At 68.8% G+C, this 222,923-nt stretch carries 226 protein-coding genes, 3 tRNA genes and 1 other RNA gene (2 of these 230 only partly in view); 58 read left to right on the forward strand and 172 right to left on the reverse strand.

Features of this window, described 5'->3' with window-relative positions:
* The 11 genes from ACFC14_RS00595 to ffs form a co-directional block, all read right to left on the reverse strand.
* A protein-coding gene (locus tag ACFC14_RS00595; protein ID WP_376100531.1) for an aspartate kinase crosses the window boundary here: on the reverse strand, positions 1-436 show its beginning. The gene continues 845 nt to the left of window position 1, outside the view; 436 of the gene's 1,281 nt are visible here — the first part of the coding sequence; its start codon is at positions 434-436; its stop codon lies off the left edge, out of view.
* A 238-nt stretch (positions 437-674) separates the two neighbouring features.
* Positions 675-1,592: a DMT family transporter gene (locus tag ACFC14_RS00600; RefSeq protein ID WP_376100533.1), complete on the reverse strand. Its 918-nt coding sequence runs from the start codon at positions 1,590-1,592 to the stop codon at positions 675-677.
* The gene (recR, locus tag ACFC14_RS00605) at positions 1,589-2,182 is read right to left on the reverse strand and encodes a recombination mediator RecR (protein ID WP_376100535.1); all 594 of its coding nucleotides are present in this window, start codon (positions 2,180-2,182) and stop codon (positions 1,589-1,591) included. The genes ACFC14_RS00600 and recR overlap by 4 nt, the downstream gene beginning before the upstream one ends.
* Positions 2,182-4,476 (reverse strand): DNA polymerase III subunit gamma and tau, encoded by a 2,295-nt coding sequence (locus ACFC14_RS00610; protein ID WP_376100537.1) that lies wholly within the window; start codon positions 4,474-4,476, stop codon positions 2,182-2,184. Before ACFC14_RS00610 ends, recR begins: the two co-directional genes overlap by 1 nt.
* Before the next feature lie 64 nt (positions 4,477-4,540).
* Positions 4,541-7,045, reverse strand: a complete 2,505-nt coding sequence (locus ACFC14_RS00615) for a glycoside hydrolase family 65 protein (RefSeq protein WP_376100539.1) — start codon at positions 7,043-7,045, stop codon at positions 4,541-4,543.
* Entirely contained in the window at positions 7,042-7,800 is a 759-nt protein-coding gene (locus tag ACFC14_RS00620) for an HAD-IA family hydrolase (RefSeq protein WP_376100541.1), read from the reverse strand. The genes ACFC14_RS00615 and ACFC14_RS00620 overlap by 4 nt, the downstream gene beginning before the upstream one ends.
* A gap of 100 nt (positions 7,801-7,900) precedes the next feature.
* On the reverse strand, positions 7,901-9,121 hold the full coding sequence (locus ACFC14_RS00625; protein WP_376100543.1) for an acetate/propionate family kinase: 1,221 nt from the start codon (positions 9,119-9,121) through the stop codon (positions 7,901-7,903).
* A complete protein-coding gene (gene pta / locus ACFC14_RS00630) occupies positions 9,118-11,235 on the reverse strand; it encodes a phosphate acetyltransferase (protein WP_376100545.1) in 2,118 nt (705 codons plus the stop codon). Before pta ends, ACFC14_RS00625 begins: the two co-directional genes overlap by 4 nt.
* Before the next feature lie 65 nt (positions 11,236-11,300).
* Positions 11,301-11,999: a hypothetical protein gene (locus tag ACFC14_RS00635; protein WP_376100547.1), complete on the reverse strand. Its 699-nt coding sequence runs from the start codon at positions 11,997-11,999 to the stop codon at positions 11,301-11,303.
* Entirely contained in the window at positions 11,996-12,607 is a 612-nt protein-coding gene (locus ACFC14_RS00640) for a rhomboid family intramembrane serine protease (RefSeq protein ID WP_376100549.1), read from the reverse strand. Before ACFC14_RS00640 ends, ACFC14_RS00635 begins: the two co-directional genes overlap by 4 nt.
* Positions 12,608-12,671: 64 nt before the next feature.
* Positions 12,672-12,768, reverse strand: an RNA gene (ffs, locus tag ACFC14_RS00645) — signal recognition particle sRNA small type.
* A gap of 407 nt (positions 12,769-13,175) precedes the next feature.
* Here ffs and ACFC14_RS00650 point away from each other — a divergent pair.
* From ACFC14_RS00650 to ACFC14_RS00665, 4 genes are all read left to right on the forward strand, one after another.
* Positions 13,176-14,129: a hypothetical protein gene (locus tag ACFC14_RS00650; RefSeq protein ID WP_376100551.1), complete on the forward strand. Its 954-nt coding sequence runs from the start codon at positions 13,176-13,178 to the stop codon at positions 14,127-14,129.
* A 296-nt stretch (positions 14,130-14,425) separates the two neighbouring features.
* A complete protein-coding gene (locus ACFC14_RS00655; RefSeq protein WP_376100553.1) occupies positions 14,426-15,415 on the forward strand; it encodes an AAA family ATPase in 990 nt (329 codons plus the stop codon).
* Between the two features lie 11 nt (positions 15,416-15,426).
* A complete protein-coding gene (locus ACFC14_RS00660; RefSeq protein ID WP_376100555.1) occupies positions 15,427-16,617 on the forward strand; it encodes a DUF58 domain-containing protein in 1,191 nt (396 codons plus the stop codon).
* Positions 16,604-18,871, forward strand: a complete 2,268-nt coding sequence (locus ACFC14_RS00665; RefSeq protein ID WP_376100557.1) for a transglutaminaseTgpA domain-containing protein — start codon at positions 16,604-16,606, stop codon at positions 18,869-18,871. The genes ACFC14_RS00660 and ACFC14_RS00665 overlap by 14 nt, the downstream gene beginning before the upstream one ends.
* A gap of 38 nt (positions 18,872-18,909) precedes the next feature.
* Here ACFC14_RS00665 and ACFC14_RS00670 read toward each other — a convergent pair whose 3' ends face one another.
* The 13 genes from ACFC14_RS00670 to mpaB (ACFC14_RS00730) form a co-directional block, all read right to left on the reverse strand.
* Positions 18,910-19,800: a rhodanese-related sulfurtransferase gene (locus ACFC14_RS00670; protein WP_376100559.1), complete on the reverse strand. Its 891-nt coding sequence runs from the start codon at positions 19,798-19,800 to the stop codon at positions 18,910-18,912.
* Between the two features lie 51 nt (positions 19,801-19,851).
* Positions 19,852-20,517: a hypothetical protein gene (locus tag ACFC14_RS00675; RefSeq protein ID WP_376100561.1), complete on the reverse strand. Its 666-nt coding sequence runs from the start codon at positions 20,515-20,517 to the stop codon at positions 19,852-19,854.
* Between the two features lie 65 nt (positions 20,518-20,582).
* Positions 20,583-21,311, reverse strand: a complete 729-nt coding sequence (locus ACFC14_RS00680) for an ABC transporter permease (RefSeq protein WP_136040750.1) — start codon at positions 21,309-21,311, stop codon at positions 20,583-20,585.
* Positions 21,308-22,024, reverse strand: coding sequence for an ATP-binding cassette domain-containing protein (locus ACFC14_RS00685; RefSeq protein ID WP_376100563.1), 717 nt, complete (start codon positions 22,022-22,024; stop codon positions 21,308-21,310). Before ACFC14_RS00685 ends, ACFC14_RS00680 begins: the two co-directional genes overlap by 4 nt.
* 13 nt (positions 22,025-22,037) lie before the next feature.
* Positions 22,038-23,717 carry a daptide biosynthesis intramembrane metalloprotease gene (gene mpaP, locus ACFC14_RS00690; RefSeq protein ID WP_376100565.1) on the reverse strand — a complete coding sequence of 560 codons (1,680 nt, stop codon included), beginning with the start codon at positions 23,715-23,717 and terminating at the stop codon, positions 22,038-22,040.
* A complete protein-coding gene (mpaM, locus tag ACFC14_RS00695; protein WP_376100567.1) occupies positions 23,698-24,483 on the reverse strand; it encodes a daptide-type RiPP biosynthesis methyltransferase in 786 nt (261 codons plus the stop codon). The genes mpaP and mpaM overlap by 20 nt, the downstream gene beginning before the upstream one ends.
* Positions 24,484-24,589: 106 nt before the next feature.
* Positions 24,590-24,709 (reverse strand): MpaA3 family daptide-type RiPP, encoded by a 120-nt coding sequence (gene mpaA3, locus ACFC14_RS00700; protein WP_308737017.1) that lies wholly within the window; start codon positions 24,707-24,709, stop codon positions 24,590-24,592.
* Between the two features lie 35 nt (positions 24,710-24,744).
* Complete coding sequence (gene mpaA2, locus ACFC14_RS00705) at positions 24,745-24,870, reverse strand: MpaA2 family daptide-type RiPP (protein WP_258131036.1); 126 nt, start codon at positions 24,868-24,870, stop codon at positions 24,745-24,747.
* Between the two features lie 41 nt (positions 24,871-24,911).
* On the reverse strand, positions 24,912-25,034 hold the full coding sequence (gene mpaA1, locus ACFC14_RS00710) for an MpaA1 family daptide-type RiPP (RefSeq protein WP_258131035.1): 123 nt from the start codon (positions 25,032-25,034) through the stop codon (positions 24,912-24,914).
* 12 nt (positions 25,035-25,046) lie between these two features.
* On the reverse strand, positions 25,047-26,237 hold the full coding sequence (gene mpaC, locus ACFC14_RS00715) for a daptide-type RiPP biosynthesis dehydogenase (protein WP_376100570.1): 1,191 nt from the start codon (positions 26,235-26,237) through the stop codon (positions 25,047-25,049).
* Positions 26,234-27,493 (reverse strand): daptide-type RiPP biosynthesis aminotransferase, encoded by a 1,260-nt coding sequence (gene mpaD / locus ACFC14_RS00720; protein ID WP_376100572.1) that lies wholly within the window; start codon positions 27,491-27,493, stop codon positions 26,234-26,236. The genes mpaC and mpaD overlap by 4 nt, the downstream gene beginning before the upstream one ends.
* The gene (gene mpaB / locus ACFC14_RS00725) at positions 27,490-28,542 is read right to left on the reverse strand and encodes a daptide biosynthesis RiPP recognition protein (protein WP_376100574.1); all 1,053 of its coding nucleotides are present in this window, start codon (positions 28,540-28,542) and stop codon (positions 27,490-27,492) included. Before mpaB (ACFC14_RS00725) ends, mpaD begins: the two co-directional genes overlap by 4 nt.
* Positions 28,539-29,597 carry a daptide biosynthesis RiPP recognition protein gene (gene mpaB, locus ACFC14_RS00730; RefSeq protein ID WP_376100576.1) on the reverse strand — a complete coding sequence of 353 codons (1,059 nt, stop codon included), beginning with the start codon at positions 29,595-29,597 and terminating at the stop codon, positions 28,539-28,541. The genes mpaB (ACFC14_RS00725) and mpaB (ACFC14_RS00730) overlap by 4 nt, the downstream gene beginning before the upstream one ends.
* A gap of 195 nt (positions 29,598-29,792) precedes the next feature.
* Between mpaB (ACFC14_RS00730) and ACFC14_RS00735 the strand changes: the two genes are divergently transcribed.
* Positions 29,793-29,880: transfer RNA gene (locus tag ACFC14_RS00735), tRNA-Ser, on the forward strand.
* A 184-nt stretch (positions 29,881-30,064) separates the two neighbouring features.
* Here the strand turns inward: ACFC14_RS00735 and ACFC14_RS00740 are convergent.
* From ACFC14_RS00740 to ACFC14_RS00775, 8 genes are all read right to left on the reverse strand, one after another.
* Positions 30,065-30,667 carry a GNAT family N-acetyltransferase gene (locus ACFC14_RS00740; RefSeq protein WP_376100578.1) on the reverse strand — a complete coding sequence of 201 codons (603 nt, stop codon included), beginning with the start codon at positions 30,665-30,667 and terminating at the stop codon, positions 30,065-30,067.
* 28 nt (positions 30,668-30,695) lie between these two features.
* Entirely contained in the window at positions 30,696-31,325 is a 630-nt protein-coding gene (locus ACFC14_RS00745; protein ID WP_376100580.1) for a phosphatase PAP2 family protein, read from the reverse strand.
* Positions 31,326-31,356: 31 nt separating this feature from the next.
* Positions 31,357-32,751 (reverse strand): multidrug effflux MFS transporter, encoded by a 1,395-nt coding sequence (locus ACFC14_RS00750; protein ID WP_376100582.1) that lies wholly within the window; start codon positions 32,749-32,751, stop codon positions 31,357-31,359.
* A gap of 104 nt (positions 32,752-32,855) precedes the next feature.
* On the reverse strand, positions 32,856-34,010 hold the full coding sequence (locus tag ACFC14_RS00755) for a cystathionine gamma-synthase (protein ID WP_376100584.1): 1,155 nt from the start codon (positions 34,008-34,010) through the stop codon (positions 32,856-32,858).
* Between the two features lie 72 nt (positions 34,011-34,082).
* Entirely contained in the window at positions 34,083-35,459 is a 1,377-nt protein-coding gene (locus ACFC14_RS00760) for a cystathionine beta-synthase (protein WP_376100586.1), read from the reverse strand.
* 96 nt (positions 35,460-35,555) lie between these two features.
* A complete protein-coding gene (locus ACFC14_RS00765; RefSeq protein WP_136040768.1) occupies positions 35,556-36,515 on the reverse strand; it encodes a carbohydrate ABC transporter permease in 960 nt (319 codons plus the stop codon).
* Positions 36,512-37,651, reverse strand: a complete 1,140-nt coding sequence (locus ACFC14_RS00770) for a carbohydrate ABC transporter permease (protein ID WP_136040770.1) — start codon at positions 37,649-37,651, stop codon at positions 36,512-36,514. The genes ACFC14_RS00765 and ACFC14_RS00770 overlap by 4 nt, the downstream gene beginning before the upstream one ends.
* A 103-nt stretch (positions 37,652-37,754) precedes the next feature.
* Complete coding sequence (locus ACFC14_RS00775; RefSeq protein ID WP_136040771.1) at positions 37,755-39,071, reverse strand: ABC transporter substrate-binding protein; 1,317 nt, start codon at positions 39,069-39,071, stop codon at positions 37,755-37,757.
* A 288-nt stretch (positions 39,072-39,359) separates the two neighbouring features.
* Between ACFC14_RS00775 and ACFC14_RS00780 the strand changes: the two genes are divergently transcribed.
* Entirely contained in the window at positions 39,360-40,364 is a 1,005-nt protein-coding gene (locus ACFC14_RS00780) for a LacI family DNA-binding transcriptional regulator (RefSeq protein ID WP_376100589.1), read from the forward strand.
* Positions 40,365-40,447: 83 nt separating this feature from the next.
* Here the strand turns inward: ACFC14_RS00780 and rplL are convergent, their stop codons facing one another.
* The 3 genes from rplL to ACFC14_RS00795 form a co-directional block, all read right to left on the reverse strand.
* Entirely contained in the window at positions 40,448-40,831 is a 384-nt protein-coding gene (gene rplL, locus ACFC14_RS00785; RefSeq protein ID WP_029261007.1) for a 50S ribosomal protein L7/L12, read from the reverse strand.
* Positions 40,832-40,879: 48 nt separating this feature from the next.
* On the reverse strand, positions 40,880-41,368 hold the full coding sequence (rplJ, locus tag ACFC14_RS00790) for a 50S ribosomal protein L10 (RefSeq protein WP_029261006.1): 489 nt from the start codon (positions 41,366-41,368) through the stop codon (positions 40,880-40,882).
* Between the two features lie 551 nt (positions 41,369-41,919).
* Positions 41,920-42,897, reverse strand: coding sequence for a hypothetical protein (locus tag ACFC14_RS00795; RefSeq protein WP_376100591.1), 978 nt, complete (start codon positions 42,895-42,897; stop codon positions 41,920-41,922).
* 275 nt (positions 42,898-43,172) lie between these two features.
* On the opposite strand from ACFC14_RS00795, the gene ACFC14_RS00800 reads away from it, so the two are divergent.
* The gene (locus tag ACFC14_RS00800; protein ID WP_376100593.1) at positions 43,173-43,856 is read left to right on the forward strand and encodes a YqaJ viral recombinase family protein; all 684 of its coding nucleotides are present in this window, start codon (positions 43,173-43,175) and stop codon (positions 43,854-43,856) included.
* A 15-nt stretch (positions 43,857-43,871) separates the two neighbouring features.
* Here ACFC14_RS00800 and ACFC14_RS00805 read toward each other — a convergent pair whose 3' ends face one another.
* Genes ACFC14_RS00805 through ACFC14_RS00825 form a run of 5 tightly spaced genes read right to left on the reverse strand, consistent with a single transcriptional unit; the run spans position 43,872 to position 46,873 of the window.
* A complete protein-coding gene (locus ACFC14_RS00805) occupies positions 43,872-44,414 on the reverse strand; it encodes a hypothetical protein (protein ID WP_376100595.1) in 543 nt (180 codons plus the stop codon).
* Complete coding sequence (locus ACFC14_RS00810; RefSeq protein WP_376100597.1) at positions 44,411-45,055, reverse strand: hypothetical protein; 645 nt, start codon at positions 45,053-45,055, stop codon at positions 44,411-44,413. Before ACFC14_RS00810 ends, ACFC14_RS00805 begins: the two co-directional genes overlap by 4 nt.
* Entirely contained in the window at positions 45,052-45,675 is a 624-nt protein-coding gene (locus tag ACFC14_RS00815; protein WP_376100599.1) for a signal peptidase I, read from the reverse strand. Before ACFC14_RS00815 ends, ACFC14_RS00810 begins: the two co-directional genes overlap by 4 nt.
* An 8-nt stretch (positions 45,676-45,683) precedes the next feature.
* Positions 45,684-46,349: a SipW-dependent-type signal peptide-containing protein gene (locus ACFC14_RS00820; RefSeq protein WP_376100601.1), complete on the reverse strand. Its 666-nt coding sequence runs from the start codon at positions 46,347-46,349 to the stop codon at positions 45,684-45,686.
* Positions 46,316-46,873 (reverse strand): SipW-dependent-type signal peptide-containing protein, encoded by a 558-nt coding sequence (locus ACFC14_RS00825; RefSeq protein WP_376100603.1) that lies wholly within the window; start codon positions 46,871-46,873, stop codon positions 46,316-46,318. Before ACFC14_RS00825 ends, ACFC14_RS00820 begins: the two co-directional genes overlap by 34 nt.
* 276 nt (positions 46,874-47,149) lie before the next feature.
* Here ACFC14_RS00825 and ACFC14_RS00830 point away from each other — a divergent pair, with 276 nt between their 5' ends.
* Together ACFC14_RS00830 and ACFC14_RS00835 are read left to right on the forward strand one after the other, a co-directional pair.
* The gene (locus ACFC14_RS00830) at positions 47,150-48,886 is read left to right on the forward strand and encodes an MDR family MFS transporter (RefSeq protein WP_376100605.1); all 1,737 of its coding nucleotides are present in this window, start codon (positions 47,150-47,152) and stop codon (positions 48,884-48,886) included.
* The gene (locus ACFC14_RS00835; protein ID WP_376100607.1) at positions 48,873-49,361 is read left to right on the forward strand and encodes a MarR family winged helix-turn-helix transcriptional regulator; all 489 of its coding nucleotides are present in this window, start codon (positions 48,873-48,875) and stop codon (positions 49,359-49,361) included. Before ACFC14_RS00830 ends, ACFC14_RS00835 begins: the two co-directional genes overlap by 14 nt.
* Here the strand turns inward: ACFC14_RS00835 and ACFC14_RS00840 are convergent.
* Complete coding sequence (locus ACFC14_RS00840; RefSeq protein ID WP_376100608.1) at positions 49,300-50,244, reverse strand: LysR family transcriptional regulator ArgP; 945 nt, start codon at positions 50,242-50,244, stop codon at positions 49,300-49,302. The two genes, ACFC14_RS00835 and ACFC14_RS00840, sit on opposite strands and share 62 nt — an antisense overlap.
* Before the next feature lie 70 nt (positions 50,245-50,314).
* Here ACFC14_RS00840 and ACFC14_RS00845 point away from each other — a divergent pair, with 70 nt between their 5' ends.
* The gene (locus ACFC14_RS00845) at positions 50,315-50,977 is read left to right on the forward strand and encodes a LysE/ArgO family amino acid transporter (protein ID WP_376100609.1); all 663 of its coding nucleotides are present in this window, start codon (positions 50,315-50,317) and stop codon (positions 50,975-50,977) included.
* A gap of 4 nt (positions 50,978-50,981) precedes the next feature.
* On the opposite strand, the gene ACFC14_RS00850 is transcribed toward ACFC14_RS00845, so the two are convergent.
* The 7 genes from ACFC14_RS00850 to ACFC14_RS00880 form a co-directional block, all read right to left on the reverse strand.
* Positions 50,982-51,338 (reverse strand): iron chaperone, encoded by a 357-nt coding sequence (locus ACFC14_RS00850; RefSeq protein ID WP_376100610.1) that lies wholly within the window; start codon positions 51,336-51,338, stop codon positions 50,982-50,984.
* 48 nt (positions 51,339-51,386) lie between these two features.
* Positions 51,387-52,190 carry an amino acid ABC transporter ATP-binding protein gene (locus ACFC14_RS00855; protein ID WP_376100611.1) on the reverse strand — a complete coding sequence of 268 codons (804 nt, stop codon included), beginning with the start codon at positions 52,188-52,190 and terminating at the stop codon, positions 51,387-51,389.
* Entirely contained in the window at positions 52,177-52,842 is a 666-nt protein-coding gene (locus tag ACFC14_RS00860; protein WP_136040690.1) for an amino acid ABC transporter permease, read from the reverse strand. Before ACFC14_RS00860 ends, ACFC14_RS00855 begins: the two co-directional genes overlap by 14 nt.
* Before the next feature lie 3 nt (positions 52,843-52,845).
* Positions 52,846-53,658 (reverse strand): amino acid ABC transporter substrate-binding protein, encoded by an 813-nt coding sequence (locus tag ACFC14_RS00865; protein WP_376100612.1) that lies wholly within the window; start codon positions 53,656-53,658, stop codon positions 52,846-52,848.
* Positions 53,659-53,848: 190 nt separating this feature from the next.
* Positions 53,849-54,538 carry a 50S ribosomal protein L1 gene (gene rplA, locus ACFC14_RS00870; protein WP_029260994.1) on the reverse strand — a complete coding sequence of 230 codons (690 nt, stop codon included), beginning with the start codon at positions 54,536-54,538 and terminating at the stop codon, positions 53,849-53,851.
* Between the two features lie 11 nt (positions 54,539-54,549).
* Complete coding sequence (gene rplK / locus ACFC14_RS00875; protein ID WP_017829145.1) at positions 54,550-54,981, reverse strand: 50S ribosomal protein L11; 432 nt, start codon at positions 54,979-54,981, stop codon at positions 54,550-54,552.
* Between the two features lie 122 nt (positions 54,982-55,103).
* A complete protein-coding gene (locus ACFC14_RS00880) occupies positions 55,104-56,108 on the reverse strand; it encodes a helix-turn-helix transcriptional regulator (RefSeq protein WP_376107045.1) in 1,005 nt (334 codons plus the stop codon).
* 97 nt (positions 56,109-56,205) lie between these two features.
* Between ACFC14_RS00880 and ACFC14_RS00885 the strand changes: the two genes are divergently transcribed.
* Positions 56,206-56,598, forward strand: coding sequence for a VOC family protein (locus ACFC14_RS00885; protein ID WP_376100613.1), 393 nt, complete (start codon positions 56,206-56,208; stop codon positions 56,596-56,598).
* Positions 56,599-56,739: 141 nt separating this feature from the next.
* On the opposite strand, the gene nusG is transcribed toward ACFC14_RS00885, so the two are convergent.
* From nusG to ACFC14_RS00900, 3 genes are all read right to left on the reverse strand, one after another.
* A complete protein-coding gene (gene nusG / locus ACFC14_RS00890) occupies positions 56,740-57,786 on the reverse strand; it encodes a transcription termination/antitermination protein NusG (protein WP_136040694.1) in 1,047 nt (348 codons plus the stop codon).
* 42 nt (positions 57,787-57,828) lie between these two features.
* Positions 57,829-58,101, reverse strand: a complete 273-nt coding sequence (gene secE / locus ACFC14_RS00895) for a preprotein translocase subunit SecE (protein ID WP_029260992.1) — start codon at positions 58,099-58,101, stop codon at positions 57,829-57,831.
* A 40-nt stretch (positions 58,102-58,141) separates the two neighbouring features.
* Positions 58,142-58,214: transfer RNA gene (locus tag ACFC14_RS00900), tRNA-Trp, on the reverse strand.
* 195 nt (positions 58,215-58,409) lie between these two features.
* On the opposite strand from ACFC14_RS00900, the gene ACFC14_RS00905 reads away from it, so the two are divergent.
* On the forward strand, positions 58,410-60,233 hold the full coding sequence (locus ACFC14_RS00905; protein WP_376100614.1) for an HSP90 family protein: 1,824 nt from the start codon (positions 58,410-58,412) through the stop codon (positions 60,231-60,233).
* A gap of 23 nt (positions 60,234-60,256) precedes the next feature.
* Complete coding sequence (locus ACFC14_RS00910) at positions 60,257-63,064, forward strand: tetratricopeptide repeat protein (RefSeq protein WP_376100615.1); 2,808 nt, start codon at positions 60,257-60,259, stop codon at positions 63,062-63,064.
* Between the two features lie 3 nt (positions 63,065-63,067).
* On the opposite strand, the gene poxB is transcribed toward ACFC14_RS00910, so the two are convergent.
* From poxB to gabT, 8 genes are all read right to left on the reverse strand, one after another.
* Positions 63,068-64,792, reverse strand: a complete 1,725-nt coding sequence (gene poxB, locus ACFC14_RS00915) for a ubiquinone-dependent pyruvate dehydrogenase (protein WP_376100616.1) — start codon at positions 64,790-64,792, stop codon at positions 63,068-63,070.
* A 111-nt stretch (positions 64,793-64,903) separates the two neighbouring features.
* Positions 64,904-65,794, reverse strand: a complete 891-nt coding sequence (locus tag ACFC14_RS00920; protein WP_376100617.1) for an endonuclease domain-containing protein — start codon at positions 65,792-65,794, stop codon at positions 64,904-64,906.
* Between the two features lie 171 nt (positions 65,795-65,965).
* The gene (locus tag ACFC14_RS00925; protein WP_376100618.1) at positions 65,966-67,330 is read right to left on the reverse strand and encodes an NAD-dependent succinate-semialdehyde dehydrogenase; all 1,365 of its coding nucleotides are present in this window, start codon (positions 67,328-67,330) and stop codon (positions 65,966-65,968) included.
* A 25-nt stretch (positions 67,331-67,355) separates the two neighbouring features.
* Positions 67,356-68,822: an NAD-dependent succinate-semialdehyde dehydrogenase gene (locus tag ACFC14_RS00930; RefSeq protein ID WP_376100619.1), complete on the reverse strand. Its 1,467-nt coding sequence runs from the start codon at positions 68,820-68,822 to the stop codon at positions 67,356-67,358.
* A 22-nt stretch (positions 68,823-68,844) separates the two neighbouring features.
* Positions 68,845-70,392 carry an APC family permease gene (locus tag ACFC14_RS00935; protein ID WP_376100620.1) on the reverse strand — a complete coding sequence of 516 codons (1,548 nt, stop codon included), beginning with the start codon at positions 70,390-70,392 and terminating at the stop codon, positions 68,845-68,847.
* Positions 70,392-71,276 carry a universal stress protein gene (locus ACFC14_RS00940; RefSeq protein ID WP_376100621.1) on the reverse strand — a complete coding sequence of 295 codons (885 nt, stop codon included), beginning with the start codon at positions 71,274-71,276 and terminating at the stop codon, positions 70,392-70,394. Before ACFC14_RS00940 ends, ACFC14_RS00935 begins: the two co-directional genes overlap by 1 nt.
* Entirely contained in the window at positions 71,276-72,679 is a 1,404-nt protein-coding gene (locus ACFC14_RS00945; RefSeq protein WP_376100622.1) for a flavin monoamine oxidase family protein, read from the reverse strand. Before ACFC14_RS00945 ends, ACFC14_RS00940 begins: the two co-directional genes overlap by 1 nt.
* A 79-nt stretch (positions 72,680-72,758) precedes the next feature.
* On the reverse strand, positions 72,759-74,120 hold the full coding sequence (gene gabT, locus ACFC14_RS00950; RefSeq protein ID WP_376100623.1) for a 4-aminobutyrate--2-oxoglutarate transaminase: 1,362 nt from the start codon (positions 74,118-74,120) through the stop codon (positions 72,759-72,761).
* A 97-nt stretch (positions 74,121-74,217) separates the two neighbouring features.
* Between gabT and ACFC14_RS00955 the strand changes: the two genes are divergently transcribed.
* Positions 74,218-75,726 carry a PucR family transcriptional regulator gene (locus tag ACFC14_RS00955; RefSeq protein ID WP_376100624.1) on the forward strand — a complete coding sequence of 503 codons (1,509 nt, stop codon included), beginning with the start codon at positions 74,218-74,220 and terminating at the stop codon, positions 75,724-75,726.
* 420 nt (positions 75,727-76,146) lie between these two features.
* Here ACFC14_RS00955 and ACFC14_RS00960 read toward each other — a convergent pair whose 3' ends face one another.
* Complete coding sequence (locus tag ACFC14_RS00960) at positions 76,147-76,791, reverse strand: response regulator (RefSeq protein WP_376100625.1); 645 nt, start codon at positions 76,789-76,791, stop codon at positions 76,147-76,149.
* Between the two features lie 281 nt (positions 76,792-77,072).
* Here ACFC14_RS00960 and ACFC14_RS00965 point away from each other — a divergent pair, with 281 nt between their 5' ends.
* Positions 77,073-78,845, forward strand: coding sequence for a GAF domain-containing protein (locus ACFC14_RS00965; protein WP_376100626.1), 1,773 nt, complete (start codon positions 77,073-77,075; stop codon positions 78,843-78,845).
* Between the two features lie 25 nt (positions 78,846-78,870).
* Here the strand turns inward: ACFC14_RS00965 and ACFC14_RS00970 are convergent, their stop codons facing one another.
* The 3 genes from ACFC14_RS00970 to ACFC14_RS00980 all read right to left on the reverse strand — a co-directional run bounded on the left by ACFC14_RS00970 (position 78,871) and on the right by ACFC14_RS00980 (position 80,383).
* Entirely contained in the window at positions 78,871-79,344 is a 474-nt protein-coding gene (locus ACFC14_RS00970; RefSeq protein WP_376100627.1) for a hypothetical protein, read from the reverse strand.
* Positions 79,345-79,442: 98 nt separating this feature from the next.
* Positions 79,443-79,877: a riboflavin kinase gene (locus ACFC14_RS00975; protein WP_376100628.1), complete on the reverse strand. Its 435-nt coding sequence runs from the start codon at positions 79,875-79,877 to the stop codon at positions 79,443-79,445.
* Positions 79,874-80,383, reverse strand: a complete 510-nt coding sequence (locus ACFC14_RS00980; RefSeq protein WP_376100629.1) for a flavin reductase family protein — start codon at positions 80,381-80,383, stop codon at positions 79,874-79,876. Before ACFC14_RS00980 ends, ACFC14_RS00975 begins: the two co-directional genes overlap by 4 nt.
* A 102-nt stretch (positions 80,384-80,485) precedes the next feature.
* Between ACFC14_RS00980 and ACFC14_RS00985 the strand changes: the two genes are divergently transcribed.
* Positions 80,486-81,091, forward strand: a complete 606-nt coding sequence (locus tag ACFC14_RS00985; protein WP_136040715.1) for a PadR family transcriptional regulator — start codon at positions 80,486-80,488, stop codon at positions 81,089-81,091.
* A gap of 4 nt (positions 81,092-81,095) precedes the next feature.
* Here the strand turns inward: ACFC14_RS00985 and ACFC14_RS00990 are convergent, their stop codons facing one another.
* The 8 genes from ACFC14_RS00990 to ACFC14_RS01025 form a co-directional block, all read right to left on the reverse strand.
* Positions 81,096-81,980 (reverse strand): ribokinase, encoded by an 885-nt coding sequence (locus tag ACFC14_RS00990; RefSeq protein ID WP_376100630.1) that lies wholly within the window; start codon positions 81,978-81,980, stop codon positions 81,096-81,098.
* Positions 81,973-83,352 (reverse strand): NtaA/DmoA family FMN-dependent monooxygenase, encoded by a 1,380-nt coding sequence (locus tag ACFC14_RS00995; RefSeq protein ID WP_376100631.1) that lies wholly within the window; start codon positions 83,350-83,352, stop codon positions 81,973-81,975. Before ACFC14_RS00995 ends, ACFC14_RS00990 begins: the two co-directional genes overlap by 8 nt.
* A gap of 108 nt (positions 83,353-83,460) precedes the next feature.
* A complete protein-coding gene (locus tag ACFC14_RS01000) occupies positions 83,461-84,309 on the reverse strand; it encodes an ABC transporter permease (RefSeq protein ID WP_376100632.1) in 849 nt (282 codons plus the stop codon).
* Entirely contained in the window at positions 84,302-85,099 is a 798-nt protein-coding gene (locus ACFC14_RS01005) for an ABC transporter ATP-binding protein (protein WP_376100633.1), read from the reverse strand. The genes ACFC14_RS01000 and ACFC14_RS01005 overlap by 8 nt, the downstream gene beginning before the upstream one ends.
* Complete coding sequence (locus tag ACFC14_RS01010) at positions 85,099-86,202, reverse strand: ABC transporter substrate-binding protein (RefSeq protein WP_376100634.1); 1,104 nt, start codon at positions 86,200-86,202, stop codon at positions 85,099-85,101. The genes ACFC14_RS01005 and ACFC14_RS01010 overlap by 1 nt, the downstream gene beginning before the upstream one ends.
* A gap of 253 nt (positions 86,203-86,455) precedes the next feature.
* Entirely contained in the window at positions 86,456-87,082 is a 627-nt protein-coding gene (locus tag ACFC14_RS01015) for a TetR/AcrR family transcriptional regulator (protein ID WP_376100635.1), read from the reverse strand.
* Between the two features lie 37 nt (positions 87,083-87,119).
* Entirely contained in the window at positions 87,120-88,664 is a 1,545-nt protein-coding gene (locus ACFC14_RS01020; RefSeq protein ID WP_376100636.1) for a glucoamylase family protein, read from the reverse strand.
* 260 nt (positions 88,665-88,924) lie between these two features.
* Positions 88,925-90,397 carry a helix-turn-helix domain-containing protein gene (locus ACFC14_RS01025; RefSeq protein WP_376100637.1) on the reverse strand — a complete coding sequence of 491 codons (1,473 nt, stop codon included), beginning with the start codon at positions 90,395-90,397 and terminating at the stop codon, positions 88,925-88,927.
* A gap of 133 nt (positions 90,398-90,530) precedes the next feature.
* Here ACFC14_RS01025 and aceA point away from each other — a divergent pair, with 133 nt between their 5' ends.
* Together aceA and aceB are read left to right on the forward strand one after the other, a co-directional pair.
* On the forward strand, positions 90,531-91,856 hold the full coding sequence (gene aceA / locus ACFC14_RS01030; protein ID WP_376100638.1) for an isocitrate lyase: 1,326 nt from the start codon (positions 90,531-90,533) through the stop codon (positions 91,854-91,856).
* 106 nt (positions 91,857-91,962) lie between these two features.
* Entirely contained in the window at positions 91,963-93,618 is a 1,656-nt protein-coding gene (gene aceB / locus ACFC14_RS01035; protein WP_376100640.1) for a malate synthase A, read from the forward strand.
* A 76-nt stretch (positions 93,619-93,694) separates the two neighbouring features.
* Here aceB and ACFC14_RS01040 read toward each other — a convergent pair whose 3' ends face one another.
* Complete coding sequence (locus tag ACFC14_RS01040; protein ID WP_376100642.1) at positions 93,695-94,084, reverse strand: hypothetical protein; 390 nt, start codon at positions 94,082-94,084, stop codon at positions 93,695-93,697.
* A gap of 133 nt (positions 94,085-94,217) precedes the next feature.
* Here ACFC14_RS01040 and ACFC14_RS01045 point away from each other — a divergent pair, with 133 nt between their 5' ends.
* Positions 94,218-94,649 carry a hypothetical protein gene (locus ACFC14_RS01045; RefSeq protein WP_376100644.1) on the forward strand — a complete coding sequence of 144 codons (432 nt, stop codon included), beginning with the start codon at positions 94,218-94,220 and terminating at the stop codon, positions 94,647-94,649.
* A 13-nt stretch (positions 94,650-94,662) separates the two neighbouring features.
* Here ACFC14_RS01045 and ACFC14_RS01050 read toward each other — a convergent pair whose 3' ends face one another.
* A complete protein-coding gene (locus ACFC14_RS01050) occupies positions 94,663-95,661 on the reverse strand; it encodes an aldo/keto reductase (protein ID WP_376100646.1) in 999 nt (332 codons plus the stop codon).
* 67 nt (positions 95,662-95,728) lie between these two features.
* Between ACFC14_RS01050 and ACFC14_RS01055 the strand changes: the two genes are divergently transcribed.
* The gene (locus ACFC14_RS01055; RefSeq protein ID WP_376100648.1) at positions 95,729-97,156 is read left to right on the forward strand and encodes a PLP-dependent aminotransferase family protein; all 1,428 of its coding nucleotides are present in this window, start codon (positions 95,729-95,731) and stop codon (positions 97,154-97,156) included.
* A gap of 111 nt (positions 97,157-97,267) precedes the next feature.
* On the opposite strand, the gene ACFC14_RS01060 is transcribed toward ACFC14_RS01055, so the two are convergent.
* Positions 97,268-97,786: an Lrp/AsnC family transcriptional regulator gene (locus ACFC14_RS01060; RefSeq protein ID WP_136041027.1), complete on the reverse strand. Its 519-nt coding sequence runs from the start codon at positions 97,784-97,786 to the stop codon at positions 97,268-97,270.
* Positions 97,787-97,888: 102 nt separating this feature from the next.
* Here ACFC14_RS01060 and ald point away from each other — a divergent pair, with 102 nt between their 5' ends.
* Positions 97,889-98,974 carry an alanine dehydrogenase gene (ald, locus tag ACFC14_RS01065; RefSeq protein WP_376100650.1) on the forward strand — a complete coding sequence of 362 codons (1,086 nt, stop codon included), beginning with the start codon at positions 97,889-97,891 and terminating at the stop codon, positions 98,972-98,974.
* Positions 98,975-99,155: 181 nt separating this feature from the next.
* The gene (locus ACFC14_RS01070) at positions 99,156-100,355 is read left to right on the forward strand and encodes a pyridoxal phosphate-dependent aminotransferase (RefSeq protein ID WP_376100652.1); all 1,200 of its coding nucleotides are present in this window, start codon (positions 99,156-99,158) and stop codon (positions 100,353-100,355) included.
* Between the two features lie 132 nt (positions 100,356-100,487).
* Here ACFC14_RS01070 and ACFC14_RS01075 read toward each other — a convergent pair whose 3' ends face one another.
* From ACFC14_RS01075 to ACFC14_RS01135, 13 genes are all read right to left on the reverse strand, one after another.
* Positions 100,488-100,889, reverse strand: coding sequence for a VOC family protein (locus ACFC14_RS01075; protein ID WP_376100654.1), 402 nt, complete (start codon positions 100,887-100,889; stop codon positions 100,488-100,490).
* 46 nt (positions 100,890-100,935) lie between these two features.
* Entirely contained in the window at positions 100,936-102,069 is a 1,134-nt protein-coding gene (locus ACFC14_RS01080) for a UDP-N-acetylmuramate dehydrogenase (RefSeq protein ID WP_376107048.1), read from the reverse strand.
* Between the two features lie 13 nt (positions 102,070-102,082).
* Positions 102,083-102,481 carry a MaoC/PaaZ C-terminal domain-containing protein gene (locus ACFC14_RS01085; RefSeq protein ID WP_136041032.1) on the reverse strand — a complete coding sequence of 133 codons (399 nt, stop codon included), beginning with the start codon at positions 102,479-102,481 and terminating at the stop codon, positions 102,083-102,085.
* A complete protein-coding gene (locus ACFC14_RS01090) occupies positions 102,481-102,960 on the reverse strand; it encodes a MaoC family dehydratase N-terminal domain-containing protein (RefSeq protein WP_376100656.1) in 480 nt (159 codons plus the stop codon). Before ACFC14_RS01090 ends, ACFC14_RS01085 begins: the two co-directional genes overlap by 1 nt.
* Before the next feature lie 47 nt (positions 102,961-103,007).
* Entirely contained in the window at positions 103,008-104,210 is a 1,203-nt protein-coding gene (locus ACFC14_RS01095) for a glycerate kinase (protein ID WP_376100658.1), read from the reverse strand.
* Between the two features lie 119 nt (positions 104,211-104,329).
* Positions 104,330-105,973, reverse strand: coding sequence for an SLC13 family permease (locus ACFC14_RS01100; protein WP_376100660.1), 1,644 nt, complete (start codon positions 105,971-105,973; stop codon positions 104,330-104,332).
* Entirely contained in the window at positions 105,970-106,629 is a 660-nt protein-coding gene (locus ACFC14_RS01105) for a response regulator transcription factor (RefSeq protein ID WP_136041035.1), read from the reverse strand. Before ACFC14_RS01105 ends, ACFC14_RS01100 begins: the two co-directional genes overlap by 4 nt.
* Before the next feature lies 1 nt (position 106,630).
* Positions 106,631-108,193, reverse strand: a complete 1,563-nt coding sequence (locus ACFC14_RS01110) for an ATP-binding protein (RefSeq protein ID WP_376100662.1) — start codon at positions 108,191-108,193, stop codon at positions 106,631-106,633.
* Positions 108,186-108,503, reverse strand: coding sequence for a hypothetical protein (locus ACFC14_RS01115; RefSeq protein ID WP_376100664.1), 318 nt, complete (start codon positions 108,501-108,503; stop codon positions 108,186-108,188). The genes ACFC14_RS01110 and ACFC14_RS01115 overlap by 8 nt, the downstream gene beginning before the upstream one ends.
* A 70-nt stretch (positions 108,504-108,573) precedes the next feature.
* Positions 108,574-109,371 (reverse strand): sulfite exporter TauE/SafE family protein, encoded by a 798-nt coding sequence (locus ACFC14_RS01120; protein ID WP_376100666.1) that lies wholly within the window; start codon positions 109,369-109,371, stop codon positions 108,574-108,576.
* Between the two features lie 51 nt (positions 109,372-109,422).
* Positions 109,423-110,970 carry a tripartite tricarboxylate transporter permease gene (locus tag ACFC14_RS01125; RefSeq protein ID WP_376100668.1) on the reverse strand — a complete coding sequence of 516 codons (1,548 nt, stop codon included), beginning with the start codon at positions 110,968-110,970 and terminating at the stop codon, positions 109,423-109,425.
* Entirely contained in the window at positions 110,970-111,539 is a 570-nt protein-coding gene (locus ACFC14_RS01130; protein WP_376100670.1) for a tripartite tricarboxylate transporter TctB family protein, read from the reverse strand. The genes ACFC14_RS01125 and ACFC14_RS01130 overlap by 1 nt, the downstream gene beginning before the upstream one ends.
* 1 nt (position 111,540) lies before the next feature.
* Positions 111,541-112,563, reverse strand: coding sequence for a Bug family tripartite tricarboxylate transporter substrate binding protein (locus ACFC14_RS01135; RefSeq protein WP_376100672.1), 1,023 nt, complete (start codon positions 112,561-112,563; stop codon positions 111,541-111,543).
* Positions 112,564-112,726: 163 nt separating this feature from the next.
* On the opposite strand from ACFC14_RS01135, the gene ACFC14_RS01140 reads away from it, so the two are divergent.
* Positions 112,727-113,947 (forward strand): PAS domain-containing protein, encoded by a 1,221-nt coding sequence (locus tag ACFC14_RS01140; RefSeq protein WP_376100674.1) that lies wholly within the window; start codon positions 112,727-112,729, stop codon positions 113,945-113,947.
* Positions 113,948-114,038: 91 nt separating this feature from the next.
* Positions 114,039-115,613, forward strand: a complete 1,575-nt coding sequence (locus ACFC14_RS01145) for an AMP-binding protein (RefSeq protein WP_376100676.1) — start codon at positions 114,039-114,041, stop codon at positions 115,611-115,613.
* 36 nt (positions 115,614-115,649) lie between these two features.
* Here ACFC14_RS01145 and ACFC14_RS01150 read toward each other — a convergent pair whose 3' ends face one another.
* The 12 genes from ACFC14_RS01150 to ACFC14_RS01205 form a co-directional block, all read right to left on the reverse strand.
* Entirely contained in the window at positions 115,650-117,083 is a 1,434-nt protein-coding gene (locus ACFC14_RS01150) for an FAD-dependent oxidoreductase (protein ID WP_376100678.1), read from the reverse strand.
* On the reverse strand, positions 117,080-117,364 hold the full coding sequence (locus ACFC14_RS01155; protein ID WP_376100680.1) for a 2Fe-2S iron-sulfur cluster-binding protein: 285 nt from the start codon (positions 117,362-117,364) through the stop codon (positions 117,080-117,082). The genes ACFC14_RS01150 and ACFC14_RS01155 overlap by 4 nt, the downstream gene beginning before the upstream one ends.
* Positions 117,361-118,533, reverse strand: a complete 1,173-nt coding sequence (locus ACFC14_RS01160) for an NAD(P)/FAD-dependent oxidoreductase (RefSeq protein ID WP_376107051.1) — start codon at positions 118,531-118,533, stop codon at positions 117,361-117,363. Before ACFC14_RS01160 ends, ACFC14_RS01155 begins: the two co-directional genes overlap by 4 nt.
* 2 nt (positions 118,534-118,535) lie before the next feature.
* Positions 118,536-119,465, reverse strand: a complete 930-nt coding sequence (locus ACFC14_RS01165; RefSeq protein ID WP_376100682.1) for a dihydrodipicolinate synthase family protein — start codon at positions 119,463-119,465, stop codon at positions 118,536-118,538.
* Positions 119,466-119,494: 29 nt separating this feature from the next.
* A complete protein-coding gene (locus ACFC14_RS01170; RefSeq protein WP_376100684.1) occupies positions 119,495-119,884 on the reverse strand; it encodes a nuclear transport factor 2 family protein in 390 nt (129 codons plus the stop codon).
* Positions 119,881-121,575, reverse strand: a complete 1,695-nt coding sequence (locus ACFC14_RS01175) for a DUF885 domain-containing protein (protein WP_376100686.1) — start codon at positions 121,573-121,575, stop codon at positions 119,881-119,883. Before ACFC14_RS01175 ends, ACFC14_RS01170 begins: the two co-directional genes overlap by 4 nt.
* Complete coding sequence (locus ACFC14_RS01180; RefSeq protein ID WP_376100688.1) at positions 121,572-122,798, reverse strand: amidohydrolase family protein; 1,227 nt, start codon at positions 122,796-122,798, stop codon at positions 121,572-121,574. The genes ACFC14_RS01175 and ACFC14_RS01180 overlap by 4 nt, the downstream gene beginning before the upstream one ends.
* On the reverse strand, positions 122,795-123,631 hold the full coding sequence (locus tag ACFC14_RS01185; RefSeq protein ID WP_376100690.1) for an ABC transporter ATP-binding protein: 837 nt from the start codon (positions 123,629-123,631) through the stop codon (positions 122,795-122,797). The genes ACFC14_RS01180 and ACFC14_RS01185 overlap by 4 nt, the downstream gene beginning before the upstream one ends.
* Positions 123,628-124,452, reverse strand: a complete 825-nt coding sequence (locus ACFC14_RS01190; RefSeq protein WP_376100692.1) for an ABC transporter ATP-binding protein — start codon at positions 124,450-124,452, stop codon at positions 123,628-123,630. The genes ACFC14_RS01185 and ACFC14_RS01190 overlap by 4 nt, the downstream gene beginning before the upstream one ends.
* Positions 124,449-125,354, reverse strand: coding sequence for an ABC transporter permease (locus ACFC14_RS01195; protein ID WP_376100694.1), 906 nt, complete (start codon positions 125,352-125,354; stop codon positions 124,449-124,451). The genes ACFC14_RS01190 and ACFC14_RS01195 overlap by 4 nt, the downstream gene beginning before the upstream one ends.
* Positions 125,351-126,373, reverse strand: a complete 1,023-nt coding sequence (locus ACFC14_RS01200; RefSeq protein WP_376100696.1) for an ABC transporter permease — start codon at positions 126,371-126,373, stop codon at positions 125,351-125,353. Before ACFC14_RS01200 ends, ACFC14_RS01195 begins: the two co-directional genes overlap by 4 nt.
* Positions 126,374-126,453: 80 nt before the next feature.
* Positions 126,454-128,052: an ABC transporter substrate-binding protein gene (locus tag ACFC14_RS01205; RefSeq protein ID WP_376100698.1), complete on the reverse strand. Its 1,599-nt coding sequence runs from the start codon at positions 128,050-128,052 to the stop codon at positions 126,454-126,456.
* 176 nt (positions 128,053-128,228) lie between these two features.
* On the opposite strand from ACFC14_RS01205, the gene ACFC14_RS01210 reads away from it, so the two are divergent.
* A complete protein-coding gene (locus tag ACFC14_RS01210; protein WP_376100700.1) occupies positions 128,229-128,774 on the forward strand; it encodes a helix-turn-helix domain-containing protein in 546 nt (181 codons plus the stop codon).
* An 88-nt stretch (positions 128,775-128,862) separates the two neighbouring features.
* On the opposite strand, the gene rplQ is transcribed toward ACFC14_RS01210, so the two are convergent.
* The 45 genes from rplQ to ACFC14_RS01435 form a co-directional block, all read right to left on the reverse strand.
* On the reverse strand, positions 128,863-129,429 hold the full coding sequence (rplQ, locus tag ACFC14_RS01215; protein ID WP_376100702.1) for a 50S ribosomal protein L17: 567 nt from the start codon (positions 129,427-129,429) through the stop codon (positions 128,863-128,865).
* A 33-nt stretch (positions 129,430-129,462) separates the two neighbouring features.
* Positions 129,463-130,452 carry a DNA-directed RNA polymerase subunit alpha gene (locus ACFC14_RS01220; RefSeq protein WP_029260932.1) on the reverse strand — a complete coding sequence of 330 codons (990 nt, stop codon included), beginning with the start codon at positions 130,450-130,452 and terminating at the stop codon, positions 129,463-129,465.
* A 133-nt stretch (positions 130,453-130,585) separates the two neighbouring features.
* The gene (rpsK, locus tag ACFC14_RS01225; RefSeq protein WP_017829189.1) at positions 130,586-130,984 is read right to left on the reverse strand and encodes a 30S ribosomal protein S11; all 399 of its coding nucleotides are present in this window, start codon (positions 130,982-130,984) and stop codon (positions 130,586-130,588) included.
* A gap of 31 nt (positions 130,985-131,015) precedes the next feature.
* Complete coding sequence (rpsM, locus tag ACFC14_RS01230) at positions 131,016-131,390, reverse strand: 30S ribosomal protein S13 (protein WP_017829190.1); 375 nt, start codon at positions 131,388-131,390, stop codon at positions 131,016-131,018.
* 178 nt (positions 131,391-131,568) lie between these two features.
* On the reverse strand, positions 131,569-131,685 hold the full coding sequence (gene rpmJ / locus ACFC14_RS01235) for a 50S ribosomal protein L36 (protein WP_005050492.1): 117 nt from the start codon (positions 131,683-131,685) through the stop codon (positions 131,569-131,571).
* A gap of 64 nt (positions 131,686-131,749) precedes the next feature.
* Complete coding sequence (gene infA, locus ACFC14_RS01240; protein WP_017201569.1) at positions 131,750-131,971, reverse strand: translation initiation factor IF-1; 222 nt, start codon at positions 131,969-131,971, stop codon at positions 131,750-131,752.
* A gap of 165 nt (positions 131,972-132,136) precedes the next feature.
* A complete protein-coding gene (locus tag ACFC14_RS01245) occupies positions 132,137-132,802 on the reverse strand; it encodes a thioredoxin domain-containing protein (protein WP_136041044.1) in 666 nt (221 codons plus the stop codon).
* Positions 132,802-133,653, reverse strand: coding sequence for a type I methionyl aminopeptidase (gene map, locus ACFC14_RS01250; protein ID WP_376100706.1), 852 nt, complete (start codon positions 133,651-133,653; stop codon positions 132,802-132,804). Before map ends, ACFC14_RS01245 begins: the two co-directional genes overlap by 1 nt.
* Position 133,654: 1 nt before the next feature.
* Positions 133,655-134,260: an adenylate kinase gene (locus ACFC14_RS01255; RefSeq protein ID WP_136041046.1), complete on the reverse strand. Its 606-nt coding sequence runs from the start codon at positions 134,258-134,260 to the stop codon at positions 133,655-133,657.
* Positions 134,257-135,579, reverse strand: coding sequence for a preprotein translocase subunit SecY (secY, locus tag ACFC14_RS01260; protein ID WP_136041047.1), 1,323 nt, complete (start codon positions 135,577-135,579; stop codon positions 134,257-134,259). The genes ACFC14_RS01255 and secY overlap by 4 nt, the downstream gene beginning before the upstream one ends.
* Before the next feature lie 182 nt (positions 135,580-135,761).
* Complete coding sequence (rplO, locus tag ACFC14_RS01265; RefSeq protein WP_036302867.1) at positions 135,762-136,397, reverse strand: 50S ribosomal protein L15; 636 nt, start codon at positions 136,395-136,397, stop codon at positions 135,762-135,764.
* A complete protein-coding gene (rpmD, locus tag ACFC14_RS01270; protein WP_017201575.1) occupies positions 136,397-136,582 on the reverse strand; it encodes a 50S ribosomal protein L30 in 186 nt (61 codons plus the stop codon). The genes rplO and rpmD overlap by 1 nt, the downstream gene beginning before the upstream one ends.
* Positions 136,582-137,274 carry a 30S ribosomal protein S5 gene (gene rpsE, locus ACFC14_RS01275; protein ID WP_372491805.1) on the reverse strand — a complete coding sequence of 231 codons (693 nt, stop codon included), beginning with the start codon at positions 137,272-137,274 and terminating at the stop codon, positions 136,582-136,584. Before rpsE ends, rpmD begins: the two co-directional genes overlap by 1 nt.
* Positions 137,275-137,294: 20 nt before the next feature.
* On the reverse strand, positions 137,295-137,654 hold the full coding sequence (gene rplR, locus ACFC14_RS01280; protein ID WP_029260926.1) for a 50S ribosomal protein L18: 360 nt from the start codon (positions 137,652-137,654) through the stop codon (positions 137,295-137,297).
* A gap of 2 nt (positions 137,655-137,656) precedes the next feature.
* Positions 137,657-138,193: a 50S ribosomal protein L6 gene (rplF, locus tag ACFC14_RS01285; RefSeq protein WP_029260925.1), complete on the reverse strand. Its 537-nt coding sequence runs from the start codon at positions 138,191-138,193 to the stop codon at positions 137,657-137,659.
* Positions 138,194-138,199: 6 nt separating this feature from the next.
* The gene (gene rpsH / locus ACFC14_RS01290) at positions 138,200-138,598 is read right to left on the reverse strand and encodes a 30S ribosomal protein S8 (protein WP_029260924.1); all 399 of its coding nucleotides are present in this window, start codon (positions 138,596-138,598) and stop codon (positions 138,200-138,202) included.
* 144 nt (positions 138,599-138,742) lie between these two features.
* Positions 138,743-139,333, reverse strand: coding sequence for a 50S ribosomal protein L5 (rplE, locus tag ACFC14_RS01295; RefSeq protein ID WP_029260923.1), 591 nt, complete (start codon positions 139,331-139,333; stop codon positions 138,743-138,745).
* On the reverse strand, positions 139,333-139,692 hold the full coding sequence (gene rplX, locus ACFC14_RS01300) for a 50S ribosomal protein L24 (protein WP_017201582.1): 360 nt from the start codon (positions 139,690-139,692) through the stop codon (positions 139,333-139,335). The genes rplE and rplX overlap by 1 nt, the downstream gene beginning before the upstream one ends.
* 2 nt (positions 139,693-139,694) lie before the next feature.
* A complete protein-coding gene (gene rplN / locus ACFC14_RS01305; protein WP_017201583.1) occupies positions 139,695-140,063 on the reverse strand; it encodes a 50S ribosomal protein L14 in 369 nt (122 codons plus the stop codon).
* On the reverse strand, positions 140,060-140,392 hold the full coding sequence (rpsQ, locus tag ACFC14_RS01310) for a 30S ribosomal protein S17 (protein WP_021201120.1): 333 nt from the start codon (positions 140,390-140,392) through the stop codon (positions 140,060-140,062). Before rpsQ ends, rplN begins: the two co-directional genes overlap by 4 nt.
* A complete protein-coding gene (gene rpmC / locus ACFC14_RS01315) occupies positions 140,392-140,709 on the reverse strand; it encodes a 50S ribosomal protein L29 (protein WP_017829202.1) in 318 nt (105 codons plus the stop codon). The genes rpsQ and rpmC overlap by 1 nt, the downstream gene beginning before the upstream one ends.
* Positions 140,709-141,128 (reverse strand): 50S ribosomal protein L16, encoded by a 420-nt coding sequence (rplP, locus tag ACFC14_RS01320; protein ID WP_017829203.1) that lies wholly within the window; start codon positions 141,126-141,128, stop codon positions 140,709-140,711. Before rplP ends, rpmC begins: the two co-directional genes overlap by 1 nt.
* Positions 141,128-141,883, reverse strand: a complete 756-nt coding sequence (gene rpsC, locus ACFC14_RS01325; RefSeq protein WP_017201587.1) for a 30S ribosomal protein S3 — start codon at positions 141,881-141,883, stop codon at positions 141,128-141,130. Before rpsC ends, rplP begins: the two co-directional genes overlap by 1 nt.
* Complete coding sequence (gene rplV / locus ACFC14_RS01330; protein ID WP_017829204.1) at positions 141,883-142,281, reverse strand: 50S ribosomal protein L22; 399 nt, start codon at positions 142,279-142,281, stop codon at positions 141,883-141,885. Before rplV ends, rpsC begins: the two co-directional genes overlap by 1 nt.
* A complete protein-coding gene (gene rpsS, locus ACFC14_RS01335) occupies positions 142,281-142,562 on the reverse strand; it encodes a 30S ribosomal protein S19 (protein ID WP_017829205.1) in 282 nt (93 codons plus the stop codon). Before rpsS ends, rplV begins: the two co-directional genes overlap by 1 nt.
* Before the next feature lie 12 nt (positions 142,563-142,574).
* On the reverse strand, positions 142,575-143,414 hold the full coding sequence (rplB, locus tag ACFC14_RS01340; RefSeq protein WP_017201590.1) for a 50S ribosomal protein L2: 840 nt from the start codon (positions 143,412-143,414) through the stop codon (positions 142,575-142,577).
* Positions 143,415-143,434: 20 nt separating this feature from the next.
* Entirely contained in the window at positions 143,435-143,758 is a 324-nt protein-coding gene (rplW, locus tag ACFC14_RS01345; RefSeq protein WP_017829206.1) for a 50S ribosomal protein L23, read from the reverse strand.
* Positions 143,755-144,417 carry a 50S ribosomal protein L4 gene (rplD, locus tag ACFC14_RS01350; RefSeq protein ID WP_021201122.1) on the reverse strand — a complete coding sequence of 221 codons (663 nt, stop codon included), beginning with the start codon at positions 144,415-144,417 and terminating at the stop codon, positions 143,755-143,757. The genes rplW and rplD overlap by 4 nt, the downstream gene beginning before the upstream one ends.
* A 2-nt stretch (positions 144,418-144,419) precedes the next feature.
* Positions 144,420-145,079, reverse strand: coding sequence for a 50S ribosomal protein L3 (gene rplC, locus ACFC14_RS01355; protein ID WP_029260921.1), 660 nt, complete (start codon positions 145,077-145,079; stop codon positions 144,420-144,422).
* Positions 145,080-145,087: 8 nt separating this feature from the next.
* A complete protein-coding gene (gene rpsJ / locus ACFC14_RS01360; RefSeq protein WP_017201594.1) occupies positions 145,088-145,396 on the reverse strand; it encodes a 30S ribosomal protein S10 in 309 nt (102 codons plus the stop codon).
* An 849-nt stretch (positions 145,397-146,245) separates the two neighbouring features.
* A complete protein-coding gene (locus ACFC14_RS01365) occupies positions 146,246-146,458 on the reverse strand; it encodes a hypothetical protein (protein ID WP_136041315.1) in 213 nt (70 codons plus the stop codon).
* A gap of 151 nt (positions 146,459-146,609) precedes the next feature.
* Positions 146,610-147,533 carry an endonuclease domain-containing protein gene (locus tag ACFC14_RS01370; protein ID WP_376100715.1) on the reverse strand — a complete coding sequence of 308 codons (924 nt, stop codon included), beginning with the start codon at positions 147,531-147,533 and terminating at the stop codon, positions 146,610-146,612.
* Between the two features lie 219 nt (positions 147,534-147,752).
* Positions 147,753-148,943 carry an elongation factor Tu gene (gene tuf, locus ACFC14_RS01375; RefSeq protein ID WP_028502475.1) on the reverse strand — a complete coding sequence of 397 codons (1,191 nt, stop codon included), beginning with the start codon at positions 148,941-148,943 and terminating at the stop codon, positions 147,753-147,755.
* Between the two features lie 169 nt (positions 148,944-149,112).
* Positions 149,113-151,227 (reverse strand): elongation factor G, encoded by a 2,115-nt coding sequence (gene fusA / locus ACFC14_RS01380; RefSeq protein WP_376100718.1) that lies wholly within the window; start codon positions 151,225-151,227, stop codon positions 149,113-149,115.
* Positions 151,228-151,314: 87 nt separating this feature from the next.
* Positions 151,315-151,785, reverse strand: a complete 471-nt coding sequence (rpsG, locus tag ACFC14_RS01385; RefSeq protein WP_017201608.1) for a 30S ribosomal protein S7 — start codon at positions 151,783-151,785, stop codon at positions 151,315-151,317.
* Between the two features lie 5 nt (positions 151,786-151,790).
* Complete coding sequence (gene rpsL / locus ACFC14_RS01390) at positions 151,791-152,159, reverse strand: 30S ribosomal protein S12 (protein WP_017201609.1); 369 nt, start codon at positions 152,157-152,159, stop codon at positions 151,791-151,793.
* 238 nt (positions 152,160-152,397) lie between these two features.
* Positions 152,398-153,045, reverse strand: a complete 648-nt coding sequence (locus ACFC14_RS01395; protein ID WP_029260917.1) for a hypothetical protein — start codon at positions 153,043-153,045, stop codon at positions 152,398-152,400.
* A 191-nt stretch (positions 153,046-153,236) separates the two neighbouring features.
* The gene (locus ACFC14_RS01400) at positions 153,237-153,671 is read right to left on the reverse strand and encodes a hypothetical protein (protein ID WP_376100721.1); all 435 of its coding nucleotides are present in this window, start codon (positions 153,669-153,671) and stop codon (positions 153,237-153,239) included.
* Positions 153,672-153,736: 65 nt separating this feature from the next.
* Positions 153,737-154,780, reverse strand: coding sequence for an ABC transporter (locus tag ACFC14_RS01405; RefSeq protein WP_376100723.1), 1,044 nt, complete (start codon positions 154,778-154,780; stop codon positions 153,737-153,739).
* Positions 154,781-154,894: 114 nt separating this feature from the next.
* Positions 154,895-155,047: a hypothetical protein gene (locus ACFC14_RS01410; RefSeq protein ID WP_376100725.1), complete on the reverse strand. Its 153-nt coding sequence runs from the start codon at positions 155,045-155,047 to the stop codon at positions 154,895-154,897.
* 62 nt (positions 155,048-155,109) lie between these two features.
* On the reverse strand, positions 155,110-155,763 hold the full coding sequence (locus ACFC14_RS01415; protein ID WP_376100727.1) for a hypothetical protein: 654 nt from the start codon (positions 155,761-155,763) through the stop codon (positions 155,110-155,112).
* On the reverse strand, positions 155,760-156,092 hold the full coding sequence (locus ACFC14_RS01420) for a PadR family transcriptional regulator (protein ID WP_168429575.1): 333 nt from the start codon (positions 156,090-156,092) through the stop codon (positions 155,760-155,762). The genes ACFC14_RS01415 and ACFC14_RS01420 overlap by 4 nt, the downstream gene beginning before the upstream one ends.
* Positions 156,093-156,161: 69 nt before the next feature.
* Positions 156,162-157,085 (reverse strand): sugar ABC transporter permease, encoded by a 924-nt coding sequence (locus ACFC14_RS01425; RefSeq protein ID WP_376100729.1) that lies wholly within the window; start codon positions 157,083-157,085, stop codon positions 156,162-156,164.
* 1 nt (position 157,086) lies between these two features.
* Positions 157,087-158,691 carry an ABC transporter permease subunit gene (locus ACFC14_RS01430; RefSeq protein WP_376100731.1) on the reverse strand — a complete coding sequence of 535 codons (1,605 nt, stop codon included), beginning with the start codon at positions 158,689-158,691 and terminating at the stop codon, positions 157,087-157,089.
* 67 nt (positions 158,692-158,758) lie between these two features.
* Complete coding sequence (locus tag ACFC14_RS01435; RefSeq protein ID WP_376100733.1) at positions 158,759-159,967, reverse strand: extracellular solute-binding protein; 1,209 nt, start codon at positions 159,965-159,967, stop codon at positions 158,759-158,761.
* Positions 159,968-160,176: 209 nt separating this feature from the next.
* Here ACFC14_RS01435 and ACFC14_RS01440 point away from each other — a divergent pair, with 209 nt between their 5' ends.
* Positions 160,177-160,665 (forward strand): YajQ family cyclic di-GMP-binding protein, encoded by a 489-nt coding sequence (locus ACFC14_RS01440; protein WP_017829222.1) that lies wholly within the window; start codon positions 160,177-160,179, stop codon positions 160,663-160,665.
* Between the two features lie 286 nt (positions 160,666-160,951).
* Positions 160,952-161,584 carry a GntR family transcriptional regulator gene (locus tag ACFC14_RS01445; RefSeq protein ID WP_376100735.1) on the forward strand — a complete coding sequence of 211 codons (633 nt, stop codon included), beginning with the start codon at positions 160,952-160,954 and terminating at the stop codon, positions 161,582-161,584.
* Positions 161,585-161,591: 7 nt separating this feature from the next.
* On the opposite strand, the gene ACFC14_RS01450 is transcribed toward ACFC14_RS01445, so the two are convergent.
* Genes ACFC14_RS01450 through ACFC14_RS01470 form a run of 5 tightly spaced genes read right to left on the reverse strand, consistent with a single transcriptional unit; the run spans position 161,592 to position 166,476 of the window.
* Complete coding sequence (locus tag ACFC14_RS01450) at positions 161,592-162,599, reverse strand: alpha/beta hydrolase (RefSeq protein ID WP_376100737.1); 1,008 nt, start codon at positions 162,597-162,599, stop codon at positions 161,592-161,594.
* 58 nt (positions 162,600-162,657) lie between these two features.
* Positions 162,658-164,031 carry an FAD-dependent oxidoreductase gene (locus ACFC14_RS01455; RefSeq protein ID WP_376100739.1) on the reverse strand — a complete coding sequence of 458 codons (1,374 nt, stop codon included), beginning with the start codon at positions 164,029-164,031 and terminating at the stop codon, positions 162,658-162,660.
* 56 nt (positions 164,032-164,087) lie between these two features.
* Positions 164,088-165,149, reverse strand: a complete 1,062-nt coding sequence (locus tag ACFC14_RS01460) for a polyprenyl synthetase family protein (protein WP_376100741.1) — start codon at positions 165,147-165,149, stop codon at positions 164,088-164,090.
* 47 nt (positions 165,150-165,196) lie between these two features.
* Entirely contained in the window at positions 165,197-165,916 is a 720-nt protein-coding gene (locus ACFC14_RS01465; RefSeq protein WP_376100743.1) for a class I SAM-dependent methyltransferase, read from the reverse strand.
* Complete coding sequence (locus ACFC14_RS01470) at positions 165,913-166,476, reverse strand: hypothetical protein (RefSeq protein ID WP_376100745.1); 564 nt, start codon at positions 166,474-166,476, stop codon at positions 165,913-165,915. Before ACFC14_RS01470 ends, ACFC14_RS01465 begins: the two co-directional genes overlap by 4 nt.
* Before the next feature lie 56 nt (positions 166,477-166,532).
* On the opposite strand from ACFC14_RS01470, the gene ACFC14_RS01475 reads away from it, so the two are divergent.
* Positions 166,533-167,786 (forward strand): isochorismate synthase MenF, encoded by a 1,254-nt coding sequence (locus ACFC14_RS01475; protein ID WP_376100747.1) that lies wholly within the window; start codon positions 166,533-166,535, stop codon positions 167,784-167,786.
* 6 nt (positions 167,787-167,792) lie between these two features.
* Here ACFC14_RS01475 and ACFC14_RS01480 read toward each other — a convergent pair whose 3' ends face one another.
* The 3 genes from ACFC14_RS01480 to ACFC14_RS01490 are packed head-to-tail and all read right to left on the reverse strand — an operon-like array spanning position 167,793 to position 170,666.
* Positions 167,793-168,635 carry a PPK2 family polyphosphate kinase gene (locus ACFC14_RS01480; RefSeq protein WP_376100749.1) on the reverse strand — a complete coding sequence of 281 codons (843 nt, stop codon included), beginning with the start codon at positions 168,633-168,635 and terminating at the stop codon, positions 167,793-167,795.
* 16 nt (positions 168,636-168,651) lie between these two features.
* Entirely contained in the window at positions 168,652-170,301 is a 1,650-nt protein-coding gene (gene menD / locus ACFC14_RS01485; RefSeq protein ID WP_376107054.1) for a 2-succinyl-5-enolpyruvyl-6-hydroxy-3-cyclohexene-1-carboxylic-acid synthase, read from the reverse strand.
* Positions 170,302-170,315: 14 nt separating this feature from the next.
* The gene (locus ACFC14_RS01490) at positions 170,316-170,666 is read right to left on the reverse strand and encodes a PLD nuclease N-terminal domain-containing protein (protein ID WP_136041333.1); all 351 of its coding nucleotides are present in this window, start codon (positions 170,664-170,666) and stop codon (positions 170,316-170,318) included.
* 74 nt (positions 170,667-170,740) lie between these two features.
* Between ACFC14_RS01490 and ACFC14_RS01495 the strand changes: the two genes are divergently transcribed.
* From ACFC14_RS01495 to ACFC14_RS01520, 6 genes are all read left to right on the forward strand, one after another.
* Positions 170,741-171,169, forward strand: coding sequence for a hypothetical protein (locus tag ACFC14_RS01495; protein ID WP_376100751.1), 429 nt, complete (start codon positions 170,741-170,743; stop codon positions 171,167-171,169).
* A 70-nt stretch (positions 171,170-171,239) separates the two neighbouring features.
* Complete coding sequence (locus ACFC14_RS01500) at positions 171,240-171,890, forward strand: DsbA family protein (RefSeq protein WP_376100753.1); 651 nt, start codon at positions 171,240-171,242, stop codon at positions 171,888-171,890.
* Between the two features lie 152 nt (positions 171,891-172,042).
* The gene (locus tag ACFC14_RS01505) at positions 172,043-172,849 is read left to right on the forward strand and encodes a tyrosine-protein phosphatase (protein WP_376100755.1); all 807 of its coding nucleotides are present in this window, start codon (positions 172,043-172,045) and stop codon (positions 172,847-172,849) included.
* 65 nt (positions 172,850-172,914) lie between these two features.
* A complete protein-coding gene (locus ACFC14_RS01510) occupies positions 172,915-173,652 on the forward strand; it encodes a hypothetical protein (RefSeq protein WP_376100757.1) in 738 nt (245 codons plus the stop codon).
* Between the two features lie 22 nt (positions 173,653-173,674).
* Positions 173,675-175,753, forward strand: coding sequence for a bifunctional lysylphosphatidylglycerol flippase/synthetase MprF (locus tag ACFC14_RS01515; protein WP_376100759.1), 2,079 nt, complete (start codon positions 173,675-173,677; stop codon positions 175,751-175,753).
* A 1-nt stretch (position 175,754) separates the two neighbouring features.
* The gene (locus tag ACFC14_RS01520; RefSeq protein WP_376100761.1) at positions 175,755-176,579 is read left to right on the forward strand and encodes a nucleotidyltransferase domain-containing protein; all 825 of its coding nucleotides are present in this window, start codon (positions 175,755-175,757) and stop codon (positions 176,577-176,579) included.
* A 43-nt stretch (positions 176,580-176,622) separates the two neighbouring features.
* On the opposite strand, the gene tet(42) is transcribed toward ACFC14_RS01520, so the two are convergent.
* A complete protein-coding gene (gene tet(42), locus ACFC14_RS01525; RefSeq protein ID WP_376100763.1) occupies positions 176,623-177,906 on the reverse strand; it encodes a tetracycline efflux MFS transporter Tet(42) in 1,284 nt (427 codons plus the stop codon).
* 71 nt (positions 177,907-177,977) lie between these two features.
* On the opposite strand from tet(42), the gene ACFC14_RS01530 reads away from it, so the two are divergent.
* Together ACFC14_RS01530 and ACFC14_RS01535 are read left to right on the forward strand one after the other, a co-directional pair.
* Complete coding sequence (locus ACFC14_RS01530) at positions 177,978-178,592, forward strand: TetR/AcrR family transcriptional regulator (protein ID WP_376100765.1); 615 nt, start codon at positions 177,978-177,980, stop codon at positions 178,590-178,592.
* A gap of 137 nt (positions 178,593-178,729) precedes the next feature.
* Positions 178,730-179,542: an SDR family oxidoreductase gene (locus ACFC14_RS01535; protein WP_376100767.1), complete on the forward strand. Its 813-nt coding sequence runs from the start codon at positions 178,730-178,732 to the stop codon at positions 179,540-179,542.
* Positions 179,543-179,572: 30 nt separating this feature from the next.
* On the opposite strand, the gene arfB is transcribed toward ACFC14_RS01535, so the two are convergent.
* Complete coding sequence (gene arfB, locus ACFC14_RS01540) at positions 179,573-180,013, reverse strand: alternative ribosome rescue aminoacyl-tRNA hydrolase ArfB (RefSeq protein WP_376100769.1); 441 nt, start codon at positions 180,011-180,013, stop codon at positions 179,573-179,575.
* A gap of 118 nt (positions 180,014-180,131) precedes the next feature.
* Between arfB and ACFC14_RS01545 the strand changes: the two genes are divergently transcribed.
* The 8 genes from ACFC14_RS01545 to ACFC14_RS01580 all read left to right on the forward strand — a co-directional run bounded on the left by ACFC14_RS01545 (position 180,132) and on the right by ACFC14_RS01580 (position 189,511).
* Positions 180,132-180,974, forward strand: a complete 843-nt coding sequence (locus tag ACFC14_RS01545; protein ID WP_376100771.1) for a helix-turn-helix domain-containing protein — start codon at positions 180,132-180,134, stop codon at positions 180,972-180,974.
* A gap of 168 nt (positions 180,975-181,142) precedes the next feature.
* Positions 181,143-182,204 carry an ABC transporter substrate-binding protein gene (locus ACFC14_RS01550; RefSeq protein WP_376100773.1) on the forward strand — a complete coding sequence of 354 codons (1,062 nt, stop codon included), beginning with the start codon at positions 181,143-181,145 and terminating at the stop codon, positions 182,202-182,204.
* Complete coding sequence (locus tag ACFC14_RS01555; protein WP_376100775.1) at positions 182,201-183,286, forward strand: FecCD family ABC transporter permease; 1,086 nt, start codon at positions 182,201-182,203, stop codon at positions 183,284-183,286. Before ACFC14_RS01550 ends, ACFC14_RS01555 begins: the two co-directional genes overlap by 4 nt.
* Positions 183,283-184,386 (forward strand): FecCD family ABC transporter permease, encoded by a 1,104-nt coding sequence (locus ACFC14_RS01560; protein ID WP_376100777.1) that lies wholly within the window; start codon positions 183,283-183,285, stop codon positions 184,384-184,386. Before ACFC14_RS01555 ends, ACFC14_RS01560 begins: the two co-directional genes overlap by 4 nt.
* Before the next feature lie 11 nt (positions 184,387-184,397).
* On the forward strand, positions 184,398-185,186 hold the full coding sequence (locus ACFC14_RS01565) for an ABC transporter ATP-binding protein (RefSeq protein ID WP_376100779.1): 789 nt from the start codon (positions 184,398-184,400) through the stop codon (positions 185,184-185,186).
* A complete protein-coding gene (locus tag ACFC14_RS01570) occupies positions 185,183-186,820 on the forward strand; it encodes an ABC transporter transmembrane domain-containing protein (protein ID WP_376100781.1) in 1,638 nt (545 codons plus the stop codon). Before ACFC14_RS01565 ends, ACFC14_RS01570 begins: the two co-directional genes overlap by 4 nt.
* Positions 186,813-188,624, forward strand: a complete 1,812-nt coding sequence (locus ACFC14_RS01575) for an ABC transporter ATP-binding protein (RefSeq protein ID WP_376100783.1) — start codon at positions 186,813-186,815, stop codon at positions 188,622-188,624. Before ACFC14_RS01570 ends, ACFC14_RS01575 begins: the two co-directional genes overlap by 8 nt.
* Positions 188,621-189,511, forward strand: coding sequence for a siderophore-interacting protein (locus ACFC14_RS01580; RefSeq protein ID WP_376100785.1), 891 nt, complete (start codon positions 188,621-188,623; stop codon positions 189,509-189,511). Before ACFC14_RS01575 ends, ACFC14_RS01580 begins: the two co-directional genes overlap by 4 nt.
* A 126-nt stretch (positions 189,512-189,637) precedes the next feature.
* Here ACFC14_RS01580 and ACFC14_RS01585 read toward each other — a convergent pair whose 3' ends face one another.
* On the reverse strand, positions 189,638-190,639 hold the full coding sequence (locus tag ACFC14_RS01585; protein ID WP_376100787.1) for a TIGR00341 family protein: 1,002 nt from the start codon (positions 190,637-190,639) through the stop codon (positions 189,638-189,640).
* Between the two features lie 145 nt (positions 190,640-190,784).
* On the opposite strand from ACFC14_RS01585, the gene ACFC14_RS01590 reads away from it, so the two are divergent.
* Positions 190,785-190,976, forward strand: coding sequence for a hypothetical protein (locus ACFC14_RS01590; protein ID WP_376100789.1), 192 nt, complete (start codon positions 190,785-190,787; stop codon positions 190,974-190,976).
* Between the two features lie 34 nt (positions 190,977-191,010).
* Here the strand turns inward: ACFC14_RS01590 and ACFC14_RS01595 are convergent.
* Positions 191,011-191,086 (reverse strand) — tRNA-Met (locus ACFC14_RS01595).
* 87 nt (positions 191,087-191,173) lie between these two features.
* A complete protein-coding gene (locus tag ACFC14_RS01600) occupies positions 191,174-192,160 on the reverse strand; it encodes a helix-turn-helix transcriptional regulator (RefSeq protein WP_376100791.1) in 987 nt (328 codons plus the stop codon).
* Positions 192,161-192,222: 62 nt separating this feature from the next.
* Between ACFC14_RS01600 and ACFC14_RS01605 the strand changes: the two genes are divergently transcribed.
* Together ACFC14_RS01605 and ACFC14_RS01610 are read left to right on the forward strand one after the other, a co-directional pair.
* Positions 192,223-193,269: an ABC transporter ATP-binding protein gene (locus tag ACFC14_RS01605; protein WP_376100793.1), complete on the forward strand. Its 1,047-nt coding sequence runs from the start codon at positions 192,223-192,225 to the stop codon at positions 193,267-193,269.
* Positions 193,266-194,045, forward strand: coding sequence for an ABC transporter permease (locus ACFC14_RS01610; RefSeq protein WP_376100795.1), 780 nt, complete (start codon positions 193,266-193,268; stop codon positions 194,043-194,045). The genes ACFC14_RS01605 and ACFC14_RS01610 overlap by 4 nt, the downstream gene beginning before the upstream one ends.
* Positions 194,046-194,173: 128 nt before the next feature.
* Here ACFC14_RS01610 and ACFC14_RS01615 read toward each other — a convergent pair whose 3' ends face one another.
* The 5 genes from ACFC14_RS01615 to ACFC14_RS01635 form a co-directional block, all read right to left on the reverse strand.
* On the reverse strand, positions 194,174-195,562 hold the full coding sequence (locus ACFC14_RS01615; protein WP_376100797.1) for a DUF6716 putative glycosyltransferase: 1,389 nt from the start codon (positions 195,560-195,562) through the stop codon (positions 194,174-194,176).
* Positions 195,559-196,431: an N-acetylneuraminate synthase family protein gene (locus tag ACFC14_RS01620; protein WP_376100799.1), complete on the reverse strand. Its 873-nt coding sequence runs from the start codon at positions 196,429-196,431 to the stop codon at positions 195,559-195,561. Before ACFC14_RS01620 ends, ACFC14_RS01615 begins: the two co-directional genes overlap by 4 nt.
* A 93-nt stretch (positions 196,432-196,524) precedes the next feature.
* Complete coding sequence (locus ACFC14_RS01625) at positions 196,525-197,685, reverse strand: cytidylyltransferase domain-containing protein (RefSeq protein ID WP_376100801.1); 1,161 nt, start codon at positions 197,683-197,685, stop codon at positions 196,525-196,527.
* 72 nt (positions 197,686-197,757) lie between these two features.
* Positions 197,758-199,104, reverse strand: coding sequence for a polysialyltransferase family glycosyltransferase (locus tag ACFC14_RS01630; RefSeq protein ID WP_376100803.1), 1,347 nt, complete (start codon positions 199,102-199,104; stop codon positions 197,758-197,760).
* A complete protein-coding gene (locus tag ACFC14_RS01635; RefSeq protein WP_376100805.1) occupies positions 199,101-200,081 on the reverse strand; it encodes a glycosyltransferase family 2 protein in 981 nt (326 codons plus the stop codon). Before ACFC14_RS01635 ends, ACFC14_RS01630 begins: the two co-directional genes overlap by 4 nt.
* A gap of 408 nt (positions 200,082-200,489) precedes the next feature.
* Here ACFC14_RS01635 and ACFC14_RS01640 point away from each other — a divergent pair, with 408 nt between their 5' ends.
* Together ACFC14_RS01640 and ACFC14_RS01645 are read left to right on the forward strand one after the other, a co-directional pair.
* Positions 200,490-201,416 carry a hypothetical protein gene (locus ACFC14_RS01640; RefSeq protein WP_376100807.1) on the forward strand — a complete coding sequence of 309 codons (927 nt, stop codon included), beginning with the start codon at positions 200,490-200,492 and terminating at the stop codon, positions 201,414-201,416.
* Between the two features lie 9 nt (positions 201,417-201,425).
* Positions 201,426-201,725 carry a DUF4229 domain-containing protein gene (locus tag ACFC14_RS01645; RefSeq protein ID WP_376100809.1) on the forward strand — a complete coding sequence of 100 codons (300 nt, stop codon included), beginning with the start codon at positions 201,426-201,428 and terminating at the stop codon, positions 201,723-201,725.
* Between the two features lie 290 nt (positions 201,726-202,015).
* Here the strand turns inward: ACFC14_RS01645 and ACFC14_RS01650 are convergent, their stop codons facing one another.
* The 3 genes from ACFC14_RS01650 to ACFC14_RS01660 are packed head-to-tail and all read right to left on the reverse strand — an operon-like array spanning position 202,016 to position 203,709.
* Entirely contained in the window at positions 202,016-202,990 is a 975-nt protein-coding gene (locus ACFC14_RS01650) for a 1,4-dihydroxy-2-naphthoate polyprenyltransferase (RefSeq protein WP_376100811.1), read from the reverse strand.
* A 51-nt stretch (positions 202,991-203,041) separates the two neighbouring features.
* The gene (locus ACFC14_RS01655; RefSeq protein WP_136041352.1) at positions 203,042-203,332 is read right to left on the reverse strand and encodes a DUF4287 domain-containing protein; all 291 of its coding nucleotides are present in this window, start codon (positions 203,330-203,332) and stop codon (positions 203,042-203,044) included.
* Between the two features lie 14 nt (positions 203,333-203,346).
* Positions 203,347-203,709, reverse strand: a complete 363-nt coding sequence (locus ACFC14_RS01660; protein ID WP_376100813.1) for a cupin domain-containing protein — start codon at positions 203,707-203,709, stop codon at positions 203,347-203,349.
* A 45-nt stretch (positions 203,710-203,754) separates the two neighbouring features.
* On the opposite strand from ACFC14_RS01660, the gene ACFC14_RS01665 reads away from it, so the two are divergent.
* A complete protein-coding gene (locus ACFC14_RS01665) occupies positions 203,755-204,780 on the forward strand; it encodes a DUF5937 family protein (RefSeq protein ID WP_376100815.1) in 1,026 nt (341 codons plus the stop codon).
* An 11-nt stretch (positions 204,781-204,791) separates the two neighbouring features.
* On the opposite strand, the gene ACFC14_RS01670 is transcribed toward ACFC14_RS01665, so the two are convergent.
* The gene (locus tag ACFC14_RS01670; protein ID WP_376100817.1) at positions 204,792-205,250 is read right to left on the reverse strand and encodes an Lrp/AsnC family transcriptional regulator; all 459 of its coding nucleotides are present in this window, start codon (positions 205,248-205,250) and stop codon (positions 204,792-204,794) included.
* Positions 205,251-205,322: 72 nt separating this feature from the next.
* Between ACFC14_RS01670 and ACFC14_RS01675 the strand changes: the two genes are divergently transcribed.
* Both ACFC14_RS01675 and ACFC14_RS01680 read left to right on the forward strand, forming a co-directional pair.
* Positions 205,323-206,795 carry a DUF6421 family protein gene (locus ACFC14_RS01675; RefSeq protein ID WP_376100819.1) on the forward strand — a complete coding sequence of 491 codons (1,473 nt, stop codon included), beginning with the start codon at positions 205,323-205,325 and terminating at the stop codon, positions 206,793-206,795.
* A gap of 131 nt (positions 206,796-206,926) precedes the next feature.
* The gene (locus tag ACFC14_RS01680; RefSeq protein ID WP_376100821.1) at positions 206,927-207,586 is read left to right on the forward strand and encodes an SDR family NAD(P)-dependent oxidoreductase; all 660 of its coding nucleotides are present in this window, start codon (positions 206,927-206,929) and stop codon (positions 207,584-207,586) included.
* Positions 207,587-207,686: 100 nt separating this feature from the next.
* Here ACFC14_RS01680 and ACFC14_RS01685 read toward each other — a convergent pair whose 3' ends face one another.
* Positions 207,687-209,150 (reverse strand): MFS transporter, encoded by a 1,464-nt coding sequence (locus tag ACFC14_RS01685; RefSeq protein WP_376100823.1) that lies wholly within the window; start codon positions 209,148-209,150, stop codon positions 207,687-207,689.
* Between the two features lie 83 nt (positions 209,151-209,233).
* Between ACFC14_RS01685 and ACFC14_RS01690 the strand changes: the two genes are divergently transcribed.
* Positions 209,234-210,301 (forward strand): threonine aldolase family protein, encoded by a 1,068-nt coding sequence (locus ACFC14_RS01690; protein WP_376100825.1) that lies wholly within the window; start codon positions 209,234-209,236, stop codon positions 210,299-210,301.
* Positions 210,302-210,443: 142 nt separating this feature from the next.
* On the opposite strand, the gene ACFC14_RS01695 is transcribed toward ACFC14_RS01690, so the two are convergent.
* Positions 210,444-211,049, reverse strand: coding sequence for an NUDIX hydrolase family protein (locus ACFC14_RS01695; protein ID WP_376100827.1), 606 nt, complete (start codon positions 211,047-211,049; stop codon positions 210,444-210,446).
* Between the two features lie 72 nt (positions 211,050-211,121).
* On the opposite strand from ACFC14_RS01695, the gene ACFC14_RS01700 reads away from it, so the two are divergent.
* Both ACFC14_RS01700 and ACFC14_RS01705 read left to right on the forward strand, forming a co-directional pair.
* Positions 211,122-211,778, forward strand: coding sequence for an alpha/beta hydrolase (locus tag ACFC14_RS01700; RefSeq protein ID WP_376100829.1), 657 nt, complete (start codon positions 211,122-211,124; stop codon positions 211,776-211,778).
* Positions 211,779-212,025: 247 nt separating this feature from the next.
* The gene (locus ACFC14_RS01705; protein WP_376100831.1) at positions 212,026-213,717 is read left to right on the forward strand and encodes an ABC-F family ATP-binding cassette domain-containing protein; all 1,692 of its coding nucleotides are present in this window, start codon (positions 212,026-212,028) and stop codon (positions 213,715-213,717) included.
* Between the two features lie 46 nt (positions 213,718-213,763).
* Here ACFC14_RS01705 and ACFC14_RS01710 read toward each other — a convergent pair whose 3' ends face one another.
* From ACFC14_RS01710 to ACFC14_RS01720, 3 genes are read right to left on the reverse strand one after another with little or no spacing between them, the layout of a single operon-like run.
* On the reverse strand, positions 213,764-214,423 hold the full coding sequence (locus ACFC14_RS01710; protein ID WP_376100833.1) for a response regulator: 660 nt from the start codon (positions 214,421-214,423) through the stop codon (positions 213,764-213,766).
* Positions 214,420-215,688: a histidine kinase gene (locus ACFC14_RS01715; RefSeq protein ID WP_376100835.1), complete on the reverse strand. Its 1,269-nt coding sequence runs from the start codon at positions 215,686-215,688 to the stop codon at positions 214,420-214,422. The genes ACFC14_RS01710 and ACFC14_RS01715 overlap by 4 nt, the downstream gene beginning before the upstream one ends.
* A 35-nt stretch (positions 215,689-215,723) precedes the next feature.
* Complete coding sequence (locus tag ACFC14_RS01720; protein ID WP_376100837.1) at positions 215,724-216,485, reverse strand: DUF998 domain-containing protein; 762 nt, start codon at positions 216,483-216,485, stop codon at positions 215,724-215,726.
* Positions 216,486-216,633: 148 nt separating this feature from the next.
* On the opposite strand from ACFC14_RS01720, the gene ACFC14_RS01725 reads away from it, so the two are divergent.
* The 3 genes from ACFC14_RS01725 to ACFC14_RS01735 are packed head-to-tail and all read left to right on the forward strand — an operon-like array spanning position 216,634 to position 222,883.
* A complete protein-coding gene (locus ACFC14_RS01725) occupies positions 216,634-221,238 on the forward strand; it encodes an ATP-dependent helicase (RefSeq protein ID WP_376100839.1) in 4,605 nt (1,534 codons plus the stop codon).
* 23 nt (positions 221,239-221,261) lie between these two features.
* Complete coding sequence (locus ACFC14_RS01730) at positions 221,262-222,110, forward strand: EI24 domain-containing protein (RefSeq protein WP_376100841.1); 849 nt, start codon at positions 221,262-221,264, stop codon at positions 222,108-222,110.
* Complete coding sequence (locus ACFC14_RS01735; RefSeq protein WP_376100843.1) at positions 222,110-222,883, forward strand: DNA-formamidopyrimidine glycosylase family protein; 774 nt, start codon at positions 222,110-222,112, stop codon at positions 222,881-222,883. The genes ACFC14_RS01730 and ACFC14_RS01735 overlap by 1 nt, the downstream gene beginning before the upstream one ends.
* 34 nt (positions 222,884-222,917) lie before the next feature.
* Here ACFC14_RS01735 and ACFC14_RS01740 read toward each other — a convergent pair whose 3' ends face one another.
* On the reverse strand, positions 222,918-222,923 hold the end of the coding sequence (locus ACFC14_RS01740; protein ID WP_376100845.1) for a helix-turn-helix transcriptional regulator. The gene runs 696 nt beyond the window's last position; only the last 6 of its 702 coding nucleotides appear in the window; its start codon lies off the right edge, out of view — the gene reads right to left on this strand; it ends in the stop codon at positions 222,918-222,920.

Consider the following 222,923-nt stretch of genomic DNA (forward strand, 5'->3'; position numbering starts at 1 on the left):
TGTCGCGGGTGTCGCGGTTGAAGCCCTGGAATCCGGCGACGATCACGATCGCGCCCTCGTCGAGCGCTTCGCGCAGGCGCACCGGGGTCACGTCGACGATGCGGGCGGCGCCGTGCTGCGAGTCTGTGATCATGCCCGCCTGGCTGCCTGTGAACGACCGCGCCTCGAAGCCCATGGAGTGGATCGCCATCGCCAGCAGCGCCATCGAGATGCGCTCTCCGCTGGAGAGGAGCATGTCGAGCTCTCGCGGCGCCGGGATCGGGGCGACCTCGTTCGCGAGTTCTAGCAGCTCATCGGTGGTGTCGCCCATCGCGCTCACGGCGACGACGACGTCGTGCCCGGCGCGTCGGGTGTCGACGATGCGCTTGGCGACGCGCTTGATGCTCTCTGCGTCGGCGACGGACGAGCCGCCGTACTTCTGCACGATGAGGGCCACGATCACTCCCTGGGATGTCGGGCGGATCCGCCCACGCTCATTCTACGATCGGCGCGTATGCCCCGTTGTGCATGTGTCATCCCCGCGCATCTCCCGGGGCCCCCGCGCATCTCCCCGGGGCGCCGAGTGCACGGGAAACTGCCGAGTGCACGGGAAGTTCGCGTCGACAGGCCGTGCGCTCGGCGACAAGCCGTGCACTCGGCGATGCGAGCGCGGAGTGCGGCGTGCGGAGCGCGGGTCAGAGGGTGGGAGGGAGCGCGGTGGGAGATGCCGGACGCAGGCGACCACCCGTGGCGGCGAACCAGCAGCCGATGATGATCAGCGGGAAACCGAGCAGCAGTCCGGGCGTCAGCGGCTCGGCGAGGACGATCGCGCCGAGGACGATCGCGACCACCGGATTCACATAGGTGAACAGCGGGGCGCGCACCGGGCCCACCTCGCGGATCAGGGCGAAGAACGCGAGGAACGCCACCGCGGTGCAGATCACGGCGAGCGCGAGGAGCGCGGCGATCGAAGGCAGCGTGGGGACCTCGTGCTGCGTGAGAAGACCGATCGGGAGGTAGAAGACACCGATCATCAGCAGCGACAGGGTGATGGTGCCCAGCGACGGGACGTCGTGCAACTTGCGCGCGACGATGAACGGCGCGATCGCGTAGAGCACGGCCACCAGCAGCACCTCCCCCGCGGCCAGCAGACTGACCTCGCCGCCGAAGAGCCCGGGACCGGCGACCACGATCGCGACACCGAGGAAGCCGACGAGAAGTCCGATCCCGCGGGCGGGCCGCAGCACTCCGCGGTCGCCGCCGCCGAGCGCGATCAGCGCGGCGAAGAGCGGAACGGTCGCCACCAGCAGGCCGGTCATGCCGGACGGCAGCGTCATCTCGGCGTGCCCGAGCAGCAGGAAGGGGCCGGCCATCTCGACCGCTCCGAAGGCCAACACCCACGGCCAGTGCTTCAGTGCCGCCCGGAGTGCTCCGCTGCGGATGGCGAACGGCAGGAGCAGCAGGGCGGCGATGAGAGTGCGCCCGGCGACGATCGCGGGCGGGGAGAACGACTCGACCGCGACGCTGATGAACAGGTACGGCACACCCCACAGCAGCGCCATGGCGCCGAAGAGAAGCCAGCCTCGACGCGAGAAACCCGCGTTCGGGGTCACAGGATGCGCCGGCCCTCGAAGGCACGACCGAGGGTGACCTCATCGGCGTATTCGAGGTCGCCGCCGACGGGCAGCCCGGAGGCGAGCCGAGACACCGTGATCTGCATCGTCGTGAGCAGCCGGCTCAAGTAGCTCGCGGTCGCCTCCCCTTCGAGGTTGGGGTTGGTGGCGAGGATGACCTCCTGCACCGTGCCGTCGGCGAGACGCGTCATGAGCTGCGCGATCCGGAGGTCGTCGGGCCCGACGCCGGCGATGGGGCTGATGGCCCCGCCGAGCACGTGGTACAGCCCACGGAACTCGCGCGTGCGCTCGATGGCCGCGACGTCTTTGGCGTCTTCGACCACGCAGATCAGCGTCTGGATGCGGCGCGGGTCGCGGCAGATGGCACACCGCTCCTGCTCGGCGACGTTGCCGCAGATCTCGCAGAACCGCACCCGGGTGCGGATCTCGCTGAGGAGTTCGGCGAGACGCGCGACGTCGAACGTCGGTGTCTGCAGGATGTGGAACGCGATCCGCTGGGCGGACTTCGGGCCGATGCCGGGGAGCCGACCGAACTCGTCGATCAGCTCCTGAACGATACCGTCATACATCAGTTGAACCTCGTCGGGGGCTCGTAGGGCTCTTCGCGCAGGAACGTCGCGCCGAGCACCTGGCGGATCACGGCCTCACCATAGCGCTGCACTCCCCCGACCGAGGGGGCGCGCTCGATGACGACCGGCGGGGCTGCCGCACGCTGCATCTGCGGGGCAGGTGGCTGCGGCGCCTGCGGAGCGGTTCGCTGCGGCGCAGACTGCTGCGGGGAAGACTGCCGTGAGACCGGCGGCTCGTACGAAGGATCGTAGGGCGGCTCGTCATCGAAGGCCGGAGCCTCATCGTCGCCCGGAAGCGGAGGCTCATCGCGATCGATCGCACCGTCGGACGGCGGGATGGGGGCGGATGCCGCCGCCTCGACCTCTTCGGGCTCGTCGTCGACGGGCAGCGGCGAAGCCGACACGGGCGGAGCACTCGCCGGTTGTTCCTGCGCGGTGGGGATCGGTGCGACCGCCCACTCCGTCACGGCGGAGGCCGAGGCGCCACGGACCTGCGAGCGGGGAGAACCCGCTGACGCAGGCTCCGATGCGGCAGCGGAATCGGCGGGCGCCGAGGGACCGGATGCCGCGGACTGGCGCGGAGCACCACCGGCGGGCATCGGCGCGGGAAGGTACTTCACCCGCACTCCGAGCTCATGCTCTATCGCGGAACGCAGGTGATCCGAAGGCCCGGAACCCGGAGTGGTGCCCTTGAACTTCGCGACGTCATGCTGGCTCGTGAAGCCGAGTGTCAGCACCTCGGTGTCGGCGACGTACGCCAGCGGCTGCACCGCAGTGGCCAGCAGCCAGGACGTGCGGCTGATGCCCTCGAGCCGGGTGAGGACAGCGGGCCACGAAGCACGGATGGCGTCGAACGTCACCGGCCCTCGCGGGGCGGCGGGCTCGGAGGCCGCCGGCGCGGTCGCCTGCGGAGCGGGCGTTTCGGTCTCGGCGGTCGGGGTCTGGTCCGTCGGAGTGGGAGACGCCGCAGCAGCCGCCGGCGACGCGGGTGAGGCGGCGGCGGCCGGGGCCGCGGCTGGCGCGTCCGACACCGATGAGGCCGCGGCGGGGGCCGAGGCCGAGGTGGCGGGGACCGGGGCCGAGGCAGCGGCTGCAGGTGCCGAGGGCGCGACGGGCCGCGCGGGCGCCGCTGTCCGCTCGGCAGCGGGAGCCGTCGGCGCCGCAGCGGCAGCATCCGTCGCACCGGCGAGGACGCGCGCCACCATGAGCTCGAGATGCAGGCGCGGAGACGTCGCCCCCGACATGTCGTCGAGGGCCGCGCTCACCACGTCGGCGGTGCGAGAGAGACGCGCGGCGCCGAAGACCTCCGCCTGGCCGCGCATGCGCTGCAGGTCGTCTTCTGCGATCCCGCGCAGGACGGCCGAAGCGCCGGCACCGACGGCCGCGATGACGATTAGGTCGCGCAGCCGTTCGAGCAGGTCGTCGACGAAGCGCCGCGGGTCTTGACCGGTCTGCACGACGCGGTCGATCGCGGGGAACGCGGCGGCGGCGTCTCCGGCGGCGAGCGCGTCGACGATCTCGTCGAGGAGGGCGCCGTGCGTGTATCCGAGCAGAGAGACGGCACGCGCGTAGCCGACCGTCACGGTCTCGGAGCCGGCGGGTGCGTCGGACCCGGCGATGAGCTGGTCGAGCAGCGAGAGCGTGTCTCGCGGGGAACCGCCACCGGCGCGGACGACGAGCGGCAGCACACCCTGCTCGACGATCACGCCCTCTTCGGCGCAGAGTTTCTCGACGTACTCGAGCATCGCCGCCGGCGGTACGAGACGGAACGGGTAGTGGTGCGTGCGGGAGCGGATCGTGCCGAGAACCTTCTCGGGCTCGGTTGTCGCGAAGATGAACTTGACGTGCTCCGGCGGCTCCTCGACGAGCTTGAGCAGCGCGTTGAACCCCTGCGGGGTGACCATGTGCGCCTCGTCGAGGATGAAGATCTTGTACCGGTCGCGGCTCGGCGCGAAGGTCGCCCGTTCGCGCAGGTCGCGGGCGTCGTCGACGCCGTTGTGACTGGCGGCGTCGATCTCGACGACATCGAGGGATCCGCCGCCGGCGCGCGACAGCTCGACGCAGCTCGGGCAGACGCCGCACGGCACGTCGGTCGGCCCTTCGGCGCAGTTCAGGCAGCGCGCCAGGATGCGCGCGGAGGTCGTCTTGCCGCAGCCGCGAGGGCCGGAGAACAGGTACGCGTGGCCGACCCGATCGCCGCGCAAGGCCGTCATGAGCGGGTCGGTCACCTGGGACTGCCCGATCATCTCGCCGAACGTCTCGGGTCGGTAGCGGCGGTAGAGGGCTGTGGTCACCTCAACAGCCTACGGCGTGCCACCGACCTTCGGCGGGTCGGCGGCTCCCCGGCATCCCGACCCGTCAGTCGATCGACTCGATCACCGGAATGGCCGTGGTGATCACCGGGACGGATGCCGACATCCGCGTGCCGTCCTCGCGGCGGGCATCGGCGAACTGCCGCAGCGTCGGACGCCCGGGGATCAGCGGACCCTGATCCGCCAGCGGCACGACGACCTCATCCTCGACCGTCGCGAAGTACGCGGTGTCCCGCACGCTGAAAGGCACCGGAGGGCCGCTGCGCACCTGTACGCGCAGCTCGTCCTTGGTGACCTTCACGTGCAGCGTGGATCCCTGCCACTGCAGCGGGAAGGACAACGACGGCCAGTCGACCGGCAGTCGTGGGTCGAAGCTCAGGTCGCCGGCATAGTCGCGCATGCCGCCGAAGCCGCACACCAGCGCCGTCCACACTCCACCGGCGGAGGCCACATGCACGCCGTCGGCCGCGTTGTGGTGCAGGTCGTGCAGGTCGACGAACAGCGACTGCTCGAAGTACCGCTGCGCGAGGTCCTGGTACCCCACCTCGGCGGCGAGGATCGACTGCACGACCGCCGAGAGCGTCGAGTCACCGGTGGTCAGCGGATCGTAGTAGTCGAAGTCGGCCTTCTTCTCCTCCGGCGAGAAGTGGTTGCCCTGCAGGAACAGCGCCAGCACGACATCCGCCTGCTTGAGCACCTGGAACCGGTAGATCACCAGCGGGTGGAAGTGCAGCAGCAGCGGTCGCTGCTCGGCGGGAGTGTTGGCGAGATCCCAGACCTCGCGCTCGAGGAACAGCGAGTCCTGCGGATGGATGCCGAGGCCCTCACTGTAGGGGATGTACATCGCCTCCGCCGCGCGGTCCCACGCCTCGGCCTCGCCGACGCCGAGCCCCGTCCGATCGACGAGCTTCACGTAGTCCTCGGGGTGGTTCTCCCGGATCTCGCGGACGATCTTGGCCGCATAGCGGAGGTTGTAGCGTGCCATGACGTTCGTGTACAGGTTGTCGTTGACGACCGTGGTGTACTCGTCGGGCCCCGTGACGCCGTGGATATGGAAGGTCTCGATCCCGTCGCCGGCATCCGTCTCCTCCACCAGCCGCGAGGCACGCCAGAAGCCGAGGGTCGCCCACAGGCGCGCGGTCTCGATCGCGATGTCGGCGCCCTCGCGCCGCAGGAACTCCTCGTCACCGGTCGCGCGCACGTACTTGCCGAGCGCGAAGCTGATGTCGGCGTTGATGTGGTACTGCGCGGTGCCGGCCGCGTAGTACGCGGAGGCCTCCTCGCCGTTGATGGTGCGCCACGGGAAGAGCGCCCCAGCCTCGTTGAGCTGCGCGGCCCGACGACGCGCAGCGGGGAGCATCTTCACCCGCGCCCGCAGTGCGTTGTACGCCCACCGCGGCGACGTGTAGGTGAGGAACGGGAGCACGTAGATCTCGGTGTCCCAGAAGTAGTGTCCGCTGTAGCCGGAACCGGAGACGCCCTTCGCCGGAACGCCGGCGCCGTCTGCGCGGGCGGAGGCCTGGGCGAGCTGGAACAGGCACCAGCGGGTGGCCTGCTGCAGGTCGTCGCGGCCGCCGATCTGCACGTCGCTGCGCTCCCAGAAGGCATCGAGCCAGGCCCGCTGACGCTGGAAGACGGTCTCGACGCCCTCGTCAGCCGCGCGGTCGAGCGAACGACGGCAGCGATCGACGAGCTCGCGCGGCGGTACGCCTCGGGAGGTGTGGTAGCTGACCAGCTTCGTGACCGTGATGGGAACACCGGCCTTGGCCTGCACCCGGAACACGTTCTTCGCGATGTCGGGCTCCACGAGCGTTCGGGCGTTGTACTCGTTCTCGGTCTCGACCACGTGGTCGGCCACGACGGCGACCGTCATCCCGGAGTCCGCGACCCGGTACGACAGCGCGGAGCGCAGCCCGTCCTGCCAGTGCTCGGCGGGCTCCAGAACGCGGTCCGCGATCTTCTCGGCCTTGCGGGGGTCGAACGCTGCTTTGGTCCCGATCGGAGTGCCGGCGTACACGCCCGCGCCGTCCTGGCGGTTCAGCAGCTGGCAGCTGATCGTGACCGGCGCGTCGGCGTTCTCGACGACGACCTCGAGCCGCAGCACCGCGAGGTGCCGCTCCTCGAAGCTCACGATGCGCTCGTCGCGCATGCGGACGCGCTTGCCCGACGGGGTCTCCCAGACGACGTGGCGCTCGAGGACCCCGGTGCGCAGGTCGAGCGTACGGCGGTACTCGCGCACATCGGCGTCGTCGAGCGAGATGGGCTCGTCGTCGACGTACACGCGCATGACCTTGGCGTCAGGGGCGTTCACGATCGTCTGCCCGACCTCGGCGAAGCCGTAGGCCTGCTCGGCGTGGCGGATCGGCCAGGTCTCGTGCAGCCCGTTGATGAACGTGCCGTGCTCCTGTGCGCCGCGACCCTCGATGTGGTTGCCGCGCAGGCCCAGGTAGCCGTTGCCGACGGAGAACAGCGTCTCGCCGACGCCCTCCTCCGAGTAGTGCGTGTCGATCAGACGCCACGGGTCGACGGGGAAGCGGTCGCGGTCGATCATGCGGTCTCCGGGGTGTCGGTGCGGGAATCGGGGGCGAACACGGCCAGGTCGTCGACGACGACGGTCGCGCCGGCAGCTCGGAGTGCGTCGGCTCCGGCGCCGCGGTCGACGCCGATCACGGACGCATAGCCGGCTGCGGCGGCGGACGCGGCACCGGAGGTGGCGTCCTCCACGGCGACGGAGCGGGCCGGGTCCACTCCGAGGGCCGCGGCACCGGCGGCGAACATGTCGGCGGCGGGCTTCGAGGCGAGACCATCGCGCTCGGCGACGACACCGTCCACGACGACCCGGAAGAAGGAGCGGATGCCGGCGGCGCCCAGTACCTCCTCGGCGTTCTTGGAGCTCGACACCACTCCGAGCGGGATGCCGGCGGCGTGCAGTGCCTCCACGAGCGCGAGCGAGCCCGGGTACGGTGCTATCCCCTGCCCGCGCAGCGATTGCGCGAAGGCGGCGTTCTTGCGGTTGCCGATCCCGCAGATGGTCTCGGCCGAGGGGTCGTCGTCGACCTGCCCCCACGGCACTTCCACATTGCGGCTGCGCAGCAGACTGGCCACTCCGTCGTAGCGCTTCTTGCCGTCGACGCAGTCGTAGTAGTCGGCGTCGGTGTAGGGCGACGTGATGCCCCAGCGAGCGAACACGTCGTCGAACACGACCTTCCAGGCCCGCATGTGCACCTCGGCGGTCGGAGTGAGCACGCCGTCCAGGTCGAACAGTACGCCTTCGGCGTGGAACAGGTCGGGCAGTGCTTCTGGCACAGAGCCTCCAGGAGAAGGGCGATCGTCGGGCCGGCACCGCTCCGTGCCACTGTGCAAGCGTAATGCTGTGGCGCGTCGGGAGGTAACCCCGGCGGGCCGATCAGAGCAGTTCGGCCGTCTGGCGCGCGATCTGCAGTTCCTCATCGGTGGGCACCACGAGCACCGTCACCGGAGAGGTGTTCGTCGAGATGCGCCGGATGCCGCGCTCCCTGGCCTCGTTGCGGGCGGCATCCAGCTCCACACCGGCGAATCCGAGGGTCGCCATCGCGGCCGCCCGCACGGCAGCCGCGTTCTCGCCGACGCCGGCGGTGAACGAGATGACATCCACTCCCCCGAGCTGGGCGATGTAGGCGCCGGCGTAGGCGCGCAGGCGGTGCACGTACACGTCGAAGGCCAGCATCGCCGCGTCCTCCCCTGCCTCCACCCCGGCGAGGATGTCGCGCATGTCGCTGCGCCCGGCGAGACCGGCCAGACCGCTGCGGGTGTTGAGCAGCGAGTCGAGGTCGTCGATCGAGAGGCCGGCACGACGCGACAGGTGCACGAGCGCCGCGGGGTCGAGGTCGCCCGAGCGAGTGCCCATGACCAGGCCCTCCAGCGGGGTGAGTCCCATCGAGGTCTCGACCGAGCGGCCACCGTCGATCGCTGCCACGGATGCCCCGTTGCCGAGGTGGAACACGAGCTGTCGGAGGCTGCCGAGGTCGCGGCCGAGGAACGCTGCCGCGGCCTCGCTCACGTACTGGTGGCTCGTACCGTGGAAGCCGTAGCGGCGCACGCGGTGCTCCGCGGCGAGCGCAGCATCGATCGCATAGGTGTACGCGGCGGGCGGGAGCGTCTGGTGGAAAGCCGTGTCGAACACGGCGACGTGCGGAACCTGATCGAACACAGCGCGAGCGGCGCGGATGCCGGCCAGGTTCGCCGGGTTGTGCAGCGGCGCGAGCACCGCGAGCTCGTCGATCTGCCGCTCCACATCGGCGTCGATCAGCGTCGGGGCGTAGAAGCGGGCACCGCCGTGCACCACGCGGTGTCCGACGGCGACCGGGCGATGCTCCTCGAGCGACGGCCCGTGCGCGGCGAACTGCTCGCGCATGATCTCGAAGGCGGCGGCGTGATCGGCGATCGGGCGCTCATCGCGGTAGGTCGCATCGAGCATCGTCGGCATGGCCGCCCCGTCGGTCTCGGGACGGACGGTGTGCGCGACGGCGCTGGCGTCCTGGCCGATGCGCTCGATGAGTCCGCTCGCCAGCAGGTTCTCCTGTTCGATGTCGATCAGGCTGTACTTCAGCGACGACGACCCGCTGTTGATGACCAGGATCGCGCTCATGCCGAATCTCCCTGCGCCTGGATCGCGGTGATCGCGACGGTGTTGACGATGTCGGCGACCAGCGCGCCGCGGGACAGGTCGTTGATGGGCTTGTTGAGCCCCTGCAGCACCGGTCCGATGGCGACGGCTCCGGCCGAGCGCTGCACCGCCTTGTAGGTGTTGTTGCCCGTGTTGAGGTCGGGGAACACGAACACCGTCGCGCGCCCGGCCACGGCCGAATCGGGGAGCTTGGCCTTCGCGACCGCCGCATCCGCTGCCGCGTCGTACTGGATCGGGCCCTCCACCGGCAGCTCGGGCGCCCGCTCGCGCACGAGGGCGGTCGCCGCGCGCACCTTGTCGACGTCGGCGCCGGTGCCGGACTCACCCGTCGAGTACGACAGCATCGCGACACGAGGGTCGATGCCGAACTGACGGGCCGTCGTCGCCGAGGAGATCGCGATGTCGGCGAGCTGCTCGCTCGTCGGGTCGGGGATAACGGCGCAGTCGCCGTACACGAGCACGCGGTCGGCGAGCGCCATCAGGAACACGCTCGAGACGACGTTCACCCCCGGCTTGGTCTTGATGATCTCGAACGACGGGCGGATGGTGTGCGCTGTCGTGTGCGCGGCGCCGGAGACCATGCCGTCGGCGAGGCCGAGGTGCACCATCATCGTGCCGAAGTACGACACATCGGTCACGGTGTCTGCCGCCTGGGCGAGCGTGATGCCCTTGTGGGCGCGGAGTCGCGCATATTCCGCGGCGAAGCGCTCGACCAGCTCGGGGTCGGTGGGGCTGATCACCTGGGCCGCGGCGATGTCGACGCCGAGCTCGACGGCGCGAGCGCGGATGGATGCCTCGTCGCCCAGGATCGTCAGGTCGGCGACCTCTCTGGCCAGCAGAGTGGCGGCGGCACGCAGGATGCGGTCGTCTCCGCCCTCCGGCAACACGATGCGTCGGCGGTCGGCTCTGGCGCGTTCGATGAGTCCGTACTGGAACATCAGCGGCGTCACGACCCGCGACTCGGCGAGCCCGAGCTGCTCGGTCAGCTCGGCGATGTCCACGTGCGCCTGGAACAGGCCGAGCGCACGGTCGTACCGGCTGCGGGAATCGGCGGAGATCCGGCCGCGGGCTCCCATCACCCGCACCGCGGTGTCGTACGTGCCCAGGTCGGTGGTGATGATCGGAACCGTCGACGCGAATCCGTCGAGCAGCTGGAGGATCGGCTCCGGCAGCGGGAAGGGGCCGTTCAGGATGATGCCGGCGATGCGCGGGAACGTGCCGGACGAGTCCGCCAGCAGCGCGGCGAGGAGAACTTCGGTGCGGTCGGCCGGGATCACCACGACCGCCTCTTCGGTGAGCCGCGGCAGCACGTTGACCATCGACATCCCCGCGACCACGATCGTCAGCGCCTCGGCCGCCAAGCGGTCGTCGTCGCCCTTGAGCAGCTCCCCGTCGACGGCCGAGAGGATGCCGCGGATCGAGGGGGCGACGAGGGCGCGGTCCTCCGGGATCGCCCACACCGGTGTCCGGTCGTCGTGCAGCACGGCGCGCACGGCATCGATCACGGCCTCGAGTGCGTCGGGATCGGCCCGGTTCACGGCGACCGCGAACAGCTCGGCACGCTCTGCCGTGAGCTCGGACAGCGCCAGTTCCGCGATCTGTCCGACGGCGGCAGCGGCGCGCGCCGTCGTGGTGCCGAGCTGCTCGGCCTGACGCTGCTGATCGCGACCGCTGAGGACGAGCAGCACCGGGGCGCCGAGGTTGGCGGCGATCCGCGCGTTGAACCCGAGTTCTGCGGGGCTGGCGACATCCGTGTAATCGCTGCCGATGATGACCACGGAGTCGCACTGCGCCTCGACGGCCTTGAACCGCGCGACGATCGTCGACAGCGCCGCTTCCGGATCGCTGCGCACATCGTCGTAGGTGACGCCGATGCAGTCCTCGTAGTCGAGCTGCACGCCGTCGTGCGCGAGCATCAGCTCGAGGATGTCGTCACGTTCGGTGACCGAACGTGCGATCGGGCGGAATACCCCCACCCGCGGCGATACGCGCATCAGAGCGTCGAGCGCCCCGAGGGCGATCGTCGACTTTCCGGTATGGCCTTCGGCCGAGGTGATGTAGATGCTCTGCGCCACGGCTTCAGCTTAGGCGCGGCATCCGTGAACCCGCCCGGCGTCGTACCGGGACTATTGCTTCGACTTCACTCGCACGGCCCCGACAGTGCGTCGACGACGGCCGTGGCATCCCCCTGGAACTGCGAGTAGTAGTCGCGATCCATGTTGATCTGCACACGGTGGATCGCGTGCGACGGCACCATGGCCTGCCAGCCGGGAAGCCGGCCGAGGCGGTCGAAGAACAGGGTCGCGGCGGTCGCGGGATCCATCCGCTGCTCGGCACTCCCCCACCAGTCCTGCTGCTGGAACAGTCCGATGCTCGTCGTGCGCGAGCCGTCGGGGTTGGTGAACCCGCGCGTCTCCCAGTCGCCGTAGTCGATGTTGTGGAGGCTGCTCTCGCCCATCGCCGTCATCACCCCGAGGATCTGTCCGTCGCGATCGAAGCCGAGCCCGGCCGCGGTGCGGACGATCGTCGCCGCGTTCTCGAGCTGCTCCCCGCTCCATCCCTCGATACCCGCCGCAGGGAACGTGCGCGGCTCGTCGATGCAGATCGGCGCCGGGTCGCGCGCGAGGCCGAGCGGGATGAGGGCCAGCAGCCCGCCGAGTACCAGGACGGCCGTGGTCGACACAAGTACCCGCTGCAGGATCTTGCGGCGGCGGAGCCGGATCGCCGCCTGCCGTCGCGTGCCGGGCTTGCGCCGCCGCGCCGTGCTCTTCCGCTTCGATCTCGGCTTCGTCGTCGCCCGCCTGCGCTTCGCCGGCGACGCCGCGCGTCGTGGGCTCATGCCGCGAGGGCTCCGCGCTCTGTTCGCGGGCGGCGGCCGATCAGTGCAGCGATTGCGCCGCCGATCGCACCGAAGAGATGCCCCTGCCAGGAGATGCCGTCGGCGACGCCGAACACTCCGGCCAGCATGGTGGCGCCGTACAGGGCGAGCACGATCAGCGCGATGACGGCGTAGAGGATCCGGTGGGCGACCCGGCCCGGCGCGAACACCCGCATCACGACGTACCCGAAGTAGCCGAACACGAGTCCGGAGGCGCCGACGGTCAGGGTTCCCGGAGCGTTGAACACCCAGGTGCCGATGCCGCCGACGATGGCGACGATGGCCGTGACGGCCCAGAACCGGCGTGTGCCCTCGACCGCGACGAGGCAGCCGAGCACGAGGAACGGCACCGAGTTCGCGATGAGATGCTGCCAGTTCGCATGCAGGAGCGGACCGAGCACGATGCCGCCGAGACCCGAGATGTCCCATGACCGCAACCCGAAGCCGGTGAACGAGCCGGGGAGGATCGCATCGGCGAACTGCACGACCCACATCGCGACGAGCAGGAGCACCGGCGAGGCGAATCGGCCGAGCGGATGCTGTGCCTTCGGCGGCTGGGAGACGGTCACCGGATGATTGTCGCAGGTGCAGCCCGGAGGCGACTGAGCGTCGGGGCGGAGCAGCGCAGAAAAAGAAAGTGACCCTCCGCGCACCCAGCAGAGCCCGGTTACCCTTGCTGCGTTTCCGCCCTGGGGGAATTGGCCTGGATGCCGCCACGCGGAGAGCCGTCAACCATCCTAACCCGGCGACGACGGGCTCGACGACACTCCCCCGCTCTTTGGCGGACTGAGCAGATCACGGATGCCATCAGTCTCCCGCTCTAGTCACGGCGTTTTCCGCGGCACCCTGCGCTCGCATGAGGCGGAGGCGCGATGAAGCGCGTCGATCCGAGCTGGGTCGCGTCCGGCGGGTGCCAACGAGCCAGCGTCGACCGACCGTCAACGCAACCGCCGTCTACATCCACAGGCCCACGACTCGGCTCCTCCGCGGAGGGCAGAACCATGACGGGGCGCCGATGATACTCCGGTCGCCCCTATCCGGCGAGTCAGCCATTCGGAGGACAGACATATCGAGATCTAAAAGGTAACGTGACACTCTCAGACAGCGAGTGCTATAGGAAAGAGAAGGAAGAAGCCCATGAGATATTCGTCCATCACCACGCGCGACGCCAGCAGCAAGGCTCGGCTGATTGCCTCATTCACCGCCGCTCTGGTCTCGGGAGCACTCATCGCGTCGAGCGTCACTGCAGCCAGCGCACAGGAAAACGACCCCGTTGCGGATGCTATCGACGAGGCACCGCTTAGCAGTCAGGTCATCAATGAACCACATGAGTCAGCCTCGATTGATCTAGCCACAGGTGAAGGTTCGATCGGGGCCGACAACAGCGAGCAGGGCGCCAGCATCTCATACGATCTTGACTCCGGGGTCTCCCTCGTGATCACTGCCCAGGACGACGAAAACTCTGCGGGCGCGGCCACCACCGCACAGGTTCTCACAGACAATAGCGTTCGACTCCTGACTGTCTTCACGGACCCGGATGCCTCTCTGACCTCGAGCTACTCGACCGAGATTCCCGAAGGCTGGACCGCCGCAAAGCGGGCCGACGGCGGGTACGACATCGTCCCCGGGACTGCTCTTCTCGAAGGGCTGAGAGAGGACGGCATCGACGGTGACTTCGTTCTCGCGACGATCGATGCACCCTGGGCAATCGATGCGAACGGCCGAAGAGTCGAGACGTCCTTCCAGCTCGAGGGAAATCAACTGAAGCAGAGCATCGAGCCTGATGAGAACACCGTCTTCCCGGTCACTGCCGACCCCAGCGTCGTTGGCCATGGCTACTACTTCTCGATCTACTACAACAAGTCCGAGACACGGAGCATGCGCGACACCGGCGCCGTGGTCGGATTCATCCTCGCTGCCGGCGCGGCGATTGCCGCGCTGCCTGGAGGCGTCGCGGTCACCGCCGTTCTCTATACCGTGGGCGCGGGTGCCGTCGCGGCAATCGCCACTGTGGCTGGAAATGCCTCCGGAGAAGGACGCTGCCTCAAACTGGACGTGCCATCGTTCATCCCCACAAGCGTGAAGTGTTAGATTCGCCGCATGCTTTGGGCAATGATGTCGGCGATGCTCTTCTTGGTGGTGTTCTTCTCGTTCACCCGTCGATCCCATAAGAAGCACGCCGGGGACAAGACCAGATCTCGGAAATAAGAGGCAAACGCGAGTACGGCCCCCAGAACCAGCTGTGGTTCTGGGGGCCGTACTTTACTGTTACGGCCCTCGCCTCCTGCGACGCCCGACCTCAGCGCGAGGAACTGCCAGAGCGATACCCCCGCCACAGGGTTACGATCGAGTAACGCGCACCGCAGCGCCGATGTGAGAGGGAACGCATGCCCGAGAACGCCCCCCTGGTCCCGGTGATGATCGACGCCGAGCGGTTCGCCGCGCAGACCTCCGCGATCCTCGGCTCCATCGGCCAGGTCATCGACGGCAAGCCGGACGCCGTGCGCAGCGCTCTCGTCTGCCTCCTCGCCGAGGGGCACCTGCTCATCGAAGACGTCCCCGGGGTCGGCAAGACGATGCTCGCCCGCGCACTCGCCGCGAGCGTGGACGCGACGGTGCGCCGCATCCAGTTCACCCCCGACCTGCTTCCCGGCGATGTCACCGGCGTCTCGGTGTACAACCCGGTCGATCGGGAGTTCGAGTTCAAGCGCGGTGCGGTGTTCGCCCACATCGTGATCGCCGACGAGATCAACCGCTCCTCGCCCAAGACGCAGTCCGCGCTGCTCGAGGCGATGGAGGAGGGCCAGGTGACGGTCGACGGTGCGACGCATCTGCTGCCGAAGCCGTTCCTGGTCGTCGCGACCCAGAACCCGCTCGAGATGGAGGGCACGTACGCCCTGCCCGAAGCGCAGCGCGACCGCTTCATGATGCGCATCTCGATGGGCTACCCGGATGCCGCAGCCGAAGCTCTCATGCTCCGCCAGCGCGATGTCGTGAGCCCGCTCGCCGCGGTGACACCCGTCGCCGATGCGACATCGATCTCGCAGCTCATCGCGTGGGCGCGCTCCGTGCACGTGGCTCCCGCGTTGGAGGAGTACACGGTCGCCCTGGCACAGTCGACCCGGTCCGACCCGAACCTCCACCTCGGGGCGAGCCCCCGAGCGACGCTGCAGCTGATCCGGGCGGCGAAGGTGTGGGCCGCCCTCGACGGACGCGACTTCGTCATCCCCGACGACATCACCGCGCTGCTGATCCCCGTGCTGGCGCACCGCCTGCTTCCCGCGCGCGGGACCCACCGTGCGGGAGCGCAGCCCGTCGAGGCCGCGCTGAGCCAGATCGTCGAACGCGTGCGCGTGCCCGTCGCGACCCGTTCCTGACCGAGACCCTCATGCGACGACGCCGATCCCTCACCAGCCGCGGCGCCGGTGCGCTCATCGCCGCGCTGTGCTGCATGATCGCCGCCAATGTGCTCGGCGCCCGCATCCTGCTCTACATCGGCGTGCTGCTCGCCACCCTCACCCTCTTCTCGCTCCTCGGCGTCCGCCTCCCCCGCCGGTCCGGGACGGTCACGCGTCAGATCTCCACCGACCTGCTGACCGTGTCGGAGACCTCGCGGGTCACGGTGCGCTTCACCTTGCGCGCTATCCGCGTGCCGCGAGGGCTGTGGCACGACGTGCTGCCCGACGCCGTCACCGGCGACTCCGGCGGCGAGTACCCTGCCGAGACGGGCCAGCTCAGTTACCTGATCACCGGGGTCCGCCGCGGTGTCTGGCCGCTGGGACCACTCATGCTGCGCACGGTGGATCCGTTCGGGCTGGCCCAGCGCGAACAGTCGTTCGGCGACACCCGCAGCATCACCGTCGTGCCCGAGGTCTTCGCCCTCGCGCCTCTCGCGGTGCGGGTCGGGGCCGCCGGCGGAACCGCGCACACCTCCTCGACGAGGCTCGGGCAGGGCAGCGACAACCTGTCGCCGCGGGGTTACATCCCCGGCGACTCGATGCGTCGCATCCACTGGCGGGCGACCGCGCACCGCGGACAGCTCATGGTGCGGCAGGAGGAGGAGGAATCGAGCCCCGACGCGGTCGTCGTGCTCGACCGCAGCAGCCACCACTGGGACGCGCCGGGCGTCGACGCCGATCCCGCCTTCGAAGCCGCCGTGTCCCTGTGCGCATCCTCCGCCATCCACCTCGCGGGCGAGGGGTACAGCGTCGACGTGATCGACGGCGCGGGGACCCTGCTCGGCGCGCTGCGCGGGCACGAAGACGATCGCGACGGGCTGCTCGTGGCGCTGGCGATCGTGACACCCCGCGGTGAGAGCCGGGATCTCGCGTCGCTCATCGGCGGAACGCCTCCGGGCCCGCTGGTCTACATCACCGGGCGCCTCGACGAGGAGGATGCCGCACTGCTGCGTCCGGCGGGAGCCACCGCTCCGATGCTGTTCAGCACCGAACTGCTGCCCGGAGCCGTCGAGGCCTCCACCCCGCACGGATGGACGGTGGTCGAGCTCGGAGGGGACATCGCCGAGGCGTGGGAGGATGCCGTCTCGGCGCGGATCGGAGTCGGCGATGTTCCGCGCTGAGCAGTCGCCCCCGACCGCGGCCGCCCCCGCACCGACGGCACCGCGGTGGCATCGCGATCGCGAGGAGCCGACCGGCGTGGTGGGTCCCGGTGCGCTGGCGGCCGTGGCGACACTCGTCGCGACGTGGCCGTACACGTCCGTCATCTCTCCGGGAACTTGGTCGGGCACGGTCCTCGTCGTGGTCATCGTCGTGGCGGGAACGGGCATGCTGCTGCGTCATCTCCTGCGCCGGCGGGCGGCATGGCTGCAGGACACCGGCACCCTCGTCACGCAGATCCTCGTGGCCATCGGCGTCGTGACGCTACTCGTCGCGGGTGACACCGCGATCTTCGGGGTGATCCCGACGACCACCACCATCGCGGTGTTCGGGGCTCTCGGAGCCGCCGCCTTCGAGGAGGTGGCGTTCGGTTCCGCACCGCTGGATGCTTCGCCCGGGCTCGCCGCCACGATGGGCGCGGGCTTCGCGATCGTCGCGATCCTCGTCGATCACCTCGTGGCGCACCGGTCGGCCGTGCTGGCGGCGCTGCTGACCGGAGCCATCGGCGCGGTGCCGATGATCATCACCCTCGGTGACACCAACGTGGTCTGGTTCGTGCTCTACGGCGTGATGGCCCTGCTCCTCTTCCGGTACACCGCGCGCCGGCATCCAGAATCGCCTCGCCGATCGTCGACCTCGCTCGCCGTTGCGATCGGAGCCGCCGCGCTCGTCACGACCGTCGCCATCGCCCCCGCGCTGCCCGTCGCCACGAGCATGGCCGGCACCGGCGTCGGCGTCACGGTCGATGCGTCGCTGCGGCTCGGCGACGATCTGCGTCAGCCGAACCCGGTCGAGGTGCTGACCGTGGCGGCGGACGGGGATGCGGCGCCCTATCTCCGACTGACGACGCTCTCGCGATTCGACGGACGTGTCTGGCAGCCGGACCGGGGCGACCTGCAGTCGCAGGACGACGGCTTCGGCGCCCCCGAGTGGAGCGAGGAGATCGCGACGGAGGAGGAGAACACCTCCATCCGGGTGCTGCGGATGTCGAGCTCGTGGCTTCCGGTGCCGTACCCCGCCACGGACGTGCAAGGTCTCAGCGGCTCGTGGCGGGTCTCCCCCGACAACCGCACGCTCTTCTCCCGCAGCGCGGACGCCGTCGGCAACGACTACACCGTCACCTCGTCCCGGCTGAACCCGACGCTCGAGCAGATCCGCGCGATCGACGCGGCTGCACCGGTCGTCGACGCCGACGCCGAACCCGTGGAACTGCCGGGCATCATCGCCGAGACGGCCACCGACGTGACCGCGGCCGCGAGCACCGACTACGACCGACTCGTGGCCCTGCAGAACTGGTTCCGCTCGCAGTTCGCCTACTCGCTCGAGACGCCGGTGCAGGAGGGCTTCGACGGCACCGGTGCCGAGGCCGTGGCGCAGTTCCTCGAAGCGCGCCAGGGTTACTGCGTGCACTTCGCCGGAGCATTCGCGCTGATGGCCGAGAGCCTGGGGATGCAGGTGCGCATCGTCGTCGGCTACCTGCCGGGGTCGCTCACCGACGAGAAGCGCGGCACGGAGTCGGTCTTCTCGGTGACCAGCGATCAGCTGCACTCCTGGCCGGAGGTGCGCTTCCCCGGAGTCGGCTGGGTTCCGTTCGAGCCGACCGCCTCCCTGGGCGTGCCGACCGCGTTCCGTGCAGGAGTGACACAGGGCGGCGGGCCCGGAGATCCTTCCGTCCCCGTGCCCACCACGGCCCCGCAGAGCGAGGAGACCTCGGGGCCGGAAGTGGACCGCGAGGATGCCGGTGGGGACTCCGCAGACGGCAGTGCACAGCGCAGCCTGGATACAACCCCGATCCTGCTCACGGCACTCGGAGTCGTCGTACTGCTCCTGCTGCCGGGGCTCATCCGCGTCGTCGAGCGCCGCGGTCGCCTGAACCGCGCACGCGACGGGGATCCCGCGGCGGCCTGGGCCGAGCTCCGCGACACCCTGATCGACCTGCAGCTGGACGTGTCCGACGCCGAGACACCGCGCGTGCGTGCGGCGGGGCTCGTGCGGGAGCGTCACGTCGACGCGGCGGCGATGCGGCGACTCACGGATGCCGTCGAGCAGTCCAACTACGCCCGCTCCGGTGAGGCATCGACTGACCTCTCCGAGCCGCTGCGCCTGGTCCTGGGGCAGTTGCGCGCCAGCGTCGACCGACCGACCCGAGTGCGCGCCGCCCTGCTGCCGCGCTCGCTGTACGCGCCACGGGCCGCCGAGCCGGGTGCCGCGGTCTGACGGCGGGGCACCGCGAGGCGGGGGCTGGAGGGTGCCGTTCAGGCGGCGTGCGCCGAGCAGGGCACAGCGACGCAGGCTTCGCACACCACGAACTGCGAGCGGCACGCGAGGTCGGGGCAGTTGGCGGTGCGCTTGGTGGGCGCCCCGCACCCGACGCATTCGCCGATGACGCGGGCGTGGTCCGAGAAGTCGACCGAGCCACGGCCGTCGAACACATAGAGCGAGCCGTCCCAGAGGCCGTCGTCGCCGTACTTCTCGCCGTAGCGGACGATGCCGCCCTCGAGCTGGTAGACCTCGCCGAAGCCGCGCGCCGTCATCAGGCTCGACAGCACCTCGCAGCGGATCCCGCCGGTGCAGTAGGTGACCACGGGCTTGCCCTTGAGGTCGTCGTAGGCACCGGAGTCGAGGAGCTGCACGAAATCCCGGGTGGTCTCGGTGTCGGGCACGACCGCGCCGCGGAACCGCCCGATCTGCGCCTCGAGCGCATTGCGGCCGTCGAAGAACACCACGTCGTCGCCGCGCTCCTCGATCAGCCCGTGCAGTTCCTCGGGGGTGAGACGCGTCCCTCCGCCGACGACGCCGTGCTCGTCGACCCGCAGCTCGCCGGGAGCCCCGAACGACACGATCTCGTCGCGCACCTTGACGCTGAGCTTGGGGAAGTCGAGGCTGCGGCCCTCGGCATCCAAGCCGGTCCCCTCGCTCCACTTGATGTCGGCGTCCGCGAACGGCGCGTACGAGCGGAAGGAACGGAGCCACTTCTTGAGGACCGTGATGTCGCCGCCCAGCGTGCCGTTGATACCGTCCTTCGAGATGAGCAGTCGCCCGCGCAGCCCGAGCGCCTCGCCGAGATCGCGCTGCCAGACGCGTACGGCGTCGGGGTCGGCGAGGGGCGTGAACGCATAGAAGAGGACGATCTTGGGGGTTGCCACCCAGGAATCCTACGTCGGGGATAGGCGGTGGGTGGAACTCGCTCAGAGCCGCTACTTCACGTCGCGCTTCAGGAACGCGACGGCACCGGCCGCGAGCGCCACCACCACCCACCCTGCTCCCACCAGCACGGCCAGGGAGGTGTCGAGGGCGTCTTCCGGTGCCAGTCCCACGGTGACGAGGTCGAACTGAAACGCCTCGAGCATCGCGAGCAGCGGGAAGTAGGCAGCGCCGACGCTCCAGAACGGCGCGACCAGCAACGCCACCGCCATGGACATGGAGGCGACGAACAGCGCCACCAGATGGGCCTGGATGACGATCCCCAGCCCCAGACCCCAGAGGCCGGCGACAGCACCGAGCGCGACGGCGGTCCCGACCGATGACCACTGCACCGGGATGCCGCCCATGGCGATCGTGAGCGCAACGTGACCCCCGACGACGCCCGCGAGCGCGACGACCGCCCCACCCAGGGCGGAAGTGGGCAGCCGGACGAGGAGGATCGCCCAGCGAGGCTGCAGCATCAGCCGCTGCGCGATGACACCATCTCGCCGGTCGACGGTGTATCGGAACGAGCCGTAGACAGCTGCGAGAACTGATCCATAGGTCGCGAGCACGGCCGCGAAGGGCGCGATGAGCGCCTCACGAGCATCAGCAGGGGCGTCCGCGAACTCCGGCGGGATGGTCGTCGCAAGGGAGAGCGACACCACGATCGCCGCCACCGCGCTCCAGAGGAGGACGACGTCAGACCTGAAGCTGCGGGCCTGTGCTCGGAGAGCCCGCCGGATCACGCGACCGCCCTTCGCCGTCGGTGCCATGCGAGTGCGACGAGGCCGAGAGTCCATGCGAGCGCGACGCCGAGGGCAGGCACGAACTCGAGCAGTCGGTCCTGGTATCCGGGGACGCTCAGCGCGGCGAGAGCCAGCCCGGGCGAGAACCTCGCCACCTCGGGCGCGTTGCGCAGCAGCGCGAACTCGACCGCCATCGGAACGGCGAGCACGAGTGCCGCAGTCACGTAGTAGTTACGGGTGATCCAGCCGATGGCGCCTCCCACGAGCGCGCCGAGCACCGCCCCCAACAGAGCGCCTGCGTACATGCGCCAGGCATCCGTCGTGAGCGCGAGCACCAGTCCGTCTTGGATCAGGACGAAATGAACGCCCACGGTCCACAGCACCATGATGCAAGAAGACAGTGCGACGGCGACGAGGGCACCGGCCACGAGCTTCCCGGTGAACACTCGACGGAAGCCGACTCCGGTGAGTGTCCGGTCCATCGAGCCGTAGTAGTACTCACGGGTGACACCGTATGCCCCGACGAACGCCGCAGCGACGGCAGACCAGGCGAGCGGCTCCAGGAGCCGGACGGTCGCCGCACCGGCATCGAGGCCGGCTAGATCGAAGCGGGAGCCGTCGGAGAAGAGCACGAACAGAGGCATGAGGATCGCTATGAAGTACACCGGCAGAATAGAGAGTCCGCTCGTGGCACGGAGCACTTCGCTTCGAATGGCGCTTCTCATGCGGGTGCTCCTTCGACGAGGTCGAAGTACTTGCTCTCGAGCGAGTCGCCGTCACTCGTCACGAGGTCGCCGAGCCGTCCGGCGTACAGCGCGCGCCGCTTGATGACGACGACCTCATCCACGACCTGTTGCAGTTCGGGCAGTTGATGACTGGCGATCAAGACGGTGCCGCCGCTGTCCGCGAAGCCGCGGAGGAACCGCCGGAGCCACCGGATGCCGTCGGGGTCCAGCCCGTTCGCCGGCTCGTCCAGGATGAGAGTCCGGGGCGAACCGATGAGAGCAGCAGCGAGTCCGAGCCGCTGGGCCATCCCCGTCGAATAGGTCTTGACGCGGCGACGCGCATCTGCTGCGAGTCCGACCACCTCCAGCACCTCGTCGACCCGGTCGGGTGGTGCGCCGGCCGCGACTCGGGATATCTCCAGATGCCTTCTCGCGGTGATACCCAGCTCGAACCCGAACCCGTCCATGTGGACGCCGACGTGCGATGCGGGGTTGTCGAGTGAGGTGAACGGCGCACCATCGATGAGGCTGTCGCCGCTGGTCGGCGCGAGCAGGCCCACGATGCTGCGCAGAGTCGTCGACTTGCCCGCGCCGTTGGGCCCGAGCAGACCGACGATGGAACCGCGCGGCACGGCGAAAGACAGCGCTTCGACGGCCGTCCGCTTCCCGTATCGCTTCGTGAGTGCTCGGACTTCGATTGCATGATCGTTCATCTTGATCCTCTTCCTACTTCTCGCTCGGGTGGGCCGACAGCGGCTGAATCACGCCGGTGACCCAGAGGAACTCCCACAGACTCGACGTGCCGAGCTCGACCCTCGCCTGCCCGGCCTCGGGAGGACTCCCGCTTCTGTCGGATATATCCACTTCGGCGAAGGACACTGCCGCGACGGACACGCCCTCCGCCGTTGCAGGGACCAGAGCATCGAGCGGCACCCTCGTCGCTTCGGGTCGCTGCGGTCTTGCCGTTCCTTCACCGACCGGCCGGCTCCCGAGGATGCCGCTGCTCAAGAGCACGATAGGGGTCCCGTCGCGTACCTTCACCGGCGTTTGCCCATTCGCGTGGACAAGGACCACTCGGCCGCCTTCTGTGGAGAAGCCGAATGTGGCGGTCATCGGAACGGAGATCAAGGCTCCGGCGATCACCATGCTCACGCCCAGCGCGGCGCAGACCGAGGTGAACCGCAGCCGCGACCTGCCCGACCGGAGCACCCGGTGCAGGGCCCTCCACAAAAGCCCCATCCCGACGAGCACGACGACGGCTTCCAGCGCCACCACGAACATCCCGAGAATCGGTCCGCCCGCGGCCAGCGATCGGACCGCGCGTGTGACGGCGAACAGCACCAGCACGATCGGTGCGATGAGGCTCGCGAGGCCGAACGGCACGCTCCACCACGTGTTCACGCTCTTGCTCATGCGTCGTCCGCCGAAGAGGAGGCGGGTCAGGAAGTTCGCTCCGTCGCGAATCGTCCGATTCCTGAGGTTCGGCTCGTCCAGCGCACTCATGAGCGCGATATACCCGTCGAACCGCACGAACGGGATCAGATTGACGAGAACGATGGCCGTGCAGGAGAGACCGAGGATCTGCAGGGTCTCGCGGACGACCGGTTGCGGAGCCACCAGTGCCGCCGTGAGTGCGATCGCGGCGACCACAGCGTGTACGGCCGGTCCGGCAAGCGCCACGTCCACGCGCTGCCGGCGGCGAGCCAGGCGCCAGCCATCCGTCACATCGACGAAAAAGGCGGGAGCGAGGTAGAAGAGCATGACGCCAGCGCGCCGGGGCCTGCCACCGTAGCGCGTGAGTGTGAGGCCGTGGGCGCTCTCATGGAGCAGGGTGAGGCAAGCGAGCACGGCGACGAGAACCACGATCGCCACCAAGGGTAAGGGCGTGGTGACGACATTCAGCAGCTCTCTCGCCTGAAGGATGGCGGCCACGAACCCCAGGCAGAGCAGGGTGGCAACGGATACCAGGATCACCCGGCGTGAGAGGGGCGCGATCAAACGGTCCACTCGACCGAAGATGGCGGCCGCGCGAAGCGTTGCGATCTGCAGCGTGAACGGAGGCCGATAGGTCAGCCGACCGGGCGGCAGCTTCGTTTCGCCCTCGAGCAGCCCCGTGGCGCGAAAACGCTCGACCAGCTCCAGGAAAGCCTCCGACGACTCGGATGCGGCGAAGCGCAGGTGCAGATCCTGCAGCGAGGTCGTGCCGTCCATCGCCGACAGCAGGGCGATGACCGGCGGCGAGACCCGGGATGAAGGCACGCCGTGCAGCACCGCTATCGCCATCGGTTCATCGTCGGCTCCCACGAACGTGACTCCGGACGACAGAAGCGGACACGCATTTGCAGTGAGCGGAGTCGGCGTGGATCTCTTCCGCCCCCGAAGCGAGCTAGTCGGAAACATCGCCATCCGCCGGCCCCGGGGTTGCCGGCCACGAAGTCTTGAGAAGGAGGATCTCCGCGCCGAGGTGCGTTCGAACGGGAGATACAGCGGGCTCGTCGAAACCGGCTTCGACGAGCTCTCTCGAGAGGACTTCGTGGCTGAGAAGCTGCAATCTGCTCGTGAGAACGGTGACTTCTCCCCCGTCTGTCAGGTCCGAGGCACGGACCCAGTTGACCACCCGCGCCGCGCCGTCCGGTTCCACCTGCTGCGAGAAGAGATAGATCTCGTCTTGGCCTGCACCGGGGACCCTGATCTCTTGCTCCCTCGGCACGGCAAGGCTGTGCGCAGACGCCCCTGCGGCGACCGTGAAGGCGAACACCCCTCCGGGCGCGAGGTGACGCTGCACGTTCGCGTAGAGAAGCGATCTCCCCACGCGGTCGAGCAACGTGATGGATGTCGCGCCGATGATGACGAGCCCGTATCGACGTCCCAGGGAGAAGTCGCGCATGTCCGCGACGACGCACTCCCATGCCGACTGGTCCGGCAGGGCACGACGAAGATGGGCGAGCATGTCGTCCGAGAGGTCGACGGCGGTGACTCGATTACCGGATCTCACCAGCGGGATCGTCAGCCTTCCGCTGCCAGCCGCGACATCGAGGATCGGACCGGCGGTGTCTCTTGCAAGCGCTAGCACTTCTCGAATCTCTGCGCGATCGGAACCGACCAGCCGCTCGTAGAAGTCGGTGCCGGTGCCCGCGTACAGGTCCTGCTCCTGGGGGACGGCGCCGACCATCTCCAGTCGCGCCGACATGGCTTCGGTGATGAAACCTGACATTCAACAATCGCCTTTCAGCGGGGAGCAATGGGGTGCGGGCGCGCGATGCGCCCGCACCCCTCGGTCAGGTCGCGATCGCGGCCGCACCGCCGATGATGGCGATGATGTAGCTCGCGTGCTCCCACCATTCGAGTGGCGAGTCGATCTGTTCGAGTTCCTGGAACTCCAGCGACTTCGTCTGCAATTCATACCTCCTGGGTCGACATGCGAATGCGACTCCTACGTCAGCGCGAGGATTCCGATGATCACGCCAACGGCGAAGCCCCGCATGTAGTCATCAGCGTCGTTCAGTGCTTCCATAGCCTCGAGTTCGGTGAACTCGAGCTTCGGGGTTGTGGCTTGCATGCTGACTTCCCTTCTCTTGTCGATTGATCCGGCCGATGAGATCACGTGGCAGCGGCCGCGCCGATCCCGATGAGTATCAGAGCGCTTCCGACGCCCCTGTAGAAGCTCTCCCAGTCGGGGGCATCCATCTCCTCCAGCTCTTGGAAGTGGATCTGCTTTTCCATGCTGTGGTTCATTCAATTCACCTCCTCCGATGCGAATGTCGATGGTCGGCACGCGTTGCCGACCGGCTGAGGGCTCCAGCAGGAATCGCGGAGCACGTCGCAGAAGTCCTGTGCGACGAGACCTGAAAGCATCGGGTGGTGATTTCCCCATGCTCGTTCTGTGGCAGCGGAGATACGGCCGATATCGTGAGCGCTCGGCTGCCGTGGACACGGGATCCCCCAGCGGTCGATGAGCGCAGCGATGCCGGCGGGTGGATGGAGGGGCAGTGCCACCCCGCCTGCGATCCTCGTCCAGAAGTCCTCAAGGCTCTCCCGATCGCCCCACCTCGCGTCTCCCGAGCAGATCCGACGCCAGATCGCAGCGATGACCGCGGCCGTGGCGACCATCTTGCGCACCTCGAGCAGGAAGGCGACCTCGTTCGCGAGGTACCAGTGGCGCGCGCTGTAGGGGTCGCCGCCGCGCAGTGCCGCCGTGCGCTGCGTGGCTGCGCTCAAGCGAGCGAGACGCAGCCTCCCCGCGGCGGACGCCGAGTCGCGAGCGGCCGTTTCGAGGAGCGCCCTGCCGAGGGCGACGGCGTCGCCGTTCGCCCTGGCGCTTCGTCGAGAACTCGTCGACGCGCCCGCCAGACGCAGGAACGCCTCCATCGCCCCTTCCCTGACTGCGGCGTGCGAGAGGGTGATCAGGTTGGAGGGATCGATGATCGCGTGACGCGGTCTCAGAGAGCGCCCGACGATGAGCCGGTAGCCTCCTTCGTTCTTGAGGATGCCGACGCTGTTCGTCTCCGACGAGGTGCCGAGCGTCGTCGGCACCGCCACGATCTCCACGGGCGGCGGCGAATCGGGCAAGAAGGTCAGCGCTGACCTCGATGCATGCCCGACGGCGTAATCGAACACCCGTCCGGGGGCGAGCGCCAGGGCCGCGATCTTGCTCGCATCGAGAATGCTACCCCCGCCGACCGCCACGATGACTCGGGGAGGACGACGAACGATCTCGCGTGCGATGTCCGTCACCGTCGTGACATCCACCGCGAGTGCGTCGACGGCGATCATCCGCGCGCCGTAGTCGTCCAGCAGGGGAACGGTGACGGCCGAATCCGCGATCACGAGAGTCTCGCGCCCTGCCGTGAGGGATTCCACCCTCTCGCGCGCCAGCCCTGTCCCGTGCCACAGCGTGGGAATGCGCTCGGCAGATTCCCGGGTCATGCGGAGAGCTCCCACGCCTGCACGACACCCGCACGCACCGCCGTATCCATCTCGATGAGTTCGGCAGCGGTGAACCCATACGCGGGAATCAGTTCGATGCAGCTCGGCCCCGGCTGCACCACGACGCCTTTCTCCGCGATTGCGGAGACGACGCGGAGAACCTCGGGGCCGGACAGCGGATTCCCGTCTCGGTCGTGGAGTTCCAGTCCAAGGAAGCAGCCGCGTCCCGCGACCCGGTCGACGACACCGTCCGACACCAACCGCGTCGTGAGCTGCGACAAGTCGTCGGCCAGTGACGTGGTCACCGATTCCACGTCGATGCGGTGCAGTTCTTCGATGACGGCGACGATGGCCGCCGCGCACGCGGGTGTGCCCGCCTGCGTCTCGCCGTGAACGAACGTCCAGCCTCCTCGGACGAACTCGGAGGCCACTCGGTGCCCGATGAGGAGTGCGGCGGCGCCCATCGCGCCGTTCGTCAGCGCTTTGGAGAGAATGAGGACGTCGGGTGCGGCGGCCCAGCGGTCAGTGGCGAACATCGTCCCGGTGCGGCCGAATCCTGTCGCGACCTCATCGGCCACGATCAGGAACCCGTACTCCTCTCGGAGAGCGAGAAGACGGGACACGAAGGCAGCGGAGAGCGCGTACGCCCCGCTGCCGAGGACGGGCTCGACGACCACCGAGGCCACCCGCGAGCCTTCGCGTGAGAGCAATGTCGCCAGCTCTTCCCCGTCGTCGCTGTGCGAGACGTGCCGCACTGACCTGCGGTCCACCGAATACACCGCTTGGAGGAGGTCATCGCCGCTCAGCGCGTGACTGCCGTACATGGTGCCGTGATAGCTGCCCTTCAGACCGACGACGAGCGAGCGGGATCCGGCCCCCTTCTGTGCCCAGTACTGCCGTGTCAGCTTCACGGCCGCATCATTCGCTGCTCCGCCCGATGTGGAGAAGATGACACGGCCGTACCTGCTCGGGTTCGCCAGTTCGACGAGAGCCTCCGCCGCGACTTCCGCGTACCTGTGCGGCGCTCTGAACAGGGAGAGGTACGAGGCATCATGTGTCGCCCTGCTCACTGCTTCGGCGACCGCGGGGTTGCCGAAGCCGAGCGGAGCGTTCCATAGCCCACTCGTCGCGCAGAGCCGTGTCGAGCCGTCTGCGAACTCGATTCGATTTCCGGCCGCGCCGACGGCGATCCGGTCACTCGTGAAGGTCGCGTCTGCCGGGAGCATCGAGGTCCACAGCGCGTGCGGGTCGGTCATGCGTCGACTCCCGTGGTGCGTCGTACGGAGGCAGCGCGGCTGCCGAAATGTATGCCGAGAGCCGCAAGGGCCTCACCGCACAGGGATCCCGCCTCCGGCACGGGAATGCCGAGCTGCCGCGCCACGCGCTCCGCCGCGAGCTGAGGGGCGCTCGAAGTCTGCACGACCGCGACCACCATGGCTGTCAGTGGTGACAGCAGCTGGCGCCTCAGCGTGGTGGGGTCGGCCAACAGGAAGCCTTCTGTCGTCTCGAGCAAGAATGGATCGCTTGTCCGCGGTTCGGCATCGTCGAGCGCATCGTCGATCAGCGACCAGCCGAACCCCGCGATCCTCGCCGCACCGTTGGCGAGCCGGAGCATCTTCATGAGATCCGTCGCGTTGAGGTATCGACCGATCCATCTCCGACTCGCGAGATCAGCGAGGAATATCTCCCTGGGTGCGATGTCTTCCCACACAGCAACATGGGGAAGCGGGACCGCGAGCAGGCGGTGCAGGTCGTCGACGTGGCCGATGACGGGCCCTCGAACACCGATGCTGGCGCTGCCATCGGGACTCACTCGGATGGCACTCGGAGCCTCGATTGCACCGGGGTCGGCGAGCGCTGCGCGGTTCGCGAAGAGAATCCTGGGGTCGATCAACGCTGAGGGAAAGACGCCCGTCTGGCGGGCGAGCTCAGCATCGTCGAGGAAGGCACGCCAACTCGACATGTCGAAAAAGCACACTGCAGTGGGTCCGACGATCTGCACGTAGTCGGCAGCGACATAGTCCTGGAGCTCGACTCCGCGTTCGCCGAAGAACAGTTCATCACCGACATCATGAAGCGCTCCGCCGTAATGGACAGCCGTGGCGGGCCCCGCATATGGCTCGCTGTCCGCCGGCAACAGAACGACGTCGCCCTTGCCCGCCACCGTGTTCAGGCTCCGCGCCGAAGCTCCGCTCTCGACGAGAAAGACCCGCGGGTACTGTTCACGCGATCCGGTGATCCACTCCCGCAGCGCCCGGGCTCCGACGGCGTCCCTCTCCACGCCTGCCGCCTCGTCCCGCGTCATGCTCCATCCCGCCGCATCGCCGTGACGTCGAGCCCCGCCGCGGCGAATCTGTCTCGTAGCTCGCGCACCAACGGAGTCACACTGCTCACCCGGCTCCCGAGTTCGATCGCAAGCAGTGCCGCGGCCTCCGACTCGTCAGACGTGGCGATCAGACATTCGGCCGCCCTCGCGGAATCGACGGTGAGACGTAAGCGTCTGCGGTTGATCCGATCGACCAGGACGTATTCATCGCCGTCCCCCGTGACGAGGAAGGGTGCGCGTGCCGACAGTGCCGCGGGGTACGACCCGCCCTCGTCGAGCGCCGCGACAAGGTGGCCACCGAAGCCGGAAATGGCGGGGCGCTCGGGCGCGCTGCCCCAGAGTCGCAGCAGGTCGAGAGCCGCCAGATAGCGCTCGAACCACGGGCGGTCGTCGAGGTCCGCCTCGAGGACACGCGGGTCGACGATCCCGGCGAATGATCGGCCGCGCCCCTCCCTCGACGCTGCTTCCGACTCGACGTCGGCCCGTTCCTCCCCCACCTTCCCGAGGAGCAGCCCATCGGGTCCGTCTCGATACTCACCCCGACGCGTGACATGGATTCGTACAAGAGAATCGCCGACGGAGTCAGCCGCGAGAAAGGAGTCCCGGGAATCCAACTGCACGTCGGCACTCAGGAGCTGCCCGACGAAGGCTCCGGACTCCCACGCCGTATCGGCATCGCTGAGGAAGGCGGCGATGCCTGCTGCGGAGCGCTGCCGGACGACGGTCGGTCCGACGACGGAGAGGAACGGGAGGGCGATGTAGTCCTGCAGCTCGAAGGTGTGTCGTCCGTCAAGGGTGATCTCGTCGCCAGGCTCCATGTAAGAACCGTCGTATCCGATGGTCCGGGGATCAGCAGGTGGGGCGAGGGCGGCGGCGGGGGCGATCACGACGTCGCAGGGCTCTGCCACACGAAGCACTTCGTCGAGGTGGTCTCCGGTTTCGAGAAAGAACACCGCACCCTCGACGATCCCTCGCCTTCCGGTGACGTACTGCTCGAAAGCGGTCGCCGTGCGGTGGCCGGGCCGTGACGCCATGGTCGAGCTGTCTTGCATGTTTCCCCCAGAAGCACGAATCCCGTTTGAAGATGATCTGCCGTCATCTGAGGTTATACACGCGACGTGTGACATGCAATATTCCGTCCACAGGCCCGTCGGAAGCGGCCATCGCTGAGCGCGACGACCCTGTCACGCCGCCCTCCCCCGATCGGATAGGATGGACAGGTTGTTCCTGGTGACGTGTCCGAGCGGCCGAAGGAGCACGCTTGGAAAGCGTGTGTTGTGCAAGCAACCGCGGGTTCGAATCCCGCCGTCACCGCCAGAAACGCAAGAAGGGTCTCCGCGCCAGCGGGGGCCCTTCTTGCGTTTCTATCGAGTACTGGGGATTCGGGGAGGAGCGAGCGCAGCGAGCACCGGAGTCCCGCCGTCACCGCCAGAAACGCAAGAAGGGTCTCCGCACCAGCGGAGGCCCTTCTTGCGTTTCTCTCGAGTACCGGGGATCCGCCTCAGCCGTCGAAGCGCACGCCGTAGATCTGCCCGCCGGGCGCCGCGGGCAGCCGTGTCATCCCGAGCCGCTCGTAGAACGCGGCCGCTCCGGCGTTGCTCGGGTCGATCCCCAGGTGCAGGCCGCTCACCCCGCGGCGGGTGAGCTCGGCGAACAGGGTCTCCATGAGCCCACGCCCGAGCCCCTGCCCCTGCGTCTCCGGCAGCAGATCGATGTGGAGGTGCGCGGGGTACTCCGCGGCGTTCGGCTCGATGCCGGGAGCGCGCTCGTACCCGTACTCGACCATGCGGTCCTCGCGGGTCGTGGGCTCCGCCGGCCGCGGGTAGCGCTCCTGCAGCGTGGGCCACCACTCGTCCCGGAACCAGGCGTAGAACACGTCGGTGTCATCCGTCGCCACGATGTAGCCGATGGTGCGCTCGTCGTCGCTCTCCACTACCCAGGCGAGGTCAGGGTGCCGTTCGGCATAGGGAACGGCGAACAGGTCGCCCCACAGCGAGTCGTCGGGGAGGATGCCGGTCGCATCGCCTCCCGCATCGGCGGTCTTCACGCAGATGTCGTACAGCGCGGCACGATCGGTGGGGCGGTAGGGACGGATGCGCGACACGAAGGCTCCTCTGACTGAACGGTCGGAATCAGCCTATCGGCGCGTCGACCTCGGACTTCTTCTGCTGCACCCACGGCAGCAGCCAGGCCGCCAGCACGAGCACCACGCCGGCGCCGACGAGGGCACCGCCGAGTGTGTCGGTGGCCCAGTGCACCGACAAGAAGGTGCGCGAGAGCGCCATCGCGAGCACCCACAGTGCGCCGAGGATCGCCGTCCACACGCGCGGGAACAGCACCCAGATCACAAGGGCGATCGTCGCGGCATTCGCGGTGTGACCCGACGGGAAGGAGCCGTAGTCGCTCACCACCAGCATGTCCTCGGGCCGCGCTCTCCCGAAGAGCTGCTTCAGCAGCTGCACGGCGCCGGCGCTCGCGGCGAAGCACACGGCCGCGAACACCGCACTACGCCAACGTCGCGCGAGCACGAGCACGAGGATCGACAGCAGCGGCACCCCGAGGATCGCCACCCAGCCCCCGCCGATCCAGTCCATGACCAGCGCGAACTGCAGCAGCCAGTCGCCCCGGATACCCGCGACCATCTCGTTCCACCAGTGGTCGAAGCCGGGCGTCTCGGGATAGACGAACACCACCACGGCACCGAGGGCCGTCGCGAGGGCGAGCAGGCCCACTCCCCACCACAGCAGCATCCGTCTGTCCATCGTCCCATTCTGCGGGACGACGCCGTGCCGATCAGGGATTGAGCATCCCTACGGTCCGCGGTCGCACGACGAACCAGAGCGAGAGGATGCCGATGACGGCGCAGCCGACCATGACCGACGCCATGGTGGTCGCGGTGATCCCGGCGTCGTGGGACAACCATCCGACGACCGGGGAGATGAGCCCGGCGACGCCGAAGTTCGTCGCGCCGATGATGGAGGCCGCTGTGCCGGCCGCCTTCCCGTGACGGTCCAACGCGAGCACCTGCACGTTGGGGAACGTGAAGCCGCAGGCGGTCATGAACACGAAGAGCGGGATGACCGTTCCCCAGAGCCCGAGACCGAGCTGATCGGTGACGACGATCGCGACTCCCGCGAGCAGCAGCACCCCGGTGGAGTACGCCATGACCCACTGCGGTCCGAAACGTGCCGCCAGCCGAGACGCGGTCTGCACGCCGGCGACCACGCCGAGCGAGTTCACGGCGAACAGCAGACCGTACTGCTGGGCATCGAGCCCGTGCGTCACCTGGAACAGGAACGGGGATGCGGAGAGGTACGAGAACAGGCCCGAGAAGGTCATGCCTCCGATCACCAGCACACCGAGGAACACCCGGTCCGTGAGCACCGAGCGGTAGCGCTGCAGCATGGTCGCGCCCCCGCGGTCCTGCCGGCGGGCGACGGGCAGCGTCTCGGGGATGAACAGGATCGCCGAGGCCAGCATGACGATGCCGTACGCGGCGAGGACCACGAAGATCCCCCGCCAGGGCATGAGGGTGAGGAGCCACGAGCCGATGAGCGGCGCGATGACCGGGGCGACGCCCGACACCAGCGCGAGACGCGAGAGCATCACGACCAGGCGGCGGCCGCCGAAAAGGTCGCGCACGATGGCCATGGCCACGACGCCACCGGCGGCTGCTCCCACGCCCATGAGCACACGTGCGGCGCTGAGCAGGCCGAGGTCCGGAGCGAAGGCCGCTCCGACGCTGGCCAGAACATGCAGGGCGGTGACCGCGATCAGCGGCACCCGGCGGCCGACCTTGTCGCTGAGCGGGCCGACGACGAGCTGCCCGAGGGCGAAGCCGATCATCGTGCCGGTGAGGGTCAGCTGGATCGCCGCGGCCGTGGTCTGGAAGTCCTCTTCCAGCACCGGGAAGGCCGGGAGGTAGAGGTCGATCGTGAACGGCCCGAGCGCCGTGAGCGCGCCGAGCAGGATGATGTAGAGCGTCCGGCGACCGAGAGGGATCGCGTCCCCCGGGTGGAGCATGATGGGTGCCGTCGCCGGGTTCGCGCCGAGGGTGCGGATGGCGCCGGTGGCGGTGGAGGTGCGGATACTGCCGGTGGCGGTGCGCTCGGGTTCTACGGCCGGGGCGGTCTCCGGTGCATCGGGTCGCGCGGTGGGGATGGAGTCAGTGCGGGGAGCGTCGGACACGACGTCCTTCCAGAGTTCGGGGTGCGTGGTCGAATCGATTCGCCAGGGGAAGAACCCATGCTACCGCCGCCCCGGCCTCGCCCCGCGATCGCCCGGAGGGGAGCTCAGCGCGCGATGCGCTCCAGCCCCTGCTCGAGGTCGGCGATCAGGTCGCCGATGTCCTCGATGCCCACGGAAAGGCGTACGACGTTCTCGGGCACGGCGAGCTCGGTGCCGCGCACCGACGCGTGCGTCATGTCCGGCGGATACCCGATGAGGGATTCCACGCCACCCAGCGACTCGGCCAGCTGGAACAGGGAGGTGCTCTCGGCGAAGGCCCGCGCGGCGTCGGCACCCGCGGCGAGCCCGAGCGAGAGCATCCCGCCGAAGCGGCTCATCTGCTTCGCGGCGATCTCGTGACCGGGGTGCGAGGCGAGTCCGGGGTAGTACACCTGCGCGAACTCGGGGCGCGCGGCCGCCCACTCCGCGATCGCCTGCGCGTTCTCGGAGTGCTGCCGCATCCGCAATGCGAGCGTCTTGATGCCGCGCGTGGTCAGCCAGGCGTCCAGGGGCGCGGACACCGCACCCACGGCGAACTGCTGGAACTTCACCTGCTCGAAGAAGCGGTCGTCGCCGAACACGACGGCGCCGCCGAGCACGTCGGAGTGTCCGCCAAGATATTTCGTCGTGGAGTGCACGACGAGGTCGGCCCCGAGCGCGAGCGGCTGCTGCAGCGCGGGCGAGGCGAAGGTGTTGTCCACGACCACGATCGCGCCGGAACCGTGTGCGATCTCGGCGATGAGCGCGATGTCGACGACCTTCAGCAGCGGGTTGCTCGGCGTCTCCAGCCACACGATCTTCGTCTCGGGGCGGATCGCCGCGCGGAGCACGTCCGCGTCCGAGAGCTCGACCGTCGTCGTGTCGATGCCCCACGGCGCCAGCACCTTGGTGAGCAGTCGGTAGGTCCCGCCGTACACGTCGTTGCCAAGCAGCACGTGGTCGCCGGGCTTCAGGATGCCGCGCAGCAGCGCATCCTCGGCAGCGAGGCCCGAGGCGAATGAGAGGGCGCCCGCACCGCCTTCGAGCGCGGCGAGCTGCGTCTCGAGCGACGACCGGGTGGGGTTGCCGGCGCGGTTGTACTCGTAGCCCTCGCGGAAGCCGCCGATCCCATCCTGCACGTGCGTGGAGGACTGGTAGATCGGCGGGATGATCGCCCCCGTCGTCGGATCGGGAGCTTGTCCTGCATGGATGGCGCGGGTGGCGAAGGCGTGGTCGGACATGCCCTCAGCCTACGACCGCCCTCGCAACGGTGGCCTTCCCGTTACGCCCGGGGTCGGCCGCCGTCCGTGCGTTCAGCGCGACAGGTAGCCGAGCAGGTCCTGGCGCGTCAGCACGGTGTGCGGCTTCCCGTCTTCCGTGACGAGCAGCGCATCGGCGTCGGCGAGCGCCGCCTTCGCCTGGGCGACCGAGGCATGGATGCCGATGAGCGGAAGCCGCTCCCCCACATGTGCGCCGACGGCATCGGTCGCACTCGCCTCGCCACGGAACAGCAGATCGAGCAGCCCCTTCTCGTCGACCGTGCCGACCACCTCGCCCATCATGACGGGCGGTTCGGCACTGAGGACCACCAGCTGCGAGACGTCGTACTGCGTCATCATCCCGATGGCCTCGAGCACCGTGTCCGTCGGATGCGCGTGCACGAGGTCGGGGATGCCCTCCCCCTGGCGCGACGGGCGTGCGGCGAGCACGTCGGCGACGGTCTCGCCCTCCTCCACGTCGCTGAATCCGTACGACCGCATCCACCCGTCGTTGAAGATCTTGCCGAGGTAGCCGCGCCCGCCGTCGGGCAGGAGCACGACCATCACGGCATCCGCGGGCAGATCCCGTGCCACGCGCAGCGCGCCGACGACGGCCATTCCGCTCGATCCGCCGACGAGGATGCCCTCTTCGCGGGCGAGCCGCCGCGTCATCGCGAACGAATCCGCATCGCCCACCGCCACGATCTCGTGCGGGACGGTCGGGTCATAGGCACCGGGCCAGATGTCCTCCCCGACGCCTTCGACGAGGTAGGGGCGACCGGTGCCGCCGCTGTAGACGCTGCCCTCGGGATCGACGCCGACGATGCGCACGCGGCCTTCCGACACCTCGCGGAGGTAGCGCCCGGTGCCCGTGATCGTGCCGCCCGTACCGACTCCGGCAACGAAGTGCGTGACCTCCCCCTCGGTGTCGCGCCAGATCTCCGGTCCCGTGGTCTCGTAGTGACTGCGCGGACCGTTCGGATTCTCGTACTGGTTCGGCTTGAACGCGCCGGGGATCTCGCGGGTCAGTCGATCACTGACGCTGTAGTACGACTCCGGGCTGTCCGGCGCGACCGACGTGGGCGTCACCACGACCTCCGCGCCGTAGGCCCGCAGCACGTCGATCTTGTCCTCGCCCACCTTGTCGGGCAGCACGAACACGCACTTGTAGCCGCGCTGCTGGGCGACCAGCGCGAGACCCACTCCGGTGTTGCCACTGGTGGGTTCGACGATCGTGCCACCGGGCTTCAGGTCGCCCGATGCCTCGGCGGCATCGATGATCCGCGCGGCGATGCGATCCTTCGACGACCCACCCGGGTTCAGGTATTCGAGCTTGACGAGCACCGTGCACGCGACGCCCTCGGTGACGCGCGTGAGCTTCACGAGGGGCGTGTCGCCGACGAGGTCGACGATCGAGTCTGCGTACTTCATGACTTCAGGGTAGACGCGCGGATGCCGCGGGCGGGGCTGTATTTCGCCCGCCCGCGGCATCCGTTCTCACGAAGGGCCTCGGAGTCCTTCGACGTGTCAGCCCTTCGTCGATCCCGCCAGGAGTCCGCGGACGAAGTAGCGCTGCAGTGCGAAGAACACGATCAGCGGAACGATGATCGACACGAACGCGCCCGCCGTCAGCAGGTACCAGCCCTCGCCGCGACCGGTGATCTCGGCGAGCACCTTCGTGATCGGCGACGCGGCTCCGTCGGCGAACACGAGGGCCACGAGCAGATCGTTCCAGACCCAGAGGAACTGGAAGATCGCCACCGACGCGATGGCCGGCATCGTGAGCGGCAGCACCACCCGGAAGAAGATCTGTCCGCGCGAGGCACCGTCGACGCGCGCGGCCTCGATGATCTCGCCGGGGATCTCCGACATGAAGTTGTGCAGCAGATAGATCGCGAGCGGCAGCGCGAACATCGTGTGGGCGAACCACACCTGCGCATAGCCGCCGGCGACGTCGAGTCCCTCCGTCACCTGGACGCCGAACAGGTTGATCCCGCGCGAGAACGACGACAGGAGGGGAACGAGAGCCATCTGGATCGGCACGATCTGCAGCGCGAACACGAAGATGAACAGCGCGTTGCGGCCCTTGAAATCGATCCACGAGAACGCGTACGCCGCCATCGCCGCGATCATCAACGGGATGAGCGTGGCAGGGATGGTGATGACGATCGAGTTGAAGAAGGACTCCAGGATCGTCAGCTGGGTGGTGCCGGACTGCAGCACCGCCACGTAGTTGTCCAGCGTCAGCTGCGGGTTGGTGAAGACCGTCCACCACCCGGTCGTCTCGATCGCGTCCCGCTCACGGAACGACGAGATAAAGAGCCCGAGCGTGGGAACGGTCCACATGACGGCGATGATGATCGCGGCGACACTCGCCCAGGGCCGGCTGAGGCGCTTGCGCGCGCGTCCGGCGGAAGCATCGAACCGGCCTGCGGTCGTGATGGCCCGCGTGCTGTCGCCGGTGTCTGTCTTCACGGTGTCGGTCATCGGATCTCCCGCTGCTTCTTGATCTGGCGTGCGTTGTAGATGACGATCGGCAGCACCAGGATGAACAGGATGACGGACAGCGCAGCGCTGCGACCCGCCTCGAACTTCGAGAACTGGGTGTACATCTCGTTCGCCAGAACCGAGGTGCCGTAGTTTCCACCGGTCATCGTGCGGACGATGTCGAACACCTTCAGGGAGGCGATCGAGATCGTGGTCAGCACGACGATGAGCGCCGGACGGATCGAGGGGATCGTCACCGACTTGAAGCGCTCCCAGGCGTTGGCGCCGTCGAGCTCAGCCGCCTCGAGCAGTTCGGCCGGGACGCCCTTGATCGACGCCGAGAGCACGACCATCGCGAAACCGGTCTGCACCCAGATCAGCACCACGATGAGCGCCAGGTTGTTCCACGGACCGTTCAGCAGGAACTGCTGCGGCTCACCACCGAACCACACCAGGATCTGGTTGAGCAGACCGATCTGCTCGAACTCCGGGCCGCGGTAGGCGTACACGAATCGCCAGATGATGCTGGCGCCCACGAACGAGATGGCCATCGGCATGAATACCAGCAGCTTGTAGATCTTCTCGCCGCGAGTCCGGTCGATGAACACCGCATACGCCAGGCCGATCATGGTGGAGAGCGTCGGGACGAGCAGCACCCACACGATCGTGTTGATCACCGCGGTCACGCCGTCGGACTGGGTGAAGATCCAGAGGTAGTTGGAGAAGCCGACGAAGTCGCTGCCGGTCGAGTTCCAGAACGACGCGTACACGGTCTGGATCGACGGCAGTATGAGTCCGGCGAGGAGGAGCAGCATGGCGGGAGCCATGAAAGCCACGAGCTGGATCAGGTATCCCGCGCCGTCGCGGGACCGGTAGTCCAGGAAGAAGAACAGGGCGCCGACGGCGACCGCGACTCCCATCGCCCAGTAGTAGGAGTTGAAGAACCACATCACCGCGAGCGGGATGAGCAGGCACATCGCGAGACGGATGCCGGTGTAGAGCGCGCCCTTACGCGGCGCGATGTCGACGAGCAGCAGGATTATCACCACGACCACCGCGAATGCGATGACCACGGCCACGGCCTGGAGGATCGGAGGGAGCGTCCCGATCCATTGGAAGAACACAGTCGCGTTCATGGAATCCCCTTCATGAGACGGAGCTGATCAGCGGTCGGCGCGGCGATGCGCTGACCGGGTGTGAGAAGGAGGGCCGCCCATCGGGGCGGCCCTCCTCATCCGATCAGCTGGAGGGCCAGCCGGTCTCGATCTGGGTCAGCACCTCATCGGTGGAGGTCCCGTTGATCCAGGCGACCATGCCCTTCCAGAAGGTGCCGGATCCGACAGCACCCGGCATCTGGTCCGACCCGTCGAAGCGGAACGTCACCGAGTCGTCCTGGAGCAGCTTGATCGACTCCTGCAGGATCGGGTCCTCGACCACGTCGAGGTCGACGCCCTTGTTGGCCGACGTCACGCCACCGAGGGCGAGACGGCTGTTGGCCCACTCGGGGCTGGACAGGTACTCGAGCACCTTCTGCGTCGCCTCCGAGTCGCTGAACGCACCGACGATCTCGCCGCCACCAGTGATGAGGGTCTCATCCGGGTTCGGGCTCGGCGTCAGGAACGCCCAGACGTCGCCATCCTCGGCGAAGTTCGTGCCCTCGGGGTAGAAGCCCGACAGGAACGAGGCCTGGTGGGTCAGCCCGCACTCGCCGCTGGCGACCTTAGCGGCCACGTCACCGAACGCGGTGGAGTTGATCGAACGCACGTCGCCGAAGCCGGCGTTGACGTACTCCGGGTTCAACAGGATCTCACCCGTGGCGTCGAACGCCTCCTTGATCTGCGGGTCGGTGAAGGGGACCTCGTTCTTGACCCACTGGTCGTAGACGTCGGGGCCCGCGTTGCGGAGCACGAGGTCTTCGATCCAGTCGGTACCCGGCCACCCGGTCGCGACACCGGACTCGAAGCCGGCGCACCAGGGGGCGGCGCCGCTCTTGTCCTTGATGGTCTGCGTCAGAGTCAGCAGCTCGTCCCAGCTGGTCGGCTCCTCGACACCCCATTCCGCGAACTTGGTCGGCGAGTACCAGACCCAGCCCTTGACGCTCGCCATCAGCGGTGCGCCGTAGAACGTGCCGTCGTAGGTGCCGAAGTCGACCCAGCCCTGCGTCCAGTACTCCTCGGCGTTCTTCTTGACCGCTTCCGGAGCCGGCTTCAGCAGATCACGCGAGGCGTAGTCCGCGAACAGACCGGGCTGCGGGAAGATCGCGATGTCGGGCGGGTTGCCGCCCTGTGCGCGCGTGCCGAGCTGCGTCTCGAAGTCCTGGCTGCCCTCGTACTTGATCTCGATGTCGTTCTCCTTCTCGAAATCCGCCCAGGATTCCGCGAGGAGTTCGGCTTCGCCCTCGACGATCGTGCCGTAGATCGTGACGGTGTTGTCTCCGCCGCCACCTCCGCCGCCTCCGGAGGTCCCACCGGGAGCCCCGCATCCGGCGAGCGCGATGCCCGCGACCCCCAGCAGGGCGAGCGGCGCGTAACGCCGGGAACGCTGTGACAGAGCCATGTGAATTCTCCTCTTCGAGTACAGGGTCCCCACCTGATGCGATGCCACCCCGCGGCATCGGTAGGGAACCGATTCCAGGCCAACCTACTGGCGATCGATATCCCGGCACAACACGGAAGGGTCACAAGCTCACAACCATTCGACTCCCATCGACGCCGCCAGTGGGAGCGCTCCCTCGCTCACGGTGTGGAACCGGTTCCTTTTGCGCGCATCGGCGACTACGCTGTCACCCGGCGCGGCCACCGCGCCGCCACCCACGCAACCGCGTGATCAGGTCGAGGAGGACCGATGAGCACGATCGCGGATGTCGCTGCGCGTGCCGGGGTGTCGAAGGCCACCGCGAGTCGAGCGCTGAGCGGGCGCGGCTACGTCTCGGACGACACCCGCGCCCGCGTCGCGCATGCGGCCCGCGAACTGTCCTATGTGGCGCACTCCTCCGCGACGAGCCTGGCCACCGGTCGCACACAGACCGTCGGCGTCGTGATGCCGCCCGTGGACCGTTGGTTCTTCGCCGAGCTGCTGGCGGGGATCCAGGAGTCTCTGTTCGCGCTCGACTACGACCTCTCCCTCTACGGGGTACCTGAGCGCTCGCAGACTCGGGAGCGGCTGTTAGAGAACGTACTGCCGGGACGGCGCTTCGACGGCATCATCGCAGTTGGCATCCAGCCCAGCGCGCGCGAGCTCGAACGCCTGCAGCGTACCGGGCGCCCGCTGGTGAGCGTGGGCCCGTACAGCGACGGGTCGAGCGCGGTCTCGATCGACGACACGGCTGCCGCGCGCATCGCCACCGAGCATCTCATCGAACTCGGCCACACCGACATCGCCTTCGTGGGCGGATCCGGGGACGGCACCGAGCAGAGCTTCGGGGACGCCCGGCGTCTCGCCGGCTACAACGATGCCATGCGGGCCGCCGCCCTCGCGGCCCACGCGCGTATCGTCGGTGCGGCACCGACCATGCCGGGAGGGTTCACTGCGACGGCCGGCCTGCTCGGCGACCGTCGGAGCCGCCCGACCGCGATCGTCGGGGTGTGCGACGAGGCGGCCATCGGTGCGATCATCGCCGCTCGCCGCCTGGGCATCGCTGTGCCGACCGAACTCAGCGTGGTCGGCATCGACGACCATGAGCACGCCGACATGTTCGCCCTGACCACGATCGGCCAATCACCCCGGGAACAGGGGCACGAGGCCGTGCGACTCCTGATGCAGCGGATCGACCGACCGGATGCTCCGCTCGATCACCTCGCCGCAGCATCCGCCCTGGTGGTGCGCAACTCCACCGCTCCGCCGCGCTGACCCGCTCGGAACACCCCTACGGAAACGCACGAAGGCCCCGGGCGAACCCGGGGCCTTCGATCAGAAACGCGTGAGCGTCGCGATTACTTGAGGGTAACCGTTGCGCCTGCCTCTTCGAGAGCAGCCTTGGCCTTCTCGGCGGTCTCCTTGTTGGCGCCCTCAAGGACAGCCTTCGGGGCACCGTCGACGACAGCCTTGGCCTCGCCGAGACCCAGCGAGGTGAGCTCGCGGACGGTCTTGATGACCTGGATCTTCTTGTCGCCAGCAGCCTCGAGGATGACGTCGAAGGAGTCCTTCTCTTCCTCAGCCTCAGCAGCGCCTGCGCCACCCGCAGCACCGGCAACGGCGACGGGAGCAGCAGCGGTGACCTCGAACTTCTCCTCGAACGCCTTGACGAAGTCGTTGAGCTCGACGAGGGTCAGGCCGGCGAACTGCTCGAGCAGCTCCTCAGTGGTGAGCTTAGCCATGATGTATCTCCTAGATAGATGGGGTTTGTAGACGAGATCGCAGGTCGCTTACGCGGCCTCTGCGGTCTCCAGCTTTTCGCGAAGAGCATCGATGGTGGCGGCAGCCTTGCCCATCGTCGCCTTCATCATGCCCGCAGCCTTCGCCAGCAGAACCTCACGGCTCTCGAGCGCGGCGTACTTGTTGACCTCGTCCGCGGTGAGGGCGTTGCCCTCGAAGATGCCGGACTTGATCACGAGAAGCGGGTTGGCCTTGGCGAAGTCACGCAGAGCCTTGGCGGTGGCGACGAAGTCACCGTGCACGAACGCGACAGCCGACGGACCCTTGAGGTCGTCGTCCAGCGCGGAGATGCCAGCCTTGTTGGCGGCGATCTTGGTCAGCGTGTTCTTCACCACGGCGTACTCAGCGTCCTGACGGATGCTGTTGCGCAGCTCCTTGAGCTGGGCAACCGTCAGACCGCGGTACTCGGTCAGCAGGACGGCGTTCGAGTTCTCGAATGACTTCGTGAGCTCGGCGACCGATGCATCCTTCTGCGCCATGGTCACTCCTTGGTGTGTACGAGGCGCCGCACGGTGGTGGGGCGCCGACCTGGACCACCTGCACAGAAAAAAGCTCCGGCGCAAGCGCACGGAGCTTTGAGAAGTTCGTGTCCTGCGCGGGCCCCTGCTGTGCAGAGCTTCGATCCTGCGTGCTTGCGCACGCCTGATGACCAGCGGTCTTCGGTTGCCACAACTCTACCCCACCCGCTCCCTTCCCCCAAATCCCCCTCTCCCCCAAATCCCCTCTCCCCCTCTCCCCCTCTCCCTTCCTCCCTCCCTCTCCCTCCCTCCCTCTCCCCCTCTCCCCCTCTCCCCCTCTCCTCCCTCCCTCCCTCCCTCCCTCCCGTCGCGATCGCGACCGCCGAGTGCACGGGATGGTGACGAGTGCACGGGAAGTTGACGTGAAGATGCGGTGCGCTCGGCAGCAAGCCGTGCACTCGGCGATGGGCGGGAGGCACGGGACAGGGCGAGGCGGGACGGGACAGGGCGAGGCGGGACGGGACAGGGCGAGGCGGGACAGGGCAGGACAGGACAGGGCAGGACAGGGCGGGTCAGGGAGGAGTGATGTGGAAGGAGGCGAGTCGAGCGGCGAGAGCGGCGGACGTCGCGATATGTTCGGTTCCCCATCGGGCGAGGCGCCAGTGCGTGCGACCCCGGATCCAGTCCTCGCGCTGCTTCTCCGCGAGCAGAACCTGTTCGACCGTGCGACCGGAACGTAAAGCCTCGTCAAGGTACTTCGTCTTGCCGTCGAACTCGCCGAAGCTGCGGACGTCCGCGAGCCCGAAGTCGACGAAGTACGCGCGGCCGTCAGGTCCGTCGATCGGTACCTGCAGATCCGGGGCAGCGAAGCCGAGTCTGTGCAGATGCAACCGGCTCACGCTTTCGCCGGGAAGCTGCGCCCGCCCGTCGGCGAAGTCCGCCACCCACCGCGCCTGACGGATCCCCCGAGCTCCCCCGGCGGCGGTCAACCTGGTCGCGAGCTCACCACGCCACGAGAGGACGGCATCCGTGTCCCACTCCCACTGCCGCTCCGCCATCTGACGCTCAGCGGCATCCGCCAGCGCCACAGCAGCCGGGACCGGCAGCACTCGGATGAGGTCGAACACCGTGCGCGACAACGTGGTGCACCGGATGCCGCCACGTACCGTGACGTCGACAGACGGGAGCGGCGCGACATGACGGAACACATCCGGAGCGCTCGAGATCCGCCGCGGCGAAGGAGTCGTCATGTGGACACGGGCGAGGCGCATCCCGTACAGCGGCAGCCCCCAGAGCACAGCCGCCGATGTGTGCGACATGACCGCGGGCCCGCTCGCATCCCGAGCCACAGCGATGACGTGCGCATGGTGCCTCTGCTCCGGCCACAGGGGCTCTCGCTCGACGGCATCCATGAACCATCCTCGCCGGACGTTGAAGAGCTCTCCTCTCTGCAGCGCGGCAGCGATCCCCCGATCCGTCCATCCGTTCAGAACGAGGTCTGCCCGCGATCGGACGAGCTGGGTGAGTACGGGCGCGGTCGTCGTCGGCATACCCCATGGTTCTCCCCCGCCCATCCCCAAACCCCGGTTTCCCCAACGCGTCCGCTCTCCTTCGCGCCCCCGGCTCTTTGTGCAGGAGGAGTGACCAGTCGCGGGTGCACCGGATGCTGCCGAGTGCACGGGTTAGACACGTGAACAGGTCGTACATTCGGCAACAACCCGTGCGCTCGGCGGACGGGAGGGAGGGAGGGAGGGACGGAGAGGGAGGGACGGAGAGGGCGGCGTGTGGGGAAGGGAGGGTCGGCGGGCGGGGTTAGGGTCGTAAGGTGACCCCGGAACTCGCTGCACGCATCGTCGCGGACTCTCGCGACCGCGTGGCGTGGATGCGAGCACGTTCCCGCGGCATCACCGCCACCGACGTCGCCGGGCTCACCTCCGAGAAGTCGATCGCTCGCGCCGCGGACTCCAAACTCGGCGGAGGCCCCCGCTTCGGTGGCAACGCCTACACCGATCACGGCCGGCGACGGGAACCCGAGATCGCGGCGTGGGTCGCGGCGACCCACGGCATCCTCCCCTCGTCCGCCCTGTTCCGCGCCGAGGTCGAGCACCGTCACCTCGCCACACCCGACGGCATCGCGGTCGACGCCGACGGGCGTGTGAAGCTCGCCGAGATCAAGACGACGAACAAGGCGTTCCGCGGCATCCCCCGCACCTACCTCCGCCAGATCTGGTGGCAGCAGCACGTCCTCGGTGCCGAGCGGACGCTGTTCGTCTGGGAGGAGCACGTCGACTTCGCCCCGATCCACGACGAGCCGCGCTGCGTATGGATCGACCGCGACGACCGCGAGATCGCCAAGCTGGTCGGCCTCGCCACCAACCTGATCGACGAGCTCTACCGACGCACCACCGGTCGGCAGGTTCCGAGCAGGACCCCGGATGACGCCGCGGCCAGCCGCCGCGAGCAGCTCCGCGAACGAGACGCGTTCCGCGCGCTGGCACTCGCCGACTGAGCCGTCGGCTTCCGCCTAATAGCTGGCGGCGGTGGCCATCGTGCACTGCGGGTTCGCGCCGAGGAGCCCCATGGTCGCATTGGCCACGAGCCAGTCGGACTTCCAGCCGCCCGGCCCGGTGAAGCGGATGCCGAAGGTCTTCGTCGCCCCGAGGAGCCCCGTGAGCAGCCCGCCGTCGATGACCGTGACGTAGGCGGCCGCGTTCCCCGACGTCTGGACGTTCCCGAGAAGGTTGCTCAGGATCGGCTCGAGGAGTCCCTGATTGGCGATCTGCCCGAACTCCGCCTTCGTGAGGTCGTACCCCGTCGCGGCGGCAGGCGCCCGCCACGATATGGTCACCCGGGGGTTGGCGCCCAGCAGGCCGCTGCTGGCCACACACCCCGGGGAACCCGAGGCGATGGGTTCGGGGATGTTGATCGAGGTTCCCGTCGCGGTCGCCCGCTCGGCGTCGGTCCACGCCGCCTCGGTCGAGGGGACGGTCGGGACGAGACCGACGGCGACCAGCAGCGAGATCCCGAGCACGGCGCCCGCCGAACGCAGGCGCTTCGCCGGACTCACCCGTCACCGCCCGGTTCACGCGGAACGACGCCGATCGCGACGACACGACGACGAGCGACGAGCAGGACGCCGACGACGACCAGCGCAGCCCCTCCGGCGAGCGCCCAGGGCGGCAGCGGCGATGGTCCGGTCGCGGCCAGTCCCCCACCGGGGCCCACTGCCACGTCTTCTCCGACACCACTGGCATGGAGTCGAATGGTCGTCGAGCCCGCGCCCGCGCCCTCACCGAGCCCGATGGAGAGCCGCACATGAGCGACATCGGTGTCGGCGACCTCGCCGAGCTGCATCTCCCCGCCGTCGCGCGGGATCTGCCATGCCGAGCGCACGGTCGCGGGGCCACCCGGGCACACACTCCCCTGCCATTCGCGCAGACAGATCGACACGTCGAGGACGAGCGGCGCGTCACCCGTGGCACTCAGAGCGATCGTGACGATCCCCGGATCGGGCGCCTCCGCGCTGACCGTGACGTCCCATCGCACCTGCTGCCCGGGGAGCAGGGATCCGGCGGCGTCCCAGTCCGCGACCGAGACGAGCCGCAGGATGCGCCCCTGGATGACCTCCGTGGTGGGCGCCGCCCACGCCGGAGCGGCCGAGCCGAGCAGCATGACGAGCACGACCAATCCAGCGCTCAGGCGTCTCATGAGCGTCGATCCCTGCGCCGCGTTCCCGCCGCGACCAGCGCCTCCGGAGCCGCCGGCTCTCCGGCGGCCGCCGACTGCTCGCCGCCCCTGGAGGATTCCTCGGCCGCCGCGCGTTCCCTCCGTGGCCAGAACGCCCAGATCACCAGCAGCGATGCGCCGAGCGTGACCCCGCCGAGCACCCACGGGCTGCCGAACCAGACGATCACATTCGCGAGGGCGGGTACCGAGCCGCGGACGATACGGACATCGGAGACGGTGTACGGCGCCGGATCCTCGACGTCATTCGCGTCGCCCTTCATGGTGATGGTCCGCACGTCGCCGGCATCCCCCGGCTCGATGCCGGTGACGCGGTGCGTGATCGGCAGGGCCGCATCCCGATCCACCGTCACGACATCACCGACGGCGATATCGGAGGCGGGGATCTTCTGCACGAGGGCGACGGATCCTGCCGGGATGGTGGGCGTCATCGATCCGGTCTTGAACATGATGAGCGAATAGCCGCCGGTGAAGGCCATGATCACGAGCACGATGCAGATCACACCGCCGATGGCCGCCAGGGTGAGCAGCACCTCGCGCACTCCGCGTCCCACTGCGCGGGCGCCGCGTGCGATGGTGGCCATGACGTCGCTCAGCTCGTGCTTCCGGTGAAAGTCCAGGTCGGTTTCACAGTGCCGCCCTGCGCCGTTCCGGTCGCGTCCGCCGGTAGCTCGAGCACGATGCAGTACGTGATCGTGTTGAGCGGGGTCACGGTCAGGGTCTGCGCGGGGAGTGCCGGAACCGCGGTCAGCGCTGCCGCCGCGGTCGCACTCGTCGTGCAGTTTGCGGGGGCCGCGACCACGGCGATGTTGACCCTGATCGCATTCTGCAGCGCGAGGTCCGCCCCGGTCGGCGTCGTGCCCGCATTGTTCGTCACCGCGACGCCGGTGAGGTTGACGGTGCCGCCCAGGGTGCCCGACGCCTGCACCTGCACGTACGCCGCCTTCTTCACTCCCGGGTAGAGGCCCGACGCGTCGAGAGGCACGGTGAGCACGGTCTCGGTGGGACCGTGCGAGACGAACGCTCCCTGGTCCGACCGCGATGCGATCGAGAAGCTCCCCGCGCTGACCGTGGTCGTGGCGAGTTCCTGGTCGGTCCACGCCGCGATCGTCATCGTCGCGCCCACGCCGAGCACCAGCCCGCCGGCGAGCAGCGCCCGCACGCGTCGAAAGGTGCGCGAGGGCTTCGAACGGACGGATGCACGCAACGAGCGACGGGTCGGCGCTACGGCTGCACCGAGGTCGCGTTCCACTGCCATGTGACGGTTCCCGTGTCGCCCTGTTCGATCCCGCCCGAACCGGAGGCGGCGGTGACCTGGATGCACAGGTTGACGTCCGTTCCGGGCGTCATCGTCGCGGGCACCGCGGTTCCCGCGGCGAACGCGGTCGCATCGCATCCGAAGGTCGTCCCCGTCGACACGATGCCGTAGGTCAGCTTGCCGGCGGTGGCGAAGTCGCCCGCTCCCACCGGGGCCACCGAGTCGAGCGTCGCGTCGTAGGTGCCGCCGAGCCGCAGGGCGTAGGGCGCGTAGACCACATCCCCCGGGCTGAGGTTCGTCGGGTCGAGCTCGAAGGTCAGCGCAGCTGCCGCATCGTCGGTGGCATGGTCACTGAACGTCGTCCCATCCGTCGACCCCGTGAACGTGAAGGAACCGGCGGTGAAGGTCCCGTTCGCGAACTCGGAGTCGTTCCAGGCGGCGAGCGTGACCGCCGCCCCTACCCCGAGGACGAGTCCGCCCGCCAGAAAGGCGAGAACCTTGCGCTTCGTGTCTTTGGTAGCCATCGGAGTCCCCCTCAGGAATCAGGCGTTCCGCGTGAATGCCTGGAACCGCCTCCTCGCGGAGGCCCCCGGCATCCCCGCCGTGCCCTCATCCTCACCGACGCCTTCCCGCAGAACAAGGCGATTTCGCGCACGTTGCCCGCACATCGCGCGCACTCGAAACACGAACCATGATGGTTGACGTAGATCAACGATTGCCATATAGTTGACCCAGTTCAACCTTCTCGTGTGCGCCAGAGCTGTCGCAGCATCCTCCCTCCCGACCGCGAAAGGTCTCGCATGACCACGGACTCTCCCGTCAAGATGACGCATCGCCAGGTGCTGGAAGCCCTCACCGGTCTTCTGCTGGGCATGTTCGTCTCGATGATCGCCACCACGGTGGTCTCCACGTCGATGCCGGTCATCGTGCACGACCTCGGCGGCGACCAGGCCGCCTACACCTGGGTCATCACGGCGACGCTCCTCACCACCGCGATCTCGACGCCGATCTGGGGCAAGCTCGCCGACCTGTTCAACCGCAAGCTGCTGATCCAGATCGCGATCATCATCTTCGTCGGTGCGACGGCCGCCGCAGGCTTCGCCCAGGACACGAACACCCTGATCGCCTTCCGCGCCATCCAGGGCATCGGCGGCGGCGGACTCGCCGCCCTCAGCCAGGTCATCATGGCCGACATCATCAGCCCGCGCGAGCGCGGCCGCTACATGGGCCTGTTCGGCGCTGTGATGGCCGTCGCCACCGTGGGGGGTCCGCTGCTCGGCGGCTGGATCACCGACGTCGCGAACTGGCGCTGGAACTTCTTCGTCGCGCTCCCCTTCGCCGTCGCCGCGCTGATCATCCTGCAGAAGACGCTGCACATCAGCACCGAGCGCACCCGCAAGGTCTCGATCGACTACGTCGGCATCGTGCTGCTCTCGGCCGCAGTGTCGCTGATCCTCATCTGGATCACGAACGCCGGCTCGACGTTCGACTGGTGGAGCACCGAGACGGTGCTGATGGTCGGCGGCGCGATCGTCTCGGCCATCGCCTTCATCATCGTCGAACTCAAGGTGCGCGAGCCGCTCATCCCGCTCACGCTCTTCCGCGGTCGCACCTTCACGCTGTCGGTGCTGGCCTCGATCTCCATCGGCGTCGCGATGTTCGGCACCTCGGTGTACCTCGCGCAGTACATGCAGCTCTCGCGCGGCGCCACGCCCACCGAGGCGGGGCTCATGACGCTGCCGATGATGGCGGGGCTCCTGATCTCGTCGATGGTGATCGGCCAGCTCGTGACCCGCTTCGGCAAGTGGAAGGGCTACCTGATCCTCGGCTCCGTGCTGCTGATCGCCGGTTCCGTCATGCTGTCGACGCTGCACTACGACACGAACTTCGTCCTCGTCTCGATATACATGTTCGTGATGGGCGCCGGTGTCGGCATGACCATGCAGAACCTCGTCCTCATCGTGCAGAACGTCGCGAAGCCCAGCGAGATGGGTGTCGCCAGCTCGGGTGTCACGTTCTTCCGCAGCCTCGGCGGCACGGTCGGAGTCTCGGTGATGGGTGCCGTGCTCGCGAACAGCCTCACCGGCCTGTTCAGCGACGGGAAGGAGCGCCTGGGCACCGCGATCGCGAAGCTGGGCGACAAGGGCGCCGAGGTGGCGGCTCAGCTCTCCAGCGGAACGCTGCCCGAGGTCCGGCTGCTTCCGGAGCCGGTGCGCTCCATCGTCGAGGACTTCTACGCGCAGGCCATCTCGCATGCCTTCCTGATCGGCATCCCGCTCGCCGTGATCAGCCTCATCGCGATCCTGTTCCTGCCGAACCGTCCGCTCACCACGATGACGACGACCGAGCGCGCACAGGCGGATGCAGCGAAGTCGGATGCAGCCGCAGACGGCAGCGGCACCCCGGTCGACGACGCGGCAGACGTCGCGATCGACGACGCCGCAGCGCTCTCCGGCGCACCGACGACGGGCACCGTCGGCGTGGTCGGTCGCGCCCGCGACGCCCACGACGATTCGGCCTCCGATGCCGGACGCTGACCGCCTCTCCGACACCCCCGAGGCGCGGGCCGCTGCGGTCCGCGCCCTCGAGGCGGAGTTCGGCGAGCTGATCACGCACTTCCGCCGTGTGATCTCGGAGAATGCGAACCGCGTGAGCCCCGGTCTGCTGCCGGGCGCGTACAAGACCTTCACCACGATCGCGCGATGCGAGACTGTCACGGTGTCGGCGCTGTCCGAGCGGATGCTGCTGGACAAGGGCCAGGTCAGCCGGATGGTGCGGGAACTCGAGGAGCTCGGGCTCGTCGAGCGCTCGACCGATCCCTCCGACGGACGCTCCTTCCTGCTGCAGCTCACATCCCTGGGCGAAGAGCGCCTCGCGGCCGCGCGGCTCCCTCAGGAGGGCAGGCTGCTGCGCACTCTCGAAGACTGGAGCCTCGCCGACATCGGCAGCCTCACCCGTCTGCTCCACGCCCTGGCTTCGGGCGCGAGCCCGGACGCGACCGCGGCCGAGTGACGGGCGCCTCGGCGAGCACGCGGCGCGCTTCGAGGGCGACCTCGGCGGCGATGGTGTCGAGCAGCTCCGATCGCAGATTCCACTGCTGCCAATAGAGCTGGACACGAAGGGTCGGGCCACCCAGCGGGACCAGCCCGGTCGACTCCTGCAGGAGCGGGACCATCCCCCACCCGAGCCCGAGCGCGACGGCGACGGCATAGTCGTGCGATGCCGGGACGTAGTGCCGCGGCACCCCCGCCTCACTGACGGACATCGCTCGGAGCCACCCGTGCTGCAGTGTGTCCCGTCTGTCGAAGTCGACGAACGGTGCGGCTGTCAGGGCATCCGGCGTCACCCCGTCAGGGAACCACCGCGATGCGAACCCCGATTCCGCCATCGCCCGATACTCGAGCACGCCGAGGGGCGACACCGAGCATCCGGCGACCGGTGCGGCCTCGCTCGTGACCGCGGCCATCACGGTGCCGGATTCCAGGAGCCGCGCGGTGAAGTTCTGGTCGTCGCGGTGCAGGTCGAAGTCGATGTCGTGGCCGGCCGCGAGCCGGGACAGCGGCGCGAGGAACCACGTCGCCATCGAATCGGCGTTCACGGCGAGCGGGATGGTGATCCGCCGGCTGCCCGCCACATCATCGATGCCCACCCCGATGAGCGCGTCATGTTCGAGCAGCGCGATCTGGCGGGCCAGGCGGACGACGGCCTCTCCCGCCTCGGTCAGCCGCGCGGGCTTCGTCCGCACCACCAGGATCCGACCGAGTTGCTGCTCCAACGTCTTCAGGCGCTGGCTCACCGCCGACGGCGTGATCTGCAGTCGCCTCGATGCGGCATCCAGCGTGCCCTCGTCGACGATCGCGGCGAGTGTGGCGGCCAACTCGGGATCGATCCTCACATTAGCCATGCTAATGGCACGCAAGGAATCTTCGCTTCTCTTCATGGTGCGTGATTCCTAGGCTGGACCCATGCTCACGGTTCTCGCCGGCCTCGGACTCGGCCTCTCCCTCATCGTCGCCATCGGCGCGCAGAACGTCTTCGTGCTGCGCCAGGGCATCCGCCGCGAGCACGTGTGGGCTGTCGTGATCATCTGCGCCCTGTCGGATGCCGCCCTCATCGCCGCCGGCGTCGCCGGACTCGGATTCGTGCTGTCGGCCGCTCCGTGGCTCATCGTCGTGGCCCGCTGGGCGGGGGCGCTTTTCCTGCTGAGCTACGGCATCCTCGCCGCGCGGCGTGCCTGGCGCGGCGGCGAAGAGCTTCAGGTGGACGTCGCGGATGCCCCCGCCGCCGGGTCGACGACATCGGTCGGCTCGACGGCGACCGCCACCCGCACCCGGCTGGCGCCCGTGATCCTGACCACGCTCGCGCTCACGTGGCTGAACCCGCACGTCTACCTCGACACGGTGCTCATGCTCGGCTCGATCGCGGCGACGCACGGCGACGACCGCTGGCTCTTCGCGGGCGGGGCCATGGCTGCCAGCCTCCTGTGGTTCACGGCTCTGGGGTTCGGCGCGCGCTATCTGGGTCGCTGGCTGCGCACGCCGCGCTCCTGGCGCATCCTGGATGCGGTGATCGCGGTGGTGATGATCGCCATCGCCATCAGCCTGGTGCTGCCGGTGCTGGGCGGCTGACGGATCAGCTGCCGTCGATCTGGGCGAGCCGGGCCTTGACCAGGCGCTCGAGCACCATGTCGGGAATCGGATGCTCCGGCTGGAACCGGATCGTCCCCTTGTCGACGCTCACCCCCGGCTGCCCCTCCAGCGCGCTCGCAACTGCCGCGACCGCGTCCGGGCTGAACGGATAGATCCCGATGTGCTTCTTGGCGCGCATCACCGACAGGAGCGGCTTGCCTCCGTGCACGAGGGCCGGCATACCGTAGCCCTTGCCCTGCTCGGCCTCCGGAGCCTCCCGTCGCGCGACCGCATAGACCCGGTCGATCGCGTCACGGTCCGCAGGGAGGAGTTCTTCGAGGTAATCGTCGACGGTGCCCATCACGGCATCCTTCCACCGTTCCGCACGCAGGGCGAGGACCGGGCGGAATCAGGCGCCGTCGAGCGGACGCATGATGCGCGTGAGGAAACGCTGCGTGCGCTCGTGCTTCGGCGCGCGGAAGAGTTCGGCCGGCGGGCCCTGTTCCACGATCACACCGGCATCCATGAACAGCACATGATCGGCTGCCTCGCGCGCGAAGCTCAGCTCGTGCGTCACGACCGCCATGGTCCAGTTCTCATCCGCCAGCTCCTTGATCACCAGCAGCACCTCCCCGACCAGCTCGGGGTCGAGCGCACTGGTCGGCTCGTCGAAGAGCAGCAGGTCGGGCTTGAGCGCGAGCGCCCGCACGATGCCGACGCGCTGCTGCTGGCCACCCGAGAGCTGATGCGGGCGCGCATGCGCCTTGTCTGCCAGGCCCACGCGGTCGAGCAGAGCGAGGGCCTCTGTCACGACCTCGGACTTCGGTCGCCCCTGCACCCTCCACGGGCCCTCGATCACGTTCTCGAGGACAGTGAGGTGCGGGAAGAGATTGTGATGCTGGAACACCATCGCCGAGCGGTCGCGCAGAGCGAGCCGCTTCTGCTTCTGCTCGCGGTTCCCGGGCTTGGCGTCGGGAGCGAAGTCGATGTCGGGCCCGCCCGCGACGGCGATGGTTCCCGCGTCGGGGGTCTCGAGGCCGTTGAGCGCGCGCAGCACCGTCGTCTTTCCCGAGCCGCTGGGGCCGATGAGCACGACGACCTCGCCGCGATGCAGCGTCAGGTCGATGCCGCGCAGCACCTCGTTGTCTCCGAAGCTCTTGCGCAGACCGCGGGCTGTGAGGAGCGGTTCGGGTGCGTTGTCAATGGGCGACACGGCTGTCGAGCCTCCTTTCGAGAGCACTCTGACCGAAGGAGAGCACCAGGCAGAACACCCAGTACACCAGCGCCGCGGCGAGGTAGACCACCATGAACTCGAGGGTCGTCGCGGCGATCTGCTGCGCCACCTTGAACAGCTCCGTCACCAGGATCAGCGAGGTGAGGGAGGTGTCCTTGACGAGCGAGATGAACGTGTTGGACAGCGGCGGCACCGACACACGTGCTGCCTGAGGCAGGATGATCCGGGTCAACGTGCGGGTGCGGTTCATCCCGACCGTGTACGCCGCCTCCCACTGCCCCTTCGGGACCGAGAGGATCGCCGCACGCACCACCTCGGCCCCGTAACCGCCCACGTTGAGGGAGAGCGCGATTATGGCGCTGGGCCAAGGGTCGAGCGTGATCCCGATCGACGGCATGCCGTAGAAGATCACGAACAGCTGCACGAGCATGGGCGTGCCGCGGATCACCGAGATGTAGAACCGGGCGACGCCGGAGACGACCGGGTGCACCGATATCCGCATCAGTGCGACGCCGACGGCGATGACGAGCCCCAGGACGAACGACACCAGGGCGAGGGGCACCGTCGCCGTCAGACCCGCCCAGGCGATCGGCCCGAGCGAATCGAAGAACAGCTGCCAGGGGCTCTCCATCGACTACTGCGTGACGTCTTCGCCGAAGTACTTGTCGCTGATCTCGGCCAGGGTCCCGTCGGCACGGAGCGCTTCGAGAGCACCGTCCACGGCCTCGACGAGCGCCTCCTTGTCCTGGGTGAACACGAAGGCCTGCTCGCCGGCCTCATCCGTCTCGGCGGCGATCTTCAACCCGGTCGGGCTGTTGGTGGTCTCGTAGTCGAGGAAGGTCAGCTTGTCGTTGACCGTCGCATCCACGCGGCCCTGACGCAGCAGCTCCACCGCCTGCGCCCAGCCCTCGACCGCTTCGACCTTGGCTCCCGAGTCGGTGGCCAGCTCGTACCAGTTGCTGGTGAGCGACTGCGCGGTGGTCTTGCCGTCGAGGTCGTCGAACGAAGAGATCGAGTCGTCGTCCTCGGCCACGACGATGACTCCGGGCGAGACCGTGTACGGGGCGCTGAAGAGGTACTTCGCCTCGCGCTCGTCGTTGATCGAGACCTGGTTGGCGATGACGTCGAAGCGTCCCGCGTCGAGGCCCGCGAAGATCGCATCCCACTGCGTCTCCTGGAACTTGACCTCGAGGCCGAGCTTGTCGGCGACCGCCTGGATGATCTCCACATCGAAGCCGGTGAGGTCGCCCGAGCCGCCGTCGCCGTGGAAGCTGAAGGGGCGGTAGGTGCCCTCGGTCGCGACCGTGAGCGTGCCCTCCTGCACCAACCCGAAGTCGGATCCCTCTGCGCCGTCGGATGTACTGGCCGGCGTGCTCGACCCGCTGCAGGCGGTGAGCGCCGCGGCGGCGACGACGAGTGCGGTGACGGCGATGAGACGACGGGACATGGACCCTCCTGGGGTGAGAAGCGCGGTGCGAGTTTACGCGACCGTCGCGGGAACTCCCTCACAGTACGCGGCCGGCGCCGCGTCTCCGCATCCGATGACGTTTCGTTTCGCGGGGGATGGAACGCAGAAACGCCCCCGGGCGGACCCGGGGGCGTTTCTCTGCGACTGGGTCGCTGAGCTTGTCGAAGCGTCAGATGGAGTTGACGTCCAGCGGGATGCCGGGGCCGAACGTGGTCGACACCGCACCCTTCTGGATGTAACGGCCCTTCGAGCTCGACGGCTTGAGGCGGACGATCTCCTCGAGCGCTGCGCCGATGTTCTCGTCGAGCTGCTCAGCGGTGAACGATGCCTTGCCGACGACGAAGTGCACGTTGGCGTGCTTGTCGACGCGGAACTCGATCTTTCCGCCCTTGATCTCCTCGACGGCCTTGGCCGGGTTCGGGGTCACGGTGCCGGTCTTCGGGTTCGGCATCAGACCACGCGGTCCGAGCACCTTTCCGAGACGACCGACCTGGCCCATGAGCTCCGGGGTGGAGACAGCGGCGTCGAAGTTGGTCCAGCCATCGGCGACCTTCTGGATGAGCTCGGCGCCGCCGACCTCATCTGCACCTGCGGCGATCGCTGCCTCGGCCGCGGGGCCTGTGGCGAAGACGATGACGCGGGCGGTCTTACCGGTGCCGTGGGGCAGGATGACGGTGCCGCGCACCATCTGGTCTGCCTTGCGGGGGTCGACGGCGAGCTTCAGCGCGACCTCGACGGTCGAGTCGAACTTCGACGAGCCGGTCTCCTTCGCGAGGGCGACTGCCTCGGTCGGGGTGTAGAAACGGTCTGCCTCGATCTTCTCGGCGGCAGCCTTGTAAGCCTTGGACTTGGTAGCCATGATTATTCTCCTCAGCCCTCGACCGTGATGCCCATGGAGCGGGCGGTGCCGGCGATGATCGAGATCGCGGCCTCGATGTCGTTCGCGTTCAGGTCGGCCTGCTTGGTCTCGGCGATCTGGCGGACCTGGTCCTTGGTGATCTTCGCGACCTTGACGGTGTGCGGGGTCGCAGAGCCCTTGGGGACGCCTGCGGCCTTCTTGATGAGCTCCGCCGCCGGCGGGGTCTTCAGGACGAAGGTGAAGCTGCGGTCCTCGTAGACGGTGATCTCGACGGGGATGACGTTGCCGCGCTGCGACTCGGTCGCGGCGTTGTACGCCTTGCAGAACTCCATGATGTTGACGCCATGCTGACCGAGCGCGGGGCCGATCGGCGGCGCCGGGTTGGCTGCACCGGCGTTGATCTGAAGCTTGATCAGGCCGGTCACCTTCTTCTTCGGTGCCATTCTCTTTCCTTTCATCGAATCGGATGCCGGAGCATCCGCTTCTCCCACAGATCCGGCGTTTCCGGAGCGTGGTCGTCTCTGCGCACGCCGAGGCGCCGCACAAACCACACAAGTCTACCCGATCAGGACGAGTCGCGCGGACCCCGGCCATCATCGCCGTACTGGGACACGATCCGCACGCCGAGCGCCAGGAGCGCGGCGCGGACGGCGGCGGGTTCGATGACCTCCACGGCGCCCGTCCAGCCCGCCAGCTGCTCCGCGAGCGCATCGACACGGTGCGCACTGACCTCCATCCGCACGCGTCCGTCGGCGTCTGGCGCGTCGGGGAGAATCCGGGCCTGCACGCCGAACCGGTCGTGCAGCGCCTTCACCGCCCAGGGTTCCACGCCGACCACGGCGCGAGCCGCCCCACGCATCTCCTCGACGCGCTCGACCATCTCCGACCACGCCTGCGAGTGGTCGAAACCGGCGGGAGCGGAACCGCGAGACGACAGCACACGGACCTCCACGATCCGATCCGCCCGATATGTGCGCAACGCCTCCTCGTCGGCGGTGTCCGTCCCGGCGGTAGCCGGCGCGGCGAGCACGTACCAGCGCGGCCCACGGCTGCCGACCATCAGGGGGACGACCTCGAAGGAGGATGATCCGGATGCTCCTTCGTAGCGCAGCTCGACACGGAATCCTCCCGCGATCGCCCGCTGGAGCTCCGCGACCGACGGCGGCACCGCGTCGGTCTCGGTCACGCCCCACGGGGCATCGCGCACCGTCGTGGCAGCGACGCGCTGAGCGCCCTCACGGAACGGCTCCGGCAGCGCGCGGACGAGCTTGCGCGTGGCGGCGATCCGTTCCGGGGTCGCCGCACCGCTCTGGGTCAGTGCGACGAGCAGCGACGTGACCTCGCCCTGCGTGAGGCCGGTGAGATCGGTGCGCGCGCCGCCGATGAGCCGCCACCCGCCGCCTCTCCCCCGACTCGGATAGATGGGCACGCCGGACATCGCCAAGGCTTCGAGGTCGCGGCGCGCGGTCGGCACCGACACCTCGAGTTCGGCCGCGAGCTGCGCAGCCGTGATCTGCGCTCTGCCCTGGAGCAGCAGAAGCGCCTGGATGAGGCGGTCGGCGCGGATCAGAACCTCTTTTCAGAAGTGATCATTTGGTGATCACTTCACCCGAGAGCATAGAAGAACAAGCCCATCAGAAGAAGTACCCACTCAGAAGGAGAATCCCATGTTCCGTGGTCTCGCAAATCTCAACCTCGTCGCCGAGGACATGCCCGCCGCCGTCGCCTGGTACACGGCGGTCTTCGGATCGGGCCCTTACTTCACGCGCCCCGAGGCCGGACCCGCACAATACGCGGAGTGGCGGTTCGGCGACGACGAAGACGAGTTCGCCCTGATGGATGCCCGCTTCCGCCCCGCGCTTCCCCAGCCGGGTGGCGCGCTGGTGAGCATGCACGTCGACGACATCCACGCGGAGGTGGCCCGGCTCCTCGAACTCGGCGCCACGGCTTTCGACCCGGTCACCCAGCGCGGTGAAGGCTGGTGGTCGGCATCGGTCAGCGACCCGTTCGGCAACCTGATCGGCCTCATCCAGAGCCCGCACTGGGCAGGTCAGCACTGACGGGGCGCCGTTCCGGTCGCAGTTGCTGCCGCCTCGCGGACGATAAGGCGACAGCAAGTGCGACCGGAACCGAAGCAATGCGCCCCAGACGCGAGAACGGCCGCCCCGAAAGGGACGGCCGTTCTCGTGAGGATGTGTGGGTCAGACCATCTTGGTGACCTGGTCGAACGACAGCTCGACCGGGGTCTCGCGCTCGAACAGGGAGACGAGGACCGTGAGCTTGCCGCTCTCGGGCTTGATCTCGCTGATCGAACCGGGAAGACCCGCGAACGAGCCCTCCTTGATCGTGATGGTCTCGCCGACCTCGAAGTCGACCTCGGCCGGGAGCGGACGGGCGACGGCGACGCCGCCCTTCGACGCGATGTTCTTGGCCGTGGGGACGTCCTTGACCTCGACGAGCGACTTCAGCATGTTGAAGGCCTCTTCGAAGCGCAGCGGCGTGGGGTTGTGGGCGTTGCCCACGAAGCCGGTCACACCCGGGGTGTGACGCACGACCGACCAGGTGTCTTCCGTGAGCTCCATGCGCACCAGCACGTAGCCGGGGATGCGCACGCGGGTGACCATCTTGCGCTGGCCGTTCTTGATCTCGACCACGTCTTCCATCGGGACCTCGATCTGGTAGATCTCGTCCTCGACCTCGAGCGTCGACTTGCGCTGCTCGATGTTGGCCTTCACCTTGCGCTCGAAGCCGGCGTAGGAGTGGATGACGTACCACTTGCCGGGAAGCATGCGGAGGTCCATGCGGAAGGCCTCGTACGGGTCTTCCTCTGCGTCCTCGTCGTCGGCGTCTGCGGAGTCCTCGTCATCGGCGGAGGAGTCCTCGTCACCGTTGACATCCGGACCGTCGTAGGGGGTGACCTCGTCGGCCGCAGCCGCGTCGAGGTCGGCGGCCTCTTCGGCCACAGATTCGTTGAGGACCTCAGCGGCAGCCTCAGACTCAGCCGCTTCGTCCAGGTTCAGAGCGTCGTTCACGATCGCGTCCGCCTCCGGGTCGTCGATGTCGATGTCGATGTCAGCCGTGTCATCCGCTTCGCCGTCTTCGTCTTCGACGTGGACGGCGACGTGCTCGGCCGAAGTGGCCGAGAGCTCTTCCTCGGCGAGGACGTTGCCCTCCTGGGCTTCGTCTTCCTCGCTGGACTGCTCTGCGGCGGTCGCCCAGTCGGCGTCGTCGGAATATCGTTCAGACACGTTGTTTCTTCTCCATAGCTGCGGCGCGAGCCGCGGGGGTCATCAGCCAGGGATTCCGAACACCCAGTGCGTCAAGAACGCGAACAGCGTGTCCAAGCCGTAGACGATGCCCATGACGATCAGAACGAAGACGAGCACCACCAGGGTGAACTTGAACAGCTCCTTGCGAGTCGGCGTGACGACCTTGCGGAGCTCGGCGATGACCTGGCGGATGAACAGGGCGATACCCCCGAAGAACCGTGAGAAGGGGTTGCCCTTCTTCTCGCGGGTGGCGCCGGCCGCGACGACCTCGCCGCGCGGTTCGTCCTGATCCATCCTGAATGTACCTTTCGTGTGTCAGCGTTGCGCTGACGCGCAGGGCGGACAGGAATCGAACCTGCAACCTGCGGTTTTGGAGACCGCTGCTCTGCCAATTGAGCTACCGCCCTAGAGACCGGGAGGTCTCGGGGTTCTCTCTCCACTCTGCCACCGTGACTGTGATCGGGAGACCCCAGGCATGGCGAAAGAATGCAGAGAACAACTGCCCCACAAGCATACGGCATCGATCCGGTGGCGCCGAACCGGGATCGCAGAGGCGTGTTCTTGTTAGGCTCAGCGAGCGTATGCAGGAGGAGGGAGCGCCGGTGAGCGCTGAGGTGCAGCAGTTCCAGGTGGATCTGCGCGGTGTGGTCGATCTGCTCAGCAGACACATCTACTCCAGTCCACGGGTGTACCTGCGGGAGCTGCTGCAGAACGCCCGCGACGCGATCACCGCACGCCGCGAGGTCGACGGCGGCGGAGGACGCATCCGGATCACCCCGCTGACCGCGGAGAACGGCGAGTTCGTGCTGCGCGACGACGGCGTGGGTCTCACGGCGACGGAGGTCGCGGATCTGCTGGCCACCGTCGGGCGCAGCTCCAAGCGCGACATCTTCGACCTTCCCCGCAGCGACTACCTCGGCCAGTTCGGGATCGGTCTGCTCAGCTGCTTCATGGTGGCCGACACCATCGTCATCCGCTCCCGCAGCGCCCGCGGCGGCGCATCGGTCGAATGGACGGGAAGCGCCGACGGCACGTTCCAGGTGGCCGAGATCGAGGAAGAGCTGCCGATCGGCACCAGCGTGCACCTCGTGCCGCGCTTCGACGCCGACGAGCTCCTGCGCCCTGCCGCCGTGCGCGAACTCGCCACGACGTTCGGGGAGTTCCTTCCTGTGCGGGTCACACTCGATGGCCCGGGCGGTGACATCGACATCACCAGGGATGCGCCCTTCCTCGATTCCGCCCAGGATCCTGACGCTGCCGTGCAGTACGGGCGCGACCTCCTCGGCGCGGGTCCGCTCGACGTGATCGAGCTGGGCGAGCCCGCCACCGGGACTCGCGGCCTCGCGTACGTGCTGCCCTACGCCCCGCCGCCGGGTGCGCGTCAGGCGACGCGCATGTATCTGGGACGGATGCTGCTCTCCGAGCGCGTCGACGACGTGCTCCCCGAGTGGGCGTTCTTCGTCCGCGCCGTGATCGATTCGACCGGCCTCGCCCCCACCGCGAGCAGGGAGTCGCTGGTCGAAGACGCGGCGCTCGAGCGTGTGCGTGAACAGCTCGGCGCCGGCATCCGCCGCTGGGTCCTGGAACTGGGCCTGAGCGAGCCGCATCGTCTCGCGCAGTTCGTGGCCGTGCACGAGGTCGGGCTCAAGTCCCTCGTGCGCCACGACGAGGAGCTGGCCCACTTCATCTCGCGCTGGCTGACCGTCGAGACCACGCACGGCACGATGCGGATCGGCGACCTCGTGGAGCGATACCCGAACGTGCGGTATGCGCAGACCGTCGACGAGTTCCGCCAGGTGGCCGGCATCTCCCCCTCCGACGAGGTGCTCGTCAACGGCGGATACCTCTACGACGCCGACCTGATCCGGATGCTGCCCGACCTCTACCCGCACGTCACCGTCGAGAAGGTCGATGTCACCGGAGAGCTCGACCGCCTCGACCCTCCCCCGCTCGACGACCGCGACGCCGCCGTGGCACTGGAGACGCGCGCGGGGGCCGTGCTGGCAGCATCCGACTGCTCGGTGGTCGTGCGTTCGATCGACCGCCCCGACCTCGCCGGACTCTACGTCGCCGACCCGGAGGTCCTGCGAGCGATCGACCGCGGCCGCACCAAGGGTGTTTCGGGCGCGCTCTGGGGCGGCGTGCTGGACCGCATCGACAAGACGATGTCCTCGGCGCGCGAGGACGACCTCCGCGCCCGCCTGTGCCTGAACTGGTCGAACCGGGTGGTTCGCGCCCTGGTGCGCGTGCAGGACGACGCCGTCTTCGCCCGCACCGTGCAGCTTCTCTACATCCAGGCGCTGCTCGCCGGGCACCATCCGCTCGCCGACGCCGATCGTGCCCTGATGACCAGCGCACTCGCCGACCTCGTCTCCCTTTCGGCCGGCATCGAAGGGGACCAGATCCCCTTCGTCGAAGGCCGCTGACACACCCCACCGAAGGATCCCCCATGGCACGTCCGAAGAAGCGCTTCCAGCAGCTGATCGAGGAGATCGACCGCACCCCGTGGGGTCCCGCCGAGCAGGCCCTGGTCTCGGAAGCGGTGGCTCTCGCCATCGAGATCGGCGATGAGCGACTCGAGTACGAGGCACGGATGCGGCAGACGGCGTCGGCGAACATGGGCGGCGCGACCGATGTGATGCTGAACTCGTTCGCCTGGTGCCTCGCGCACCACGAGGCCGACCCGCAGCGATTCCCCGCCGACCTCGACAACGGCGGCGCCGACCTGATGTGGCAGTTCAAGTGGATGGCGTCGTCCCTGCGCTCTTCGCCGGCGTTCTCCCAGGAGCAGATCGCCGCGGTGCTCGATGACATGGAGAAGCACTACCGCGCCGGCGGACTCGGAGTGAGCGGTGTGCTCACCGCCCGATTCGAGGATGCCTGGGATGCCGGACGCATGGACGAGGCCGAGGCGCTGCGGGTGCAGCTGGAGGCCACACCGCGGGATGACCACAGCCACTGCGACGCCTGCGGCCGGAGCCAGATCGCGGGCTTCTTCGCGGACACCGACCGCGACGCGGAGGCCATCGTCCTGGTGGAGGAGATGATCGAGGGCGGCTTCTCGTGCGGCGAAGAGCCGGAGCACGCCCTCTCGCGCGTGCTCCTTCCCTTTCTGCGCGCCGGGCGGTTCGACGAGGCCAAGACCGCGCACCTGCGCAGCTACCGGTTGGCGAAGGACAACCCCGACAACCTGCGCATCGTCGCCAACAACATCGTGTTCACAGCGCTCACCGGGAACGAGGCTCGTGCGCTCGCACTCGTCGAGAAGCACATCGCCTGGCTCGCCCACGACGGACTGAACGTCGACGCGCACTTCGCCGCCCTCGCCGCCCTCGCCGCCCTCGCCGTCGCACTGGACCGGGTCACGGCAGTGGGCCACGGCGACACCCCCGTGCGCGGAGCGGAGTCGCCCGCGCTCGTCCCCTTCTTCGGAGAGCACGACGGCCGCTGGAGCGCTGCAGCACTCGCGGCGTCCGCGTGGTCGGCCGCGGACCGCATCGCCGCCGCGTTCGACGAGCGCGACGGGACGGACGGGCATGCGCGCAGCCTGGCTCGCATGCGCGCACTCGCGGGTGAGCAGTACGACGTGCCGATCCGCTCGGACGCGTTCGCGGCCCCGACCCCCTCGAACACGCCGGCGGACGCCGACGGCTGGTTCGAGCGTGCCATGCAGCTCGCCCAGTTCGGAGCAGAGCACGAGACCCTCGACGCACTCCCCCGCGCCCTCGAGGTGGAAGACCCCTGCAAGCGCGCCCAACTGCTCTCGATGCGCATCGGGATCCTCATCGCCCTCGAACGCGCCGACGAGGCCCTGGAACTGCTTCCCCAGCGGGTCGCCGCCCTCCGCGCCGCCGGCCGCGACGAGCAGGCCGACCTGGAGGAGCGCCTCGGACTCGCGACCTTCGGGATCGACACCCCCGAGGCGACGGCCGACCTGGAGGATGCGATCGCCGATGCCGCATCGCTGCCCGCCTGGTCGCGCGGCGATCTGGCCATCAGCCGCGCCGCGCTGCACCTGCGAGCCAGGGAAGCGGATGCCGCGCTCGATCTCGCCGAGCTCGCCGCGCGCTCGTTCGCCGAGGCCGATGACACCCGGCTCGCCAACACCACGACGCTCCTGGCGATCTCGGCTGTGCTGAGCAAGGGGGACATGGAGGCGGCGACGGCACTGCTCGACCGCTTCCTCGCACAGGACGACCTCAGCACCGGGCACCGGGCGCAGGCACTGCAGACCAGGGCGCGCGTGCGCGGCTGCAGCGACGCCTATGCCGAAGGCGCTGTCGACGCCGACGAGGTGTGCCGGCTGCTCGCCGAACTGGGCGCGACGCGCGCCCTCGGTGACGCCCACCTTCTCGCCGGAGCGCTCTGGGAAGACGCGGACGAGGCGGAGAAGGCCGTCTCCCGCTACCGCGTCGCCGCGCGCATCGCGGGCGAGGGCGACGGCGACTCGACCGGAGTGGACTTCCGGCTCGCCCGGACCATGCTGCGTGCCGGCGATGCCGAAGAGGCAGCAGAGCTGTTCGGCGACGTGCTGCAGCGCGAGGAGGAGGCCGAGGTTCCCGCCGGTTCGCGCGCGATGACCGCCTCGATGCTGGCGCGCTCGCTGAGCGCCGCCGGTGAGTTCGGCCAGGCCGTCGGTGCTCATGGCTACGCCTCCGAGCTGTTCGGGCAGGCGGAGGAGCACGCCGACCAGGCGATGTCGATGACCGAGCAGGCCAAGATCCTCGCGCGCTTCGACGAGCACGACGACGCGATGGGCCTGCTCGAGTCGGCGGCCGACATCGTACGCCGGGCCCCGGATGCCGTGGGAGCCGTGACCGAAGTGCTGCACAGCCTCGGACAGGCATACGGCGGACGCGGCGACGAGCGGGCGTTCGCGCTCTTCGACGAGGTCGCCGCCCTCGCTCAGCAGCACGAGGCCGAGTGGCTCCTCGCCGACGTCACCGATTCGCGCGGACGGGCGTTCGCCGAGCTCGGCCGGATCGACGAGGCGGTCGCGGCTGCCCTCACCGCAGCCGACGGCTTCGCGGCGCTCGGCGACCTCGGCTCGGCCGGTGGGTCCGAGCTGTTCGCCGGGCGCGTGCTGGCAGCGAACGACCGCTCAGCCGACGCCGTGCCCGTCTACCGCAGCGCGATCGACCACGCCGCCGGCCACCCGCCACTGCTCCAGGTGGCAGCCCTCGAGCTCGGCAACGTCCTCGAGTCGCTCGGGCGTCACGGCGAGGCGGCCGAGGTGCGGACTCTCGCGCAAAGCTGACGGTCAGAACAGCTGGCGCCAGTTGGCCTTGGCGAGGTCGAGGAGCTCGTCGCCGCGGCCGGACATCACCGTACGGATCGCATAGAGGGCGAAGCCCTTGACCTGCGCGGCCTCGATCGCCGGCGGCATGGACAGCTCCTGCCGCTCGGTGACGACGTCGAGCAGCGCGGGGCCGTCGTGCGCGAGCACCTCCCGCACGGCATCCGGGAGGTCGTCGCTGCGCTCCACCCGGCGCGCGAAGATCCCCATGGCCTCGGCGATCGCCGCGAAGCTCGGGTTCTCCAGCCCGGTGCCGTAGGTGACGAAGCCGGCGGCCTTCATCTCGAGCTCGACGAAGTTCAGCGAGGAGTTGTTCACCACGATCGTCTTCACCGGGAGCTTGTTCTGGGTGAGGGTGAGGAGCTCGCCGAGCATCATCGCGAGTCCGCCGTCGCCGGCCAGCGCGACCACCTGGCGGTCGGGGTGCGCGACCTGCGCGCCGATGCCGTGCATCAGGGCGTTCGCCATCGAGCCGTGCGTGAACGAGCCGATCAGGCGGCGGTCCTCGGTCATCGACAGGTAGCGCGCAGCCCACACGGTCGGCGACCCCACGTCGGCGGTGAAGATCGCGTCGTCGGCCGCGTGTTCGTCCAGCAGGCGAGCCAGGTACTGCGGGTGGATGGGTCGCTTGCCCTTGGCGGGCACGGCGAGCTCATCGAGCTTCTTCCTCGTCTTGCGGTAGTGCGCGATGGCATCCTCGAGGTGGCCGCGGTCGTCCTTCCTCGCCACCCGCGGCAGCAGCGCCTCGGAAGTCGCGCGCACGTCGCCGACCAGGCCGAGATCGAGTGGATGCCGTTTCCCGAGCTGCGCGCCGCGGATGTCGACCTGGATGGTCTTGGCGTGATCCGGATAGAACTGCTCGTAGGGGAAGTCGCTGCCCAAGACCAGGAGCGCGTCGGCGGCCTCCATGGCGCGGAACCCGGAGGCGAAGCCCAGGAGCCCCGTCATGCCGACGTCGAAGGGGTTGTCGTACTCGATGAACTCCTTGCCGCGGAGGGCGTGCACGATGGGGGCGCCCAGCTTGTCGGCGAGCACGATGACCTCGTCGTGTGCGCCTTCCACGCCGGCGCCGGCGAGGATCGTGACGTTCTTCGCCGCGTTCAGCAGAGTCGCCGCCTTCTCGAGTTCCGCCGCGTTGGGGACCACCACGGGTCGCGCACGCTCGATCACGACGGCGCGGTCGTCCGCGATGTCGGCCAGAGCCACGTCCCCCGGGATCACGAGCACGGCCACGCCGCGCTCCTCGATCGCGGCGCGCATGGCGATCTCGAGCAGCCGCGGCATCTGCTTCGGATCGGCGACGTATTCGACGTAGACGCTGCACTCGCGGAACAGCTCCTGCGGATGCGTCTCCTGGAAGTACCCGGTTCCGATCTCGGTGGTCGGGATGTGCGCGGCGATCGCGAGCACGGGCACGCGCGAGCGGTTGGCATCGTAGAGGCCGTTGATCAGGTGGAGGTTGCCCGGACCGCAGGAGCCGGCGACGACCGCGAGCTCTCCTGTGGTGGCGGCATCCGCGGCTGCCGCGAAGGCGGCGGATTCCTCGTGCCGCACGTGCACCCAGCGGATCGTGCCGTCCTTGCGCAGCGCGTCCGTGAAGCCGTTCAGCGAGTCTCCGGGGATGCCGTAGACACGGTCGATCCCGTTGGCGTGCAGAGTCTTGACGATGTTCTCAGCGACGTTGGCCATGCTTCGACCCTACGCCCGGTGCGCTCGCGCGGGGCGGGGCTACGCCCACGCTGAGAGGTCAAGACACGCCGCGCGCACACCGCGGCATCCGACTTCTTTTGGCTCCTCACCTCAACGAGCCGCTATGAGCAGACGACGAATCCGGCGTACGAGCGCATCAGGATCGTCGAAGTCGCGGCGGGTGACCACGATCATGCGATAGCCGAGCGATTCGAGCTCGGCGCGGCGGATCTGGTCCCGACTCCACTGATCAGGGTCTCGGTGGTGATCTCCGTCGTACTCGATGACGAGCCATTCGTCGGCATAGAGCATGTCGACTCGCGCCACGAATCGGCGATGGTGCCAGATCTCGACGTTGCACTCCGGACGGGGCAGCCCCGCCTCGATCAGAATCAGCCGCACCATGGATTCGCGCGGGGACTCGGCACGACCGTCCGCCAGTTCGAGCGCGCGCTGCCGCACCCTCGCCCCGCGCCCACCCGCGAACCGTTCGTGATGACGTGCGAGTTCCTCCGCCGAGACGAGCGGATGCCGGGCGCTGAGGAGTGCATCCGTGAGGGCGAGGAACCGCGGCAGACGCATGACGCGAGACACGTCCACCCACGTCCGCGCGGGCGACAGCACCGCCAGACCGCGGCGTCGGACCACGTCGTCACCTTCCACTGCGAGTCGATGGCCGAGAACACCCTCCCGGCGAATTCGGGTCTCCGCCGGGGGGACACCGATCCGCGGTCGCGTCCAGGCCTCCGCTTCCTGCTGCGCCGCCAGGGGCAGACCCCACAGGCAGGCGGCCGTCGTGCCGCACACGAACGCGTGCGGCGGAAGCGCTGCCAGCAGCAGCGATACGGTCTCCGCGCCGACGAGCCGTCTGCGAGCGCGCGTGCCGTGGAAGGGGCTCGACAGATCCTTCGCTCGCAGACGGCGCGGGGTGATTCCCCGTGTGAGCGCATCGGGGACGGTGAAGCCGATCGGAGTTCCGGGCGGCAACGGCGATGGATGCATCCGCCGATCTTGACCTCTGCGCGTGCCTGCGGCGTGCGCCAGCCCCGCGTGCTGTGCACACCCTCCCCCCGCGTGCTGCCGTGCAGAGGAACACAAGCACCTGGTGAGGAGCCAAAGAACGCCGCCTCCCGAGACCGGGAGGCGGCGTTCTTTGGCTCCTCAGGGAAAGACTCAGCCGATACGGATCAGCTTCTTGTTGACGAACTCGTCCGCCGCCAGGTGTCCCAGCTCACGCGCGGTGCCGCTGCGCTTGACGCCGCCGAACGGCAGCTCGGGGCTGTCGGCCAGCACGAGGTTGACGTAGACCATGCCCGCCTCGATCTTGTCGGCGACGCGCTCGGCCTGCTCGGCATCCGTCGTGAAGACATACGAGCCGAGGCCGAAGGTCGTGTCGTTCGCGAGCTCGACCGCCGCGTCCTCGTCCGCCACGCGGTACACGACCGCGGCGGGGCCGAAGAGCTCCTCGCGGTACACGTTCATCTCGGGCGTCACGTCGGCGAGCACGGTGGGTGCGAAGAACGCGCCGTCGCGGGTGCCGCCGGTCAGCAGCGTCGCGCCCTGCTCGACGGCCTGGTCGACCTGCTTCTGCAGGTTGACCGCCGCTGTCTCCGACGAGACCGGGCCGAGGACCGTGTCGTCGAGCATCGGGTCGGTCGCCTCGACCGCCGCCATCGCCGCCGTGAACTTCTCGACGAAGGCGTCGTAGAGACCGTCGACGACGATGAAGCGCTTCGCGCCGTTGCACGCCTGACCGTTGTTGTCGAGGCGCGCGTCGACGCCGGCCTGCACGGTCGCGTCGAGGTCGTCGGTGGAGAGCACGATGAACGGGTCGGAGCCGCCGAGCTCGAGCGCGACCTTCTTGAGGTTGCGACCGGCGATCTCGGCGACCGCGGCGCCGGCACGCTCGGACCCGGTGAGCGAGACGCCCTGCACGCGCGGGTCGGCGATCATCGTCGCGATCTGCTCGTTGGTGGCGAGCACGTTCTGGTAGGCGCCCTTCGGGAAACCGGCGTCGTGATAGATCTTCTCGATCGCGGTCGACGACTCCGGGCACTGCGGCGCGGGCTTGAGCAGGATCGTGTTGCCGACGATCAGGTTCGGAGCGGCGAAGCGCACGATCTGGTACGCGGGGAAGTTCCAGGGCATGATGCCGACGAGCGGGCCGAGCGAGGAGCGGCGGATGATGGCCGACCCCTCCCCCAGGATCGCGATCGGCTGGTCCGCCATGATCGACTCCGCCTGGTCGGCGTAGTACTCGGCGATGTCCGCGGCGAAGTCGACCTCGCCGAGGGCGGCCTCACGGGGCTTGCCCATCTCGCGCACGAAGATGTCGGCGAGCTCCTCGCGACGCTCGCGGTGCAGTTCGGCCGCGCGCCGGACGAGGGCTGCACGCTCGGCGACCGTCGACGAGCGCGACCACTCGCGGTGGGCCTCGTCGGCGGCAGCGACCGCCTGGTCGATCTGAGCGTCGGTGAACGTGTCGAAGGACGCCAGCGTCTCTCCGGTGGCGGGGTTGATGACGGCGTAGTCGGTCATGTTCTCTCCTCCTCTGGCTGCTCGGTCAGGAGACCGGGATCAGCGTGTACTTGGTGGACAGGTATTCGTGGATGCCCTCGAATCCGCCCTCGCGGCCGACACCGGACTGCTTGACGCCGCCGAAGGGGGCCGCGGCGTTGGAGACGACGCCCACGTTGAGTCCCATCATGCCCGTCTCGAGCTTGTCGATCATCCGCTGGCCGCGCTGCAGGTTCTCGGTGAACACGTACGAGACCAGTCCGTACTCGGTGTCGTTCGCGAGGTGCACCGCTTCGTCCTCGGTCTCGAAGGTCGCGATCGCCAGCACCGGGCCGAAGATCTCCTCGCGGAGGATGGCGCTGCCCGCGACCACGTCGGTGAGAACGGTGGGCTCGTAGAACGTGCCGGTGCCCTCGACGGCCTTGCCACCGGCGAGCAGCGTCGCACCGCGACCGACGGCCTCATCGACGAGCTCGCCCGCCTTGGCGACGGCATCCGCGTCGATGAGCGGTCCGATCGCGACGCCCTCCTCGGTGCCGCGGCCGATCTTCATCCCGTTGACACGGTCGGTGACCCGCTTGGCGAACTCACCCGCGACGTCCTTGTGCACGATGAAGCGGTTGGCCGCGGTGCACGCCTGTCCGATGTTGCGGAACTTCGCGGCGAGTGCGCCCTCCACGGCCTTGTCCAGGTCGGCATCGTCGAACACCACGAACGGCGCGTTACCGCCGAGTTCCATCGAGACCCGCAGCACGCCCTCGGCCGCCTGCGCGATGAGCTTGCGTCCGACCTCGGTCGATCCGGTGAAGGAGAGCTTGCGCAGACGCGGGTCGGCGATGATCGGGGCGGACAACGCGCTGGACTTCGACGTCTGCACGACGTTGACGACACCGGCGGGGAGTCCTGCCTTCTCGAGCAGCGAGACGAAGAAGATCGTGGTCAACGGGGTCAGTGCCGGGGGCTTGATGACGACCGTGCAACCGGCCGCGAGTGCCGGCGCGATCTTGCGGGTGGCCATCGCGAAGGGGAAGTTCCACGGCGTCACGAAGAACGACGGGCCCACCGGACGCTGCGACACGACCATGTGGCCGGTGCCCTCGGGGTTGATGCCGTAGCGGCCGCTGATACGCACCGCCTCCTCGCTGAACCAGCGCAGGAACTCGCCGCCGTAGACGACCTCACCACGGGCTTCCGCGAGCGGCTTGCCCATCTCGAGCGTCATGAGCAGCGCCAGATCCTCCTTGTGCTCCTGCACGAGGTCGAACGCCTTGCGGAGGATCTCGCTGCGGACGCGCGGCGCGGTGGCCGCCCACTCGTCCTGAGCGGCGACCGCGGCATCGAGGGCACGGATGCCGTCGGCCGGTGTCGCGTCGGCGATGGTCCGGATCACGGAGCCCGTCGCCGGGTCCTGCACGTCGAAGGTGCCGCCGGTCTCGCCGTCGATCCACTGACCGCCGATGAAGAGGCCGGTGGGGATGCTGTCGAGGAGCGCCTGTTCGGTCTGAGTGCTCATGATTCTCTTTCTGTGAGGAGGGCTATGCGCGCTTGCGTCGGCTGGGCGGTGCGTCGATGCCCAGCGTCTGGCCGCGGAAGAAGGCGGGCCGACGGACCGCGTTCCAGATCATGACCGCGATGCCGACGACGATGATCAGCATCCCGAGGATGAAGACAATGCCGACGCCGCCGATCTGCGATCCGGAGCCGTACTCCGGGTCCATCGAGTCGATCAGCGTCGTGAAGAACAGCACCGCGAGGATCGCGCCGCCGACGAGCGGGAAGAGGAACGTGAAGAAGAAGTTCCGCGTCGAGTCGAACCACTGCTTGCGGAAGTACCAGACGCACGCGAACGCGGTGATCCCGTAGTAGAAGCAGATCATCATGCCGAGGGTGAGGATGGTGCCCCACAGGGTGTCCTCGCTGACGACGCGCATCACGGCGTAGAACGCGGAGGCCACGATCGCCGAGACGATGGTCGCGTACCCGGGGGTGAAGAAGCGGGGGCTGACCTTCGCGAACGCCTTCGGCAGGGCGCCGTAGTGCCCCATCGCCAGCAGGGTCCGCGCGGGACCCACGAACGTGGACTGCAGCGACGACGCCGAGCTGGTCAACACCGCCAGCGACACCAGGAAGGCCAGCGGTCCGAGGATCGGTCCGGAGAGGTGGAAGAAAACGTTCTCCTGGATGTCTTCGTTGCCGAGCCCCAGCGCTCCGGTGCCGACGCCGGCGAACATGATCATCGCGACCGCGAGCAGCAGGTACAGCGAGACGATCGTCAGCACCGTCACGGTGGCCGCGCGGCCCGGCGTCTTCTCAGGGTCCTTGGTCTCCTCGTTCATGGTGAGCGTGACGTCCCAGCCCCAGAAGATGAAGATCGAGAGCGAGAGACCGGCGGCGACCGCGCTGAAGGAGGAGATCGCGAACGGGTTGAACCAGTTCAGGTCGAACGGCTGGTAGTCGAAGCCGTTGCCGTTCACCGCCTGCACGATGGCAGCGACGGCGAAGAACACCAGCACGAGGATCTGGAAGCTGACGAGCCAGTACTGCAGCTTCTGCGTCGTCTGCATGTCGCGATATGAGATCCACGTCGCCCCGAGCATGAACAGCAGGCAGACGCCGATGTTGATCCAGGTGACACCGGCGAGGTCGCCGATCTCCGGATTTCCGGTGATCTGCGACAGCAGAAGGAAGAGGAAGTCGACCGCGACGCCGGCGAGGTTCGACAGCACCAGGATCGTCGCGACGACCAGACCCCAGCCGGCCATCCAGCCGACCCACGGGCCGAACGCGCGGGCCGCCCAGGTGAAGGACGTGCCGGAGTCCGGCATCCGGTTGTTGAGCTCGCGGTAGCCGAAGGCGACGAGGAGCATCGGGATGAAGCCGACGAGGATGATCGCCGGGATCTGGGCTCCGACCTCGGATGCCGTGGGGCCGACGGCGGCGGTGAAGGTGTAGGCGGGGGCGATGCACGAGATGCCGATCACGACCGCGCCGATCAGGCCGACCGTTCCGGCGCTCAGACCTTTGGTGGAGATGCCGGTCGTGACACCGGATTCGGGCTCCGTCGCCCGGTTCGTGCTGCTCATCAGCGGTCTCCTGCTTCGTTGCGGGTACGCGGGACGACGATCATGGGAACGGGCAGCTCGTGCAGCATCTTCGCCGCCGTGGAGCCCAGGAACAGACGGCGCGGTTGCGCCAGTCGGCTGGAGCCGACCAGGACGACCTCACCCGGAAGCCAGGAGAGGTGGGCGACGGCGTCTTCGACGGAGTCGCCCGGTGCCTGTTCGACCGCGGCGGAACGGCCGTCGGGCAACAACTCCGACGCGACCGCGAGCACCTCCTGGCCGTGCGTGTCACCGACCGTGCGGATCGCTCCGGTGTCGAGTCCCGGGGGCACGTCGAAAGGGACGAGGGACACGAGCCGCAGGTCGACGCCGCTGTCCGCCGCGAGCGCGACCGCCTCGTCGAGGAGGGCATCGGCACCCGGCCGGGATCCGACGGCGACCGTGACGCGCGGCAGGACATGATCGTCCTGCTGGGCGACGCCGACGGGCGCGAGTGCCACCGGGATGGTCGACGAGTGCAGCAGCTCGGAGGCGACGCTGCCGAGCCGGTGACGGCCGAAGATGCCTCCGCCCGCGGCGCCGATGACGATCACTCGCGCGCCGAATTCCTCGCCGGCGGCGATCAGCCCCTCGGCGAACGACTCGGCGAAGCGCACGTGACCGCTGCGGGTGAGCTCCTGAGGGAGCCGGACCACGGCGTCCGCGAGCCACTTCCTCGCCTGCGATCTGAGGTGCTCCTCATAGGCACGCTCGGGCGGAACGGCCGCACTGCGCGTGCCCTCGTTCGGCAGCACGATCACGAGGTGCAGGGTCGCACCGAGGCTGCGGGCGAGCCGGGCGCCGAGCGCCGCGGCATCCGCTCCCGCATCCGTCGCCGTGTATCCGACGACGACCGAGCCGGTCATCAGCCGGCGCTCTCAGCGGAGCCCGCGTCACGGCTCGCGTCGACGATGTTCGATGCCACGAGGTGCCCCATGCGGATTGCCCCGTCGACGTGCTGGTATCCGGCGCCGGCCATGTCGCTGCAGGCGAAGTGGATCGGCCCGACCGCGGTGCGGAGGTCGGCGCCGTAGCGGTGCAGGCCCCCCATGTCGAAGCTCGCGGCGTACGCGCCCCGCGTCCACTCCTCGCTGCCCCAGTCGCTCTCGTAGTAGACGACGGGATTCTTGGCCTCTGGGCCGTAGTAGTGCGACAGCGACTCGAGGATGCGCTCCTTGCGCTCCTCGGCCGAGAGCTCGAACACGCCGTCGGCGTTGGCATCGGAGACGAAGCCGACGAGGGTGCCGCGCTCGTCGCCGTGGTTGGTGTTGTCATACGCCTCGTGCGAGAGCTCGTACGGGCTGAAGGCGGTGCCGCTGAGGCCCTGCTCGCGCCAGAACGGCCGGTCGTACACGGCGTGCACCTTGATGACGAAGCCCATCGACAGGTGCTGGTGCAGTTGGTGCTGTCGGCGCGGCAGCGGCGGGTCGAACGCGATGCGGCTGTAGAGCACCGGCGCGTGCGCGAGGATCGCGTGGCGGGCGCGCACCGTGTGCTCGTCGGTGGTGGCCACCACAGCCTGGGTCCCTGAGCCCGTCGAAGGGTCGGACCATTCGAGGCTGCGCACGGGCTGGTTCAGCAGCACGTCGTCGCCCAGGCGCTCCGCGAGCCGCAGCGGAACCTGCTGCAGTCCGCCGACGACGCGCTTGTCGAGGATGAAGTCCGCGTCGACGAGGTTCGAGTACGAGCCGGCGGATGCCGCCATCAGCAGCGACTGCAGCAGCGAGAAGGAGTGCGTGGGCTTGGTGAGCATCGCCGACCCCGTGGCGAAGGCCAGGTTGCGCACGGCCTCGTCGTCGTCGGTCTGCGAGCGCAGCCAGGCGTCCCACGTGATCGTGTCCCAGTCTTCGGCGCTGGGGTGGGCCCAGGGACGGTCCGGGTCGATCTCGGCGACGAGCGCGTCGAGGATCTCGGTGATCCTGGCGATCTCGGCCTCGGTCTCCGGCGCCACCGGGAACATCTCGCCGGTGAAGCGGTGTGCTTGTCCGTCGGGGCCGACGTAGACGCTGTCGCCTTCGCGGTAGCGGCTGTACGTCTCGAGCCCCAGCTCCTCGATCGTGTCCTTGAGCGCGTCCTGGTCGGGCGAGACCCACTGGCCGCCGATCTCGAGCATGGCGCCGTCGATGACGTCGGTCCACAGGCGCCCGCCGACGCGGTCGCGGGCCTCCAGCACGGCGACCGACAGGCCGGCCCTGCGGAGGTCGTTCGCCGCCGTGAGCCCTGCGGCTCCGGCCCCGATGATCAGTACGTCGCGAGTGATCTCAGCCATCTGCAACTCCTTCGTTGGGTGAAACAGTGCCGGTCGCGACCCGAAATCCCCCGATCGGGGTCGCGACCGGACAGGGGGGTCATGCCGCGGCGAGCGCCGCGGCGACGATGTCGAGTCCCTCGTTCAGCAGATCGTCGCCGATCGAGAGCGGGGGGAGGAAGCGGATGACGTTCCCGTAGGTTCCGCAGGTGAGGACGACGACGCCCTGGGCGATGCACGCCTTCGCGACAGCGGCCGTGAGGGCGGCATCCGGAGCCTTGGTCTCGGGATCGACGAACTCGGCGGCGATCATCGCACCGTGTCCGCGGACGTCGCCGACGCGCGGGTCGTTCTGCTGGATCGCGGTGAGACGCTCCGTGAGGATCACGCCGATCTCCCGTGCGCGCTCGATCACGCCGTCGTTCTCGAACACGTCGATGGACGCGAGGGCGGCAGCGCAGGCGATCGGGTTGCCGCCGTAGGTGCCGCCGAGACCACCGGAGTGCGAGGCGTCCATGATCTCGGAGCGACCGGTGACGGCGGCGAGCGGGAGGCCGCCGGCGATGCCCTTGGCCGTGGTGATCAGGTCGGGCTCGATGCCGAAGATCTCGCTCGCGAACATGTGGCCGGTGCGGGCGAAGCCGGTCTGCACCTCGTCGGCGATGAAGACGACCCCGTTCGCGCGGCACCAGTCGACGATCGCCGGCAGGAAGCCGTCGGCCGGGACGATGAAGCCGCCCTCGCCCTGGATCGGCTCGATGATGACCGCGGCGAGGTTGTCTGCGCCGATCTGCTTCTCGAGCTGGAGGATGACGCGGACGGCAGCCTCACGGCCGTCGAGGCCATCACGGAACGGGTACGACATCGGAGCGCGGTACACCTCGGGGGCGAACGGACCGAAACCGCTCTTGTACGGCATCGACTTGGCGGTGAGCGCCATGGTCAGGTTCGTGCGGCCGTGGTAGCCGTGGTCGAAGGCGACGACCGCCTGACGGCCGGTGTGCTTGCGGGCGATCTTGATCGCGTTCTCGACGGCCTCTGCACCCGAGTTGAACAGGGCGCTCTTCTTCGCGAAGTCGCCGGGGGTGACGCGGTTGAGCGCCTCGGCGACGCCGACGTACGACTCGTAGGGCGAGATCATGAAGCAGGTGTGCGTGAACTGGGCAGCCTGCGCTGCCACGGCTGCGGCGACCTTCGGGTGCGCGTTGCCGACCGTGGTCACCGCGATGCCGGAGCCGAGGTCGATGAGCGAGTTGCCGTCGGCGTCGACGATCACTCCGCCGCCGGCGGCCACGGCCGCGATCGGCACGGTGTGGCCCACACCGGCGGCGACGGCATCGGCCTTGCGTGCGAGGATCTCGGCCGAGCGAGGGCCGGGAAGGTCCGTGACCAGGCGACGCTCCTGTGGGAGGTCGGGTCCGCCGAGAGGGACTGCGGGTGCTGCGGTGTCGAGGAGTGCCATGTTCGCGAGCGTACGGCCGCGACGGAAACCCTCGCACTCGCCGACTTGTACAATCTGAGACAGCTCTTCGCCACTCTGTACATTCGGGAGATCGGTCATGACCGTCACTGAACATCCGACCCTGCGGGCGCTGCTTCACCGTCGCGATCTCGGGCTCGTGCTCGTGCCGCTCGAGGACGACCTGCCGGAAGGCGCGCTCGACCGACCGCTGCGCTGGGTGCACAGCTCGGATCTCGCCGATCCGACCCCGTTCCTCTCCGAGGACCTGGCGCTGCTGACCACCGGCACCCAATTCGACGACGCCGTCGACATCGACACGTATGTCGCCCGCCTCGCCGATCGCGGCATCCTCGGACTCGGCTTCGGCACCGAGGTGCACCGCTCCGGCATTCCGGAGGAGCTCGTCGTCGCTTGCGCGGAACGAGGGATCCCCCTGTTCTCGGTGCCGTATCGCACCCCGTTCATCGCTGTCGCCCGCGCACACGCCGAGGCGATCGCCGCCCAGGCATACTCGCGCCGGTCGTGGGCACTGGACGCCCAGCGCGCACTCGCACTCGCGGCGCTGCGCCCGAGCGGACTCGAAGCGACCATCGCAGAGCTCGGACGACGACTGGGGGTCTGGGCGGGCATGTTCGACGCGGCGGGAGCGGTGATCGCCTCGCATCCGCGCGACCGATTGGGGGCCGCAATGCGCGACACCCTCGGTGAGCGCGTGATGGACATCCTCACCCGCGGCCTCGAGGCAGGGCAGTCCCTCACTCTCGGGGAGAGCACCTTCATGCTGTTCACCGTGGGGCGCGGGGGCCACCTGCGCGGGGTGATCGCCCTGGCGGTCGACGCGCTCGACCCCGAGGCACGCTCGGTGGTCACCTCGGTGATCGCGATGGCCGGACTCGCGATGGAGCAGAGCGAGCAGCTCGCCAGGAGTCGGCGGCGCCTGCACGCCCAGCTGCTCGGGTCGCTGCTCACCGACGACCCCACTCTGGCTCGGAGGGTGCTGGGCGGTCTACCTCCGGCCCCGGTCGTCGTGGCCGTCACCGCGGATGCCCCCGCCGGTCCGCTTGCCGATTGGTGGGAGCGGCACCGCGCCGAACACGGCACTCCGGTCTTCCTCGCCGAGTCCGCGGACGGCGTGACGATGTGCATCTCCGCCGGCGAGGAGGCCCTGCTCGACGAGGTCGCCACCCGTTTCGGCATCCGCATCGGCGTCTCAGACCCCGACACCTACGACTCGTTCGCCCGCGCGCACGCACAGGCTCTCACCGCGCTCCGCCAGCAGGGGACGCACGGCGTGGCGCGTTACTCCGAGACGGTGGGCTCCCACATCCTCACCGCCCTCGCCACCGATGAGGCTCGTCTCGTGGCGGAGTCCCGGCTCGCGCCGCTGCGCGAGCATGACGTCCGCACCGGCGCCGAGCTGGAGCGTTCACTGCGCACCTGGCTGGAGCACGATGCCCGGGCCGAAGCCGCAGCCGCCACCCTCGGCGTGCATAGGCACACCCTGCGCTCCCGTATCACGCAGGCGAGCGGCCTGCTCGACATCGATCTGTCGACGTTCCCCGCGCGCGCCGAGCTGTGGACGCTCCTGCAGACCGCCCGGGACTGAGATCTGCGCCGACCCGCGCGCGGGAGATCAGCGAGGGGCGGGCGCCCTCCCCGCCCCTCGCTGCCGGACAGCCCCCACAGCCGCCCGTTCCATCCCCGGACGACTCCCACAGCCGTCCACATCCCCAGGACGGCTCCCCCGCCGTCCGCGACCCCGGACAGCCATCCGCGCGACTCCCACAGCCACCCGTACGGCCCCGCGACCACCCGGACGGCTCCCCCTGGCCGACCGCGCAGTCCCCATCACCGGTCGAACGCTCCCATGTTCGTTCGCGCCGCCGTTCATCCCGATCGCGCGCAGCCCAGCGGAATCGCTGTGGATCGCACTGCTCACGGTCTCGCCCCTTCGTCGGGCGTCGATCGCCCTCTGCCACCCTCACTCAGGAGGAACACGGCCGTAGGGCCCTTCGTCCCTCGGCCGTCAGCCGACGTCATGGATCCGCGAGAGCTCGAAGACCGCCGCCTGCGTCCGATGGGTGAACCCGAGCTTCCCGAGCATCGACGTGACGTAGTTCTTGATCGTCTTCTCGGCGAGACCCAGACGGTCCGCGATCTGTCGGTTCGTCAGCGCATCGGCGATGAGCGCGAGGATCTGCCGTTCACGCAGACTCAGGGACGCGAATCGCGGATCGGCCGAATCAGTCGATCCGGGAGTGAGCTGCCCGGTCGCTCGACGCACCGCCGCCGGGTCGAGCAACCGGCGGCCCGCAGCGACAGCGCGCACCGCATCCGGCAGGTCCGCCGCACGGACGGTCTTGAGCAGGTGACCGTCCGCGCCGGCCATCACTGCCGCGATCACCGCGTCATCGTCGTCGTAGGCCGTGAGGATCAGGCACCGCATCGCAGGATGCCGCTGCCGGATCGCGCGGCACAGGTCGATCCCGCTGCCGTCGGGGAGGTGCACATCGAGGACGACGACGTCAGGAAGCGTGGCCGCGATCCGTCGCGTCGCCTCGCGGCAGGCTCCCGCCTCCCCGACGACCTCGAGGTCCGGGGTGGCCTGGATCACACCGGCGACGCCCCTTCGCACCATCTCATGATCATCGACAAGGAACACTGCCGTCATCGCCCACTCGCTCCTGTTCCTGCCGGTCGCTCGTCCGGGGTCGCCCGGCGGCGCCCCTGGCACCCTAACGGCCTTCTCGTCGCATATGTGGGGACCATGGTCCCCGCCGATCGGGTACGCAGGTCGCCGACCGCGCACGCGGTCGGCGACGCGTCTGCCATATACCGGCTGAGCGTTGCAGACGGGTCGGTCTCCGGGGAAGGTGGAGGGATGCAGGACAGATGCCGACACAAACGCATATCACGCCCCGCCACCAGCAGGACGACGGGAACGATGCTCCCGTGACACGCGCCACCCGGCTCCTCGCCACTCGCCGCCAGCTTCGCGGCCTTCACGACTCCACGCCGGACGCGTCCGGCCCCGAACCCGATGCCGACAGGACTCTCAACCGGATCGTCCGCGCGGCCGCTGATCTCATCGAAGCGCGCGACGGAGCTCTCATCGTGATCGATGCGGCCGGAGCCGTCGAGCGTTTCGTCCACGTCGGCGTCGGCGTCGGCGTCGGCGTCGGCGTCGGCGTCGGCGTCGGCGTCGGCGTCGGCGTCGGCGTGGACAAGGGAAGCGCGCAGACGATCGCCGACCTGCCGGAACCGGGCAGTCTGGTCAACGCCGTGCTCGACAGCGGCCGTACGATCCGGCTGAACAAGCTGAGCGATGATCCTCGGTCCCCGGGCTTTCCCGCGCATCATCCGCCCCGGGACGGTTTTCTCGGGGTCCCGATCCGGTCGCAGGGCGAGGTGTGCGGCGTCCTCGTGCTGACGAACCGCCGCACCGGGGTCTTCACACTCGAGGATGAAGAGCTCATCGGATCTTTGGCGGCGACGGCTGCCCTCACGATCCGCAATGCGCGCGAGCACGAGGAAGCCCGCCGTCAAAGGCGGCTGAGTCGGGCGTTGTCCGATCTCCGCGCAGCCCTGCTGACTCCCGAGCGCGAAGACATCCTGGATGTCATCGCCGAATGCGTCACTCACGTCGTGTCCTGCGACCTCGTCACGATCGTCGTCCATGCGGACGCCGATCACCTCCGTATCGACGCGGCTCACGGGTCGCTGTCCGCTGCCTTCGAGCACGGAGTACTCCCTGCGCAGACGTCGATCGCCGCGGTCGCGATCGCGAGTGGGAGCATGTCGAGCGGACGACTCACCGACGAAGCCACGCACACGAGCCTCGCCGGAAACCAGGATGCCGCGGGGCCGACCGTGGCCGTCCCGCTCGTCGCTGCCGGTCATGCGATCGGAGCCCTGTGCGTCACTCGTGGGGCATCGGGTGGCAGCTTCTCTCCGAGCGAGATCGATGCCATCTCCGACTTCGTCGTCCAGGCGGGTGTGGCGACCTCGCTCGCCTGGGCCCGGGAGGATCGGCAGCAGCTCGACATCATCGAAGAGCGGAACCGCATCGCCCGCGACCTGCACGACAACGTGATCCAACGATTGTTCGCGACGGGAATGAGCCTGCAGGCGTTCGCCGCCACCCAGCCGGGCCACGCGGAGGAGCTCGAGCAGCACGTCACTGAGATCGACGCCGCCATCACCGACATCCGGTCGGGGATCTTCTCACTCCGCACGCGCCACGGGAAACGCAAGGACCGCCCGGTGCGCAAGCGGGTGCTCGACGTGATCACGGAGCTGACTCCCGCGCTGCCGTCGGCCCCTACGATCACGTTCGTCGGTCCGGTCGACCCGGTCGTCACCGGGAAACTCGCCGATGATGTGATCGCCGTCGTCCGCGAGGCCCTCGCCAACGTCGCCCACCATGCGCGGGCTCGCAACAGCGCGGTCATCCTCACCGTCTCGGAGAACGAGGTGGTCGTCGCGGTGCAGGACGACGGCAACGGGGTCGCCGCATCGCCCGGCGACCCCGGCGGCACGGAGAACCTCGCCGAGCGCGCTGCGCTGCACGGAGGCACGTTCACGCTGGATCAACAGACGGAGCGGGGAACCGTGGCGCGTTGGAGGGTGCCCCGCCCTCCGGCCCCCGGTGGACCGGCGACCACGGAGGCACGTCGCCGCGAGGATCGCGCGCGCAACGATCCGCCCGGGACTGCGTCGGCATGAGCACGGGCGAGGCTGGATGCCCGGTTCAGACGGTGCACGAGGGTCGGCAGTACGACTGGACATAGGCCAGGAAGTCGGTCATGAACCCCGAGATGCCCTCGGCGACCACGGCCGGGTCGGTGCTCCTGATCGCGGGCGCCCAGTTGGCGGAGAACGCCGGCGAGACGGCGAGGAATTGCTGGGCGACGGGTGCCATCGCGTCCGCTTCTGACTGACTGGAGACGGTGATCCCGAGCTCGGCGATCAGCTCGGGATAGGCATCGGCGATCGTCCCGCGCCCCGTCATGAGCAGCATCAGCAGATCCAGATCAGTCGAGGAGGCGAGGCGCGGATCGAGAGCGGCGTCCAGCGCCGCGGCATGCACGCCGGAGCTCGTCGCGGCTGTGACCTCCGATGCGCCGTGACCCGTCGTGGCAGAGGCCGACGACACGCCTGTAAGCGACAGCGTGAGCGCCAGGACGGCGGATGCGAGGGACGTGGTCTTCGGGCGAACGAGCATGGGAATTCCTCCGGATGTTGGGTGATTCGGCGAAAGTACCACAGGAGTGAAATGTAAAACAGTACTCACTCCCGCTCGGCCCCCGCTCACACCTCCGCTCAGCGATCGCACGAGCGCGACGTGTCACGTACCCCATCTCGATCGCGACCGGCCAGGAGCACGCGGCACCGGCTGACATCGTCCTCGCTCTGCGAGACCAGCGCCTCGATCCCCTCGAAGTGCAGCGTGGGGCGCAGACGAGCGACGAGCGTGACCGCCAGTGTCCGACCGTATAGATCGAGATCCACATCATGCAGGTGCACCTCGACCCGCCTGTCTCGGTCGCCCGCGAAAGTGGGATTCGTCCCGACGCTGACGCTCGCCGGCCAGACCTCGGGGTCATCGTCGATACGCGTCCATGCCGCGTAGATCCCGTCGGCAGGCAGGCCGTCGAGGTCGAGCGCCAGGTTGGCCGTCGGGAAGCCGAGCTCGCGCCCCCGCCCGTCGCCTGGCACGACCACGCCGACGATGGTCGGGAGCGGCGGAGTGCTCACGCTCTCTCGGAGCCTGCGATGGACCGATAGCGACTCTGGTGGAAGACGAGTGGCTCGACATCGTCGAACAGAGTGATGTCGCCGATCTCGTACAGCGCGATCTCGTGATCCCCGCCGTCGAACGTGCTGTGCAGGCGACAGGTGAGCCAGAGCGCGGCATCCGAGATCAGCACGGCACCACCGTCGGTGCGCTGCCACTCGTGCCCGCCGAAACGGTCGCCCTCGCGCGCCGAGAGCGACCGACTGAGCGGCTCGTGGTGCGCGGCCAGCACACTCATGCCGAGCTCGGGCACCTCGCGGAGTACCGGCCAGGTCTTCGACGTCCGAGCGGCGCTGATCGCGACAAGCGCGGGTTCAAGCGAGATCGAGGTGAAGGAGTTGACCGCCATTCCGACGGCACGGTCGTCGACGTGCGCGGCGAGGGCCACGACGCCGGTCGGATACACCGAGAAGGCCCGGCGGAGGGAGAGGTCTCGCGGCAGGGCGTCGGTCATGGCAGTCGTCATTCTGGCTTCCTTCCATAGTCAACTTTGACTAGTTTGAATAATAGCCAAGTTTGATCGTGCAAACAACAGGAATGCGCGAGAGCTGCCGTTAGCATGAGGGACATGTCGACCACCCGCCTCGTCGTCCTCGGCGCTGTGAAGCAGTTCCAGCCCGTGCACGGGTACTTCCTCCGCCGCGAGCTGATGACCTGGCACGTCGATGAATGGGCTCACATCCAGCCCGGATCGATCTACAACGCCCTGCGCGCCCTGGAGGTCGACGGCTACATCGCCGAGAGCGGAACCGAGAGCGAGGGAAAGCGTCCCGCACGCACGACCTACCGCATCACTCCGGCGGGCGAGGTGGAGCTGCAACGGATGCTGCGCGAGAACCTCTGGAACGTCGCGGCCTTCGACACGCAGGCGATCATGACCGTCGCCTCGTTCATGTTCGTACTGAGCCGACAGGAGGTGATCGCCGGCCTCGAGCACCGCCTCATCAAGAGCGACGCGATCATCACACAGAACGGCTTCGACGTGCAGGACACACTGCGTTCCGAGACGACGCCGAAGTACGTACGGGAGATCTTCGACCTCTCCACCGCCCGTCTCACCGCCGAGAAGCAGTGGCTGCTCGATCTGCTGGAGCGCCTGCGCGCCGGCGAGTACACATTCGCGGGCGAGGCCGCCGAGGGTGCGGCACCGACTGACGCCGCGTCTTCGAAGTAGCCGCTCAGCGCGAGGCCACGAGCGCCGCGATCGATGCGGGTGAGAGCTCCGGCGTCGTCGCGCCGCGGTGCTGCGCGACGACCGCCCCGGCTGCGTTGGCGCGGACCAGGGCGGCCTCGATGGCCTCACCCTGCGCGAGGGCCGCGGCGAGCGCGCCGCAGAATGCATCACCAGCCCCGGTCGTGTCCACCGGGTCGATCCGGAACGCATCGACGCGCACGGGGCCGCGCCCGGCGCGGTGCAGCGTCACTCCCCCGGCACCCTGGGTGAGCACGACGATCCGCGCGCCCGACGCGTGCAATCCGTCGATGCCGCCGAGTTCCGCGCATTCGGTCTCGTTGACGACCAGTACGTCGACATCCGAGAGCATCTCGATGGCTCCCTGGTGCGCGGGGGCAGCATTGAGGATCGTGACTGCTCCGGCCATCCGGCCCGCTCGCAGCGCGGCAGCCACGCTCTCGAGCGGCACTTCGAGCTGAGCGAGGACGACCGCCGCGTCCGCGACTCCCGCCGCGGCATCTTCGGGCGTCAGCTCCGCATTCGCGCCGGCCGCGACGATGATGCTGTTGTCACCATCGTCGAACGCCAACACGTGGGCGACGCCGGTCGGAGCAGTGGCACTGCGTCGCACGGACACCCCCACCCCGGCATCCGTCAAGGTCTGCTGCAGCACGTCAGCGGCCTCATCGTCGCCGACCACGGCGCAGAACCGCGTCGGTGCTCCGCTGCGGGCGGAGGCGACGGCCTGATTCAGCCCCTTGCCTCCGGAGAAACGGCCTCCCGCCCGACCGAGGAGCGTCTCGCCCACGCGCGGGGGGCGCGAGACCTCGACCACGAGGTCGAGGTTCGCGCTCCCCACGACGGCGACACCGGTGAGGGTGTCAGACACGCGACATCGTCCGTCGGTACTGCGATCCGGTGTGCGAGTCGGCGAGCGCCGAAGTCGGAGTTCCGATCAGGCGCTCACGCAGCGACTGCGGCTCCGACGAGGGCTCGACGATCGCGCCGCGCTCCTTGAGGATCGGCAGAACGTGCTCGATGAAGTCGACGGTCGACGCCGGCGGGATGACGGGGGCGAACAGGAAGCCGTCGAGGTCGGCGCCGTCGGCGAGCTCGATCATCCGGTCCGCCACCTGTTCGGGCGTGCCGACGATCGGGCGGGCGCCGACGCCGTGCGCATGCCAGTCGCCGAGCACGTCGCCGACGGTCTTGTCGGCGAAGCGCGCGACCTGCGTCTGGGAGAGCTCGGTGCTGAGCTCCGACATCGGCGTGTTCGGCGCATACGCCGACAGATCGAGCCCGGTGAACCAGGCGTAGGAGGCGACAGTGACATCGGGGTTCTGCGCGTCGGCGACCTCGGCGTACTTGCGCTGTGCCTCTTCTTCCGTGCTGCCGACGATCGCGGCGAACGCCGACATGATCTTCACCTCGTCTGCCGCGCGGCCGTTCTTCACGGCCTCCTCACGAATCGCCGAGGAGTGCGCACGGAGCTGCTCGACCGAGCCGCTGCCCACGAAGATGACCTCGCCGTGCTTACCGCCGAACTCGCGGCCGGCCGGCGATGCCCCGGCCTGGAACAGCACCGGGGTTCCCTGCGGCGAGCGCGAGGTGTTGCCGTAACCGTGCGAGCGGAAGTAGGGCCCGTCGTGGGCGATGCGGTGCACCTTGGAGGGGTCCGCGAAACGGCCGGACTTGTCGCGCTCCAGAGCCCCTTCCTCCCACGCCTGCTCCCACAGCTTGTAGACGACCTGCATGAAGTCGTCGGCCATCAGGTAGCGCTCATCGTGACCGACCATCGGCACGCCGAAGCCCTGCACCGCTGTGTCGGCGGTGCCGGTGGTGACGACGTTCCAGCCGATGCGACCACCGGAGAGGATGTCGAGCGTCGCCATGCGGCGCGCGAACGAGTAGGGCGGCTCGAGCAGCGTGGATCCGGTGGCGACGAGCCCCAGACGTGTGGTCTCGGGAATCAGGGCCGCGAGGATGATCGCCGGGTCGAGACGCGGAAGGTCGAGGCCTTCGACGGAGCAGATGTCGGGACGCTCGCCGGCGACGTCCGCCCACCCCCAGGCATCCGCGAGGAACAGGAAGTCGAACCCGGCGTCCTCGACCATGCGCGCGGTGTCGCGCCAGTACTCGAGTTTGTCGAACAGGTAGCGCCCGTTATCGGGGTGCCGCCAGGTCGCGGTGCCGGAGTCGTTCGCCTGCGCGTTCTCGAAGAGGCCGAGACGCAGCTGCTTGACGGTGTTCTGATCGGTCATGTGCGGGTGCCTTCCTTGGGGGTGGATCTGTTCGTTGTGGAGTGATTCCGGGCACGCCGGAGGAACCCCGGGACGGACGGGGGTCCGTCCCGGGATGCGGATGCCGCGTCAGCCCTTCGCCGTGACCTCGCCGTCGCTCCACCAGAGCACGCGCTTGCGCACCAGGGCGAGCACGATGATCAGGAGCACGCCGAGGAGGCAGAGCAGGGCGATGCTGGCCCAGGTGACGGCCAGGTTCGCCTGCGCAGCCGATGTCGTGACGAGCGAGCCGAGTCCGGCCTGCTGTCCCGCAGCGACGAACTCGGCGACCGCGGCGCCGACGACGGCGAGCGGCAGGGCGATGCGGAGTCCCGCGAACACGTAGGGCATGCTGCCGGGGAAGCGCAGTTCGCGGAAGATCTCCCATCGCGAAGCGTGCAGCGTCTTGAAGACGTCGAGCGCCTTCTGGTCGACGTCGCGGAGCCCCGCCAGCGAGTTCACGAGCATCGGGAAGAAGACCACGAGCCCGGTCACGATGAACTTCGGCACCATGCCGAAGCCGAACGCCACGACCAGTGCCGGGGCGATCGCCACGATCGGGGTCACCATCACGATGATCACGAGCGGCATCACGGCGCGCTCGATGATCTGGAACTCTGCCATGATCACGGCCAGCAGGAAGCCGGCGAGGATGCCGGCGGAAGCGCCGACCACGACCTCGAGCAGCGTGACGAGGAAGTTCGACCAGTACATGCCGGCGTCGTCGACGAGGCTGGCACCGATCGCCTCCAGCGTCGGAAGCACGTACGGGTTGGTCCAGGCCACGACCTGCCAGAGGAGAGCGGCGATCACGAAGGTGATCAGGGTGGGCCCCCACGCTCCCCAGCGCAGCCAGGTCGGAACGCCGCGGCGGGGCTGCGCCTTCAGGCGGGCGGTCGCGAGCGTCGCGGTCGTGTCTCTCATCGTCAGCTCAGACATGGGCCTTCTCCGTCTGCGCGCGCAGCGCACCGCGCACGACTGCTTCCAGTTCGCGGAACTCGTCCGTGGCGTAGGCCTCCTCGGTGCGCGGCCTCGGCAGGTTCACATCGATCACCTGGGCGATGCGCCCCGGGTGCGCGGCCATCACCACGATGCGGTCGGAGAGCATGATCGCCTCCGGCACCGAGTGCGTGACGAACATGACGGCCTTGCGGTTCGACTGCCAGAACTCCAGCAGGGCGATCCGCTGCAGGTCGCGGTTCATCTCGTCGAGGGCCGAGAACGGCTCGTCCATCAGCATGATGGCCGGGTCGAACACGAACGCCCGCGCGATCGCGGCACGCTGCTGCATGCCGCCCGAGAGCTGGCCGGGGTACTTCTTCATCGCCTGACCGAGCCCGAAGGTCGCCAGCAGCTCGGCCGGATCGCGCAGTGCGCGTCCGGTGTTCGCCTTGGCGTTGATGCGCACCGGCAGCTCGACGTTCTCGCGCACGGTCTTCCACGGCAGCAGCGCCGGAGACTGCGGCACGAGACCGATCTTCTTGTCACGCGAGGCCGCGGTGACGCTCTCGCCGTCGATCGTGACGGTGCCGGAATCGGCGTCGAGGAGACCCGCGACCACCTTGAGCAGCGTGGACTTGCCGCAGCCGCTCGGGCCGATCACGGAAACGAACTCGCCCATGCCGATCGTGAGGCTCACGTCGTCGAGCACCGTGACCCGAGCACCGTCGACGCCGAAGGACTTCGAGACGTTTCTGACCTCGACGCCTGCTCCCTGTGCGCCCGCCATCACTTCGCGGTCCAGGTCAGGGTGTCACCGTCGTAGAGGTCGGCGACAAGGTCGGCATCCATCATGTCGGAGATCGCGGGCAGGTTCTTCACGTCGCCGTACTTCTTGACGAGCGCGTACTCGGGCTCCCACATGGACTCGTTCTGCACACCGGGGTTGCCGCCGGCACTCTCGCGCACCCAGGCGGACTCCACTTCCCACGTGCGGGCCAACTGGTCGCGCGGGAACGCGGCACCCTGGTTGTTGTCCTCCGCGAGCTTCGCGAGCTTGTCGATGCAGGCATCCGACTCGTCGAGGCAGTACTGCAGTGCCTTCAGGCTCGCGCGCATGAAGTCGGCGGCGACCTCGCGGTGCTCGTCGAGGAAGCGGGAGTTGACCTCCATCACGTTGTACGTGCCCTCGACGCCGAGGTCGGCGGGGAGGAACTCACTGAACGGCAGGTCCTGCGCCTTGAGCGACTGCGGCTGGTTGGAGGCGTAGCCGACGATCGCGTCGACCTGCTCGCGCACCACCACGGTCGGGTCGTAGTTGGTCATCTTCACCATCTCGACCTTCGAGACGTCGACACCGGCTTCGTCGAGCATCGCCGAAGCGATCGGGGTCAAGTTGATGAAGTATCCGAGCGATCCGCCCTCGAGGTCGGTGAGGCTTTCGAGCTTCTCGTTGCCGAAGATCGAGAACGGCGGGGTGGTGCCGTAGGTGGCGACCGCCGTGAGGTTCTTGCTGTTCGCCGCGGCCAGCATCACATCGGATGCCGAGCCGAGCGCGGTGAACTGCGCCTGACCGGAGGCGACGAGCTGCTGCCCGTTCGCGCCGGAGGCGTTGATCTCCACATCGAGGCAGAGGTCGTCGAAGTAGCCCAGCTCCTCGGCGAGGAACACGTCGAGCTGACCGGCGCTGGCGGAGTAGCCGTAGCCGGAGATGTAGGTGATGGTGCCGGCATCCCGATTGCGCTTGCAGGCGTCGGTGTCGCTCGCACTCGTGGGGGCGGAATCGCCGCCTGGCGTCTGCGCGGAGCATGCTCCGAGCGTCAGCGTGGCGGCGAGAACGCACGTCAGGGTGGCAGTGATGCGGAATCGGGTTTCCGCAGAGGAAGTAGCCATGAGGGTCCCTTCTCGGCCGTTCGTCATTGATGGCTCGTCGAAAGTAACATAGTCAAGATTGACTAAGCAAGATCAAACTAAACTTGCGAGAACGCGTGCACCCCGTCCGCCCACACGTCGAGCGCACGGCTTCGCGTCCAGCGCACGGCGTGTTGACGCGAATAGGCGGTGCCCTCGGCAGGATCCCGTGCGCTCGAGGACGCGGGGGTGAAGCCGGGGAGTGGGGCGAGGGGCGAAGCCGGAGCGGGGCGAGTCAGGACTGGGGCGCGCCAGCCGGGTAGAGGTAGCGGCTGACGAACTCGTCGAAGAGGGGAACCATGTCTATCGACTCATCGAGAAGCCACTGCAGCTGGATGCCGTCCATGACCGCACTGATCAGACGTGCGGCGAGCGCGGGGTCGATGTCATCCCGGACTTCTCCGGCCTCCTGCCCGCGACGGAGGATCTCCACGGCTTCATCGGCACGCGCCCGATAGCGCGCGGCGAAATCGGCATGCGACGGATGCTCGGGGTCGGTCGCCTCGGCAGACACGATGGCGTAGAGCGACGTGAGACCGCGCGAGGTCTGGTTGTGCGCGACGACCCGCTTGGCCTGCTCGATCAGGGTGTGCTCGGCGGGGTCGCCGGCCGCCGCCCGCACCTTCTCGTCGCGCTGGTGCAGCACCTCGGCGAACAGCTCCTCCTTGTCGGCGAAATGGTGCAGGAGCCCGGCCGGCGTCACGCCGACGCGCTTCGCGATCTCGCGCAGGGATCCGCCGTGGAATCCGGCCCGGGAGAAGACGACCAGCGCCTCGTCGACGATCGCCTGCCGCCGCGCCTGCCCCGTTGCGTAGGGCCCACGAGAACCTCGCCCCGCCGTCGACTGCCCGTCCGTTCCCACCGCGCGCTCCTGTCTGTCGACGCGAGGAAGCAGGGGCTCAGCCCTGGTGACCGTCGCCTCCCGCACCCCACGACGAGCTGAAGTCCTGCTGTCGCATCGCGGGACGCAGGAGCTTCTCCATCTCGCGATCCACGAAGTAGTCCTTGAGCTTATCCTTCGTGAGCTCGTTGCCGATCGCGGCCATGATCATCGACTGGTCGAGCGAGAGATAGCGCTCGGCGATCGTGCCGCTCTTCACGGCGACCGCGTCGTAGAAGCCGCCGGGACCATAGGCGCCGAGGTCGTTCTCGATGCTCTCGAGGTTGCTCAGCACGCCTTTGCGGTCATAGGGGAGCGCGAGGAACGCCGCATGCGGGGTCACCACGCCGTCCCCGAAATCCGGGGAGGGATTCGTGCCCGCCGCGCACCCGGGCCGATCGATGTCGACGTCGGTCTTCTCGGCGTCGGACGTGTAGCCGTCGGACCGCATTCCCGCGATGTCGACGCCGTACTCCGCGTAGCCACCGAACGGGTCGCTCGCGGGCGAGAACCCCCAGTAGCCGTATCCGGCCTCGTCGAGACCGTGCTGCTTCTGCACGGCCACGGTGATCGGATGGTTGAGCCGCCAGGACTTCGGCCCCCACTTCGCCTCCGGGACGAGGAGATCGGGCATCAGCGACTCGAACATGCTGCCGCCCCAGCTCGGAACGAACGACATCCCCGCGTAGCTGTATGCGCCTTCCCAGACCTCGACTCCGCTGTAGGTGCGGTACTCGCCCTCGGGGAGCTGCTCCTGCCATGCCCAGTCGCAGCCGGGCGGCATCGTGCGGTGCGTGCCGTACAGCGCCGTCGCCGGAATCTGCCCGTTGGCGATGCCGAGGTAGGTGGCGATGCGGCTCTCGCTCACCGTCGTGTCGTAGTGGTGGCAGGTGTAGTACGCGGTCTCCCCCGATCCGTTGTACATCGGAGCCGCGACGCTGCAGTCCGGCGGGGCCTGCTCCCAGAAGCCGCCGCGGTTCGTACCGGCGGGAAGACCGGCCGCACCAGCGGGGTCGAAGAACGCGGCGAAGTCCATCGAGTCGTAGAGGGCGTCCGCCTGCGCAGCCAGCGCGGGATCGGCCTCACCGACGATGCGCAGAGCTGCGGCCAGCCACCCGTTGTCCACGGTGCTGAGGAACGGATGCACGGGGTCCCCGGAGTCGGGCCAGGTCGTCAGCTTCTCCCCCGTCGTCGGCGAGTACCAGTTGTAGAACATCCCGCTGGCTTCGTTGCGCTCGAGCCCCTGAAGGGTGTCGAGCGTGGCGGACAACCGGACCCGCGCTTCGTCGGCACTGATGATGCCGAGGTCGCGCGCGGTGACGGTCGACCACAGATAGCCGCCGATGTTCGTCGGTGAGGTGTAGGCGCTGGATGTCTCCAGATCGCCGGTGATGTTGTCGGCCGGAAGACCCGTCTCCTCGTCGGTCATCGCCACCAGGGAACCCCAGGTGTCCTGCGCCCAGCGCTTGAGCTCCGCGTTGCCCTGGCGTCCGTCTCCCGCTGCGGCCGGCCCCGCGAGGGCCAGTCCCGAGACGACCAGTCCGACCGTCACCAGCGTGCTCATCCATCGCTTCATCGCGTCTCCTCATCGAGAACGGCGCCGTTGATCACGGCGCACTCAACACGCGAAAACCTAACATGCGTTCAGTGTTCACTCAACCCCCCTCCCGCGGAGGAGCCTCCCCGTCGGTTCCGGTCGCACTTTCTGTCGCGCTCGCGACTTCCGGGCGGCAGAAAGTGCGACCGGAGCGGGGGCTGGGCCGGAGGCGAGGGGCGAGGGCTGGAGGCGAGGCGGGGAGGGGAGCGGAGGTGGTGGGGACGGGGTCAGCGCGGAGCGTGCGCCTCGAGGAACTCGTACACGTCGGTCGTGTCGACTCCGGGGAACGCACCGGTCGGCAGGGTCGCCAGCAGCGTGCGGGGCGTCTTCACGTTGGGCCAGGAGTTCTCGCGCCAGCGGCCTTCCAGCTCGGCGGGCGCCCGGCGGCAGCACACCTCGACCGAGTGCTTCGAGACGCCGCGGTGCGAGGTGTCGCGCCCCACGAACCACTTCGTGTCGTCGAAGCGCACGCCCACGCTCACCGAGTGCAACCCCTCGCTCGACGACTCCACCCGGGCGGTGCACCAGTAGGTGCCGTTGCCGGTGTCGGTGTACTGGTAGTACGGATTGAAGCGGTCGTCCTCATCGAACACGACCCGCGAGGTCCACCGGCGGCAGCACATCTGCCCCTCGATGGCCCCGAGACGATCGGTCGGGAAGTTCACGTCGTCGTTCTCGTACGCCTTCGTGATCGTGCCCGACTCGTGCACCTTGAGGAAGTGCACCGGGATGTCGAGGTGACGCGTCGCGAGGTTCGTGAAGCGGTGCGCCGCCGTCTCGTACGACACCGAGTACGCGTCGCGCAGGTCTTCGATCGAGATCGCCCGCCGCTGCTTGGCATCCTTCAACGCGGGCACGACATGCGCTTCAGGGATGAGGAGCGCGCCAGTGAGGTAGTTGGTCTCGACGCGCTGCCGCAGGAACTCGGCATAGCTGCGCGGCTCGGAGTGGCCGAGGATACGGCTCGACAGCGCCTGCAGCACCGCGGTGCGGGCGTCCCCCTTCGCGGGAACGCTGCTGGAGAGATACAGCCGGCCGTTCGCGAGGTCGGCGACACTACGGGTGGTCTGCGGCAGGTCGGGCGCGTAGTGCAGGGTGAAGCCCAGGTAGGCCGCGATCTCGGATGCGGTGCGCTGCGTCAGCGGGCCGCCGGGGTGACCGACCGCGGCGAGGATCTCGGCGGCCTTCGTCTCGAGGTCGGCGAAGTGGTTGTCCTGCCGGCGCATCAGGTGCCGCAGCTCCACGTTCGCCCGCCGGGCCTCCTCGGGCGTCGCGGCGCGCTCGTCCTTGAGCCGGTCGATCTCCCCGTGCAGCGCGAGCAGGGCCTTCAGCGCATCCGTCGGCAGACTCTTCGCGATGCGGAACGGCTCGATGCCCAGCGCCTGGAACGTCTGCCCCTTCATCGCGCGTTCCAGGGCGATCTCGATGGCACTGCGCTCGTCGAGCGGCTCACCCTCCAGCAGCGCGTCGATCGTGACCCCGAGAGCCCGGGCGATCGCCTGCAGCTGCGTGAGCTTGGGTTCGCGCTTGCCGGTCTCGATCATCGACATCTGGCTCGGAGCCCGATCGACGGCCGAGGCCAGGTCGTCGAGAGTCATCCCCTTCGCCGTACGGAGCCGGCGGATCCGTCGACCGATCGTGAGGGCGTCGGTCTCTTCTGCCTCAGAGCTCTGGGTCCCTGAGCTCGTCGATGGGCTCATGGCGGCGATTCTGTCACAGAAACAGAATTTCACACGATCTTCTCTCCGAAATCGGTCGTTGGATATCCCGAACTTCACCCACAGTGGAACCACGCCACCCCGGCACCGCAGCCGGATCCACCGAGGAGACACCATGACGAACACCGCCCACACCCCGACGCCCCGCCCCGCCGGTCTGCGAGCCGGCGACCAGGTTCAGACGGCCGCCGAGCTCCAGGAGATCTGGGACACCGATCCCCGCTGGGACGGCGTCGAGCGCACCTACTCGGCCGAAGACGTCATCCGCATCCGCGGCTCGGTCCGGGAGGAGTCGACCCTCGCGCACCGCGGTGCCGACAACCTCTGGAACCTCCTGCACACCGAGGACTACGTCCGGGCGCTCGGCGCCTACACCGGAGGTCAGGCCGTGCAGCAGGTGCGGGCAGGCCTCAAGGCGATCTACCTCTCCGGATGGCAGGTCGCCGCCGACGGCAACCTCGCCGGTCAGACCTACCCCGACCAGTCGCTGTACCCGGCGAACTCGGTACCGGCGGTCGTGCGCCGCATCAACAACGCGCTCATCCGTCAGGACCAGCTCGAGCACGCCGAGGGTGAGATCACGCAGGACTGGCTCGCGCCGATCGTGGCCGATGCGGAGGCTGGCTTCGGCGGACCGCTGAACGCCTACGAGCTCGCGCAGTCGCTCATCCAGTCGGGAGCCGCGGGCATCCACTGGGAGGACCAGCTGGCCAGCGAGAAGAAGTGCGGTCACCTCGGCGGCAAGGTGCTCGTGCCCACCCAGCAGCACATCCGCACCCTGAACGCCGCTCGCCTCGCCGCCGACGTGGCGGGTGTGCCGACCGTCATCATCGCCCGTACGGATGCCCTCGCCGCCGACCTGCTCACCAGCGACGTCGACGAGCGCGACCAGCAGTTCACCACCGGCGAGCGCACCACCGAGGGTTTCTATCGGATCCGCCCGGGTCTGGAATCGGTCATCAGCCGCGGACTCGCCTTCGCCCCCTACGCGGACCTGCTGTGGGTCGAGACGGGAGAGCCCGACATCGAGCTCGCGCGCAACTTCGCCGCAGCCATCCACGAGAAGTTCCCGGGTAAGCTCCTGGCCTACAACTGCTCGCCGAGCTTCAACTGGAAGAAGCACCTGTCGGACGCCGAGATCGCGACGTTCCAGCAGGAGTTGGCAGACCTGGGCTACAAGTTCCAGTTCATCACCCTCGCCGGCTTCCACGCCCTGAACCACTCGATGTTCGACCTCGCCCGCGGCTACGCCGATCGCGCCATGAGCGCGTACGTCGAGCTGCAGGAAGCCGAGTTCGCCGCCGAAGCCCACGGTTACACCGCCACCAAGCACCAGCGCGAGGCGGGCACCGGCTACTTCGACGTCATCTCCACCGCGCTCAACCCCGACAGCGCGACGCTCGCCCTCGCCGGCTCCACCGAAGCCGCGCAGTTCCACTGATCCGTCGAGACCCCCGGTTCTCGTCGAGACCCCTCGCTGTCAGCATCCACAGCCCGGGGTCTCGGCGACAAGCCGGGGTCTCAGCACACGTAAAGGACTCACGATCATGACCACTCCCACCGCTCCCCCGACCACGGCTCCGATCCAGACGACTCAGCAGGGTCCCGCGATCGAGGTCACCGGCGCCCTGCGCGACCGGTACGACGAGATCCTCACCCCCGAGGCCATCGCCTTCCTCACCGAGCTGCACCACCGGTTCGCCTCCCGCCGTCACGACCGCCTCGCCGACCGCATGCGCCGCCGCTTCGAGATCGGCAACGGACACGACCCGAAGTTCCGCGACGACACGGCGCACATCCGCGAAGACCGCGAGTGGCGGGTCGCCGGCGCCGGGCCCGGCCTCGAGGACCGCCGCGTGGAGATCACCGGGCCGACCGACCCGAAGATGACGATCAACGCCCTGAACTCCGGGGCCCGGGTGTGGCTCGCCGACCAGGAGGACGCCACGAGTCCGACCTGGAAGAACGTCATCGAGGGCCAGCTCTCGCTGCGGGACGCCATCCGCGGCGAGCTGTCGTTCACCTCGCCGGAAGGCAAGGAGTACCGCGTGACGGCCGAGCGCACGCCCACGATCGTGATGCGCCCGCGCGGATGGCACCTGCCCGAGAAGCACATCGCGTTCATGGACCGTGCCGGTCGTCGCACCTCGGCATCCGGATCGCTGGTCGACTTCGGCCTCTACTTCCTGCACAACGCGCAGGCGCTGATCGACGGAGGACGCGGACCGTACTTCTACATCGCCAAGCTCGAATCGAGTGAAGAGGCGAAGCTGTGGGACGACGTGTTCTCGTTCAGCGAGGAGTACTTGCGTCTCCCGCACGGCACGATCCGCGCGACCGTGCTGATCGAGACGCTGCCGGCGGCGTTCGAGATGGACGAGATCCTCTACGAGCTGCGCGATCACTGCGCGGGGCTGAACGCCGGTCGCTGGGACTACATCTTCTCGATCATCAAGAACTACCGCGGCCGCGGAGCGCGCTTCGTGCTCCCCGACCGCAGCGAGGTCACGATGACGGTGCCGTTCATGCGGGCGTACACCGACCTGCTCGTGCAGACCTGCCACAAGCGGGGCGCCTTCGCGATCGGCGGCATGAGCGCGTTCATCCCCAACCGCCGCGACCCCGAGGTGACGGCACGCGCGATCGAGAAGGTCACCGCCGACAAGAAGCGCGAGGCCGGAGACGGCTTCGACGGCACCTGGGTGGCACACCCCGACCTGATCCCCACCGCTCAGGCGGAGTTCGACGCCGTGCTGGGGGACCGCCCCAACCAGGTCGACCGTCAGCGCGACGACGTGCACGTCGAGGCCCGCGACCTGCTCGACCTGCACATCGGTCGGCCGATCACCGCGCAGGGCGTGCGGGACAACGTGTCGGTCGCCATCCGCTACCTGGAGGCCTGGCTGCGCGGACTCGGCGCCGTGGCGATCGACAACCTGATGGAGGATGCCGCGACGGCCGAGATCAGCCGCTCGCAGGTCTGGCAGTGGATCCATCAGGACCGATCGACGCAGGACGGCTCCCCGATCACGGCGGAGTACATCGAGGGGCTGATCACCCAGGTGCTCGCGCAGGCGACGCGCAGTCACGGTGATCGGTACGACGATGCGGCGGAGATCTTCCGCGAAGTCGCCCTGAAGGAGGAGTTCCCCACCTTCCTCACCCTCGGCGCTTACAGCCGGTTCCTGATCGACGAGGACTGAGCGCACGGAGAGAGCCCCCGGGCTGCGGCTTTCGCCGTGGTCCGGGGGCTCTTCCGCGTGCCGCCTACGCGCCGGCCTACGGCGAGACGGCCCTGTTCCTGATCGCCGAGCTCAGGTAAAGAGCCGCCACCGTCAGCCACGTCGCACCGCCCACGAAGACGAGAGGCGGGTTCGGGGACTGGAGTGCTCCGAGTGAGGTGACAACTCCTTGGATGAGGAACAACGCACTGAGGACGATGCCACCAGCCCGTGTGCTCGTCATCTTCCACCAGGGCCGAGGAGCGTCCGACTCTTCTCGCCCGCGAAAGGTCCGAGCGGCCACGGCCACGGCGGCGATCAGAGACACCACCGCCCACGCGAACCCGAGATCGAAGTTGACGACCATCAACGGAATGACCGTGAGCGTCACCCCGATGACGACGACGAGTAGATAGCCCACCTGGGCTGACGGTTCCTTGATCCGCATGATGTCTCCTCCATCCGCTGACGCTCCTCGCCGAGCCCGCAGGTAGAACGTTACCTTCGTGCTGCGTGCGGCGGGAAGGGTGTCCGGAGCCGGCGCCGGAGCCCGTGTCGGCAGGCAGGCGTACCCTGAACGCATGACCGACGCCTGGGCGGACATCGCCACCGAGTTCCTGCACTTCTACCCGCGCGGCCGGCGGCTGCTGGCGGTGGCCGGCGCGGACGCCGAGCGCTCGCGACAGGCGGCTGACGAACTCACGACCGCGCTGACGGCGTCGGGGCAGCAGGTCATCCGCGAGCACTCGCCGGAAGGCGACGAAGCCGGGCTCCGCGCCGTGGTCACCGCGTTCCGCGAGGGCCCGAAGAGCGACGAGGTCCTGCTCGTCTCCGGGCCGGCTGCGTTGCTCGGCGAGCGCACCAGGGGCATGTGGAACTACGCGGTGTGGCAGCTCGCCGGCGACGAACCGCCGCACACGGTCGCCGGGTCGATCGTCGATGTGAGCGACCCCGCGCAACCGGCGCGACGGTACGCCGACTACTGCTCGCTGCCCGCCTCGTACGGAGCCTGATCCGCGAGACCGCTCAGCGCACGTCGCCCGGTTCGGCGTCGAGGCGCTCGCGCACCTCGGCATCCAGCACCAGGTCGGCAGCCCCCAGCGCCTCTTCCAGCTGCGCCAGCGACGACACCCCGACGACGGGGATGACCGGGACCTCACCACCGAGGAGCCACGCGAGCGCGACCTGATTCGGCGTCGCGCCGATCTCGGCCGCGATCTCGTGCAACAGCCCACGGCGAGCGTGGCTGCTCGGATGATCGACCCCGCCCCACAGCGGCTTGTCGAGACGCGCGATCCCACCCTGATGCAGCGGGGAGTACACGGTGATGGCGAGCGGCGGCCGCTCCGGAGTACCGGTGGATGCCGCGTAGTCGAGCAGGTCGGGCGTGACGAAGTTGTTCCGCCCGACGCGCGGCGCGGGATACAGGTAGCTGTACTGCTGCTGCACCACGCCATAGGGGGCGATGCCCTGCCGCTGCGCCTCCAATCGCGCTTCGACCACGCGCCAGGTGGGCACGTTCGAGATGCCGGTGATGCCGACGAGGCCTTGTTCCTGAAGCTCACCGAAGGCACCGACCGTCTCGGTGAGAGCCACATCACGGTCGTCGACGTGGCCGTAGAGGACGTCGATGTGGTCGATGCCGAGATGGCGGGCACTCTCCGGCGCCTGCCGACGGATGACCTCGGCCGAGAGTCCCTCGAAGTTCGTCGGCGGCGTGTTCGACAGTGGCTTCGACGGATCCTTCTGCGCGGCGCCGAGCTTGGTGGCGATGCGGAGCGCGTCGCGATTGCCACGGTCGCTCATCCAGCGCCCGAGCAGATCTTCGCTGTCGCGGCCGGCACCACCCGCCCAGAGGCTGTAGTTGTTGGCGGTGTCGATGAAGGTGCCGCCCGCCTCGACGAAGCGGTCGAGGATGGCGCGTGAGGTGTCCCCGTCGGTGCGGGTGCCGAAGTTCATGGCTCCCAGGCACAGGGTCGAGACGTCGAACGAGGTGCGGCCATCGGAGAGGGTGCGGTACTGCATGTTGTTCCTTTCTCAGGGATGGCTCCACGGTAGGGAGTGATCGGCTCGGAGATACACTCCAATCACGATGCAGAACACCAGACCGATTCTCGCGTGGGAGACGCTCCTCGACGTCGACTCGGCGAGCGGATCCGACGTTGCCGGACCGCTGCGGGACCGAGTGGAGAACGCGCTGCGCCGCGCGATCGACGAGGGTCGCCTCTCCCCCGGCGCCGCCGTGCCGCCCAGCCGCACTCTCGCGGAGACGCTCGGCGTCTCGCGCTGGGTCGTGACCGAGGCGTACGGACAGCTGGTGGCCGAGGGAGTGCTGGAGGCCAGGACCGGATCGGCCACCCGCGTGGCGGAGCGGCAGGAGATGCCGGAGGCCACCCGGGGCATCGAAAATCCCGTGCCGCGCGACCCTGCGCCCGCATCCGCACCGCCCATCCGCTACGACCTGCGTCCGGGCATCCCCGACCTGCGCGCCACTCCCCGATCGCGGTGGGCGGCAGCGCTGCGCGCCGGCCTCGCCGACCTCCCCGATCGCGAGCTCGCCGCCGCGCACCCTTCCGGCTACGCACCGGCGCGCGAGGCGGTCGCCGCGTACCTCTCGCGCTCGCGGCACGCGGTCGCCGACGCCACCCGGATCACGATCACCCACGGCGCCACCGACGGCATGGGACTGCTCGCCCGTGAACTGCACCGCCGCGGCCATCGGACGATTCTCGTGGAGGATCCGAGTTGGCCACGCCTGCGCATCGTCGCCGAAGACAACGGCCTGCGCCCGATTCCGGTGCCCGTGGACGGCGACGGCATCGACACCGGGCAGCTGCGCTCGCTCACATCCGGCACCGGGGCCAGGGCCACCCTCGTGACTCCCGCCCACCAGTTCCCCCTCGGCGCGGCGCTCGCCCCCGCCCGCCGCGAGGAGCTGGTGCGCTGGGCCCGGGATCACGACGCGCTGGTGATCGAAGACGACTACGACGCCGAGTTCCGCTACGACCGCCGTCCCGTTCCCGCCCTGCAGCGCCTCGCGCCCGACCGCGTCGCGCTCATCGGTTCGCTGTCGAAGTCGGTCTCGCCCGCGCTGGGCCTCGGATGGATGCTGCTCCCTCCGGACATCGCTCCCGCGCCATCCCCGAGCACCCCTTCGCTGATCGACCAGGCCGCCCTCGCGCATTTCGTCACTCAGGGTGACTTCGAGCGGCATCTGCGCGCCTCGCGCACGCGCTTCCGTCGCCGCCGGCAGCGACTGCTCGACGCCCTGACGATCGAACTCCCCGAGTTGTCGGTCGCGGGCATCTCCGCCGGCATGCACCTGGTGCTGACGCTCCCGTCGCATGTTCCGGCTTCCGCCGTGGTCGATGCCGGTGCCTCCGAGGGGCTGGCTCTCACTTCGCTGCGCCGCTACACCGACGCGACCGATCGCCCGGACGCGCTGGTCCTCGGATACGGAGATCTCGACGATGCCCTCGTCGAGGAGGCGGTCGCTCGCCTCGCCGCCCTCGTCCGATGAAGGCTCGGGCCGCACATACCCACAACTCCGGTCGCACTTTCTGCCGGATGTCGCGCGTCGAAGCGACAGAAACTGCGACCGGAATCGAACTCGAGGCGTTCGACGCCCGTCTCAGCGGAACGAGGCCGCGACGGAGTTGCGGTGGTAGTCGAACACGATGCTCGTGCGGGTGGAGGCGACGCTGCTCTGCGCCGAGAGATGCTCGAGCACGAACTCGCGCATCTCGGACGAGTCGGCGACCGCGATGTGCAGCAGGAAGTCATCGTCGCCGCCGAGGAAGAAGACCTGGATCACCTGCGGCAGCACGCGCACGCGGTCCGCGAACTCGACGATGCTCTCGCGCCGTCCGCTCGGGCGCAGGGTGACCCCGATGACGGCCTGGAGCCCGGCACCCAGCATCCGCTCATCCACACTCGCGTGGAACCCCGTGATCACGCCGCGGTCGACGAGAGCCCGCAGCCGGGTGTGGGCGGTCGAGGGCGCGACGCCGAGGCGACCGGCGAGCTCGGCGTTCGTCATGCGTCCGTCGGCCGTCATCAACTGCACGATCCGCGCATCGATCGCGTCGAGGGCGGGCGCCCGAACGGTGTTCGGCTCTGAGGCTCCTGAAGTCGTCTCCATACGAAGCATTATTCAGGATGCTGCCTCATATCGAATGATCTTCAGTGATTCTGTTGTTCCGTCGATGTTTCTGCGATCCTGGTGCCGCACCGCATCAACCCAGGAGGATCAATGAAGATCGGCGTCCCCACCGAGGTCAAGAACAACGAGAACCGCGTCTCCCTCACCCCCGCCGGCACCGATCGTCTGGTGCACGAGGGCCATCGCGTGCTCGTGCAGTCCGGCGCGGGCCTCGGCTCGCGCATCACCGACGACGACTACCGCGCAGCCGGCGCCGAGATCGTGGCGACCGCCGCCGAGGCCTGGGGCGACGCCGACCTCGTCATCAAGGTCAAGGAGCCGATCGCGCAGGAGTACGGATTCCTGCGCGCCGACCTCACCCTCTTCACCTACCTGCACCTCGCCGCCGACCGCCCATTGACCACGGCGCTCGTGGATGCCGGCACCACCGCCGTCGCCTATGAGACGGTGCAGCTGCCCGACCGCAGCCTGCCGCTGCTCGTGCCCATGAGCGAGATCGCCGGACGGCTCTCGGTCGTCATGGGCGCGCACTCGCTGCTGCGCTCGCAAGGCGGCCGCGGGATGCTGCTGGGCGGGATCGCCGGCACCCCGCGTGCCAAGACGGTCGTGATCGGAGGCGGCGTCGCCGGAGAGCACGCGGCTGCCAACGCGCTCGGCCTCGGATCGAAGGTGACGGTCGTCGATGTCTCGCTGCCGCGTCTGCGCGAGCTCGAGCACCGCTACGGCGGAGCGCTGGAGACCCGCGCGTCGAGCCGCTACGACATCGCCGAAGAGCTCAAGACGGCCGACCTCGTGATCGGATCCGTGCTGATCCCCGGCGCGGCCGCCCCCAAGCTCGTGACAGACGACATGGTCGCCGCGATGAAGCCCGGCTCGGTGCTGGTCGACATCGCGATCGACCAGGGCGGATGCTTCGAAGGCTCGCGGCCGACCACCCACGACGACCCGACGTTCGCGGTGCACGACTCCATCTACTACTGCGTCGCGAACATGCCGGGCGCTGTTCCCGAGACCGCGACCCGCGCGCTGACGAACGCGACCCTGCCCTACGTCTCGGCCATCGCCGGCAAGGGCTGGGCGCAGGCCGCGGCATCCGACCCCGCACTCGCGAAGGGTCTGAACGTGCAGGACGGACGCATCACGCTCGACGCGGTCGCCCGCGCGCACGGCCTCTGAGGAGGAGATCCTCCGGGGCGGCGCGGGCAGCCGCCCGAACCTGAGGGGTCAGAACACGCCGCACCCCCACTCCCCGATACGGCGTGTCCTGACCCCTCACGGGGGCGCTGCGGCAAGAATCGGCGATCTTGCTGGCGTCATCGCCCGCGCAACGCCCGAGCCCCCGAGTACGCTCGTAATCGTGACCGAACGCGCTCCTCTCTCCCGCAAGCTGTCCGCCATCGCCGAGTCCGCGACCCTCAAGGTCGACGCCAAGGCCAAGGCCCTCAAGGCCGAAGGCAAGGACGTCATCTCGTACGCCGCCGGCGAGCCCGACTTCGCGACGCCGCAGTTCATCGTGGATGCCGCCGCCGAGGCTCTGGCCGACCCGGCGAGCTACCGCTACACGCCGGCTCCGGGCCTTCCGGCGCTGCGCGAGGCGATCGCCGCGAAGACCCTGCGCGACTCCGGCCTCGAGGTCTCCCCCAGTCAGGTCATCGTCACCAACGGCGGCAAGCAGTCCGTCTACCAGGCCTTCCAGGCGGTGGTGAACCCCGGCGACGAGGTGCTGCTGCCCGCGCCGTACTGGACCACGTACCCCGAGGCCATCCGCCTCGCCGACGGCACGCCCGTTGAGGTGTTCGCCGGCGCCGACCAGGAGTACAAGGTCACGGTGGAGCAGCTCGAGGCCGCCCGCACCGCACGCACCACCGCGCTCGTGTTCGTGTCGCCGTCGAACCCGACCGGCTCGGTCTACACCGCCGACGAGACCCGGGCCATCGGCGAGTGGGCACTCGAGCACGGCATCTGGATCATCAGCGACGAGATCTACCAGAACCTCACATACGAGGGCGTGAAGGCCACCTCGATCGTCGAGGCCGTTCCCGAGGTCGCCGGTCAGACGATCCTGGTCAACGGCGTCGCGAAGACCTACGCCATGACCGGCTGGCGCGTGGGCTGGATGGTCGGCCCCGCCGACGCCATCAAGGTGGCCGGCAACCTGCAGTCGCACCTGTCGAGCAACGTGAACAACGTGGCGCAGAAGGCGGCGATCGCCGCGCTCAACGGCCCGCAGACCGAGGCCGAGCAGTTCCGCGAAGCATTCGACCGCCGCCGCAAGCTCATCGTCTCGGAGCTGTCGAAGATCGAGGGCTTCGTCGTGCCGAACCCACTCGGCGCGTTCTACGTCTACCCCGACGTGCAGGGTCTACTCGGTCGCACCTGGGGCGGCGTCACGCCGACCACCTCGCTCGAGCTCGCCGACCTCATCCTCGAGCAGGCCGAGGTCGCGGTCGTCCCCGGCGAGGCCTTCGGCCCCTCCGGCTACATCCGCATGTCGTACGCCCTGGGCGACGACCAGCTGCTCGAGGGTGTGCAGCGCCTCCAGCGACTGTTCACCTGATCCGCGGAAGCACCGATCCGGTGCGCCGAAGCCCCGCTTTATCGCCGAGACCCCCTCTTATGCGCGTCGCGAAGAGGGGGTCTCGGCATCTACCCGGGGCTTCGACGTCCAGCCCAGACCTCCTGGCCGCGATCAGTCCTCGGGGTGGAAGCCGATCAGCCAGCGGATGCCGTAGCGGTCGACGAGCGTGCCGTCGAAGTCTCCCCATGGGCGCTTCTGCAGAGCGTCGATCACTCGGCCGTCGGCAGCGAGTTTGTCGTACCACCCCGTGAGGGTGAGTGCATCGGCCGTGCCGAGCAGCGAGAGGAACATCCCGCTCATCTGCACGGCGTCGTCGTCGGCTCCGGCATCGGCACCGGCGAGTTCGACCGGCCCGCTCAACTGGCCGTGCGCGATGGCGTCGTCAGGCCCGTCGCGTCGCCCTGCCTGGGCGTAGTCGAGCAGCTGCAGCTCGCCGCCGAACACCGAGCGGTAGTGACGCAGCGCCTCTGCGGCATTGCCGGGAAACAGCAGGTACGGGATCAATCCGCTCATGCCGCGAGTGTAGCCGCGACCGCCGACGCCCTACAGGCGGATCGCCCTAGAGCTCGACGCCGACCAGCACCGGCTCCGGTTGCAGCACGAGACCGAACTCGGCGTGCACTCGGCTCTGGATGAACCGGGCGAGCTCGGCGACCTCGGCCGCCGTCGCGCCGCCGCGGTTGGTCAACGCGAGCGCGTGCTTCGTCGACACGGATGCGCGGGAGCGCGGGAGCTTGAACCCCTTGCGGATCCCGGCCTGTTCGATCAGCCAGGCTGCGCTCACCTTCACGTCCGAGACGGTCGCCGGCTTCGAGAGCGGGACCTGGCCGTCGTAGGAAGCGAGCGGGATCACGGTGACCGCATCGAGATCGGGGGCGACCGGCCAGCGCGGGCACTCCGGCGGCAGCGCGCCGGCCACGGCCGCGGTCACGATCGCGTTCTGGAAGAAGGAGCCAACGCCGTGGGTGTCGGGGTCGGCCTCGTCGAGCAGCATGCCCTTCGATGCTCGCGTCGCGAGAATGCGCTCGCGCACCCAGCTCAGCGGGACCGGGGTCTCGTCGGTGAGCCCGAGCGCACGACGCAGCTGCTCGCCGCGTACGACGCGTTCGCTCGCGATCGCCAGGTCGACGGTGACGGAGAGGATCACGGCACGTCGCAGGGGCACGCTGCCGTGGTGATGCTTGAGGACGGAGGTGCGGAAGCCCAGTCCGAGGTCGGCCGCGGGAACGGTCGAGATCTCACCGGTCGACTCGTCGATGAGCTCGACCTCGACCAGCGTCTCCTGGATCTCCTGCCCGTATGCGCCGATGTTCTGCACGGGAGAGGCGCCGACCGTACCCGGGATCCCGCTCATGGCCTCGAGGCCGGCGTAGCCGTGCGCGACCGCGTAGGCGACCAGGTCGTCCCACGAGTGCCCGGCCTGCGCGCGCAGACGGATGCGGCCCGCATGCGGGGACGGCAGCTCTTCGATGCCCTCGGTGCGCACACGGATGACGGTGCCCTCGAAGGGCTCGTCGCCGACGAAGAGGTTGGAGCCGCCGCCGAGGACGAACCACTCGTCGCCGCGCGCCCACGTATCGCGAAGCGCCTCGATCAGGCCCTCGGTGGTCGTCGCCTCCTGCATCCGCTCGGGCGCGGCGCCCGTGCGCAGCGTGGTCAGCTCCGCCAGTCGGACCGGCTCGATCTCCCGCATCACCGCGTCCTCATCAGACGGCGACGCGCAGCTGCGCCTTGACGAGCACCGTGGTCTCGCCGAACGTGACCTTGAGGTCGATGCGCGCGACCTCGTCATCAACCGCACCGACCGTGGCGACGACGGTGATGTCGGCACCGTCGACCGGGTCGACGACGACCGGCTTGGTGAAGCGCACGCCGTAGTCGAGGATCTTCGTCGCCGGGTCGAGGGCTGCGACGACCACCGACGAGGCGATGCCCATCGTGAGCATGCCGTGCGCGAGCACGCCGGGAAGTCCGACGGATGCGGCGACATCGTCGCGGTAGTGGATCGGGTTGAAGTCTCCGGATGCTCCCGCGTAGCGCACGAGGGATTCGCGGGTGAGATGCACGGTGCGCTCGGCGACCACGTCTCCGACGGTGTAGCCCATCAGGCGGCCTTCCCTTCGTCCGTGCTCTCGGCGGGCTCCTCGGCCCCGACGAGCAGCACGCTCGTCGCAGTAACGACGTGGTCACCCGCGGCATCGCTGATCGCGGCCTCGCTGGTGATCATGGCGTTGCCGCCCATCATCCGGATGCCGGTCACGCGCAGCTGCGCGGTGAGCTCGTCGCCCGCCACGATCGGTCGCGTGTAGGTGAAGCGCTGCTCGGCGTGGATCGTGCGGGCGAGCACGATGCCCGAGTCCTCCTGCGCCAGCAGTTGCTGAAGCGTGAGGTCCTGGATCACCATCGCGAACGTCGGCGGTGCGACGACGTCGGAGAAGCCGGCCGCGCGGGCGGCCTCCACGTCGGTGTGCTGAGGGGCGTCGGCGAAGACGGCGCGAGCGAACTCGCGTACCTTCTCGCGGCCGACGAGGTAGGGGGCCGTCGGCGGGAACTCCCGGCCGACCAGTTCTTGGTTCACTGCCACCCCTCGATCCTACCGAGGGGTGGCAGTGAAGCAGGCCGCGAGGGGTGTCAGGCTGCCCGCGCCGACATCGCCGATCCGAGAAGGACCATCCGCATGCAGCGTTCAGCAGCGTCGCGCAGCAGTCCCTCCCCCTGCTCCACTGCCTGCTCCAGCGGCATGGGCACCGTGATGATCGAGGCGATCGCGCCGATGCCGATGTCGTGCACGGTCGGAGCCCCGACGCCGAGGGAGCCGGCGATGCCGAGCACCGGCACACCTGCCACTCGAGCGCGCATCGCGATCTCCGCCGGCACCTTGCCGCGGGGCGTCTGGAAGTCGATCGCGCCTTCGGCGGTGATGACGAGATCGGCGGCGGCCATCAGGTCGTCGAGCGCGTCGGGCAGCAGACCGCCGTCGAGCAGCACTTCGAAGCGCGGAAGGAGGCCTGCGCCGAGCACGGCAGCGAGTCCGGCGCCCAGTCCGCCGGATGCTCCCGTGCCGCCGCCGGTGCGCACATCCATCGCCGCGCCGTACGGGCTCTGTGCTTCCAGCACACCGGCCCAGACGTCGAGGGCGTCCGCGAGCTGGTCCACCTGATCCGGGGTCGCACCCTTCTGCGGACCGAACACCCTGGCCACGCCTCGGGGTCCGCACAGCACGTTGTGGATGTTGCACGCGAGCACGATCTCGACCTCGCCGATGCGCGGGTGCAGGTCCGTGAGATCCAGGTGCGCGGCTTCGACGAGGTGCCGTCCACCGACGGGAAGCGGCTTCCCGTCACGATCGAGGATGCGCGCACCGAGCGCTTCGAGCGCACCCGCACCGCCGTCGCTCGTGCCGGAGTCGCCGCACCCGACGACGATGCGCTCGACACCGGAGTCCAGCGCCGCGACGATGAGCTCTCCGACCCCGCGGGTGGTGGTCTCCCCCGGATCGCGCCGGTCCCGCGGCACGAGTCGGAGTCCCGCCGCAGCGGCCATCTCGACGACGGCAGTATCGCCGGCATGGCCGCCGAGCCGCGCCCAGTGCGCGTCGACAGGATCGCCGACCGGTCCGGTGACCCGCGCAGCGACCAGTTGGCCGCCAGTGGCCGCGGCGAGCGCGGCAGCAGTGCCCTCCCCACCGTCCGGCACGGGATACTCGTCGACCTGGACGCCGGGGATCACCCGACGGACGCCGGCCGCGATCGCCTGCGCCACGATCTCGGCACTCAGGCTCTCCTTGAAGCCGCTCGGCGCGACCAGGATCCGCTGCGGGGTGTGGATCGACATGATTCCTCCTTCTGCGCCCAAACGGGCGACGACCGCCCGATGTTCGGGCACGACGAACAGCGGTGCGCCGACGGCGCACTCGGGATGATTGCGGGTGGCTATGGGGCGATCACCGCGACTCAGAGCAGCAGCGGCAGCCCCATGAGGGGCCAGACCCACAGCGCGAAGACGACGACCAGGATGAACATCGCCGGTGCCAGCAGCACCGACAATCGACGCAGATCCTGCGCCGTGAACCCTCCCCTGACGATGTCGGGGTCGGCGAACATCGCGACCGGCTTCGCCGAGCTGGGCAGCGTGTGGCAGAAGCCGGCGGCGGCAGTCGAGGCGAAAGCCGCCGCCATCGGGGAGACACCCAGCGCCGGGGCGAGGGCGATCACCACGGGGATGATCGCGGCCGAGCGCGCAGACCGGGACGGGATCAGCAGGTGCGCGGCGATCGAGAGAGCGATGACCACGATCACGAAGGCGACGGCTCCCGCGGCCCCCAGGCCGCGGAGCGGCGCGAGGGCCGACGAGCTGAGCCAGGCCGCGGCGCCCGTGGTGGTGAGCGCGGAGGCGAGAGCGAGGGTGGCGGCGAGGAACAGGAGCAGAGACCACGGCACACGTTTGATCGCGGCCGGAAAGGTGAGACAGCCGATGCCGGGTGTGACGGCGGCGACGGCGCCGATGAGGGCGACCAGGGCAGGAGGCAGGTGATGCAGCGGCTCGGTGCTCCAGAGCAGGATCACGCCGCCCAGCAGCAAGGCCGCCCGACGCTCCATGGCACTGAGCGGGCCTGTCACCGCCATCGAAGCGGAACGGCCGATCTCGGCGGCATCCACGCGCAACGGCGTCACGCGGTCCTCGGGGCGCAGGAAGCGCCAGAGGATGAGCTCGCAGGCGAGATGCGACGACACGAGGGCCAGGGGCAGCCCGAACCAGAGCCAGCTCAGGAACGTGAAGCCCTGCTCGCCGGCTGCCCGCAGCAGCTGGTCCGTGATGACATGGGCACCCGCGCCGAGCAGAGATGCGACGGCCGATAGCAGCACGACGGTCGGCATCAGCAGCGCCAGGGACCGAATCACGCGCTCGCGTCCGGGAAGGGTCGCGGACACGGCCGTGAACACCGGGACGGCGAGCGCCGCACGCCCCGAGGTGGCGGGGACCGCGAAAGCGGTGACAGTGAGGGCGACGGTCGTGAGGTGAAAGAGACTCCGCGGTCCCCGCGCGAATCGGAGCAGATGCGAGGCTCCGCGCAGGGCGAGCCCCGAGGACGAGACGGCGGACGCGATCACGAATGCGCCGATGAGCAGCCAGATGGTCTCGTCCCCCAGCGACGCGAAGAAGTCGCTGGCCGGGAGCACGCCCGTGACGATCAGGGCGATGGCCGCGAGGAAGGCCACGAGCGTGTCGTCGAGGCGCGTGGATGTCCAGGCCCACACCGCGAGCAGGAACACCGTGACCGTGATCGTGATCGGCAAGGTGATCGAGCCCGGCCCCGAGGGAGACGCGATCGACGACAGGGCCAGCGCGATACCGATGGCGAAGACGAGTCCGAGGGCCACGAGGCGAAGGACGCTTCCTCGCCGAGGCCGAGCCACCGCGAGACGTCGCCCGGACGAGCGGCGCCCGGACGAGCGGCGCCCGGACGAGCGGACCCGATCCGGACGTCGCCCGGCGGGCAGGGCGTAGCGCTGCGGCGGCACCGTCGTGAAACGTGCACGCTCTCCCGGGCCACGATCCAGGCTGGCAGCGGACTCTGCATGCGTCTGCTCGGTCATCGGAATCGGTATCCCGCCCCGCGGACGGTCTCGATGCGATCGACGCCGATCTTGCCGCGCAGGGCCCGCACGTAGACATCGACCACGTTGGATGCCGGATCGAAGTCCATCCCCCACACGTGCCCGATCAGCTGGTCCCGAGACAGCACCTGCCCCGCATTCTGGAGGAACACCTCGAGCAGCGAGAACTCCCGCGAGGTGAGCTCGCGCATCTCTCCGTCGACGGTGACGGTGCGGGCGCGGACGTCGACCCGGACGTCGTCGTGAGTGAGGACGGGGCCCGCCGCGCGCCCCTCTCCGTCACCGATCCGCAGTCGCACGCGAGCGATGAGCTCGGCGAACTGGAACGGCTTGGTGACGTAGTCGTTCGCACCGCTCTCGAGCCCCCGCACGGTGTCGATGACCGAGTCGCGGGCGGTGAGGATGATGACCGGAGTCGTCACGCCCTCGCCGCGCAGGTTGGCGACGACGTCGAAGCCGTCCATGCCCCCGAGACCGATGTCGAGCAGCACCAGGTCGAACATGCCGCTGCGCGCCATCAGGAGAGCGCTGTGCCCATCGTCGGCTTCGGCCGTCTCGTAGCCGGCCGCGCGGAGACCGCGACGGACGAACGAGGTGATGTGCGGGTCGTCTTCGGCGATCAGGATGCTGCGCATCTCACACGCTCCTCTCTGCGGCGGCGTCCTGCCGCTCATCGGTGGCGGCCGGGAGGTCGATCCCGAAGGTGGCGCCCTCGCCGAGCACGCTGTCCACCCACGCCGAGCCGCCGTGACCATCGGTGATGGCACGCACGATCGCCAGCCCCAGTCCCGACCCGCGCCGCACGCCGGAGCTGTCACCCCGCGCGAAGCGCTCGAAGATGCGCTCGGCATCGGCAGCCGCGACGCCCGGACCGGAATCACGAACCCACAGCCGCAATCGCCGCTCGGCACCCTCGCCCTCGAAGCGAGAGCCGATCAGGATGCGGTCGCCCTGTCCAGTGACCTGCACCGCATTCGCCGCGAGCTGCAGCACCGCCTGGGTGACCCGCTGAGGGTCCAGCGGCGCGACTCCCTCTGCGACCTCCATGAGCTGCCAGCGACGATCGCCGAGGTTCTGCGCCTTCGCCTCGATGTCGAGGGTGAGCGCCGAGACCTCGCAGTTCGCGACCCGCACGAAATCAGGCTGCTCTGCCCGCGCGAGGACGAGGAGGTCGGTGACGATACGGCTCATCCGGTCGAGCTCATCGCTCACGAGCCGCAGGGTCGCCGCACGCTCCTCGGGTTCTTCGCTGAGCAGCTCGAGCTGCCCCCGCACGATCGTGATGGGCGTGCGCAGTTCGTGCCCGGCGTCGTCCACGAAGCGCTGCTGCGTCGCATGCACGGCTTCGAGGCGGTCGAGCATCTGGTTGAAGGTCGTGGCCACCGCAGCGATGTCGTCCGTGCCCTCGACCGGAACCCGGGCGCTGAGGTCGTGCTCGCCGATGTCGCGGGCGACGCGGTAGACCTCCCGTACCGGTGCCAGGATCTGACCGGCCACGAGCCAGGCGACACCCGAACTGAGGAGGATTCCCACCAGCGCCACCCACGCGATCGTCGTGAACTCCGCGTCCACCTGGGCACGCGCCTCCTGCGTGTACTGCACGATCAGGATCGCCCCGGAGCGGTCTCCCGCCTCGAAGTCGAGCCGCCCCCATCGCAGCGGACCGGCCTCCGGCGACTCGGTTGCTCCAGAGGCCGCCGTCTCACCGAGCAGCGTCGTCACGAGCGCCTCGCCGCCGGGCACGGCCGACAGCGTCGAGGGGTCGGTCGCCGCCGTACGACCGTTCGCGATCGCGACGACTCCGCCCTCCATCGTCCCGATGACGACCTCGTCCTCGTGCACCGACTGGTGTGCGAGGTACTCGCTCAGCATCGCCTCGGCTGTGCTGTGTCCGCTCCCCGCGGCATCCGAGGCGAATCGCGAGAACTCGGCCGCTTCCTGCTCGATCTCGGCATTCGCCGCCTGCTCGACGCTGGCGAGGAAGATCCCCCGCCCGATCATGCCGACGGCGAGGATCGTGATCACGGTGCTGAGGATGATCCACAGGGTGATCCGCCAGCGCGCAGGGAGGGTGCGCCGGCGGAGCGTGCGCAACGGGGCTCCCGCGACGATGTGGCCGCGAGGCGGCGGAATCGGCTGGCGTCCCGCCGGTTTCTCGTTCGCACCGATCGCGAGCGGCAGCGTGGGAGCGTCAGTCATCGTCGCCGCCATCATCATCATCGTCGTCGTCGCCGATCGGAGCGGGGGCGGGAGCGGGCGCCGGCGCGGGGGCGGGAGCGGGGGCCGGCGCCGGGGCGGGAGGCAGCACCGGGCTGCTCTTCGTCGGCGCACCCGACGGTGCAGGAGCGGGTGGGGGCACCGGGGCCGTCGGGTCCAGTTGCACCGACACGGGCTCGGGCGGTATCCGCGGCGACGGCGGCATCTGCGCCAGCACGACGCTGCCGACCGCGAACGCCACCGGGATGGCGATCAGGGCACCGGGGATCAGGAGGCGTCGGGGGCTGGTCATCACCCCATGATGTCGGGCGATGATGAGACGCAGATGAGCCGAGGATGAAGATCCTTTCATCCTCAGGTGGTCAGGCGCGCTTGCGCCCCCGGACGGCCTTGATCGCCATCTGCACCGCGATCACGACGAGGTATGCCGCGAACAGCATGTTTCCCAGCGTGGGGTCGACGATCGTCGCCAGCCACGCCCCGAGCGCGGTCGTCGTACAGGCCGAGACGCCGATGAGCACGGCGGCGAGCAGGTCGACGTTGCGGTTGCGGAGGTTTCCCACGGTTCCCGAGATCGCGGTCGGGATCATCATCAGCAGCGAGGTTCCCTTGGCGACCAGGTCGCTCGTGCCGAAGGCGAGCATCAGCACCGGGACGACGATCACGCCGCCGCCGACGCCGATCAGCCCCGCGAGGATGCCGGTGCCGATGCCGACCCCGACGAGCGCGATGCCGGTCAGCCAGGTGAGCTCGAAGGCCGCGTCACGCGAGGGGATCACCAGGAACAGGCTGACGATCACGACGACGAGGAAGCCGACGAAGCCCCACCGCAGCGCGGTCTGCGAGATGCGCGGCAGCAGCCGCGTGCCGATCTGCGCGCCCACGACGGCCCCCGCCGCCAGGATGATGGCGGGGATCCAGGCCACTGACCCCGTCGTGGCGTACGAGATGACCCCGACGCTGGCCGTCGGCACGATCGCCGCGAGCGAGGTCCCGGCCGCGAGTCGCTGATCGAAGTGCAGCAGGAGCACCAGCAGCGGGACGATGACGGTGCCGCCGCCGACGCCGAAGAGTCCGGAGAGGAGGCCGGCGAGAAGGCCGATGCCGATGAATGCTGTGTAGGCGCGAGGCCCTCGTGCGGGGGCCTGTACGTCGCTCACCGGATCAGCCTACTCGCGGCCGCCTCCCCTCTCGAACCGCCCGCCTCGAACTCAGACCTCCGAGTCGGCCTTGATCGGCACGGCGATCGACTCGGTCAGCGCCTGCTCGTACCGGCGCTGCCGTCGACGCAGCCACAGCCCGCCGACGATCAGGAGCGCGAGCACACCGTAGGCGATCGCCGCGAACGGCTGCATGACCAGGGTGCTCAGGTCTCCCTGGCTCAGTTGCAGCGCCTTGCGCAGCTGTTCCTCGGCCATCGGCCCCAGGATCATCCCGACCACCAGTGGCGCCACGGGGTAGCCGTAGCGCCGCATGAAGAAGCCGAGGATGCCGACGATCAGCAGGATCACGATGTCGGTCGGCGAGCTGTGCAGTGCATACGCGCCGAAGACGGCGAAGAGCAGGATGCCCGCGTAGAGGTACGGCCGCGGGATCTGCAGCAGCTTCACCCACATGCCCACCAGCGGAAGGTTGAGCACGATCAGGATGACGTTGCCGATGTACAGGCTCGCGATCAGGGCCCACACCAGGTTCGACTGGCTCTCGAACAGCAGCGGCCCCGGCTGGATGCCGTACGACTGGAACGCCGTGAGGATGATCGCCGCGGTGGCCGTCGTCGGCAGGCCGAGCGTGAGCAGCGGCACCAGCACGCCGGCGGCAGCCGCGTTGTTCGCCGACTCGGGACCCGCGACGCCCTCGATCGCGCCGCGTCCGAACTCGTCGCGGTGCTTCGACAGCTTGCGCTCGGTCGCATACGACAGGAACGTCGCGACATCCGCACCGCCGGCCGGGATGGTGCCGATCGGGAAGCCGATCGCGGTTCCCCGCAGCCACGGCTTCCAGGAACGACGCCAGTCCGCCTTCGTCATCCACGACCGCCATCCGCGCGTCACGGGGATCACATCGACGCCGCCGTGCCGCAGTCGCGCGGCGATGTAGAACGTCTCCCCGACAGCGAACAGGCCGACGGCGACCAGGACGATGTCCACGCCGTCGGACAGAGCAGGGAGTCCGAGCGTGTACCGCTGCTGCCCGGAGAGCCAGTCTGTGCCGACGAGACCGAGGAACAGGCCGACGCCGAGCGAGAGCATTCCGCGGGAGACCGAGCTGCCGATCAGTGCACCGACCGTGATGAACGCGATGACGATGAGGGCCACGTAGTCGGCAGGCCCGAGGTTCACCGCTAACTGCGCGAGCAGCGGGGCCAGCATCGTGAGTCCCAGGGTCGCCAGGGTGCCGGCGATGAACGATCCGATGGCCGCGGTGGCGAGCGCCGCTGCACCGCGCCCCATCCGAGCCATCTTGTTGCCCTCGATCGCCGTGACTATCGACGCCGACTCCCCCGGTGTGTTCAGGAGGATGCTCGTCGTCGAGCCGCCGTACATGCCGCCGTAGTAGATGCCCGCGAAGGTGATCAGCGCGGCGGCGGGGTCGAGCGTGTAGGTGAGGGGAAGCAGCAGCGCCACCGTCATGGCGGGGCCGATGCCCGGGAGCACCCCGACCGCGGTGCCGACGAAGACGCCGAGGAAGGCGAACGCGAGGTACTGCGGCTGCAGCGCCGTCGCGAAGCCCTCCAGGAGCAGGGTCCAGCTGTCCATCAGAACATCCTTCCGAGCCAGCCGAGGGCAGGACCCCAGGGCAGCGACAGTCCGAGCAGACCGCCGAAGACGACCTGGATCACGAGGGCTACGACGATGCCGATGAGGAACGCCATCCACCACCGCTTGGCGGCGAGTGACCACGCGACTCCGCCGAACAGCAGGGCGGCCGCGGGGGCCCATCCCAGCGGCTCGATCAGGAGCAGATGCGCGACGACGAGTCCCGCGAGCTTGGCGAGGGTGACCCAGTCCGTCGGGAGGCTCTGATCGACATCCTCCGCCTCCTCCGCACCTCCGCGCTCCCCACGCAGCACGCCGATCAGGACGGCGACCGCCGAGGCGAGCAGGATCACCGAGACGAAGATCGGGAAGACCGTCGGCCCGGCCTTCATGCCGACGGGGACATGGATCCGGAAGATGCCGACCACGGCGAAGACGCCGAGGGCGACCATGATGCCGGCGAATACGAGCTCGCCGATGGGGACGGAGGGAGCACGGCGTGCGAGCCGGCGGTCATGGCCGTCTCGCACGCCCCGCTGCTCGGTCCCCGACGATGCGGGGATCGTCATGTCACTGCACCAGGCCGATGTTCTTCAGCGTCGCCGTGACCTCTTCGATGTCCTCGGTGAGGAACTCGTCGAACTCGGCTCCGACCAGGAACGCATCGCTCCATCCCTTCGTCTCCAGCTGTTCGGTCCACGCCTCGGACTCGTGCAGCTCGGTGATCACGCGCACCAGCTCGTCCTTCTCCCCGTCCGAGATGCCCCCGGGCGCGATCACCCCGCGCCAGTTGGTGAGCACCACGTCGTAGCCCTCCTCGGTGATGGTCGGCACGTCCGGGAGCTGCGGGACCGGCTCCTCGCTCGAGACCGCCAGCGCACGGAGGTCGCCGCTCTCGATGTGCTGAGCGAACTCCCCCACGCCGGAGATGCCCGCCGCGACCTTGCCTCCGATGAGCAGCGGGACCGCCTCGCCGCCGCCCGAGTTCGGGGTGTAGTTCAGCTTCTCCGCGATCTCCGCACCGTCGAGGCCCGCCTCCTCGAGCATGAGTCCGGCGAGGATGTGATCGGCGCCTCCGGCCGAGCCGCCGGTGATCGTGACCGACTGCCCGTTGTCGGCGACGTCCTCCACCAGATCCTCGAGCGTGTCGTACTTCGAATCCGCGGGGACGACCACGACGAGCGGCTCGTCCGTGAGACGGGCGATCGGCGTCGTGTCCTCGATCCGCACTGCCGAGGCGTTCGTCTCGACGGCTCCGACCATCACGAGCCCCATCACCATGAGGGTGTTCGGGTCCTTCTCGTTCGCGAGCTGCGCCAGGCCCACGGTTCCGCCGGCACCGCCGACGTTCGTCACGGGCGCCGAGCTGACGATGTCCTCCTCGGTGAGCACTTGCGACAGGGCGCGACCCGTCTGGTCCCAGCCTCCGCCGGGGTCTGCGGGGACGACGATCGAGACGTCCGTGACAGCCGCGACATCGGCGTCACCGCCGTCGCCGTCGCCGTTCGCCGTGCTCCCTCCGGCGCACGAGGTCAGTGTGAATGCGGCCACCGCCGCGAGTGCGGTCAGGGTGGCGATGCGTGCGTTCTTCATGTGCGCTCCTCCTTGAGCGTTCGTGCTGCTGTCCGTCCATCCTGGGAGGACAGCCGCCATCGCTCAAGCTTCGGAAACCATTGGTCGGAGTTTCGGAACTATTGGTCGGAGACGGTGTCCGCCCGGGCTCGCGGGGCACTGACGCAGGCGCGACAATGATCAGGTGGCCTCGAAGATGACGCTCCGCGTGCAGCTGCTCCTGCTCCAGGCGCTGATCGTGTTCCTGGTGACCCTGGCGACCGGCATCGTGGCCGGGGCCTTCCAGGAACAGGCTCTCCGCGAGGCCTACAAGGATCGGATGCAGGCGGTGGCGCAGTCGGTGGCCGCGCTGCCGACCGTCCTCGACGCCTTCGATGATCCAGAGCCCTCGACCACCATCCAGCCGATCGCCGAGGTCATCCGCGAGGCGTCCGATCTCGCGTATGTGGTCGTGGCCGACGAGGACGGCATCCGCTACTCGCACCCGAATCCGGACCGCATCGGCGAGGAGGTCTCCACCGACCCCTCGATCCCCCTCTCCGGTGAGATCTTCGTGGGCACGCAGACCGGAACGCTCGGCACGTCCTGGCGGGTCAAGGTCCCGATCCGTGACGACGACGGCATCGTCATCGGCACCGCGTCGGTCGGGATCCTCGAGTCGGAGCTGAACGAGGAATTCACCGCGAACCTCGCCTGGCTGATCTCGGCGATGCTCGCCGCCGCCGTGTTCGGGGTGTTCGGCTCGGCGTGGGTGACCTCGATCATCCGTCGTCGTATCTACGGCCTCGAGCCCCATCAGATCGCTGCGCTCGTGAAGAACCAGGAGACCACGCTGCACGGTCTCAGCGAAGGCGTGATCACGGTGGACGGAGGCGGGCGGATCACGCTGGTCAACGACGCCGCCGCGCGATTCCTCGGCCGGGATGCCGCCGACCTCGACGGCGCTCCCGCCGCGGATATGCTGGGCGCCGAGCTGACGACGGTGCTCCGCGAGGGCGAGTCGGCGGGGCGGCCCGTGATCATCGGCTCCCACGTGCTCGTCGCGCGAAGTACCGGCAGCGACGCGGACGGCGGCGGCATCGGGGCGACTCTGCTGCTTCGGGATCACACCGAGCTGCACGACGTCGTCCGCCGCGTCGAGGCCGCGGATGCGATCATCGCGTTCCGGCAGCGGTTCGGAGTCCCCAAGGGACTCAGCGCCGAGACCCTCGACCGTGTCTCCGCGGCGCTCGCGGCGCGCCCAGATGCCTCCGCGACGGAGATCGGCGAGGACGTCGACATCTCCCGGGTCAGCGCGCGACGCTACCTCGAGCATCTCGCGAGCACCGGTCGAGCGATCCGCACACTCGACTACTCGACGAAGGGCCGTCCGAGCACGCGCTACCGGCTGAACGGCGCAGTCTGACCCTTCCGACCTCTGGGACCCGGTGCCGTTGTGTGCGACACTGGATCGCATTCGACGACGACGTCGGCACCCCCGGATCGAAGGAGATCTCATGGTTCGCAGCGCATATCCCGATGTGGAGATCCCTGAGGTCTCCATCCACGAGTTCCTCTTCGGCGGGCTCGACGAGACCGAGCTCGACTCGATCGCGCTGATCGACGGGGTGAGCGGGGCGACCACGAGCTACCGGCAGCTCGTCGGACAGATCGACCTCTTCGCGGGAGCCCTCGCCGCCCGCGGGGTGGGCGTGGGGACCACGGTCGGGGTACTGTGCCCGAACATCCCCGCGTTCGCGACGGTGTTCCACGGCATCCTCCGCGCTGGGGCGACGGCGACCACCATCAACTCCCTCTACACGGCGGACGAGATCGCGAATCAACTCACCGATGCCGGGGCGACCTGGCTCGTGACGGTCTCCCCGCTGCTCCCCGGGGCGCTGGCGGCTGCGGAGAAGCTCGGCCTCGCCGCCGACCACGTGATCGTCCTCGACGGAGCGGAGGGGCATCCCTCGCTGCCCGCGCTGCTAGGTGAAGGGCATCACGCACCGGAGGTGTCGTTCGATCCCGCGACGCACCTGGCCGTCCTGCCCTACTCCTCGGGCACGACCGGGCGACCGAAGGGCGTGATGCTCACGCATCGGAACCTCGTGGCCAACGTGTCCCAGTGCCGGCCCGTTCTCGGCGTCGGCGCGAGCGACCGACTCCTCGCGGTACTTCCGTTCTTCCACATCTACGGCATGACCGTGCTGCTGAACTTCGCGCTCCGGCAGCGCGCCGGACTCGTCACGATGCCGAAGTTCGATCTGCCCGAATTCCTCCGCATCATCGCCGAGCACCGGACGACCTGGGTGTTCGTCGCGCCCCCGATCGCGGTCGCCCTGGCGAAGCATCCGATCGTCGACCAGTACGACCTCTCGGCGGTGAAGGTGGTCTTCTCCGGTGCCGCTCCGCTCGACGGCACTCTGGCGTCTGCAGTGGCGAACCGGCTCGACTGCATCGTCACCCAGGGGTACGGCATGACCGAGACCAGCCCGGCCGTGAACCTCACCTCCGAGACGCGCACCGACATCGACCGCTCGGCCATCGGTCCCCTCGTGCCCAACACCGAGGCGCGGCTGGTCGATCCGGAATCGGGCGAGGACGTGGCCGTTCCGGCTGAAGGCGCCAGCGAGCCGGGCGAGCTCTGGGTGCGCGGCCCGCAGGTCATGGTCGGCTACCTGAACCGCCCCGACGCCACGGCCGAGATGCTCGACGCCGATGGCTGGCTGCACACCGGCGATGTCGCGACCGTCACCCCCGATGGCATCTATCGCATCGTCGACCGGCTCAAGGAGCTCATCAAGTACAAGGGCTACCAGGTCGCCCCCGCGGTGCTCGAGGCCGTGCTGCTCGAGCACCCCGCCATCGCCGACGCCGCCGTGATCGGTGCGCTCGACGAAGACGGCCAGGAGGTGCCGAAGGCCTTCGTGGTGCGGCAGCCCGATGCCGACCTCGACGCGGATGCCGTCATGGCGCACGTCGCCGCCCACGTCGCCCCGCACGAGAAGGTGCGACAGGTCGAGTTCATCGACGTGATCCCGAAGTCCAGCTCCGGGAAGATCCTCCGCAAGGATCTGCGCGCCCGCTGACCCCGCGGTCGGCGCTCACCCGGGTGCCGACCGCGCTCAGTCCGCGTCGAGGAGGTCGGCGTACGTCTGCAGCGACACCGGCTTGACGGGCAGCTGGGCGGCGAAGCGACCGGCCTCGGCCGCGGTCCCTCCGCGCGCGGCGGCGACAGCGCCGGCCACGGTCGTCTCGCAGTACCGGCCTTGGCAGGGCCCCATGCCCGTCCGGCAGCTCAGCTTGACCGCGTCCACGGTGTCGGCATGCCGGTTCCCCTCGAGGAATCCGTCGACGTCCGATCGCGGGATCCCTTCGCACCGGCAGACCGTCGTCGCCGGTGTGGCGAGCGCCGTGAGCCCGGGTCGCTCGGGCGCGAACATCCGCTGCACGACCGCGGCGAATCGTCGGGCACGACGCAGGTCCCGGTCGATCGCACGCGCGCGGACGGCCTCGACGGGTTTGCCGAGACCGGCGGCGATCGCCGCCGCAGCCGCGGCCCCCTCCGCCCGTGACTGCTCGGCGCCGGAGACGCCGGTGGGCTCGCCCGCGACGAAGACCCCGGGCACGCCCGTCTCGAAGTTCCCGTCGACGTCCACCAGCCACCCACCGGCGGCGGAATCCCAGCGCACCGGGCAGCCGAGCTGACGCGCGAGCTCGGTGGACGCCTGGAACCCGTAGCCGAGAACGACGGTCCGCGCCGGAACGTCGCGCTCGCGGCCGCGCACGCGCCACGCCCGGTCGGCCTTCGCCAGCCGGACGCCACTCACCCCGCCGTCGCCGACGATCGCGGTGGGGACCGTCGACGTCGCGATCCGGACACCGTGTCTCACGAGCGTGAGCACGCAGCCGGCGAGCTCGGCCAGCAGGCGCACATGCCCGGGGACCGCCGGAGCGGCGAGGAGCATCTCACGCGGTGAGGGCAGTCCGCGAGCGAAGACCACCTCCGTCACCTCTGCCCCCGAACGGACCAGCTGGGCTGCCACGATCAGCATCAGCGGATGCGATCCGGCCAGCACGACCGGGCCCGCTGCGCGCAGGTGTTGCGCCTTCAGGAGCCCCTGTGCCGCGCCGGCCATCAGCACGCCAGGCATCGTCCATCCCGGGATCGCGACGGGCATGTCGTAGGCACCTGTCGCGATGAGCAGCCTCCGGGCGTGCGCGCGCCGCGACCCCTGAGGACCCGTGACGAGCACCTCGAAGTCTTCACGGCCGGTCGAGCGCGCATCGAGCACGCCGAACACGGTCGACTCGAACCACCAGTCGATGCCGGTGGCCCCGTCGGCACCCGCGAGCAGCTTCGCCGCCCAGGGATATCCGACCGGAGATCGCACCGGCTCGTCGAACTCGACGGGCGGCTGACGGAAGATCTGTCCGCCCGCGGCGCGCTGCTCGTCGATCACGACCACCCGAAGACCCTGCGCGTCGGCCTGGAGCGCCGCGGCCAGACCGGCCGGTCCTGCCCCGACGATCGCGAGGTCGTAGAGGTCGACGCTCATGCGTCGGTCCGCACGTTCATGCCGTCGCGGACGGTGGTCAGACAGGTGCGCGTCATCGCGACGCCGTCGACCGTGATCGCGCACTCGAAGCAGGTGCCCATGTTGCACAGCGGCGCGCGCTGCTCGCCGCCGCCCCGACGCGCGAAACACCGCTCACCCTCGGCGAGCATGGCCGCCGCCACGGTCTCCCCCGCGGCAGCGCGCACCGATCGGCCGTCCACGACGAAGGACACGTCCAACCGTCGCGGCACCGCGCGATCGGCGAGGGGCTGGTCGTTCATGCCATGACTCCGAATCTGTCCGGGGCGTAGGGGTGCAGGTCGATGTGGGGTGTTCGACCGGCAGCCAGGTCGCAGAGGGAACGGGCGAAGCTCGGGCCGAGGGTGAAGGCCGATCCGCCGGTGGCCACGAACATCCCCGGACAACCGGGCACCTCTCCCACGAGGGGCAGCTGATCCGGGGTGATCGTCGTGGTGCCCGCCCACGACCGCACGATGGGCAGGCGGGCCGTGCCCGGCACCACGCCGATCGCCGCGCGCGCATTGCCCACGATGGACTCGGGCAGAAGGCGAGGACGCGTCTCCAGATCCGGGTGTCCCCCGCTGCGGCTGAGCGCCGCGGGCCAGCCCCCGCCGATCAGCACCGTGCCGTCCTGCGTCTGCTTGAGCGAGAGCTTGGCGCCGGCGTGCTGGATCAGGTGGCCGATGAACGGCTCGACCGGCGCGCTCACGCTCATCATGAGAGCCAACGGGATGGTCGGCAGATCGGCTCCGGCGAGCGCGCCAACCTCGGTGGTCCACACTCCCGCCGCGATCATCACCGTGTCGGCGTGGATGCTCAGCGTCGAGTCCGGCCCGGCGCCGGTGATCTTCCAGCCGTGTCCGTCGCGCTCGAGTCCGGTCACGCGGGTGTGCGTGCGGACTTCGGCGCCGAGCTTCACGGCACCCCGCACCAGCGCTGGCCCCGCGGTGCGCGTCTCGGCTTTGCCTTCGATCGGGCAGAACGCGGCTGCGAGCACGGACGGCGACAGGTAGGGCGCGATACGCCGCGCCTCATCGCCGTCGAGGAGCGTGACATCCAGCCCCCACTCCTGCTCGAGACCGACCTTGCGCTCGAGCACCGCGACCTGCTCCGCCGTCTCGGCGAGCATGAAGCCGCCGCGCTGAACGACGCCGACCGATTCGCCCAGTTCGTCGCCCAGCCGGGTCCAGGCCTCGGCGGCATCCAGATGCAGGGGCATGGCCGCGGCGGCGGTTCGTGCCGACTCCCACCCGTTCTCGACCATCCGATACTCGAGCTGGAAGTGCAGGCTGCCGGCGTTCTGGCCGGAGGCGTGCTGGTTCAGCTGGTCTTTCTCCAGCAGCAGTACGGAAGCGCCCTCGCGTGCCAGCATCCAGGTCAGCGCCCCGCCGAGCAGGCCACCGCCGATGACGACTGCGTCGTACCGCATGCTCACGACAACGGCACGGTCGCGATGCCGAGCCCTTCCAGCGTCGTGCGGACGCGGTCGACCTGCTCCGTCGAGAGCTCGAGCAGCGGGCGGCGGACGTAGCCTGCCGGAACGCCCTGCAGGCGCAGAGCGGTCTTCATGATCGCCTGCTGGTTTCCGAACTGCGCACCGTAGTCGGGTCCGAACCAGCTGGTCATGACCACGCGATCGCGGGCGCCGAGTTCGATCGCCCGTGCCCGATCCCCCGCGGCGAGCGCGTCCCAGAAGCCGGGGTGGTCGTTGCCGAGCGGGGCTCCGGAGCCCATGAGGCCGTCGCCGTGGCCGAGCGTCGCGAGATCGGCGCCGAGCGCGTTGGTCGGAACCCCGAAGTATCGCACGCGATCCTCCACGAGATACATGGCGTCGAGGAACGCACGGAAGTCGCCGGTGGAGTTCTTGATCGCCACGACGTTCTCGATGTCGGCGAGTTCGCTCAGCAGATCGGGGCTCAGGTCGACGATGCAGCCGCGCGGCCAGTTGTACACGGTGATGGGAAGCGATGTGCCGTCGGAGACCTCCTGGTAGAAGGCCACGATCTCTTCGCGCGTCGGCACCATGTAGGGCGGCGGCGTCACGAGGATGCCGTCGAGCCCGGCCTCCTCCGCTGCTCGCGCGTGCCGGATCGCCTCGGCCGCCGTGAACGCGTTGCAGCCGCCGATCACGCGCATGCCCGCACGGAACCGGCCGCCGAGCACGAAGAGCTCTGCGCGTTCGGCTTCGGTCATGCTGAACCATTCGCCGGAGGTGCCGGCGAGGATCACTCCGTGCATGCCCTGCTCGGCCAGCCACTGCATCTGCCCCTTGAACGCGACGGGATCCAGCGCTCCCTCGCGCGTGAACGGGGTGGTGATCGCGGGGATGTACCCGTGCCAGTCGACGGTGTTGCGGTCCATCTGTCTCTCCTTGCTCCGACTCGGGCGACTCACTCGACCGGCATGTCCTGGGCGTGGTGATGCACGATCCGCCATCCGTCCGCGTCTCTGCGGACCACATCCGTGACGCGCACCACCTCGACCAGCGGCCCGCCCGCCGCAGGGCGCACCTCGAGCACGTAGCGGATCACCCCGGTGTCACCGAAGTCGTTCGTGACGATGCCCGTCGGCACGACGCTCGGCAGCGTCCGCCGGCGCTCCTCGGGGTCGGCGGCGGGTCCTCGCAGCTCGTCGAGTTCGGCGATGCCGTGCATGAGCGTCGGCCAGGGGGTTTCCCACACGGTCACGTCGTCGGCGAGGCGTGCGTCGAACGCGGCTCGGTCGGCGAGATCCTCGTACAGCGCGACGATGAAGCGCTCGAGCTCGGCAGTGGTGGTCATGCGTGTTCCTTCGTCAGGTCGTGCAGCAGGCGCTCGCGCAGTGGCGCGAGTCCCATCGGTCCGAGCGCGAGCGCCCGGGTGTGGAAGTTGAGTGTGGATGCGGTGCTCGCCGTGCGGGCCTCGGCCCAGAGCTTGGCGCCGACCTTGAACGCCAGCGCCTGGCCGGGCCAGCCGAGGTAGCGGTCCACCTCGAACCGTGCGGTCACGGGATCGACGAGGCCGTAGTGCACGAGGAAGTCGCGGGCGATCTTCGGCGTCCATGCCGTCTGGTCGGTGACCTCGTTGCGCCGCAGGGACCGGCCGGTGTGCAGCCCGATGTCGGCGACGATGCGCACGGTGCGCCACAGCTGGCCGAGCAGCATCCCCAGCCGTTCCGGCGCATCACGCAGCAGGCCCAGCTCATCCGACAGCGCCTCCGAGTAGTGCGCCCACCCTTCGGCATACCCGTGGATCTCGCACAGGTAGCGCTGCCAGGGGTGCAGAGACGTGTTGGCCCGGTTCACCGCGTGCTCGAGGTGGTGACCGGGGACGCCCTCGTGGTGGAGACTCGTGAGCTCCTGCCACGTCGGAACCGACGTGGCTCCGGCGGGAATCGTCCACACGATCTTGCTGCGCACCGAGCCGTCGGGCGCACCGGGCGTGTAGTAGACGACGCCCTTCGCGGCACGCGGTACGACGATGTCGACATCGCGCACGTCCGAGGGGAGAGCGAAAGCCGTGCCGTCGACCCGTTCCAGCGTCCAGTCCAGACGGTCGCGCAGCCAGCCGACGACATCGTCCGCGTCGACGCGGTGCGCGGCATCCTGCGCGAGTGACCGCGCGGCGACCGACACGTCAGCCGGCGCGCCGGTACCGAGGATCTCTCCGGCGACGCCGCGCGCCTTTCGCCACAGTCGATCGAGTTCTTGCCAGCCGTAGTCGTACACCTCGTCGAGGTCGAGCTCGGTGCCGAGGAAGCTCTGCGCGGTGGCGCGATAGACGCTCTCGCCCACGGCATCCTGCTGCGGCGCATGCGGAAGCAGCTCGTCCCGCAGCATGCGCTCGAAGCCCGCCATCGCGTCGGTCGCCGCGAGTGCCGCACGGTCCAGGGCGGCGCGGCGGGCGGAGGAGAGGTCTGTCGAGCGCAGGGAGCGGAAGTAGTCGACCCCGTCGGGGTCGATCCAGCCCGCGACCTGATCCGCGACCTCGAGCACCTGCCGTTCCGCGGCGATGCCGGTGCCGATGAAGTCGCCCCGCTCCCCCGCCGCTCGCGCCCACTTCAGGCGATCGTCGAGCTGGGCGAGTGCGTGGGGCACGGCCGCCAGACGGGTGATGACCTCGTCGCCGGCGGCATCGTCCGTGATGGTGACGTCGTCGAACGCCTCGCGCACCAGATGCACCGGTGTCGCCAGCGGAGCGAGCAGTCGCGCGGTGAAGCCGGTGTCGAACAGGGCGATGTCGCTGTCCATGCGCTCCCGGAGGGCCGCGTGCAACGCCGCATCCGCCGTCGTCGGCTCGACGGTCGCCAGGGCGTCGCGCGTGCGCGCGGCGAGCGCGCGGCGTTCGACCGCCCACTCGGCGCTCAGGTCGGGCAGTCGATCCTGCGCAGCGGCGCCGAGCGCCTGCGCTGCCGCCGGCTCGTGGTCGGCGAGTGTCGCCACGTATCCGTCGGCGATGGTCGTGGTCGGGGTGCCCGTGGTCGGTGTGCTCACCGTCCGGCCCGGTCGTCCCGCAGCACGGCGCCGCCCTGCATGACCCAGTCGATTCCGCGCAGCGCCGCCACATCCGCTGTCGGGTCCGCGTCCGTGGCGATGAAGTCCGCTCGCGCGCCGACCTCGACGACGCCGAGGTCATCGGCACCGAGCAGCTCCGCCGCGTACGAGGTGGCCGAGCGCATGACGTCCAGCGAGGTCATTCCCGCGTCGACCATGAACTCCATCTCGCGCACCGTCGCGGTCGTGCCGTCGAAGTCCGCGGCCGGGGGCATGTCGGTGCCCATGGCGATGCGCACCCCGCTCGCGATCGCGTTCTCGAGGCTCTCCCAGTGACGCGGACCCGCACCGAGCGCGCGCTCCTTCATCCAGGAGGGCACGCCCTGTGCGTCGAAGAACTCCTCGCAGCGGCTGACGGTGATGGTCGGCACGTACCAGACCCCGCGCTCGCTCATCAGATCGGTGACCTCGCGGGTCAGCTCGTAGCCGTGCTCGACGCAGTCCAGGCCGAGTTCGATGGCACGGCGCAGCGTCTCGGACGGCCCGACGTGCGCGGTGACCTTGCGGCCCCAGTCGTGCGCGGTCTGGATGACGGCGGCCATCTCGTCGTCGGTCAGCTGCGGGGTGTCGATCTGCTCGTGCTCTCCCGCGATCCCCCCGGAGATGCAGACCTTGATCAGGTCGGCTCCGTGGCGGATCTGCAGGCGCGTGAGCCGACGCAGGTCGTCGGCGCCGTCGCCCTCCAGCGCGTCGGACTCCCACCCGTGCCCACCGGTGCAGCACAGCGCGTGTCCGGCGGTGTACAGCCGTGGGCCCGCGACGATCCCGGCGTCGATGCCGCGGCGCAGAGCGAAGTCGAGGTAGCGGCTCTCGCCGACCAGCCGCGCGGTGGTGACGCCGGCGTGCAGGGTGCGTCGGGCGCTGTCGGCCATCACCAGCAGCAGGTCGGGGTCGCCCTTGGAGGCGATCTCCGCCCCGGCCGTCCCGGGAAGCGCGAGCCCCAGGTGCACGTGCATGTTGATCAGTCCCGGGCTGAGGACGCGTCCTGCCAGGTCGATCACGCGTGCGTCGCCGGCGTCCAGGGTGCCGGTGGCGCCGACCCCCGCGATCACTCCGTCGGCGTCGACGAGGACGTCGATTCCGTCCCGCAGGTGCTCCGAGCGTCCGTCGAAGATGCGGGCTCCGGTGAGGAGGACGCGGCGGTCCTCGGCGATGGTGATCATGCTTCTCCTCCCATGGCGGGGGCCGCACCGGCCTCCGCGAGGTCTTCTTCTCTGCCCGGCAGCCGCTTCGTCGGGCCGATCTCCGGGATGGCGTCGATGAGGCGCTGCGTGTAAGGGTGCTGCGAGTGCTGCCACAGCTGTTCGCTGGGCCCGCGCTCGATGATCTCACCCGCGTACATCACCGCGGTCTCGTCGGCGATCGCCCGCACCAGCGACAGGTCGTGCGAGATGAACAGCATCGCCATGCCGAGCTCGCGCACGAGGTTCTGCAGCAGCTCGACGATCTGCGCCGACGAGAAGGCGTCGAGGGCCGTGACCGGCTCATCGGCGACGACCACGCTGGGCTGGGCGGCGAGCGCACGGGCGATCGCGAGTCGCTGTCGCTGACCGCCGGAGAACTGGGCCGGGTAGCGGGAAGCGGCCGACTCGTCGAGCCCGACCAGCCGCAGCAGTCGCGAGACCTCGGCGGCGCGGGCGGATCGTTCCAGCGCGTCGGGGGCGCCGTCCAGCAGCTGCGCACCGATCGAGCGACGCGGGCTCAGCGAGGCGTACGGGTTCTGGAACACCATCTGCAGCCCGCGGTCGCGACTCGGGCGGCGGCGCATCGTGAGCGGATGCAGCGGCTCCCCGTCGAAGCGCACGGTGCCGGAGGTCGGACGGTCGATCCCGACGGCGACCCGGGCGAGCGACGACTTCCCGCATCCCGACTCCCCCACGAGGCCGACGATCTGCCCGCGTTCGACGGTCAGCGAGACACCCTTCACCGCGTGCACGGGCGGGGCTCCGCGCCGGCGGTGCGTGACGACGACGTCGTCGATCTCCAACGCGCTCATCGTGCGCCTCCTCGGTGGGTGCGCTGAGCGGCCAGCGACTGCGCCCTGGATGCGATCAGCGCACGGGTGTAGTCGTGCGACGGCGTGTTGAGGATCTCATTGGTCGGACCGTGCTCGACGACGGTGCCGTCCTTGAAGATGTAGGTGCGGTCGGCGATCGCGCTCATCACCCCGAGGTCGTGCGTGATGAACAGCATCGACACTCCCGTCTCTCGCGCCAGGCGGTCGAACAGGCGGAGGATGCCGGCCTGCACGGTGACGTCGAGCGCGGTCGTGGGTTCGTCGGCGATCAGCAGGCGGGGCTCGCACGCGAGCGCGATCGCGATGGCCGCACGCTGGCGCATGCCTCCGGAGAACTGGTGCGGGTACGCCGTGATCGCCTGATGCGGGTCGCGGATGCGCACGAGATCGAGCAGCTCGATCGCCCGCGCCTGTGCCTGCTTCTGGCTGACACCGGTGTGATGGACGAGGTGTTCGGTGATCTGCGTGCCGATCCGCAGCAGCGGGTGAAGTGCGGCGGTCGGATCCTGGAACACGATCGAGATGCGGTTGCCGCGCACCTCGTTGAGCTCCCGGGTGCTGAGGGTCAGCAGGTCGCGCCCCTCGAACAGGACCCGGCCGGAGGCGGTCGCCCCCTCGGGGAGGATGCCCATGACCGCCGAGGCCGTCATGCTCTTCCCGGAGCCGCTCTCGCCGGCGAGGCCGACGACCTCGCCCTGGCCGATCCGGATGCTCGTGTCGTGCACGAGCTCGATCTCGCCGTCCGGCGTCGGCATGACGACGGAGAGGTCTTCGATCGAGAGCAGCGTCGCGTCGCTCATCGCTTCCTCGCATTCCGTGAGCGCGGATCCAGGTAGTCCTGGACGGCGTCTCCCAGCAGGTTGAAGGCCATCACGATCGTGAGGATCGCGAGGCCCGGGAACAGGCTGATCCACCAGTTCCCGAGGTTCTGCGAGCCGAGGGCGATCATCGCACCCCATTCCGCTGCGGGGGGCCGGGGGCCGAGGCCGAGGAACGACAGCGCGGCGAGCATGAGGATGGCGTTGCCGAGCTCGATCGTCGCCATCACGAGCGCGGGGCCCGCACTGTTGGGAATGACGTCCTTGACGATGGACTTCAGGGTGGTCGATCCGAGCAGGCGTCCGGAGAAGACGTACTCCTGCTCGCGCACGCTGAGCACCGAGCTGCGGATGATCCGCGCGTACAGCGGCCAGGAGACGATCACGAGAGCGAGCACGGCGTTGCCGACGCTCGGCCCGAATGCCGCGGCCACCGCCATGGCGAGGATGATCTGCGGAAACGCCAGCACGAGGTCGGCCACCCGCATCAGCACGTTGTCCGCCGCCTTGCCGAAGTACCCGGCCGCGAGGCCGACGGTCCCGCCGACGAGCAGCGAGAACACGACGATCGCGAGGGCGAGCGGCAGCGAGAGCTGGGCGCCGTAGATCACTCGGCTCAGCACGTCGCGGCCGAGATCGTCCGTCCCCATCCAGTGGCCGGCCGACGGTGCGTCCAGGAACGGTCCGCTCGTCTCGAGCGGGTCGTACGGCGCGATGACCGGGGCGAGGAGCGCCGCGATGATCCACGCGGCGATCACGCCGACGGAGATCACCGTCACCGGCGTCCAGAACGAGGTGCGCGGGGTGAACCGGCGGCTGCGACGGAATCCACGACGGCGCGGTTCCTTCGCGACGGCGAGCCGGTCGGAGGACAGGATGGTCATTTCGCTCCGATCCGGGGGTCCACGATCGTGTAGAGCACGTCGACCAGGAGGTTGATCAGGGTGTAGACGACGGCGATGAACAGCGTGACGCCGAGGATCGCCTGAAGATCGAGCGAGAGTGCGCTCTTGTAGGCGTACTGGCCGAGCCCGGGCCACGACAGCACCTGCTCCACGAGCACGGCACCACCGAGCAGGGAGGCGAACATCAACCCGGTCACCGTCAGCACGGGCAGCAGACCCGCCTTGAAGACGTGCCGCCAGGTGATGGTCCGCGCCGGGAGCCCCTTCGCCGTGGCGGCGCGGATGTACTCGGCATCCAGCACCTCGATCATGGCGGAGCGGACGAAGCGCAGCAGGCCCGAGACGGTGAGCGCGGTGAGGATGCCGACGGGGAGGATGAGGTGCCAGACGGCGTCGGCGAACACATCCCACTGCCCGGCGAACACGGCATCCAGCGTGTACATGCCCGTCACGGTGGGCGGTGGGTCGTACTCGTTGCTCAGTCGCCCGCCGTTGGGGACGAGCCCGAGCGCGTAGAAGAAGACGTAGAGCGCGACGAGCGCGAGCCAGAACGGCGGAGTGGAGAGCCCGACGAGGGACGCACCGCGGATGCCGCCGTCGATGGCCGACCCCTTGCGGGTGGCGGCGATCATGCCCAGCGCCACGGCGATGACGATCGCGAGGATCATGGCGGGCAACGCCACCTCGAGCGTCGCGGGGATGTACTGCGCGAGGTCCTGGGTGATCGGGCGGTGTGTCTGCTGCGAGATCCCGAGATCACCCTGGAAGAGGTTCGCGATGTAGCGGCCGTACTGCACCCAGATGGGCTGGTCCAGCCCCCACTTCTGCTCGAACGCGGCGCGCAGCTCGGGGTCGTCGTAGGCCTGCTGCGACAGGTTCGCGGCGGCCGGATCCCCGGGGACGATGGTCATGAGCGCGAAGGTCACGACGGTGACCCCCCAGAGGAGGATGATCGCGCTGATCAGCCGGCGGCCGATCATCTGCAGGAGAGCTGGCATTGCTCGTTCGCCTTCGGTGAGGTGGTGAGAACCGGAGGTCGGCCGCCCGACAGGAGGGACAGGCGGCCGACCGCGGCGGACTACTTCGCGGAGATGGCCGCGAGGTCGACCGTCCAGCCTGCCGGCGTGTACGACGCACCGACCAGGTTCGAGGTGGCGACGACGATGCCGGCGTTGTTCGCGAGCACCACGAAGGGCGAAGTCTCGTTCATGACCTTCTGCCAGGCGACCATGGCCTCGGCGCGGCCTTCCGGCGTCACCTCGGCGTTCACGGCGTCGCTGGCCTCGACGGCGCGCGGGTCTGCGCGCTCCACGGTCCATCCCGCACGGGTCGAGGTCGAGGCGCCGGGCGCCATGTTGTTCACGAGCGAGTCCGCAGCCGGGTAGTTCAGGCTGTTCGGCGAGAAGTTGATCTCGTTCTTGCCCTCGGACTGCGACTGCAGGAAGACGTTGATCGGCTCGGGCTGGAGCTCGATCTCGATGCCGGCCTTCTTCGCGTCCTGCTGCACCTTCGTGACGATGGTGCCGAGGTCGACGCCACGGTACGTGATCGCCGGGTAGACGAGGTTCACCTTCGGCGAGGGGATGCCGGCCTCCTCGAGCAGCGACTTCGCCGCGTCGATGTCCTGCGGCTGCACCTCGGACTCGTCGAGCGCGCCGCCGAATGCCGGCGGGACCAGTCCGGCCGCGGCCGTCGCACCCTCGCCGAAGATCTCGGCGATGCCGGCGCCGTCCACGCTCGCACGCAGCGCCGCGAGGAATGCCGGGTTGGAGGTGATCTCCGAGACCGCGGGGTCCTGGTTCACGCTGAGGAAGTACGAGGTGTCTGCGACGCCGGAGACCTGAAGGTCGTCGGAGAGTTCGGCAGCCTGCGGTCCGGAGAGGTCGAGTGCGATCTCGTCGGCTTTGGCGCGGGAGATCGTGAGCTTCTGGTTCTGCACGTCGACGTTCTGCACGACCACGCGCGAGTAGGCCGGGGCGTCGCCCCAGTAGTCCTCGTTCGCCTCCAGCACGACCTTCGAGCTCGAGTCGTAGCTCTTGATCGTGTACGGGCCGGAGCCGAGGCTGACCTCGTCGAGCTGCGTGCCGATCGTGTCTGCGGATGCCGCATCGGCCGCGTCGGTCGCTCCGAGCTTCTCCGCCTCCGCGGCGTTCAGGATGCTCGCCGCCGGCATCGCGAGGACGACCGGGACGTTCGGGTTCGGGGTCGGGCTGGTGACGACGACGGTGTCCTCACCGTCTGCGGCGAAGGTGAGTCCCTCGACGGTCTGGGAGGAGGATCCCTTGAGGTTCTGCAGGCGGGTGAGGCTGAACACGACATCGTCCGCGGTCACCGCGGAGCCGTCGGCGAACGTGGCGTCCGGGTTCAGCGTGAAGGTCCAGGTCGTGCCGTCGTCGGACTGCTCCCACTCGCTGGCGAGCTCCGGCACGACGGTGGTGACGTCGGAGCCTTCGTATGTGACGAGCGTGTCGTACAGCGCGTGCACGATGATGTTGCCGGTCTGCTCGTAGACGAGTCCCGGGTCGAGGGTCTTCAGCACGAACGACGTGTCGACCGTGAGGGTCCCACCGCCGCCCGAGGCTGCATTGTTCGATGAAGCTGAACAACCGGCGAGCACGAGTGCGGCCACGGCGAGAGATGAGGCCAGTGCGAGGGGTTTCGCGAAGGATGAAGTCATCGTCGATCTTCCTGTGATCAAGGGGCAGGACGCAGTAGAGTTCTGGGAAGTTGGTCCGGTTGCTCGCGCGTTCGGGGGAACGGATCTCAATCTGATCGAGATTTTCAATCCGATTAAAAGATACAATCACATTGAAATCGAACATGCAACAGTCATCCGTTCGATCGAAAGGATCGATGAATCACGTGCTCGGCGAACGCCTCAAGTCCCTCAGGGCAGCGAAGGGCCTCACCCTCCGTCAGCTCTCCGACCTGTCCGGTCTCTCGGTCAGCATGCTCAGCCAGATCGAGAGCGGCTCCGCCGACCCGAGTCTCGGTTCGCTGCGAAAGCTCGCCCAGGTCTTCGAAGCCTCGATCGCCACGCTGTTCAGCGATCCCGATGCGCCGAATGTCTCGGTCAGCCGGCCGGGCGCCCGGCACCGTCTCAGCGGGTCCGACGCCGGCTTCGTCTACGAACGGCTCACCCCCGGGCGCGGCGACCTCGAGGTCCTCACCGCAGACATCCCCCCGGGCGCCGCGAGCTCCGCGCACCCCTGGGGCCACCCGTCGACCGAATGCGTCTTCGTGATCAGCGGGGAGCTCACCGTCGAGATCGCCGGGCAGACGTACGTGATCGTGGGCAGCGAGTCGATCACCTTCGATTCCCGCCAGCCCCATCGCTACATCAACGCCAGTGACGCGATGACCTCGATCGTCGTCTCCGTCACTCCCCCGTCACCCTGACCTCGACCCAATGCGGCTGCAAGCACCCGGACAACGAAGAAGCCCGCCACCCCGAATGGGGCGGCGGGCTTCTTCGTGAGCGAAGTGCTTACTCGGACTTCTTCTCGACAGCGTCCTCGGCGGCAGCCTCGGCTGCTTCACCCTCGGCCTGCGACTCGGCACCGGCGTCGGCGGCGTCCTCGGCGGGAGCCTCCTCAGCGGGGGTCTCCTCAGCAGGAGCATCCTCGGCGGGCTTCTCGGCCTTCTCGGCCTTCGGCGCAGCAGCAGCCTTCTTGGTCGACTTCGCCTTCGGGGTGACGGGCTCGAGAACGAGCTCGATCACGGCCATCGGAGCGTTGTCGCCCTTACGGTTGCCGACCTTCGTGATGCGGGTGTAGCCGCCCTCGCGCTCGGCGACGAGCGGTGCGATCTCGGAGAACAGGATGTGCACGACTTCCTTGTCACCGATGACCGACAGCACGCGACGACGCGCGTGCAGGTCGCCACGCTTGGCGAAGGTGATCAGACGCTCGGCGAGCGGACGAAGGCGCTTGGCCTTGGTCTCGGTCGTCTTGATCGACTTGTGGGTGTAGAGCGCCGCCGCGAGGTTGGCAAGCATGAGGCGCTCGTGTGCGGGGCCGCCTCCGAGGCGGGGACCCTTAGTGGGCTTGGGCATAATCGTCTAACTCCTGGTCAGAAAGGTCGGGTTTCAGAAGGACTCGTCTTCGCTGCCGCCGTAGAAGTGGGCGCCGTCGAAACCGGGCACCGAATCCTTGAGCGACAGACCGAGCGAGATGAGCTTGTCGCGCACCTCGTCGACCGACTTCTGGCCGAAATTGCGGATGTTCATGAGCTGCGTCTCCGAGAGGGCGACGAGCTCCGAAACAGTGTTGATGCCCTCACGCTTCAGGCAGTTGTACGAGCGGACCGACAGGTCGAGGTCTTCGATCGGCATCGACAGCTCGCTGGAGTTCACGGCCTCCACCGGCGCCGGGCCGATCTCGATGCCCTCGGCCTCGACGTTCAGCTCGCGGGCGAGACCGAACAGCTCGGTGAGCGTCTTCGCAGCCGAAGCGACGGCGTCGCGAGGGCTGATCGCCGACTTGGTCTCGACGTCGAGGACGAGCTTGTCGAAGTCGGTGCGCTCACCGGCACGAGTCGCCTCGACGCGGTAGCTGACCTTGAGGACCGGCGAGTAGATCGAGTCGATCGGGATCTGACCGGCCTCGGCGTACTCGTTGCGGTTCTGCGTCGCCGAGACGTAACCACGGCCACGCTCGATCGTGAGCTCGAGCTCGAACTTCGCGGTCTCGTTCAGCGTCGCGATGACGAGCTCGGGGTTCTGCACCTCGACACCGGCCGGAGCCGAGATGTCGGCGGCGGTGACCTCGCCCGAACCGGTCTTGCGCAGGTACGCCGTGATGGGCTCGTCGCGCTCCGAGGAGACGACCAGCTGCTTGATGTTGAGGATGATCTCGGTGACATCCTCCTTCACGCCGGGGATGGTGCTGAACTCGTGCAGCACGCCGTCGATGCGAACGCTGGTGACAGCAGCACCGGGGATCGACGACAGCAGGCTGCGGCGCAGCGCGTTGCCGATCGTGTAACCGAAGCCGGGCTCCAGAGGCTCGATGATGAACCGGCTACGGTTCTCGACGATCTTTTCCTCGGTCAGTGTGGGACGCTGTGCAATAAGCACTCTGTGTTCCTTTCGATCACATGCCCGCTATATGACATGTGGTGGGGTGAGGTTTTGAGTTGTGGAAGTCGATGCCCGTACGCGGGCGTCGAGCCGCTCGGACCACGAAGGGCCGAGCGGCTCGAGGCGCGTATCAGACGCGGCGGCGCTTCGGCGGACGGCAGCCGTTGTGCGCCTGGGGCGTGACGTCCTGGATCGAACCGACCTCGAGGCCTGCGGCCTGCAGCGAGCGGATCGCGGTCTCGCGGCCGGAGCCCGGACCCTTCACGAGGACGTCGACCTTCTTGACGCCGTGCTCCGCGGCCTGGCGGGCTGCGGACTCGGCAGCCATACCGGCGGCGTACGGGGTCGACTTGCGGGAGCCCTTGAAGCCCACGCCACCCGACGATGCCCAGGCGATGACAGCGCCGGACGGGTCGGTGATCGAGACGATCGTGTTGTTGAACGTCGACTTGATGTGGGCCTGGCCCAGCGCGATGTTCTTCTTTTCCTTGCGGCGCGGCTTGCGCGCGGCGGCCTTGGGTGCAGCCATGAAAGTGTTCTCCTAGTCCCTGGGGCCGCGCTTAGCGGGCCTTCTTCTTGCCTGCGACGGTGCGCTTCGGGCCCTTGCGGGTACGGGCGTTGGTCTTGGTGCGCTGACCACGGACCGGGAGACCACGACGGTGGCGGATGCCCTCGTAGGAGCCGATCTCGACCTTGCGGCGGATGTCTGCTGCAACCTCGCGGCGCAGGTCACCCTCCACCTTGTAGTTGCCTTCGATGTGGTCGCGGAGGGCGATCAGCTGGTCGTCGCTGAGGTCCTTCACGCGGATGCTCTCGTCGATCTCCGTCGCCTTGAGGATCTCGACCGAGCGGGTACGGCCGACGCCGTAGATGTAGGTAAGGGCGATCACCACGCGCTTGTCGCGCGGGATGTCAACGCCGGCAAGACGTGCCATGCGGTTCTCCTGGGTGTAGTGGAGGTATGGAACAGGATCGGTGCCCGGGCCTCCGCCCCGAGGTGTCCCTCGCTTGCGCGAGTTCTGATCCTGCCGTTGTGTTTTCAGTTATGAGATGTGCGTGAGCGATGCCGCGCAGCTCGGGCCCGTCGATCGGATCGGCGGGCCCGCCGGGGACTCAGCCCTGGCGCTGCTTGTGACGCGGGTTGCTCTTGCAGATCACCATGACGCGGCCGTGACGGCGGATCACCTTGCAGTGATCGCAGATGGGCTTGACGCTGGGGTTGACCTTCATGATGTTTCCTGTTCGCTGTCTTCGTACCGCCCCAGGCAGGGGCAGGCCGTTACTTCTCGACCGATCAGCGGTAGCGGTAGACGATACGGCCGCGGGTCAGGTCGTAGGGGCTGAGCTCCACGACCACACGGTCCTCGGGGATGATGCGGATGTAGTTCTGTCGCATCTTGCCGGAGATCGTTGCAAGGACCTTGTGTCCGTTGCTGAGCTCAACGCGGAACATCGCGTTGGGCAGAGCCTCGGAGATCACGCCCTCGATCTCGATGACACCGTCTTTCTTAGCCATAGCCTCGCTGACGCTTCTGCAGATCGGTCGATCTGCGGTGGGTGATTGGTTTGTGGTGCTGCGCCGACGGACACGCCGAATCAAGGCACAAAGCACCAAAGATCTATGTTAGACGCTCCGAAGCCATCCGGCAACTTGACCGCCCGCGGCGGGAGAGCCGTCGGATCAACCGATCAGCTTCTCCATCTCGGTGATCTCGCCGGCCTGCAGGTCGAGGCGCTTGCCGTTGACCTCGATGGTCGGCGTGCCCTTGATGTCATGGGCCTTCGCCTGCGCCGCTCCGAACTTGCGGTACGTCTCGTCCGTGATGCACGAGACCGCGTCGTCGGCGCCGACCTGCGATGCGAACTCGGCGAGCTGGTCGGTGGTGAGACCGGCGGAATTCTCTGCCGGCTGGTTCTCGAAGAGCGTCTTGGAGTAATCGAGGTAGAGGTCCGGGTTCGACTCCGCAACGCAGAATGCCGCGCCGGCGGAGCGGGACGAGTACTCGGTGCCCTGCGAGAAGCGGTCCAGAATCGCGATGGGGTGGTACTCGAGGGTGATACGACCATCGGCGGCAGCCGCTTCCAGCTGCTCCCCGTACTGCTCTTCGAAGCTGGCGCAGATCGGGCACTGGAAGTCGACGAACACCGCGACCGTGTCCTCGCCGTCGCCGAACGAGATCGCACCGGTCTCGGAATTGAACGTGTCGTTGGCCTTGGGTGCCGCACCGGGCGAAGTCGCCTGCTGGTTGAGGAACACCACGAGTCCACCGATCGCCACCAGCACCACGACCACGGCGATGGAGACGCCGATCGCGAACCAGTTGGTGTTGCTCTTCGCCGCTGCCATTACTTTCCGATCTCTCGAGGCTCGACTCCGAAGGGAGCGAGTCCGGCTCTTCCGCCATCGGGCGCAGTCAGCACCCAGATACCCCTATCATGCAGGGCGACGCTATGTTCCCAATGGGAGCCGTCTGTGCCGTCCACCGTCGTCACGGTCCAGTCGTCGTCCTCGATGAACGTCGAATCCCCACCCGCCGTGACCATGGGCTCGATCGCGAGCACCAGGCCCGGCTTGACCTCTTCGCCGCGGTCCGGCGTGCGGTAGTTGAAGACGCTCGGGGCTTCGTGCATCTTGCGCCCGATGCCGTGGCCGACGTACTCGCGGAGGATGCCGTACGGCTCCCCCGACACCGCCGAAGGCCCCTGGGCCTCGATGTAGTCCTGGATGGCCGCGCCGATCTCGTCGATCGACGACACAGACGCCATGGCGGCGATGCCTGCCCACATGGACCCCTCGGTCACACGGGAGAGCTCTTCGCGCTGTGCGACCAGCTCGGGCCGCTCCGGGTCGGGGACCACGACCGTGATCGCGCTGTCGCCGTTCCATCCCTTGAACTGCGCACCGCAGTCGACCGAGACGATGTCACCGGGCTGCAGCACCCGCTCACCCGGGATCCCGTGCACGACCTGCTCATTCACCGAGATGCACGTCGTGTGGTGGTAGCCGCGCACCAGCTGGAAGTTCGACTCCGCGCCGCGGGCCAGGATGGTGCTGTTCGCCATCGCGTCGAGCTCGAGCGTCGTGACGCCGGCCCTGATCAGCGGGCGGACCGCGTCGAGGGCCGCGGCGGTGATGAGCCCCGGCTCGACCATGGCGCTCAGCTGAGCCGGGGTCTTGTAGATCGACCGGCGGAACATCTCAGGAGGCGGAGGCCGCGAGGCGGAGGCCGCGAGCGGCCAGAGCCGCCGTGATCCGCTCGGTGACGTCGTCGAGAGCGCCGGTGCCGTCGATGCGGTCGACGATGCCCTTGGCGCCGTACACCTCGATGATCGGAGCGGTCTCACGCTCGTAGATGTCGAGACGGTGGCCGATGGCCTCAGGCGTGTCGTCTGAACGGCCCTGCTCGGTGGCACGGAGCGTGAGACGCTCGAGGCTCTCCTCGCGCGGGACGTCGAGGAGGATGACCGCGTCGAGCGACTCCCCCCGCTCCGCGAGGAACGACTCCAGGTGTGCGACCTGCGCGGTGTTGCGCGGGTACCCGTCGAGCAGGAACCCGTGCGCCGCATCTTCCTGCGACAGCCGATCGCGCACGATCTCGCTCGTCAGTTCATCCGGGACGAGGTCACCCTTGTCGAGGATCGCCGTGACCTGCTGGCCCAGCGGCGTCCCCTCCTTGATGTTCGCGCGGAAGATGTCACCGGTCGAGACGACCGGGATGCCGTAGGACTCGGCGATGCGCACGCCCTGCGTGCCCTTGCCGGAGCCCTGCGGGCCGACGATGAGAAGACGTGCGGATGCTGTCATCGGAGGAGCCCTTCATAGTGTCGCTGCTGCAGCTGCGCGTCGATCTGCTTGACCGTCTCGAGACCCACACCGACGATGATGAGGATCGAGGCGCCGCCGAACGGGAAGTTCTGGTTCGCGCCGACCGTGGCCAGTGCGATCAGCGGGATGAGCGCGATCAGACCGAGGTACAGCGAGCCCGGGAGCGTGATGCGGGTGAGCACGTAGTCGAGGTACTCGGCGGTCGGACGACCCGCACGGATGCCGGGGATGAACCCGCCGTACTTCTTCATGTTGTCCGCGACCTCGACCGGGTTGAACGTGATCGCCACGTAGAAGTAGGTGAAGCCGATGATCAAGAGGAAGTATGCGGCCATGTAGACCGGGCTGTTGCCCGTCGTGAAGTTCGCCGTGATCCAGCTGACCCACTCGGGCGGCGTGGATCCGTCCTGCGGGGTGTTGAACTGGGCGATGAGTGCCGGGATGTACAGCAGCGACGATGCGAAGATCACGGGGATCACACCCGCCATGTTCACCTTGATCGGGATGTACGTGTTGGTGCCGCCGTACGTGCGGCGGCCGACCATGCGCTTGGCGTACTGCACCGGGATCCGCCGCTGGGATTGCTCGACGAAGACGACGAGACCCATGACGACGATTCCGACCAGCAGCACGAGCAAGAAGACCTCGAAGCCCTTGGTCTGCCAGATGAGGCCCATGGCGCCGGGGAAGGTGGCGGCGATGGACGTGAAGATGAGCAGCGACATGCCGTTGCCGATGCCGCGCTCGGTGACGAGCTCGGCGAACCACATGATCAGACCGGTGCCGGCCGTCATCGTCATGATGATGAGCAGCTGCGCCCACCACACGTCGTTCGTCAGGAGCTGCTGGCAGGCGGCGAGATCGGTCGAACCGAAGAGCTGGCCGCTGCGCGCGACCGTCACGAGCGTCGTCGACTGGAGCAGCGCGAGCGCGATGGTGAGGTAGCGCGTGTACTGGGTCAGACGGGCCTGACCGGCCTGACCTTCCTTGTGCAGCGCCTCGAAGTGCGGGATGACCACGCGGAGCAGCTGCGTGATGATCGTCGCCGTGATGTACGGCATGACGCCGAGGGCGAAGATCGACAGCTGCAGCAGCGCACCGCCGGAGAAGAGGTTGACCAGTCCGAGCAGGCCGTCGGTGCCCGCGTTCGCCGCAAGGCACTCCTCGACGTTCGGGAAGTTCACGAACGGCGCGGGGACGTTGGAGCCGAGACGGTAGATCGCGATGATGGCGAGGGTGAAACCGATCTTCCGACGCAGGTCCGGGGTGCGGAAGATCCGCGCGATGGCGCTAAACAAGGACGTTCCTCCTGAAAAGTTGCCGATTCCCGAAGGACGGCTGAAAGACCAGGGTAACGCAATCCGGGGTTCCCGGAATTCGTCACCGATACCAGGCCCGCCGGATGCGGCCCCAGAGCGAGGTCTCGGAGTGTGAAACGACGAGAGGGGCCGGAGAATCTCCGGCCCCTCTCATTGTGCGGTTACTTGACGGATCCGCCGGCCGCGACGATCTTCTGCTCGGCAGAACCCGAGACCTTGTCGACCGAAACGGTGAGCTTCACGGCGATGTCGCCGTTTCCGAGAACCTTGACCTTCTCGTTCTTGCGAACGGCCCCCTTGGCGACCAGGTCGCCGATGGTGACATCGCCACCCTTGGGGTACAGCTCCGCGAGCTTCTCCAGGTTCACGACCTGGTACTCGACGCGGAACGGGTTCTTGAACCCGCGCAGCTTCGGGGTGCGCATGTGCAGCGGCATCTGCCCACCCTCGAAGCCGACGCGAACGGTGTTGCGCGCCTTGGTGCCCTTGGTACCACGGCCCGCGGTCTTGCCCTTGGAGCCCTCACCACGGCCGACGCGAGTCTTGGCGGTGTTGGATCCGGGGACCGGACGCAGGTGGTGGACCTTCAGCACGCCGGGGCGGGATGCCGGAGCATCCTTCGCGGGCGCAGCCTTCTTGGCAGCCGGCTTCTTGGCCGGAGCGTCAGCCTTGGCGGCGGACGCAGCGGTCTTGGCCGGAGCCTTCTTCGCAGCGGGCTTCTTCTCAGCGGCAGCCTTGGGAGCTGCTGCCTTCTTCGGGGCCTTCTCGGCCTCGACGGCCTCGTTCTTCTCAGCCATTAGTCGATCTCCTCAACCTTGACGAGGTGTGCGACGGTCTTGACGTAACCGCGCGTCTGCGCGTCGTCGGGGCGGACGGTGGTGTCACCGATCCGCTTGAGACCGAGGCTGCGCAGCGTGTCACGCTGGTTCTGCTTCTCGCTCACCTTGGACTTGATCTGCGTGACCTTCAGTCGCGCGGCCATCAGGCACCTACCTTCTGTGCGGCGATGGCCTCGGCCTCTGCACGCACGAGGCGGGCAGGGGCGACCTGGTCGAACTCGAGGCCACGACGCGCGGCGACCGCACGGGGCTCCTCGAGCTGCTTCAGGGCGGCGACCGTCGCGTGCACGATGTTGATCGTGTTCGACGAGCCGAGCGACTTCGACAGCACGTCGTGGATACCGGCGCACTCGAGCACGGCGCGGACCGGACCACCGGCGATGACACCGGTACCGGCAGCGGCCGGGCGGAGCAGGACCACACCAGCGGCGGCCTCACCCTGCACGGGGTGCGGGATGGTGCTGCCGACGCGCGGAACGCGGAAGAAGTTGCGCTTGGCCTCTTCGACACCCTTCGAGATCGCCAGGGGGACCTCTCGGGCCTTGCCGTAGCCGACGCCGACCAGACCGTTGCCGTCACCGACGACCACGAGGGCGGTGAAGCTGAAGCGACGACCACCCTTCACGACCTTCGAGACGCGGTTGATGGTGACGACGCGCTCCAGGAACTGGTTGTCGCCACGGTCACGTGAGTTGCGGTCACGACCGCCGCCCTGGTTGCGATCGCGACCGCCACCGCGGCGGCCTTCGCGAGCAGGCTCAGCCTGGGTCGTGCCGGCGGCCGTCTCAGAGACGACAGCAGCCGCCTCGGGAGCGGCAGCAGCCGTTTCGGTCACTTCGTTCTCCTTGTTGTCACTCACAGTGCCAGACCCCCCTCGCGGGCGCCGTCGGCGATGGCGGCGACACGACCGGCGTAGCGGTTGCCGCCACGGTCGAACACTGCCTCGGAAACGCCGGCAGCCTTCGCACGCTCGGCGAGGAGCTCGCCGACCTTGCGGGCCTTGGCGGTCTTGTCACCCTCGAGCGAGCGCAGGTCGGTCTCGAGCGTCGATGCCGACGCGACGGTGTGACCCTTGCTGTCGTCGACCAGCTGCACGAAGACGTGGCGGGCCGAGCGGTTGACGACGAGGCGCGGACGCACCTCGGTGCCGACGACCTTCTTGCGAAGGCGGGCGTGACGACGCGCGCGGGCGTCAGACTTTGACTTGAGAGCCATGGTTACTTACCACTCTTTCCGGCCTTGCGACGCACGTTCTCGCCGGCGTAGCGCACACCCTTGCCCTTGTACGGCTCGGGCTTGCGGATCTTGCGGATGTTGGCAGCTGCCTCGCCGACAGCCTGCTTGTCGATCCCGCTGACGGTGAGCTTGGTGGTGCCCTCGACCGTGAGCGTGATGCCGGCGGGCGGGTCGATCAGAACCGGGTGCGAGAAGCCGAGGGCGAACTCGACCGAGCTCCCCTTCTGCTGAACGCGGTAACCGGTACCGACGACCTCGAGACCCTTGGTGTAGCCCTGGGTCACGCCGATGATGTTGTTGTTGATGAGCGTGCGGGTCAGGCCGTGAAGCGACCGCGACTCGCGCTCGTCGTCGGGACGGGAGACCAGAACCTGGTTCTCCTCGACCGCGACCTCGATGGGGTTGGCGACCGTCAGGGTGAGCTCACCCTTGGGGCCCTTCACCGAGACCACGCGGCCTGCGACCGAAACGGTCACGCCCGCGGGAACGTCGATGGGAAGTCGTCCAATACGCGACATTTCGAATTACCACACGTAGGCGAGAACTTCTCCGCCCACGCCCTTCTGCTCAGCCTGACGGTCGGTGAGAAGACCGGAGGAGGTGGACAGGATGGCCACGCCGAGACCGCCGAGGACCGTGGGGAGCTCGGTGGACTTCGCGTAGACGCGGAGACCGGGCTTCGAGACGCGCTTGATACCAGCGATCGAGCGCTCACGGTTGGGGCCGTACTTCAGCGTCAGCGTGAGGTTCTGTCCGACGCGTGCGTCAGAGGTCTCCCAGCCGGCGATGTAGCCCTCCTGCTGGAGGATCTGAGCGATGTTCGTCTTGAGCTTGCTCGACGGCAGGGTCACGGAATCGTGGTGCGCCGAGTTCGCGTTACGCAGACGGGTCAGCAGATCTGCGACCGGGTCTGTCATTGTCATTGTTGTTTTCCTTTGTTCATGAGGTTCCGGCTGCCGTTACACGACAGACGGCCTGCGATGACACGCAATCTTCAATTGTAGGTGCATGTCGGCGAGTGCTTCGACAGGCTCAGCAACCCGTGGGTCCCTGAGCCTGTCGAAAGGTCACGCCTGTGCGTCTTCCGAGCGGAACGGGAAGCCGAGGTGACGGAGCAGCGCCCGACCCTCGTCATCCGTCTTCGCGGTGGTGACGACGGTGATGTCGAAACCGCGAACCCGGTCGATCTTGTCCTGATCGATCTCGTGGAACACGCTCTGCTCCTGGAGACCGAAGGTGTAGTTGCCGTTGCCGTCGAACTGCTTGCCCGAGAGACCGCGGAAGTCGCGGATACGGGGCAGTGCCAGCGAGACGAGACGATCCACGAACTCCCACGCGCGGTCACCGCGGAGGGTGACGTGCGCGCCGATGGCCTGGCCCTCACGCAGCTTGAACTGCGCGATGGACTTGCGGGCCTTCGTGACGATCGGCTTCTGGCCGGTGATCTTGGTGAGGTCGTCGACCGCACCATCGATCACCTTGCTGTCGCGAGCTGCCTCGCCGACACCGGTGTTCACGACGACCTTGACCAGTCCGGGGATCTGCATGACGTTCGCGTAACCGAACTCGTCCTGCAGAGCCTTCTTGATCTCGCTGTTGTACTTCTGCTTCAGGCGCGGCTGGATCTTGCCAGCCGGCGCGGCAGTGTCGGTGCTCATCAGAGGTCCTTACCGCTCTTCTTCGCGTACCGCACGCGGACGGTGCGCTTGACGCCGTCCTTGGTCTGCTCCTCGACCCGGTGGCCGACCTTGGTCGGCTTCTTGGTCGAGGGGTCGACGAGTGCGACGTTCGAGATGTGGATGGAGGCTTCGACGGTCTCGAGGCCTCCGGTCTTGGTGCCACGCTGCGTCTGTCCGACGCGGGTGTGCTTGGTGACGTAGTTCACGCCTTCGACGATCACGCGGTTCTTGTCGGCGAGGACGTCGAGGACCTTGCCCTGCTTGCCACGGTCGCCGCCACGCTCCTGCGTGGCACCGGTGATGACCTGAACCAGGTCACCCTTCTTGATCTTCGCCATGATTAGATGACCTCCGGCGCCAGCGAGACGATCTTCATGAACTTCTTGTCGCGAAGCTCACGACCGACCGGCCCGAAGATACGGGTGCCGCGGGGCTCCCCGTCGTTCTTCAGGATCACTGCGGCGTTCTCGTCGAACTTGATGTAGGAGCCGTCCGGACGACGGACCTCCTTCTTGGTGCGGACGATGACCGCCTTGACGACGTCGCCCTTCTTCACGTTGCCACCGGGGATCGCGTCCTTGACGGTCGCGACGATGGTGTCGCCGAGACCGGCGTAACGACGCTTCGAGCCACCGAGGACACGAATCGTGAGGAGCTCCTTGGCGCCGGTGTTGTCGGCGACCTTGAGTCGGGATTCCTGCTGAATCACTTGGCCTTCTCCAGAATCTCCACCAGGCGCCAGCGCTTCGTGGCGCTCAGCGGGCGGGTCTCGTTGATCAGGACCAGGTCGCCGATGCCGGCGGAGTTCGCCTCATCGTGCGCCTTGACCTTCGAGGTGCGGCGGATGACCTTGCCGTAAAGCGGGTGCTTCACGCGGTCCTCGACCTCGACCACGATGGTCTTGTCCATCTTGTCGCTGACGACGTAGCCGCGACGTGCCTTGCGGTAACCGCGGGCAGCGGAGTCGCGGACGTCGTGCTCGGACGACTCGTGTCCTGCGGCCTGCGTCTCCACAGTCGCTTCCTTCTTGGTGGCCATCACTCAGCCTCTTCCTTCACGGCGTCGTCGGCGGAGTCCGCCTTCTTCGCCTTCGACTTGGTCGCCTTCTTGGCCGGAGCCTCGACCGGAGCAGGCGTCGCACGGATGCCCAGCTCGCGTTCGCGGATCACGGTGTAGAGGCGCGCGATGTCGCGCTTGACGGCGCGGATGCGGCCGTGGCTCTCCAGCTGGCCGGTGGCCGACTGGAAACGGAGGTTGAACAGCTCCTCCTTGGCCTTGCGCAGCTCCTCGACGAGGCGCTGGTCTTCGAATGTGTCGAGCTCTGCCGGGGCGAGCTCCTTGGTGCCGATCGCCATTACGCGTCGCCCTCCTCGCGCTTGATGATGCGTGCCTTGAGCGGCAGCTTGTGAATTGCACGGGTCAGAGCTTCACGTGCGAGCTCCTCGTCGACACCCGCGACCTCGAAGAGGACACGGCCCGGCTTGACGTTCGCGACCCACCACTCGGGGGAACCCTTACCGGAACCCATGCGGGTCTCGGCAGGCTTCTTCGTGAGCGGACGGTCGGGGTAGATGTTGATCCACACCTTTCCACCACGCTTGATGTGACGGGTCATCGCGATACGAGCGGACTCGATCTGACGGTTCGTCACGTAAGCGGGGGTCAGCGCCTGGATACCGTACTCGCCGAAGGAGACCTTCGTGCCGCCGGTGGCCTGGCCCGAGCGACCCGGGTGGTGCTGCTTGCGGAACTTGACCTTACGGGGGATGAGCATTATGCCGACGCTCCTTCTGCGACAGGTGCCTCGTTGCGCGGGGCACGGCGGCGGTCGCCACCACGGTCGTCACGACGAGCCTTGGGTGCGTTGGCCTGCTCGCGAGCGAGCTCCTTGGCGGTCAGGTCGCCCTTATAGATCCAGACCTTCACGCCGATGCGGCCGAAGGTGGTCTTCGCCTCGTAGAAGCCGTAGTCGATGTTCGCGCGCAGCGTGTGCAGCGGCACACGACCCTCGCGGTAGAACTCCGAACGGCTCATCTCGGCGCCGCCGAGGCGGCCGGAGACCTGGATGCGGATGCCCTTGGCGCCGGCGCGCTGAGCGCCCTGCAGACCCTTGCGCATCGCACGACGGAACGCCACGCGAGCAGAGAGCTGCTCGGCGATGCCCTGTGCGACGAGCTGAGCGTCGGCCTCGGGGTTCTTGACCTCGAGGATGTTCAGCTGGATCTGCTTGCCCGAGAGCTTCTCGAGGTCGCCGCGGATGCGCTCGGCCTCGGCGCCACGACGACCGATCACGATGCCCGGACGGGCGGTGTGGATGTCGACGCGGACGCGGTCACGGGTGCGCTCGATCTCGATGTTCGAGACACCGGCGCGGTCGAGCTGCGTCTTGAGCAGGTTGCGGATCTTGATGTCCTCGGCGACGTAGTCGGCGTAACGCTGACCCGGCTTCGTCGAGTCAGAGAACCAACGCGAGACGTGGTCCGTCGTGATGCCGAGACGGAAGCCGTACGGGTTTACCTTCTGTCCCATTACTTGCTCGCCTTCTTGTTGCTGTCGCCCGCGGCGGCCGGAGCTGCCTCAGGCGTCGAGAGCACGACCGTGATGTGGCTCGTGCGCTTCTTGATCTGGAAAGCGCGACCCTGTGCACGGGGCTGGAAACGCTTGAGCGTGGTGCCCTCGTCGACGTACGCGTTGGCCACGTACAGGTCCTTCTCGTCGAGGAACTCGCCGTCGCGATCTGCCTTGACCTGCGCGTTGGCCATGGCCGACGCGACAAGCTTGTAGATCGGCTCGCTGGCGCTCTGCTGCGCGAACTTCAGGATCGCCAGAGCCTCCTGGGCCTGCTTGCCCTTGATGAGCGCGACGACACGACGAGCCTTCTGAGGGGTCACGCGGATGTGTCGCACGCGTGCGATCGATTCGACCATTAGCGGCGCCGCCCCTTCTTGTCGTCCTTCTCGTGGCCGCGGAAGGTGCGGGTGGGCGCGAACTCGCCCAGCTTGTGACCGACCATGGTCTCGGACACGAACACAGGGATGTGCTTGCGTCCGTCGTGGACCGCGATCGTGTGACCCAGCATGGCCGGGATGATCATGGACCGACGGGACCAGGTCTTGATGACGTTCTTGGTGCCGGCTTCGTTCTGCACGACCACCTTGCGAAGCAGGTGATCGTCGACGAAGGGGCCCTTCTTAAGACTGCGAGGCATCTTCTCTTACTCCTACTTACGCTTCTTGCCGGCGTTACGACGACGCACGATGTACTTGTCGCTTTCCTTGTTGGCGTGACGGGTACGACCCTCAGCCTGGCCCCACGGGGAGACGGGGTGACGACCACCAGAGGTCTTACCCTCACCACCACCGTGCGGGTGGTCGACCGGGTTCATCGCGACACCACGCACGGTCGGGCGGACGCCCTTCCAGCGCATGCGGCCGGCCTTACCCCAGTTGATGTTCGACTGCTCGGCGTTGCCGACCTCGCCGATGGTCGCGCGGCAGCGCGCATCGACGTTGCGGATCTCGCCCGAGGGCAGACGCAGCTGGGCGTAGGGGCCGTCCTTGGCGACGAGGCGGACGGATGCACCGGCCGAACGTGCCATCTTCGCGCCGCCACCGGGGCGGAGCTCGATCGCGTGGATGACCGTACCCGTGGGGATGTTCTTCAGCGGGAGGTTGTTGCCCGGCTTGATGTCAGCCCCGGCACCCGACTCGACGATGTCGCCCTGCTTCAGCTTCGCCGGAGCGAGGATGTAGCGCTTCTCACCGTCGAAGTAGTGCAGCAGCGCGATGCGCGCGGTGCGGTTGGGGTCGTACTCGATGTGAGCGACCTTGGCGTTGACGCCGTCCTTGTCGTTACGACGGAAGTCGATGACGCGGTACTGGCGCTTGTGGCCACCACCGATGTGACGGGTCGTGATGCGGCCCTGGTTGTTGCGACCACCGGTCTTCGAGAGCGGGCGCAGCAGCGACTTCTCTGGCGTCGATCGAGTGATCTCGGCGAAGTCAGCCACCGACGAGCCGCGACGGCCCGGGGTCGTGGGCTTGTACTTGCGAATAGCCATTATTGTCCTTATCCCCCGGATCAGCCGATTGCCGTGAAGATGTCGATGGTGCCCGACTTCAGGGTGACGATGGCGCGCTTGGTGTCCTTGCGCTTGCCGGTGCCGAAGCGGGTGCGACGAGCCTTGCCGACGCGGTTGAGGGTGTTGACCCCTGCGACCTTGACGCCGAAGATCTTCTCGATGGCGAGCTTGATCTCGGTCTTCGAAGCGCGCGGGTCGACGAGGAAGGTGTACTTTCCTTCATCGATGAGCCCGTAGCTCTTCTCGGACACGACCGGCTTCAGGATGATGTCGCGCGGGTCCTTGTTCAGGGCCGTCTGGAGAACAGATGCCTGCTCGCTCATGCGGAGACCTCCTGGTTGGCGCCGGACTTGGAGGCGATGAAGCCCTCGAGCGCGGCCTGGGTGAAGACGATGTCGTCGGAGACGAGCACGTCGTATGCGTTGAGCTGGTCGAACGTCAGCACGTGCAGGTTCGACAGGTTGCGGATGCTCTTCAGCGTCACGTCGTCGTTGCGCTCGATCACGACGAGCACGTTCTTCGACGAGACGACGTTGGTGAGGAAGTTCACCGCGGTCTTGGTCGAGGGCGTGCCGTCGATCCCGAAGGACTCGATGGCGTGGATGCGGTCACCGCGGAAGCGGTCGCTGAGCGCGCCCAGCAGGGCGGCGGCGATCATCTTCTTGGGGGTGCGCTGCGAGTAGTCACGCGGCTTCGGGCCGTGGACGATGCCACCACCGGTCATGTGCGGCGCGCGGATGGAACCCTGACGGGCGTTACCCGTGCCCTTCTGCTTGAAGGGCTTGCGGCCGGCACCGGAGACCTCGCCACGACGCTTGGTCGAGTGCGTGCCCTGGCGAGCCGCCGCGAGCTGCGCGACGACGACCTGGTGGATGAGCGGGATGTTCGTCTTGGCGTCGAACAGCGCGGCGGGAAGCTCGATGGAGCCTGCCTTCTTGCCGTCTGCCTTGAGGACGTCGAGCGCGAGAGTGGAGTCAGCCATGTTCAGGCACCCTTCACTGCGTTGCGGACATAGACGATGCGGCCACGAGCACCGGGGACGGCGCCCTTGACGAGCAGCAGACCCTTCTCGATGTCGATGGCGTGCACCGTGAGGTTGAGGACGGTCACACGTTCGCCACCCATACGGCCGGCCATGCGCATGCCCTTGAAGACGCGGCTCGGGGTCGACGATGCGCCGATCGAGCCGGGCTTGCGGTGGTTGCGGTGCGAACCGTGCGAAGCCGAGACACCCTTGAAGTTGTGACGCTTCATGACACCGGCGAAGCCCTTGCCCTTGCTCGTGCCGACGACGTCGACGAGCTGGCCGGCCTCGAAGGTGCCGTCGACCGTGAGCTCCTGGCCCAGGCTGTAGTCGCCGGCGTCCGCGGTGCGGATCTCGGTAACGTGACGGCGCGGCGTGACGCCGGCTGCCTCGAAGTGGGCCGTGAGGGGCTTGTTCACCTTGCGGGGGTCGATCTGACCGTAGGCGATCTGCACGGCGTTGTAGCCGTCCTTCTCGGGCGTACGGATCTGCGTGACCACGTTCGAGGCGAGCTCGATGACGGTGACGGGAACGAGCTTGCCGCTCTCGTTCCAGACCTGGGTCATACCGAGCTTCGTGCCCAGCATGCCCTTGGAAATCTTGGAGTTGATGTCAACCATGTCCGACCTCAGAGCTTGATCTCGATGTTGACATCGGCAGGCAGGTCGAGACGCATCAGCGAGTCGACGGCCTTGGGCGTCGGGTCGACGATGTCGATCAGACGCTTGTGGGTGCGCATCTCGAAGTGCTCGCGGCTGTCCTTGTACTTGTGCGGCGACCGGATGACGCACACGACGTTCTTCTCGGTCGGAAGGGGCACGGGTCCGACGACGGTCGCGCCCGCGCGGGTCACGGTGTCGACGATCTTGCGTGCGGACGTGTCGATGACCTCGTGGTCATACGACTTCAGGCGAATGCGGATCTTCTGTCCCGCCATTGTCTGCTCTCTCTCTTTAGGCGTCATACCGTCCGGGACCGGGTGGCCCTGGGGCATTGGACGCACGTCGGCGCTGTTCGCGCCTCGGCACGAGAACGGCTCTCACGAGTCGATCTGCTGCACCACTGTTCTTCTGTCAGCCGCACACCTTGAGGCGAACGGATGCCCGACCTCCGCCGCGCACGGCGAACCCCTCGGTGGGAAGGGTGTCGGGGTGTGTGTTCTGCTACCCGCGGCCTAGAACCCTGCAGCTTCCCGAAGGAGCCGCCGTCTATGCACTGCCCTGGCAGTGATCCGTCGCACGCACAGCGGCGACGGAATATCGAACCTGTCTATTCTGCCATGCCCGATTTCACTTCTGCAAACCCGGGCGTGTCGCGCCCCTCGAGGCGGCCGTGCCGGCCGGTGAAATCGGGGTCAGAAGGAACGAGATAGCGGGGCGAGGCATCCCCATGCCTCGCCCCGCTTGGGGAGGGCGTTCAGTGCGAGGGGGCACACCGAACGCGAGTAGCCCGGCGTGAAGGGACGCCGAACTCCTCGATCGAGGGCGCGGCGGAAGAGCCGCCGCGCAGGCAGGGTGACGCTCAGGCGCACAGAGTGCGCGCGTCGCACGATGATCCCCAAAATCGCTTGTCCCCAGTTTCAACGCGGAAAGACCGCGTGCTTCGGGAAACCGAACCCCTTCGGCTTCCCCGACCGCAAGATCCCCAGGCAGTCGAGACGATCCTACTCGATACATCTGCGAATCCGCCACATCTGACGACCAGTAGCTCCGTCGTCGACGGTCTCGGTACGCGAAAGCGGCGACCCACCATGTGGTGGATCGCCGCTCCAAGAATGCGTGGGCTGTTACTCGTTCCCCACAGCTTTGTCTGCGCTCTCCCGGATCTCATCGATCTTGTCCGCCGCACCCGGGGCGATCTTCTTCGCGAAGTCCGCGACACCATCGAGGACCTTGTCGCTGATGTCCTCCGCCTGGTCGCTCTTGACGGCCTCGGCGATCTTGTCCTTGTTCTGCTCGTAGAGGTCCTTGCCCTTGTTGACCGCGTCGTCGATACCCATGTGAATCCCCTTTTCCGGTGCGCCCTGCCGGCCGGCAGGAACGCTCCTCATTGTGCCGTCCCTCCTCCTCCCAGGGAACCCCCCGCGCCCCCTCCACTGGAAGAAGGAACACGCCGGGGCGCCTTCCCCGCAGCGCGGCGTTTTCCTTCTTTCAACTGCGGGAGGCGAGGGCGCGACGAAGCCGGGCGATGAACGTGGCGCGTCCGGCACCCAGGTCATGCTGCGTCAGACGGATCACCAGCCAGCCCGCTTCCTCCAGTTCCCGCTGCCGACGGATGTCCTCGCCCCACTGCGCACGATCGGTGCGGTGGTGGTCGCCTTCGTACTCGATCGCGATCCGCTCCGCGATGTACGCGAGGTCCACCCTGGCGAGACGGCGCCCTCGGCTTCGGATGACATGCTGCACAACAGGCTCGGGCATCCCTGCCCTCACGATCATCAGGCGCGTCTCGGTCTCCTTGGGCGACTCCACCCCTTCTCGCGCGAATCCGAGGGCCGTGCGTATCGTCGCCACACCCGGGAACCGCCCCCAGCGGAGGAGGGCCGCACGGATCCCCTCGATGTCGGCCGGCGGACAGCGACCATCCAAAGACGGATAGTTCACAGACGTCGTGATGATGGCGTCGACGAGCACCACCGCCTCTGTGAGAGTCAGGCTCGCTGCCAGGGTGAACAGCGTCGGCACCGGGTCCAACACCGGCAGCCCGTCCACGAGAGAAGCGGCCCGACGCCGCACACCGAGCCTGCAGCCGCGGACCCCCTCCACTGCGGGCGGCGCACCGTCCGAGGGAACGACGACCTCGACAGGTTCATCCGGATGCCAGCGCCACGGGAGAGGCAGCCCCCACAGTCGCGCCGCCGTTCTGCCGGTGAAGCACTGCTGCGCTCGGAGCCGCGGCGCGTAGCAGTCGACCCGGGCCCGGAAAGTCTCGGGGGCGGACGTGGAGCGGATACCGGGGAAGGGTCGCTCGAGGGCACGATGATCGCGTCTCCAGCGCCGCACGCCCGTGGCGTCGGCCTGAGCGATGTGGAACGAGTCGCCGAGTTCCGGCGGGAGGGGCTTCGGTCGTCGCATCCGCCCAGGCTGCGCTGCAACCGCGCTCCGGATCCTCCGCCGCCGCCTCCTCCCCCGGGGTCCGGGTACAACGCACTCCTCCACCCGCCTGTGCAGACCCCTCGACGGAAGAAGGGAAACGCCGCGGCTCGGGGGCTGAGACGCGGCGTTTCCCTTCTCGCGAGGGAACCACAAAGGGGCCGGACCCGAAGGCCCGGCCCCTTGCGAGGAAGCAGCTGCTTACTTGACGATCTTCGTGACCGTACCGGCGCCGACGGTGCGTCCACCCTCACGGATGGCGAAGCCGAGGCCCTCCTCCATGGCGATCGGCTGGATCAGCTCGACCGTCATGTCGGTGGTGTCGCCGGGCATGACCATCTCGGTGCCCTCGGGCAGCGAGATGACGCCGGTGACGTCGGTGGTGCGGAAGTAGAACTGCGGGCGGTAGTTCGTGTAGAAGGGGTTGTGACGCCCACCCTCGTCCTTGGACAGGATGTACGCGGTGCCCTCGAAGTCGGTGTGCGGCGTGACCGAACCCGGCTTCACGATGACCTGGCCGCGCTCGACGTCCTCACGCTTCGTGCCACGGAGCAGGAGACCACAGTTCTCGCCGGCCCATGCCTCGTCGAGCTGCTTGTGGAACATCTCGATACCCGTGACCGTGGTCTTGACGGTCGGACGGAGTCCGACGATCTCGACCTCGGAGTTGATGGCCAGCGTGCCACGCTCGGCGCGACCCGTGACGACGGTTCCACGACCGGTGATCGTGAAGACGTCCTCGACGGGCATCAGGAACGGCTTGTCACGGTCACGCTCCGGGTCCGGAACGCTGTCGTCGACAGCCTGCATGAGGTCCAGGATCGCCTGGGTCCACTTCTCGTCGCCCTCGAGAGCCTTGAGAGCCGAGACGCGGACGACAGGAGCGTCCTCGTCGAAGCCCTGGGCTGCGAGCAGCTCGCGGACCTCGAGCTCGACGAGCTCCAGGATCTCCTCGTCGTCGACCATGTCCGACTTGTTCAGCGCGACCAGCAGGTACGGAACGCCGACCTGCTTGGCGAGCAGCACGTGCTCACGCGTCTGAGCCATCGGGCCGTCGGTGGCGGCGACCACGAGAATCGCGCCGTCCATCTGAGCAGCACCGGTGATCATGTTCTTGACGTAGTCGGCGTGGCCGGGAGCGTCGACGTGAGCGTAGTGGCGCTTGGGGGTCTCGTACTCGATGTGCGAGATGTTGATGGTGATTCCACGCTGACGCTCTTCCGGCGCCGAGTCGATGGAAGCGAAGTCACGCTGCACGTTGGTGTCGGACGGGAACTTGTCAGCAAGCACCTTCGAGATCGCTGCGGAGAGCGTGGTCTTGCCGTGGTCGACGTGACCGATCGTTCCGATGTTGACGTGCGGCTTGGTCCGCTCGAACTTGGCCTTAGCCACTGGGTCCTCCTCAGGACGTCGTTGTAAAGGTGACCGGGCACTGGTTTGCGACCGGTTCTCTACGGGTTAGGTTCTCAGTTTAGTAGAGAGGGAATGTGAAGTTGTAGGTGACCTGGGAACCCCGCGGCGCTTCGCGGTGCTCGGCGCCGCGGGGAACCCAGAAGAGCGATTACTCGCCCTTGGTCTTCTGGACGATCTCGTCGGCCACTGCGCGGGGAACCTCAGCGTAGCTGTGGAACTCCATCGAGTAGACGGCACGGCCCGAGGTCTTCGAGCGCAGGTCGCCGATGTAGCCGAACATCTCGGACAGCGGGACCTGAGCGCGGACGACCTTGACGCCGGCGGCGTCTTCCATCGACTGGATCTGGCCACGACGCGAGTTCAGGTCGCCGATGACGTCGCCCATGTACTCCTCGGGAGTACGGACCTCGACGGCCATCAGCGGCTCGAGCAGCACGGGGTTGGCGCGCCGAGCGGCCTCCTTGAAGCCCATGGAGCCCGCGATCTTGAACGCCATCTCCGAGGAGTCGACGTCGTGCGCCGCACCATCGACGATGGTCGCCTTGACGCCGACCATCGGGTAGCCCGCGAGCACACCGACGTTCATCGCGTCCTGGAAACCGGCGTCGATCGAGCCGATGTACTCACGAGGGATGCGACCACCGGTGACGGCGTTCACGAACTCGTAGGTCTTCTCGGAGTCCAGGTCCATCGGCTCGATGGTGAACTGGATCTTCGCGAACTGGCCGGAACCACCGGTCTGCTTCTTGTGCGTGTAGTCGTGCTTCTCGACGGCCTTCTTGATCGTCTCGCGGTACGCCACCTGCGGCTTGCCGACGTTGGCCTCGACGTTGAACTCGCGCTTCATGCGGTCCACGAGGATGTCGAGGTGCAGCTCGCCCATGCCCTTGATGGTCGTCTGACCGGTCTCGGGGTTGAGCTCCGTGCGGAAGGTCGGGTCCTCTTCAGCGAGCTTCTGGATGGCGACACCCAGCTTCTCCTGGTCGGCCTTGGTCTTCGGCTCGATGGCGACCTCGATGACGGGCTCGGGGAACGTCATCGACTCGAGGACGACGGGCGCTGCCGGGTCGGTCAGGGTGTCACCGGTGGTGGTGTCCTTCAGGCCGATGACCGCGTAGATGTTGCCGGCGGTGACCGAGGGGACCGGGATCTCCTTGTTGGCGTGCATCTGGAAGATCTTCCCGATGCGCTCCTTCTTGTTCTTGGTCGAGTTGATGACCGCAGAACCGGAGTCGAGGTGACCCGAGTACACGCGAACGTAGGTCAGACGACCGAAGAACGGGTGCACGGCGACCTTGAACGCGAGGGCCGCGAACGGGTCCTTCGAGTCCGGGTGGCGCTCGATGATCGTGTCGTAGTCCTTCGGGTCGTGCGCCTCGATCGAGCCCACGTCGAGCGGGTTCGGGAGGTAGTCGACGACCGCGTCGAGCATGGGCTGGACGCCGCGGTTCTTGAACGCGGAGCCGCAGAGCACCGGGTAGATCTCGCTGGCGACGGTCAGCTTGCGGATCGCGCCCTTGATCTCGGCGACCGTGAGCTCCTCGCCACCGAAGAACTTCTCGAGCAGCGCGTCGTCGGTCTCGGCGACGGTCTCGAGGAGCTGCTGACGGTACTCGGCCGCCTTCTCCTTGAGGTCTTCCGGGATCTCCTGGATCTCGTAGGAGGCACCCATGGTGACGTCACCCTTGGAGTCTCCGGCCCAGACCAGTGCACGCATCTCGACCAGGTCGACCACCCCGATGAAGTCGTTCTCGGCGCCGATCGGCAGCTGGATCACGAGGGGCTTGGCGCCCAGGCGGTTGATGATGGTGTCGACGGTGAAGTAGAAGTCCGCGCCCAGCTTGTCCATCTTGTTGACGAAGCAGATGCGGGGGACGTTGTACTTGTCGGCCTGACGCCACACGGTCTCGGACTGGGGCTCGACGCCCTCCTTGCCGTCGAAGACGGCGACGGCACCGTCGAGGACGCGGAGCGAACGCTCCACCTCGACCGTGAAGTCCACGTGGCCGGGGGTGTCGATGATGTTGATCTGGTTCTTGTTCCAGTAGCAGGTCACGGCGGCAGACGTGATCGTGATGCCGCGCTCCTTCTCCTGCTCCATCCAGTCGGTGGTCGAGGCGCCATCGTGCGTCTCGCCGAGCTTGTGGTTGACGCCCGTGTAGAACAGGATGCGCTCGGTCGTCGTGGTCTTGCCGGCATCGATGTGCGCCATGATGCCGATGTTGCGGACCTTGCTCAGGTCCGTGAGCACGTCTTGTGCCACAGGAGTGTCCTTATCTTTTGGAGCAGTCGTACTGCGAAGAGGGGGTGCCCGCCCCTCGGCGAGTGGCCGAGAGGCGGGCGAAGCTGGTTACCAGCGGTAGTGAGCGAACGCGCGGTTCGACTCGGCCATCTTGTGCGTGTCCTCGCGGCGCTTGACCGCGGCACCCAGGCCGTTCGACGCGTCGAGGATCTCGTTCTGCAGACGCTCGGTCATCGTCTTCTCACGACGGCCCTTCGCGTAGCTGACGAGCCAGCGGAGCGCGAGCGTGTTGGCGCGGTGAGGCTTGACCTCGACCGGCACCTGGTAGGTCGAGCCACCGACGCGGCGGCTGCGGACCTCGAGAGTCGGGCGCACGTTGTCGAGCGCCTTCTTCAGCGTGGCGACGGCGTCCTGACCGTTCTTCGCCTCGACACCGCGGAGGGCGCCGTAGACGATCGACTCGGCCAGCGACTTCTTGCCGTCGACGAGGATCTTGTTCACCAGCGAGGTGACGATCGGTGCGCCGTATACCGGGTCGTTGACGACGGGGCGCTTGGGGGCTGGTCCCTTACGAGGCATCTAACTCAACCCTTCTTCGCGCCGTAGCGGGAACGAGCCTGCTTACGGTTCTTGACTGCCTGGGTGTCCAGGGCGCCACGGACGATCTTGTAACGCACACCGGGGAGGTCCTTGACACGACCGCCGCGGACGAGCACCAGCGAGTGCTCCTGGAGGTTGTGACCCTCACCGGGGATGTACGCGGTGACCTCGGTGCCGTTGCGGAGCTTCACACGAGCGACCTTGCGCATCGCCGAGTTCGGCTTCTTCGGGGTGGTGGTGTAGACGCGGGTGCAGACCCCGGCCTGCTGCGGGTTCGACTTGAGCGCCGGCGCCTTGGTCTTGGTGACCTTGGGCGAGCGACCCTTGCGAACCAACTGCTGAATGGTTGGCACGTTCTCTCCTCATAGTGCTGCACGGTGACAGCGTGATGGGTTTCACATCATGACCCACCGGCACGCCGGAATCGGCGAACTTTTGGTGTGGTGGGTATGCCGTGGGGGCGGACCGGCATGGTGCCGACGCCCAGTGCGCACGTCGAGACGTGCACACACCTGGTCAAGTGTAATGCCGCGTAACGTGGCGGTCAAATGAGTGCAAGTCCGTCCGGATGGCGGCGCGACTCTCGGAGGGTCATGGCAGGTCCGGGTCGAACGGGGAGTCCAGTGATTCCGTCAACTCGGCGAGCAGGGCCTCGATCTGCGGCTCGACGTGCTGGGAGATGGCCGCCTGGATGTAGATCCGGTGGCGCAGCAGGATGCCGCAGATCTCCCGCCCGACCATGTTGGCGTACTCGTCGGCGAGGGCGACCTCCTGCCGGAGGGCGATCTTGGCCTCCTCGGTCAGAGGCGGCAACGCCGGGAGCTCCGCGGCGGAGTCGTCGGCGAGTCCGGCGATGGTGAAGAGGAACGGCGCGCCGGGAACGGGCTCGGGGTCGAGCGGGAGACCGTCGAACTCCGGATCGAGGTCTTCGGCGGGGCGGTAGCTGCGGGCCCGGTTGCGGGCGGCCTGCTGATCGAGCTCGCGCTGCAGCATCGGGAGATTCCGTGCCGTGTAGTCCGCGACGGCGTGGTCGACGATGGTCTTGATGCGCGTCGACAGTCCGTGCTGCACACCGTGCGGGGTGTTCGCGCCGATTCCCGCCGCCGAGAGGATCGGTGAGCCGAGACAGCGGCGGCACGGCGCGACTCGACCGCGGTGGGTTGCCGGCTCCCAGCGCGGTACCCAGCGCAACCAGGCCTCGACGGCCTGGTCCACCTGCGTCTCCAATGAGCGCTCCACCCCACCAGCGTACGGCGCGCCGCGCGTCGCCGCCGCGATTTCGCTCGTCACGGCGGGGCGTGCGCAGCCGACCGGACGATCCGCCGAGGAGAGGACGTTCGACCGTCGCTTCGCCGCAGGATGGTCGGCGAATCGTCGCCGGGTCGGCGAATCGTCGCCGGGTCGGCGAATCATCGGCCCGAGGTGCCCGGTCACTCCTCCTCGTCGCGCTCCCAGGGCCAGCGCGGATGCTCGGCACGAGTGCGACGAAGGGCGATGCCGCCCCACGCCGCGATCAGCCCTGCGGCCACGAGCACCGCACTCGCACCGCCGCGGACCAGATCACCCGCGACGGCTGTGGCGATCACGAAGTCTGACGAGCTGATGATCACCGTGATCCACACCGCGACGAGATGAGCGAGCGCGGTCAGCAGGGCAATGGCGACCGTCGCCACATAGGACGGAGCGCCTCGTCGGAGCGTCGACCACAGCACGAGCGCGAACACGATGACCGCCACGACCATCCCCGCCGCACCGGGTGCCTGCCCCAGGCCCGGAACCGCGATGATGTCGGTGTCGGTGGCCACGCTCAGCGCCCCGAGCCCGAACACCGCGAGTGCGAAGAAGCCGATCGTCGCGAGGACCACCGCCAGGACAGCCGAAACCCCCGCGGACTCGGGCCCGCGGGGGTTCGGCGTGGTGGAGTGCGTGACTACCTCGACAGCGTCGGACCGGCTTCGAGGGTGCGCTCGTACTCGCGCTGCGCCTCGGCGTTGAGCTCGGTCTTGCGCGCACCGCTGCGGGAGACCCATGCGCCGAACCAGATGGTCAGCTCCCGGGCGAACACGAATGCGGCGATGGCGAGCGGGGCGAGCAGCTGCTCACCGACGAGCTCGAGGCCCTGCGACGACGTGAGCTTCCAGAACGGCGCCTCGAACAGCTGCCCGAGGATGTGTCCCGCGTAAGCGATGACGCCGACGATGATCCCGAAGACGACCCAGAGGCCCCAGCGTCCGCGGTTGATGATCGCGCCGAGCAGCCAGAACCCGAGGAAGAAGACGACGACCGGCGTCCAGTAACCCCAGGTCATCAGCGGTGCGAGCGCGGCCTCACCGATGTTCTCGCCGTTGACGTCGCCGGCGATCGCGGCGAGCCCCAGCGCTGTGCCGAGGTAGAGCACGGCGAAGACGAGGGTCGCGAGCAGGCCGATCAGACCGGCGGTGCCGCGATTGCCGCGGTCACGGGGCGGCTCGGGAGCCTGCACGAAGATGGGCTGGGGCTGCGCTGCGGCGGCCGCAGCGGAGGCGGCGATCAGCGGCTCCGACGGCACGATCCGCGTCTCGACCTCGTCACCGTACTGGGCATAGGCTGCGCCGGCCATACCGGACTGCTCGTGGCCGAACGGGATGGGCTCGCCCACGATCGGCTCGGGGTAGAAAGACTCGCTCTCGGCATCGGCTTCTGCCCTGACGTCGCGCGGGCTCTCACGCGACTCGACGACCGGAGCGGGAACGACGGCAGGAGGCGGGGATGCGAACGTTCCCGGGTGATCGCGCTCGGCGGCTTCGAACGCGGCGAGGTCGGGGTCGGCGACCCTCTCGTCGACCGGGGCGGCCTGCGTGTGCTCCGGCGCATCGGTGGAACCGGGGACATCCGCGCCCGCTGCGGCGGCGGCGTCGAGACCGGCGTTCGCGCTGCCGACGACGTCGTCGACGTCAGTCGGCTTCTCGGGCTGGGGAGCGTCGGGGTCACTCATGGTGTGCGCCTCTCATCGGATATGTGCATTGTGAGGGTACCGCCGGGCCGACGGCCGCTGACGCAGGCGTGCCGACGTGTCGGGATACACGCGTCCACACTCCGACGCGAACCGTCAGGGGAGGGCGTTGCGAAGCGCGGTCCCCGCGAACTCTGCGAGGACGGGGAGGATCGGGAGGGACAGCCAGACGAGCGCGCCGATGACCCCGGCGCACATGATGCCTGCGAACCAGCTCATCGCCAGATTGCGCCCCGCCACCCGTGCCATACCTCCACGGTAGGGCCCGACCAGGATACTGGTCGGGAGCAACGCCGAGCATGTGGCACGACTCAGCGTGCGACCCGACCCCGCAATCGCCACAGCAGCCACAGACCGGATACCGGGATGAGGAGGAACCCGAGGAGGAGGAGCGCGTGCCACATGCTGAAACTCGGCAGCAGCGGGTTGTTCACGACTTCGTCGGGTGGGGCGCCGGTGCCTGAGGAGCTGCCGGTCGAGCTGTAATCCACGAAGCTCATGAACTGCACGAGGATCAGCGACAGCGCACCGAACGCGAACGGCACGACGATGGCCACGACCTTCTCCCACGTCTTCCAGAGTGTGCTGATGCTGACGAGCACAGCCCCCACGAACCAGCCGAGGACGGGGAGCACGAAGCCGCCGAAGCTCAGCGTCAGCGCGGCCGTGATCGCGAACCCGCGCGTCGATGTCGTCGGCAGGCGCGGAGCCGGCGGCGCGACGACCGGAGGTGCGACCACGATGGTCGGGCTCGCCGGCACCTCGTCCTGCGCCTCCCTCGCGATGGCCACCGGATCGCCGAGTCGAGCAATCCGCGCGGCCGTCTCTGCAGCGTCGAGGCCCTGGAGCTCTTCGACGATTCCGCCGCGGATGTCGGTCGCGACGCCGTGCGGGAGCCCGCGCATCGCCTCGTCGAGCCGCGCGAGGTAGTCCTCACGCAGGGCGTCTGCGGTGGTCTCTGTCATGGTCGTCCCTCTCCGACGAGGCCCGTGACGACACGGGCGAACGGTGTCCACTGCACTCGGAAACGCTCGAGCTGCTCCGTACCCGACTCGGTGAGCCGGTAGTACTTGCGCACCGGCCCGCTCTCCGACGGCAGGTCGAACGTGCTGACCCAGCCGTTGTCCCGCAGCCGTCCCAGCAGCGGGTAGAGCGTGCCGATGCTGGCGATCAGCCCGGCGCCGGTGAGCGCATCGGCCAGCTGCCAGCCGTACATGGGCTCGCGCGCGAGAAGCCCGAGCACGCAGTACTCGACCACCCCTTTGCGCATCTGCGATCCCACGTCAGCTGTCATGCATGACAAGCTACCATGCGATGCACGTTACCGCTGCTGCCCCCTCACGGGGCGGGCACCCTCGGGCGATCAGCCCTTCGTCGCACCAGCGGTGAGACCGCCGACGATGTACTTCTGCAGGAAGAGGAACAGGATCATCACCGGGATGGCGGCCATCACGGCACCTGCGGAGAACGCCGACCAGTCCGCATAGCGCGGGTTCGCGACGAGCTTCGTGAGTCCGACGACGAGCGTCTGCTGATCCACGTCGACCAGCATGACGCTCGCGATCACGTACTCGTTGACCGTGCCGATGAAGGAAAGGAGCCCGACGACCGCCAGGATCGGCGCGACCAGACGCAGGATGATCGTGAAGAAGATGCGCGCGTGACCGGCGCCGTCGATGCGGGCAGCCTCGTCGATCTCCTTCGGGATCGTGTTGAAGAAGCCGTACATCAGGTAGGTGTTCACGCCCAGCGCTCCACCCAGGTAGACCAGGATCAGGCCGGTGTGGGTGTTCAAGCCGATCGCGGGGAACCAATCCCCCAGCGTCGACATGAGCAGGAAGATGGCGACGACGGCCAGCAGCTGCGGGAACATCTGCACGACCACGATCGTGACGAGGCCGACCCGTCGTCCGGCGAACCGCATGCGCGAGAAGGCATATGCCGCGCAGGCGCCGATGAAGACGGTCACGGCGCCGGTGACCACGGCGATCAGCAACGTGTTGAGGAACCAGGTACCGTACGGGTTCTGCGGGTCGCTCAGGATGCGGACGTAGCTGTCGATCCCGATCGCGGAGAACAGCTGGTTCGAGCCTGTCAGCGTCCCCTTCGGATTCAACGACGCCGAGACGACGTACAGCAGCGGGAACAGGGCGAAGGCGCTCACGACGATGGCGACGAGGTGACGCCATCCGGTATCGGCGAACCAGGCGCCGAAACTGCGGCGACGGGGGGCGAGGCTCTGCGCCTCGGTGGTGGCGCGAGTGGTGGCGGGGCCGGCGGTGCTCATGTCAGTTCAGCTCCTCGAGGGCCTTGGTCTTGCGGAAGCTGATGATCGAGATCGTCGCGACGACGATGAAGATCAGGATCGTGAATGCCGAGGCGAGTCCGTAGTCACGGGTCTGCCCGGTGAAAGCCACCTTGTAGACCATCGAGATCAGGATGTCGGTGTGTCCGACGGGGATGGACACGTCGCTGAAGCGGGGTCCGCCCTTGGTGAGCATGTAGATCAGGTTGAAGTTGTTGAAGTTGAACGCGAACGACGAGATCAGCAGCGGCGCGACGGTGACGAGCAGCAGCGGCAGTTTGATGCGTCGGAAGACCTGCCACGGATTCGCGCCGTCCATGACGGCTGCCTCGTTCACGTCTTCCGGGATGCCCTGAAGGGCGCCCATGCAGACGAGGAACATGTACGGGAAGCCGAGCCACAGGTTCACCAGCAGCACCGACACCTTGGCCAGCGTCGGATCCGTGAGCCAGGGGATGTCCGCTCCCCCGAAGATGACCTGGTTGATGAAGCCGAAGCTCTCGTTCATCATGCCGGCCCAGACGAGAGCCGACAGGAAGGCGGGGAACGCGTACGGAAGGATCAGGATGATCCGGTACCCGTTGCGGAACCGCATCCGGGTGTTGTTGAAGACCAGCGCGAGCAGGAGCCCGAGGAAGAACGTCGTGGCGACCGAGATCAACGCGAACGCGAAGGTCCACAGCGTCACGGAGATGAGCGGTCCGCGGATCGACGAGTCGGTGACCGCGCGCACGAAGTTGTCGAAGCCGACCGTCGTCTGCCAACCGGGGAGCAGCTGCTCGCCGTCGTCGGAGGTGAAGGCTCCTTCGCCTGTGTCGGAGTACACCGTGCCCGTGGCCGTGTCGGTGATGGTGTCGGCGGCCTCGTCGTAGGCGAGCGTCGAGACGTACAGGTACCCCTTCTGCCCGTCGGGCGCGCGCAGGCTGCCGTCGTTGGGGTCATCGCTGAAGGGCACCGACAGCTTCTCGAGCTCTTCGGAGAGGGTGAACACCGTGGCCAGCGGGAGCGTCGTCCAGCCCTCGACCGCGACGGCCTGCCCGCCCTCGAACTCGGCATCCACCTCTTCGAGCGGCTGCTCCGCCGTGCCGAGAAGAGCGTCCCCGGAGTCCGGATCGGTCACGAGGAGACCGTAGGTGCCGAACTGCTCGACCACGGTGACCGGATAGGTGGGCGAGTCCTCGACCCGCTCCTGCGCCGAGGCGAGAAGCGAGGAGATCGCCTGATCCTTGGTGCCGTTGTGCCCGGTGCCGTAGTTCGTGAATCCGATGTAGCCGGTGTAGAGCAGCGTGAACACCTGGAACAGGATCAGGAAGATGATCCCCGGCGTGAGGTATTTCGCGGCGATGCGCTTGCGGGAGAAGTAGATGTAGTTGACGAGGACGGCCACCGCGACGACGATGCCGAGGATCAGCCACTCCTTGTTGGCGAAGAGCACGAACGCCGCGTACAGCGCGATCGCATCGACGACCGCCAGCAGCAGGATCTTCAGCAGCATCCAGCCGATCGGGCCGGATGCCGCCTCGGCGATCTTCGCTGCCTGTCGCTGGCGTCGGGTCGGAGGAGCAGTGCGCTCGTCGATGTCTGTCATGTCGTCCTCGTCATGATCCTGCCGGGGCGGACGGAGATGTCCGCCCCGGCAGGGCCAGTGGGTGCTGTTACTTGATGGCGGCGGTCACGTCGTCGACGAGCTTCTGCCACGTCGCCGTCGGGTCTGCACCGTTGATGATCGCGGCCTCGGCGACGCCCCAGAATTCCCACACCGCACCCATGGCCGGGATGGCCGGCATCGGGACGGCGTCTTCGCCCACAGCCTGGAAGCCGGCGATGATCGGGTCGGACGCGGCGGTGTCCGCAGCGGCGGTGAGCGCGGGCAGGATGTTGCCGGCCTTGAAGAGCTCGAGCTGCACGTCTTCGGTGCCGATGTAGTTGACGAGGAAGTCGTTCGCGGCGACCTTGTTCTTCGACTCGGAGCTGACGAAGAAGCCCTTGACGCCGGCGAACGGCGAAGCGGTCTCGCCGGTCGGGCTCGGAATCGGGTCGATCGCGACGTTGATGCCGGCCTCGGTTGCGGCGCCCACGTTCCACGGACCGGTGAGCCAGAAGGCGGCGGTGCCGTCGAGGAACTGCTGCTTGGCGATCTCGCCGTCGACATCGGTGTTCAGCACGCCTGCAGCGCCCTGCACACCCAGCCAGTCGGCGAAGGCGAACCCGCCCTCGCTTCCGAGCTGCAGGTCGGCGGGGTCGTAGCTGCCGGAGTCATCCGTGCCGAAGACCGGAGCACCGAATGCCGTCTGGAACGGGTACAGGTGATACGGGTTGCCCTCGGTGCCCTGCTCGACGACGAACGTGCCCTTCGCGACCATGTCGTCGAAGCTGGTGGCCGCGGCCGGGACGAGGTCCGCGTTGCGCAGCACCGCGATGTTCTCGACCGCGTAGGGCAGCATGTACACGGTGCCCTCGTAGGTGGCGGCCTGCAGCGCGACCGGCAGGTAGTCTTCGGAGCTGTCACCGAGCTCGATCGGCGCGACGACACCGTTCGTGGAGAGCTCGCCCAGCCAGTCGTGTGCGCCCATGACGACGTCGGGGCCCTTGCCGGTCGGGACCTGCTGGATGAAGTCGTCCTTCATGTCGTCGACCGACTTGCCGACGAGGTCGACCTTGACGCCGGTCTTGTCCTCGTAGGAGTCCGCCGCGTCCTGCAGCGCATCCACGCGCTCGGCGTCGACCCAGACGACCAGCTTGCCGCCGTCCTTGGAGTCGGAGGTGTCGTCGCCGCTGGTCCCCGTGGAGCAGCCGGCAAGCGTCAGAGTCGAAACGATGGCGATCGCGCCTGCGGCGGCGATGCCCCTCTTGTTCACCTTCATTGGTGTGTGCCTCTCTCGGTGCTGGTGGCCTGCACAGACTGCAAGCGCTTACAGTATGCATCGAATCCGACGAATTTCGCAATGAAGCGAGGCGTCGATATCAAGCCGTGACCGGGAGGACTGGAGACGCACATCCTGGAAACGCTTCCACGAAGCAACCAGGCTCTCCGACAATGTGTACGCACTGAGCCCCTGAGTAGGATGAAACCATGGCAGACAGCTCATTTGACATCGTCTCGAAGGTCGACCATCAGGAGGCCGAGAACGCCCTGAACCAGGCCCGCAAGGAGATCGAGCAGCGCTACGACTTCAAGGGCACCGGCGCATCGATCGCCTGGAGCGGCGAGAGCATCCTCATCATCGCGAACACCGAGGAGCGGGCGAAGGCCGTCCTCGACGTGTTCCAGTCCAAGCTCATCAAGCGCGGCATCTCGCTGAAGAGCCTCGAGTCGGGCGACCCGTTCGCCAGCGGCAAGGAGTTCCGCATCGTCTCGACGCTCAAGGACGGCATCTCCTCGGAGAACGCGAAGAAGATCAACAAGATCATCCGCGACGAGGGGCCCAAGGGCGTCAAGAGCCAGATCCAGGGCGACGAGCTGCGCGTGCAATCCAAGAGCCGCGACGATCTGCAGTCGGTCATCGCCCTTCTGAAGGGCGCCGACCTCGATCTCGACCTGCAGTTCATCAACTACCGCTAGGCGAGTCTCCCACCTGCACGAAAGGCCCCACTCGGCGCACGACCGAGTGGGGCCTTTCGTCTGCCCACGGGCGCGACTTCGGTCTTCCAGGGCGGAGCAGTAGGATCGCATACCGGAATATGGGCCCGAGTGGCCAAGACTGGAAAGGTCGCCGACAGCCGTGTGCCCCCACACGCGACGACAGGCGTAGATCGTGTTGGAAACCGACGCGACTCATGATGTGGTGGCCCACCCGGGCCGAATCATGGGGATGCTCGGGAAATGAAGGGCAACTGGGGGCAGGTCCATGAGCATTATCGGATCGACGAGTGTCGGCGAGAGCAAGCAGCTTCTGGCTGAAGAGGTGTTCCACCACCTGGGCAGACAGATCATCGAGGGCACGCTCGAGGCCGGCGAACGCATCCGCGACGTGGACGTGGCCGAGGAGCTGCACGTGTCGCGAACTCCCGTCCGCGAAGCGCTTCAGCGTCTGGAGCGGCTGGGGATGGTGACGATGTATCCGAGCCGGTACACCGAGGTGACCGAGGTGACCTCGGAGACGATCGCGCAGTCCATCGAGTTCGCGGGGTATCAGGCGGGGATCGCCGCGCGGCTGGCCGTGCCGCGGATCAGCGATGCGCAACGCGATCACGTCGTCCGGCTCGTCGCCGGGATGCGCGAATCCCTCGAGAAAGCGGAGACGACTTCGGACGCCCGCTGGGCCGTGTTCTCGTATCTCGGGGATCGGAGCGGCAACGCGCAGCATCGCACGCTGATGGAAGACGCGAGCATGGTCCTGTTCCGCAACCTCCGCGACTGGGTCGTTCCCCGGGCTGATCGCGCCCGCATGCGCGAGGTGTACGTCGCCTTCGCAGCAGCTGTCCGCAGTGGGGACGGCGACGAAGCGGAGCGCCTCGTCCGGACGATGTACTACCTGTGACGCGAGCTCAGGTCGCCGCTCGCCAGCCCGTGACCCAGCGCTCCAGACGTCGATAGGCATCCTCGCGCGCGTCATGGCGTGAGAGGAAGACATCGTGCAGCGCACCGTCGATGCGCTCCACCGTGACGCTCGTCCCGAGACGCAGCGCCGCGCGCGCGATGTCGTCGACGACGAGCACGGAATCAGCGGCGGTGAGCTCGTCCGACCACCGCGTCGGCGGAACGAACCGCGAAGAGAGCAGCACGCACACCGGAGCCGTGATCGCCAACCCTGCCGCCACGGTCTTGTGTCCGGAGAGGATCGCGTGCAGCCAGCCCGCGTACACGGCCATGGTCTGTGCCGGGCGCCAGAGCGGATTCACCTCCATCGGATCATCGGGATCGGCGACCTCCTGCTGTGCACGGGTGTAGAAACCGAGGTCGACCTGCGGCGCCGCCTCCATCGGTCGGATCCGCGCCTGCAGCTCCACCATGGGCGCGATCGCCGCCCGAGCCGGCGCGAACTGGAACTCCAGCCAGGGGCTGTTCAGGATCACAGCGTCCGCCGCATCCGGATGCCGTGACGCCCACAGGCTCAGCGTGAGCCCGCCCGTCGAGTGGCCGAGCAGCACCAGGCGCCGAGCGGACTCGGTTCCCCCCTTGCCTCGACCCATGGCATCCAATGCCGCACCGATGTCTTCGTCGTAGGTGGCGAGGTCGGCGACGTACCCCGGCGTCTGCCCGTCGCGAAGGCTGCGGCCGTACTTGCGGAGATCGAGAGCGAAGAAGCGGGCCCCGCGCGAGGTCCAGAAACGCGCGAGCCGCTTCTGGAAGAAGTAGTCCGACCACCCGTGCACGTAGAGCACGTCGACGCCGTCGAGCAGCGGCCATCGACCGCGGATGCGCTTCCAGAGGTCCGGCTCGGCAGGAAGCGCTCGAACGAGGGTCGCCACCACCGGACCCTGCTCATCGGAACCGAGATCGAGGGTCAGCTGCTGGAACTCATCGCCGAGAACATCCGGGATCCATTCGGTCATGCCTTCCTCCCCCGTCGTCGCCAGGCTAGCCGACTCCCGAGCAGTGGAGGCGAACCGGCTACTCGCCGCGGGAGACGCGCACCATCTCGTCGCGCGGGACCACCTTGACGCGGGCGCGCTCCTCGGGCGCCCCCAGGGAGATCTCGTGCTCGTCGAGACGGTGCCATCCGTCCAGGTCGGTCCAGCGAACGCCGCGCTCCTGCAGCAGTTCGACGACGGACTCCTCGGACGGATCTTCCGGGTGCCACCAGGAGCCCTGGTCGTTGATGATGTGCCGCACGGTCTCCATCGCGTCGGACTTGGTGTGCCCGATCAGACCCACCGGGCCGCGCTTGATCCACCCGGTCGCGTAGATGCCGGGAACGCGCTCGTTCGAGTCCTTCGCGAGCACCTGGCCCTCGCGGTTCGGGATCACACCGTGCTTCTTGTCGAAGGGCACCCCGGGCAACGGCGAGCCGAAGTACCCGATCGCGCGGTAGAGCGCCTGGATCGGCACCTCGCGCAGCTCACCGGTTCCCACAGCACCGCCCTGCCCGTCGGGCTGCGTGCGCTCGTAGACCAGTGCCGCGACGCGGCCGTTCTCGTCCTTGCGCACCTCGACCGGCCGCGCCCAGAAGTGCAGATGCAGACGACGCGAAGCCGCGCCCCCGGCGTTGTTCACGGAATCGCGCTTGCGCCACGACTGCAGGATGCGGTCGATGACCATGACCTGCTTGTTGCTGGCGACGGCATCCTTCGAGGCCTCGTCGTAGTCGAAGTCCTCGTCGTAGACGACCATGTCGACATCGCGCAGCTCACCGAGCTCGCGGAGCTCCAGCGGCGTGAACTTGACCTGCGCCGGGCCACGGCGACCGAAGACATGCACGTCGGTGATCTCGCTGGCCTTGAGTCCCTCGTAGACGTTGGCCGGCACCTCGGTGACGAGCAGGTCCTCGGCGTGCTTGGCGAGCATGCGCGCGACGTCGAGTGCCACGTTGCCGTTGCCGAGCACTCCGACGGATGCGGCATCCAGCGGCCACTCGCGCGGCACGTCGGGGTGTCCGTCGAACCAGCTGACGTAGTCGGCGGCGCCGTAGGAGGCGACGGCATCGATGCCGGGGATCTCCATCGACGTGTCGCGGATCGCTCCCGTCGCGAAGATGACGGCGTTGTAGTGCTTCTTCAGGTCGTCGAGGGTGAGGTCCTCACCGAAGCGCACGTTGCCGAACAGGCGGATGTCCCCACGGTCGAGCACGTCTCGCAGCGCGTTGACGATGCCCTTGATGCGGGGGTGATCGGGGGCGACTCCGTAGCGGACGAGTCCGTACGGAGCAGGGAGCTGCTCGAAGAGGTCGATCGAGACGTCGAACTTGCGCTCGGCCTTCAGCAGGATGTCCGCAGCATAGATGCCGGCGGGGCCCGCACCGACGATGGCCAGTCTGAGCTTGGTCATGGGAGGTCCTTTCATATGCCGACGCAACCGGCGCGCGACCCGAAGGCCGCGAGCAGTCAGCTGGAGCGTTCGGCGAGGGTCTCTGCGAATCGGGTCAGTGCCTCGCGCACGGTGCCACGCGGCAGCGGTGCGAGCGCATCGACGGCATCCCGCGTCCACGCGTGCGCGAGCTCGAGGGTCTTCTGCGTCACCAGGTGATCGCGCAGCTCGTCGAGGGGGCCGTCGAGGATCGACGGGTCTGCGCCATCGGCGATGAGTGCCACCCCGTCGTCGATGCGCGCAGCGAGGTGGACGGCGGCGTCATCGGACTCGGCCTTCAGCAGCAGGTACGGCATGGTCGGCACGCCCGCCCGCAGATCCGTGCCGGGCACCTTCCCGGTCTCTTCGGGCTTGGCCGACAGGTCGATCACATCGTCGAGCAGCTGGAACGCGACGCCGATCTTCTCGCCGTACACGCGCAGCGGCTCCTCGTACTCGCTCGGCGCGTTGGAGAAGATCACACCGCCCTGCGTGGCGGCGGCGATGAGCGAGCCGGTCTTGTCGGCGAGCACCTGGATGTAGAACGCGATCGGGTCGTCATCCTGCTGCGGACCGAGGGTCTCGTGCATCTGACCGAGGACCAGGCGCTCGAACGTGTCGGCCTGGAGCCGGATCGCGCGTTCACCGAGCCGGGACATCAGCTGGCTGGCGCGGGAGAAGAGGATGTCGCCCGTGAGGATGGCGATGTTGTTGCCCCACACCGCATGTGCCGCCGGCACGCCGCGACGGCGGTCGGCGCCGTCCATGACGTCGTCGTGATAGAGCGAGCCCAGGTGCGTGATCTCCAGCGCCTTGGCGACATCGATCACCTCGGAGGTGTTGCCGTCGCCGAGCTGAGCGGCGAGGAGCGTGAGCACGGGGCGGATGCGCTTGCCACCAGCCTCGTACAGGTAGCGGCTGGCGGCGTCGGCGAGCGGGTCGGCGACGCGGACGTCTTCCGCGAGGCCGGTCTCGACGAGCTCGAGGCCGTCTTCGATCGCGCGGGCGACCTTGCGTGCGGCAGGGCCGATGAAGACGCGGTCGCTGAACCCCAGACGGCTCGCCAGCCGCGAACCCGGGGCGATGGGGCTCGAAGTCACGGTCCCAGCCTACCTGCGCCGGGATGCCGCAGTTGCGTGCGAGGCGCTCACGCGGGCTTGCGCGCTCGGTGCAGTGCCACGATGCCGAACGTGAGGTTGCGGTAGGCCACATCGCTCCAGCCCGCCTCGCGGATCCAGGCCGACAGCTTCTTCTGGTCGGGCCACTCGCGGATCGACTCGTTCAGATAGTCGTACGCGTCGCCGTTGGTGCCCGCCACCCGGGCGACCCTGGGCAGCACCTGCGCGTTGTAGAAGCGGTACGCACCGCGGAACAGCTTGCCCGGGGGTGTGGAGAACTCGTTGATCACGAGCCGGCCACCGGGTTTGGTCACCCGGTACAACTCGCTCAGTGCCTTCTTCGGGTCGTTGACGTTGCGCAGCGCATACGACATCGTGACCGCGTCGAACTCGGCATCCGCGAACGGCAGCGCCGTGGCATCCGCCTGCACGAAGGACAGGTTGCGCATCGCTCCGTGGCGACGCTCCCCCTCGGCCAGCATCCCGGGTGAGAAGTCGGCCGCGACCACCTCGGCACCGCTCCGCGCGAGAGATGCCGACGACGACGCGGTGCCGGCGCCGAGGTCGAGGATCCGCTCCCCCGGCTTCGGGGCGACCGCACGGGTGGTCGCCGCGCGCCACAGCACGTCGTTGCCGAAGGTCATGGCCGTGTTGGTCCGGTCGTACCCGGCGGCGACCTGGTCGAACATGCCGCTGACGCGGTCGGGGTCCTTGCCGAGATCGGCGCGGTTCTTCTCGTTCGAAGTCACGCGTTCAGTCTAGGCGCGAGGCCCAGGGCTTCGAGGCGGTCGAGCCACGGATCGGCCGTGGCATCGTCGAACGGTGCGACCTGCGCGCGGACCCGCTCCTCGAGGTCGAGCGCGAGCGTCTCGAGGTGCTCCATGACGTCGGCGGGATAGCCGTAGCGGGCGCTGTGCTCCGCCCACTCATCGCGGTCGTCGACCCAGGTGCCGCGGGTGCCGGACACGCGCACGACATCGAGATCCATGTCGATGCCGGTCGCGAGGAGCGGGTCGTCGGACCAGTGGATGTCCCAACCGAGGTCGATGTAGATGCGCATGCCGCGGCGGTGGCGACGGTTCACCGTCACGGCGTGATCGCCGCTCGCCGGAACGAGTGTGACGTTGGGACCTCCCGCGCGGAACTCGGCGCCCGGTCGGAAGCTGTGCCAGCCCACCGGCTGCCCGATCCAGTCGCCCCACTCATCGGCGCCGAGATACACGCACTCGTGCCGCCAGTGCGGCGACCCATCCCACTTGCGCCACTGGAAGACCATCTCGGTGCCGGGTGCGGGGCGTGCGTCGCTCATCCGTTCACCCTACGACCGCGCGGATCCGTGGCTCCTGTGCGGCATAGGCTGGATGCGTGCACACCACCCACCTGGTCGTGGAGACCCGAGAGATCGATCCGGTCGAAGACCTCCTCGCCTACGCGGATCCCGCCCGACCGCTCGCCTGGCTGCGCCGCGGAGACGGCATCGTCGCTGTGGGGGAACCGCTGGCCGAGATCCGCCCTCCTGCAGGCGCCGGAGAGTCACGCACCGCCGTGCTCGCGGCCCTGTGGCGCGAGATGACCGCCCAGGCCGAGATCGCCGACCCCGTGGGCCTGCCCGGCAGCGGGCTGGTGGCGTTCGGCGCGTTCACGTTCGACGAGGAATCGGCAGCGGACAGTGTGCTCGTCGTGCCGAGTCAGGTACTCGGGCGTCACGGCGATCACTTCTGGGAGACTCGCATCCGGCTCGCCGGATCGCCCGCCGCCGACGAGGCGTTCGCCACGCAGCCGTACGGCCCGCACTGGGCCGGCACGGTGGGACCGGGAGCCCAGAGCCCGCAGGGGTACCAGGACTCGGTGCGCCGAGCGCTCGGCCGCATCGCCGACGGGGAGCTGAGCAAGGTCGTGCTCGCCCGGGACCTCACTGGCAGCATCCCGGCAGGGTCGGACCTGCGCCGACTCGTGCGCGCCCTGTCGACCGGTTACCCCGACACCTGGGCCTTCGCGGTGGACGGGCTGATCGGCGCGAGCCCGGAGACCCTCGTCACGGTGCACGACGGGACCGTGACCGCTCGTGTGCTCGCCGGCACCATCGGCCGCGGGGCGGACACGGATGCCGACACCGCGGCATCCTCCCACCTCGCCTCGAGCACGAAGGATCTCGACGAGCACCAGTACGCCGTGCAGAGCGTGCTCGCCGCCCTGCGCTCCCACACCCGGGCACTGGCCGCCAGCGAGCAGCCGTTCCTGCTGAAGCTGCCGAACCTCTTCCACCTCGCGACCGACGTCGAGGGCGAGCTCGCAGACGGCGAGTCGGCGCTCGACCTGGTGCAGGTGCTGCATCCGACGGCCGCCGTCGCCGGCACCCCGACCCCCGCGGCCATCGCCGCCATCCGGGACCTCGAGCCCTTCGACCGCGGACGCTACGCCGGCCCGGTCGGCTGGGTGGACGCCGCGGGCAACGGCGAGTGGGCGATCGCGCTGCGCTGCGCCCAGTTCACGGCGGGCTCGGGCGAGATCGGGGTGACCGCATACGCCGGCGCCGGGATCGTCGCGGGTTCCGACCCCGAGAGCGAACTGCTCGAGACGCGGGTGAAGTTCCGGCCGCTGGTCGACGCGCTGGCCTGAGCCGGCTCAGCTCGCGGCGAGACGCTTCTTCTCGGCCTCGACGTCGAAGTCGGCGACCGGCCATTGCGGGTCGATGTCCTCCAGGGCCGCGAGCAGCAGCTCCTGCACCGCGAGGCGGGCGTACCACTTGGCGTTCGCCGGGATCACGTGCCACGGAGCCGCGTCAGTGGAGGTGCGGTCGAAGACGGTCTGATACGCCTGCATGTACTGCGGCCACAGCATCCGCTCGTCGACATCGCCGGGGTTGTACTTCCAGTGCTTGTCGGGGCGTTCGAGCCGCTCCATGAGCCGATCCTTCTGCTCCTCCGGCGAGATGTGCAGCATGACTTTGATGATGCGGGTGCCGGATGCCGCGACACGGGCCTCGAACTCGTTGATGGCGTCGTAGCGGCGCTCGATCTCCGGGGCGTCCGCCAGCTCGCGGACCTTCCCGATCAGGACGTCTTCGTAGTGGGAGCGGTCGAAGACGCCGATGAATCCCGGCTCCGGCAGACGCTTCTCGACGCGCCAGAGGAAGTCGTGGCTGCGCTCCTCGGGCGTCGGCGCCTTGAACGCGGCGAGCGCGACGCCCTGCGGATCGACACCGCCGACGACATGCCGCACGATTCCGCCCTTGCCGGCCGAGTCCATCGCCTGCAGGACCAGCAGCACGGCATCGTTCGCCTCACCGACCCGGCTCTCGGCGAACAGTCGCTCCTGCAGGTCGTTCAGCTTCTCGAGCCCTGCCGCGAGGTCGCGTGCACCGTGCGACTTGCCGCCGACGTATCCGGGCTTGGTGTCGGGGTCGAGGTCGGCGAGGCGGAATCCCTCGCCCACTCGCAGCGTCTGCGTCCAGGTGTGCGCGTCCATACGCACATACTGCCAGTCAACGCGGCAGCGGGACCTCGATGATCTGACGGCCACCGCGCGGGGATGTCAGCGCCTGGTCGAGCGCGGTGCGGGTCGTGACCCTCTGGTACTCCCACCCGTAGGCCAGGGCGAGCTGCTCCAGGCGCACGATGTGCGGCGTGTAGAACGCCCGATCGAGGTCGGCAGGACGCGCGGACCCTGCGACCTCCAGGGAATCGAAGATGGTGCCACCGCCGTCGTTGCCGACGATGACCTGGAGCCGGGGCTCGGTCTCATCCGGGGGCAGCAGCAGCGCACCGACGTCGTGCAGGAAGGCGAGGTCGCCCAGCAGCACCCTCGTCACCCCGGGGGCTCCGGCCGCCTGGCTGGCGAGCGCGATGCCGGTCGCCGTCGCGATCGTGCCGTCGATCCCGGCGAGCCCGCGGTTGGCGTGCACGGGCACCTTCTTGCCGCCGAGCACCTGGTCGGCCACGCGCACCAGCCGCGACGAACCGAACACGAGCCGGTCGTGGGGCCAGGTCGCCCGCCACACGGCATCGACCAGGAGCGCGCGGTCGAGCGGACGACGGACGGCATCGAGCTCGGCTCTGACGGCTTCTCTGCGGGCGGCGAAGTCCGTGGAGGCCAGACCGTCGGGGTCGGGCGCGTTCTCGCTCAGGTCGACGACCTCGGCGGCCGAGGCTTGAAGCCATCCACCGAGCCAGGCACGATCGGCGGGTCCGGGCGCGACGGACACGGCGCTGACGGCACGGGTGCGGTGGTTGAGGTTCAGCTCCTCCCCTCCGCGGCGCACCGCGATCACGTCGACATCTGCTCGCGAGAGGAGGGCTGCTGTCTCACGACTGAGCGTCGGATGCCCGAGCACGACGACGCGCTCGATCCGACCGCCGAGGTCTTCGCGCGACAGCAGACGGCGGTACCCGTGCACGAGCTGTCGCCCGAACCGCGCGCCGCTGACGATCTCGGCGATCAACGGCCAGCCGCCCGCATAGGCGATCTCCTCGGCGCCGGCGCCCGCGTCGGCGCCGGCGATCACGACCGTCCGCGGACCACGCTCGAGTTCGAACGACTCCGCCGCGGGCTGAGCCGGCACCTCGCCGGGAGTGACGGCGACCGCGGAGAGGGCGCCCGAGAGCGGCTCCCTGGCGGGGAGGTTCAAGTGCACGGGTCCTGCGACACCGGGCAAAGCACCGTCGACCTCGCGCACACCCATCGCGGCCGTCACGGCGCGCTCGGCGAGTCCTTCCCAGTCGTCCTCTCCCGGCACGGGGGCATCGACCTGATCTCGCACCCAGGGGTGGAAGAGTCCCTCCTGGAGCGTCGCCTGATTCGCGCCGACGCCGCGCAGCTCGGGTGGGCGATCGGCGGTCAGCAGCAGCAGCGGCACACCGGAGTGAAACGCCTCCAGCACAGCGGGAAGGAGGTTGGCGACGGCCGTGCCCGAGGTGCAGATCACCGCGGAGGGCACACCCGCCTCCCGGGCGATCCCGAGTGCGGTGAAACCGGCGACCCGTTCATCGATGCGCACGTGCAACCGTACGTGCCCGTCGTCGGCGAAGCGCGCGGCAGCGAGCGCGAGCGCCTGCGATCGCGACCCCGGGGACAGCACGATGTCGCGCACACCGTGCGCGACCAGGTCGGCGAGCAGGGACGCCGCGGCATCCATCGCCGGCGACGACGTCACGGGCGCGGGTCCGAGGCGGGAGGCTCGTCGGTCTCCTCGTCCAGACGGGCCAGCTCCTCTTCGAGGCGGCGGATGCGCGCATCCTGCTCGGTCTTGCTGATGCTGCGCAGGAACGCCGGGTCGTCATCCGGCGCGATGACGGGGCGCACCCCGCTGTCGTTCGCACGGCGCCGACCGATCACGAACCAGAGGATTCCACCGATCACGGGGAGGAGCACCACGATCGCGATCCAGGCGGCCTTGGACACACCACGGTGCCGCGTCGCCGGCTGCACTGCGCAATCGACGATGCTGTACACCCAGAACACGGCGGCGAGGAAGCCGCCGACGATCAGTAGTCTCGCCACCCCTCCAGTGTAGGCGGGTCAGCGACGCACGGGCCCCGGAGAGGCAGAGGCGCCGTTGCTAGACTGCGCGGGAAATGCTGCCCTCATCGCCGGATCCGCTGCCGCGAGCGCGGGCTGATCGGATGCTGGTCGCCCGGGCGATCACCGCCGTCGGCCTCGCGCTCCTGCTCGTCATCGGCGCCTGGTCCAGCTCGCACGGGCCGGCCGATGTGCACGCCACGCTCTGCCTCGCGTCCGGCGTCTCGGCCTCGACCGACACCGCAGCCGCCGAGAGTGGCGCCGACAGCGCGACCGCCATCGACGTGCTCTCCTCCGACATCGGCGTGTGCGTGCTCGCCGTGCTGTGCGGTGTCGCGCTGGTGCTGCTGTTCCTTCGGCATCGGGGCCAGGGCTCCCGGCCCCTCGTCACCCGCGCTCCCCGCCGGACGTCGCCGAGCCGAGCCGGCCCGCGCATCGTCGTCCCCGCTCTCTCCCTCACACAGCTCTCGATCTCCCGCACCTGATCCACGACGCGTGCATCGAACCGCCTCGCGCGGCACCCTTCCCCGTCGTACCCCTGTGTCTGGAGACCCCATGAAGAACTCTGTCAAAGCAACCCTGATCGTCATCGCCGTCGCCATCGTGCTGCTGATCGTCGGCATCGTGTTCGCCCTCAACCAGCAGGCGGCCACCGCGCCACCCGAAGGCGAGGAGCGGCCGACCGTCCGCACCGATTCGCACGTGCTCGACGACGGCGGCGAGGGCGCCGTCACCGTGGTCGAGTTCCTCGACTTCGAGTGCGAGGCGTGCGGGGCGTTCTACCCGATCGTCGAGGAGCTGCGCGGGAAGTTCGACGGCGAGATCACCTACGTCGTCCGCTACTTCCCGCTGCCGGGGCACATCAACTCCACGCAGGCCGCCCTCGCCGCCGAGGCCGCGGCGCAGCAGGACCGATTCGAGGACATGTATCACCGGCTGTTCGAGACCCAGGGGCAGTGGGGTGGACAGCCGGAAGAGACCCCCGAGGTGTTCCGCGGCTTCGCCGAGGACCTCGGCCTCGACATGGACGCGTACGACGCCGCGATCGCCGATCCCGCCACCGCGGAACGCGTGCAGGCCGACAAGAGCGACGGCGAGAAGCTCGAGGTGAGCAGCACCCCGTCGTTCTTCGTCGACGGCCGGAAGGTCGAGCTGCAGGAGTGGGACGACCTCGAGCAGGCGATCGATAAGGCCGTCAACGGCTGAGTCCGCGCGCCTCTGACACTGTCGAAACCCCGGCCTGACGCCGAGACCCCGCCGTGCGCACCGCAACACGAGGGGGTCTCGGCGAGAAGCCGGGGTCTCGGCTGCGCGCCCGATACGCTGAGACCAAAATCAGGGAGAGGGCCCGGACGACCATGGAACTGACGTCGATTCTGCAGGGGACGCACAACGCTCGAGAGCTCTCCGGGCTCCCGCTCACCGGCGGAGGAACGCTTGCCTCCGGCCTCCTCTTCCGCTCGGACGCGCTCGCCGCGCTCACCGATGAAGGGCTGCGCGAACTCGTCGACATGCGGATCGGCACCGTGATCGACCTGCGCACCGACGGTGAGCGCACTCGCGCGGCGGACCGGCTTCCCGCAGACGGCAGCGTCACCCTGCTGCCCCTGCCGATGCAGGGCGGGGCCATGGACGAGATGGTCAAGCAGCTGCTTCCCGCAGCGAGCGGCGCCAGCCTGTCGGTTACCCAGGTCGCCGACGTGCTCAAGCAGGTGCCGACGCTGGAAGGGCTGTACGTAGCGATCCTCGAGGCCAGCGCCGTGCAGTTCGCGACGGTGGCGCGCACCGTGCTCGATGCCTCTCGCACCGACCACCCCGGAGTGCTGTTCCACTGCACCGCGGGCAAGGATCGCACCGGACTCGCAGCAGCGATCCTGCTGTCGGTGGCCGAGGTGCCGCGCGAGGCGATCGTCGCGGACTACACGCAGACCGAGAAGAACCTCGCGCTCGGCTTTGCCGAAGCGCTCACCGGGCTCATCACCTCCCTCGGTGTCCCCCTCACCCCGGCTCTCAAGACACTCGCAACGGAATCTCCTGCGTCGGCGATCGAGGCGGCCCTGGAGTGGATCGACGCGAACCACGGAGATGTCGCCGGCTACCTGCGCAGCGGCGGCATGACGAACGACGAGATCGCGGACCTGCGCCGGGTGCTGCGCGGCGAATAGCATTCGACGCGCGGCGGCTCGCTCTGCCCCTGTCGCCGAGCGCTCCCGCGGAGCACAATGACGGTATGAGCGCTGGCTCACCGCCGGACGAGCCGGAGCCGGAACCGGCACCTGTATCGGACCACGAGGTCGAGGGCACACGCGCCGTACCCGCGGAATCGGATGCGGCGCTCGGTCGGCGCGCGCAGATCCTCGCCACCGAGCACTGGGGGCTGCTCGCCGCACGCAGTACGGCGCAGAGCGAAGTGCTCACGCGCATCACGATCTTCCTCACCCTGGTGTCGGCGGGACTCGTGACGATCGGACTCCTCGGTCAGGCGTCGCGCTTCGCCGGCTGGTTCGGCGGTGCTTCCCTCGCCATCCTCGCGTTCCTGACCCTCATCGGGTTCATGACGCAGGTGCGCGTGATGAACGTGTCCGAGGAGGACATGATGTACGTCGTCGCGATGAACCGACTCCGCGGAGCCTACGTCGATCTCGATCCGCAGGTCGAGGAGATCTTCCTGGCGTCGACGTATGACGATCCAGCCGGGATGAAGCAGACCTACTCGTTTCTCAGGCGCCGGAGCGTGAGCATCCTCCTCGGCAGCTCTGTCATGCTGCTGATCGTCGTGAACGCGTGCGTCGCCGGACTGCTCATCGGCTGTGCTGTCGTCGCCTCGGGCGGGGCCCTGGGGTGGGCGGTGGGTGTCGGCGTCGCCACCGGGCTGCTGTACGCCGCGGGGTTCATGTTCTTCGGCGGATTCGGCTTCCGTCGAGCGTGGAGTCACTACGCTCCGCGGCGCACCACTCCCGGCGCGTGAACGCCATCGCTACGCTGAGCGCATGACTGAGGAGCGCTCCCCCACGCCCCACCCGGCCATCGCCGTCGTCCGCCGCATCCCGGCGACGCTGACCATGGTGCTGCTGATCCTCGTCGTCGGCGTGGCCTGGAGCGGGCTCTGGGCGCCGTTCGAGGACACGAAGCTGTTCCAGACCGTGGCCTACGGCCTGCCGAACCTCGTCGACGGCAAGTGGTGGACGCCGCTGACGGGCACCTTCTTCGTGAACCAGCCGTGGGTCTACCTGTTCACGATCGCCGGCTTCTGGGGCATGGCATACCTGGAGTTCCGACGCGGATCGCGCGTGGCACTCGCCTACTACTGGATCGGTCAGCTGTTCGCGATCTTCGCCACCGCGCTCCTGCTCCTCGTGCTCTCGCAGTTCCCCTGGGAGTGGGCCACGACCCAGGCACAGGCGCTCGACGTCGGAGCATCCGGTGGGACCATGGCCTGCATCGCCGCAGCCGTCGGCCTCTTCCGCCCGCCGTGGCGGGTTCGCGGCTGGCTGATCCTGCTCGGCTTCGTGTTCATCGCGATGCTGTTCTGGGGCAAGCTCGCCGACCTCGAGCACCTGTTGGCCGTGCTGCTGATCCTGGTCGCCGACCGCACCCTCCGGGTGCGTCACACCACGGTCCGCGAGCAGAGGCTCATCGCCGTGATCGCGATCCTCGTCCTCGGCGCCGTCGAGATCATCACGATCCTGGTGCCGACGGACGGGCCCTTCGGACCGACGGAGCCGGTCTCCGGCGGGTTCATCGACACCGCGATCGACGCGGCAGTGATTCTCCTCATAACGAACGGACTGCGGCGCGGGCGGCGCTGGTCGTGGGTGCTGGCGATCATCCTCGGCTCTCTCAACGCGCTGGGGGCGGCGCTCATCCTGGCACTCATCATCAGCACGAGCGAAGCAGCTCTGGAGACGCGCATCGACGGCGAGACGGAGCTCGCGCTCGCAAGCGGTTTCCTGTGGCTGCTGATCCTCGTCTACCTCATCTGGGTGCGCCGGGCGTTCAGGGCCCGGCGCAAGACGAAGCTCGGCATCCAGCCCTCCCCCGCGGCCGAGGACATGAAGAAGGAGCTGCGCACGCATGGCGGAGGGACGTTGTCGTGGATGACGACCTGGGACGGCAACAGCTACGCGCGCGTGACCGGGGGCATGGTCGCGTACCAGCGGCGCAACGGCGTCGCCCTGGCGCTGGCGGATCCGATCGGACCGGCGGACGCTCGCGCCGAGGCCGTGACGGAGTTCATCCGCACCGCCGAGCAGGCGGGTCTCGTGCCGTGCTTCTTCAGCGCCGACGAAGCCACACGCGCCGCGGCGCCCTCGACCTGGCGCAGCATCGTCGTGGCCGACGACACGATCGTCGACCTGCCGGGGCTCGAGTTCACGGGCAAGCGGTGGAACTCGGTGCGGACCTCGCTCAACAAGGCCGGCCGCGAGGACATGACCTTCCGGATGACGCACCTGAAGTCCGAGTCGTGGGGCGTGCAGCAGCAGCTGCGTGCGATCTCCGAGGCCTGGGTCGGCGACAAGGATCTGCCCGAGATGCGCTTCACCCTCGGCACGCTCGATGAGGCGGAGGACCCCGAGGTGCGACTCGCGTTGGCCGTCGCACCCAACGGCGACATCGATGGCTTCCTCTCGTGGCTGCCCGTGTACGGCGGCGACGGCGCGGTGCGCGGGTGGACGCTCGATCTGATGCGCCGCCGCGACGGCGGGTTCGGCCCGGTGATGGAATACCTCATCGGCTCCTCCGCCAAGCAGTTCTCCGAGGAGGGGGCCGAGATCATGTCGCTCTCCGGCGCTCCCCTCGCCCACGACTATCCGCCGGACGCCGGCGTGATCGCCGCGCTGAGTGACCGCCTCGCGGATGCCCTGGAGCCGGTCTACGGCTTCGGCTCGCTGCACCGCTTCAAGCAGAAGTTCCACCCGCGCTACGAGACCATGTACCTCCTGTTCCGCGACGAGAGCGACCTCACCCGCATCGGCGGCGCGCTCACGCGGGCGTTCCTGCCGGATGCCACGCTGCGGCAGTTCGCGGGGGCCGGGCTCGAACTCGTGCGGGGCGGCGGGAAGGACTGACATGCTCGATGAAGAACGCCTCCGTTCGATGGCCGATGAACTCTCCGCCGTGCCCGGTGTGCGTGCCGTCGCGCTGGGAGGCAGCCGGGCTCGGGGTACACACCGGCCGGACTCCGACATCGATCTGGGTCTCTACGTCGACGCGGACGTCGACCACGCGGGGATCGCCCGACTGGCGAGCAGCTGGACGGGCACCTCGGTCGAGGTCGCCGAACGCGGCGGATGGGGACCGTGGGTCGACGGCGGCGCTTGGCTGACCGTCGACGGCGTGCCGGTCGACCTCATCTTCCGCGACGTGGACCGGGTGGCGGAGCAGTGCGCTCGCGCCGCGAGGGGCGAGTTCGCCTTCCACGCCCAGCCGGGGCATCCGCTCGGGTTCCTCGACGTCGCCTATGCCGGCGAAGTCGCCACGAGCGTGCCGCTGCGCGATCCGGAAGGGCTCCTGGTCGATCTAGCCCGCCGCGTGACCCCCTACCCGGAGGCGCTGAGGGATGCATTCCTCGCGAACCTCTGGCAGGTCGACTTCCTGCTGAACGCGGCGATGAAGGGCGCGAAGTCCGGTGATGTCGCCTATGTGGCACTGTGCGGGACAACGACGACCATGCTCACCGCGCACGCCTGGCATGCGGCCGCCGGCAACTGGATCACGAACGAGAAGGCGCTCGTCACGAACGTCGCCCGCCTGCCCATCGATACCGGCGGATTCAGTGCGGCAGCTGCCGAGGCTCTCGGGGACCTCGGCACCTCGCCGGCGGAACTGCTCGCCGCGATCGCGCGACTGCGGGAACTCCCGCGCCCGGGGGCCAACGCACCGGAGTCGGACTGACGCGCGTCGCGGGTCAGTCCGACTCCGCTGACGAGTTGCTCCGTCAGCCCACCGCATCCGCGAACTCGACCTCACCGCCGGTGGTGTCGTGCGCCGGACGCTTGGCGGCATTCGCGATGTGGGCGCGACTGACGACGATCACGGCGATGATCATGAGCCCGACGCCGAGCCAGTACGGGGCGGCGGGGCTGACCAGCGCATAGAGTCCACCCGCGATGAGCGGAGCTACCGTGCCCATAGCCGCGTTCAGCGACTGGGTGGCACCGCCGAGCCACCCCTGCTCGTCGTCGCCGACGGCGTTCGACATGGCACCGTCCATCGCGGCCTGCGACGCGCCCTGGCCCGCGGCGAGCATGAGGGCGCCCACGATGAACACCCACGGCTGGGCGAAGATCGATGCCACGACAGCGAGTGCGGCCAGACCGATCATCTGCGCGATGATGCCGCTCACGATCACTCCGCGCTCACCGATGCGCGGGAGCAGGATACCCAGCAGCACGCCCTGGATGAGGATGTCGATGATGCCGACCGCCGCGGTCAGGAGTCCGATCTGCGTCGGGCCCCACTGGATCGAGTCGAGGGCCAGCACGCTGAAGTTGTTCACGAAGAACCCGAACGGCAGAGCGAGCAGTCCGAAGCCGATCATGAGCCCGCGCAGCTCCTTGCGGCCGAACGCGTCCTTGAAGACGGCGAACGGCTGCACGTCGCGCAGCGTGATCGTGGTGATGCGGTTGCCGGGCTTGAGGCTCTCGGGGAGCAGGAAGATGCTGAGGATCGCGATCGTGAGGGCGACGGCGGCGGTGAGGAAGACGGGCAGCTCGAGGCTCACGGTGGCCAGGAGTCCACCGATCGCCGGACCGATCATGGTGCCGATGCCGGAGAGCGCGCCGAGGATGCCGAAGCGTTTGGCACGCTGCTCGGGCGGGGTGATGTCGGCGAGATAGGCGAAGAGGGCCGGGAGGTCGCCCGCCGTCAGGCCCTGGATGACCCGCGCGAGGACGAGGACCCAGATCGCACCGCCGATGCCGAACAGCGCCATCGAGAACGCTGCCCCGAACGCGGCGACGATGATGACGGGTCGACGGCCGAAGCGGTCGGAGAGGCGCCCGAGGAACGGAGCAGCCAGGAAGGCGCAGAGACCGTTGATCGCCTCGAGCACTCCCACCCAGATGGCGAGGTCGCTCTCGTGGGAGACGTACTGCAGCACGACGAAGGGCAGGACGGGGAGGACGACCGTCATCCCGATGACGGTCAGCATCGTCAGCACGATGAGCATGATCCAGGCGCGGTTCTGTTCCCGACGCGTGAGGGTGTTGGGTGAAGTCATACCGAAAGTGTAGCGATACCACTTTTGGTGTCAAGCCAGTTTTGTGGTCGGTTCACGATAGAGTGAGGAGCATGAGGACCCCAGAGCCCCTCGGGCGCCGCGAACGGAAGAAGGCCGCGACCCGCAAGGCGATCTCCGACGTCGCGACGATGATGTTCCTCGAGCGCGGCTTCGACAACGTGAGCATCCGCGAGGTCGCCGACGCCGCCGATGTCTCCCCCACCACCGTCTTCGCCCACTTCCCACAGAAGGAAGCCCTCGTCTTCGACGAGGACGACGAGCAGCGCGACCGGCTGGTGGCCGCCGTGCGCGACCGGCCGGCCGGCACCACGATCAACCGGGCGATCCACGACTTCTACGCCGCCGAGCTCCGCGCGAACGTCGATGAGCACGGCAACGACGTCACGCGCATCTTCATGCGCTTCCTCAACGAGACCCCGGCACTGCGCGACTACGCGGCGAAGATGTGGCTCCGGCACGAGGATGCCCTCGCCGAGGCCATCGCCGACGAACTCGGTCTCGCCGAGCCGATGGCCGAGATCCGCGTCTACGCCCGGTTCGTGCTGCAGATGCAGCTGCTCGTCAATGACAGCGACGACCCCCTCGCGACCGTCGATGCGGGCTTCCGGCTGCTCGACAGCGGGTGGGGCCCGATCGAGGCAGCCATCACCGAGCCCGAGGCATGATCACCATCGGCTCGAGAAATTGATCTAGCCCTCCGCGGGAACGGACGCGGCTAGCGTCGCGGATCCGTTCCGTCAACCCGATCGCCCGGCACGAACACTGCGCCTACCGTCGACCGGACAACGACGAGGAGGCGGACATGCTCGAAGCCCACCACGACAGGAAGCCCCGGCATGCGATCGTGACGGCGGCGGACTCCGGGATCGGTCGTGCCACCGCCGTGGCGCTCGGCGCGGCGGGGATCGACGTCGGCGTCACCTGGCACTCCGACCGCGCCGGCGCGGAGGAGACTGCGGAAGAGGTGCGCACCCACGGCGCCCGCGCCGTCGTCGCACAGCTCGACGTCACTGACATCCCGCGCTCAGGCGAGGTGATCGACGGGCTGATCGTGGAGCTGGGCGGTATCGACGTCTTCGTGAACAACGCCGGAGCAGGCGTGAGCACACCGTTCCTCGATCTCACCCTCGACGACTGGAACCGCGTGCTGCTCACCGATCTCACGGGCGCGTTCATCTGCCTCCAGCATGCGGCGCGGGCGATGGTCGCGGCGGAGCGCGGTGGCCGATTGATCTCGGTGACGAGCGTGCACGCGCACCAGCCGATGGTCGGCTCGAGTGCTTATGACGCGGCGAAGCACGGCCTGGACGGACTCATGAAGAATCTCGCACTCGAACTCGGCGCCCACGGCATCAGCGCCGTGAGCGTGGCGCCGGGCGAGATCGCGACCCCGATGACCGGCCAGACCGACACCGACCCGCACACCGAGCATCGACCGGGCATCCCCCTGGGGCGGCCCGGCGACGCCCGCGAGGTCGCCGCGCTCATCGCGTTCCTCGCGTCACCGGAGGCGGCTTACATCTCCGGAACATCGCTCGTCGTCGACGGCGGCATGCTGCAGATGGGGCCGCAGGCTGGAGCGAGCATCTCGAGCGACGACTGGCGTACCCTCTGACGGCGCGGTGATCCGGCGAGCGGCGGCGCCTCAGTCCTCGCGGGGCCGGCGGCGCAGACTCTTGACGTCGGTGCGGCGCTGCTTGGCCTTCAGTCGCCGCTCTTTCGAACCACGGCTCGGCTTGGTGGGACGCCGCGGTGGGGCCGGCGGCCGCAGCGCCTCGGCCACCAGCGCGACGAGCCGATCCCGCGCCGCATCCCGATTGCGCAGCTGCGCACGATGCTCGGACGCGGCGATCGTCAAGACCCCGTCGACCAGGCGCCCGCTCAACCGATCGAGGAGCCGCTCGCGCTGATACGGAGTGAGTGCGGCGGAGTTCGCCGCGTCCCACACGAGTTCCGCGCGCGAGTCGGCGGTGTTCACCCCCTGCCCTCCCGGGCCCGATGACCGCGAGAAGCGCCACGACAGCTCGGCCTCGGGGATCGTGAGACCCGACGAGACCCGCAGACCGGGACGATGGGCGGAGGGCATACCTCCATCATCGGGCCTCACGATGCCGACCGCTGCAGCCCGGCTAGCATTGCGGGGTACGGCGAGCCGCGCGGCATCCACTCCGCGGCGGCACACGCGGCCCTCACACGGAGCGCGAATGAACTCATACCGGCAGGACGACTGGGCGGCGAGCCCCTCGTATCCGTCGACCGTGGCGGAGCCGTACCTGATGGGCACGGGCGTCGTCACCGCCGAAGACACCGGCCCCCGCCCGCTCTCTCCTCCACACAGCCATGCCGATCCGATGCTCGCCTGGTGCTACCGCGGCACGGTGTGGGTTCATCTGCAGGACGCGCGGTGGCGCCTGGCCCCGGGGCAGGGGGTGTGGATCCCCGCGAACACCCCGCACACCGCCCACCATGAGCCCGACTCGACCGGGTGCTACACGTACATCCCGGATTCGGCCCTGCTCACCCCGATCGACGACATCACCCGCGTGCTGGTGCCGCGTGCGGTGCAGGAGATGCTCCTCCACCTCGGCATCAACGACATGCCCACCGACCTGCGCGTGCGCATCCAGTCAGTGCTCATCGAGATGCTGCAGCAGCCGCTGCCGGAGGCCGCGAGTGAATGGGGCGAGGTGCCGATCCCCGCGGACGAGCGCGTCGCCCCGCTCGTACAGGCCGTGCTCGCTGACCCCGGCGATCCGCGAGGTGCCGTCGAGTTGTTCCTGGCGCACGGGCTCCACGAGCGCACGGTCCTGCGCATCTTCCAGAACGACGTCGGCATGAGCTTCGGGCGGTGGCGCGCGGGAGTGCGGATGACTCTCGGCGCGCGCCTGATCGTCGACGGTACCCCCATCGGCGCCGCCGCCCATCGCTGCGGCTACGCGACGACGAGTGCATTCTCCGCCGCGTTCAAGGAACGTTTCGGGCTCACGCCCCGCCAGCACGTCGCACGCGTGCAGGCCGACGCCGCCCATCAGCTGTATTGGCGCTGACGCCCCACGGCGCGTCCGGCCGTCGTTGTCGGTTCTGCGACACAAGTCGTCGCTCCCGCGACACTGAGCGACGCATTCGCGTTCTAGCATCGTTCTGTTAGGGCATGCTTACCTAACTTCTCGCCGCGTCGACGCGGCACACCCCTCCCCCCTTCCCGAAGGAGAACCATGTCGCACGCTTCTGCGCGCCCGAAGATCCGCCGAGGCTCGGCCCTCGTCGCCGCGGCCCTCGCCGCCGCCCTCACCCTCGCGGGGTGCTCATCGGCCCCGGAGGAATCCGGATCCGCCTCCGCCGCGACGGACGGCGTGGTCATCGAGCACGGCCACGGGAAGACCGTGATCCCCGAGAAGCCGCAGCGCGTGGTCGCCCTCGGCTGGATGACCCCCGACATCGTCGCGGCTCTCGGCACCAACCCGGTCGGTATCGAAGAGGTCTGGGGCGCGGGTGAGAGCGGGTACCAGCCCTGGTTCGAGGACTACGTCACCGAGGAGTACGGCGAGACCCCCGAGATCATCCCCTTCGTCGAAGACGGTCCGAACTACGAGGCCATCAAGGAGCTCAAGCCCGACCTGATCCTGAGCCTCTACTCGGGCGTCACCGACATCGAGTACGAGCGGCTGAGCGAGATCGCCCCGACGGTGCCGTACATCGAGGGGCCGTGGAACCCGGGCACCTGGGAGGGCATGACCCGCACGGTCGGCAAGGCCCTGTCCGAGGATGCGAAGGCCGAGGAGCTGATCGCCGAGACCGAGGAGCAGATCACCACCCTCTCCGGCGAGCACCCCGAGTTCCAGGACAAGACCTTCGTCTGGGGCCTGACCCTGAACGAGGGCGGCACCGACCTCGGCGTCTACCTCGAGTACGACCCGCGTGTGCGCATCACCGAGGCGCTGGGCTTCACCTCGACCTCGGCGATGGACAGCTTCCTCGCGAGCGCCGAGGGCGACAACTGGTACACGGGCGTCAGCCTCGAGAACCTCTACGACGTGCAGGCCGACCTGTTCGCAGCCTGGGGAGGCAGCGCGGACGAGGGGACCTACACGGTCGAGAACAAGGTCGTCTCCCGGTGGGAGCCGATCGCCGACGGGTCCTACGTGATCTACGCGAACGATGCCGAAGCCTCCGCGATCAGCGCGCCGACCGTGCTGTCGCTGAAGTACATCCTCCCGAAGTACGTCGACGACCTCGCAGCCGCACTGCAGGGCGAGCCGACCATCGACGGGAAGTGACCCGCGAGATGTCCCTGGCGACGCAAGGCGGCACGGACGTCTCGAAAACGGGTGCGGGGAGTCGCAGCGACGACTCCCCGCACCGCAACGGGACGCTGGTGCTGGGACTCCTCGTCTCCGCCGTGGTGCTGGTGGTCGCCGTCATCGCCTCGCTCGCGATCGGCAGCCGCGCAATCGACCCGCTCACCGTGCTCCAGTCCCTGTTCTCCTACAATGACGAGAACCCGCTGCATCTGATGGTGATGGAGCTGCGGGTGCCACGCACTCTGCTCGGCATCGTCGTCGGCGCGGCCCTCGCCGTGTGCGGCGGGCTCATCCAGGCATTCACCCGCAACCCGCTGGCCGACCCCGGCATCCTCGGCGTGAACGCCGGTGCCTCCTTCGCCGTCACCTTCGCCGTCGGCGTGCTCGGCCTGACGGCTCCGGGCGCCTACGTGCCGTTCGCCCTCGCGGGCGCCTTCGCCCTGACCTTGCTCGTCTACGTGCTCGGTTCGTTCGGAGCGTCGGGCGCGACCCCCATGAAGCTCACCCTCGCCGGAGTCGCCCTGGGTGCGGCCTTCACCGGATTCACCACCGCGATCGTGCTGCGCGACCTCGGCACCCTCCAGGTCATGCGGTTCTGGGGCGTCGGCTCGATCGGCGGACGCACCCTCGATCAGCTCGCGTGGGCGGCGCCTCTGATCGCCATCGGTCTGCTGATCGGCCTGTTGTGCGCGCGCTCGCTGAACGCCCTCGCCCTGGGCGACGACCTGGCGCAGGCGCTCGGCGCGCGAGTGCGCGTAACGCGGATCCTCGTCATCATCGCCGTCACCCTGCTGGCCGGAACCAGCGTCGCCGCCGCCGGCCCCATCGCGTTCGTCGGGCTCATGATCCCGCACATCGTCCGCTGGTTCACCGGTCCCGATCAACGCTGGGTGCTGACCTACTCGATGATCATCGGCCCCGCGTTCCTGCTGTTCGCCGACATCCTCGGCCGCATCGTGCTCCCGAACGGAGAGATGCGCGTCGGCATCGTGACGGCCCTGCTCGGAGCCCCGATCCTGATCATCCTCGTGCGCCGGAAGCGGGTGAGCGGACTGTGAGCATCGACCAGAAGCCGGTCACGCTGCCCGACCTCGACACTGCGCACGCCGAGTTCGCCCCGGTCGATCACGGCCGTCGCCTGATCCGGATCGAGACCCGGCGCATCGCCGCGCTGATCCCGGTGCGCTCCGTCGTCGTCAGCGTCGTGCTCGTCGTCGTCATCGTCGGAACGGGCCTCGCCTCGATGACCATCGGGGCCTACGAGGTCGACTTCGCCTCGGTACTCCGAGCCATCGTCGACCCGGCATCCGACCCCGACATCCGCCAGGTGGTCTTCGAGTGGCGACTCCCGCGGGTGCTGTTCGCGGTGCTGTGCGGGGCGGCTCTGGCCCTCGCCGGCGGCATCTTCCAGTCTCTCACCCGGAACCCGCTCGGCTCCCCCGACATCATCGGCTTCGGGATCGGCGCCCAGTTCGGCGTGACGCTCGTGATGATCGTGCTCGAGCTGAACACCTACATGTTCAAGGCGGCCGGAGCACTCGTCGGCGGGCTGCTCACCGCCCTGCTCGTCTACGTGCTCGCCAACAAGAACACCATGTCGTCGTTCCGCCTGATCATCGTCGGCATCGGCGTCTCGGCGGGGCTCGGGTCGCTGACCTCGTGGATCCTGATCTCGGTCAGCGTCGAGAAGGCGATGATGGCCGCGACCTGGGGGGCGGGCTCGCTCGCCTCGCTCGGCTTCGACCAGCTGATCCCGGCGGCGATCGTGTTCGCGATCGTCACCCTGCTCTCCCTCCCCCTCGCCCGCACGCTTCCGGTCCTGGAGATGGGGGACGACGCGGCCACCGCCCTGGGCATCAGCCCCGGCCGCACCCGACTCATGGCGATGGTGTTCGGCGTGGCCCTGGTCGCGCTCGTCACCGCCGCCGCCGGCCCCATCTCGTTCATCGCCCTCGCGGCCCCGCAGATCTCGCAGCGCCTCACCCGCTCGAACACCCCGATGGGCACGGTGCCCGTGATGCTGACCGGCGCCGCCCTCGTCGTGGTGTCGGATGCCGTCGCCCAGCTCGTCGCCGTGCCGGTCGGCGTCGTGACGGTCTCGGTCGGCGGTCTCTACCTCGCCTGGCTGCTGGCCGCCCAGTACACGCGCCGCACCTGAAAGGAACACCCATGACCGCTTCGCTGCTGGCCCGCGACATCACGCTGGGCTACGGAGAGACCCCCATCATCTCCGACCTGTCGCTCGAGGTTCCCGACGGCTCGTTCACGATCATCATCGGGCCGAACGCGTGCGGCAAGTCGACCCTGCTGCGCGGCTTCGCCCGGCTGCTGCGCCCGACCACCGGTGCGGTGCTCCTCGACGGCGATGAGCTGCGCTCGCTCAAGCCGAAGGAGGCCGCCCGCAAACTCGGGCTGCTGCCGCAATCGTCCATCGCCCCCGACGGCATCACGGTCGCCGACCTCGTCGGGCGCGGACGCTTCCCACACCAGAGCGCCCTGCGCACCTGGAGCAGCGCCGACGAGCGCGCGGTGTCCGAGGCGATGGCCGCGACCGGGGTCACCGACCTGTCGCGGCGCCTGGTCGACGAGCTCTCGGGCGGGCAGCGGCAGCGGGTGTGGGTGGCGATGGCCCTCGCCCAGCAGACCAAGCACCTGCTGCTCGACGAGCCGACGACGTTCCTCGACATCGCGCACCAGATCGACCTGATGGAGCTCTTCGCCGACCTGCACCGCGACGGCACGACGCTCGTCGCCGTGCTGCACGACCTCAACCACGCCGCCCGCTATGCGACGCACCTCGTGGCGATGCGCGACGGGGCCATCATGGCGCAGGGCGATCCCCGCGAGATCATCACCGCCGAGCTCGTCCAGGCCGTGTACGACCTTCCGTGCCGTGTGATCACCGACCCGGTCTCGGGAACCCCGCTGGTGCTGCCGCTCGGACGGCGGACGCCGTGACATCCACGCCGCGCAGACTGTTCGGGATCGCGCTGAAGGACGAGGGGCGCGGCACCGCCCTCGCCGGGGCGACCGCGCTGCTCATCGTTCACTCCCTCGCCGAGGCCACGATCCCCGTCCTCATCGGAGCGACGATCGACCGCGCGGTGCTCCCCGCCGACCCCGCAGCCCTCGCGCTCTGGCTCGGCGTACTGGCGGGCACGTTCCTCGTACTGACCGCGAGCTACCAGGCAGCCTCCCGGCTCATGGTCTCGATCTACGGCTACGGCGAGCAGGCGCTGCGCCACCTCACCCTGTCGCGGATGCTGCGCCCTCGGCTCTCCCGCCGCACGGTCACCCCGGGCGAGGCCCTCACCTTCGTCACCTCCGACACCTACCGCGTGGCCGGAGTCGCCTGGTCGGTCGCGCAGCAGTGCTCCACGATCGCCGCGATCATCGGGGCCGGACTCGCGATGCTGGTGATCTCGCCCGTCGCGACCATCGTCGTGTTCGGCTCGACCATCGCGATGATGTTCGTGATGCAGGTGGTCTCGCGTCCGCTGGAGCGTCGCGGCTTCGCCGAGCAGCACGCGGCGACCGAGGCCGGCGCGGTCGCGGCCGACTTCATGAGCGGCTTCCGGGTGCTCGTCGGAATCGGCGCCCGCGAGGAGGCTGTGCGGCGCTACGTCGCGGCCAGCGACACCTCGCGCCGTGCGGCGACGGCCGCCGGTCGGTCCCTCGCTTCGTACGAGGCGGTGAGCGGCACCCTGGCCGCGGTCGCGACCACCGCGCTCGCGGGCATGTCGGCCTGGTTCGCGGCAGAGGGCCGCACCGGCGTCGGCGAGCTGGTGACCGTGCTCGGCCTCGCCCAGTTCATCAGCGGCTACCTCGCATATGCGGGCTCTTTCCCGAGCAACTGGATCCACAAGCTCGCCTCGGCCAAGCGCCTCGCCGAGGTGATCGATGCCGAAGACCTGCTCGACCCGCCCGCCGCGCCTCCTGCCCCGGCAGCGCCGGCCGGCGAGGTCATGCTGGCTTTCCGTGCCGACTCGGAGTCCCCGCGCGTGGAGGTGCGCGAGCGGGAGCTGCTCGGCATCCGTCCACCCGACAGCGACACGGCCCGCGCCCTCTCCCGTCTGCTGGGCCTGCGCACGCGCGCCGAGCGCGGCCTCGTGTCGGTCTCCGTCGATGGCGAGCTCTGCGACCTGATCGACCTGGACCCCGTCGAGTACCGCCGCCGGGTCGTCGCCCCGCCGCACGGCCAGACGATCGTGAGCGGTTCGCTGCGCGAGGCCGTGCGCGGTCACGGAGTGGAGGAGCCCGCGCACCCGCCCTTCATCGAGATGGCGGCGCTGCACGACACCGTGGTGCAGGTCGGCGGGTGGGAGTCGCAGGTCGGCGAGGCCGGACGACGACTCTCGGGAGGACAGCGTCAGCGCATCGGCATCGCCCGCGCCCTGCACGCGGAGGCCGACGTACTGGTGCTCGACGAGCCGACCTCGGCCGTCGACGCCCTCACCGAGGCGCACATCGCCCGCGCCCTCGCGGAACACCGCGAGACCGTGATCGTGATCACCACCTCCCCCGTGCTGCTCGGTGCCTGCGACCGGGTCATCGACCTCCCCTCTCCCCGGATCGAGGCTCCGCATGAGTGACCTGACCTCGCCCGCACCGCTGCTGCCGATCGCCTCCGGCGCCCGAGTACGGGCCGTCGTCGGCGGGCTGCTGCGGCAGCATCCGGGTCGAGCGGCGGCGGTCGCCGCGCTCTTCCTCGCGGCATCCGCCCTCGGGATCGTCATGCCCGCGTGCCTCGGCCGGATCGTGGATGCCGTCTCGTCGGATGCGGGATTCACGACCATCGCCGGGTGGGTCTCCGGTGCGGGCCTCGGCGTGATCGGGGCAGCCGTGGTGATGCTGTGGGCGGTGCGCGTGCTCACGGGTCTGGTGCAGGACATGTTGGCCACCCTCCGCGAAGACGTGTTCGCCTCGGCGATGCGGCTGCCGGTGGGCGCGGTCGACGACGGCGAGAGTGCCGACCTGCTCTCCCGCGTCACCGGCGATGTGGATGCCGTGGCCGAAGCCGGCGGCAACGTCGCTCCGACGCTGCTGTCGGCGGGTTTCGCGATCGGGGTCTCGGTGGTCGCCCTGACCGCTCTCGACCCCTGGCTGGCGCTCGCGGGCCTCGCCTCCGCGCCGTTCTACGTGCTCGGCACCCGAGCCTTCCTGCGGAAGTCGCGCGTGGTGTTCCGCGAGGTGCGGGTGCGCGAAGCCGCCCGCAGTCAAGCCGTGCTCGACGCCGTGGAGGGGATCGAGACGCTCACCGCGTTCAACGAACAGGAACCTGCACTCGAGCGGGTCCGTGAGCGCGCCGAGGCGTCGATCCGGATGCAGATCGAGGGCGTGCGGGTGACCAATCGGCTGTTCCGGTGGATCAACGGCGGCGAGCTCGTCGGCTTGGCCGCGATCCTCGGCGTCGGGTTCCTGCTGCAGTCCGCGGGCGCGATCACGGTGGGAGCCGTCACCACGGCCGCGCTGCTCTTCCACCGCCTGTTCGGCCCGGTGGGGCAGCTGATCTTCGGGCTCGACGACATCCAGCGGGCGGCGATCGGACTGGCGCGACTCGTCGGGGTCATCGACCTCGCGCCCGCCCCTGTCGCGCGAGGGACGGATGCCGCGCCTCAGGCATCCGACGGGATCGAGGTGCGCGACGTCACGTTCCACTACCCGACCACCGGTCGCGGCATCAGCGACGTGAACCTGCGGGTGGCCCCGGGCACCACGGCCGCACTGGTCGGCACGTCCGGGTCGGGCAAGAGCACGTTGGCTCGCGTGATCGCCGGGCATCATCCACCGACCTCGGGCAGCGTGCACCTGGCGTCGAGTGCGGAGGCGCCGTACTACCTGTCCCAGGAGCTGCACCACTTCCGGGGCACGATCGCCGACAACCTGCGGCTCGTCGCCCCCGACGCGAGCGACGACGAGATTGCGGCGGCGCTGCGGGCGGTGGGAGCGCAGTGGGCGGTCGACGCGATGGTCGCCGAGCGGGACGGAGGCGCTGCATCCGAGTCCGCCGTTCCGCTGGACGAAGGACGCATCCAGCAGCTCGCCGTCGCGCGGGCGTTCCTCGCCGATCCTGAAGTGGTGATCCTCGACGAGGCCACCGCCGACGTCGGGCTCCATCATCGCGAAGCCGTCGAAGACGCGATCGCGGCTCTGCGCGAGGGGCGTACCGCCGTGCTCATCGCGCATCGGCTGCAGCAGGCGGTCACCGCGGATCAGATCGTCGTGTTCGCCGACGGCAGGCCGACGCAGCGCGGCACGCACGAGGAGCTCCTCGCCATCGAGGGCCTCTACCGCGACTCCTGGCTCGCCCAGACCCGCAGCACTCCCCCTTCCCCGACCCCCACGGGCCAGACCCCCACGGGCCAGACCCCCACGACAGAGACGGAGACTCCGTGAGCATCCACCGCGGCATCGTCAGCAGCACCACCACCCTCACCCCGACCCTGGTCCGCGTCACGCTCGGCGGCGACGGCATCTCCGACTTCCTCAGCACCGGCATCGGCGACGAGTACGTGCGGGTGTTCTTCCCGCACGGTGAAGACCCGAAGGATGTCTCGCTGCCCGTGCCCGCGGGCGACTGGTGGGAGACACCGGAGGGCGCCCCCGAGGCACCGATGCGCACGTACACGATCAGCGGTGTGCGCCCGGATGCCGGCGAGCTCGACATCGACTTCGTGATCCACGAGGCAGGTGTCGCGGGGCCGTGGGCCGCCCGCGCGGAGCCGGGTCACGTGCTCGGGCTGAACTCCCCGACCGGTCTCTACTCGCCGCCGGAGGGCATCACCTGGCAGGTGCTCGTCGCCGACCTCACCGGGCTTCCGGCCGTGGCGCGCATCATCGCCCAGGCTCCGGCGGGTGTGCGCACCCGGGTCGTGCTCGAGGTGCCGAGCGAGGCGGACCGCGTGCCGCTCGAGGTCGGCGCCGACGTCGAGGTCACCTGGATGGTCGGCGGTAACGGCCACGGTCCCAGCGCGCTCGGCCCGCTCGTGCGCGGCATCGTCGACGACCGACTCCCGCTCGACGAGGGCTACGTGTGGGTGGCCGGTGAGACCGTCGCGCTGCGCGACGTGCGCAAGTACCTGCGCAAGGAACTCGGCCTGCCCGCGACCCGCTTCAAGGTCGTCGGCTACTGGACGCCCGTCGCCGCCTGGGACGAGAAGTTCGCTGCCCTCCCCGACTCCGTGCAGAAGGAGTTGGACGCGATCTGGGCCGATGCCGAGGGCGACGAGCCCGAAGACGTGCAGGTGCGCTTCGAGGAACGGCTGGACCAGCTGGGGCTGTAGGGGCGGTTCACGGTCTACCCGGAAAGGCAAAAGGCCTCCGAGGTCCTCGGAGGCCGAACGCCGATCGAGCGTTCCCGATGCACTGACCACTCTGTTTCCCGTGTGCACCTCGCCGCCCCCTCCCGCTCACTGCACGGCGAGTTCCGTCCCCTGCCCCACATCGACGATCACCCCGACGTACGAGGGAATCACCTTCGCCATGTCGTCCCGCAGCTCGTCCAGCGGCGGGGTCGACCCGTCGGGGGTCGTGAGGGAGATCGTGGCGGTGAGTCCGCTCCACTGCACGGCCCCGTGGATGTGTGCATCCGGATCCCCGTCGAGCCAGTCGGTCGTCGTGTTCTGGATCTCGACCGACCACCGGGCGACGGCGACGGAGGCGATCGAGTTCGCGGCGAGCGGGATGGCGATGATGAGGCTCAGAGTCGCGACGATCGCGTAGGCGCGGCGTCGATTGGCGGTGGGTGAGGATCCGGGGTCGCGGGCGTAACCGGCCATCGTGAACACGATGCTTCCGGCGATCACCAGGGCGAAGACGTTCGAGAGGAACAGCACGAGCGCGCCGAGGGCCTCGGGCCACTGCCCCTGACCCGCGCAGACTCCGACCACCCCGAGCGGCGGCACGAGAGAGATCGCGATCGCGACACCCGGCAGCACCGCGCTGAGGTCTTTCCGGCACATCGCGAAGCCGCCGGCGAGCCCGGTCGCGAGCGCGGCCATCAGATCCATCAGGCTCGGTGACGTGCGCCCGATCACCTGCGAGTTGGTCGACAGGCTCTCCGGTGTCGCGACGAAGACGGCGAGCGCCAGCCCGAGCGCGACGACGATGCCGACCCCGCTGAGGACCCACAGGATCGAGGACACCACCAGGCGCAGATGCCCCGTGACGATCCCCCAGGCGATGCCGAGGATCGGAGTACCCAGCGGCGCGATGATCATCGCCCCGATCACCGTCGCCGTCGAGTCCGTCAGCACCCCCGCGATCGCGATGACCCCCGACAGCGTGAGCATGATGAGGAAACCGGAACGCTTGCTGAGCGTGTCTCCCGCGCTCAGATTGAGGGCGTCGTCCAGCGCCTCGGCCGAGAGCCGCTGCGACCGCGGGATCAGTGTCTGCGTCAATCGCGACATGTTCGGGTCCTTCGCCCTGCGCCGGATGCGTTCGTCATAGCCGAAAGCTAGGGGCGCGCGAGGCGGCGCGCAAGCATCCCGTCGCCCACACCGAACGAGGCCACGTCAGGTCGACATCGACGCGCCCGGCTGGCAGGGTGAAGGGATGCGACGCAACGAGAGCAGCACCGGTTTGCAGTGGGGATTGCTCCTCTTCGGCGCCCTCTTCGGGCTGGTGTGCGCGGTGCTGATCCTCACAGAGGTGCTGAGCCCGACCCTGTGGTTCACCGTCGCCGCGATGGGCTGCCTGGTGCTCTCGCAGGCGCTCCTGATCCGTTCGAAGCGGCGGAATCGCTGACGGTTCCGCCCGACGGTCGCCGACTGACCTGAATTGGACGCGACGGCGGGAGTCGAACCCGCAACGCCATCAGATATGAGCTGAGGCCCGGGACCGCCCGGATCGCCGCGATGGGGATGACGTTACCCGGCCGTGATCTGACCCGCCAGGACCGTTGCCTGGGATAACCCTATGAGTCTGAGGATGACGCATGCCGGTCACCCGGCGTCATCCGGATCCGGGGCGTCGAGGGCGCGCAGCAGCCGAGCGACCGCCTCACGGAGCTCTGCCCGGTGGGGCTCCGCGAGCGCGACAGAATACTCGACGCCTTCGGGGATCCACAGCAGCGCGTACATCGTCTCGCGCCAGTCCGAGCCGCCGATCGGCCACCGCGTGCGGTCTTCGCCGACGGCCGTCGCGCCCTGCGACCAGGGGCCGAAGCGGTCCTGCATCTCGGCGAGAGGCAGGTCCATCACGGCGGCGCCCTCGACCTTCTGCGGGGTCCAGGACGACGCGATCAGCACGAGCTCCTCGATCTCCTCCTCGGTGATGTCACGGCGGGCGAACAGAACGCGCGTGTGCTCGACCGAGACGATCCGGTCGACGCGGAACGTGCGCCAGTCCTCACGGTCGAGGTCCCAGCACAGCAGGAACCACTTGCGACCGGCCGGCGCCAGTGCGTGCGGCTCGACCCGGCGAACGCTCTCCCGCCCCTCACCATCCACGTAGCGGAGGCGGAGTCGCTCATGATCGCGCGTGGCGAGAGCGATCTCGCCGATCACCGCCGGCGAGACGACGGGGCCCTCCCCGATCAACGGCGCCTGCACCGACGCGGCGAGCGCGTTCACCCGCTGGCGCAGCGCCGACGGCAGCACCTGCTCGAGCTTGGCCAGGGCCGTGAGGGTGACCTCGGGACCGCCGACGAGCTGCTGCGTGGCGGCGACGCGCAGCCCGATCGCCATCGTGACAGCCTCGTCGTCGTTGAGCAGCAGCGGTGGCACCGCGCTCCCGGCCTCGAGGCGGTAGCCGCCGGCGACACCCGGGGTCGACTCCACCCGATAACCGAGTTCGCGCAATCGGTCGACGTCGCGTCGCACCGTGCGCTCGGTGACGCCCAGCCGGCTGGCGAGTTCGGTTCCCGGCCAGTGCCGGTGCGTCTGCAGCAGATTGAGCAGAGCGAGAGCACGCGAGGTGGTATCGGTCATGCGTCCAGATTGCCAGATGATGCGGACAGGATCTGTCCGCATGCTTTCTTACGCTCACTCCCATGAACGATTCCCTCATCGAGACCGAAGGCCTGACCAAGGTCTTCACCGTCAAGAAGACGCCGGTGCACGCCGTAACCGACGTCTCCTTCACCGCCGTGCGCGGCGAACTCGTCGCCTTCCTCGGACCGAACGGTGCCGGAAAGTCGACCACTCTGCGGATGCTGACCACCCTCATCCCGCCGACCTCGGGGAGCGCGCGAGTGGTGGGGCACGACATCCGCACCGATGCGGCCGGGGTGCGCGCCCGCATCGGCTACGTCGGTCAGCTCACGAGCGGCAGCTTCTCGCAGCGCGTGCGCGACGAGCTGCTCAGCCAGGGCGCGTTCTACGGGATGTCGCGACGCGACAGCGCGAAGCGGGCCGACGAGCTGATCGAGTCGCTCGACCTCTCCTCCTTCGCAACTCGCAGCGTGCAGCAGCTCAGCGGCGGACAGAAGCGCCGGCTCGACATCGCCCTCGGGCTCATGCACGCGCCGCCGCTGATCTTCCTCGACGAGCCCTCCACCGGACTCGACCCGCAGAGCAGGGCGAACCTGTGGGAGCACATCCTCGATCTGCGCACGCAGCACGGCACCACCGTCTTCCTCACCACGCACTACCTGGAAGAGGCCGATCGCTACGCCGAGCGCGTGATGGTCATGGACAAGGGGCGCATCATCGCCGACGACGACGCCGCCTCCCTCAAGGCGACCCTGGCCGGCGACGTGCTGACCTTCGGATTCTCGGATGCCGCGGAGGCGGCGAGCGCCCGTGCCGTGGTGGCCCGTCTCAGCAGCGCGGAGGTGAGCGTGGACGACGCCGCGATCTCGCTCGCCGTGCCGGACGGCGACCGACTGCTGCCGGTGATCGTGCGCGAGCTCGACGCCGCCGGCATCCTCGTGCGCCGAGCGACCGGAGTGCCACCCACGCTGGACGACGTGTTCCTCGCCCTCACCGGCCGCACACTGCGCGACGCCGGCGAAGGAGCTGATGCCGTGGGCGAGGCATCCGAATCCGCCGACACCCCCACCCCCTCTGCGAACAGCACGACAGGAGTCCTCTCATGACCACCACCGACACCCTCGTGCGCCCCAACCTCGCGCGCGACACCCGGAATGTGCTGACGCGTGAGCTCAAGCCCGTGCTCCGCGATCCGTTCACGCTGATCTTCAGCCTGCTGCAGCCGCTGGTCTTCCTCGGATTGTTCGCTCCTCTGCTGATCGGCGACTCGGGGCAGCCCGCCGGCGACACCCTGGCCTGGTTCGTGCCCGGCGTGCTCGTGATGATCGTGCTGTTCGGCACCGGTGCCACCGGGTCGAACCTGCAGTACGAGATGATGACCGGCTCGCACGAGCGCACCCTGGTCGCCCCGCTCGCGCGCTCCTCGCTGCTGGTCGGACGTGCTCTCAAGGAGATCGCGCCGATCGTGGTGCAGGCGCTCGTGATCGTGCTGATCGCCTGGCCGTTCGGCTTCGCCGCCGACATCCCCGGCCTTCTCATCGGACTCGCACTGCTGGCCGTGTTCGGTGTGGGCCTGGGCTCACTGTCGTACTCGCTGGCTCTGGCGACGAAAGACCGGGAGTGGCTGTTCTGGGGCGTGCAGCAGTCGCTGATCTTCCCGCTGCTGATCCTCTCGGGGATGCTGTTGCCGCTCGACGATGCTCCGGAGTGGATGCGCGCCGTGGCCTCGGTCAATCCGGTCAACTGGGTCGTGCAGGCCGAGCGGGCGCTGTTCGCCGGCGACCTGGGAGATGTGACCGTGCTCTGGGGCTGGGTGTCGGCACTGGCGGTCGCCGTGGTCGGGCTGATCGTCGGAGTGCGCGCCATCCGCCGCAGCAACTGATTCGACCCGACGGTGCGCCGCGGCGTGGGGATGCCAAAACCCAGACGCAGCGGCGCACTGTCGGCGTGTCCCGGCTCGACACACGGACGGGAACAGGCCTCGTCTGGTTCTTGGTCGCGTCGGCCGACTCAGCGCCGGATCGAGTCGTCGAACGGGTTCGGCTCAAGCGTGTAGTCGGTCGAAGCGTCAGACCAGGTGCCGCCGCCTGCCGGAGCCCGGCGCGCGCGGGCCGCGGCCATCGCGCGGGTGGAGGGAACGCCGATCGCGAGCGCCACTCTCCCCCGCGCCGTGCGGTCCTCGGCCCCGAGCACGCTCGCCCGATGCCAGGCCTCGTGCAGGGCCCCTCCTCGAGCCGCCGGGACACGCCGCGCCGGCAAGGCGCCCGAGCGCCGCAGGGCGACGAGCTGCTCGACCCGCTCCCACCACGTCGACTCCGCCTCGGGATGGAAGTAGTTGTCGCGGAGCCAATCCGGATGCGGATGCCGGAACCGCCCGGCGACGACCTCGCTCCGGCCGCCGAGCAGTCCGCTTCCCACGAACACCGTGTTCAGCAAGCTCTTGCTCACCCCGAACGAGTCGAGCGCGATCACCGGCACCCCGAGGGCAGTGGCCTCGATCGCAGCGGTCGAGCTCACCGTGACGAGTCCGGCCGCGGTCTGCAGCGCGGTGGACATCGAGTCGTAGGAGAACACCAGGTTCTGCGGCCGGCGCGACGGCAGCAACCCCGCGTAGGGCTCGCGTTCGAGGTGCGTCTCCGACTCCCCCGGCCGCGACCGCAGCTTCACCACCACGCGTCGCGCGGGCTCGGCTTCCGCGGCCCGAACCAGCATGGCCGCGATCTCGGCGCGCTCGTCCTTCCCGACGGGCACGAGCGCCTGCGCGGCGAACACGATGTCGGTCGCGGGAGGTCGTTCCGCCACCGTCGGCGCCGGGCGTTCGGCGACCGCGATGCCACCGCGACCACCCGCAGCAGCGGCGCTCCGCATCCACTCCGGGCGCAGCATCCGCTGCCGACGCCGGGCGAACGGCAGAGTCGCGAGAGCAACCGGTGTCTGCACGCCGATATGCCGCCCGAGCTCTTCGAACGCCCGCACCTCGCGATGCGAGTGCACCACCAGCAGGTCGGTGTGACGGCGATAGCCGAGCGCCCCGCGCTGCGCGGGGATCGCCATCCCCGGCAGGCCCGAGACGGTCACCGGTCGATGCTCCAGCGCGTCGATCACCCGTCCCATCAGGCGCACGAACGGTCCGCGCCCCGCGAGCAGGACCACGTCCGGTCGCTGCCCGGCCAGCCAGTCCGCCGCCTCCGCGAACCCGATGCGGGTGACGTCGTCGGGTCCGAGCGTCGTGCCGGCGAGCGCGGTGCGCTGCTGCTCGACGCTGGCCGTGAGCGGCGTGCGCACGACCAGCAGGTGCGGCTGCAGACCCGGGACCGAGCCCAGCAGGGATGCCGCCCACTTCACGAAGGAGTCGGCGTCCGCGATGGCGACGACGCGGATGCCGGGGGCGTCGGTCATGCGGAGACGCGACGCAGCTTCGCCATCGGCGCGCGCTCGCTGTCGAACACGCGCTTGACGCCGTCGCCGGTCGCCCGCTCGATCACCCGGATGTCCCGCACGAGGTGCTCGAGGCCGGTCGGCTCGAGAGAGGCGGCGTGGTCGGAGCCCCACATCGTGCGATCGAGCGTGATGTGACGCTCGACCGCGACCGCACCGATCGCCACGGCGGCGAGCGAGATCTGGAGGCCGCGCTCGTGTCCCGAGTAGCCGACGGGCACACCGGGGTAGCGGTCGCGCAGGGTGGCGATCACGCGCAGGTTCGCCTCTTCAGGCTCGAGCGGGTACGTCGAGGTCGCATGCATGAGGACCACACGGTCGGTGCCGAGCGTGTCCAGCGCCCGGTCGATCTGCTCGATGGTCGACATGCCGGTCGAGAGGATGACGGGCTTGCCCGTCTCGCGCAGACGGACGAGCAGCTCGGTGTCGGTGAGGCTCGCCGAGGCGACCTTGTGCGCCACCACGTTGAGGTCTTCGAGGAAGTCGACGCTCGGCACATCCCACGGCGATGCGAACCAGTCGAGGCCGAGCATGGTGGCGTGGTCGCCGATCTCGACGTACTCCTCGCGGCCGAACTCGACGCGACGACGGTAGTCGAGGTAGCTCATGACACCCCACGGCGTCTCACGCGGAACGTCGCGCATGTGCTCGGGAGTGGAGATCTCGGGCGTGCGCTTCTGGAACTTCACGGCGTCGGCGCCGGCGCGGGCCGCCACGTCGATGAGCTTCTTCGCGATGTCGACATCGCCGTTGTGGTTGAGTCCGATCTCGGCGATGACGTACGCAGGACGCCCGCCGCCGATCACTCGTGAGCCGATGCTGACAGTCATGATTCCTCCGGTCGTCGAGCGCTGGTGCAGCCCCTCCCTCCTGAATACGGGGCGAGGATGAACACCGGGCGACGACCGGGTTACCGGCATCGGTCAGCTCGACAACACCCGTTCGATCAGCTCCCGCACGGCTCCCTCTCCTCCACGGCGGCGGAGAACGACTCTGGCCTCTTCGATGACGAGCGGATGCGCGTTCGCGACAGCGATGGGCCACCCCACGATCCGCAGCGCCGGGAGGTCGTTCACGTCGTTGCCGAGGTAGGCGATGTCGGCGAGGGGCACGTCGTTCTCGTGCGCCCAATCGCGCAGCGCCGTCTCCTTGTCGTCGATGCCGTGCAGGACCGGCACGCGGAGTTTGTCGGCGCGAGCGCGGACGACCGGGTTCACCTCCGTCGACAGGATCAGCAGGGGAACCCCGGCACGGCGCAGCAGGGCCACGCCCATCCCGTCCTCGCGGCTGACCCGCACCCGCTCCCCGCCGTCGGCATCGATGATCGCGGTGTCGTCGGTGTGCACGCCGTCGAAGTCGGTCACGACCGCCCGCACCGGGATGCGCCCTGGAACCTCGTGCAGGGTCGCGAGAGCGCGGGCGACCCGGAGCTGATCCGCATCGTCGATCTCGATCGCCGTCCACTCCGGTACCGCCGCGATGCGGATCCTGCCGAAGAACCGATGCCGGCTCTCACGGAAGCCGTCGGCGCGGAACACGTAGAAGGCGCCGGTCTCGAGGTGGTGCGGTTCGCGGTCCTGGCGCCGCGGGCGGTGAGCCGCCTCGTGGTTGATCGCGACCGCGCTCCCGTCGGCATCCTCCCGCCACAGGAACCCGTAGGTCTCGTGGGCCGCGAACACACTGTCGGCCCGGTCGGCGCGGATCTCCTCCACGGCCGCGGCGAGCGCGTCGCTCAGGATGAACGGAGAGGTCGCCTGCAGGAACGCCACGATCTCCACGCGTTCGCCCTGCGCCTCGAGCTCGTCGAGGGCATGCAGGATCGCGCTCTCCGAGGTCGCGGTGTCACCGGCGAGCGCAGCGGGGCGGCGGATGACACGGGCGCCCGCCGCGGTAGCGACCGCCCCGATCTCGTCGTCGTCGGTGGACACCACGACCAGGTCGATGCCGGATGCCGCGGCCGCGGCCCGGACGGCGCGCTCGACCAGCGGCACTCCGCCCACGCGCTGGAGGTTCTTGCGCGGCACCTGCTTCGATCCGCCACGCGCCGGGATGATCGCCACCGTGAGGGGCTGCTGCTCGTCCATGTCGTTCATCCTCGCGTCATCGCGTCATCGCCGTCGTCATCGTCATCGTCATCGTCATCGTCATCGTCATCGTCATCGCCCGCGCAGCGCCTTCCAGGCACGGCCGACGCGTCGCCGGGCGCCGAGGGCGTTGAGCCGCCACTCCTCGACCCTGCCCACTCCCCCGGCGGGGCGCAACGCCCGACGCGCGGCGCTCTCCCGCGGCGCCCCCGGCAGCCGCAGCTCCGCGAGCCGTCGCGGCGCGAAGTACCGATCCCGCTCGACCGGGTCCAGGCCCCGCAGCAGTTCTTCGGCGCGACCGCGCAGGTGGGCGGCGTTCTCGGGCTGCATCCCATAGCCCACCGCGTCGATCAGCAGCTGCAGTCGGGCGGAGTCGCCGTAGGGCGAATCGTCGCGGGTGAGTGCATCTACCAGGGTCACGGGGATCCGGTTGCTGTTCTCGAACGGCGTCAGTGCTGCCAGCATCCGGTCGTTGCCCGCCGACCCGATCTCCCGACCGAAGAGTGCGTGCACGGTCGGCAACGCGGTCGAGAACCCGGCGACGACGGCCAGTGCGTCGAGCCGTTCGGCCAACAGCTCCGCCGCGAGCGGGCCGCGATACTCCACGAAGTCGATCCCGTGGACGTGCGCCCTGTCGCGGACCGCCGCGGTCACCAACGGCGGCGCAGCGGGGTGCGGCTTGAAGACGATGCGCTGCGGAGACCATCGCGCGGCGCGGTCGATCAACTGCTTCTGCAGGTCGATCTCCGCGGCGGGGGTCATGAGTCCGAGCGCCGACAGGTATTGGCCGAGGACCAGCACGCTGGGCACGTCGTCATCGGCGCCTGGCCCTCCGGCATCCGTCTCTCGCAGCACCGCCGCGAACGCGGCCGGAGGAACCGGGACGACCCCGGCCTGCGGAGCACCCACGAGCGGTCGCACGCCCGGCACCACGTCGGCATGGACGACTCGTTCGATGCGCGCCGCGACCGCATACGGCAGCCGCACGCGCATCGGCGAGTACGTCATGAGCCCATCCCCCACGATCGTGATCCGCGCGTGCGGGAACAGCGCCATCAGCGTGCGGGCGGGCGCGACCTGGGGGCTCTGCACGAAGAGCTCCAGGTCTCGCGGATCGAGTTGCCACGCCCGCTCGAACAGCCGCTCCAGCATCGGGAGGTCGGCCTCGGCAGGTTCCCACCCACTCGGATGCAGCGGACCGAGCAGCTCCTCCAGGGGCTCGACGCGATCGAACCGCGTGCGCAGCGGTCCGAGCACGGGGTCGTCCGCGATGCCGACCGCCGTCTCCGGCACCCGGCTCGAGGTGAACGGCACGAGGATGCGCTCCGCCCCACCGTCATGGCCGAGAAGGCCGGCGTCGATCGCCGCGGCGGCTGTGGCGAGCCCGTAGGCGCTGTGCAGCGCGAAGATCTGAGTCATACCGACCGCCCCGCCTGCCGGAGAACCCGCGCCAGCACCCGTCGGCGCGGCCCGTCGAAGCGGGTCAGGGTCTCGTCGAGTTCGGCATCCGGCAGGCGACGGAGCATGTCCCGGATGCCGCCGCGCATCTCGGCACGCAGCCGCGGGTGCATGCGGCGAGCGCGCACCAGGTGGTGGGAGCTGAGCGCGAGCGCGGTCCACACGACCTTCGGCAGGAAGCGCTCCGCCTCGGGGTCCTCCTCGACCACGGCGATGACCTCGTCCATCGCCCGGGCGAAGTCGAGCTGCCGCCGATCCCTCGCCTGCGTGAGCGACGTCGCGACGCCGCGCCGGTAGAGCAGCGCGGGCGCGTCCACGACCGCGAACGACCGAGCGCGAAGGTGGAGCCGCCAGATCCAGGGCCGGTCCTCCGCCGTGAACAGCCCCTCCGGGAAGTGCGCCAGCCCGTCGTCGAGGACACGTCGGTGGAAGACACCCGCCCACGCGTAGGGATAGTCGACCATCGTGGATTCGTTCTCAGGCAGGATCGCCTCGCGCGGCACGGCCACGCGCTCGCGCCACGGATGCGGGGCGCGAACGAGCGTCCGGTGCGTACCGGTGACCGTGACATGGTCGGTGCGGAGGAAGTCGCAGTCCAACTCGCGCAACCGCGACACGAGCACCTCGAGCCGGCGCGGCTGCATCCAGTCGTCACCATCGAGGAAGCAGAAGGCGTCGCCCTCGACGCGTTCGAGGCCCTGATTGCGGGCGGTCGCGAGCCCCCGGGCGATGGGATTCCGGATGACCTCGACGTGCGGGAGCCGCTCCGCATACGCGCGCATGAGCGCTCCCGTGTCGTCACGCGAGCCGTCGTCGATCGCGACGAGCTTGAGCGCCGACGCATCCTCGAACTGGCGGGTGAGTGTCTCGAGCGTCGTCCCGATGTACTCGCCGGCGTCTTTCGCGGGCAGGATGACGGTGACGAGGGGTGTGCGCACGGAACTCCAGGGACTGGCGGTGTTCCGGAATCGTGCCAGGTCGCCGTTGCCGGACGGCGACGCGAAGGTGAACGAACGGTGTCCGCACACGACGCGGCCTCGTGGTGGCAGTGAGGTGTGGCCCCGTACCCGAACGGAGCCACACCTCCCAGTGCTGCGCACTGCCGAACGCGGAGCGTTCGGGGAGCAGGGCCACCGATGGCGACCCCACCCGCCACGAGCCCTGCTGGCCCCCATCAGCCGGACTCGGGACGTGTGGCGTCGTCGCGTTCCCTCCCCCCAGAGATACACGCGACGACACGTAACATGATACATGTCGCATTTCGTGAAGCTGTACGTAGGCCGAGATACAGGACGCGAGTCGCGACGGTGTTCGCGACGACGCGTGCGATCGGGGACGATGGGAGCATGCTCTGGCCGTTCGGAACGATATGGCGTCCGGTGCGACGGAAGCAGCGCGAGACGGTGGATCTGCGTTGGCTGACCGCCCGCACCTGGACTCGACGCTGGTACCCGCAGGGCATCGACCTCGGAGAGTGGCGGGGGCGACGCACCCTGGCGGTGAGCTGGTTCCGGCAGCAGCTCGACGGCGTGCACCTCGCCTCCCGCGTGACTTTCGTCGACCTCGAGCGCTCGCGCCATCTCGACGTGCTGCTCGCCATTCCCGGCGACGACGGCGAGCTGCAGCCGGCGCCGATTCACGCCGGTGGACTCGCCTGGTTCGACGACCGACTCTTCGTCGCCGCGACCGGTCGGGGCATCTGGGAATTCGACCTCGCCGATGTGCGGGAGGTCCGCGGCGCCACCGCTCAGCGCATCGCCGGCAGGCAACCTCGGCGCGGTCGCACCACGGCACTCGTCGCCGTCCGCACGCGTGTGCACCCCGTCGCGCTGCGCTGCTCGTACTTGGGCCGGGTGTTCGACGAGCGCGGCGCTCCCCTGCGGCGTGTGCTCATCGGCGAGCACCGCATCGACGACAGCGGGCGGATCGGGGAGTTCTCCATCCCCGAGGACGCCGACGGCCGATTCGCTGAGGAGCACATGTTCACGCCCGGCATCCCCCGCATGCAGGGCGCCGTGCGCTGGGGAGACCGCCACTTCGTGTCGCAGTCCGACGGCCTGCGACCCGGGGCGCTGTGGAGCGGGCCGCGGACGGCACTGGAGCGGGACGACGTGCCCCTCCCGGTCGGCTGCGAAGACCTGGCGCTCGACATCGACGCGGGGCTGCTCTGGTCGCTCGGGGAGCACCCGTGGCATCGGGTCGTGCGCGGCATCCCGTTCGCTCGGCTGGGGATCGAGGTCCCGGGCGCCGAGCGGCCCGCGCGGCGAACGTAGACTGGAGGGGTGAAGAAGCCCGCGCCTTTCCTCGTCTACACCGTGCTGCGGCTGCTGGCGTTCCTCGTCCCGCTCGCCATCCTCTGGTTCTTCTTCCCGATCTTCCGCGAGTATTGGTGGCTCGCCGCGATCTTCGCCGCACTCATCGGCATGAGCATCTCGATGCTGTTCCTGCGCACACCGCTCACCGATGCATCGGCCCGACTCGCGGAGCGCCGCGAGAGCCGGTCGTCCGGCGGCCAGGCCGATGCCGACGCCGAGGACCAGGCGATCGACGCGACCGACCCCACCGACGGCCCGAAGGCCTGACCGCCCTCCCCTGCCCCGCGCTCCCGCCTCGTCCGGCGCCCCCGCCTCGTCCCGCGCTCCCGCTCGTCCGGCGCTCCCGCCTCGTCCGGCGCTCCCGCCTCGTCCGGCGCTCCCGCCTCGTCCGGCGCGACACAACTTCGGAGATCGACGACGGCGCGCCGCGGCATCCGCACCCCGTTCGGGGTGTCGCGTCACATCTCCGAAGTTGTGCGAGAAGCGGCAGCGGCTGCGGCGGGGAGTGGGCCGGACGGCAAACCGGGACGGCTCAGCCGGACGGCAAACCGGGCAGGTCAGCCGACGAACGCCCAGAACAGGGCGCCGGCGTACAGGAGTGATGTCAGCGACGTCAGGGCGAGCGCGGTGACCAGCTCCCTCGGCTGCCGGTAGGCCCAGACGATCACGATTGCAGGGAGCCCCGCCAGCAGCGCGAGGAGCGAGATCCAGGCGATCGGGTAGAGCAGTGCGATGGCCACGGCGATCCCGAACGGCGCCAGGACGAAGAGAGTGAACAGTACCTGCGTTGCGCGGCGTCCGATCAAGACCGTGAGGGTGCGCTTGCCGACCTCGCGGTCCTGGTCGATGTCACGCAGGTTGTTGGCGAGCAGCACGGCACACGCGAACAGGCCGGCCGCGATCGCCCCGAGCCACGCCTGCAGCGGCAGCTCGAACACCTGCACCCAGGTGGTGCCGAGCGTCGCGACGAGCCCGAAGAACACGAACACGAAGACTTCGCCGAGGCCGTAATAGCCGTAGGGGCGCTTGCCTCCGGTGTAGAACCAGGCCGCGACGATGCACGCGGCACCGACCGCCAGCATCCACCACTGCCCGGTGCGCACGACGATCGCGAGGCCGACGAGAGCGGCGAGCGCGAAGAAGATCAGTCCGATGACCAGGACAGTGCGCGGCTTCACCCGGCCGGATGCCGTGAGTCGCGCGGGACCGACACGATGGGCATCGGTGCCTCGGACGCCGTCACTGTAGTCGTTCGTGAAGTTCACGCCGATCTGCAGCAGCACCGCGACGGCGAGGCACGCGAGCGCGATCACCCAGTGGAATTCGGGACCGGTGCTGCGCGCCGCACCGGTGCCGATGATCACCGGGGCGATCGCGAGCGGGAGTGTGCGCAGCCGTGCGGCTCCGATCCAATCGGATGCAGTGACCGGCCCCGCTTCGACGACCGGACGCCGCGCCGGGTTGCCGCTGGTACGGGCCGGGGCGTGCTTCGCGGACCGATTCTTCTTCTTGCGCTGGGAGGATGCTGCCACGCAGGGAATCCTACTGGCCGGGCCGATGCCAGACCTCAGCGGGACGACGGATCAGGGGTTCGGATTGCTGTCCTTGCCGTCGAGCCAGAGCGTGTCGGAGGCGTCGGAGTGAGCGCCGCCCGTGCCGACGTGCTTGGCGCTGATCTGCGGGCCCTTGGTGATCACGTGTACGAGGGCCATCGCGTGACCCTGCCCCAGCCCGTAGTCCTCTTTGAGCCACGCGACGATCGGGGTGGCCTTGGTCGTGGCGTCGAACCCCTTCTCCGTCGCGAGCTCGATGAACTGTCGCGGGGTCAGCCCCGTCTTGGTCTCGATGTTGTCGAGGTATGCCTGGAAGGACATGGTGCTCCTGGTACTCAGTCCTCGTCGAGGAACGTCTGGATGATGGTGGCGGAGGCGTGGATGCCGATGATCCTGAGGACCCCGTCACCCACGTTGGTGAAACAGTGCGGGATGTATGCGGGCCCTGTCGCGGTGTCGCCCGCGCCGGCGACGAAAGTCTCCTCGCCCACGGTGATGCGGGCAAGTCCCTCGATCACGACCCAGGTCTCGGCATACGGATGCCAGTGGAGCCCGGGGCCTTCGCCGGGCTGATTCTCGACGAAGAAGTACGACACCTCCGCGCCGTGCTCGGCGCCGACGAACCTGCGGCTGCGGCCCGTGCCGATGCGGATGTCCGCGCCGGCGACGACCGGGATGGAAAGGGTTGTGCTGTTCATGACCTCAGTCTCGACAGTCGTCGGCGCCGGCCCTAGAGTTTCGATGTGGATCGAAACAACGCGCCGGTCGAAGGCATCGAGCACCCCGACCACCGCGTCGAGTTCCACCTGAGCCCCGGCGACGTCGAGGCGGTGCGATTCGGGATCTCCCCCGGTCACGAGCTGGCCCACGCGGTCCGAGTGCTGCTGCGCCCCGCCGCGCACCCGCTGCAGTGGGGGTGGCTGCGAGCCGTGCGCGACCGCCTGCCCCGAGACGAGTTCGCCCTGCTGACGACCGTGGTCGGCGATGACGGGTATCTGCCCGACTTCCTGACGACCGCACCGCGGTGGGACCTGACGCCGGAGGCCGAGCTCGACGAGCTGCGCGGTGCACCCCTCGGTCCGATGCGCGTCGACTTCGGGAAGATGGTGCTGCGCTCGACCGGGGCCCGCCGGAAGGCGCTGGGCGAGATGCAGGGGCAGCCGGCACGGGCGCGCTCGATGATCGCCGACGCCTGGGCCGCGGTATGGGACGCCGCGCTGGCTCCCGTCTGGCCACAGCTCGAACGCCTGTTGCGCGCCGACATCGCGGTCCGCTCCCGCACGATCGCGAGCGCCGGAATCGCCTCCATGGCCGGAGACCTGCACCCTCAGGTGACCTGGGGAGAAGGCGCCGTCCGGGTCTCGCTGCGCCGCCACAGTGAACAGGTCGACTGCCGGGGAAGCGGCCTGGTGCTGGTGCCGTCAGTCATGTCGTCCTGGGGATGCATGGTGCTCACCGAGCCGCCGGCGCAACCGACGCTGTTCTACCCGGCCCGGGGCGTCACTGCCGGCTGGGCCCGGGACGCCGCCGAGACCACAGAGGCGCTCGGCGCGCTGCTGGGTCCGGCACGAGCGGGCATCCTGCTCCGAGCGGGCACCGCCCGCACGACGTCGCAGGTCGCACAGGAAGCCGGCATCGCGATATCGACCGCGTCGCATCACCTCGCCGTGCTGCGAGACGCGGGGCTGATCGGCAGCGAGCGCGACGGCGCTCGGATGCTGCACCTGCGCACTCCACTCGGTGAGGCGATGGTGGGCGCGGTGCTCTGACGCGCTCCCGGCTACTCGGCCGAGCCCACCGGGATGATCGGCCGGTGCTCGTAGTAGGTCTGCAGCACGACGGTGGTGCGGGTGCTGACGTTCGCCGCGAGCCGCACATCGCGGACCAGCTCCTCCAGCGCACGCGGCGACGGGACCCGCACGAACAGCATGTAGCTCGCATCGCCGGCGATGGAGTGGCAGGCCTCGATCGCGTCGAGGTGCTCGAGCAGCTCGGGGGCGTTGTCGGGCTGCGCCGGGTCGAGCGGGGTGATCTCGATGAACGCCGAGAGCGGGGCGCCCACCTGCTCGGGGTCGAGGATCGCCTGATATCCGGAGATGACTCCCCTCGTCTCCAGCCTGCGCAGACGCGACTGCACGGCCGAGACCGACAGGCCGACGGCTTCCGACAGCTGAGAGAGCGTGGCGCGCCCGTCACGGGAGATCGCGGTCAGGATCGCGCGGTCGACAGAATCATCCATGGCTGTAAGATTATCGTCAGGATTCCGTATATGCCGGAATCTTTCCGTTGAAGACTCCGATCGGAGGTCCCGATGTCCCTTCTTTCCGCCAACAGTTCCGCTGTTCAGGCCATCGTCGGCGAACCCGAGGTCGTCGAGGACACTTCGGCAGGCTCCGTGCAGGCGCAGAATGTGGATCAGTCCGCCGCCTGGACGCAGCTCAAGGACGCCGCGATCGCCATCCGCGAGATGCAGATCAAGGACGGCTCGATCCCGGACGCTTCGACAAGCTCAGCGACCCACCAGAAGGCCCGCGAGCTCGTCGGTGCGATCACCGCCGCGATCCGCGCACTCGCGCCCGCCTTCCCGCACGACGCCGAGTACCTCGCCGCGTCCGTGGTCGACTTCGAGCGCTGGGCATCCGAGGACTTCGGCGTGCCGGACTTCCTGGACTCGCTGATGGCCTTCCAGCCGCAGCAGACCCGCGTCGACGGCATCCGTCACCTCGTCGTCTTCCCGATGTACACGCAGAACGGCTCGAGCGACCGCCTGGTCGAGGCGCTGATCGTCGAGACGATCTGGCCGGAGTTCATCGCCGCGCTCGAAGCGGGCGACTACGGCAACAAGCTGTTCGTCTCGCTGCGCCTCGTCGACTTCACGCCCGGATACGACACCAACTCGGCCGTGCTGTTCCCCGAGACCGTCGCGATGCGCGAGATCCCGACCTTCACCTGGGGCGCGATCTTCCAGGACCGCGAGGCCGCCCGCTACCGTCGCGTCACCCGCGCCGCGGCGGAGATCACCAACCTCGACCTGCCGGAGCGGGCAGCCGCGATGCTCGACGACCAGCAGGTGGCCGAGAAGACGTTCGTGATGTGGGACATCATCCACGACCGCACCCACATGCGCGGCGACCTGCCCTTCGACCCGTTCATGATCAAGCAGCGGATGCCGTTCTTCCTCTACTCACTGGAGGAGATGCGCTGCGACATGACGGCTTTCCGCGAGTCGGTGAAGATCGAGCGTGCGCTCGCGGCCCGGATCGCTGCCGGCGAAGAACTCACCGAGACCGAACAGGAGATGCACGACTACGCGCACCTCGTTCAGTACGCGGTGATCTTCGACCGGATCTTCCGCTTCTCGATCACCGGTACCCGCATCCGCAACTACGACGCGGTCGGCGGACAGCTGCTGTTCGCGTGGCTGCACCAGCGCGGCGTGCTGCACTGGACCGACACCGCTCTCACCTTCGACTGGGATGCCGTGCCGGACGCCGTCGTGGCGCTCGGCGACGCGATCGACGACCTGTACTGGCACTCGATCGACCGCCCCAAGGTCGCGCACTGGCTCGCCGCGTACGAGCTCGTCCGCGGCACGCTCACCCCGCACCCGGCATCGCAGTGGGCTCGCGGTCTCTCGGACGAGATCCTCGCCGGGGCGCCGAAGGGCTACACGGATGCCGTGATGGACGACGAGTTCCCGCTGTCGATGTTCTTCGAGACCCTCCACAAGAAGATGAAGCCCGTCATCGAATCGACCGTCGGCATCCGCGGTACGGACGACTGATGACCACGCGCGCACTGCGCGCGTTCCGAGTGTGACGCTGGGGCGCACCGCGCTGCGGCCGGAACCTGTTCTGCGGATCTCTCCGCGGGTTCCGGCCGCAGAAGCCCCTCCGAACCGGAAGAGTGAGCGACATGGATGAAGTCATCGAATCGAGACCGTCCGGCCGCACCCTGGTGCTCGCAGGAGCGACCAGTGCGGCGGGCCGGGCGGTGGCACGCGCTCTGCACGGTGCGGGGGCTCGCGTGATCGCGACCGGCCGTTCTCCCGAAGGGCTGCAGGCGTTGGCAGATGCGGGTGCGGAGGTGTTTCTCGCGGACGCGACCTCGCTCGACGAGATGACCGTGCTGGCGGCGCAGATCGGCCCCGTCGACGCGGTGCTCCCGCTCGTCGGCGGCTGGCGCGGAGGCGGAGGCCTCGCCGGGCAGTCGGACGACGATTTCGCCGCACTGCTGCCCGCGCTCGAGGCCGTTCGCGCGACGAGCCGGGCGTTCGACGCGGCACTCCGCGCATCGGGAGCGGGCCGGTTCGCGATCGTGTCGTCGACGGCTGTCGCGCGTCCCCTCGCCGGCGGGGCGAACTACGCCGCAGTGAAGGCGGCGAGCGAGGCGTGGACCCGGGCCGTCGCCCAGGGGTATGCCAAGTCCGCGCGCGATGCCGGGGAGCCGCTGCGCGCGGCATCCGTCGTGTTCCGGGCCAAGGCGCTCGATCCAGAGGTACTGGCCGCGCGGGTCCTCACTCTGTGGGATACGGACGCCGCCGACCTCAACGACCGGGTGTTCGACCTCGACTGACACTACCTCCGGGACGATCCGCCGACGGAGTGACGATCTGCGGAGCTTCTCCCATTGAAACCTCGGGGAATCGTCCGGGGCTCGGGGAATCGTCCGACCCTCAGCGAGACTCGGGCGGTATGCCGGGGACCACGGGCGGAGCCTCGGTGCGCCGGGCACGGTCCGACTCGGTCGATGACGACTCCGCCACGACTTCTGCACCGGCATCGCCGCGGTCTCCGTCGTCCGCGTCGCCGTGGTCGATCTCCTGCTCCGGCGCCTCCGCGTAGAGCTCGGTGAGCTTGCGGTACGACCGGGTGAAGAACGCCAGCGTCGCGGCCACGACCATGATCAGCCCCGCGAACAGGCAGATCAGCGCGATGCCGCGAGCCTCGCCCTCGCCGAGCAGCCAGCCCCACCTCTGCTGGCCCTCGCGGGTGTCCATGTACGGGATGATCAGGAACTCGGCGATCGGGGCGATCAGGAACGCGGTGATCGGGGCGGCGGCCGCTTCCATGGCCGCGGCCACACCGAACACGCGGCCCTGCCGTTCGTAGGGCACGACCTTCTGGATGATGGTCTGCTCCGCGGCCTCGACCGGGGGCACCAGGGCCATGTACGCCCACATGCCGACCACGTACAGCGGCCACCACTCGCGCAGCATGAACACCGAGCCCAGCAGCCCCATCGCGATGACCACGAGCAGCATGGTGCGCATGGGCTTGGGGCCGAGCCCGAACTTCGCGACGAGGCCACCGCCGACCAGGAAGCCGGTCGAGGCGAAGGCCAGCGCGAAGCCCCAGGTCTGCGCGTCGAACAGCGTGAGCCCGTACGGGTCCATGAGCGCCATGTAGACGCCGCCGATGAGGTTGTTGAAGGTGGAGAAGATGATCAGCGCGAACAGCCCGGGAGCGAGTCGGATGGCCCGCACGCTGCCGCGGAAGTCGAGTGCGCTGGAAGCGTTCGGGTCGGGCTCGGGATTCCCCTCGGGGATGCGGATGAACAGGAGGTGGGCGAAGGTGAGCGCCATGGCCGCGATCGCGATCGCCAGGGTCCATCCCATGCCGAGGAACCCGATCGACAGTCCCGAGAACACGCTCGTGACGAGGAACGCGATGCCCTGCACCGTGCCGACGAGCCCGTTGGCGTTCGCGCGCCTGTCTTCGGGGATGAGCAGGGTCACGGTCGTGGACAGCGCGATGTTCCGCAACTGCTCGATCACCCCGCCGAAGAGGATGACTCCCGAGAACAGCCAGAACCACGGGCCGCCCAGGTCGAGCAGCGCCGCCTCGGGCTGCCAGAGATAGAGCAGCCCTGCCACCAGAAAGGCCGCGGCGGAGATGACACTCGAGATCACCATGACCGTGTGCTTGCGGTTGCGATCGACGATCGTGCCGAACGCCATCGCGAAGAACGCGACGAACAGCATGTACGCCCCGCCGATGATGCCCGTCGCCAGTACGGACTGCGTCTCGATGTACACCCAGAATGTGAGGGCGAACCAGAGGAAGCTCGTCGTCACATTGGCGATGAGCGTGTTGACGAGGACGTTGCCGAATGCCCTCTTGGCTGCGGTGCGCTCCATGGCTTCGAGGGTAGAGCGGGCATCCGACATCCGGAAGACCCTCCCCGCCCGGTGCACCCGGATCGGACGATTAGGCTGGATCGGTGAGCATCCAGCATGACCCCGCGATCCGGGGCTTCGCCAGTGACAACTACTCCGGCATCCACCCCGAGGTCCTCGCGGCCATCGCGGCGGCGAACGGCGGGCACCAGAGCGCCTACGGCGAGGATGCATACACCGCGCGCCTGCAGGAGGTCTTCCAGGCGCACTTCGGCGAGGGCGTCGAGGCGTTCCCGGTGTTCAACGGCACCGGCGCGAACGTCACCGGTCTGCAGTCGATGCTGCCGCGCTGGGGCGCGGTGATCGCGGCTTCCACCGCCCACATCAACGTCGACGAAGCAGCGGCACCCGAGAAGATCGGCGGCTTCAAGCTGCTCACGGTCCCCACCGACGACGGCAAGCTCACCACCGAGCTCATCGACCGCGAGGCCTGGGGCTGGGGCGACGAGCACCGCGCACAGCCGCTGGTGGTCTCGATCACGCAGTCGACCGAGCTCGGCACGCTGTACACGGCCGACGAGATCCGCACGATCGCCGACCACGTGCACGAGCGCGGCATGAAGCTGCACCTCGACGGGGCCCGCCTCTCGAACGCCGCCGCCGCCCTCGACCTGCCGCTGCGCGCGTTCACCCGCGACGCCGGCGTCGATGTGCTCACCTTCGGCGGCACCAAGAACGGTGCGATGCTCGGCGAGGCGATCGTCGTGCTGAACCCCGACGCCGCCGACGGCCTGAAGTACTCGCGCAAGTTCAACATGCAGCTGTCCTCGAAGATGCGGTTCGTGTCGGCACAGCTGATCGCGCTGCTCGAGGGCGACCTGTGGCTGCGCAACGCGAAGCACGCCAACGCGATGGCGGCACGCCTGCGTTCCGAGATCGAGGCCGGCATCGTCGACGGATCCATCCAGGGCGTCGACTTCACGCAGCCGACCCAGTCCAACGGTGTCTTCGCGATCCTGCCCGACGGTGTCGCCGACCAGCTCCGCGATTCGTTCCGCTTCTACGACTGGGATGCGGCGCGCAAGGAAGTGCGCTGGATGTGCGGCTTCGACACCGAAGAGGCCGATGTCGACGCGTTCGTCGCCGAATTGTCCCGCCTTACTCGCGGCTGACGCGACGGCATCCTCGAGACCCCGGGTTCGCGTCGAAACCCCTGGCTTCTGCCGCACCCAGCTCGGGGTCTCGGCGCGAAGCCGGGGTCTCGGCGCTCGCGAGGCGACGCGACGCAGCGCGACGCGACGCAGAGCGACGCGACTAGCGAAGAAGACCGAGGTAGGCGAGGGCCTGGCGGATGAGGGTTCCCCGACCGTTCTCCATCTCGGCGGCGACAGCATCTGAGCCGGCGGCTTCCGGCGAGAACCAGGTGACCTCGAGGGCGTCCTGACGCGGTTCGCACGTGCCGGTCACCGGCACCACGAAGGCCAGCGACACGGCGTGCTGCCTGTCGTCGTGGAACGCGCTCACGCCGGGGATAGGGAAGTACTCGGCCACCGTGAAGGGCAGCGGCTGCGGTGGCAGCAGCGGGAAGGCCATCGGCCCGAGGTCGTTCTCGACGTGACGGAAGAGGGCGTCGCGGATGGTCTCGCCGAAGCGCACCCGACCCGACACGATGGTGCGGGTCATCTCCCCCATCGGCGTGGATCGCAGGAGGATGCCGATCTCGATCACCTGACCGGAGCCGTCGGTGCGCACCGGGATCGCCTCGACGTAGAGCATCGGCAGTCGGCGCCGCGCCTCTTCGAGTTCGAACTCGCTCAGCCAGCCGGGGTTGCCATCGGGCACCGGCGGGTTCGAGTCCGGGAAGGCACCGAGACCATCGTCTTCGGGCTCCGGATCGGGATCGGGTGTGCGGACCGCCATGTGTCCTTTCTACCAGCCGCCTCCCCCGACCGACACCGCGTGCACGTCGGTCGTCCCTGGCAGGATGACGGTGTGAGCGAGAACCTGACGATCGACGACACCGCGACCCGCTGGTCGGCCGCCGACCGCGGACGGATGCCGCTGCTGGTGCTGCTGCACGGCTACGGCGCTGATGAGCACGACCTGTTCGGGCTCATCCCGTACCTCCCCGAGGGCATCGCCGTCGCCTCGGTCGCCGCTCCCCTCGCACCGCCGTGGCCGATGCCGGGGCGGTCCTGGTACCCGATCGAGGGGCTCGATGGACGCAGTCCCGAGGCGGTGACGGTCGCCGCCGAGGCGTTCCTGCGATGGCTCGATGCCGCCGCAGCGGATGCCGCCTCCGTCGCACTGCTCGGCTTCTCGCAGGGGGCGGCGGTGTCGCTGCAGGCCCTGCGGATCGCTCCCGAGCGCTTCGGCGCGGTCGTGGCGCTCAGCGGCTATGTGGCACCGGGCGAGCTGCCGAACGACGAGGAACTGGCCGAGCTGCGCCCACCCGTGTTCTGGGGGCGCGGCACGCACGACGACGTGATCCCGCCCGAACTCGTCGATCACACCGCGCAGTGGCTGCCCGGGCACTCCGACCTCTCCGGCCGCGTGTACACCGGACTCACGCACAGCATCTCCGAAGAGGAGCTGGCCGACGTGCACCGGTTCCTCACCAAGTGGCTCGACGGGATCGCGAAGAGCTGATCCCGACTGCGACACGCCCGGGAGTTGCGCGATCCTGACAACCCCGGGTATCGTCGTGGAGTCCTGTCCGCCGTGTCTGGAAGTCCTTTGATCTGATCCGTCGCCTCCGCGCTCTTCTTTCCGCGCGCTGACCCGACGATCGCCGACTCCACGGCTGACCTCCCTCCTCCCGCGACGCTTCCGCGTCCGGTCGAGGACCGGCAGAGGTCCGGTGTCAGTGCACCCTCGCACTCGACAGGAGACACTCATGTCACAACCCACCACTCTTCACGCGTCGGTCATCCTCGACCGGCTCACCTTCACCTGGCCCGACGGCTCGGTCGCACTCGACGGCGTCTCCGGCGCCTTCGGAACCGGACGCACCGGACTCGTCGGTCGCAACGGCGCGGGCAAGTCGACGCTGCTGCGGCTGATGGCCGGCGAGCTCGAACCGACGTCGGGCGTCGTCACGGCATCCGGCGAGGTCGCCTACCTCCCCCAGCAGCTGACCCTCGATGTCGACCGCCGCGTCGCCGAACTGCTCGGCGTCTCCGTGGCGCTCGACGCCGTGCGGGCGATCAGCGCCGGCGACGTCGACCCCGCCCACTTCGATGCGGTCGGCGACGACTGGGACATCGAAGCCCGCGCCGAGGCGTCGCTGGCGGAGGCAGGTCTCGCCCCCGAGTTCCTCGACCGCAGGGTCGGAGAGCTGTCCGGTGGCGAGGCCGTGCTCGTCGCGATCGCCGGCATCCGCCTGCGCCGTGCGCCGATCACGCTCCTCGACGAACCGACCAACAACCTCGACCGCGATGCCAGGGCGAAGCTCGCGGCGATGGTGCGCGCCTGGAAGGGCACGCTCATCGTCGTCAGCCACGACCTATCGCTGCTCGAGCTGATGGACGACACCGCCGAGCTCTACGCCCAGACGCTGAGCGTGTTCGGCGGACCGTACTCGGAGTGGCGCGCCTGGCTGGACGCCGAGCAGGATGCCGCGAAGCAGGCCGAGGTCGCGGCTGCGCAGGTGCTCCGCAAGGAGAAGCGCCAGCGGATCGAGGCCGAGGTCAAGCTCGCGCATCGCGCCCGCACGGCGAAGAAGGCCGAGATCGAGAAGCGGGTCCCGAAGATCATCGCGCACGGTCGCAAGATGGCCGCCGAGGTGTCGGCGGGCAAGTTGCGCACCGAGGTCGGGGCGAAAGAGGAGGCCGCACACGCCGCGCGCGAGGAGGCCGGGCGCCGCGTGCGCTCGGACTCGTCGATGAAGATCGAGCTGCCCGATCCGCAGGTGTCGCGCAGCCGCCGCATCGCGACGGTCGGCGACGAGGAGCGGGCGTGGGTGATCCAGGGCCCGGAGCGTGTGGCGCTGATCGGCCGGAACGGCGCCGGCAAGACCACGCTGCTGGAGCGGTTGGTCGCCGGCGGTGTTCACAACTCCTCAGAAACGACGGACGATGGCCCGGAACAGGCCTCTTCCTCCGATTCAGCCGAAGAACTGAGGAGTCATGAACGGCCGACCCTGCACATCGAAGCCCACACCGGGCTGATCGGATACCTGCCGCAGCGGGTCGACGGCCTCGACGAGGAGCGGTCGGTGTTCGAGAACATCGCCGCCGCAGCACCCCAGGTTCCGGAGAAGGAGCTGCGCAACCGGCTCGCCCGGTTCCTGATCCGCGGGGCGACGGCAGAGCGTCCGGTGTCCGCGCTCTCCGGCGGCGAGCGCTTTCGCGTCGCACTGGCGAAACTGCTGCTCGCCGATCCCGCACCGCACCTCGTGGTGCTCGATGAGCCGACGAACAACCTCGACGTCGACACGGTCGACCAACTGGTCGAGGCGCTGCGCGCCTATCGGGGAGCCGTGCTCGTAGTGAGCCACGACGACGCGTTCCTGCGCCGACTCGACCTCGATCTGACACTCGAGATCGACGGCGCGGGGTCGCTGCAGGAGGTGTCGCTGGGGTCGTGACCAGGGCGATCGGTGCCGGGCCGTGGTTCTTCCCGGCCCGGCATCATCACACCAGCCCGGCCTCGTAGGCGAGGATCACCGCCTGCACCCGGTCGCGGAGGTCGAGCTTCTGGAGGATTCGTCCGACGTGGGTCTTCACGGTCGACTCGGAGACGAAGAGGGTCTCTCCGATCTCGGTGTTGTTGTAACCCTTGGCGATCGCGAGGAGCACCTCCCGCTCGCGCTCGGTCAGCACGTCCAGCCTCGGGTCGACCGTCTCGCTCCGCCGCGGCAGGCGGGTGGCGAACAGGTCGAGCATCGACCGGGTGACCCGTGGGGAGACGAGGGCGTCGCCGGCGGCGATCGCACGGATGGCTTCGGTCAGCTGCGCGGGCGGCGTGTTCTTCAACAGGAACCCACTCGCACCGGCCCGCAGGCTCCCGAACGCGTACTCGTCGAGGTCGAACGTGGTGAGCACGAGGACACGGCTCGACGGCGTGCCTCGCACGATGCGCCTGGTCGCCTCGATGCCGTCCATCTCCGGCATCCGGATATCCATCAGGATCACGTCGGGACTCAGCTCTCCCGCTTGGTGCACGGCTTCGGTGCCGGACGCGGCCTCCCCGACGACACGCATATCGTCCTCAGCATCGAGCACCATCCGCATCCCGCGACGGATCAGTTCATGGTCGTCGACGATGAGCACGCGAATCTGCTCTTCGCTCATGAGCCCTCCTCCTGTTCGGGGATCTCCACCCGCACCTGCCAGCCGCCGCCGGGCACGGGGCCCGCTTCCACTGTTCCACCCGCGAGGCGGGCGCGTTCACGAATGCCGACGAGGCCGCGCCCCGATCCGACCGACGCCGCCGGTGGCCCCTGCCGCCCGTCGTCGGTGATCTCGATGACGAGGAGGTCGGCCCGGAAGTCGAGGCTCACGAGAACCTCGCGCGGTTCCTTCGCGTACCGGAGGGCGTTCGTGAGGGCTTCCTGCACGATGCGGTGGATCGTGTTCTGCGCGGCGGGCGACGTCGGCGCCCTCCCCTCCGTGCGCACCGTCACCGGCAGTCCGGCGGTGCGGAAGGTCTCGACCAGCGCCGCGAGCTCGCTCAGCCCGGGGTTCGGCCGCAGCGGGCTCTGCTCGTCGCCATCGCCGTCTTCGTCGCCGAGGGCGCCCAGCAATTGCCGCATCTCGACGAGCGACTGCCGACCGACCTCCCCGATCTCCTGGATGGCGCTGCGCGACCGCTGCGGATCCTTCTCGGCGAGCGCGCTCGCGCCGTCGGCGAGCGACACCATCACCGACACGCTGTGCGCGACGACGTCGTGTATCTCGCGGGTGATCCTGGCGCGCTCCGCCAGCGTCGCGATACGCGCCTGCTGGTCGCGTTCGCGGGCGAGCTGGTTCGCGCGGTCGAGGATCGCCCCGATGTACCGGCGCCGATCACCCACGGTGACCCCGAGCAGCGCCGCGATCAGCATCACGACGAGGAACAGCAGACTCCCCGGGACGGAGGTGAAGGCGGTCTCCGGTGTGCCCCGACGCAGCCAGTCCAGGGCCGGGAAGACGAGGATGCCGGCCAGCACCGTGACTCCGAACGCGATCCATCCGCTGCGGTTCGACCGGTAGACGAAGAGCGCGTACAGCGCCAGGCCGATGCCGAAGGGCTCCGCCGGCGTGTCCGACACGAGGGCGATGACCGCGACGATGGCGAACACGGCGAACGTGAGCCAGGGCCGCTGGCGGCGCAGGAGCAGTCCGGCGGCGGCGATCGCACCGAGCAACAGCGGGACGATGACCGAGGCGTCCGGCGACCAGACTCCGGACGACAGCGGGGTGATCAGCGCCAGGAACGTGCTGAGGAGGAGATAGAGGAAGGCGAGCAGCCCGTCGAACAGCCAGGGATGCCGACTCCAGAACCGCCGCACCACGCCGGGAGGCCGCGGCAGATTCATCGCGCGGACCTCGCCCTCGGCGGGTGCTGACTCTCGCATGGGACGACTCTACGCACCGCAACCGTCGTGTTCCGTCAGCCCGCGACGGCGACGAGCGCTCCGGTCGCGGGGCGCGGCGTGGCGGGCCGGTCGACGACACTCCCCCGCGATACCGGCTCCCAGGTCTGCCTGCGCACCGCGCGCGAGCGCTGCGAGACCGCCGTCTCGATGCCGAGGATCGCGAGCCACCCCATCCCGATCGTGGTCGCGACGAGTTCGAGCATGCTGCCGATGTCGGTACGGAACTGCAGGAGCGAGAGGATGCCACCCGCCGCGGCGATCACCGCGGTCGATATGCCGGCACCCAGCGACAGGATCCGCAGCATGGCGCGGTCCTTCACGAACGACACCTGCAGCATCGCGAACGCGGCGAGCGCGAACGCGAGCACGGCCACCGTCGTGTGCACGAGGTCCTGCCAGGTGAACGTGGGACCGACCGGCAGCGGGCATCCGGTGGTGCACGGCACCTGCGAGGCGACCAGGAACAGCGACGACGCGATCGCCACCGAGAGCGACGGCGACCAGATGCTCAGCCACGGCGCCGTCGAACGCAGACCGCGCGAGGCCCAGGCGACCGAGAAACCTCCGGCGACGAGCAGAAGCAGTGCGAGCTCGAACCACCCGGCCGTCGGTTCACCGGCAGCCCCGAGTCCGCTCACGTAGAGCACCCGATCGATGCTCAGCCGTGCGATCCAGATGATCGTCAGGGCCACGGCGACGAGGACGCTTCCGGCGATCGCGACGAGAGCGCGGAGGACGGTTCGGGCAGGGGCGGAAGCGGTCTGTTCGGTGGGCATAAGGAGACGGTATGAGCGGAGGCATCCGCGTCGCGTCGGACCGAAGTGCCCACTACGGAGGGGTGTGGTACTCAGGTACGACGTCCCTGACAAGCGCGTCTCGCGTCCCTTTCGCCCCGATGTCCCCGGCCTCGACGAAGATGGAGGGATGAGCGACGTGCTCGAACGCTTCACCCCCGCCACCCAGGACTGGTTCCGGGGTGCCTTTCCCGCGCCAACTCCCGCACAGGCGGGTGCCTGGGACGCGATCTCGGCCGGCAAGCACGCGCTCGTGGTGGCTCCGACCGGCTCGGGCAAGACGCTGTCGGCGTTCCTCTGGGCGATCGACAGCGTGTTCCGGGAGCGCATGAGCGAGACGGCCCCGCCCGCGAAGGGCGAGCCGCGCACGCGCATCCTCTACATCTCGCCCCTGAAGGCCCTCAGCGTCGACGTCGAGCGCAACCTGCGGTCCCCACTCATCGGCATCGGGCAGTCGGCCCGGCGGCTGGGCGTGCCTGCGCCCGCAGTCACGGTCGGTGTGCGCTCGGGCGACACGACCTCGAGCGACCGCCGCAAGCTGGTCTCCGACCCGCCCGACATCCTCATCACGACCCCCGAGTCGCTGTACCTCATGCTCACGAGCCGGGCGGGTGAGACCCTGCGCGGGGTGCACACCGTGATCATCGATGAGGTGCACGCGGTCGCCGCCACCAAGCGCGGCGCACACCTCGCCGTGAGCCTGGAACGCCTCGACGCGCTGCGCCGACTCAACGGCATAGAGACTCCGGCACAGCGCATCGGCCTCTCGGCCACGGTCCGCCCCATCGACGAGGTCGCACGGTTCCTCGGCGGCTCGGCGCCGGTCGAGATCGTCGCCCCTCCCGCATCGAAGACCTTCGAGCTCGGGGTGGTCGTGCCGATGGACGACATGACCAACCCACCACCGCCGCCCGGAGTGCCGGGGGAAGCGGCGGACGCCGAGTACAGCGAGGTCACCGGTTCGGTCTGGCCGCACGTCGAAGAGGCGATCGTCGATCGCATCCTGCAGAACAACTCCACGATCGTGTTCGCCAACTCCCGCCGACTGGCAGAGCGTCTCACCGGCCGCCTGAACGAGATCTACTCCGAGCGGATCGGGGTCGAGCTTCCGGCCGCGAGCGTGCCTGCCGCGATGATGGCGCAGGCCGGGGCCACTGCGGGCGCCGATCCCGTGCTCGCCAAGGCGCACCACGGCTCGGTGTCGAAGGAGCAGCGCGCCCAGGTCGAGGAAGAGCTCAAGTCGGGCGTGCTGCGCTGCGTCGTCGCGACGAGCAGCCTCGAGCTCGGCATCGACATGGGCGCGGTCGACCTCGTGATCCAGGTCGAGGCCCCGCCGTCCGCCGCCTCGGGGCTGCAGCGCGTCGGCCGCGCCGGGCACCAGGTGGGCGAGATCAGCCGCGCCGCGCTCTTCCCGAAGCATCGCGGCGACGTGCTGCACACCGCGATCGTGACCGAGCGGATGCTGGCGGGCAAGATCGAGGCGATCCAGGTGCCGCGCAACCCGCTCGACATCCTCGCGCAGCAGACCGTGGCGGCGAGCGCGCTCGGAGCCATCAGCGTCGAGGAGTGGTTCGAGACGGTCCGCCGTTCGGCACCGTTCCAGGCGTTGCCCCGCTCGGCCTACGAAGCGACGCTCGACCTGCTGGCCGGCCGCTTCCCGTCCGACGAGTTCGCCGAGCTGCGGCCGCGCCTGGTGTGGGACCGCGACGCCGGCACCCTCACCGGAAGGCCCGGCGCGCAGCGCATCGCCGTCACCAGCGGCGGCACCATCCCCGACCGCGGCCTGTTCGGGGTGTTCGTGGCCGGCGAGACGACCGGTGCCCGCGTCGGCGAGCTCGATGAGGAGATGGTCTACGAGTCGCGGGTGGGCGACGTGTTCACGCTCGGGACGACGAGCTGGCGCATCGCCGAGATCACCCACGATCGCGTCAACGTCATCCCCGCATACGGCCAGCCCGGGAAAGTGCCGTTCTGGCACGGCGACGGCATCGGTCGGCCGTTCGAGCTCGGCGAGGCACTGGGCGCGTTCTCCCGCGAGGTGTCGGCGGCGACCCCCGAGAAGGCGGCGCAGCGGTTGATCGAGGCGGGCCTCGACGAACAGGCGCGGGCGAACCTCATGGCCCACCTGACCGAGCAGCGCGAGGCGACGGGCACGCTTCCGACCGACCGCACGCTCACGGTCGAGCGCGGCCGTGACGAGGTGGGCGACTGGCGGGTCATCCTCCATTCCCCGTACGGCATGAAGGTGCACGCGCCGTGGGCGCTGGCGATCAACGCCCGGGTGCGCGAGCGCCTCGGCGTCGAAGGATCGGCGGTGGCGAGCGACGACGGCATCATCGTGCGCATCCCGGATGCCGAGGCCGAGCCGCCCGGAGCCGAACTCTTCGTGTTCGAGCCCGACGAGCTGGAGCATCTCGTGACGGAGGAGGTGGGCGGCTCGGCGCTGTTCGCCTCGCGGTTCCGGGAGTGCGCGGCGCGGGCGCTGCTCATGCCGCGGATGAACCCGAACAAGCGCACGCCGCTGTGGCAGCAGCGACAGCGGTCGGCGCAGCTGCTCGAGGTGGCCCGGCGGCATCCGACCTTCCCGGTGATCCTCGAGACGCTGCGCGAGGTGCTGCAAGACGTCTACGACCTGCCGTCGCTGCGTAAACTCGCGACCTCGATCGCCGACCGCCGTATCCGCCTGGTCGAGACCGAGCCCGGCCAGCCGTCGCCCTACGCCCGCGACCTGCTGTTCGGCTACGTCGGCGCGTTCATGTACGAGGGCGACTCTCCCCTCGCCGAGCGCAGGGCCGCGGCCCTCTCGGTCGACCCCGCCCTTCTCGGCGAACTGCTGGGAACCGTCGAGCTCCGCGAGCTGCTCGACCCCGACGTGATCGCGCAGTTCGAGCGGGAGGCGCAGCGGCTCGACCCCGACCGCCGTGCGCGCGGACTCGAGGGCGTCGCCGACCTGCTGCGGATGCTCGGACCACTCGACGCGGAAGAGGTGGCGGCACGCCTCGACCCGGCGAGCGTGCTCGAGACGGAAGCGGAGACCGTCGGCACCGCGACCGCCGCCGCACTCCTGAACGATCTGATCACCGCCCGGCGCGCGATCCCGGTGACCGTCGGCGGCGTGAGCCGGGTGGCCGCGATCGAAGACGCAGGACGACTGCGCGATGCGCTCGGCGTCGCTCTCCCCACGGGCATCCCGGTGGCTTTCCTCGAACCTCTGGCTGACCCGCTGGGAGACCTCGTCGCCCGCCACGCCCGCACGCACGGCCCCTTCACGACGGATGCCGTCGCCACCCGGTTCGGACTCGGCTCCGCGGTCGCCCGCCACACCCTGCAGCGGCTGGAGAACGCCGGCCGTCTCACTAGCGGCTACTTCCTGCCGGAGGCAGCCGGCAGCGGCGACGCGGTCGAATGGTGCGACAGCGAGGTGCTGCGTCGCCTGCGGATGCGGTCGCTCGCGGCCATCCGCGGGTCGGTGGAGCCGGTCTCCCCCGAGGCCTATGCGCGGTTCCTCCCCGACTGGCAGCACGTGGGCCGACCGCTGGAGGGCGTCGACGGCGTCCTGAGCGTGATCGAGCAGTTCGCGGGCGTGCCGATCCCCGCGAGTGCGTGGGAATCGCTGGTCCTGCCCTCGCGGGTGCGCGACTACTCCCCCGCGATGCTCGACGAGCTCACGGCGGCGGGCGAGGTCATCTGGTCCGGCCACGGTACCCTCCCGGGTCGCGACGGCTGGGTGTCGCTGCATCCGGTCGACCTCGCGCCCTTCACCCTCCCGGAGCGGGATGCCGAGATCGCATCCGACTCGTTGGAGTCGCGCATCCTCATCGCGCTCGACGTCGGCGGCGCCTACTTCGCGGCACAGCTCAAAGACATGGCCGCGGCCGAGAACGAGCAGTCCGTGCTCGAGGCACTGTGGTCGCTGACGTGGTCGGGCTACGTGACGAACGATACGTTCGGCCCGATCCGCTCGCTCCTCGCGGGCGGCTCGCAGGCCCACAAGGTGAAGCGCCGAGCACCCCGTGCCCGGACCTATCGCGGCGTGTCCTTCACGGGTTCCGCGGCGCCGCGGCCGGCGTCGATCGGCGGACGCTGGTCCCTGCTGCCGGCGCTCGAGACGGATGCCGCCCGCCGCGCCACCGTCACCGCAGGCCTCCTGCTCGACCGCTACGGGGTCGTCACCCGCGGCGCCGTGCAGGCCGAGGGCGTTCCCGGCGGCTTCGCTCAGGCGTACCGCGTACTCGCCGGGTTCGAGGAAGCGGGCCACTGCCGTCGCGGCTACGTGATCGAGAAGCTCGGAGCCGCGCAGTTCGCCGCCTCCGGCACGGTCGACCGCCTCCGCACCTACGCGGGGCTCGCCGATCCGCCACCCCGCAAGGCCGTGACCCTCGCGGCCACCGATCCCGCGAACCCCTACGGCGCGGCCCTCGGCTGGCCCAAGCTCGACGGGGTCTCGCACCGCCCCGGCCGCAAGGCGGGCGGCCTGGTCGTGCTCGTCGACGGCACCCTCGTGCTCTCCCTCGAACGCGGTGGCCGCACGGTGCTGTCGTTCAGCGACGACGGCGAGGTGCTGCGCGCCGCAGCCGCCGACCTGGCCGCCACCGCACGCGCCCGACGACTCGATACCTTGACCGTCGAGAAGATCAACGGCGAGGGCGTCTACGGCACCGAGCTGGCGCTCGCCCTCCAGGAGGCGGGCTTCGTGGCGACTCCGCGCGGTTACACGCTCCGCAAGGTGGTCTGAGCGATGCACCTACGCTGGAAGCCATGATCCGAGAGTTCGCCGCCGGCATCCGCACCCTGCTGCGGGGGTTCGGGCTGTGGCGCACCCGACCGGGTCTCATGCTGCTCGGGCTGATCCCGGCGATCATCGCGGTCATCGTGCTCGCCGCTGCCCTGGTCCCCCTCGTGATCGGCATGCCGTCGGTCTCCACTTGGCTGACGCTGTTCGCCGATGGATGGATCGAGCCCTGGCGGGGGCTGCTGCGCACCGCTGTGGGGCTGGTCGTCGTCGCGGCCGCCCTGGCACTCGCCAGCGTGGTGTTCATCGCGCTGACGCTGACCATCGGCGACCCCTTCTATCAGCGCATCTGGCATGCCGTCGAGGTCGACCTCGGCTCGCCGCCGCCCGCCGATGGCGGCAGCTTCTGGATCACTCTGGGTGAGGGGCTCCGGCTCGTCCTGCTCGGCATCCTGATCGCGATCGGCGTGCTCCTGATCGGCCTCATCCCGGCGGTCGGCGGATTCCTCGGCCCGGTTTCGGGTGTCGTCCTGACCGGGCGACTGCTGGCGCGAGAACTCACCGGCCGCGCCTTCGATGCGCGCAACCTCAGCCCGATCGATCGTTCCGCGCTGTTCTCGGGCAGCCGCGCGCGGGTACTCGGCTTCGGCGTCGCCACGCAGCTCTGCTTCCTGATCCCCGGCGGGGCGGTCGCGATCATGCCGGCCGCCGTCGCCGGCAGCACGATGCTCGCGCGCGACCTGCTCGCGCGCACCGCCGTCACCGCTGCATCCTCGTCGGGGGCACCGACCACTCCGCCGCCGCCCCCGCCGCACGCCGCGCCTTCTCCGCTTCCGCCGCCCCCGCATCTCGGCGCGGGATCCGGAGCCTCCTGATGCCCGAGGGCGACACCGTCTTCCGCACCGCGAGGCGCCTCGACGAGGCCATCGCCGGTGCCGAGGTCACCCGTTTCGACCTTCGCGTTCCCCGCTTCGCGACGCTCGACCTCACCGGGCAGCCTGTGCACGGAGTCGTCCCGCGCGGCAAGCACCTGCTCATGCGCATCGGCGACAGCACCCTGCATTCCCATCTGCGCATGGATGGCGCATGGTTCACCTACCGTCGGGGTGAGAAGTGGCGGCATCCGGCCTTCAAGGTGCGTGCGATCGTCGGCACCCCGGAGCGCGAGGCCGTCGGCGTCGACATCGCCGAGATCGAGGTCGTGCCCACCCGCGATGAGGATCAGCTCGTCGGCTACCTCGGCCCCGATCCGCTCGCGGCGGACTGGGATGCGACTGAGGCCCTCCGACGACTCGGAGCCGACACCCGCAGCATCCATGTCGCCCTCCTCGATCAGCGCAATGTCGCGGGCTTCGGCAACGAGTACGCGGCGGAGCTCCTGTTCCTTCGAGGAATACTGCCGACGAGGCCGACGCCAGAGGTCGATGTGGCCGCCCTCCTCGACCTCGGAGTGCGCACCATCCGCACCAACCGCGACCGCCGCAACCGCACCTTCACCGGCATCGATCGTCCGGGCCAGGGCACCTGGGTATACGGCCGCGCCGGGCGGCCCTGCCGGCGGTGCGGAACCCTCATCCGTCGCGGCGAGCAGGGCGCCGATCCGACCCGCGAGCGCGTCACGTTCTGGTGCCCGGTCTGCCAGCGCTGACCTCGCAGCGCCGCTGACGGCTCGACCGAGTCGGTCACTC

The sequence above is a fragment of the Microbacterium sp. NPDC055988 genome (assembly GCF_042269505.1).
Lineage (GTDB): Bacteria > Actinomycetota > Actinomycetes > Actinomycetales > Microbacteriaceae > Microbacterium.

Bases quoted from the DNA above. Each gene is read 5' to 3' on its own strand.
- ACFC14_RS01605 (WP_376100793.1), top strand. From the start codon at position 192,223: ATGAACGATTCCCTCATCGAGACCGAAGGCCTGACCAAGGTCTTCACC.
- rpsS (WP_017829205.1), bottom strand. From the start codon at position 142,562: ATGCCTCGCAGTCTTAAGAAGGGCCCCTTCGTCGACGATCACCTGCTT.
- ACFC14_RS01050 (WP_376100646.1), bottom strand. From the start codon at position 95,661: ATGCAGTACCGCACCCTCTCCGATGGCCGCACCTCGTTCGACGTCTCG.
- ACFC14_RS01040 (WP_376100642.1), bottom strand. From the start codon at position 94,084: ATGCGGATCAAGGAACCGTCAGCCCAGGTGGGCTATCTACTCGTCGTC.
- menD (WP_376107054.1), bottom strand. From the start codon at position 170,301: ATGGATGCCGCGGCGTCCCTGCTCGCCGACCTGGTCGCGCACGGTGTG.
- ACFC14_RS00775 (WP_136040771.1), bottom strand. From the start codon at position 39,071: ATGGCTCTGTCACAGCGTTCCCGGCGTTACGCGCCGCTCGCCCTGCTG.
- ACFC14_RS01405 (WP_376100723.1), bottom strand. From the start codon at position 154,780: ATGAGTGACCCCGACGCTCCCCAGCCCGAGAAGCCGACTGACGTCGAC.
- ACFC14_RS00995 (WP_376100631.1), bottom strand. From the start codon at position 83,352: ATGACCGATCAGAACACCGTCAAGCAGCTGCGTCTCGGCCTCTTCGAG.
- ACFC14_RS01155 (WP_376100680.1), bottom strand. From the start codon at position 117,364: ATGAACGACCAGCCCCTCGCCGATCGCGCGGTGCCGCGACGGTTGGAC.
- ACFC14_RS01370 (WP_376100715.1), bottom strand. From the start codon at position 147,533: ATGCGACGACCGAAGCCCCTCCCGCCGGAACTCGGCGACTCGTTCCAC.
- ACFC14_RS01625 (WP_376100801.1), bottom strand. From the start codon at position 197,685: ATGGACGAGCAGCAGCCCCTCACGGTGGCGATCATCCCGGCGCGTGGC.
- rpsM (WP_017829190.1), bottom strand. From the start codon at position 131,390: ATGGCACGTCTTGCCGGCGTTGACATCCCGCGCGACAAGCGCGTGGTG.
- ACFC14_RS01730 (WP_376100841.1), top strand. From the start codon at position 221,262: ATGATCCGAGAGTTCGCCGCCGGCATCCGCACCCTGCTGCGGGGGTTC.
- ACFC14_RS01505 (WP_376100755.1), top strand. From the start codon at position 172,043: ATGGAACTGACGTCGATTCTGCAGGGGACGCACAACGCTCGAGAGCTC.
- rplQ (WP_376100702.1), bottom strand. From the start codon at position 129,429: ATGCCCAAGCCCACTAAGGGTCCCCGCCTCGGAGGCGGCCCCGCACAC.
- mpaA1 (WP_258131035.1), bottom strand. From the start codon at position 25,034: ATGGAAAAGCAGATCCACTTCCAAGAGCTGGAGGAGATGGATGCCCCC.
- aceA (WP_376100638.1), top strand. From the start codon at position 90,531: ATGACGAACACCGCCCACACCCCGACGCCCCGCCCCGCCGGTCTGCGA.
- ACFC14_RS00625 (WP_376100543.1), bottom strand. From the start codon at position 9,121: ATGAGCGCGATCCTGGTCATCAACAGCGGGTCGTCGTCGCTGAAGTAC.
- ACFC14_RS01685 (WP_376100823.1), bottom strand. From the start codon at position 209,150: ATGGAGCGCACCGCAGCCAAGAGGGCATTCGGCAACGTCCTCGTCAAC.
- ACFC14_RS00985 (WP_136040715.1), top strand. From the start codon at position 80,486: ATGTCGACCACCCGCCTCGTCGTCCTCGGCGCTGTGAAGCAGTTCCAG.
- ACFC14_RS00665 (WP_376100557.1), top strand. From the start codon at position 16,604: ATGTTCCGCGCTGAGCAGTCGCCCCCGACCGCGGCCGCCCCCGCACCG.
- ACFC14_RS00760 (WP_376100586.1), bottom strand. From the start codon at position 35,459: ATGAAGTACGCAGACTCGATCGTCGACCTCGTCGGCGACACGCCCCTC.
- ACFC14_RS00745 (WP_376100580.1), bottom strand. From the start codon at position 31,325: ATGGACAGACGGATGCTGCTGTGGTGGGGAGTGGGCCTGCTCGCCCTC.
- rpsQ (WP_021201120.1), bottom strand. From the start codon at position 140,392: ATGGCCACCAAGAAGGAAGCGACTGTGGAGACGCAGGCCGCAGGACAC.
- ACFC14_RS00780 (WP_376100589.1), top strand. From the start codon at position 39,360: ATGAGCACGATCGCGGATGTCGCTGCGCGTGCCGGGGTGTCGAAGGCC.
- rplA (WP_029260994.1), bottom strand. From the start codon at position 54,538: ATGGCTACCAAGTCCAAGGCTTACAAGGCTGCCGCCGAGAAGATCGAG.
- rplF (WP_029260925.1), bottom strand. From the start codon at position 138,193: ATGTCGCGTATTGGACGACTTCCCATCGACGTTCCCGCGGGCGTGACC.
- ACFC14_RS01480 (WP_376100749.1), bottom strand. From the start codon at position 168,635: ATGGACGCGCACACCTGGACGCAGACGCTGCGAGTGGGCGAGGGATTC.
- ACFC14_RS00935 (WP_376100620.1), bottom strand. From the start codon at position 70,392: ATGAGCAGCACGAACCGGGCGACGGAGCCCGAATCCGGTGTCACGACC.
- ACFC14_RS01425 (WP_376100729.1), bottom strand. From the start codon at position 157,085: ATGAGCACCGCCGGCCCCGCCACCACTCGCGCCACCACCGAGGCGCAG.
- mpaC (WP_376100570.1), bottom strand. From the start codon at position 26,237: ATGACCCGGGAATCTGCCGAGCGCATTCCCACGCTGTGGCACGGGACA.
- aceB (WP_376100640.1), top strand. From the start codon at position 91,963: ATGACCACTCCCACCGCTCCCCCGACCACGGCTCCGATCCAGACGACT.
- ACFC14_RS01450 (WP_376100737.1), bottom strand. From the start codon at position 162,599: ATGACCGAATGGATCCCGGATGTTCTCGGCGATGAGTTCCAGCAGCTG.
- ACFC14_RS01020 (WP_376100636.1), bottom strand. From the start codon at position 88,664: ATGAGCACGCTGGTGACGGTCGGACTGGTCGTCTCGGGACTGGCCCTC.
- ACFC14_RS01545 (WP_376100771.1), top strand. From the start codon at position 180,132: ATGAACTCATACCGGCAGGACGACTGGGCGGCGAGCCCCTCGTATCCG.
- ACFC14_RS01550 (WP_376100773.1), top strand. From the start codon at position 181,143: ATGTCGCACGCTTCTGCGCGCCCGAAGATCCGCCGAGGCTCGGCCCTC.
- rplV (WP_017829204.1), bottom strand. From the start codon at position 142,281: ATGGTCGAATCGATCGCACGCGTGCGACACATCCGCGTGACCCCTCAG.
- ACFC14_RS00865 (WP_376100612.1), bottom strand. From the start codon at position 53,658: ATGTCCCGTCGTCTCATCGCCGTCACCGCACTCGTCGTCGCCGCCGCG.
- rpsC (WP_017201587.1), bottom strand. From the start codon at position 141,883: ATGGGACAGAAGGTAAACCCGTACGGCTTCCGTCTCGGCATCACGACG.
- ACFC14_RS01585 (WP_376100787.1), bottom strand. From the start codon at position 190,639: ATGTCGCGATTGACGCAGACACTGATCCCGCGGTCGCAGCGGCTCTCG.
- ACFC14_RS01000 (WP_376100632.1), bottom strand. From the start codon at position 84,309: ATGTCTGAGCTGACGATGAGAGACACGACCGCGACGCTCGCGACCGCC.
- ACFC14_RS01710 (WP_376100833.1), bottom strand. From the start codon at position 214,423: ATGAGCGAAGAGCAGATTCGCGTGCTCATCGTCGACGACCATGAACTG.
- ACFC14_RS00685 (WP_376100563.1), bottom strand. From the start codon at position 22,024: ATGAACGATCATGCAATCGAAGTCCGAGCACTCACGAAGCGATACGGG.
- ACFC14_RS01210 (WP_376100700.1), top strand. From the start codon at position 128,229: ATGAATCACGTGCTCGGCGAACGCCTCAAGTCCCTCAGGGCAGCGAAG.
- ACFC14_RS01415 (WP_376100727.1), bottom strand. From the start codon at position 155,763: ATGACAGAGACCACCGCAGACGCCCTGCGTGAGGACTACCTCGCGCGG.
- ACFC14_RS00980 (WP_376100629.1), bottom strand. From the start codon at position 80,383: ATGACGACTGCCATGACCGACGCCCTGCCGCGAGACCTCTCCCTCCGC.
- ACFC14_RS01110 (WP_376100662.1), bottom strand. From the start codon at position 108,193: ATGACTGACGCTCCCACGCTGCCGCTCGCGATCGGTGCGAACGAGAAA.
- ACFC14_RS00910 (WP_376100615.1), top strand. From the start codon at position 60,257: ATGGCACGTCCGAAGAAGCGCTTCCAGCAGCTGATCGAGGAGATCGAC.
- ACFC14_RS00970 (WP_376100627.1), bottom strand. From the start codon at position 79,344: ATGCTCGTTCGCCCGAAGACCACGTCCCTCGCATCCGCCGTCCTGGCG.
- ACFC14_RS01080 (WP_376107048.1), bottom strand. From the start codon at position 102,069: ATGCGGGAGATCGAGCCGGTCCGACTGGCGGAGCTGACCACGCTGCGC.
- mpaB (WP_376100574.1), bottom strand. From the start codon at position 28,542: ATGACGCGGGACGAGGCGGCAGGCGTGGAGAGGGACGCCGTCGGAGCC.
- ACFC14_RS01590 (WP_376100789.1), top strand. From the start codon at position 190,785: ATGCGACGCAACGAGAGCAGCACCGGTTTGCAGTGGGGATTGCTCCTC.
- ACFC14_RS01130 (WP_376100670.1), bottom strand. From the start codon at position 111,539: ATGACGATCCCCGCATCGTCGGGGACCGAGCAGCGGGGCGTGCGAGAC.
- rplE (WP_029260923.1), bottom strand. From the start codon at position 139,333: ATGAGCACCGACACTGCCGCGCCGGCTGGCAAGATCCAGCCGCGCCTG.
- rpmJ (WP_005050492.1), bottom strand. From the start codon at position 131,685: ATGAAGGTCAACCCCAGCGTCAAGCCCATCTGCGATCACTGCAAGGTG.
- ACFC14_RS01420 (WP_168429575.1), bottom strand. From the start codon at position 156,092: ATGACAGCTGACGTGGGATCGCAGATGCGCAAAGGGGTGGTCGAGTAC.
- ACFC14_RS01245 (WP_136041044.1), bottom strand. From the start codon at position 132,802: ATGGCAGCGGCGAAGAGCAACACCAACTGGTTCGCGATCGGCGTCTCC.
- ACFC14_RS00765 (WP_136040768.1), bottom strand. From the start codon at position 36,515: ATGACCGACACCGTGAAGACAGACACCGGCGACAGCACGCGGGCCATC.
- ACFC14_RS01435 (WP_376100733.1), bottom strand. From the start codon at position 159,967: ATGAAGGTGAACAAGAGGGGCATCGCCGCCGCAGGCGCGATCGCCATC.
- ACFC14_RS01500 (WP_376100753.1), top strand. From the start codon at position 171,240: ATGAAGAACTCTGTCAAAGCAACCCTGATCGTCATCGCCGTCGCCATC.
- ACFC14_RS01725 (WP_376100839.1), top strand. From the start codon at position 216,634: ATGAGCGACGTGCTCGAACGCTTCACCCCCGCCACCCAGGACTGGTTC.
- ACFC14_RS00860 (WP_136040690.1), bottom strand. From the start codon at position 52,842: ATGGAGAGCCCCTGGCAGCTGTTCTTCGATTCGCTCGGGCCGATCGCC.
- ACFC14_RS01575 (WP_376100783.1), top strand. From the start codon at position 186,813: ATGAGTGACCTGACCTCGCCCGCACCGCTGCTGCCGATCGCCTCCGGC.
- ACFC14_RS01510 (WP_376100757.1), top strand. From the start codon at position 172,915: ATGAGCGCTGGCTCACCGCCGGACGAGCCGGAGCCGGAACCGGCACCT.
- ACFC14_RS00850 (WP_376100610.1), bottom strand. From the start codon at position 51,338: ATGGGCACCGTCGACGATTACCTCGAAGAACTCCTCCCTGCGGACCGT.
- ACFC14_RS00820 (WP_376100601.1), bottom strand. From the start codon at position 46,349: ATGGCAGTGGAACGCGACCTCGGTGCAGCCGTAGCGCCGACCCGTCGC.
- ACFC14_RS01470 (WP_376100745.1), bottom strand. From the start codon at position 166,476: ATGAGCGACGCACGCCCCGCACCCGGCACCGAGATGGTCTTCCAGTGG.
- ACFC14_RS00655 (WP_376100553.1), top strand. From the start codon at position 14,426: ATGCCCGAGAACGCCCCCCTGGTCCCGGTGATGATCGACGCCGAGCGG.
- ACFC14_RS01160 (WP_376107051.1), bottom strand. From the start codon at position 118,533: ATGCGGTACGACGCAGTCGTCATCGGCGGTGGCCTGCTCGGCGGGGCG.
- ACFC14_RS01610 (WP_376100795.1), top strand. From the start codon at position 193,266: ATGACCACCACCGACACCCTCGTGCGCCCCAACCTCGCGCGCGACACC.
- rpmC (WP_017829202.1), bottom strand. From the start codon at position 140,709: ATGGCGATCGGCACCAAGGAGCTCGCCCCGGCAGAGCTCGACACATTC.
- ACFC14_RS00925 (WP_376100618.1), bottom strand. From the start codon at position 67,330: ATGACCGACTACGCCGTCATCAACCCCGCCACCGGAGAGACGCTGGCG.
- ACFC14_RS01025 (WP_376100637.1), bottom strand. From the start codon at position 90,397: ATGAGCCCATCGACGAGCTCAGGGACCCAGAGCTCTGAGGCAGAAGAG.
- ACFC14_RS01135 (WP_376100672.1), bottom strand. From the start codon at position 112,563: ATGAAGAACGCACGCATCGCCACCCTGACCGCACTCGCGGCGGTGGCC.
- mpaM (WP_376100567.1), bottom strand. From the start codon at position 24,483: ATGGTCGGCGCCGTCCCCCAGGAGCAGGACCTGTACGCGGGCACCGGC.
- ACFC14_RS00845 (WP_376100609.1), top strand. From the start codon at position 50,315: ATGCTCACGGTTCTCGCCGGCCTCGGACTCGGCCTCTCCCTCATCGTC.
- ACFC14_RS00795 (WP_376100591.1), bottom strand. From the start codon at position 42,897: ATGCCGACGACGACCGCGCCCGTACTCACCCAGCTCGTCCGATCGCGG.
- ACFC14_RS01150 (WP_376100678.1), bottom strand. From the start codon at position 117,083: ATGAGCGTCGACCTCTACGACCTCGCGATCGTCGGGGCAGGACCGGCC.
- ACFC14_RS01115 (WP_376100664.1), bottom strand. From the start codon at position 108,503: ATGACCAGCCCCCGACGCCTCCTGATCCCCGGTGCCCTGATCGCCATC.
- ACFC14_RS01180 (WP_376100688.1), bottom strand. From the start codon at position 122,798: ATGATCACCATCGCCGAGGACCGCCGCGTCCTCCTCACCGGAGCCCGC.
- ACFC14_RS00940 (WP_376100621.1), bottom strand. From the start codon at position 71,276: ATGACCGGCTCGGTCGTCGTCGGATACACGGCGACGGATGCGGGAGCG.
- map (WP_376100706.1), bottom strand. From the start codon at position 133,653: ATGTTCCGCCGGTCGATCTACAAGACCCCGGCTCAGCTGAGCGCCATG.
- gabT (WP_376100623.1), bottom strand. From the start codon at position 74,120: ATGGCACTCCTCGACACCGCAGCACCCGCAGTCCCTCTCGGCGGACCC.
- recR (WP_376100535.1), bottom strand. From the start codon at position 2,182: ATGTATGACGGTATCGTTCAGGAGCTGATCGACGAGTTCGGTCGGCTC.
- rplJ (WP_029261006.1), bottom strand. From the start codon at position 41,368: ATGGCGCAGAAGGATGCATCGGTCGCCGAGCTCACGAAGTCATTCGAG.
- rplO (WP_036302867.1), bottom strand. From the start codon at position 136,397: ATGGCTGAGAAGAACGAGGCCGTCGAGGCCGAGAAGGCCCCGAAGAAG.
- ACFC14_RS01630 (WP_376100803.1), bottom strand. From the start codon at position 199,104: ATGACTCAGATCTTCGCGCTGCACAGCGCCTACGGGCTCGCCACAGCC.
- ACFC14_RS00755 (WP_376100584.1), bottom strand. From the start codon at position 34,010: ATGTCCGACCACGCCTTCGCCACCCGCGCCATCCATGCAGGACAAGCT.
- ACFC14_RS00650 (WP_376100551.1), top strand. From the start codon at position 13,176: ATGAGATATTCGTCCATCACCACGCGCGACGCCAGCAGCAAGGCTCGG.
- ACFC14_RS01095 (WP_376100658.1), bottom strand. From the start codon at position 104,210: ATGTCGATCCACACCCCGCAGCGGATCCTGGTCGCGCCGAGCGGCTTC.
- ACFC14_RS01185 (WP_376100690.1), bottom strand. From the start codon at position 123,631: ATGAGCGCGTTGGAGATCGACGACGTCGTCGTCACGCACCGCCGGCGC.
- ACFC14_RS00830 (WP_376100605.1), top strand. From the start codon at position 47,150: ATGACCACGGACTCTCCCGTCAAGATGACGCATCGCCAGGTGCTGGAA.
- ACFC14_RS01165 (WP_376100682.1), bottom strand. From the start codon at position 119,465: ATGGACCGCAACACCGTCGACTGGCACGGGTACATCCCCGCGATCACC.
- ACFC14_RS01515 (WP_376100759.1), top strand. From the start codon at position 173,675: ATGACTGAGGAGCGCTCCCCCACGCCCCACCCGGCCATCGCCGTCGTC.
- ACFC14_RS01675 (WP_376100819.1), top strand. From the start codon at position 205,323: ATGTCCCTTCTTTCCGCCAACAGTTCCGCTGTTCAGGCCATCGTCGGC.
- secE (WP_029260992.1), bottom strand. From the start codon at position 58,101: ATGGATCAGGACGAACCGCGCGGCGAGGTCGTCGCGGCCGGCGCCACC.
- ACFC14_RS00635 (WP_376100547.1), bottom strand. From the start codon at position 11,999: ATGAGCCCACGACGCGCGGCGTCGCCGGCGAAGCGCAGGCGGGCGACG.
- ACFC14_RS01520 (WP_376100761.1), top strand. From the start codon at position 175,755: ATGCTCGATGAAGAACGCCTCCGTTCGATGGCCGATGAACTCTCCGCC.
- ACFC14_RS01495 (WP_376100751.1), top strand. From the start codon at position 170,741: ATGCTGCCCTCATCGCCGGATCCGCTGCCGCGAGCGCGGGCTGATCGG.
- rpsK (WP_017829189.1), bottom strand. From the start codon at position 130,984: ATGGCTGCACCCAAGGCCGCCGCGCGCAAGCCGCGCCGCAAGGAAAAG.
- ACFC14_RS00960 (WP_376100625.1), bottom strand. From the start codon at position 76,791: ATGACGGCAGTGTTCCTTGTCGATGATCATGAGATGGTGCGAAGGGGC.
- ACFC14_RS00680 (WP_136040750.1), bottom strand. From the start codon at position 21,311: ATGAGAAGCGCCATTCGAAGCGAAGTGCTCCGTGCCACGAGCGGACTC.
- mpaB (WP_376100576.1), bottom strand. From the start codon at position 29,597: ATGGCGTCACGGCCCGGCCACCGCACGGCGACCGCTTTCGAGCAGTAC.
- ACFC14_RS00825 (WP_376100603.1), bottom strand. From the start codon at position 46,873: ATGGCTACCAAAGACACGAAGCGCAAGGTTCTCGCCTTTCTGGCGGGC.
- ACFC14_RS01530 (WP_376100765.1), top strand. From the start codon at position 177,978: ATGAGGACCCCAGAGCCCCTCGGGCGCCGCGAACGGAAGAAGGCCGCG.
- ACFC14_RS01640 (WP_376100807.1), top strand. From the start codon at position 200,490: ATGCTCTGGCCGTTCGGAACGATATGGCGTCCGGTGCGACGGAAGCAG.
- ACFC14_RS01445 (WP_376100735.1), top strand. From the start codon at position 160,952: ATGAGCATTATCGGATCGACGAGTGTCGGCGAGAGCAAGCAGCTTCTG.
- rplP (WP_017829203.1), bottom strand. From the start codon at position 141,128: ATGCTCATCCCCCGTAAGGTCAAGTTCCGCAAGCAGCACCACCCGGGT.
- rplX (WP_017201582.1), bottom strand. From the start codon at position 139,692: ATGGCGAAGATCAAGAAGGGTGACCTGGTTCAGGTCATCACCGGTGCC.
- mpaA2 (WP_258131036.1), bottom strand. From the start codon at position 24,870: ATGCAAGCCACAACCCCGAAGCTCGAGTTCACCGAACTCGAGGCTATG.
- ACFC14_RS01255 (WP_136041046.1), bottom strand. From the start codon at position 134,260: ATGACAGCATCCGCACGTCTTCTCATCGTCGGCCCGCAGGGCTCCGGC.
- ACFC14_RS01615 (WP_376100797.1), bottom strand. From the start codon at position 195,562: ATGACCGACGCCCCCGGCATCCGCGTCGTCGCCATCGCGGACGCCGAC.
- ACFC14_RS01660 (WP_376100813.1), bottom strand. From the start codon at position 203,709: ATGAACAGCACAACCCTTTCCATCCCGGTCGTCGCCGGCGCGGACATC.
- ACFC14_RS00660 (WP_376100555.1), top strand. From the start codon at position 15,427: ATGCGACGACGCCGATCCCTCACCAGCCGCGGCGCCGGTGCGCTCATC.
- ACFC14_RS01060 (WP_136041027.1), bottom strand. From the start codon at position 97,786: ATGCTTCGTATGGAGACGACTTCAGGAGCCTCAGAGCCGAACACCGTT.
- ACFC14_RS01720 (WP_376100837.1), bottom strand. From the start codon at position 216,485: ATGCCCACCGAACAGACCGCTTCCGCCCCTGCCCGAACCGTCCTCCGC.
- ACFC14_RS01565 (WP_376100779.1), top strand. From the start codon at position 184,398: ATGACCGCTTCGCTGCTGGCCCGCGACATCACGCTGGGCTACGGAGAG.
- rplK (WP_017829145.1), bottom strand. From the start codon at position 54,981: ATGGCACCGAAGAAGAAGGTGACCGGCCTGATCAAGCTTCAGATCAAC.
- ACFC14_RS01365 (WP_136041315.1), bottom strand. From the start codon at position 146,458: ATGGGTATCGACGACGCGGTCAACAAGGGCAAGGACCTCTACGAGCAG.
- rpsG (WP_017201608.1), bottom strand. From the start codon at position 151,785: ATGCCTCGTAAGGGACCAGCCCCCAAGCGCCCCGTCGTCAACGACCCG.
- rpsJ (WP_017201594.1), bottom strand. From the start codon at position 145,396: ATGGCGGGACAGAAGATCCGCATTCGCCTGAAGTCGTATGACCACGAG.
- ACFC14_RS01535 (WP_376100767.1), top strand. From the start codon at position 178,730: ATGCTCGAAGCCCACCACGACAGGAAGCCCCGGCATGCGATCGTGACG.
- ACFC14_RS01205 (WP_376100698.1), bottom strand. From the start codon at position 128,052: ATGACTTCATCCTTCGCGAAACCCCTCGCACTGGCCTCATCTCTCGCC.
- ACFC14_RS00885 (WP_376100613.1), top strand. From the start codon at position 56,206: ATGTTCCGTGGTCTCGCAAATCTCAACCTCGTCGCCGAGGACATGCCC.
- ACFC14_RS01680 (WP_376100821.1), top strand. From the start codon at position 206,927: ATGGATGAAGTCATCGAATCGAGACCGTCCGGCCGCACCCTGGTGCTC.
- rpmD (WP_017201575.1), bottom strand. From the start codon at position 136,582: ATGGCCGCGCGACTGAAGGTCACGCAGATCAAGTCCAAGGTGAGCGAG.
- ald (WP_376100650.1), top strand. From the start codon at position 97,889: ATGAAGATCGGCGTCCCCACCGAGGTCAAGAACAACGAGAACCGCGTC.
- ACFC14_RS01170 (WP_376100684.1), bottom strand. From the start codon at position 119,884: ATGACCACCACTGCCGAGCTCGAGCGCTTCATCGTCGCGCTGTACGAG.
- ACFC14_RS01075 (WP_376100654.1), bottom strand. From the start codon at position 100,889: ATGAGCGGATTGATCCCGTACCTGCTGTTTCCCGGCAATGCCGCAGAG.
- ACFC14_RS00615 (WP_376100539.1), bottom strand. From the start codon at position 7,045: ATGATCGACCGCGACCGCTTCCCCGTCGACCCGTGGCGTCTGATCGAC.
- arfB (WP_376100769.1), bottom strand. From the start codon at position 180,013: ATGCCCTCCGCCCATCGTCCCGGTCTGCGGGTCTCGTCGGGTCTCACG.
- ACFC14_RS01670 (WP_376100817.1), bottom strand. From the start codon at position 205,250: ATGGATGATTCTGTCGACCGCGCGATCCTGACCGCGATCTCCCGTGAC.
- ACFC14_RS01195 (WP_376100694.1), bottom strand. From the start codon at position 125,354: ATGACCATCCTGTCCTCCGACCGGCTCGCCGTCGCGAAGGAACCGCGC.
- ACFC14_RS01735 (WP_376100843.1), top strand. From the start codon at position 222,110: ATGCCCGAGGGCGACACCGTCTTCCGCACCGCGAGGCGCCTCGACGAG.
- rpsH (WP_029260924.1), bottom strand. From the start codon at position 138,598: ATGACAATGACAGACCCGGTCGCAGATCTGCTGACCCGTCTGCGTAAC.
- ACFC14_RS01455 (WP_376100739.1), bottom strand. From the start codon at position 164,031: ATGACCAAGCTCAGACTGGCCATCGTCGGTGCGGGCCCCGCCGGCATC.
- ACFC14_RS00835 (WP_376100607.1), top strand. From the start codon at position 48,873: ATGCCGGACGCTGACCGCCTCTCCGACACCCCCGAGGCGCGGGCCGCT.
- ACFC14_RS01695 (WP_376100827.1), bottom strand. From the start codon at position 211,049: ATGGCGGTCCGCACACCCGATCCCGATCCGGAGCCCGAAGACGATGGT.
- ACFC14_RS01105 (WP_136041035.1), bottom strand. From the start codon at position 106,629: ATGCGCAGCATCCTGATCGCCGAAGACGACCCGCACATCACCTCGTTC.
- ACFC14_RS00810 (WP_376100597.1), bottom strand. From the start codon at position 45,055: ATGAGACGCCTGAGCGCTGGATTGGTCGTGCTCGTCATGCTGCTCGGC.
- ACFC14_RS01010 (WP_376100634.1), bottom strand. From the start codon at position 86,202: ATGGCTACTTCCTCTGCGGAAACCCGATTCCGCATCACTGCCACCCTG.
- ACFC14_RS01100 (WP_376100660.1), bottom strand. From the start codon at position 105,973: ATGACCGAGCAGACGCATGCAGAGTCCGCTGCCAGCCTGGATCGTGGC.
- poxB (WP_376100616.1), bottom strand. From the start codon at position 64,792: ATGGCCAACGTCGCTGAGAACATCGTCAAGACTCTGCACGCCAACGGG.
- ACFC14_RS01190 (WP_376100692.1), bottom strand. From the start codon at position 124,452: ATGAGCGACGCGACGCTGCTCTCGATCGAAGACCTCTCCGTCGTCATG.
- rplB (WP_017201590.1), bottom strand. From the start codon at position 143,414: ATGGCTATTCGCAAGTACAAGCCCACGACCCCGGGCCGTCGCGGCTCG.
- ACFC14_RS01055 (WP_376100648.1), top strand. From the start codon at position 95,729: ATGCAGAACACCAGACCGATTCTCGCGTGGGAGACGCTCCTCGACGTC.
- rplW (WP_017829206.1), bottom strand. From the start codon at position 143,758: ATGAGCGAGCAGGCATCTGTTCTCCAGACGGCCCTGAACAAGGACCCG.
- rplL (WP_029261007.1), bottom strand. From the start codon at position 40,831: ATGGCTAAGCTCACCACTGAGGAGCTGCTCGAGCAGTTCGCCGGCCTG.
- ACFC14_RS01620 (WP_376100799.1), bottom strand. From the start codon at position 196,431: ATGACTGTCAGCATCGGCTCACGAGTGATCGGCGGCGGGCGTCCTGCG.
- mpaD (WP_376100572.1), bottom strand. From the start codon at position 27,493: ATGACCGACCCGCACGCGCTGTGGACCTCGATGCTCCCGGCAGACGCG.
- ACFC14_RS00930 (WP_376100619.1), bottom strand. From the start codon at position 68,822: ATGAGCACTCAGACCGAACAGGCGCTCCTCGACAGCATCCCCACCGGC.
- ACFC14_RS01085 (WP_136041032.1), bottom strand. From the start codon at position 102,481: ATGGGCTACACCGTCGGAGACGTGGTCGCCGAGCGCACCGTGCATCTC.
- ACFC14_RS01005 (WP_376100633.1), bottom strand. From the start codon at position 85,099: ATGGCGGGCGCACAGGGAGCAGGCGTCGAGGTCAGAAACGTCTCGAAG.
- ACFC14_RS01430 (WP_376100731.1), bottom strand. From the start codon at position 158,691: ATGACAGACATCGACGAGCGCACTGCTCCTCCGACCCGACGCCAGCGA.
- infA (WP_017201569.1), bottom strand. From the start codon at position 131,971: ATGGCTAAGAAAGACGGTGTCATCGAGATCGAGGGCGTGATCTCCGAG.
- ACFC14_RS01705 (WP_376100831.1), top strand. From the start codon at position 212,026: ATGTCACAACCCACCACTCTTCACGCGTCGGTCATCCTCGACCGGCTC.
- rplR (WP_029260926.1), bottom strand. From the start codon at position 137,654: ATGGCTCTCAAGTCAAAGTCTGACGCCCGCGCGCGTCGTCACGCCCGC.
- ACFC14_RS01125 (WP_376100668.1), bottom strand. From the start codon at position 110,970: ATGGACAGCTGGACCCTGCTCCTGGAGGGCTTCGCGACGGCGCTGCAG.
- mpaP (WP_376100565.1), bottom strand. From the start codon at position 23,717: ATGGCGATGTTTCCGACTAGCTCGCTTCGGGGGCGGAAGAGATCCACG.
- ACFC14_RS01200 (WP_376100696.1), bottom strand. From the start codon at position 126,373: ATGCCAGCTCTCCTGCAGATGATCGGCCGCCGGCTGATCAGCGCGATC.
- rplD (WP_021201122.1), bottom strand. From the start codon at position 144,417: ATGGCTGACTCCACTCTCGCGCTCGACGTCCTCAAGGCAGACGGCAAG.
- ACFC14_RS00945 (WP_376100622.1), bottom strand. From the start codon at position 72,679: ATGGCTGAGATCACTCGCGACGTACTGATCATCGGGGCCGGAGCCGCA.
- rplC (WP_029260921.1), bottom strand. From the start codon at position 145,079: ATGGTTGACATCAACTCCAAGATTTCCAAGGGCATGCTGGGCACGAAG.
- ACFC14_RS01045 (WP_376100644.1), top strand. From the start codon at position 94,218: ATGACCGACGCCTGGGCGGACATCGCCACCGAGTTCCTGCACTTCTAC.
- ACFC14_RS01600 (WP_376100791.1), bottom strand. From the start codon at position 192,160: ATGACCGATACCACCTCGCGTGCTCTCGCTCTGCTCAATCTGCTGCAG.
- ACFC14_RS01715 (WP_376100835.1), bottom strand. From the start codon at position 215,688: ATGCGAGAGTCAGCACCCGCCGAGGGCGAGGTCCGCGCGATGAATCTG.
- ACFC14_RS00955 (WP_376100624.1), top strand. From the start codon at position 74,218: ATGACCGTCACTGAACATCCGACCCTGCGGGCGCTGCTTCACCGTCGC.
- ACFC14_RS00815 (WP_376100599.1), bottom strand. From the start codon at position 45,675: ATGGCCACCATCGCACGCGGCGCCCGCGCAGTGGGACGCGGAGTGCGC.
- ACFC14_RS01145 (WP_376100676.1), top strand. From the start codon at position 114,039: ATGGTTCGCAGCGCATATCCCGATGTGGAGATCCCTGAGGTCTCCATC.
- ACFC14_RS01655 (WP_136041352.1), bottom strand. From the start codon at position 203,332: ATGTCCTTCCAGGCATACCTCGACAACATCGAGACCAAGACGGGGCTG.
- ACFC14_RS01410 (WP_376100725.1), bottom strand. From the start codon at position 155,047: ATGGCACGGGTGGCGGGGCGCAATCTGGCGATGAGCTGGTTCGCAGGC.
- ACFC14_RS00770 (WP_136040770.1), bottom strand. From the start codon at position 37,651: ATGAACGCGACTGTGTTCTTCCAATGGATCGGGACGCTCCCTCCGATC.
- ACFC14_RS00920 (WP_376100617.1), bottom strand. From the start codon at position 65,794: ATGCATCCATCGCCGTTGCCGCCCGGAACTCCGATCGGCTTCACCGTC.
- ACFC14_RS01440 (WP_017829222.1), top strand. From the start codon at position 160,177: ATGGCAGACAGCTCATTTGACATCGTCTCGAAGGTCGACCATCAGGAG.